General features: G+C 60.6%; 151 protein-coding genes, 5 tRNA genes, 8 rRNA genes and 7 pseudogenes (1 of these 171 running past the window's edge). 127 read left to right on the top strand and 44 right to left on the bottom strand.

The features are described 5' to 3' along the window. Window positions 1-86: 86 nt before the first annotated feature. Window positions 87-1,472, top strand: coding sequence for an FAD-dependent oxidoreductase (locus BANAN_RS07800; protein ID WP_014698350.1), 1,386 nt, complete (start codon window positions 87-89; stop codon window positions 1,470-1,472). Window positions 1,473-1,584: 112 nt separating this feature from the next. On the opposite strand, the gene rlmB is transcribed toward BANAN_RS07800, so the two are convergent. Continuing rightward, on the bottom strand, window positions 1,585-2,580 hold the full coding sequence (gene rlmB / locus BANAN_RS07795) for a 23S rRNA (guanosine(2251)-2'-O)-methyltransferase RlmB (protein WP_014698349.1): 996 nt from the start codon (window positions 2,578-2,580) through the stop codon (window positions 1,585-1,587). Window positions 2,581-2,895: 315 nt separating this feature from the next. Between rlmB and BANAN_RS07790 the strand changes: the two genes are divergently transcribed. The 4 genes from BANAN_RS07790 to BANAN_RS07775 all read left to right on the top strand — a co-directional run bounded on the left by BANAN_RS07790 (window position 2,896) and on the right by BANAN_RS07775 (window position 9,341). After that, window positions 2,896-5,886, top strand: a complete 2,991-nt coding sequence (locus BANAN_RS07790) for a cation-translocating P-type ATPase (protein ID WP_014698348.1) — start codon at window positions 2,896-2,898, stop codon at window positions 5,884-5,886. A 227-nt stretch (window positions 5,887-6,113) separates the two neighbouring features. Further along, window positions 6,114-6,695: a dCTP deaminase gene (gene dcd / locus BANAN_RS07785; RefSeq protein WP_004218977.1), complete on the top strand. Its 582-nt coding sequence runs from the start codon at window positions 6,114-6,116 to the stop codon at window positions 6,693-6,695. A gap of 128 nt (window positions 6,696-6,823) precedes the next feature. Beyond that, complete coding sequence (locus BANAN_RS07780; RefSeq protein WP_014698347.1) at window positions 6,824-8,326, top strand: hypothetical protein; 1,503 nt, start codon at window positions 6,824-6,826, stop codon at window positions 8,324-8,326. A gap of 94 nt (window positions 8,327-8,420) precedes the next feature. Continuing rightward, complete coding sequence (locus BANAN_RS07775; protein WP_014698346.1) at window positions 8,421-9,341, top strand: alpha/beta hydrolase; 921 nt, start codon at window positions 8,421-8,423, stop codon at window positions 9,339-9,341. 70 nt (window positions 9,342-9,411) lie between these two features. On the opposite strand, the gene BANAN_RS07770 is transcribed toward BANAN_RS07775, so the two are convergent. Beyond that, window positions 9,412-11,484: a Na+/H+ antiporter gene (locus tag BANAN_RS07770; protein WP_014698345.1), complete on the bottom strand. Its 2,073-nt coding sequence runs from the start codon at window positions 11,482-11,484 to the stop codon at window positions 9,412-9,414. A gap of 242 nt (window positions 11,485-11,726) precedes the next feature. Here BANAN_RS07770 and BANAN_RS07765 point away from each other — a divergent pair, with 242 nt between their 5' ends. Together BANAN_RS07765 and BANAN_RS07760 are read left to right on the top strand one after the other, a co-directional pair. Further along, on the top strand, window positions 11,727-12,185 hold the full coding sequence (locus tag BANAN_RS07765) for a nucleoside deaminase (protein ID WP_014698344.1): 459 nt from the start codon (window positions 11,727-11,729) through the stop codon (window positions 12,183-12,185). Window positions 12,186-12,301: 116 nt separating this feature from the next. Continuing rightward, window positions 12,302-14,524, top strand: coding sequence for an alpha-galactosidase (locus tag BANAN_RS07760; RefSeq protein WP_014698343.1), 2,223 nt, complete (start codon window positions 12,302-12,304; stop codon window positions 14,522-14,524). 24 nt (window positions 14,525-14,548) lie between these two features. Here BANAN_RS07760 and BANAN_RS07755 read toward each other — a convergent pair whose 3' ends face one another. Further along, the gene (locus BANAN_RS07755) at window positions 14,549-15,757 is read right to left on the bottom strand and encodes an ROK family protein (protein WP_014698342.1); all 1,209 of its coding nucleotides are present in this window, start codon (window positions 15,755-15,757) and stop codon (window positions 14,549-14,551) included. Between the two features lie 147 nt (window positions 15,758-15,904). Here BANAN_RS07755 and BANAN_RS07750 point away from each other — a divergent pair, with 147 nt between their 5' ends. From BANAN_RS07750 to BANAN_RS07735, 4 genes are all read left to right on the top strand, one after another. Next, on the top strand, window positions 15,905-17,200 hold the full coding sequence (locus BANAN_RS07750) for an ABC transporter substrate-binding protein (protein ID WP_041777061.1): 1,296 nt from the start codon (window positions 15,905-15,907) through the stop codon (window positions 17,198-17,200). Between the two features lie 72 nt (window positions 17,201-17,272). Further along, window positions 17,273-18,226: a carbohydrate ABC transporter permease gene (locus BANAN_RS07745; protein WP_048340820.1), complete on the top strand. Its 954-nt coding sequence runs from the start codon at window positions 17,273-17,275 to the stop codon at window positions 18,224-18,226. A gap of 5 nt (window positions 18,227-18,231) precedes the next feature. Next, window positions 18,232-19,137, top strand: a complete 906-nt coding sequence (locus BANAN_RS07740) for a carbohydrate ABC transporter permease (RefSeq protein WP_014698339.1) — start codon at window positions 18,232-18,234, stop codon at window positions 19,135-19,137. A gap of 918 nt (window positions 19,138-20,055) precedes the next feature. Next, window positions 20,056-21,948 (top strand): Sip1-related alpha-galactosidase, encoded by a 1,893-nt coding sequence (locus BANAN_RS07735; RefSeq protein WP_014698337.1) that lies wholly within the window; start codon window positions 20,056-20,058, stop codon window positions 21,946-21,948. Between the two features lie 344 nt (window positions 21,949-22,292). On the opposite strand, the gene BANAN_RS07730 is transcribed toward BANAN_RS07735, so the two are convergent. Beyond that, window positions 22,293-23,249 (bottom strand): hypothetical protein, encoded by a 957-nt coding sequence (locus tag BANAN_RS07730; protein WP_014698336.1) that lies wholly within the window; start codon window positions 23,247-23,249, stop codon window positions 22,293-22,295. Between the two features lie 800 nt (window positions 23,250-24,049). On the opposite strand from BANAN_RS07730, the gene BANAN_RS07725 reads away from it, so the two are divergent. After that, on the top strand, window positions 24,050-25,885 hold the full coding sequence (locus tag BANAN_RS07725) for an alpha-glucosidase (protein ID WP_014698335.1): 1,836 nt from the start codon (window positions 24,050-24,052) through the stop codon (window positions 25,883-25,885). A gap of 165 nt (window positions 25,886-26,050) precedes the next feature. Continuing rightward, window positions 26,051-26,287: a hypothetical protein gene (locus tag BANAN_RS07720; protein WP_148266777.1), complete on the top strand. Its 237-nt coding sequence runs from the start codon at window positions 26,051-26,053 to the stop codon at window positions 26,285-26,287. Between the two features lie 43 nt (window positions 26,288-26,330). Here the strand turns inward: BANAN_RS07720 and BANAN_RS07715 are convergent, their stop codons facing one another. Then, window positions 26,331-27,773, bottom strand: coding sequence for a hypothetical protein (locus tag BANAN_RS07715; protein WP_014698333.1), 1,443 nt, complete (start codon window positions 27,771-27,773; stop codon window positions 26,331-26,333). Window positions 27,774-27,783: 10 nt separating this feature from the next. Further along, window positions 27,784-29,205: a hypothetical protein gene (locus BANAN_RS07710; protein ID WP_014698332.1), complete on the bottom strand. Its 1,422-nt coding sequence runs from the start codon at window positions 29,203-29,205 to the stop codon at window positions 27,784-27,786. Between the two features lie 245 nt (window positions 29,206-29,450). On the opposite strand from BANAN_RS07710, the gene ilvA reads away from it, so the two are divergent. Beyond that, a complete protein-coding gene (gene ilvA, locus BANAN_RS07705; RefSeq protein ID WP_041777060.1) occupies window positions 29,451-30,716 on the top strand; it encodes a threonine ammonia-lyase in 1,266 nt (421 codons plus the stop codon). A 157-nt stretch (window positions 30,717-30,873) separates the two neighbouring features. On the opposite strand, the gene BANAN_RS07700 is transcribed toward ilvA, so the two are convergent. Then, window positions 30,874-31,632, bottom strand: coding sequence for an SIR2 family NAD-dependent protein deacylase (locus tag BANAN_RS07700; protein WP_014698330.1), 759 nt, complete (start codon window positions 31,630-31,632; stop codon window positions 30,874-30,876). An 858-nt stretch (window positions 31,633-32,490) separates the two neighbouring features. On the opposite strand from BANAN_RS07700, the gene BANAN_RS07695 reads away from it, so the two are divergent. The 5 genes from BANAN_RS07695 (at window position 32,491) to BANAN_RS07675 (ending at window position 38,475) form a co-directional block, all read left to right on the top strand. Continuing rightward, window positions 32,491-34,031, top strand: a 16S ribosomal RNA gene (locus BANAN_RS07695). A gap of 465 nt (window positions 34,032-34,496) precedes the next feature. Continuing rightward, window positions 34,497-37,586, top strand: a 23S ribosomal RNA gene (locus tag BANAN_RS07690). Window positions 37,587-37,713: 127 nt separating this feature from the next. Further along, window positions 37,714-37,830 (top strand): 5S ribosomal RNA (gene rrf / locus BANAN_RS07685). The 16S, 23S and 5S rRNA genes sit together here, the layout of an rRNA operon. Before the next feature lie 148 nt (window positions 37,831-37,978). After that, window positions 37,979-38,248: a type II toxin-antitoxin system RelB/DinJ family antitoxin gene (locus BANAN_RS07680; protein ID WP_014698329.1), complete on the top strand. Its 270-nt coding sequence runs from the start codon at window positions 37,979-37,981 to the stop codon at window positions 38,246-38,248. A gap of 2 nt (window positions 38,249-38,250) precedes the next feature. Then, window positions 38,251-38,475 (top strand): type II toxin-antitoxin system mRNA interferase toxin, RelE/StbE family, encoded by a 225-nt coding sequence (locus BANAN_RS07675; protein WP_014698328.1) that lies wholly within the window; start codon window positions 38,251-38,253, stop codon window positions 38,473-38,475. Between the two features lie 182 nt (window positions 38,476-38,657). Here BANAN_RS07675 and BANAN_RS07670 read toward each other — a convergent pair whose 3' ends face one another. Then, complete coding sequence (locus tag BANAN_RS07670; RefSeq protein ID WP_014698327.1) at window positions 38,658-40,565, bottom strand: nitrilase-related carbon-nitrogen hydrolase; 1,908 nt, start codon at window positions 40,563-40,565, stop codon at window positions 38,658-38,660. A 634-nt stretch (window positions 40,566-41,199) separates the two neighbouring features. On the opposite strand from BANAN_RS07670, the gene BANAN_RS07665 reads away from it, so the two are divergent. The 5 genes from BANAN_RS07665 to BANAN_RS07645 all read left to right on the top strand — a co-directional run bounded on the left by BANAN_RS07665 (window position 41,200) and on the right by BANAN_RS07645 (window position 48,663). Next, window positions 41,200-42,740, top strand: a 16S ribosomal RNA gene (locus BANAN_RS07665). 465 nt (window positions 42,741-43,205) lie between these two features. Further along, window positions 43,206-46,297: ribosomal RNA gene (locus tag BANAN_RS07660) — 23S ribosomal RNA — on the top strand. Between the two features lie 127 nt (window positions 46,298-46,424). Then, a 5S ribosomal RNA gene (gene rrf, locus BANAN_RS07655) occupies window positions 46,425-46,541 on the top strand. A gap of 247 nt (window positions 46,542-46,788) precedes the next feature. Then, window positions 46,789-48,366, top strand: coding sequence for an MFS transporter (locus BANAN_RS07650; RefSeq protein ID WP_014698326.1), 1,578 nt, complete (start codon window positions 46,789-46,791; stop codon window positions 48,364-48,366). A gap of 45 nt (window positions 48,367-48,411) precedes the next feature. Beyond that, on the top strand, window positions 48,412-48,663 hold the full coding sequence (locus BANAN_RS07645) for a hypothetical protein (RefSeq protein WP_014698325.1): 252 nt from the start codon (window positions 48,412-48,414) through the stop codon (window positions 48,661-48,663). 429 nt (window positions 48,664-49,092) lie between these two features. Here the strand turns inward: BANAN_RS07645 and BANAN_RS07640 are convergent, their stop codons facing one another. Then, the gene (locus tag BANAN_RS07640) at window positions 49,093-49,869 is read right to left on the bottom strand and encodes a nitroreductase family protein (RefSeq protein WP_014698324.1); all 777 of its coding nucleotides are present in this window, start codon (window positions 49,867-49,869) and stop codon (window positions 49,093-49,095) included. Between the two features lie 99 nt (window positions 49,870-49,968). Beyond that, entirely contained in the window at window positions 49,969-50,421 is a 453-nt protein-coding gene (locus BANAN_RS07635; RefSeq protein ID WP_237705806.1) for a DUF4235 domain-containing protein, read from the bottom strand. A gap of 126 nt (window positions 50,422-50,547) precedes the next feature. On the opposite strand from BANAN_RS07635, the gene BANAN_RS07630 reads away from it, so the two are divergent. Beyond that, complete coding sequence (locus tag BANAN_RS07630) at window positions 50,548-51,216, top strand: histidine phosphatase family protein (RefSeq protein ID WP_041777059.1); 669 nt, start codon at window positions 50,548-50,550, stop codon at window positions 51,214-51,216. A 336-nt stretch (window positions 51,217-51,552) separates the two neighbouring features. On the opposite strand, the gene BANAN_RS07625 is transcribed toward BANAN_RS07630, so the two are convergent. Continuing rightward, window positions 51,553-53,328, bottom strand: a complete 1,776-nt coding sequence (locus BANAN_RS07625; protein WP_014698321.1) for a glycoside hydrolase family 13 protein — start codon at window positions 53,326-53,328, stop codon at window positions 51,553-51,555. 357 nt (window positions 53,329-53,685) lie between these two features. On the opposite strand from BANAN_RS07625, the gene BANAN_RS07620 reads away from it, so the two are divergent. Beyond that, window positions 53,686-55,017: an ABC transporter substrate-binding protein gene (locus tag BANAN_RS07620; RefSeq protein ID WP_014698320.1), complete on the top strand. Its 1,332-nt coding sequence runs from the start codon at window positions 53,686-53,688 to the stop codon at window positions 55,015-55,017. 349 nt (window positions 55,018-55,366) lie between these two features. Here BANAN_RS07620 and BANAN_RS07615 read toward each other — a convergent pair whose 3' ends face one another. Next, the gene (locus BANAN_RS07615) at window positions 55,367-56,377 is read right to left on the bottom strand and encodes a LacI family DNA-binding transcriptional regulator (protein ID WP_014698319.1); all 1,011 of its coding nucleotides are present in this window, start codon (window positions 56,375-56,377) and stop codon (window positions 55,367-55,369) included. A 463-nt stretch (window positions 56,378-56,840) separates the two neighbouring features. Here BANAN_RS07615 and BANAN_RS07610 point away from each other — a divergent pair, with 463 nt between their 5' ends. From BANAN_RS07610 to BANAN_RS07600, 3 genes are all read left to right on the top strand, one after another. Then, the gene (locus BANAN_RS07610; protein WP_014698318.1) at window positions 56,841-57,695 is read left to right on the top strand and encodes a carbohydrate ABC transporter permease; all 855 of its coding nucleotides are present in this window, start codon (window positions 56,841-56,843) and stop codon (window positions 57,693-57,695) included. Beyond that, window positions 57,695-58,531 carry a carbohydrate ABC transporter permease gene (locus BANAN_RS07605; protein WP_004269248.1) on the top strand — a complete coding sequence of 279 codons (837 nt, stop codon included), beginning with the start codon at window positions 57,695-57,697 and terminating at the stop codon, window positions 58,529-58,531. The genes BANAN_RS07610 and BANAN_RS07605 overlap by 1 nt, the downstream gene beginning before the upstream one ends. Window positions 58,532-58,849: 318 nt before the next feature. Then, window positions 58,850-59,452, top strand: a complete 603-nt coding sequence (locus tag BANAN_RS07600) for a DUF624 domain-containing protein (protein WP_014698317.1) — start codon at window positions 58,850-58,852, stop codon at window positions 59,450-59,452. Between the two features lie 836 nt (window positions 59,453-60,288). Here BANAN_RS07600 and malQ read toward each other — a convergent pair. Together malQ and BANAN_RS07590 are read right to left on the bottom strand one after the other, a co-directional pair. Then, window positions 60,289-62,487 (bottom strand): 4-alpha-glucanotransferase, encoded by a 2,199-nt coding sequence (gene malQ, locus BANAN_RS07595; protein ID WP_014698316.1) that lies wholly within the window; start codon window positions 62,485-62,487, stop codon window positions 60,289-60,291. 414 nt (window positions 62,488-62,901) lie between these two features. Then, on the bottom strand, window positions 62,902-64,506 hold the full coding sequence (locus tag BANAN_RS07590) for an alpha-amylase family glycosyl hydrolase (protein ID WP_014698315.1): 1,605 nt from the start codon (window positions 64,504-64,506) through the stop codon (window positions 62,902-62,904). Window positions 64,507-64,774: 268 nt separating this feature from the next. On the opposite strand from BANAN_RS07590, the gene BANAN_RS07585 reads away from it, so the two are divergent. The 17 genes from BANAN_RS07585 to BANAN_RS07500 all read left to right on the top strand — a co-directional run bounded on the left by BANAN_RS07585 (window position 64,775) and on the right by BANAN_RS07500 (window position 84,160). Then, window positions 64,775-66,034, top strand: coding sequence for an extracellular solute-binding protein (locus BANAN_RS07585; protein WP_014698314.1), 1,260 nt, complete (start codon window positions 64,775-64,777; stop codon window positions 66,032-66,034). Between the two features lie 315 nt (window positions 66,035-66,349). Beyond that, complete coding sequence (locus BANAN_RS07580; protein WP_014698313.1) at window positions 66,350-67,723, top strand: carbohydrate ABC transporter permease; 1,374 nt, start codon at window positions 66,350-66,352, stop codon at window positions 67,721-67,723. Next, entirely contained in the window at window positions 67,720-68,688 is a 969-nt protein-coding gene (locus tag BANAN_RS07575; RefSeq protein WP_014698312.1) for a sugar ABC transporter permease, read from the top strand. The genes BANAN_RS07580 and BANAN_RS07575 overlap by 4 nt, the downstream gene beginning before the upstream one ends. A 4-nt stretch (window positions 68,689-68,692) precedes the next feature. Beyond that, window positions 68,693-70,792: an alpha-amylase family glycosyl hydrolase gene (locus BANAN_RS07570; RefSeq protein WP_014698311.1), complete on the top strand. Its 2,100-nt coding sequence runs from the start codon at window positions 68,693-68,695 to the stop codon at window positions 70,790-70,792. A 10-nt stretch (window positions 70,793-70,802) separates the two neighbouring features. After that, on the top strand, window positions 70,803-71,585 hold the full coding sequence (locus BANAN_RS07565; RefSeq protein WP_048340807.1) for an HAD family hydrolase: 783 nt from the start codon (window positions 70,803-70,805) through the stop codon (window positions 71,583-71,585). A gap of 15 nt (window positions 71,586-71,600) precedes the next feature. After that, window positions 71,601-72,374 carry a TraX family protein gene (locus tag BANAN_RS07560; protein ID WP_014698309.1) on the top strand — a complete coding sequence of 258 codons (774 nt, stop codon included), beginning with the start codon at window positions 71,601-71,603 and terminating at the stop codon, window positions 72,372-72,374. A 39-nt stretch (window positions 72,375-72,413) separates the two neighbouring features. Then, a complete protein-coding gene (locus BANAN_RS07555; RefSeq protein WP_014698308.1) occupies window positions 72,414-73,439 on the top strand; it encodes a LacI family DNA-binding transcriptional regulator in 1,026 nt (341 codons plus the stop codon). A gap of 752 nt (window positions 73,440-74,191) precedes the next feature. Continuing rightward, entirely contained in the window at window positions 74,192-76,057 is a 1,866-nt protein-coding gene (gene dnaK / locus BANAN_RS07545) for a molecular chaperone DnaK (RefSeq protein ID WP_014698306.1), read from the top strand. Beyond that, window positions 76,057-76,746, top strand: coding sequence for a nucleotide exchange factor GrpE (grpE, locus tag BANAN_RS07540; RefSeq protein ID WP_014698305.1), 690 nt, complete (start codon window positions 76,057-76,059; stop codon window positions 76,744-76,746). Before dnaK ends, grpE begins: the two co-directional genes overlap by 1 nt. Before the next feature lie 130 nt (window positions 76,747-76,876). Then, on the top strand, window positions 76,877-77,926 hold the full coding sequence (locus tag BANAN_RS07535; RefSeq protein WP_014698304.1) for a DnaJ C-terminal domain-containing protein: 1,050 nt from the start codon (window positions 76,877-76,879) through the stop codon (window positions 77,924-77,926). A gap of 5 nt (window positions 77,927-77,931) precedes the next feature. Then, window positions 77,932-78,486, top strand: a complete 555-nt coding sequence (locus BANAN_RS07530; RefSeq protein WP_041777179.1) for a heat shock protein transcriptional repressor HspR — start codon at window positions 77,932-77,934, stop codon at window positions 78,484-78,486. Window positions 78,487-78,612: 126 nt separating this feature from the next. Continuing rightward, entirely contained in the window at window positions 78,613-78,906 is a 294-nt protein-coding gene (locus tag BANAN_RS07525; protein WP_048340805.1) for a type II toxin-antitoxin system Phd/YefM family antitoxin, read from the top strand. Further along, window positions 78,896-79,231: a type II toxin-antitoxin system RelE/ParE family toxin gene (locus BANAN_RS07520; protein ID WP_014698301.1), complete on the top strand. Its 336-nt coding sequence runs from the start codon at window positions 78,896-78,898 to the stop codon at window positions 79,229-79,231. Before BANAN_RS07525 ends, BANAN_RS07520 begins: the two co-directional genes overlap by 11 nt. Window positions 79,232-79,331: 100 nt before the next feature. Continuing rightward, window positions 79,332-80,018, top strand: a complete 687-nt coding sequence (locus BANAN_RS07515; RefSeq protein WP_014698300.1) for an HAD family hydrolase — start codon at window positions 79,332-79,334, stop codon at window positions 80,016-80,018. Window positions 80,019-80,317: 299 nt separating this feature from the next. Beyond that, entirely contained in the window at window positions 80,318-80,956 is a 639-nt protein-coding gene (locus BANAN_RS07510) for a TetR/AcrR family transcriptional regulator (RefSeq protein WP_014698299.1), read from the top strand. A 129-nt stretch (window positions 80,957-81,085) separates the two neighbouring features. Further along, window positions 81,086-83,416, top strand: coding sequence for a glycoside hydrolase family 3 N-terminal domain-containing protein (locus BANAN_RS07505; protein ID WP_014698298.1), 2,331 nt, complete (start codon window positions 81,086-81,088; stop codon window positions 83,414-83,416). Between the two features lie 87 nt (window positions 83,417-83,503). After that, window positions 83,504-84,160, top strand: coding sequence for a GyrI-like domain-containing protein (locus BANAN_RS07500; protein ID WP_041777176.1), 657 nt, complete (start codon window positions 83,504-83,506; stop codon window positions 84,158-84,160). A 69-nt stretch (window positions 84,161-84,229) separates the two neighbouring features. Here BANAN_RS07500 and BANAN_RS07495 read toward each other — a convergent pair. The 4 genes from BANAN_RS07495 to BANAN_RS07480 form a co-directional block, all read right to left on the bottom strand. After that, window positions 84,230-84,302, bottom strand: a tRNA-Ala gene (locus tag BANAN_RS07495). Window positions 84,303-84,475: 173 nt separating this feature from the next. Beyond that, window positions 84,476-85,225: a DedA family protein gene (locus BANAN_RS07490; protein WP_014698296.1), complete on the bottom strand. Its 750-nt coding sequence runs from the start codon at window positions 85,223-85,225 to the stop codon at window positions 84,476-84,478. Window positions 85,226-85,480: 255 nt separating this feature from the next. Next, window positions 85,481-86,302, bottom strand: coding sequence for an alpha/beta hydrolase (locus BANAN_RS07485; RefSeq protein WP_014698295.1), 822 nt, complete (start codon window positions 86,300-86,302; stop codon window positions 85,481-85,483). 549 nt (window positions 86,303-86,851) lie between these two features. Continuing rightward, window positions 86,852-88,465, bottom strand: coding sequence for a dolichyl-phosphate-mannose--protein mannosyltransferase (locus BANAN_RS07480; protein ID WP_014698294.1), 1,614 nt, complete (start codon window positions 88,463-88,465; stop codon window positions 86,852-86,854). Window positions 88,466-88,622: 157 nt separating this feature from the next. Between BANAN_RS07480 and rsmI the strand changes: the two genes are divergently transcribed. Further along, complete coding sequence (rsmI, locus tag BANAN_RS07475) at window positions 88,623-89,570, top strand: 16S rRNA (cytidine(1402)-2'-O)-methyltransferase (RefSeq protein WP_014698293.1); 948 nt, start codon at window positions 88,623-88,625, stop codon at window positions 89,568-89,570. A 34-nt stretch (window positions 89,571-89,604) separates the two neighbouring features. Here rsmI and BANAN_RS07470 read toward each other — a convergent pair whose 3' ends face one another. Both BANAN_RS07470 and BANAN_RS07465 read right to left on the bottom strand, forming a co-directional pair. After that, on the bottom strand, window positions 89,605-90,054 hold the full coding sequence (locus BANAN_RS07470; RefSeq protein ID WP_237705805.1) for a variant leucine-rich repeat-containing protein: 450 nt from the start codon (window positions 90,052-90,054) through the stop codon (window positions 89,605-89,607). Window positions 90,055-90,100: 46 nt separating this feature from the next. Further along, complete coding sequence (locus BANAN_RS07465; RefSeq protein ID WP_014698291.1) at window positions 90,101-90,784, bottom strand: hypothetical protein; 684 nt, start codon at window positions 90,782-90,784, stop codon at window positions 90,101-90,103. A 258-nt stretch (window positions 90,785-91,042) separates the two neighbouring features. Here BANAN_RS07465 and metG point away from each other — a divergent pair, with 258 nt between their 5' ends. The 9 genes and pseudogenes from metG (at window position 91,043) to BANAN_RS07420 (ending at window position 106,378) form a co-directional block, all read left to right on the top strand. Next, complete coding sequence (gene metG, locus BANAN_RS07460) at window positions 91,043-92,914, top strand: methionine--tRNA ligase (RefSeq protein WP_041777057.1); 1,872 nt, start codon at window positions 91,043-91,045, stop codon at window positions 92,912-92,914. Between the two features lie 952 nt (window positions 92,915-93,866). Beyond that, window positions 93,867-95,662, top strand: a pseudogene (locus BANAN_RS07455) (ABC transporter ATP-binding protein). Between the two features lie 141 nt (window positions 95,663-95,803). Further along, window positions 95,804-97,246 (top strand): annotated as a pseudogene (locus BANAN_RS07450) (ABC transporter ATP-binding protein). 196 nt (window positions 97,247-97,442) lie between these two features. Then, window positions 97,443-98,168 carry a hypothetical protein gene (locus BANAN_RS07445; protein ID WP_014698288.1) on the top strand — a complete coding sequence of 242 codons (726 nt, stop codon included), beginning with the start codon at window positions 97,443-97,445 and terminating at the stop codon, window positions 98,166-98,168. A gap of 77 nt (window positions 98,169-98,245) precedes the next feature. Then, a complete protein-coding gene (locus BANAN_RS07440) occupies window positions 98,246-100,627 on the top strand; it encodes a beta-L-arabinopyranosidase (RefSeq protein WP_014698287.1) in 2,382 nt (793 codons plus the stop codon). A gap of 170 nt (window positions 100,628-100,797) precedes the next feature. Beyond that, the gene (locus BANAN_RS07435; RefSeq protein ID WP_014698286.1) at window positions 100,798-101,754 is read left to right on the top strand and encodes a TatD family hydrolase; all 957 of its coding nucleotides are present in this window, start codon (window positions 100,798-100,800) and stop codon (window positions 101,752-101,754) included. A 204-nt stretch (window positions 101,755-101,958) separates the two neighbouring features. Further along, complete coding sequence (locus BANAN_RS07430) at window positions 101,959-104,151, top strand: KUP/HAK/KT family potassium transporter (protein ID WP_014698285.1); 2,193 nt, start codon at window positions 101,959-101,961, stop codon at window positions 104,149-104,151. Between the two features lie 312 nt (window positions 104,152-104,463). After that, entirely contained in the window at window positions 104,464-105,333 is an 870-nt protein-coding gene (locus BANAN_RS07425) for a class II glutamine amidotransferase (RefSeq protein ID WP_014698284.1), read from the top strand. A gap of 256 nt (window positions 105,334-105,589) precedes the next feature. Next, complete coding sequence (locus BANAN_RS07420; protein WP_014698283.1) at window positions 105,590-106,378, top strand: HD domain-containing protein; 789 nt, start codon at window positions 105,590-105,592, stop codon at window positions 106,376-106,378. Window positions 106,379-106,598: 220 nt separating this feature from the next. On the opposite strand, the gene BANAN_RS07415 is transcribed toward BANAN_RS07420, so the two are convergent. Then, window positions 106,599-107,675, bottom strand: coding sequence for an ATP-binding cassette domain-containing protein (locus BANAN_RS07415; protein ID WP_014698282.1), 1,077 nt, complete (start codon window positions 107,673-107,675; stop codon window positions 106,599-106,601). Between the two features lies 1 nt (window position 107,676). After that, window positions 107,677-109,017, bottom strand: a complete 1,341-nt coding sequence (locus BANAN_RS07410; protein ID WP_014698281.1) for an ABC transporter permease — start codon at window positions 109,015-109,017, stop codon at window positions 107,677-107,679. A gap of 343 nt (window positions 109,018-109,360) precedes the next feature. Here BANAN_RS07410 and BANAN_RS07405 point away from each other — a divergent pair, with 343 nt between their 5' ends. Further along, a complete protein-coding gene (locus tag BANAN_RS07405) occupies window positions 109,361-110,992 on the top strand; it encodes a hypothetical protein (RefSeq protein ID WP_014698280.1) in 1,632 nt (543 codons plus the stop codon). A 48-nt stretch (window positions 110,993-111,040) separates the two neighbouring features. On the opposite strand, the gene BANAN_RS07400 is transcribed toward BANAN_RS07405, so the two are convergent. After that, window positions 111,041-112,174, bottom strand: a complete 1,134-nt coding sequence (locus BANAN_RS07400; protein WP_014698279.1) for a GmrSD restriction endonuclease domain-containing protein — start codon at window positions 112,172-112,174, stop codon at window positions 111,041-111,043. A 331-nt stretch (window positions 112,175-112,505) separates the two neighbouring features. Between BANAN_RS07400 and BANAN_RS07395 the strand changes: the two genes are divergently transcribed. Continuing rightward, on the top strand, window positions 112,506-114,728 hold the full coding sequence (locus BANAN_RS07395) for a hypothetical protein (RefSeq protein ID WP_048340804.1): 2,223 nt from the start codon (window positions 112,506-112,508) through the stop codon (window positions 114,726-114,728). Between the two features lie 106 nt (window positions 114,729-114,834). Here BANAN_RS07395 and BANAN_RS07390 read toward each other — a convergent pair. Beyond that, a tRNA-Ser gene (locus BANAN_RS07390) sits at window positions 114,835-114,919 on the bottom strand. 157 nt (window positions 114,920-115,076) lie between these two features. Here BANAN_RS07390 and BANAN_RS07385 point away from each other — a divergent pair. The 4 genes from BANAN_RS07385 (at window position 115,077) to BANAN_RS07370 (ending at window position 120,055) form a co-directional block, all read left to right on the top strand. Then, the gene (locus BANAN_RS07385; protein ID WP_014698276.1) at window positions 115,077-116,948 is read left to right on the top strand and encodes a glycosyltransferase family protein; all 1,872 of its coding nucleotides are present in this window, start codon (window positions 115,077-115,079) and stop codon (window positions 116,946-116,948) included. A 76-nt stretch (window positions 116,949-117,024) separates the two neighbouring features. After that, a complete protein-coding gene (locus tag BANAN_RS07380) occupies window positions 117,025-117,861 on the top strand; it encodes an ABC transporter permease (protein ID WP_394295950.1) in 837 nt (278 codons plus the stop codon). Next, window positions 117,861-119,222, top strand: coding sequence for an ABC transporter ATP-binding protein (locus BANAN_RS07375; protein WP_014698274.1), 1,362 nt, complete (start codon window positions 117,861-117,863; stop codon window positions 119,220-119,222). Before BANAN_RS07380 ends, BANAN_RS07375 begins: the two co-directional genes overlap by 1 nt. A gap of 50 nt (window positions 119,223-119,272) precedes the next feature. Then, on the top strand, window positions 119,273-120,055 hold the full coding sequence (locus BANAN_RS07370) for a glycoside hydrolase family 25 protein (protein WP_014698273.1): 783 nt from the start codon (window positions 119,273-119,275) through the stop codon (window positions 120,053-120,055). A 5-nt stretch (window positions 120,056-120,060) separates the two neighbouring features. Here BANAN_RS07370 and BANAN_RS07365 read toward each other — a convergent pair whose 3' ends face one another. Together BANAN_RS07365 and BANAN_RS07360 are read right to left on the bottom strand one after the other, a co-directional pair. Beyond that, window positions 120,061-122,148 carry a glycosyltransferase gene (locus tag BANAN_RS07365; RefSeq protein ID WP_014698272.1) on the bottom strand — a complete coding sequence of 696 codons (2,088 nt, stop codon included), beginning with the start codon at window positions 122,146-122,148 and terminating at the stop codon, window positions 120,061-120,063. 9 nt (window positions 122,149-122,157) lie between these two features. Further along, window positions 122,158-124,674 carry an LTA synthase family protein gene (locus BANAN_RS07360; RefSeq protein ID WP_014698271.1) on the bottom strand — a complete coding sequence of 839 codons (2,517 nt, stop codon included), beginning with the start codon at window positions 124,672-124,674 and terminating at the stop codon, window positions 122,158-122,160. A 132-nt stretch (window positions 124,675-124,806) separates the two neighbouring features. On the opposite strand from BANAN_RS07360, the gene BANAN_RS07355 reads away from it, so the two are divergent. From BANAN_RS07355 to BANAN_RS07345, 3 genes and pseudogenes are all read left to right on the top strand, one after another. Continuing rightward, window positions 124,807-125,787, top strand: coding sequence for a glycosyltransferase (locus BANAN_RS07355; protein WP_014698270.1), 981 nt, complete (start codon window positions 124,807-124,809; stop codon window positions 125,785-125,787). 409 nt (window positions 125,788-126,196) lie between these two features. Further along, window positions 126,197-127,167, top strand: a pseudogene (locus tag BANAN_RS07350) (glycosyltransferase). Between the two features lie 103 nt (window positions 127,168-127,270). Continuing rightward, window positions 127,271-129,538: a glycosyl transferase gene (locus BANAN_RS07345; RefSeq protein ID WP_041777173.1), complete on the top strand. Its 2,268-nt coding sequence runs from the start codon at window positions 127,271-127,273 to the stop codon at window positions 129,536-129,538. 302 nt (window positions 129,539-129,840) lie between these two features. Here BANAN_RS07345 and BANAN_RS07340 read toward each other — a convergent pair whose 3' ends face one another. Continuing rightward, window positions 129,841-130,926: a glycosyltransferase gene (locus BANAN_RS07340; protein ID WP_041777054.1), complete on the bottom strand. Its 1,086-nt coding sequence runs from the start codon at window positions 130,924-130,926 to the stop codon at window positions 129,841-129,843. A 220-nt stretch (window positions 130,927-131,146) separates the two neighbouring features. On the opposite strand from BANAN_RS07340, the gene glf reads away from it, so the two are divergent. The 7 genes from glf to BANAN_RS07300 all read left to right on the top strand — a co-directional run bounded on the left by glf (window position 131,147) and on the right by BANAN_RS07300 (window position 143,915). Further along, the gene (glf, locus tag BANAN_RS07335; RefSeq protein WP_014698265.1) at window positions 131,147-132,331 is read left to right on the top strand and encodes a UDP-galactopyranose mutase; all 1,185 of its coding nucleotides are present in this window, start codon (window positions 131,147-131,149) and stop codon (window positions 132,329-132,331) included. 894 nt (window positions 132,332-133,225) lie between these two features. Then, window positions 133,226-134,766 (top strand): 16S ribosomal RNA (locus BANAN_RS07325). Window positions 134,767-135,231: 465 nt separating this feature from the next. Next, a 23S ribosomal RNA gene (locus BANAN_RS07320) occupies window positions 135,232-138,321 on the top strand. 571 nt (window positions 138,322-138,892) lie between these two features. Next, the gene (locus tag BANAN_RS07315; protein ID WP_041777053.1) at window positions 138,893-139,939 is read left to right on the top strand and encodes a LacI family DNA-binding transcriptional regulator; all 1,047 of its coding nucleotides are present in this window, start codon (window positions 138,893-138,895) and stop codon (window positions 139,937-139,939) included. A gap of 182 nt (window positions 139,940-140,121) precedes the next feature. Continuing rightward, complete coding sequence (locus BANAN_RS07310; protein WP_014698262.1) at window positions 140,122-141,075, top strand: nucleoside hydrolase; 954 nt, start codon at window positions 140,122-140,124, stop codon at window positions 141,073-141,075. 82 nt (window positions 141,076-141,157) lie between these two features. Beyond that, window positions 141,158-142,636 (top strand): MFS transporter, encoded by a 1,479-nt coding sequence (locus tag BANAN_RS07305; protein ID WP_014698261.1) that lies wholly within the window; start codon window positions 141,158-141,160, stop codon window positions 142,634-142,636. Window positions 142,637-142,946: 310 nt separating this feature from the next. Further along, the gene (locus BANAN_RS07300) at window positions 142,947-143,915 is read left to right on the top strand and encodes a ribokinase (protein ID WP_014698260.1); all 969 of its coding nucleotides are present in this window, start codon (window positions 142,947-142,949) and stop codon (window positions 143,913-143,915) included. A gap of 128 nt (window positions 143,916-144,043) precedes the next feature. On the opposite strand, the gene BANAN_RS07295 is transcribed toward BANAN_RS07300, so the two are convergent. Continuing rightward, on the bottom strand, window positions 144,044-145,057 hold the full coding sequence (locus BANAN_RS07295; protein ID WP_004269239.1) for a ribose-phosphate diphosphokinase: 1,014 nt from the start codon (window positions 145,055-145,057) through the stop codon (window positions 144,044-144,046). 194 nt (window positions 145,058-145,251) lie between these two features. Here BANAN_RS07295 and rpsF point away from each other — a divergent pair, with 194 nt between their 5' ends. From rpsF to clpB, 16 genes are all read left to right on the top strand, one after another. Continuing rightward, on the top strand, window positions 145,252-145,539 hold the full coding sequence (gene rpsF / locus BANAN_RS07290; protein ID WP_004219090.1) for a 30S ribosomal protein S6: 288 nt from the start codon (window positions 145,252-145,254) through the stop codon (window positions 145,537-145,539). Window positions 145,540-145,576: 37 nt separating this feature from the next. Next, window positions 145,577-146,209, top strand: coding sequence for a single-stranded DNA-binding protein (locus BANAN_RS07285; protein WP_014698259.1), 633 nt, complete (start codon window positions 145,577-145,579; stop codon window positions 146,207-146,209). A gap of 47 nt (window positions 146,210-146,256) precedes the next feature. Beyond that, window positions 146,257-146,505 carry a 30S ribosomal protein S18 gene (gene rpsR, locus BANAN_RS07280; RefSeq protein ID WP_004219092.1) on the top strand — a complete coding sequence of 83 codons (249 nt, stop codon included), beginning with the start codon at window positions 146,257-146,259 and terminating at the stop codon, window positions 146,503-146,505. 20 nt (window positions 146,506-146,525) lie between these two features. Next, on the top strand, window positions 146,526-146,972 hold the full coding sequence (gene rplI / locus BANAN_RS07275) for a 50S ribosomal protein L9 (RefSeq protein WP_014698258.1): 447 nt from the start codon (window positions 146,526-146,528) through the stop codon (window positions 146,970-146,972). A 198-nt stretch (window positions 146,973-147,170) separates the two neighbouring features. Beyond that, complete coding sequence (locus BANAN_RS08670; RefSeq protein ID WP_237705802.1) at window positions 147,171-148,094, top strand: zinc-ribbon domain-containing protein; 924 nt, start codon at window positions 147,171-147,173, stop codon at window positions 148,092-148,094. Window positions 148,095-148,222: 128 nt separating this feature from the next. Further along, window positions 148,223-148,296, top strand: a tRNA-Lys gene (locus BANAN_RS07260). A 592-nt stretch (window positions 148,297-148,888) separates the two neighbouring features. After that, a complete protein-coding gene (locus tag BANAN_RS07255; protein WP_014698255.1) occupies window positions 148,889-149,248 on the top strand; it encodes a hypothetical protein in 360 nt (119 codons plus the stop codon). Window positions 149,249-149,403: 155 nt separating this feature from the next. After that, complete coding sequence (locus BANAN_RS07250) at window positions 149,404-150,138, top strand: MIP/aquaporin family protein (protein ID WP_014698254.1); 735 nt, start codon at window positions 149,404-149,406, stop codon at window positions 150,136-150,138. A 303-nt stretch (window positions 150,139-150,441) separates the two neighbouring features. Further along, window positions 150,442-151,527 (top strand): tRNA glutamyl-Q(34) synthetase GluQRS, encoded by a 1,086-nt coding sequence (gene gluQRS, locus BANAN_RS07245; RefSeq protein WP_014698253.1) that lies wholly within the window; start codon window positions 150,442-150,444, stop codon window positions 151,525-151,527. Between the two features lie 160 nt (window positions 151,528-151,687). After that, window positions 151,688-152,533, top strand: a complete 846-nt coding sequence (locus BANAN_RS07240; RefSeq protein ID WP_014698252.1) for a YggS family pyridoxal phosphate-dependent enzyme — start codon at window positions 151,688-151,690, stop codon at window positions 152,531-152,533. A 220-nt stretch (window positions 152,534-152,753) separates the two neighbouring features. Continuing rightward, a complete protein-coding gene (locus tag BANAN_RS07235) occupies window positions 152,754-153,764 on the top strand; it encodes a class C sortase (RefSeq protein ID WP_014698251.1) in 1,011 nt (336 codons plus the stop codon). Window positions 153,765-154,150: 386 nt separating this feature from the next. After that, window positions 154,151-156,796, top strand: coding sequence for a Spy0128 family protein (locus BANAN_RS07230; RefSeq protein ID WP_162178381.1), 2,646 nt, complete (start codon window positions 154,151-154,153; stop codon window positions 156,794-156,796). Between the two features lie 198 nt (window positions 156,797-156,994). After that, a complete protein-coding gene (locus BANAN_RS07225) occupies window positions 156,995-158,554 on the top strand; it encodes a SpaH/EbpB family LPXTG-anchored major pilin (RefSeq protein WP_014698249.1) in 1,560 nt (519 codons plus the stop codon). Window positions 158,555-158,746: 192 nt separating this feature from the next. After that, complete coding sequence (locus BANAN_RS07220; RefSeq protein ID WP_014698248.1) at window positions 158,747-159,265, top strand: hypothetical protein; 519 nt, start codon at window positions 158,747-158,749, stop codon at window positions 159,263-159,265. 10 nt (window positions 159,266-159,275) lie between these two features. Further along, window positions 159,276-160,097 (top strand): fumarylacetoacetate hydrolase family protein, encoded by an 822-nt coding sequence (locus BANAN_RS07215; RefSeq protein ID WP_014698247.1) that lies wholly within the window; start codon window positions 159,276-159,278, stop codon window positions 160,095-160,097. A gap of 246 nt (window positions 160,098-160,343) precedes the next feature. Then, the gene (clpB, locus tag BANAN_RS07210) at window positions 160,344-163,031 is read left to right on the top strand and encodes an ATP-dependent chaperone ClpB (protein ID WP_014698246.1); all 2,688 of its coding nucleotides are present in this window, start codon (window positions 160,344-160,346) and stop codon (window positions 163,029-163,031) included. Window positions 163,032-163,125: 94 nt separating this feature from the next. Here the strand turns inward: clpB and BANAN_RS07205 are convergent, their stop codons facing one another. After that, a complete protein-coding gene (locus BANAN_RS07205; protein WP_014698245.1) occupies window positions 163,126-164,532 on the bottom strand; it encodes an HAD family hydrolase in 1,407 nt (468 codons plus the stop codon). A gap of 132 nt (window positions 164,533-164,664) precedes the next feature. Here BANAN_RS07205 and BANAN_RS07200 point away from each other — a divergent pair, with 132 nt between their 5' ends. The 12 genes and pseudogenes from BANAN_RS07200 (at window position 164,665) to rho (ending at window position 177,584) form a co-directional block, all read left to right on the top strand. Next, a complete protein-coding gene (locus BANAN_RS07200) occupies window positions 164,665-165,327 on the top strand; it encodes a type I phosphoribosyltransferase (protein WP_014698244.1) in 663 nt (220 codons plus the stop codon). A 45-nt stretch (window positions 165,328-165,372) separates the two neighbouring features. Beyond that, window positions 165,373-165,829: pseudogene (locus BANAN_RS08810) on the top strand (RNA methyltransferase); the annotation flags it as partial. After that, window positions 165,808-166,182: a TrmH family RNA methyltransferase gene (locus tag BANAN_RS08805; protein ID WP_371821035.1), complete on the top strand. Its 375-nt coding sequence runs from the start codon at window positions 165,808-165,810 to the stop codon at window positions 166,180-166,182. The pseudogene BANAN_RS08810 and the gene BANAN_RS08805, both read left to right, overlap by 22 nt. A 233-nt stretch (window positions 166,183-166,415) precedes the next feature. Continuing rightward, window positions 166,416-167,386 (top strand): annotated as a pseudogene (locus BANAN_RS08800) (ATP-binding cassette domain-containing protein). 8 nt (window positions 167,387-167,394) lie between these two features. Then, on the top strand, window positions 167,395-168,243 hold the full coding sequence (locus BANAN_RS07180; protein ID WP_237705801.1) for an ABC transporter permease: 849 nt from the start codon (window positions 167,395-167,397) through the stop codon (window positions 168,241-168,243). Window positions 168,244-168,451: 208 nt separating this feature from the next. Further along, window positions 168,452-168,748 (top strand): Asp-tRNA(Asn)/Glu-tRNA(Gln) amidotransferase subunit GatC, encoded by a 297-nt coding sequence (gatC, locus tag BANAN_RS07175; RefSeq protein ID WP_041777052.1) that lies wholly within the window; start codon window positions 168,452-168,454, stop codon window positions 168,746-168,748. Window position 168,749: 1 nt separating this feature from the next. Further along, window positions 168,750-170,294: an Asp-tRNA(Asn)/Glu-tRNA(Gln) amidotransferase subunit GatA gene (gene gatA, locus BANAN_RS07170; RefSeq protein WP_014698238.1), complete on the top strand. Its 1,545-nt coding sequence runs from the start codon at window positions 168,750-168,752 to the stop codon at window positions 170,292-170,294. A 20-nt stretch (window positions 170,295-170,314) separates the two neighbouring features. Continuing rightward, window positions 170,315-171,814, top strand: coding sequence for an Asp-tRNA(Asn)/Glu-tRNA(Gln) amidotransferase subunit GatB (gatB, locus tag BANAN_RS07165; protein WP_014698237.1), 1,500 nt, complete (start codon window positions 170,315-170,317; stop codon window positions 171,812-171,814). A gap of 382 nt (window positions 171,815-172,196) precedes the next feature. Next, complete coding sequence (locus BANAN_RS07160; RefSeq protein ID WP_014698236.1) at window positions 172,197-173,243, top strand: GNAT family N-acetyltransferase; 1,047 nt, start codon at window positions 172,197-172,199, stop codon at window positions 173,241-173,243. Between the two features lie 8 nt (window positions 173,244-173,251). Beyond that, a complete protein-coding gene (locus BANAN_RS07155) occupies window positions 173,252-173,566 on the top strand; it encodes a DUF2469 domain-containing protein (RefSeq protein WP_004219123.1) in 315 nt (104 codons plus the stop codon). A 175-nt stretch (window positions 173,567-173,741) separates the two neighbouring features. After that, window positions 173,742-175,358, top strand: a complete 1,617-nt coding sequence (locus BANAN_RS07150) for an NAD(P)/FAD-dependent oxidoreductase (protein ID WP_014698235.1) — start codon at window positions 173,742-173,744, stop codon at window positions 175,356-175,358. A gap of 195 nt (window positions 175,359-175,553) precedes the next feature. Then, window positions 175,554-177,584 carry a transcription termination factor Rho gene (rho, locus tag BANAN_RS07145; RefSeq protein WP_041777051.1) on the top strand — a complete coding sequence of 677 codons (2,031 nt, stop codon included), beginning with the start codon at window positions 175,554-175,556 and terminating at the stop codon, window positions 177,582-177,584. A gap of 88 nt (window positions 177,585-177,672) precedes the next feature. On the opposite strand, the gene BANAN_RS07140 is transcribed toward rho, so the two are convergent. The 7 genes from BANAN_RS07140 to BANAN_RS07110 all read right to left on the bottom strand — a co-directional run bounded on the left by BANAN_RS07140 (window position 177,673) and on the right by BANAN_RS07110 (window position 187,211). Continuing rightward, on the bottom strand, window positions 177,673-179,637 hold the full coding sequence (locus BANAN_RS07140) for a hypothetical protein (protein ID WP_014698233.1): 1,965 nt from the start codon (window positions 179,635-179,637) through the stop codon (window positions 177,673-177,675). Window positions 179,638-179,711: 74 nt separating this feature from the next. Continuing rightward, a complete protein-coding gene (locus BANAN_RS07135; RefSeq protein WP_014698232.1) occupies window positions 179,712-180,101 on the bottom strand; it encodes a chorismate mutase in 390 nt (129 codons plus the stop codon). Window positions 180,102-180,200: 99 nt separating this feature from the next. Beyond that, entirely contained in the window at window positions 180,201-180,680 is a 480-nt protein-coding gene (locus tag BANAN_RS07130; RefSeq protein ID WP_014698231.1) for an Lrp/AsnC family transcriptional regulator, read from the bottom strand. 220 nt (window positions 180,681-180,900) lie between these two features. Next, window positions 180,901-183,693, bottom strand: a complete 2,793-nt coding sequence (valS, locus tag BANAN_RS07125) for a valine--tRNA ligase (protein ID WP_014698230.1) — start codon at window positions 183,691-183,693, stop codon at window positions 180,901-180,903. 64 nt (window positions 183,694-183,757) lie between these two features. Then, entirely contained in the window at window positions 183,758-185,293 is a 1,536-nt protein-coding gene (locus BANAN_RS07120) for an ABC transporter substrate-binding protein (protein WP_014698229.1), read from the bottom strand. A 345-nt stretch (window positions 185,294-185,638) separates the two neighbouring features. Next, a complete protein-coding gene (gene nth / locus BANAN_RS07115; RefSeq protein ID WP_014698227.1) occupies window positions 185,639-186,382 on the bottom strand; it encodes an endonuclease III in 744 nt (247 codons plus the stop codon). Between the two features lie 79 nt (window positions 186,383-186,461). After that, entirely contained in the window at window positions 186,462-187,211 is a 750-nt protein-coding gene (locus BANAN_RS07110) for a response regulator transcription factor (protein ID WP_014698226.1), read from the bottom strand. 307 nt (window positions 187,212-187,518) lie between these two features. Here BANAN_RS07110 and BANAN_RS07105 point away from each other — a divergent pair, with 307 nt between their 5' ends. After that, on the top strand, window positions 187,519-188,367 hold the full coding sequence (locus BANAN_RS07105) for a hypothetical protein (protein WP_014698225.1): 849 nt from the start codon (window positions 187,519-187,521) through the stop codon (window positions 188,365-188,367). A gap of 130 nt (window positions 188,368-188,497) precedes the next feature. Here the strand turns inward: BANAN_RS07105 and BANAN_RS07100 are convergent, their stop codons facing one another. Further along, complete coding sequence (locus BANAN_RS07100) at window positions 188,498-189,007, bottom strand: inorganic diphosphatase (protein WP_014698224.1); 510 nt, start codon at window positions 189,005-189,007, stop codon at window positions 188,498-188,500. Between the two features lie 120 nt (window positions 189,008-189,127). Beyond that, window positions 189,128-191,323, bottom strand: a complete 2,196-nt coding sequence (locus BANAN_RS07095; protein ID WP_014698223.1) for a maltotransferase domain-containing protein — start codon at window positions 191,321-191,323, stop codon at window positions 189,128-189,130. 348 nt (window positions 191,324-191,671) lie between these two features. On the opposite strand from BANAN_RS07095, the gene BANAN_RS07090 reads away from it, so the two are divergent. The 5 genes from BANAN_RS07090 to BANAN_RS07070 all read left to right on the top strand — a co-directional run bounded on the left by BANAN_RS07090 (window position 191,672) and on the right by BANAN_RS07070 (window position 204,137). After that, a complete protein-coding gene (locus BANAN_RS07090; RefSeq protein ID WP_014698222.1) occupies window positions 191,672-193,747 on the top strand; it encodes a hypothetical protein in 2,076 nt (691 codons plus the stop codon). 91 nt (window positions 193,748-193,838) lie between these two features. Beyond that, window positions 193,839-199,097: a VaFE repeat-containing surface-anchored protein gene (locus BANAN_RS07085; protein WP_014698221.1), complete on the top strand. Its 5,259-nt coding sequence runs from the start codon at window positions 193,839-193,841 to the stop codon at window positions 199,095-199,097. 197 nt (window positions 199,098-199,294) lie between these two features. Then, window positions 199,295-200,953 (top strand): chloride channel protein, encoded by a 1,659-nt coding sequence (locus tag BANAN_RS07080; protein WP_014698220.1) that lies wholly within the window; start codon window positions 199,295-199,297, stop codon window positions 200,951-200,953. A 203-nt stretch (window positions 200,954-201,156) separates the two neighbouring features. Further along, window positions 201,157-202,929, top strand: a complete 1,773-nt coding sequence (oxc, locus tag BANAN_RS07075) for an oxalyl-CoA decarboxylase (RefSeq protein WP_014698219.1) — start codon at window positions 201,157-201,159, stop codon at window positions 202,927-202,929. 104 nt (window positions 202,930-203,033) lie between these two features. Further along, complete coding sequence (locus BANAN_RS07070) at window positions 203,034-204,137, top strand: AEC family transporter (protein ID WP_014698218.1); 1,104 nt, start codon at window positions 203,034-203,036, stop codon at window positions 204,135-204,137. A 609-nt stretch (window positions 204,138-204,746) separates the two neighbouring features. Here the strand turns inward: BANAN_RS07070 and BANAN_RS07065 are convergent. Next, window positions 204,747-205,445 carry a type IV toxin-antitoxin system AbiEi family antitoxin domain-containing protein gene (locus BANAN_RS07065; protein WP_014698217.1) on the bottom strand — a complete coding sequence of 233 codons (699 nt, stop codon included), beginning with the start codon at window positions 205,443-205,445 and terminating at the stop codon, window positions 204,747-204,749. Window positions 205,446-205,720: 275 nt separating this feature from the next. Between BANAN_RS07065 and BANAN_RS07060 the strand changes: the two are divergent. Then, a pseudogene (locus BANAN_RS07060) lies at window positions 205,721-206,243 on the top strand (IS3 family transposase). Beyond that, a pseudogene (locus BANAN_RS07055) lies at window positions 206,189-207,107 on the top strand (IS3 family transposase). Before BANAN_RS07060 ends, BANAN_RS07055 begins: the two co-directional pseudogenes overlap by 55 nt. Before the next feature lie 94 nt (window positions 207,108-207,201). Here BANAN_RS07055 and frc read toward each other — a convergent pair. Both frc and BANAN_RS07045 read right to left on the bottom strand, forming a co-directional pair. Then, the gene (gene frc / locus BANAN_RS07050; RefSeq protein ID WP_014698214.1) at window positions 207,202-208,533 is read right to left on the bottom strand and encodes a formyl-CoA transferase; all 1,332 of its coding nucleotides are present in this window, start codon (window positions 208,531-208,533) and stop codon (window positions 207,202-207,204) included. Window positions 208,534-209,037: 504 nt separating this feature from the next. Continuing rightward, window positions 209,038-209,114: transfer RNA gene (locus BANAN_RS07045), tRNA-Met, on the bottom strand. Between the two features lie 124 nt (window positions 209,115-209,238). Between BANAN_RS07045 and BANAN_RS07040 the strand changes: the two genes are divergently transcribed. From BANAN_RS07040 to nucS, 10 genes are all read left to right on the top strand, one after another. Beyond that, the gene (locus BANAN_RS07040; RefSeq protein ID WP_014698213.1) at window positions 209,239-210,267 is read left to right on the top strand and encodes a homoserine O-succinyltransferase; all 1,029 of its coding nucleotides are present in this window, start codon (window positions 209,239-209,241) and stop codon (window positions 210,265-210,267) included. A 292-nt stretch (window positions 210,268-210,559) separates the two neighbouring features. Further along, entirely contained in the window at window positions 210,560-211,372 is an 813-nt protein-coding gene (atpB, locus tag BANAN_RS07035) for a F0F1 ATP synthase subunit A (RefSeq protein ID WP_014698212.1), read from the top strand. A 51-nt stretch (window positions 211,373-211,423) separates the two neighbouring features. Continuing rightward, a complete protein-coding gene (atpE, locus tag BANAN_RS07030; protein WP_004219171.1) occupies window positions 211,424-211,654 on the top strand; it encodes an ATP synthase F0 subunit C in 231 nt (76 codons plus the stop codon). A gap of 53 nt (window positions 211,655-211,707) precedes the next feature. Continuing rightward, on the top strand, window positions 211,708-212,235 hold the full coding sequence (locus BANAN_RS07025; protein WP_004219173.1) for a F0F1 ATP synthase subunit B: 528 nt from the start codon (window positions 211,708-211,710) through the stop codon (window positions 212,233-212,235). 57 nt (window positions 212,236-212,292) lie between these two features. Continuing rightward, complete coding sequence (locus BANAN_RS07020; protein ID WP_041777049.1) at window positions 212,293-213,126, top strand: F0F1 ATP synthase subunit delta; 834 nt, start codon at window positions 212,293-212,295, stop codon at window positions 213,124-213,126. Window positions 213,127-213,189: 63 nt separating this feature from the next. Then, window positions 213,190-214,830 carry a F0F1 ATP synthase subunit alpha gene (gene atpA, locus BANAN_RS07015; protein WP_014698210.1) on the top strand — a complete coding sequence of 547 codons (1,641 nt, stop codon included), beginning with the start codon at window positions 213,190-213,192 and terminating at the stop codon, window positions 214,828-214,830. A gap of 3 nt (window positions 214,831-214,833) precedes the next feature. Continuing rightward, window positions 214,834-215,754 (top strand): F0F1 ATP synthase subunit gamma, encoded by a 921-nt coding sequence (locus BANAN_RS07010; RefSeq protein WP_014698209.1) that lies wholly within the window; start codon window positions 214,834-214,836, stop codon window positions 215,752-215,754. 9 nt (window positions 215,755-215,763) lie between these two features. Then, complete coding sequence (atpD, locus tag BANAN_RS07005) at window positions 215,764-217,251, top strand: F0F1 ATP synthase subunit beta (RefSeq protein WP_014698208.1); 1,488 nt, start codon at window positions 215,764-215,766, stop codon at window positions 217,249-217,251. After that, window positions 217,251-217,559 (top strand): F0F1 ATP synthase subunit epsilon, encoded by a 309-nt coding sequence (locus BANAN_RS07000; protein ID WP_014698207.1) that lies wholly within the window; start codon window positions 217,251-217,253, stop codon window positions 217,557-217,559. The genes atpD and BANAN_RS07000 overlap by 1 nt, the downstream gene beginning before the upstream one ends. A 423-nt stretch (window positions 217,560-217,982) precedes the next feature. Next, window positions 217,983-218,687, top strand: a complete 705-nt coding sequence (gene nucS, locus BANAN_RS06995) for an endonuclease NucS (RefSeq protein WP_004219182.1) — start codon at window positions 217,983-217,985, stop codon at window positions 218,685-218,687. Between the two features lie 90 nt (window positions 218,688-218,777). On the opposite strand, the gene BANAN_RS06990 is transcribed toward nucS, so the two are convergent. Next, window positions 218,778-219,746, bottom strand: a complete 969-nt coding sequence (locus tag BANAN_RS06990) for an FKBP-type peptidyl-prolyl cis-trans isomerase (RefSeq protein WP_048340847.1) — start codon at window positions 219,744-219,746, stop codon at window positions 218,778-218,780. Between the two features lie 95 nt (window positions 219,747-219,841). On the opposite strand from BANAN_RS06990, the gene BANAN_RS06985 reads away from it, so the two are divergent. The 4 genes from BANAN_RS06985 to BANAN_RS06970 all read left to right on the top strand — a co-directional run bounded on the left by BANAN_RS06985 (window position 219,842) and on the right by BANAN_RS06970 (window position 223,386). Further along, window positions 219,842-221,191, top strand: a complete 1,350-nt coding sequence (locus tag BANAN_RS06985) for a hypothetical protein (RefSeq protein ID WP_014698205.1) — start codon at window positions 219,842-219,844, stop codon at window positions 221,189-221,191. Then, window positions 221,188-222,198, top strand: a complete 1,011-nt coding sequence (locus tag BANAN_RS06980; RefSeq protein WP_014698204.1) for a DUF8094 domain-containing protein — start codon at window positions 221,188-221,190, stop codon at window positions 222,196-222,198. The genes BANAN_RS06985 and BANAN_RS06980 overlap by 4 nt, the downstream gene beginning before the upstream one ends. Window positions 222,199-222,263: 65 nt before the next feature. Further along, the gene (locus BANAN_RS06975; RefSeq protein ID WP_014698203.1) at window positions 222,264-223,220 is read left to right on the top strand and encodes a tetratricopeptide repeat protein; all 957 of its coding nucleotides are present in this window, start codon (window positions 222,264-222,266) and stop codon (window positions 223,218-223,220) included. Between the two features lie 90 nt (window positions 223,221-223,310). Beyond that, window positions 223,311-223,386, top strand: a tRNA-Arg gene (locus BANAN_RS06970). A 170-nt stretch (window positions 223,387-223,556) separates the two neighbouring features. Here BANAN_RS06970 and BANAN_RS08730 read toward each other — a convergent pair. Continuing rightward, window positions 223,557-224,084: a GH36-type glycosyl hydrolase domain-containing protein gene (locus BANAN_RS08730; protein ID WP_272941519.1), complete on the bottom strand. Its 528-nt coding sequence runs from the start codon at window positions 224,082-224,084 to the stop codon at window positions 223,557-223,559. Continuing rightward, window positions 224,044-224,517 carry a GH36-type glycosyl hydrolase domain-containing protein gene (locus tag BANAN_RS08725; RefSeq protein WP_272941511.1) on the bottom strand — a complete coding sequence of 158 codons (474 nt, stop codon included), beginning with the start codon at window positions 224,515-224,517 and terminating at the stop codon, window positions 224,044-224,046. The genes BANAN_RS08730 and BANAN_RS08725 overlap by 41 nt, the downstream gene beginning before the upstream one ends. On the opposite strand from BANAN_RS08725, the gene BANAN_RS06960 reads away from it, so the two are divergent. From BANAN_RS06960 to BANAN_RS06940, 5 genes are all read left to right on the top strand, one after another. Beyond that, window positions 224,456-225,154 carry a carbohydrate ABC transporter permease gene (locus BANAN_RS06960; RefSeq protein WP_014698202.1) on the top strand — a complete coding sequence of 233 codons (699 nt, stop codon included), beginning with the start codon at window positions 224,456-224,458 and terminating at the stop codon, window positions 225,152-225,154. The genes BANAN_RS08725 and BANAN_RS06960 overlap by 62 nt on opposite strands. 246 nt (window positions 225,155-225,400) lie before the next feature. Then, window positions 225,401-225,799 (top strand): Rid family detoxifying hydrolase, encoded by a 399-nt coding sequence (locus BANAN_RS06955; RefSeq protein WP_014698201.1) that lies wholly within the window; start codon window positions 225,401-225,403, stop codon window positions 225,797-225,799. Between the two features lie 67 nt (window positions 225,800-225,866). Next, window positions 225,867-227,297: a glycoside hydrolase family 30 protein gene (locus BANAN_RS06950; RefSeq protein WP_014698200.1), complete on the top strand. Its 1,431-nt coding sequence runs from the start codon at window positions 225,867-225,869 to the stop codon at window positions 227,295-227,297. Between the two features lie 364 nt (window positions 227,298-227,661). Beyond that, on the top strand, window positions 227,662-229,458 hold the full coding sequence (gene argS / locus BANAN_RS06945; RefSeq protein WP_014698199.1) for an arginine--tRNA ligase: 1,797 nt from the start codon (window positions 227,662-227,664) through the stop codon (window positions 229,456-229,458). Window positions 229,459-229,652: 194 nt separating this feature from the next. Continuing rightward, window positions 229,653-230,686, top strand: the 5' portion of a protein-coding gene (locus BANAN_RS06940) for a diaminopimelate decarboxylase family protein (RefSeq protein ID WP_014698198.1). The gene runs 556 nt beyond the window's last position; only the first 1,034 of its 1,590 coding nucleotides appear in the window; it begins with the start codon at window positions 229,653-229,655; its stop codon lies off the right edge, out of view.

The raw sequence follows: 230,686 nt of genomic DNA, 5'->3' as shown, positions 1-230,686 counted from the left end.
CGGTTCTTCGCGTACGGAGATGCTTGTTCGCGAACAGCGCGTCGTCCGTTAGCGTGAGAGCCACACCACGTCTACGGGAGGCGAATATGGAATCCAGGCATGTAGAGCATCTCATCATCGGTTTCGGCAAGGCAGGCAAGACCTTGGCCGCGCGCATCGCCAAGGAGGGCGGCCATGTCACGCTGGTCGAGCGTGATCGCAACATGTACGGCGGCACGTGCATCAACATCGGCTGCCTGCCGTCGAAGTCGCTCATTCTCGACGCCTATGCGGCAGACCGGCATGGTGCCGAGCCGCGGCAGGCCTTCGCCGAGGCGATGGCGGCGAAAACGGCGCTCACGTCGAAGCTGCGCACGGCGAACTACCGAAAGCTCGATGTGCTCGACGGCGTGGCGGTGCTCGATGGCACGGCGCGGTTCACCGCCGCGCACACCGTGCTGGTGGATGGCGCGGATGGTGTGCAGACGGTGTTGGAGGCCGACCGCATCTACATCGACACCGGCGCCAAGCCACGGATTCCCGATATCGAAGGCATTCGCACCACGCCCGGTGTGTATGACAGCACGGGCATGCTCTCGCTGCCCGCATTCCCCAAACGCGTGGTGATTCTGGGCGCAGGGTTCATTGGCCTGGAATTCGCGTCGATGCTTGCAGACTTCGGTTCCGAGGTGCATGTGCTCCAGCACAACGATCGCGTGCTGCCACGTGAGGACGCCGACATGGCCGAGGCCATTCTCGACATGCTGAAGCGACAGGGCGTCGAAGTGGTGACCGACGCGGTCGTCACCCGTGTGAGTCCGGGATCCGGCGGCCATGCCGGTGAGGGCGCTTCGGTTCGGGTGGACGCCGAAGTGAACGGAGCCGCCGCGGTGTTCGGCGCCGATGCGGTGCTGGTGGCCGCCGGACGCGTTCCCGAGACGGCAGACCTCGATCTGGCCGCCGCAGGCATTGAGACCGATGCGAACGGCGGCATTGTGGTGGACGATCTGCTGCGCACCACCGACGAGAATGTCTGGGCGATGGGGGACTGCAACGGCGGCCCGCAGCACACGTACATCTCACTCGACGACTACCGCATCGTCTGGTCTCAGATTGCGCCGGATGCGCCGGAATACAACCGCGCGCAGCGCCGCAATGTGCCGTCGTGCGTGTTCCTGCATGTGCCGTACGCGCGTGTGGGTCTCAATGAACGCGATGCCGCCGAGCAGGGCATTGCGGTGCAGGTGCACACGCTGCCCACCGCCGCGGTGCCGAAGGCCGTGGTGATGCGCGAGACCGAAGGACTGCTCAAGGCGCTCACCGACCCCGCCACCGGGCAGCTGCTCGGGGTGACGCTGCTATGCCCGGAGGCGTATGAGATGATCAACACGGCCAAGGTGGCGATGGATTTCCATGCCGATGCCGCCTACCTGCGCGATGCCATCTTCACGCATCCCACCATGACCGAAGCGTTCAACGAACTGCTCGCCTAAGGTGGGTCATGTTCGCGACCTCGCCGACGGCATGCGATGAAATACAAACCGGGCATCATACTCGTCCTCTGACTGCAGCTTGGAACAGATGACGAGCGTGATGCCCGGGGTGTTAGTTGGCGGCTTCGCCGGCCTTGCGCCGTGCATTCACGGTGGCGTAGAGGGCGATGCCCGCTGCCACGGAGGCATTCAGCGACTCCACGGCGCTGGTGATCGGAATGCTCGCGATGGCGTCGCATGCCTCGCGGGTGAGCCTGCTCAGGCCCTTGCCCTCGGAACCGAGCACCACGACGAGCGGATCGGTTTCGAAGCCGGTCTCGCCCACGAGCTTGCTACCGCCGCCGTCGAGGCCGATGCTGTAGTAACCGTGTTCCTTGAGCGCCTCGATTGCCTTCGTGAGGTTCACGACGCGGGCGATCGGCATATGCGCGGCGGCTCCGGCGGAGACTTTCCACGCGGCGGCGTTCACCGACGCAGAGCGGCGTTCCGGCAGAATCACGCCGTTGACGCCGAATGCGGCGGCGGAACGGATCACGGCGCCTAGGTTCTGTGGGTCGGTGATGCCGTCGAGGGCAATGAACAGTGGGCGTGCGCTCAGGCGGGAGGCCTTGGAATCCGCCATCTCCATAGCACGTGCCTTGCGCTCCGCGCGTTCCACCAGCTCATGCAGCGACGAGTACTGGAACGGGTCGGCCTTGAGGATTACGCCCTGGTGATTGCCCGAACGTGCGATGCGATCCATCTCCAAACGGTCCGCCTCTAGCAGGTTCAGACCATGCTGACCCGCCAGACGCACGATTTCGCGCGTGCGGTCGTCGTGTTCGATGCGGTTCGCCACGTACAGCACACTGGCGGGAACGCCCACGCGCAATGCCTCGAGCACCGAGTTGCGGCCGATCACCAGATCGTCGGAGTTCGACGTGAAATGTGCGGCGCGACGGCGTGCGGCCAGTCGCGGATCGGAGCGCTGGCGTTTCTCGGCCTGCTTCTTCGCCTTGTACGCCTTATGGTAGACACGGTCCTCGGCCTTCGGGGTGGGGCCCTTGCCGCGCAGGGAATTACGATGTTTGCCGCCCGACCCCTTGGTCGGGCCCTTCTTAGTAACCATGCGCTCATTCTCTCAGCACCCGTTGTCAAGAATCGGTGAAAAAACAAGGGGCTGCACACCATATTCACTTACAGGCAAAGGGTTGCGTCGCGGTATATGGAATAATGGCAACCGTTAGCATTGCGCGACAAAGCGTATGCCCATAACCGCGCAGCCAAGCGTGTGCCGGCCCTGCAAACCGTTGCAGCAACAGTTGCAGTCTGTGCAATACTGTGCAGATTGCGTATGCAGACTCTGCGGATGTTGCGAACAGAGGCAGTTGCAGGCCAGACAGAGCATGGTTGACTACTCCGCGGCTGACCGAGGAGATTATTTATGGATGATCGCATCATAGATCCATCCGCACTGAACCGCGAACCCCATGTGGAACCTGCGGATGCCGAAGAATCCAAGGAAGTGAAGGCCCAAGAGGCGCTGCTCCATGACGTCGACCCGTCGCTCGCCAGCGCCGACGAGGTGGCCAAGGCCCTCAATGTGGATACCCGCACCGGCCTGAGCAGCGAAGAAGCCAAACGCCGACTCGGGGAGTTCGGCCCGAACGAACTGGCCTCCGCACCGCCCGTGCCCAAGTGGAAGAAGTTCCTGCAGCAATTCCAGGACCCGCTGGTCTACCTGCTGCTCGCCGCGACGGCCATCTCGCTGGTCGCGTGGATCATCGAGAAGGTGAATGCGACCCCCGGTGCCGAGGGTGGCGAGGCGCTGCCCTTCGATGCCATAGTGATCGTGCTGATCCTCATTGTGAACGCCGTGCTCGGCTATGTGCAGGAGGCGAAGGCCGACGAGGCGGTCAACGCACTGTCCGAAATGACGGCGCCCACCTCCAATGTGCTGCGCAACGGCCGGGTGGAACGCATCGCCACCACCGACATCGTGCCGGGTGACGTGCTGGTGCTCGGCGAAGGCGACACGGTGCCGGCCGATGGCCGTCTGTTCGCCGCCGCCAGCCTGCGCATCGCGGAGGCATCGCTCACCGGCGAGTCCGTGCCGGTGAGCAAGAAGCCGGAGACGCTTGAGAAGGCCAAGGCCTTGGGCGACCGCTCGAACATGGTGTTCAACGGCACGTCCGTGACGCAGGGCACCGGCCGTGCCATCGTGACCGGCACCGGCATGAACACGCAGGTGGGCAAGATCGCCGACCTGCTGCAGTCCACTGAAGACGACACCACGCCGTTGCAGAAGGAGATGAACCACGTCTCGAAGATCCTCGGCATCGCCGTGTGCATCATCGCAGCGGTGGTGCTGCTGGCGCTCGCCGTGCTCGAAGGCTTCCACAGCGTGCATGACGTCATCGATTCTCTGCTGCTCGCCGTCTCGCTCGCTGTCGCCGCCGTGCCGGAAGGTCTGGCGACCATTCTCACCGTCGTGCTGGCTCTCGGCGTGCAGCGGATGGCTGCGCACCATGCCATTGTGAAGAAGCTGCATTCGGTGGAGACGCTGGGTTCCGCATCCGTCATCTGCTCCGACAAGACCGGTACGCTCACGCGTAACGAAATGACCGTGGAACGCGTGGTCGTGCCGAGCGGCGAAGTCGAACTCACCGGCACCGGTTATGCGCCCGAGGGCGATATGGTCTCGCTGAACGGCGATGCCGTGCCGGAGAACATCTCGCACGAGGTGTACGCCACGTTGGGCGCCGGCACGCTGGCCAACGACGGCGAACTGCGCGAGGGCCCCAAGCCCGGCACATGGGAGATCGTCGGCGACCCGACCGAGGTCTCGCTCGTCGTGGCAGCCCGCAAGACGCACGCCGACAAGCGTTTCCGCCACTTCACCCGTGTGGCCGAGATCCCGTTCACGTCGGAGCGCAAGCGCATGTCGGTCATCACGAAGAACGACACCGACTCGAGCAAGCTCACCGTGTTCGCGAAGGGCGCCCCAGACGTGCTGCTGAGCTACTGCGACCGCATCTTCGTCAACGGTGCCGTGCGCAAGCTCACCGAAGGCGATCGCCAGGACATTCTCAACAAGGTGGAGGAGCTCTCCCGCAACGCCTACCGCACGCTCGGCGAGGCATACCGACCGCTCGAGACCGCTTCGCTGAGCGAGGTGCCGGGCATCCGCACGAATGCCGCGGGAGACGTCTCCGACATCTCGGAGCAGGCGGATGTGATCGAACATCAGCTCATTTGGACCGGCATGGTCGGCATCATCGATCCGCCGCGCGTGGAGGTGCGTGACGCCGTGGCCGAAGCACATCGTGCAGGCGTGCGCACGGTCATGATCACCGGCGACCACCCGCTCACCGCGGCCCGCATCGCCTCCGATCTGGGCATCATCGAACAGGGCGGCAAGGCGCTCACCGGCGACGAACTCGACGCCATGAGCGAGCAGCAGCTCGACAAGGCGACCTCCGAGGTCTCCGTGTACGCCCGTGTGGCCCCGGAGCACAAGCTCAAGATCGTGGAAAGCCTGCAGCGCCAGGGCAACATCGCCGCCATGACTGGCGACGGCGTGAACGATGCGCCTGCGGTCAAGGCCGCCGACATCGGCGTGGCCATGGGCATCACCGGCACCGAGGTGACGAAGCAGTCGGCCAAGATGATCCTGGCCGACGACAACTTCTCCACCATCGTCGCCGCCGTGCGCGAGGGCCGCGGCATTTTCGACAACATTCGCAAGTTCCTGCGCTACCTGCTCAGCTCGAATGTGGGCGAGGTGTTCACCGTGTTCCTCGGCGTCGTGCTCGCCGGCTTCCTGGGCATCAAGAACCCGGATTCCGTGGGTGTGACGGTGCCGCTGCTCGCCACCCAGCTGCTGTGGATCAACCTGCTCACCGACGCCGCCCCGGCGCTCGCGATGGGCGTGGATCCAACGACCGAAGACGTAATGAACCGCAAGCCGCGCAAGCTCACCGACCGTGTGATCGATGGCGCGATGTGGGGTGACATCGTCTACATCGGCCTCATCATGGCCATTGTGACGCTGATCGGCATGGATATGCACCTGAGCGGCGGTCTGTTCACCGACCGTTCCGTGGATGCGCTCGGCCACGACGCCCAGATGGTCGAGGCGCGCACGATGGGCTTCACGATCCTCGTGTTCGCCCAGCTGTTCAACGCGCTCGCCTCGCGCTCGCACCTGCAGAGCGCCTTCAGGGGGCTGTTCTCGAACAAGTGGCTGTGGGGCGCCATCGCGCTGTCGATTGTGCTGCAGCTGCTCGTGATCTACGTGCCATGGCTCAACACTGCATTCGGCACCACGCCGCTGCCTCCGATGGCATGGCTGGAATGCATTGGCCTGGCCGCCATCGTGCTCATCGCATCGGAGATTCGCAAGATCTTCCTGCGCATGCGTGCGAAGCACTGATTCCGTTTGGATTCCCGCAAGGGGCCTGCCGGTCGTGGCAGGCCCTTGCGTTTTCCGGGCACTGAATGCGGCCACGGCTGGGTCGATGGCGGTGTTCGCTCATGCCGCCGGTGAATTCGCTTGGTATTACTACACTGGGCCGTATATGTGCGCGCGAGGGGCATGGCAGCGTATGCATGCGTCCGACGTGCGCAGGAACACTCATCGTCCTTTGCAAGGAGAAGCTGATGCTGCTATCTGACCGCGACATCCGTGCCGCGCACGCCGAGGGTCATATCTCGCTTGATCCGTGGACCGACGAAATGGTGCAGCCAGCGTCCATTGACGTTCGTCTCGACCGTTTCTTCCGCCTGTTCAACAACCATGCGTATACCTACGTGGATCCGGCGGAGAACCAGGGCGAGCTCACCGAACAGTTCGAAGTGGGCCCGGACGAACCGTGGATTCTGCACCCCGGCGAGTTTGCATTGGGTTCTACCTGGGAGTACGTGAAGATCGACGAGACGCTCGCCGCACGATTGGAGGGCAAGAGCTCGCTCGGTCGCTTGGGCATTCTCACCCATTCGACTGCCGGGTTCATCGACCCCGGTTTTGAGGGGCATATCACGCTTGAGCTGTCGAATGTCTCGACACTGCCCGTGAAACTCTGGCCTGGCATGAAGATCGGCCAGATGTGCTTCTTCCAGCTGAGCTCGCCGTCGGAGCACCCTTACGGCTCCGAGACCACTGGTTCGCATTACCAGGGGCAGCGCGGCCCGACGCCGTCGCGCTCGTACCAGAACTTCTACCGCGCGCAGATCACCGACTGATGTCTCGGTGAATGGATGTACAGATTGACACAGAAGGGCGAAGAGAGGCATGACTGATTCGGAGAATCCGTCTGATTTGCAGTTTCCGGTGAGTCCGGAGCCGCGCGATTTCGATGTCACCCATGTAAGTGGACAAAGATGCGCTCGAATTCCCGAGCATGGACGACGATCCGTCGCATGCCGCCGCACACGAAACCCAGCTGCAATCTGCGGGCTCGGCGAATACGGCTGCGATTCCCGCGCCGCCGGCGAGTGGGCATCCGCATGATCACGCGCGCCGCACCGCGCGTTCGGGCGCACATGATGCAACGCCGACGCCGGATGAGACCCCTGCGGATTCCGCGGCGCCCACGCTAGCCGCGACCCAGCCGCTCATCACACCCCAGCCCAGTGCCGGCCGTCATGCGGCGAACACGGTGAACGGCGCGTCTGCGGGCGATGCCGCGCCCACGCAGCTGTTCACGTCGCCCCATGACGATGTGCTGGCGGGCGTCTCGGTCAATCCTCCGCTGCCGGCGGATGCACCGACGCGCGTCGTCTCCTCGGAATGGGAGCAGATTGTAGATTCGCAGACGTCGGTGATGCCGCCGGCCGCCCCGGCCGCGATGCCGCCGACCATTCCGCCGACGGATGCGGACGGCAATGCAGATGGATCGGGTGACGAGCCCGACGAGGAAGCCCCTCATCACTCGGCAAATGGTGGCGGCAAGAGCCATACGAAGCTCATCGTGGGCATTGTTGTTGGCGTGCTCGTGATCGCGCTCATCGCTGGCGGTATTGCATGGTGGTCGAGCAGTCGCAAGAACGACGCACAGCGGAATGCATACACGCTGTGTCAGAACACGCGTGATTCGTACGACGATGCCCATACCGCACTGGCGGCGGCATTGAAGGATGCCAATGGTCTTGCCGGCACGCCGGCCGATCAGGTCGCCGATGCGAAGACGCTCGACACGTTGAAGAGCGCCGTGGCCGACGCCGAGAAGCTCGACCAGCAGTCGGTGGCGGAATGTGCGGCGGATGCCGACGCGGCTGCGATCGAGAAGACCACGGATGCGCTGCGCAACACCACAGACGAGATCACCAAGGCCAAGAGCGCGGTTGACGCGGCAACGAAGGCGGTGAACGATTCGAAGAACGCGAAATCGCAGTCGGCCGCACGCGACGAATTGACGAAGGCCATAGACGACGCGCAGAAGATTCTCGACGCAAGCGCCAACGCCGTGACCGACGAGCAGGTTCGCACCGATCTGGAGAACCGCATCGCAGATGCGCGCAAGCTGGCGGACGGCCAGAATCTGAACGCGGAGGATGTGTCGGCCATGGTGAAGACGCTTACCGATGCCGGCACCGCCGTACAGCAGTCGCAGACCGAGTATGCGAACCAGCAGGCTGCAGCGGCCCAGCAGGCGGCCGAGGAGGCGCAACGTCAGGCCGAAGCCGAGGCGCAAGCAGCCCAGCAGGCGCAACAGCAGGCTGCGCAGGCCCAGCAGAATACACAGCCCACCACACCCGACGCCGGGGACGCTGGTGCGGCCAACACCGACACCACTACGCCCAATACGACCGACACCACCACCAACGGCGGTGATACGCCGTCGAACGGCGATACCACGGGCGCCGCTCAGTGACCTCATGCGGCGCGTGCGCGTGGCACCATGCCCATTTGGCGTACAGCATGGCAGACCAAGCGGGTGCAGAGGTAATGCGCGTATATTAAGACGCATGAGCACTGCAGACGACACCACGAACCCCCACGATCCGTTCGAGCCCTCCGACGATCTGTCGCGCGAGCTCGACGATCTGGTTGATTTCGCCAATCTTGAGCATGAAATGAACGAGGCAGCGAACACGACGCCGTCGGGCCCGTATGCCGGGCAGAGCGCCGGTGAACGCAAACGCATGGAGCCGCCGGTGGGCCGCGTGGCCTCGGTGGTGCCCGGGCATTTCGGCGACCGGCTTGCCGTGACCGAGGCGTTGGCCTCGCGAGGCGGCGGCAATGCGCAGCCGAACCGACCACTGTTCGTCTGCCTGCATGGCTGGGGGTCGAATGAGGACGACCTCGCCGGCATGATGCGCTATGTGGCGCCATACAACGATTTCGTGTCATTGCGGGCGCCGCTCGTGCTGCAGGAGGCGTCGTCACGCGGATTCGCCATGCAGCCGGGTGCCTACAGCTGGTTCCATGACGCGGTGCCGGTGGGCGACGATCTTGATTATGACGCCTATGCCGCCGCCTGCGCAATCGACGACTGGGTGACCACGAACGTGGACGAGAACCGCGATGTGGTGCCAATCGGCTTCTCGCAGGGCGGCACGCTCGCCGTCGAGCTGCTGCGCGTGCACCCGCAACGCTACCGCGCGGCGATCTCCCTCTCCGGATTCGTGGCGCCCGGCAATGTGCCCGAGACCACTCCGTACGACGACATTCTCGCCGATCTGAACATCCCGGTGTTCTACGGGTACGGTGAACTCGACACGGTGCTGCCGAAATACATGATCTACGAGACAATCGCATGGCTCGAGGAACACACCTGGCTCACCGCACGCGGCTACCGCGGACTCGACCACGCGGTGAGCATGGAGGAGTTCTCCGACCTACGCCAGTGGCTGCTCGACCAGGACATCGCCTCCGGCATCATCTGATTCGCAACCACTGCCGCCGTATTCAGACTCTTCCGCAAACCGTGCCGCGCAGTGCCGATCAGAAGGCAGATCAGAAGTTCGAATCGGCGGCCACGCTCATCACATACACGTTCTTGCGCAGCTGACGTGCCTGCGCGCGCGTGATGTCGCCGGCCTCCACCATGTTCTGGATCACGCTGAGCTCGATGCCGAAGCTTTCACGCTTGACGTCTTCGATCTGGGTGACGAGTGAGGCGGAATTCGCCATGTTCGGGCGCGATTTGAGCGCCGCTTCCGCGCGCCGGTAATCCATGAGCAGCGACGATACGTACTCCGTGCCGTAGGTGTTGCTGCTCATCTCCTCGTACAGCCTGTCGATCACATGATCGAAGGCGCCGAGTTCCAGATTGCGCAGACTCGCGTAGATCTCGCTTTCATTGACGAGCGGCGTGCTGCGGCGAATCGTGTTGGCGGCACGGCGGGAGAGCAGGACCAGACGGCGCTGCGCCGAATGGGCACGCCCTTTGACCTGCCAGACCACGTGCGAGGAGTCGTGTTTCGTGTTCGTGTGACGCAGGGTGTCCATGATCTGGTCGAGCAGACGTTCGCATGCCTCGACATTAACCTCGCGTTCGCGCTCGCTGAGCGTGGGGTCGAAACGGAATTCGGCGAGCCTGCGCTTGACGTACTCCTTCTCCCAGTTGAGCGCGTCGATCTGCAGTTCGATGCGTGCCGAAGGGTCTATGGTGCCCAGCTGGTTCTTGAGCCGGCCGATGCGCTGGGTGTACGAGTTGATCACCACCATCACGGCGGAACGGTTCTCGTCGGTGGTCAGTTCCGCCAATTCCTCCACCGTGCGCCGCAGCACCTCTATGGAGGCCTCGGTGGTCTCGCGTGACGCGTCCTTCGCGCTGTTCGGCGCGATTACGGGCAGGAGGAAGTTCGCGAGCAGCAACGTCACGATGATCACGCCGCCGGCGATGAAGATGAGTTCGTCGCGCATCGGGAACCATTCGCCATCGGCAATGGTGTACGGGATCGTGAACATCAACGACAGCGTGATGGTGCCCTTGGCCCCGCCGAAGGTCATCACGGCGGCGGAACGCCAGCGTCCGGGCGTCATGCGGCGCCTCTTGTGGGAATCCTGCGCGCGGGCGAGACGCAGCATGCCCGAGACCCACAAGAAGCGCAGTCCCACGACGAGCGCGGAGACGCACAGAATAATCGCAAGCAGCGTGTAGTTGCTCACCATCGGGTTATCCCAGCTCGTGCGCATAGCCCCCGGCAGCAGCATGCCGAGCAGAATGAACACGGCGCCGTTGAGTGAGAACGAGAGCACCGACCACACGCTTGAGGCGACGATGTTCGTGCGGGCCACATTCGGCCCTATGCCGGTGCGGTCGAAACGGATCACGAGGCCTGCGGCCACCACCGAGAGAATGCCCGAGACGTGCACGGCCTCGGCGCCCAGATACAGCAGGAACGGCAGGAACAGCTCCATGAGAATGCGTGTGGTGGTGGTCTCCCAACCGAGTTGGCGCGAGGATTCGAACACCCAATTGGCCAGCACACCCACAATGCAGCCGAATATGGCGCCTCCGAAGAAGGTGATGAGGAACTCCCAGGCCGCCTCGGTGACGCGGAACTGGCCGGTGACGGCGGCTGCGATCGCGAACTGGAAGCCGACGATGCCCGAGGCGTCGTTGAACAGCGATTCGCCTTTGAGCACGCCAATCTGGCGTTGCGTCAACGTGGCCTCATGACTCAGCGAGCTCACGGCGACCGCATCGGTGGGGCCGAGTGCGGCGCCGAGCGCCAGTGCAGCGGCCAACGGGAACATGGGCCAGAGTGCGTGCAGCGAGAATCCGACGACCACCATCGTGAAAATGGCCAGACCAATGGCGAGCGACAGCGACAGCTTGAGCGATTCGAGCAGCTGGCTCTTGTTGATCTCATGCGCCTCAAGGTAGAGCAGCGGCGCAATGAACAACACGAGGAACAGCTCCGGGTCGAGTTGCACATCCGGGAAGAACGGCATCTGCGAGGCGATGAGACCGAGCACGATCTGCACGAGCGGCGTGGAGATGCGCGGCAGGAAGCGGCTCAGGAACGATGAGAGCAACACGGCGCCGAGAATGCACAGAATGAGAATAAGAACGCTCACAGGCTTCCTTTCTGTATGCGTGTCGATGGGCAGGTTGGCTGCTGCGGGCACGGTCTGTGGCCAATCTTCTCATATGCTATCTGGCTTCAGTATGCTGTATAGGCAGAGCCGTCGTCTGAGAGCCTAGCAAAACCAGATGTCGAACGGTTAAGCGCTCGGAATGGGGCGGGTGGGCGATGGCGAAATCTGGGCAATGCAATGGGAATACACGGGAATACACGGAGGCAGATGCGGTGACGGCAATGGCACGATTCGAAGAGGCGATGGGCGAGGCGCTCGCGCAGGCGCGACTGGCGCGCTCCTCGGGCGATGTGCCGGTGGGGGCGGTCGTGCTCGATGCGCGCGGTGAGGTGATCGGGCGCGGCTGCAATCTGCGTGAGCGCGATGCGGATCCGCTTGCCCATGCCGAGATCGTGGCGATGCGTGACGCGGCAGCGGTGCGCGGGAATTGGAATCTGGCCGATTGCACGCTCGTCGTCACGCTCGAGCCATGCCCGATGTGCGCGGGCGCATGCCTGCAGACGCGCATCGGCCGCATCGTGTTCGGCGGCTGGGATGCCAAGTTGGGGGCGTGCGGTTCGGTGTGGGACATTCCGCGCGACCCGCATGTGGGTCATGAGCCCGAGGTGTACGGAGGCGTGTGCGAGCGCGAGTGCACGGCATTGCTCGCCGAGTTCTTCCGTGACCGCCGGCATGCCTGATCTGCGGTGAATTACTTGCCGTGTGCGCGGAACACACCATGGCGTGGCAAGGAATGCGCGATTGCGTAGCATGACAGCGTAGTCACATTGCAACGACGCATGCCGAAAGGGGAACCATGACGCAGATTTCCGAATTCAACGCGACCACGCACGCCGGCGAGGCATTGCATGTGGTCTCCATGGAGAACCACGACGCGGATTCGGCGTTCGCGCTCGCGTTCGTGGCCGACGAGTTGCCGCGTGTGGTGCATTGGGGGCGCCCCCTCACCCAGCCGCGCACGCTGGTGAGCGCGGTGGACGCCCTGCGCCCGCAACGGGTCTCCGGTGCGCTCGACGAGACCACATGGCCGAGCGTGCTGCCCACGCCGGCCGAGGCATGGACCGGCGAGCCGCGTTTCGTGGTGCGTCGCGATGGCGTGGAGCTCTTCTGCCGTTTCGTCGTCACCGACACCGCGGTGGGTGACGCCGGGGTTGCCGTCACCGCCAGCGACGCCGAACAGGGGGTCGAGATCACCTGGACCTGCGAGATGCGCGACAGCGGCCTGGTGCGTCAGCGCGCGGACGTGCGCAATCTGGGCGCGGGGAATCTGGAGATTGGCAAGGTGGAACTCGGCTTCCCGGTGCCGGCCGACATGACCGAGCTGCTCACCACCACCGGGCATCATTTGCGTGAGCGTTCACCACAGCGCCAGCCGCTGACGATCGGTCGGTTCCAGAAGGCGAGCATGGTGGGCCGCCCCGACTTCGACGCCTCGCTGCTGCTCAATGCAGGCCGCCCCGGCTTCGGCTTCACGCATGGCGACGTGTATTCGGTGCACGTGGCATGGAGCGGCAATTCGCTCATGTCGGCCGAGCGCCTGCCATACACGACCGGTGTGATCGGCGGCGCGGAAGTGCTTGCCGGCGGCGAGATCACGCTGCATGATTCCGCGGACTCCTACACCACGCCGTGGCTCTACGGTTCCCACGGCGAGGGGCTCAACGAAGTCGCCGCGCGGTTCCACGCCGATCTGCGCGCCACCCATGCGCGTTGGCGTGCCGAGCATGGCATTGCCGGCAAACCGCGGCCGGTGATTCTCAACACCTGGGAGGCCGTGTATTTCGACCATGACTACCACACGCTCGTCAAACTCGCCGACAAGGCCGCCGCCAGCGGCGTCGAGCGCTTCGTGGTCGACGACGGCTGGTTCGGTGACCGCCGTGGCGACACGGCGGGACTGGGCGATTGGCAGATCTCCCAGGAGGTGTGGCCCGACGGTGAGCACTCGCTCAAGGCGCTTGCCGACTACGTGCATGCCAAGGGCATGGAGTTCGGCCTGTGGTTCGAACCGGAGATGGTGAACCCGGATTCCGCCATGTACCGCGAGCACCCCGACTGGGTGCTCATGCCCACCGCGCACCGTCTGCCGATGCAGGGGCGTAACCAGCAGGTCGTCGATCTGACGAATCCCGAGGCGTACGCATATGTGTACGGCTGCATGGACTCGCTCGTCGGCGAACTCGGCATCGACTACATCAAATGGGACCACAACAAGTATGTGACCGAAGCGGCCTCCCCGCGCACGGGCCGCCCTGCCGTCCATGGGCAGACGCTCGCCGTCTACCGCATGTTCCACGACCTGAAGACCTCCCACCCCGGTCTGGAGATTGAAAGCTGCTCGTCGGGCGGTGGCCGCGTCGACATGGGCATTCTCGAGCTTGCAGACCGCATCTGGGCTTCCGACTGCGTGGATCCGGTGGAGCGTGCCGACATCCAGCGCTACACCTCGCTGCTCGTGCCTCCGGAGATGATCGGCGAGCATGTCGGCGCCAGCCCCGCACACTCCACGCACCGCGCGACGAGCCAGGAGATGCGCATGGCGATGGCGTTCTTCGGGCACCTGGGCATCGAATGGAATCTGCTCAAGGAGCCGCAGCACGACCTCGACCTGCTGGGCGAATGGGTGCGCGCCTACAAGGAGCACCGCGTCGACTTCGAACATGGCGTCGCCGTGCATGGCGACGCCGCCGACCCGGCCGTGCGCGTGGACGGTGTGATCAGCGCGGACGGTGCGCGTGCCGTCTACCGCTTCACCCAGCTCACCACGTCGCAGACCTACCCGGCCGCACCCGTTGCGCTTCCCGGACTCGACGCGCACGCCACCTACCGGGTGCGTCCGCTCGCACTGAATATGGCGAGTGGCGAGCCATTCAGCGAGATCGGCAACGGGCAGAGTGAACTCGGCTGGTGGAATGCGAACGGCGTCGAGATGACGGGCGAGGCGCTCGCAAGCTACGGTCTGCGACCGCCGAGCATTCACCCCGCTAACGCGGTGCTGTTCAGCGTGACGCGCGTGTAGCACGTCATTGCGGCCGCGCCTTCGCTAGCGAATGTAGGTGGCGATGGTGCGGGCGGCGGCGGAATCCGACCACAGCCGCCAGCTGAACTGCGGAATCGAGAATTCGACCGGCGCGGCCTGGCTGTGCCGGTAGGCATCGATGCCCTTGCGAATGAATTCGCGGTTCTTCTTCGCAATGAACGAGCTTTCCCCGCTGACGAGCACGCGTGAGGGCATCGCCAGATTCGAGACGGTCGCCACAAGCACGCCGAGCCGGTAGCAGGTGCGTTCGGCGAGTCTGCGCGCCTGCGGCCGGTTCGCCCGCAGATCGTGCGAGAACTCCTCGAAGGTGGTCACATGCCCCATGATGCCCGAGTATTCCTCGGCGATCGAGTCGGACGTCAGGCATTGCGAGCAGCCGATATGCCCGGAGGAGCAGCGCGGCCCCTCCGGGTCGATCAGCACATGTCCGGCCAGACCATAGCTTTTGTCGGGGTTGTCTATCGGGTCGCCGTGGTCGGAGATCGAATAGCCCACGCCGGCGCCCATCGTGATGACGGCGAATCTGGGGACACCAATGGCGTCGCCGAACCAGCATTCGTGCAGCAGCACCGAGTCGAGGTCGTTGAACACCTTGGTGGGAATGCCGGTGGCCCGCTGCAGCATGCCGCCCAGATCGACGGTGGAATCCCAGTACAGGAACGGCGCGAAGGTGACGTAACGGTCGTCTTCGACGTGGCCGCCGAGCGAAAGACCAAGCGCGGTGGGCGAGGGGGCGTCAGGGGAGGAGGCGGCGAGTTCACGCACCATGCGGGTGATCTGCTCGACCACGGCCTGTGGGGCGGTGTTCGACACGGTTTCGGTGATGTCACTGCCGATGGGGTGGCACACCGCGTTCACCTCGGACACCGTGATGGCGCCGTCGTGAATGTTGACGCCGACGAAGGCATGCGAATCCTCGCGAATGCGCAGCGCGGTCTGTGGGCGGCCGCGACGCTCACCTGACTCGCGCAGGTCGAATCCCTGCGGCAATCTGCCCGCCTGCGTGCTGCCAGCCGGCATCTCCTCGATCACGCCGTCGTAAATGAGATCGCTGGTGATGCGCGAGAGTGCGCCTTGCGACAGATTGAAGATCTGTGCGAGCGGCGTCCGCGCGATCGGGCCGTATTGCATGATGCCGCGCGCCACATTGTGCGTGGCATCCGAACGACTGAACCAGCGTGGAAAATCAAGCGAATCCGAATTAGTTTCCATGAATACATAAATATACGCCAATTACTTGCGCGGTTTCAAGGCACGCAGGGAGGTGGGAATGAAAAGGGCGGTTCCATACACTGGCAACCGTCAGTCGAGGTAAGGGAGCCTCGGTGATGGAAAGTGGAAATGGACAAGGGAGTCAGAATGAAGTTCGCGACACGAACGAGACGTTCGGCCATGCGACGCATGCTCCGCGGCATCGGCGCGGCGGTGTGCGCCCTGGCGGTCGGCGTGGGCGCGGCGGGCTGCGGCAACAGTGCCGGCAGCGGGCAGGTCACGCTCGATTTCTTCCAGTTCAAGGCGGAGGCCGCGGACTGGTTCGAGGAGGCGGCACAGGAGTTCGAGAAAGAGAACCCCGACATTCGCATCAACATCAACAACTCGGCGAATGCGCAGACCGACCTGCGCACGCGTTTCGTGAAGGACCGCGTGCCCGACGTGATCACCTTCAACGGCGACTACAGCTTCGGCACCTTCGCCGCCTCGGGGGTGTTCCACGATTTCACCGATGACCCGCTCGTGAATGACCTCAACGAGGGCATGGTGAACATCGCGAAGAACCTCGTGCAGACCTCGGATCCGGCGAAGAAGAGACTGTACGGTCTGCCGTTCGCGGGCAATGCCTCCGGCTACATCTACAACAAGGATCTCTTCCGCAAGGTCGGTCTCGACCCCGACGATCCGCCGCAGACATGGGATGAATTCATTGCCATGCTCAAGAAATTCCGTGATGCGGGCATCAACCCGGTGCAGGCCACACTCGCCGATGCCTGGACCACGCAGGCGCCCCTTGCCTCGCTTGCCGGCACATTGGTTCCCGAGAGCGAATATGCCGCGCTGAAAAGCGGCGACACCACGTTCAAGCAGATCTGGACCGAACCGATCGAGAAGGAAATCGAACTGTTCAAGTATGCGGACAGCGAGAAGGGTGTCACCTACCAGCAAGGCACGCAGAACTTCGCCAAGGGCGCGGCCGCGATCATTCCGCTCGGCACCTATGCGATTCCGCAGATCACGATGATCAACAAAGACATCGACTTGGGCTTCGCCCAGATGCCCGCCACGAACGATGCGGGCAAGCAGATCCTCACCGCCGGCGATGATGTGATCCTCACAATGGGCGCGAACAGCAGGCACAAGGAACAGTCGATGCGCTTCATCAGGTTCCTGATGAGCAAGAAGCAGCTCGAGGACTACGCCGACGCACAGTCCGCGATCACGCCGCTCAAGGAGACCTATTTCGGCAACAAGGCGCTCGAGCCGGTGCGCCCGTTCTTCGAGAGCAACCGTGTGGCGGACTTCTGCGACCACTACATTCCGTCGTCCATCAACATAGGCGGCTACCTGCAGTCCGCGATCATGAGCGGCAACGTGAACCAGTTCATCGACTCCATGCAGAACGAGTGGAACAAGGTCCAGGCTCGTGACTTCCGCAAGTAGTCTGCGGCCGGGATACAAGGGAAGGAAAGCAAAATGACTTCGTTGGCCAATGCCGACCAGCAGGCGCGCGCCATGGAGGACGTGCTTGCGAATGACATCGACACGCATCACTCGCGCACACCCGCGGGCAAACCGCCGAGCAAGCGCAGGGTCTCCGCGTTCTCCCGCCGCAAGGTGGACCACGCCTATTACTGGATGGCCGTTCCGGCCGCCGTGATCTTCGCGGTGTTCCTGTATGTGCCCTTCGTGCGCGGCATCATGTACTCGTTCACGAATTCGCAAGGGTACGGCAGCTACAACTGGATCGGGTTCCAGAACTACGTCGCCCTGTTCCGCGACGAACGGGTCGGCCACGCTTACCTGTTCACATTCCTCATCGCCATCGCCATCACCGTGCTCATCAACGTGATCGCACTGTTCCTCTCGGTGGCGCTGAACGGCAAGATCGCCTGCAAGAACGGCTTCCGCGCGATCTACTTCATTCCGTACACGCTGGCCGTGCTCGTCATAGGCTACGTGTTCAAGTACATCTTCATGCAGCCGCTGCCCGAGCTCGGCAAGGCGCTCGGCATTGGCTGGCTGAGCGAGTCGCTGCTCACCAGCGAGCGCTATGCGTGGATTCCAATCGTGTTCCTCGCCGTGTGGCAGGGCGTCGCCTATTCGGTGCTCATCTATCTCGCCGGCCTGCAGACCGTGGACTCCGAGGTCTACGAGGCGGCCGCGATCGACGGCGTGAACGCCTGGCAGAAGTTCTGGAAGATCACGTTCCCGCTCATCGGACCGTTCTTCACGATCAATCTCGTGCTCACCATGAAGAACGCGCTCGGCACCTTCGACCAGGTCGTCGCGCTCACCGACGGCGGCCCGAACTCGAAGACCGAGACCGTCACCTACCTCATCTGGAAGGGTGGCCTCACCGGCGGAGAGTACGCATACCAGACGGCGAACGCCGTGCTCTTCTTCATCGTCCTCGCGATCATCGCGTTCATTCAGCTTAAGTTCTTCGGCAGCAAGGAAAAGGTGTGATACCAATGACCACCGCAACCGCAAACACCATGTCGCAGCAGTCTGCGCAACAATCTGCAACCATGAATACCGCGCCGGCCAAAGCGGAGAAGTTCCGCAAGGACCGCCGCATCAATTGGTGGCTCACCGCGGTCGTCGCCGTGTTCAGCCTCACGATTCTCGTGCCGCTGTATTTCACCGTGGTCACCGCATTGAAGACGCCGGCGGAGGCGGGCTCGTTCTCGCTGCCGACGAGCTGGCAGTGGGGCAACTTCGCGGCCGCCTCGGCCAAAGTGGACTACCCGCGCGCCGCGCTCAACTCGGCGATCATCACCGTGCTCGCCGTCTCGCTCACGCTCGTGACGAACACCTTCGTCGCCTACGCGATCGCGCGCAACATGGACAAGCGTTTCTTCCGCTTCCTCTACTACTTCTTCATCGCTGCGATGTTCGTGCCGTTCCCGGTGGTCATGCTGCCGCTCGCCAAGCAGATGGGCTCGTGGCACCTCGACAACCAGGCCGGCCTGATTGTCTTGTACGTGATTCTCGGCCTTGGCACGAACCTGTTCATCGCCACCGGATTCATTCGCTCAATCCCGGTGTCGCTCGAAGAGGCCGCGCGCATCGACGGCGCGGGCACATGGCGCATCTTCTGGAAGATCATCTTCCCGCTCATGGGGCCCATTAACGCGACGATTGCGATCATGACCGCACTGTGGGCATGGAACGACTTCCTGCTCCCGCTTATCATCCTCACCGATCAGAGCAACCAGACCATCCCGCTCGCACAGTATGTGTTCAGCTCGCAGTTCGCCACGAACTACCCGCAGGCGTTCGCGAGCTACCTGATGGCCATGGCCCCCGTGCTCGTCGTCTACATCTTCGCCCAGAAGTGGGTCGTCGGCGGTGTGATGCGCGGCGCCGTGAAGTAACCCGCGACCCGTTCTGCCGACTGCGCTGCGGGAGTGGAGCGGGCGGGCGTCTGCGGGTAGCGCATCTGCGGCCAGCGCAGCGGCGACCGGTCCGTCTGCGGCCAGTGCATGGGCGGCTAGCGCATCTGCGTAAAAGGGGACAGATAGGCGTTCTATCTGTCCCCTTTTACGCAGACTATTACTTTCAGTAATTCTTTGTCTCTGCTTTCCCCTTCTTCCTTTTCATCCTTTGCGTAATTTGGGACATCTGTGGGTCGGAGATGTCTCTTTTTACGCAGAGCTAGCGTTCCCTTTCACGCAGAGTTCTTTCCTGCAGAGTTGTAGCGGGCACCGCGTCTTTCGGCGGCGATCGCCTGTGTTCTGTTGCCCTGTTGTTTTGCGTAATTGGGGACGTGCACGGGTCCGCGATGTCCCTTTTTACACATTTACGCAGATTGCAGATGCGTATCCGGGAGTGCGGGAATCTATGGCTGCATCTGCATATTAAGATCTGCAAATTGAGACTGAGTTTGCAAATATGGCACAGCAAGCGGCTCGCGAGCGCCTTGCCATAGTCGGGTTTGCAAGAAAGGCACGTCTGCGCGCTCCTAGATTGCCTGTCCTGCAGCTGCGGTCTCGCTGGGACCAGGCAGACGCGTCATAGTCGCCCATGATGAGACTGCGTTTGCAAATACGGCGAGATAATCTGCGATCCAAGAGCCAATCTGAGATCCGATTGCAATAACGACACCCGAGTGCATGTTCAGATTGCCCGCATGAGACCGGAGTTGCAAGCAAATGCGCGTTAGGCAGTGCGCGCTGCTGTTTTGCTGAGGGAGTAATGACGCTCGGCGTGGCGGGCTGGAAACGGCAGCCAAAGCTGGTTATTGTGGCGGGAACCAATGCAGGTCAACGAAGAACGGCAGGAGGGAGACGCCCATGATAACGGTGAGATCGGTGGTGGCGCATACCGAATGCGGGCCGTTCGATGAGCGCGGCGAAGTCGAACTGCCCCCGGACTCGGTGAGCGAACACAAAATACCGTGGCGCACACTGCGTAGCGCAACGGTGACGGAGATAAGTGCGCAGCTGCCGGAATCCAATCCGATTCTCGAGCATCCCACATTGCTGGCCGGGCGGTCGGTGTCCGTACGGCTGCAATTGGGCAGATTGAAACCAGTGGGGCAGATTCTGTGCCTTTACCAGCACAAGGAATGGTGGATGCGGCCGGCATGGGTCGAGCATTTCTGTGACATACCGGAGCGCACCCAGCTGGTGCTGTGGAAATCGGCGAAGGCGTGGCATGTGATGATGCCGGTGTTCCGTCACGAGATGCGCGTTGACATTCGCGGCGATGGGCGAGGCCACAATGACTTGCTGCTCGATGTCTCCACGAATCAGGTTGACCGTGTGCAATTGCAGGGGCCACTGCTCGTCCATCGGCAAAGCGATCGGAAAGTCGAGGATCCTTACGAGCTGATTCGGGGATGCGCGGAGTGGGTCATGTCGCAGAACGGTGGCTTGGGGAGATTGTGGAAGCAGACTCTGCCGGAATCGTTGCGCGGTTTTGGCTGGTGCACCTGGGACTCGCTCGGCACGAACGTGAGCGAGCAGGCCATTATCGCCAAAATGGAGGAGTTCGCCGCCAAACACGTGCCCGTTTCGTGGGTGCTCATAGACGACGGTTGGTCTCAAGTCGAGAACGGTAAGCTAACCGGTTTTGACGCCGACACAACGCGCTTCCCGCAGGGACTCTCGCATACCATTGACGTGCTCAAACACGACTTCGGCGTGCGGTACGTCGGCGTATGGCAGGCGTTCCAAGGGTATTGGCATGGCGTGGATGTGGACGCGCTCGCCGGCAAGCCCGAATCCGACGATGATTGGTACGAGTACTACAAGCAGGAGTATCCGTATGGGGACGCGCGCGTTGAGGATCCCAAGCTCCTCGTGAGCCGATCCGCGTTCGAAACACTACCCAATGGCATGGCAATCCCCACTGCGAATCCGGAGTGTGCAGCGCTGTTCTGGCGTACATGGAACACGCACTTGGACGGCGCCGGCATCGACTTCGTGAAGGTGGATTCGCAGGGCACACTTCCTGTGCTCACACGCGGCCTGGAATCCTATGCGTCTCTAGGCGTTCGCCATGATGCCGTGGAATACGCCACCAACTGGATACGTCACGAAGATGACAATGGTGATTGGGAATACGCGCATCTCGCCGTGATCCACTGCATGGGCATGACTCCCGAGAACTATTGGCAGCGCTGTGCTGAGGGAGTCGCCCGCACGAGCGACGACTTCTTCCCGAACATTCCCGAATCGCTCACCGAGCATGCCATCGAGAACGCGTACTGTTCGCTGCTCATGGGCTGCCTCTGCTACTGCGACTGGGATATGTTCTGGACCCGCCACCCGCACGCGCGCACGCATATGCTGTTGCGCTGGATAAGCGGTGGCCCGATCTACTGTTCCGACAAGCTTGGCGAGACCGATTCCGATCTTCTCGCCCCGCTGTTCGATGCCGACGGCAATCTCACGCATCCGGACGGCGTCGGCGTGCCGGTGCTCGACAGTCTGCTCGCAGACCCGGTGCATGGCGACGTTCCACTCGGCATTCGCAATACGTTCCGCGGCGACGAGGTACTGCTGTTCGTCGGATTGAACGCCGATGCCCCGCAGACCGCCCACATTCGCGCGACGGAATCTCCTCTCACGGTGTTCGATCCGCAGACCGGCGGACGTGTGCATCTGAGCATCGGCGAAGACCTCGCGCTCACGCTGCATTACGGCGAGTGCGAGCTGCGCGTATTGCAGCCTCTTACGTAATCCGGCGCCCGCATGCATTTTCGGCACAGCTCTCAGAGTCTTCCGTAAGCTGTACCGCACAGACCCCGTTTCGTGGTCTGTTTTTCGGAGTCGTCCGTATATTCGACCGCAAAGTGACCTGAATCCTGAATATAGTCGCTTTCACGGAACCTTCCGTAAGACTGACCGCGGAAGTCTCCGTTTGCGGTACGACTCTCGGAACCTTCCGTAAGCCATGCCGCGCGGGATGCCTTTTGAGGCACGGTTTACGGAGTCTTCCGCATGATCGACCGCAAAAGTCGACGTTTGCGGCACGGTTCTCGGAATCTTCCGCATACCATGTCGCGACCAGATCCGCTGCATGCTTAGCGGCGGTACGGCACGCCGGCGGCGACGAGCTTGGCAATGAGTTCGTTGGGATTGAGCAAATCCTCATAATCGAAATGGATGATCGCGGTGACGCCGTGTTGCCGCAGCGCTTCGTCGCGCAGTTTCTCCCTGTGCACGCGGTTTGCGATGGTCTTGCGGTCATTGCCGTATTTCGTCATGCCGTCGTATTCGGCGACAATCATGCGTCCATCTGGCAGAATCCAAATGAAATCAACGCGGAACGGGTATTCCGGGTTCTGCGGATTCGGGAACTCCTTCTGCAGCTGTGGAATCATGAGCCCGCGTTCGATGAATCGGCTTCTTGCGAGCGTTTCGCCGCCGTTCTCACTGCGCGGGTCGGTGTATTCGAGCACGTTGCCGATCGCGAGTGCCTCGGTCGCGCTGTGAACGGGGAACTGTCGCAGATCGTCGAGCGCCATACCGCTGCGTACTGCGGAATCTGCGAGCGGCAGTATCTGTTCGAACGGCAGCACGAGCGCGCATTGGTAGATCGTGCACGGCAGTGTGGTGACCTTGGCTCCATTGATCACGTTGTATTGCGGATTTGGCGTGTACACGCGGTGCATCACGGCATCACTCCGCCTGGCCCGGTATATGCCGCTTTCGTGTGTGGATGCAATGTGGATCATCGGATTGTCGTGAATCTGGTACGACTGTTCTATGCCGTACAGGCAAGCCGCGCTCTGTGCGCAGAAAATCCAGTCGGGGCGCACCATTGCCAGGGCGAGTATGACATGTCTCTTTTTCTCGCGCGGATTGAGCGCATCCCAAGTTTCCTTCCGCGCAAACAGTTGCGGGTATGGCATGGTCAATTCGCCGCTTTCGCATCTGCGGCGTAGTTTGCGGCGCAGGTTGACGTCGGTCGTCACCGCGCATCGGTGTGCGTTCTGGGACTCGTCGAGGAGTCGCTCGATTTGCGAATCTATTTTCATGCTTTCGACGGTAGGGGAGTGTCGAATGCCGTGCAATCCCGATTTGGAATTTGTGGATAACTTCGCCGTTATCCACCGTATTTGGCGCCTATGGGCGCTTGGAAGCGCTGTTTTGCGCTTTGTTTGCGGCTTGTTTTTCGGAAGCTTCCGTAAGATATACCATTTCTGGATTCCTCCTTGGTGTGTTTCTCGGAACCTTCCGTACGACGTACCGCAGATTGCCGCTATGGCACCTCATTACCCGGAACCTTCCGTACGACGTACCGCAGATTGCCGCTATGGCACCTCATTACCCGGAACCTTCCGCATGACCGACCGCGCGGTGGTCTCAAAACGGTTTGTTTCTCGGAGTCTTCCGTGAGATATGCCGCAGGAGTACCCGCTTGCGCCGTGTTTTTCGGAAGCTTCCGTAAGATGCGCCGCAATAGCGCTTCTTTGTGGCATGGTTTTCGGAAGTTTCCTTGAGATGGACCGCAAAAACGTCTTTTGCTGGCATGGTTCTCGGAGCGTTCCGTAAGATACACCATTTGCAGACTCCGCCGCGGCATGGTTTACGGATGCTTCCGCATGACCGACCGCAAAGAGGCTCCAGCATGGCATTCCTTGCGGAGACTTCCGTAAAGTATGCCGCGCAAACGCCGTATATGGTCGATTTTGCGGAGATTCCCGTGCATGTGACCGCGGAATTACTTTCCCACACGCCCGTCCGCATACTACGCTGGGCAATTAATTCATGGGTGCCTACTATGGAGCCATCTCTATAGTGTTGGTGGTTGTTATTCAAAGGCAAAGGAGCTTCCATGACCGCAATGAATAGGCCTGCGCTTCCCGATTCCGTGCGTACGAACGGCGCTACACCCAACCCGTGGTGGGCGAACGCGGTGGTGTACCAGATTTATCCGCGGAGTTTCCAGGATTCTAACGGCGACGGCATCGGCGATCTCAAGGGCATCACGAGCCGACTCGATTACATTGCCGATCTCGGCGTGGATGTGATCTGGCTGAGCCCGGTCTATCAGTCGCCGCAGGACGACAATGGCTATGACATTTCTGACTATGAGGCCATCGACCCGATCTTCGGCACGATGGATGACATGGACGAGCTGCTCGCCGAAGCGCACAAGCGCGGCATCAAGGTGATCATGGACCTCGTGGTCAATCACACCTCCGACGAGCATGCATGGTTCCAGGAGTCACGCGACCCCAACTCCAGCAAAGCCGACTGGTACTGGTGGCGCCCCGCCAAACCGGGCATGGAACCGGGTGCACCGGGCGCCGAGCCGAACGAATGGGGCTCCTACTTCGGTGGTTCCGCATGGCAGTATGACACCAAGCGTGGCGAGTACTTCCTCCACCAATACTCCAAGAAACAGCCCGACCTCAACTGGGAGAACCCCGACGTGCGCCAAGCTGTCTACCGGATGATGAACTGGTGGATGGATAAGGGCATCGACGGCTTCCGTATGGACGTGATCACGCAGATCTCCAAGGTGGTCGACAAGAACGGCCGTCTTCCGGGCGAAGCGGGTTCTGAGATCGATGACTACCCGGCCGGCCCAGAAGGGTACTCGAGCCCGTACCCGTTCTCCTCCGACGGCCCGCGCATCGACGAGTTCCTGCAGGAGATGCGCCGTGAGGTGTTCGAGAAGCGCGGGGGCTATATGAACGTCGGCGAGGCGCCGGGTGTGGACGCTGCGCGTAACGAGTACATCACCGATCCAGACCACAAGGAACTCGATATGCTGTTCCTGTTCGACCATGTGGGCATTGACCAGGGCGATTCGAAGTGGGACGTCGTCAAGTTCGATGTGCGCCACCTGCGCGAGCAGCTCAAGGCGCAGCAGGAGGCCGTGCACGACCGCGGGTGGGCAAGTCTGTTCACCTGTAACCACGACCAACCGCGCGTGGTCACTCGCTGGGGCGACGATTCGAATGAGGAGAATCGTGTGCATTCGGCGAAGGCCTTCGGCATGCTCATCCACCTGCATCGCGGCACCCCGTACATCTATCAGGGCGAGGAGCTCGGCATGACAGGTGCGCATTTCACGGAACTCGGCCAGTACCGCGATCTCGAGTCGATCAACGCATACCGCCAGCGCGTCGAAGAGGCGAAGGTGCAGTCCGGCGAGTCCATGATGGATTCGCTCGCGCTGTTCGGCCGCGACAATGCGCGCACGCCAATGCAGTGGGATGGTTCGAAATATGCGGGATTCACCGCGGCTGACGCCAAGACCGAACCGTGGCTGTCGGTGAACCCGAACCATGTGGAGATCAATGCCGCCGCGCAGTTCGACGACCCGGATTCGGTCTACGCGTTCTATAAGAAGCTTGTCAATCTGCGGCATAACAGTGCCGTTGTGTCGGCCGGGGAATGGGCGCTCGCCGACGACGATGACGAGCAGGTCTACGCGTTCACGCGCACGCTGGCGAACGCGGACGGCACGGCGAAGCGCGTACTGGTGGCAATCAATCTGACTGGTCGGCATGCCGCGCTGCCGAAGCCGGTTGCGGATCTGCTCGCCGACGGCGTGAGCGAAGACCGGATCATCCTGAGCACGTACGATGCCATCCACTCCGCGAAATCCTTGGCAAACGGCGAGCTCGCCGGCTGGGAGGGCGTCGTCGTCGAACTGTAGCGAATACTCGCATTGGCAGACTCTGCGGCCGTGTTTCTCGTGGAACGTTCTGTTCCGGGAGGCACGGCCCTTCTGCGAGTGCCTCACCCGCGCGGCTTGCTACACAGGTCGTCAATCTTGTTAGATGAATTTTAGATTTGTTAGATTTCATTAGATTTGTTAGATTTGTCAGATTTGACGGAGATTGCACATCGCATGCACAAGACCCCGCAATATGCGAGCGTGTACCGTGCGCGCTTGATTCACGAGGATTACATCAAACCTGCAGGTTGGGGCTATGTGGAGTTCACCATGCCGTTCATGCGCGAGTATTTGCGTCAATATGCGGCGTTCAATCAGTTGGAACAGAATCTCGAAGATATGGCGCTATCCATCATCAAAAGCGCAGAGGAAGCGAACTGAGATCGCTTCCTCTGGACTGACGGTAGTGCGACTGCTGCCGGGATCATATGTCCTTTGCTGCGTTGTTGCCGTACGTCCACATGAGCAGCTTGGTCACCGTTTCGAACATTGAAAGGTCGAAGTCCTTCTTGTCCAGATTCACGGACTGGAGGAACTCTTCATTTTTAGAGAACGCTGTGCACAGCAGCTTGCGATCGGTGCCGTCGATATCGATTTTGTACAGCAGATTCGCGAGATAAACGATTGCTTCGGTGTGTTTCTTATCGAGGTGCGTGTTCACAGACAGAGCGAATTTGGACAGGTCTGTCTCCGTCACCTTTGTCTGGAGTCCGAGAATCGGATTAATGAGAAGCTGCGTGGATGCACCCATGAGGTTCACATAGGATCCGAGCTCGTATTGCTGCGCTTCACTCATTTGCTCGTAGTCAAGCCCAAACGATTTAACACGTTCGATTGCTTCTGCGAGGCGGTCGTTCTCGTCATCGATGTGCACAATGCGTTCCTTGAGTTCCACGGTAGCCAGTTGATACTTCTTGGTATCTCGTTCGCTGATGAGCGTGAACACCTTCTCGAGTCTCTTTTTGTCGTTGATGTTCTTGAAGATGAGCAGACCGCTAGTAAGCAATGCGACGCCGGCGATTGTCCAACCGATAGGACCACACATCGCCAGAAAGGCGTTCCCTGCCGCCATACCGCCTCCTCCGGCTGCCAGCGCCCCTCCTCCTAGCCATGCCAAGGCCGCATGTGTAGCAGCTGCGCCGCTTAGTGCGGAAATTGCAGTACCTGTGGATGCCACGCCAAAGGTAGTTGCAATTCCCATGGCGACGGTTGGAGCTAGGGCTGCAACTCCAATACCCGCTGCCGCGCCCGCGGCTCCGGCACCTGCGGCCTTGACTGCGGCAATCTCGCAGTCCTCCTGGATCTCCTCCGCCTTTTTCTTCCAATCCAGGCGAATCTTGGCCAGCTCTTCGTATTGCAGTCGCTGTTCGGTAGGGACGTTTCTGATGGCGTCGAAACATGTCTGAATCTCATTGAGGTGGTCAAAGAGAACGTTGTCGCAGGCGCCGAGCCGTTCGATCTGCGTGTTCGTCTCATCCAGTGCGCGTTGCATCTCCGCGTTCGCCTGTTCCATTTTCTCCTGCTCCGGATCGAGTGTTTTATTCACGTTGTCGCCGACTTTGCCGGCGAATTCGGCGATGCCATGTCCGACGTCCCCTGCCGTTTTGGCTACGTTGTGTGCCGCGTTTGTCGCGATATCGCTAATGTCACGGCCTTTCTCGTTGGCAAAATTGCTGACGCCTTGTCCGACTTCGCCGGCAATCCTGCCGACATTCTGACTAACCTCCCCGGCCATATGCGTGATATTGCTCCCGACCTCTCCTGCGACCTTGCCGACGTTATTCGCCACTTCGTTAGTGGTTTTGTTGACATTCCTGCCAATCTCATTGAACGCATTGCCGATGTTATCGAAAAAACTGTTGCCCATGGCAACTCCTTTACTTGTTGAAATATGAATCGATGTCTGACTTTGTGGTGAGAATCTGGTCTTTCGGGACCCTGCGAAGTGCGGCCAGCCGGGCAGATTTCTCGAATGCCCTGATATATGGACCGCTGTTTTTGAAAGCATCGGTAAAATCGATGAGCTGTCGATCGTCATACAAACGACCGAGCTCGACCAATCCGGCGAGGTAATCCTCGACGATAATGCGCTCGCGGCTCGCGAATCGGGCTTGCTGCTCCACTTTGTGCAGCTGGCCGGCACGCCTGCCTTCGCCGTACAGACTGATGGCGAAACGGCCGATTCCTACGATATTGAGCCGCATCGCTATTTCCTGTACGTCAAATGAACCTGGCGTTTTCGTTGCCCCTCGAATGATGGCATCCGTTGCGTCAAACAAGCAGAAGGTGCCATGTGCCACCGTAAGCATGCGTTTGACTGAGGGATTCGTGAATGGTTCACATGCTGTCCACATTGCCTGAGGTGACAGCGATTCATGCGCATGTTCTCGGTAGTATTCGACGAGCCTGCGTGTGAGATACAGCAGTCGTGTAATCAGTTCATTGAGCATTACGGGGATGGCCTGCATGGCCTGGAATCGCAGGTCATAACCCTGCAAATACAAGTTCATCGCAAATTCATTGAACTGCGTCAGCCAGTCCGGAATCCGTATACGCATAGTCTGCAGTGTGGCTATCGCGTCATTGGCCCATGTCCACAGTGGAGAGGGGATACCCATGCCGCGATTGCCTTTTCGTGCGCTTCCCGACGAGCCTGTCATATCAGAGAAAAGATGCCCAAGCCAATTCGTGAATCCGCAGAACAGGCGTGCCGGAACCGTTGCGCCTCGTAGTTCGAAGGAACCGCTGGCCTCGGTCAAGGCAATCATCTGACCGCCTGACACGAAATGCGACTGATTGGTGAATTGGTCCAGAATGGAGAAGAACAGACCAAATAGAGTGGGATTGTGACCGAGCGATTTGAAATGATGGTTCATCGGGGAGAGGCTGAAAACAATCGTGCCGGAAATGCCCTGACCTGTCTGATCATAGGGAATCCCGAACGTGTCCTCCAACTTTTTGATGGCGGATGCCAGATCACCCTTTTCGCCGTCCCATCCGAAAAACCTTGCAAAGTTCTGTATGCGAGAACTGAACCACTGATCGGTTTGACTTTGCAGCTCCGAATCGTTCGGCGCCCCGACGAGAAAGATATCGAACAGCGAGCACAGCACGCCGGACGAAACTGCCAAAGCGTAATCGAGGCGGTCACATTCGGGTCTCAACATCCGAGATGCCCCAATGATGTCGTCAAGTCGCGTCAGCTCCAGTTGCGCTTTCTCTGTCGCCGCGGCAATATGGGAATCAAATTGATACTCGTTGTCGGCATCGCTTAGTTCAAGCACAACGATCATGCCCATAAGTTCCCCCTCTCCTTCGTTGACGCAGTTGGCAATCTATCTCATTGTAGACTGGCGTCGAAGTGGAAGTACAGGGGTTGTTCGGTATCTCCGAGCCTGCATCGGCTCGCACTCGCGCCCGTGTTTCCCGTGAAACACATCGAATGCGGGAAACAGGGCCGCATCTGTTCACGCTGGAAGACGAACTATGTCAGCAGTCGGACAGAGTGTGACGCGCGCGCGGTTTTTTCTTAAACTTGGCTCCCATGGAACAGAAAGATGTGTTGCAAGCAATGCGCAGGGATCACGCTGCGGAACTGAAGATGGCCGCCGAACGACTCGAGGGGACTGCAAAGCACACGCAGATCATCGCGTCGCCGGTGCTGTCGGAGATGACCGGGCACACGATCCTGCTCAAGCCGGAGAATCTGCAGGTCACAGGTTCGTTCAAGATTCGCGGCGCTTACAACAAGATCGCCTCGCTCACCGACGAGGAGCTCGAGCGCGGTATTGTCACCGCCTCGGCAGGCAACCATGCGCAGGGCGTCGCCTATGCGGCCCGTGAGCGTGGGGCGAAGGCGACGATTCTGATGCCGGAGATCACGCCGCCGCTCAAGGTGGACGCGACGAAGGCGTACGGAGCCGACGTCGTGCTGCACGGCGATGTGTTCGACGAGGCCGCGGCCTACGCGATCGAGCTGAGCCAGCGTGAGGGCATGACCTACGTGCCGCCGTTCGACGATTACGAGGTGCTGTGCGGGCAGGGCACCATCGCCATGGAGATTCTCGAAGACGTTCCGGATGTCACCGACATCGTCGTGCCTCTTGGCGGCGGCGGCCTGGGTGCTGGCGTCGCGCTCGCCGTGAAGATGTTCCGTCCTGAGGTGCGCGTGATCGGCGCGATTCCGGAGGGTTCGCCGGCGTTCCGCAGGTCGTTCAACGCCGGTCACGTGGTGCCGGCCGACAAGGTGGTCACGTCTGCGGAGGGCGTGGCGGTGCGTCGTCCCGGCGATCTCACGTTCGCGCTGCTCAATGAGTTCCTCGACGACCTTGTGGAGGTCTCCGAGCGCGATATCAACGAGATGATCCTGCTCATGCTCGAGAAGCACAAGATGGTCGTGGAGGCCGCGGGCGCCGTTTCGCTCGCTGCGCTCGAACATCTCAATCTGCGTTCGCGCAAGTTCGCGGAGGCGCCGGGAGAGCACGTCGTCGTGTCGATCATGTCGGGCGGCAACATCGACACGGTGACGATCGGCGCGGTGATCCAGAAGGGTATGATCGCGCGCGGCCGCATCATGAATTTCGAGGTCGAGCTGCCCGACACCCCTGGCCAGCTGGTCAAGGTCGCGACGATCCTCGCGAAGGCGCGCGCGAATGTCATCGCGCTCGATCATGACCAGTTCAAGGCGAACGGTCATTACACGAACTCGGTGGCGCTCGGCGTGACCGTGGAGACGAACGGCCCGGACCATATCGAACAGGTCATGCAGATGCTGCGCGATGCTGGTTATTCACCCAAGCGAATCTACTGATTCCGCGATCTCGCCTCCCGGTTTCATCTGCCGGTCTGCAGATTGCCCGCCGGCGATTATCTGCTAATCTGGTACGTTTGTTGCCAAGCAATGTATTGGGCCCGCGTTCCGTGCACTGGAACGCGGGCCCAATACTATGTGCGGGAACGCCGTGCGCTCACCTGTTGTCTGCGATGGTCCGCTGCACGAGCTCCGGCAGCGCCACCGCGATGTCTTCGTGAATGAGGCGCGTGGCGAGCGAATCGTACTGTGTGCGACCCATGTTCATGATGGTGATCGGCACTCCCGCCTGAGCCGCGGCCGGAACAATCGACGCCGCGGGGAACACTTCGAGCGTGGACCCGACCACCCACAGTTCGTCGGCCTGCTGTGCGGCGCGGATAGACCGTTCCATCGCGCCTTCCGGCAGCGCTTCGCCGAAGTAGACGACGTCCGTCTTGAGCAGCCCGTTGCAGGGCATGTTCCCGCGGTACGGCAGCTGGCGATGGCAATGCGGATCCGGCTCCTCGTCAAGCCGTGCCATGATGTCTGCGGTGTCATATTTCGCATGGCACTTCATGCAGTGCGACGTGCCGATGGTGCCGTGCAGATTCACGATCTTGCTCGGCGAATTCCCCGCCTTTTCGTGCAGTGCGTCGAAGTTCTGCGTGGCGATGAGACTGAGCATGCCCGCTTTCTCGAGGTCGACGAGTGCATAATGCGCTTTGCCCGGTTTCGCGTTCCACACCGGGGACTCTTTCTGCCAACGCCAGGAGTATTCGCGCGCCTCTTTATCGGTGAGGAACGCATCGATGTCGTACACCTGCATCTGGTCCGGGTGCTTGGTCCATACGCCGTCCGGCCCGCGGAAGTCCGGAATTCCCGCCGAAGTGGAGATTCCCGCGCCGGTGAGTACCACGATCTGTTTCTGTGCCATGCCTGCTCCTCTGTTGCTTGTTGCTGTGTTTGCAGATTGCTTCTGTTCCCAGTTCTACACCACTTCGCATTTCGGTGCGGTACGTGCATCTTGGCTGACTGCGCCCGACTGTCTCCGTGTTGCAGGGTTGGCTGCCTAGCCTGCGTAATTTGGGTCGTTTGTGGCACGGGTTTCGTCTCCTTTTACGTCGAGGGATGGTCTGGTATGACCCATTTTGCGTAATTTGGGTCGTGTGTGGTGTGGTTGTTGTCTCCTTTTACGTGTGGGGAGGAGGCTGTGTAGCTCGTGTCACGGGTGTTATGCGCTGGGGATGGATGTGGCATCTGTGGTGGTCTTTTGCGTGGCGGCGAAGCTGTTTGATGGAATGTTCGTTCCCGTGCTGGCATTTTTGGTTGGTTGTGTGTTGGTTGTTTGGTTGGTTTGGGGGTGTTTTGGCTGGTTTTCGACACGCCGGTGGTGGTGAGTGTTTTCTAGGGGTTTTGTGGTGTGTGGTTGGGGGTGGGTTTGTGTTTTCGGGGTGGGGCGTGTAAGTTATTCATCTTGCTGCCGGTTGGTGAGCTTCTGGACTGGGTCCGGGTGTGTTCGCCGGCTGTGTGGTGGTGGTTTGAGAACTCAATAGCGTGTACTGTACTACTTGACCAAGGTTGATGTCGTTGCGGCTGTCGTGGCCGTGATGGTGCTTGGTCGTCTTTTATGATGCCAGTTCCGTTGTCCGCCTGCATGGTTTCGTGTGGGTAATCCTGTCGGGTTTTGATGGATGGCGGAGGTTTTTTGTGTGACCGTCCTTCCTTATTGGATGGTCCGTCTGATTTCTTTTGAAATGGATTTGAGAGTCGTTTTTGGCTTTCTGCAATGTTTGTTGTGGAGGGTTCGATTCTGGCTCAGGATGAACGCTGGCGGCGTGCTTAACACATGCAAGTCGAACGGGATCCCTGGCGGCCTGGCTGCCGGGGTGAGAGTGGCGAACGGGTGAGTAATGCGTGACCAACCTGCCCTGTGCACCGGAATAGCTCCTGGAAACGGGTGGTAATACCGGATGCTCCGCCCCACCGCATGGTGGGGTGGGAAATGCTTTTTGCGGCATGGGATGGGGTCGCGTCCTATCAGCTTGTTGGCGGGGTGATGGCCCACCAAGGCGTTGACGGGTAGCCGGCCTGAGAGGGTGACCGGCCACATTGGGACTGAGATACGGCCCAGACTCCTACGGGAGGCAGCAGTGGGGAATATTGCACAATGGGCGCAAGCCTGATGCAGCGACGCCGCGTGCGGGATGGAGGCCTTCGGGTTGTAAACCGCTTTTGTTCAAGGGCAAGGCACGGCTTCGGGCCGTGTTGAGTGGATTGTTCGAATAAGCACCGGCTAACTACGTGCCAGCAGCCGCGGTAATACGTAGGGTGCGAGCGTTATCCGGATTTATTGGGCGTAAAGGGCTCGTAGGCGGTTCGTCGCGTCCGGTGTGAAAGTCCATCGCCTAACGGTGGATCTGCGCCGGGTACGGGCGGGCTGGAGTGCGGTAGGGGAGACTGGAATTCCCGGTGTAACGGTGGAATGTGTAGATATCGGGAAGAACACCAATGGCGAAGGCAGGTCTCTGGGCCGTTACTGACGCTGAGGAGCGAAAGCGTGGGGAGCGAACAGGATTAGATACCCTGGTAGTCCACGCCGTAAACGGTGGATGCTGGATGTGGGGCCCTTTCCACGGGTCCTGTGTCGGAGCCAACGCGTTAAGCATCCCGCCTGGGGAGTACGGCCGCAAGGCTAAAACTCAAAGAAATTGACGGGGGCCCGCACAAGCGGCGGAGCATGCGGATTAATTCGATGCAACGCGAAGAACCTTACCTGGGCTTGACATGTGCCGGATCGCCCCGGAAACGGGGTTTCCCTTCGGGGCCGGTTCACAGGTGGTGCATGGTCGTCGTCAGCTCGTGTCGTGAGATGTTGGGTTAAGTCCCGCAACGAGCGCAACCCTCGCCGCATGTTGCCAGCGGGTTATGCCGGGAACTCATGTGGGACCGCCGGGGTCAACTCGGAGGAAGGTGGGGATGACGTCAGATCATCATGCCCCTTACGTCCAGGGCTTCACGCATGCTACAATGGCCGGTACAACGCGATGCGACACGGTGACGTGGGGCGGATCGCTGAAAACCGGTCTCAGTTCGGATCGCAGTCTGCAACTCGACTGCGTGAAGGCGGAGTCGCTAGTAATCGCGGATCAGCAACGCCGCGGTGAATGCGTTCCCGGGCCTTGTACACACCGCCCGTCAAGTCATGAAAGTGGGTAGCACCCGAAGCCGGTGGCCCGACCCTCGTGGGGGGAGCCGTCTAAGGTGAGACTCGTGATTGGGACTAAGTCGTAACAAGGTAGCCGTACCGGAAGGTGCGGCTGGATCACCTCCTTTCTACGGAGAATTGAGCGTGCATGGTTGTGTGCACGGTTGTGTGGCTGGGGTTTGCCGAGTGCGATGGTTTCGTCGCCGCCCTGGCTTGCTGGTGTGGAAGAGTCATATTGGATCACGGTCGTGTTGGTCGTGGTGGTGTGGTGCGTGCTGTTGGGTTCCCTGGCCGCCACCGGCCCCCCGTGCGGGGGTGTGGTTGCCTGTGGGTCCCCCAGGTCGGCTGCCCGGTGCCTGTTGGTGCGGGGTGGGTGTCCTGGTGGGGTGGTGGTTTGAGAACTGGATAGTGGACGCGAGCATCGGCCCGCCCGTTGTGGGTGGGGTTGGTGTTCGTACTGTGATTCGAATCCGAGGAATCGTTTTTCTTGGGTTCGTTCGTATCGTGTGGGGGCGCGCCGTGTGCGGTGCGTCTCCGTGATCTGATGTCGTTCTAGGGTTTTTCAGTAGTGCTTTGGTCATGGCGGCCGTGTTGTGGTTGTCGTGATGGGCGTATGGTGGATGCCTTGGCAGACAGTACCGATGAAGGACGTGTGGGGCCGCGATAGTCCTGGGGGAGCCGCCGACATGGCTTTGATCCCAGGGTGTCCGAATGGGGCAACCCGCCAGCCGTCATGGGCTGGCACCGCACTTGTGCGGGGGGTACGCAGGGAAGTGAAACATCTCAGTACCTGCAGGAGAGGATACTCCGTGAGTAGTGGCGAGCGAAAGCGGATGATGGCTAAACCGTGCGTGTGTGATACCCGTCGGGGGTTGCGCGCATGGTGTCGTGGGAACGCCTGTCCAGCGGCCGACGCCGTTGGCTGTGGTGATAAATGCATGCGTGAGGCGAACCGGGTTGGATACCGGGCCGGAGAGGGTGATGGCCCCGTAGCCGTATGCGCGTGCACCATGGATGGTGTCTCCCGAGTAGCGCGGGACTCGTGGAATCCCGTGTGAATCCGCCCGGACCGTCGGGTAAGCCTGAGTATACCTGTCTGACCGATAGCGTACGAGTACCGTGAGGGAAAGGTGAAAAGCACCCCGGGAGGGGAGTGAAAGAGTTCCTGAAACCGTGCGCCCGCGAACCGTCGGAGCCCCCTGGTGGGGTGACGGCGTGCCTATCGAAAAATGAGTCTGCGAGTCAGTGGCATGTGGCGAGCATAAGCCGTGTGGTGTATGCGTAGCGAAAGCGAGTCTTAAAAGGCGTTTTGAGTCGCGTGTCCTGGACCCGAAGCGGGATGATCTAGCCCTGGTCAGGTTGAAGCGTGGGTAAGACCGCGTGGAGGACCGCACCCACTTAGGTTGAAAACTGAGGGGATGAACTGGGGTTAGGGGTGAAAGGCCAATCAAATTCCGTGATAGCTGGTTCTCTTCGAAATGCATTTAGGTGCAGCGTCGGTTGATTGCGTGTGGGGGGTAGAGCTACTGGATGCTTGCGGGCCCGTACCGGGTACCAACAGCAACCAAACTCCGAATACCCATCGCGTCTATTCCGGCAGTGAGTCGGCGGGGGATAAGCTCCGTCGTCGAGGGGGAGACAGCCCTGACCGTCGTCTAAGGTCCCCAAGCGCGTGCTAAGTGGGAAAGGATGTGGAGTCGCATAGACAGCCAGGAGGTTGGCTCAGAAGCAGCCATCCTTGAAAGAGTGCGTAACAGCTCACTGGTCTAGTGGTTCCGCGCCGACAATGTAGCGGGGCTCAAGCACGCCACCGAAGACGCGGGATGCAACGTTGTGTTGCGTGGTAGGAGAGCGTCCCACACCGGGGCGAAGCGGCGGGGGAACCCGGCCGTGGACTGTGTGGGAGTGAGAATGCAGACATGAGTAGCGAGAGCAGGGTGAGGATCCCTGCCGCTGGAAGACCAAGGGTTCCAGGGCCACGTTCGTCGTCCCTGGGTGAGTCGGGTCCTAAGGCGAGGCCGACAGGCGTAGTCGAATGGATGAACGGGTCGATATTCCCGTACCGGCTTTCGGACCGACCAGCAGCCCGTGTGAACAAGGGCCATCCGATACGGTTGATGGGGGCTTCGGCCTTCTGATTCCGTTGCTGTTTGGCCTGGACGCGCATGGGTTGAGCGTTTCAGGAGTGACGCGGACGGGTAGCCGGCCGGGGAGGTGGTTTTCCCTGGTCAAGCGTGTGGCCCCGCCCCCAGGCAAATCCGGGGGCATGATGGGGTGAGGCGTGATGATGGGCGCTGTTCAGGCGTGATATCCGGTGATCCCGTCGGCCGAGAAAAGCTTCGGCGCGAGGTCCGTTGCCGCCCGTACCCCAAACCGACACAGGTGGTCTGGTAGAGTATACCGAAGCGATCGAGCGAATCCTGGTCAAGGAACTCGGCAAATTGCTCCCGTGCCTTCGGCATAAGGGAGACCCCCGGCGGTTCCGGCCCCGTTCGCGGGCCGCGGGCGGCTGGGGGTGGCACAGGCCAGGGGGTAGCGACTGTTTACCAAAAACACAGGTGCATGCCAAGACGCAAGTCGCCGTATATGCACTGACGCCTGCCCGGTGCCGGAAGGTTAAGAGGATCCATCAGCGTCCCCTCGCGGGATGCGAAGTGGTGAATTCAAGCCCCGGTAAACGGCGGTGGTAACTATAACCATCCTAAGGTAGCGAAATTCCTTGTCGGGTAAGTTCCGACCTGCACGAATGGCGTAACGACTTCCCCGCTGTCTCGACCAGGAGCTCGGCGAAATTGCAGTACGAGTAAAGATGCTCGTTAAGCGCAGAAGGACGAAAAGACCCCGGGACCTTTACTATACCTTGGTATTGGCATCAGGTGCGGATTGTGTAGCATAGGCGGGAGGCTTCGAAGCCACGGCGCCAGCCGTGGTGGAGCCGGCCAGTGAAATACCGCTCTGTCCCCATCTGATGCCTAACCCGGACAAGTGAGCCTTGTCGGGGAGAGTGCCTGGCGGGTAGTTTAACTGGGGCGGTTGCCTCCCAAAGAGTAACGGAGGCGCTCAAAGGTCCGCTCGGCCCGGTTGGCAATCGGGTGTCGAGTGTAATCGCACAAGCGGGCTTGACTGCGAGATCGACGGATCGAGCAGGGACGAAAGTCGGAGATAGTGATCCGGTGCCGGCGTACGGACGCGGCATCGCTCAACGGATAAAAGGTACCCCGGGGATAACAGGCTGATCATTCCCAAGAGTCCATATCGACGGGATGGTTTGGCACCTCGATGTCGGCTCGTCGCATCCTGGGGCTGGAGCAGGTCCCAAGGGTTCGGCTGTTCGCCGATTAAAGCGGCACGCGAGCTGGGTTCAGAACGTCGTGAGACAGTTTGGTCTCTATCCTCTGCGCTCGTTGGAATCCTGAGGAGGCCTGCCCATAGTACGAGAGGACCTGGGTGGACGAACCTCTGGTATGCCAGTTGTCCCGCCAGGGGCACGGCTGGTTGGCCACGTTCGGGAGGGATAACCGCTGAAAGCATCTAAGCGGGAAGCCCGCTCCAAGATAAGGATTCCTGACACCCCCCCTGGGGGGTGTGTGAGACCCCATAGAGAACATGTGGTTGATAGACCGGACGTGGAAGCCCCGCGAGGGGTGGAGCCGACCGGCACTAACGGTCGAAGACAACCAACACCACCATGACACAAGCCAGGACAACCCCGGCGACATCATCATGGCGGCACGAACACCAACATCCTTCAACACCCGCGTCCACGATCCGGTTCCCAATCCGCCACCCGAACAGAGAATAACAGAATTTTGCGGCGGCCATGGCCCAGGGGAGACGCCCGGTCCCATTCCGAACCCGGAAGCTAAGCCCTGGCACGGCGATGGTACTATGCCCGAGAGGACATGGGAGAGTAGCACACCGCCGCAACCACACTTCACCGAAGGCCCGGGGAACACACGTTCCCCGGGCCTTCGCATATCCCAAGCAAAATGCAGCCCCTCCGACACATTCGTTAACTATTTGATTATTGCAATACTTGAGCTTAATATTGTCTTACGTTTGTCAAGGAGTGGTTATGAGCATGACATCGGTCACGGTCCGGGTTGACGAGGATACGAAGAAGCAGGCTTCTGACATCGCAGAGGATTTCGGTTTCGACCTGTCGAGTGTCACGCGCGCGTTTTACCGGCAGATCGTGCGTGAGCGGCGCATCCCATTGAATCTGTCCTACAGCAACGTTCCCGAGGAAACGTTGGAAGCATTGGCTGAAGCGCGACGCATGGCCAAGGAGGGGGCGCCTCGGTTCCAGGATGCCGACGCGATGTTCGATTCGTTGGGAATCTGAGCATGGCGCGGTTGGAAGCGGACTACACATCGGCTTTTCGTCGTGACGTCAAGCGACTGCAGCGCAAACACGCCGATCTGACGGAGCTGAAGAACGTCATACGTCTGGTCCTGGAGAACACGGAGGAATCCAAGGAGATCCTGCGCGTCCGGCATCGAGCGCACCGACTCAAAGGCAAGGATTGGCAAGGTGTGGTTGAGTGTCATGTGGGCAACGCGGGCGATTGACTTGCGGTATGGGTGCGGGAGGATTCCTTTGCCGTGTTCATGCGCACCGGCACCCATGAGGAGATATTCGGCGGCTAGCAACGTAATCTGCGGGCATGACGATCCGTGAAATCAGGGAAGCAAATGGGGCTGCAGATATGCGATATCTGCAGCCCCATTTGCTTATGCGCGCGGTGCCGTGATCACTTGGCCGCCGCGTTGAGCAGCGCGTCCACTTCGTTCATCCACAGCGTGCTCTGCGCATACGTCGGCATCATGAAGCCGTCGCGCAGGTCGAGTCCCGCCGAGCCGATACGCGGGCCGTCGGGCAAGCTGTGGCGGAGGAACTGCGAGCCGAAGAAGCGCTCGTAGAACGCCTTCATCCAGACGAGCAGCTCATGTTCGCCATACTCCCCGGCGAATGCCTGCTTAGCCAGCGCAAACGTTTTCGCGGGCCGGTATTGGGCACGCAGGAAGCCATCCAGATAGAAGTCCTCCACAATCGCTGGCCCGAGCTCCGCGCTTTCGCTCATGCTCACCGTGTCATGTTCCGGTATATGCAGCTCGTCGTCGGCGTCGCAGATCGCGCCGAGCAACGTCTGCAGATTCCCTTCTGCGCACTCCTGCGCGTACTGCCGCAGAATCACCGGCACGAAGGTGTGTGCAATCTGCGAATTGATGCCGTATTGGCGGCCGAGATCGAAGGGGAACTGCACGAGACCGAGTGCCAGCTGGGTCATGTCGCTCGGATTCACGATAAGCCAGCTGGTGTCGCCGATCAGCTCCTGAATATCGAGTACCGGGTGCTCCGGGCTGCTCTGTGCGGTGTCCTGTTGCGCGGCCTGGGCGGAGGCGAGTGTGGCGAGGGGCAGGCCGAGTGCATCCGCCAGCTGTTCGATGAGTTTCACGTTTGCAGATTGCCCGTTTTGCACATCCTGTGAGATCGCCACGTACATGTCCGGCACGGCGGGGCGTTCCAGATCGTAGAATCGCGCGACGGCGAGCATCGCCAGCGCTGTGTTCGTCACACTCGAGTTCGTGGTATCGATGACGAGATGATCGGCATTCTGCGCGCCCACGCGGGCGGCGAGACCGTGCGCCTGCATCGTCACAGCCAGCGAGCAGCAGTCTGCGCGCATCTTCTCATCCGCCGGAATGAACGGCTGCTTGGAGACCGGCCGCATGAGCGGATGATCGGGAATGGTCATGTCGAACATGGTCTCGTGGTAATCGGCGTATTGCGGGGTTGGTTCCACGTGGAACGACGACATGCCGCGACGTGCGCCCCACAGGCTTTCGACGTCCACGTCGGCGATGGCGAACCCATCTCCGAACGGCTCGGCTTGCGCGAGAATACTGCCGTTCTCGGCGATGATCTCCTGTCCGCCCACAGTCACGTCGCCGGTGGAATCGCCTTGACCTGAGCTGCAGTAGGCATAGCAGCACAACAGGCGTGCGCTCTGCCCGCTGATCAGCGAACGGCGGTACAGATCCTTTTCGAGTGACGCGTTCGACGCGGAACCGTTGCAGATAATCGTCGCGCCGGCAAGAGCAAGATGGATCGACGGCGGATCAGGCGACCAGATGTCCTCGCAAATCTCATATCCCAGGCATAGCTGCGGCATCTGGCGGCAGCGGAACACCTGATGCGAGCCAAACGGCACATGCTCCTGGCCGGCGACGGTGATATAGGTGACGTCGGCAGGCCCTGAACTGAACCAACGACCTTCGAAATCAACGCCATAGGTGGGAATGTAGGTCTTGGGGACGACGCCCATGATCTCGCCGGCATGGCAAATGGCAAGCGTGTTGTAGATCTTGCCGTTCACGCATAGCGGCAGGCCCACCGAGAATACGACGTCCAGCTTCGCGGTCTCGGCGACGAGATGCGCAAGCGCCTCCTCGGCGGCATCGAGCACGATGTCGTGGTACAGCATGTCATCGGCGATGTAGCTGGTGAGCACCACCTCCGGCAGTGCAACCACCTTGGCACCTGCGTTCGCGGCGCGGACTATGGCATCGCAACACAGTTCGGCATTGGCCATCGGATCGGCGACGCGTGTGCGCGGCGATGCGGTGGCCACGGGGACGAAGCCATTGTTCATAATCATTCGAATTCCCTCCCGTTCTATGAATCGCAGATTATGTACTGCGGTTCAGCGTAGTCGCGCGTTCTCGAGGTCGGGCGAGAATCAGGGGCGAATATGGTGAAGGCAGAAGTGGAAGGTGCCGTAGGTTTTCTTGTGTCTCCTTTTGTGTCTCTTGTTGCATCTGGGGGTGGGATTGGGGTCAGGCTGTTTTGTCCGTTGGTTGGTGTTTTGGCTGGTTTTCGACACGCCGGTGGTGGTGAGTGTTTTCTAGGGGTTTTGTGGTGTGTGGTTGGGGGTGGGTTTGTGTTTTCGGGGTGGGGCGTGTAAGTTATTCATCTTGCTGCCGGTTGGTGAGCTTCTGGACTGGGTCCGGGTGTGTTCGCCGGCTGTGTGGTGGTGGTTTGAGAACTCAATAGCGTGTACTGTACTACTTGACCAAGGTTGATGTCGTTGCGGCTGTCGTGGCCGTGATGGTGCTTGGTCGTCTTTTATGATGCCAGTTCCGTTGTCCGCCTGCATGGTTTCGTGTGGGTAATCCTGTCGGGTTTTGATGGATGGCGGAGGTTTTTTGTGTGACCGTCCTTCCTTATTGGATGGTCCGTCTGATTTCTTTTGAAATGGATTTGAGAGTCGTTTTTGGCTTTCTGCAATGTTTGTTGTGGAGGGTTCGATTCTGGCTCAGGATGAACGCTGGCGGCGTGCTTAACACATGCAAGTCGAACGGGATCCCTGGCGGCCTGGCTGCCGGGGTGAGAGTGGCGAACGGGTGAGTAATGCGTGACCAACCTGCCCTGTGCACCGGAATAGCTCCTGGAAACGGGTGGTAATACCGGATGCTCCGCCCCACCGCATGGTGGGGTGGGAAATGCTTTTTGCGGCATGGGATGGGGTCGCGTCCTATCAGCTTGTTGGCGGGGTGATGGCCCACCAAGGCGTTGACGGGTAGCCGGCCTGAGAGGGTGACCGGCCACATTGGGACTGAGATACGGCCCAGACTCCTACGGGAGGCAGCAGTGGGGAATATTGCACAATGGGCGCAAGCCTGATGCAGCGACGCCGCGTGCGGGATGGAGGCCTTCGGGTTGTAAACCGCTTTTGTTCAAGGGCAAGGCACGGCTTCGGGCCGTGTTGAGTGGATTGTTCGAATAAGCACCGGCTAACTACGTGCCAGCAGCCGCGGTAATACGTAGGGTGCGAGCGTTATCCGGATTTATTGGGCGTAAAGGGCTCGTAGGCGGTTCGTCGCGTCCGGTGTGAAAGTCCATCGCCTAACGGTGGATCTGCGCCGGGTACGGGCGGGCTGGAGTGCGGTAGGGGAGACTGGAATTCCCGGTGTAACGGTGGAATGTGTAGATATCGGGAAGAACACCAATGGCGAAGGCAGGTCTCTGGGCCGTTACTGACGCTGAGGAGCGAAAGCGTGGGGAGCGAACAGGATTAGATACCCTGGTAGTCCACGCCGTAAACGGTGGATGCTGGATGTGGGGCCCTTTCCACGGGTCCTGTGTCGGAGCCAACGCGTTAAGCATCCCGCCTGGGGAGTACGGCCGCAAGGCTAAAACTCAAAGAAATTGACGGGGGCCCGCACAAGCGGCGGAGCATGCGGATTAATTCGATGCAACGCGAAGAACCTTACCTGGGCTTGACATGTGCCGGATCGCCCCGGAAACGGGGTTTCCCTTCGGGGCCGGTTCACAGGTGGTGCATGGTCGTCGTCAGCTCGTGTCGTGAGATGTTGGGTTAAGTCCCGCAACGAGCGCAACCCTCGCCGCATGTTGCCAGCGGGTTATGCCGGGAACTCATGTGGGACCGCCGGGGTCAACTCGGAGGAAGGTGGGGATGACGTCAGATCATCATGCCCCTTACGTCCAGGGCTTCACGCATGCTACAATGGCCGGTACAACGCGATGCGACACGGTGACGTGGGGCGGATCGCTGAAAACCGGTCTCAGTTCGGATCGCAGTCTGCAACTCGACTGCGTGAAGGCGGAGTCGCTAGTAATCGCGGATCAGCAACGCCGCGGTGAATGCGTTCCCGGGCCTTGTACACACCGCCCGTCAAGTCATGAAAGTGGGTAGCACCCGAAGCCGGTGGCCCGACCCTCGTGGGGGGAGCCGTCTAAGGTGAGACTCGTGATTGGGACTAAGTCGTAACAAGGTAGCCGTACCGGAAGGTGCGGCTGGATCACCTCCTTTCTACGGAGAATTGAGCGTGCATGGTTGTGTGCACGGTTGTGTGGCTGGGGTTTGCCGAGTGCGATGGTTTCGTCGCCGCCCTGGCTTGCTGGTGTGGAAGAGTCATATTGGATCACGGTCGTGTTGGTCGTGGTGGTGTGGTGCGTGCTGTTGGGTTCCCTGGCCGCCACCGGCCCCCCGTGCGGGGGTGTGGTTGCCTGTGGGTCCCCCAGGTCGGTTGCCCGGTGCCTGTTGGTGCGGGGTGGGTGTCCTGGTGGGGTGGTGGTTTGAGAACTGGATAGTGGACGCGAGCATCGGCCCGCCCGTTGTGGGTGGGGTTGGTGTTCGTACTGTGATTCGAATCCGAGGAATCGTTTTTCTTGGGTTCGTTCGTATCGTGTGGGGGCGCGCCGTGTGCGGTGCGTCTCCGTGATCTGATGTCGTTCTAGGGTTTTTCAGTAGTGCTTTGGTCATGGCGGCCGTGTTGTGGTTGTCGTGATGGGCGTATGGTGGATGCCTTGGCAGACAGTACCGATGAAGGACGTGTGGGGCCGCGATAGTCCTGGGGGAGCCGCCGACATGGCTTTGATCCCAGGGTGTCCGAATGGGGCAACCCGCCAGCCGTCATGGGCTGGCACCGCACTTGTGCGGGGGGTACGCAGGGAAGTGAAACATCTCAGTACCTGCAGGAGAGGATACTCCGTGAGTAGTGGCGAGCGAAAGCGGATGATGGCTAAACCGTGCGTGTGTGATACCCGTCGGGGGTTGCGCGCATGGTGTCGTGGGAACGCCTGTCCAGCGGCCGACGCCGTTGGCTGTGGTGATAAATGCATGCGTGAGGCGAACCGGGTTGGATACCGGGCCGGAGAGGGTGATGGCCCCGTAGCCGTATGCGCGTGCACCATGGATGGTGTCTCCCGAGTAGCGCGGGACTCGTGGAATCCCGTGTGAATCCGCCCGGACCGTCGGGTAAGCCTGAGTATACCTGTCTGACCGATAGCGTACGAGTACCGTGAGGGAAAGGTGAAAAGCACCCCGGGAGGGGAGTGAAAGAGTTCCTGAAACCGTGCGCCCGCGAACCGTCGGAGCCCCCTGGTGGGGTGACGGCGTGCCTATCGAAAAATGAGTCTGCGAGTCAGTGGCATGTGGCGAGCATAAGCCGTGTGGTGTATGCGTAGCGAAAGCGAGTCTTAAAAGGCGTTTTGAGTCGCGTGTCCTGGACCCGAAGCGGGATGATCTAGCCCTGGTCAGGTTGAAGCGTGGGTAAGACCGCGTGGAGGACCGCACCCACTTAGGTTGAAAACTGAGGGGATGAACTGGGGTTAGGGGTGAAAGGCCAATCAAATTCCGTGATAGCTGGTTCTCTTCGAAATGCATTTAGGTGCAGCGTCGGTTGATTGCGTGTGGGGGGTAGAGCTACTGGATGCTTGCGGGCCCGTACCGGGTACCAACAGCAACCAAACTCCGAATACCCATCGCGTCTATTCCGGCAGTGAGTCGGCGGGGGATAAGCTCCGTCGTCGAGGGGGAGACAGCCCTGACCGTCGTCTAAGGTCCCCAAGCGCGTGCTAAGTGGGAAAGGATGTGGAGTCGCATAGACAGCCAGGAGGTTGGCTCAGAAGCAGCCATCCTTGAAAGAGTGCGTAACAGCTCACTGGTCTAGTGGTTCCGCGCCGACAATGTAGCGGGGCTCAAGCACGCCACCGAAGACGCGGATGCAACGTTGTGTTGCGTGGTAGGAGAGCGTCCCACACCGGGGCGAAGCGGCGGGGGAACCCGGCCGTGGACTGTGTGGGAGTGAGAATGCAGACATGAGTAGCGAGAGCAGGGTGAGGATCCCTGCCGCTGGAAGACCAAGGGTTCCAGGGCCACGTTCGTCGTCCCTGGGTGAGTCGGGTCCTAAGGCGAGGCCGACAGGCGTAGTCGAATGGATGAACGGGTCGATATTCCCGTACCGGCTTTCGGACCGACCAGCAGCCCGTGTGAACAAGGGCCATCCGATACGGTTGATGGGGGCTTCGGCCTTCTGATTCCGTTGCTGTTTGGCCTGGACGCGCATGGGTTGAGCGTTTCAGGAGTGACGCGGACGGGTAGCCGGCCGGGGAGGTGGTTTTCCCTGGTCAAGCGTGTGGCCCCGCCCCCAGGCAAATCCGGGGGCATGATGGGGTGAGGCGTGATGATGGGCGCTGTTCAGGCGTGATATCCGGTGATCCCGTCGGCCGAGAAAAGCTTCGGCGCGAGGTCCGTTGCCGCCCGTACCCCAAACCGACACAGGTGGTCTGGTAGAGTATACCGAAGCGATCGAGCGAATCCTGGTCAAGGAACTCGGCAAATTGCTCCCGTGCCTTCGGCATAAGGGAGACCCCCGGCGGTTCCGGCCCCGTTCGCGGGCCGCGGGCGGCTGGGGGTGGCACAGGCCAGGGGGTAGCGACTGTTTACCAAAAACACAGGTGCATGCCAAGACGCAAGTCGCCGTATATGCACTGACGCCTGCCCGGTGCCGGAAGGTTAAGAGGATCCATCAGCGTCCCCTCGCGGGATGCGAAGTGGTGAATTCAAGCCCCGGTAAACGGCGGTGGTAACTATAACCATCCTAAGGTAGCGAAATTCCTTGTCGGGTAAGTTCCGACCTGCACGAATGGCGTAACGACTTCCCCGCTGTCTCGACCAGGAGCTCGGCGAAATTGCAGTACGAGTAAAGATGCTCGTTAAGCGCAGAAGGACGAAAAGACCCCGGGACCTTTACTATACCTTGGTATTGGCATCAGGTGCGGATTGTGTAGCATAGGCGGGAGGCTTCGAAGCCACGGCGCCAGCCGTGGTGGAGCCGGCCAGTGAAATACCGCTCTGTCCCCATCTGATGCCTAACCCGGACAAGTGAGCCTTGTCGGGGAGAGTGCCTGGCGGGTAGTTTAACTGGGGCGGTTGCCTCCCAAAGAGTAACGGAGGCGCTCAAAGGTCCGCTCGGCCCGGTTGGCAATCGGGTGTCGAGTGTAATCGCACAAGCGGGCTTGACTGCGAGATCGACGGATCGAGCAGGGACGAAAGTCGGAGATAGTGATCCGGTGCCGGCGTACGGACGCGGCATCGCTCAACGGATAAAAGGTACCCCGGGGATAACAGGCTGATCATTCCCAAGAGTCCATATCGACGGGATGGTTTGGCACCTCGATGTCGGCTCGTCGCATCCTGGGGCTGGAGCAGGTCCCAAGGGTTCGGCTGTTCGCCGATTAAAGCGGCACGCGAGCTGGGTTCAGAACGTCGTGAGACAGTTTGGTCTCTATCCTCTGCGCTCGTTGGAATCCTGAGGAGGCCTGCCCATAGTACGAGAGGACCTGGGTGGACGAACCTTCTGGTATGCCAGTTTGTCCCGCCAGGGGGCACGGCTGGTTGGCCACGTTCGGGAGGGATAACCGCTGAAAGCATCTAAGCGGGAAGCCCGCTCCAAGATAAGGATTCCTGACACCCCCCCTGGGGGGTGTGTGAGACCCCATAGAGAACATGTGGTTGATAGACCGGACGTGGAAGCCCCGCGAGGGGTGGAGCCGACCGGCACTAACGGTCGAAGACAACCAACACCACCATGACACAAGCCAGGACAACCCCGGCGGCATCATCATGGCGGCACGAACACCAACATCCTTCAACACCCGCGTCCACGATCCGGTTCCCAATCCGCCACCCGAACGGAGAATAACAGAATTTTGCGGCGGCCATGGCCCAGGGGAGACGCCCGGTCCCATTCCGAACCCGGAAGCTAAGCCCTGGCACGGCGATGGTACTATGCCCGAGAGGACATGGGAGAGTAGCACACCGCCGCAACCACACTTCACAGGACCCCGAACCGGCACCACCGGCCCGGGGTCCTCGCATACCTACACCCCAACACACCACCAGAATCAGTCTCGGTGCTATTCTAGATAAGTATGTGCAATCTGCACAATATGCCGTGTACGCGGCACATCATATACAAGAGCTGATAGCGTGAACCCGCAGTACGCCTGGCACTATGCGGGTTTGAAATCGCCCTCCAGGCCAAGAAAGGTGGACCGGGAACGGTCCCGTTTCCATGAGCACACGCACTCCGGTGGAATCTGCGCAAACCAGTACCGAGAATCCTCACGCGTCCAAGCAATTCAAGCAATCTCAAAACAATGACCAACAGCCAGCCAATGCGGCCCAGGCGCTTTCCATAGGCCAGTTCCCCACAGTCATATCACGCAATCTCATTCTGTCGATCATCGCCACGGGAATCATGGCCTTTGTGGGCATCCTCACCGAAACGATGACGAATGTGCTGTTCCCTGTGCTCATGGAGCAGTTCTCAGTCTCCACGGCCACCGTGCAATGGCTCACCACCGGGTATCTGCTCATGGTGGCGGTGGTGATTCCGGTCTCATCGTATTGCAACCGCAGATTCACGAACAGAACCACATTCATCATTGCCATGGTGCTGTGCATCGCCGGTCTCGCCCTGGCCTCCATTTCGATGAACTTCGCGATGCTCATGCTGGCCCGTCTGCTGCAGGGTGCCGGCACAGGGCTGGCGCTGCCGCTCATGTTCAATATTGTGCTCGAACAGTCCCCACGACGTTCGCTGGGCCTGCTCATGGGCTTCGCCAGCATGGTCTGCGCCATCGCGCCCGCACTCGGACCCACTGTGGGAGGCGTGGCGGCCGAATACATGAACTGGCATTGGATCTTCGCACTGCTCATTCCGTTCATGGTCGTTGCGTTTGTTCTGGGCATTCGTGCCATAGAGACACATCACCCGGTGCACCGCCTGCCGTTCCCCCTCGTACAGCTCGCGTTCCTTGCCATCTCGTTCGTTGCGTTCGTGTTCGCGCTCGACCGCATGGGCGCCCTCATTCGCGCACGACTCGCCTCAGACGATGTGACACAGCAGGCACGGCTGCTCGGCGGTCTCGTCGTGCTCTGTATTGTTGCCATGGCGGTGTATGTGCATCTGAGCGGCCGTTCCGCGCAGCCATTGCTGCAGCTCGACGTATTGCGTGACATTCCGTTCCGCTGGCATTTGGTGGCCTATGTCCTGCTGGAGACGGTCACCATTGGCATGAGCTATCTCATCACGAACATGTCACAACTCGGCTATGGCACGAGTTCGATGACCGCCGGCTTGCTCATTCTCCCCGGCGCATTGCTCGGGGCCGCGCTCGGGCCGGTGGGCGGCGCACTGCTCGACAGATTCGGCGCCGCTCGGCCGATCATGATCGCCATGGCGTTTGCATTGCTCGGTCTGCTCATCATGCTGTTCATTCCGGCGAACGTGAACATCTGGATTCGGGTCATCGGCTACATCGTGTACATGTGCGGCTTCACGATGAGCTTCGCGAACACGATGACCGCCGGTCTCGCTGCCATCGCGCCGACACTGCATGCCGACGGCAACGCGATGTTCAATACTTTGCAGCAGCTCGGCGGTGCCGTGGGCACCACAGTGATGGCGCTCTGCCTGTCCATCGCGCAGTCCGGCCATGGCGAGGTCGGTTCGCGGGACTACATGGAGGCCACCAAGCAAGGCGGCGAATGGGCGCTCATCGTCGTCTCCGTGTTCGTGTTCGCCGCCATTCTCGCCAATCTGCGCGCTTTCCTCAACGACCGTCGCCAACATGTACGCATGCGCTGAGCGAGCAGTGCGCCCACGGTAAGCGCGGCCGCTTAGTATGGCCTTATGCACTACTTCACGCCGAAACGCTGCGAGACCACGACGAAGATCATGTACTATGATCGGCAAACCGCGTGGCAGGCGGCCGAACAGAGCCGTATCGAGCGCGGTGTGGAGCTGTGGGTGTACCAGTGCCAGTATTGCGGGCAATGGCATCTGACGCACCGCGATCCCGCGCTCGCGCAGGCCGTGGGCCATTTCAAACGCTCGCAGAAGCCATATTCGCGCAAGAAGGGTTTCAAGCCCCGTCGTCGCTGAAATCAGCAGATTGTGCGATATCAACAGATTGTGCGGTGTCGGATGGCTCTTTTGCCCAATCGCATACCGTGCTCAATCTGCCATGTGAGGACTTTCGCGCGGCTCGGTTCACGGAATCTTCCGTGTAATCGACCGCAGATTGCTGCCTATCTGGCATATTTCTCGGATGCCTCCGTATAATCTGCCATTTTCCTACCCTGTGGTGGCATTTTTTGCGGAAGTCTCCGTATGATTGACCGCAGATACCGTGGAAAACAGCATATTTCACGGAAAATTCCGTACGATTTGCCGCAAATCGCTGCCTGTGCGGCACATTATGCGGAAGCTTCCGTGAACCGTGCCGCGGGGTGCCCCAATATGGTCGGTTTCGCGGAAGCTTCCGAAAAACATGCCGTTTTAGACTGCCGCGCTAACGGCGCTACTGCCGAGCTACTTCTCCAGGTCGAAGCCCTGCGCGCGGGCGTGCTCGAAGCCCATCTCGAGTGCGGCGGTGGACGTGGCCTTCTTCGTGGTCATGTCGCTGTATGCGCGCTCGGAAAGATCCTTGCCGCGGGTGTCATAGTAGGCCTGCACTTCGCGGTCGTATTTGCGAATGCCGTCCAGAATCCTGTTCGGCTCGGCGTTGTACGAATCGTCGAAGAACTGGATATCGCGCGGCAGTCGCGGCTTCGGGTCGGGGTGCTGGTCTGGCTTGCCGAGCGCGAGGCCGAGCACAGGGTATGTGTACTTCGGCAATGCGAGCAGCTTGACCAGTTCGGGAATATTGCCGAGAATCGAGCCGAGAATCACAGTGCCGAGCTCGAACGATTCCGCCGCCGTCTCCATGGCATGCAGTGCGAGCACGGCGTCGTTCTGCGCCTGCGAGAAACGGTAGCTGTTCTTGAGCGTGAACTCGTCGGAATCTGCCGCCACGTCCTCGGACTGCGCGATCAACGAGTTGCGGTATTGATCGAGCACGAATATGTAGAGCACGGGCGCGTTCGCAATGTAATCCTGATTGCAGATGCGCGCGATCTCAGATTTCACCGCCGGATTCTTGATGCGAATCACAGACCAGTCGTTGAGATACTGGCTGGATGCGGTGTTCTGTGCGGTCTGCTCGATGGTGTTGAGCACATCCGGCTCGATGGCCTCGTCTTTGAAGGCGCGAATGGAGACGCGCTCGAGCAGCACGTCCACGGTGTCATTGTGAATAATCTTTGCCATAGCTCACATTATTCATGGTGCCGCGCACATGCACAACAACTTAGCCGATTGGCGCAACGTCGGTCATGTCGCTGCGCATGTGCCGCATATGGAGACGCGCTATTTGCGCTTGCGCTGCAGTCTGCTCACAATCGACTGGGTGAGCTTGTCGGAATAGGTGGTCACGACTGTGCCGAACGCGGCGGAGGCGGCGGCGAACAGCACGCTCATAAGCAGGCCCTGCTTGCGGTCTGCCTCGTCGTCTTCCGGGCCGGGGTGCACTTTGTTCGTCACTAGATTCCACACCGACTGGAACGCCTTGCCCGCCACCATGCCGACCAATGCGGGGAATGCCAGTTTGAACGCCTTGTCTCCCAGCGTGTCGGGGTCGCGCATGCGCTGCTCGCGCAGATCGGTGATCTTGCTGTTCACCTTGTCGATCCGCTGCACCGTCTCTTTCGTCGTGTTGTCCAGATTCGCGAGTTTCTCGTTCGTGTCGCGTGTGTGCGCCGACTGCACCGGTTTCGCCGTCGCCATGGACAGATCGGGCGCTGTCTTCAACTTTCTAGCCATGGGCACCAGTGTAGAGCACGCGCGGGCCGTACGCGCGCGGGATATTCGGGCATGCGCTCGCGTATGGCTGCGAAACACGGTAAAGTGATGCACAAGTTTGTTTCCTAGAGAAAAGACGGTGCCGTCGTGGAATCTTCAGGCAAATTGGTATTGCTCCGCCATGGACAGACGGTGTGGAGCCAGTCCGGCCAATACACCGGCCGCACGAACATTCCGCTCACGCCGGTGGGGCGCGAGCAGGCCGCCGCCGCGGGCGAGCGGTTGCGTGCCACGTTCCCGAACGGTTTCGCGCCGCGCAACATCTACACGAGCGATCTGGCGCGCGCCATGGAAACCGCAGAGCTCGCCGGATTCGCAGACCACAACGTGACCGCCGACCTTGAGGAGTGGGATTACGGCCGCGCCGAAGGCCGCACGCGCGAGCAGCTCAATGCGGCGGCCGGCTACGAGTGGAACGTGTGGCGTGACGGCCCGCGCTCGCTTGACGAGACGCTGTCGGGCACGCGCATTGAAGTGTTCGACGATGGCTCCGAGATCACCGTGGTCAACGGGGAGGGCGAGGTCATTGAAGATGCCGCCGCACGCACCCGCGCAGTGATTGAACGGGTGCTGCCTGCCCTGCTCGCCGGGGAGAACGTGCTGCTGGTGGCGCATGCCCATATTCTGCGTATTCTGACGTCGCAATGGCTCGATCTCGCACCGGATTTCGGCCGCAAGCTGCACCTTGACACCGCGCACTACAGCGTGCTCGGCATATACAAGGGCGATCACGTGATCTATAGCTGGAACAACTAGGCTCTAGCCGCAGATTGTTCGGGCGTGGGCGATACCAGCAGCGGCGTCGGCTTGGGCCGGGCCGAAAGGCCTCGTCGCTGGAGCGCAAGCGCCCTTGACGTTCCTCAACCTTTCGGCCCGGCCCAAGCCGACGCCTCAACCTTCGATGCTCGCTTACGGTCTGGGAGTGCGCCTTTTCCCGTTTGCGCGAAGGGAAGGGTAATGCCGAGCGAAGCGCCGGCGTGGAGGGCGGAGATAGGGTTGAGGAACGTCAAGGGCGCTTGCGATCCAGTGATGAAGCCCTATCCCCGCCCTCCACGCCGACGCTCCGCGACTGCCCTCGCGATTACTGCCGACTCATGGGAGCAGCATCCAGACGGCAGTGTCGGCAGACAGCTTGTGCGGTTCGTCGAGCGGCTCGGAGCTCAAAACCACCGTGCCTGCGGGCAGGTCGATCGGATCGGGGCCGAAGTTGACGATGCACGCGAAGGTGCCATCGCCCTCACCCGTGCAGGGGCGCGTATAGGCGACCACTTCGGCGTTGTGGGCGTTGAAATCGGTGCCGGGTAGCCATGTGATGTCGTCGGTGTCGTCGCTCGGCGTCAGGTGTTCCTGGCGGAATTGCATCGCCTGCCGGTACAGGTTGAACATCGAGGTGTCGTCGGCCATCTGCTTGTCTGCGGCATACTGCTTGTACCACAACGGCTGCGGCAGATGCGGATCGGCCGGCGCCGAACCGTCGGCCGGGGCGTCGGAGAAGCCGAAGGAGGCTCCGGTGCCGAACAGCGGGTTCCAATCCGCAGGCCGGGGCTCGTCGTCGGCACGCCATGGCAGCGGCACGCGGCAGCCGTCGCGGCCCTTCTGCGCGCCGGCATGGTCGGTGTGGAACGCGATCGGGTCCTCGAGATGATCCCACGGAATGTTCGCCACTTCAGGAAGGCCGAGCTCCTCGCCCTGATACACGTACACCGAGCCCGGTAGGCCGAGTTCCATCAGGATCGCCGCACGGGCGCGTCGTGTGCCGAGATCGCGGTCCTCGATGTATGTGGTGCCGTCGCGCAGCAGCCAGTCATTCGGCAGCTCGTGATAGCCGGTGGTGGGCACCTGCGGCAGGCCGTAGCGGCTGGCGTGGCGCACCACATCGTGGTTGCTCATCACCCAGGTGGTGGTCGATTCCGCGTCGTGTGCCGACCGGATGCCGTCTTCGATGGCCGCCTTGAACGCCGCCGCATTCCAGTTCGCCTTGGCGAATTCGAAGTTGAACACCTGCCCGAGCTCGCCTTCGCGCGCGTAGAGGTGCTGGTGCTCCGGAATCACCCATGCCTCGCCGACGGCGAAGCGTGCCGGCTGGTATTCGTTGAACACGGCGTTCCATTCGCGGTAGATGTCGTGCACTTCAGGGCGGTCCCACAAAGGGTTGTCCTCATCGCGATTGTCGGTGTTGAACACGCAGTCCGCGTCCATCTCGGCGAGGGGTTTGCTGTCGAGATCCTTGGCGAGGCCATGCGCCACGTCGATGCGGAATCCGTCCACACCGCGGTCGGACCAGAAGCGCAGTGTCTTCTTGAAGTCCTCATGCACCTCGGGGTTCTTCCAGTTGAGGTCCGGCTGTTCCACTGTGAAGATGTGCAAATACCATTGGCCGTCGGCCACGCGTTGCCAGGCCGGGCCCCCGAACAGCGACTGCCAGTCGTTTGGCGGCAGTTCGCCGTGTTCACCGCGCCCTTCACGGAAGATGTAGCGGTCGCGTTCCGGCGAGCCGGGCTCCGCGGCCAGTGCAGCCTGGAACCACTCGTGCATGTTCGAGGTGTGGTTCGGCACGATGTCGACGACGATCTTCATGCCATGCGCGTGGAGTGCCGTCACGAGTTCGTCGAAATCCTCAAGCGTGCCCAGGCGTGGGTCGACGTTGCGGTAGTCGATCACGTCATAGCCGCCATCTGCAAGCTCGGAAGGGTAGAACGGGGAGAGCCAGATGGCATCCACGCCAAGGTGCTTGAGATACGGCACCTGCTTGGTGATGCCGGCGATGTCTCCGAGTCCGTCGCCGTTCGCGTCGCGGAAGCTGCGCGGGTACACCTGGTAGACGACGGCTTGTTTCCACCAGTCGTCGTGCATATTGTTCGCAGTCATGGAAGCTCTTTTCTTGTTCTTAGAAACAAATTCAGGAACCATTGTAATACCGTTTGCCCGGTCGCTCCGCCGTGTCGTCCGGAGACGTAATGCTGGGCAAAATGCCCATATTGCAGATTGTCCGCAAACGCTTTCATATTGCGTGTCGCGATGAAAAGTGTTGAAAATAAAGTATTTTTGAGCTGATCTGCGCGGTAATCTCCACAATTTGTGCGCAAACGAGATGCCCACGTTTGCAATCTGCTTGAGAATGATGCATAATGAAGGGGCTACGAAGTTCGCGAGGGCGCGGCTTCAGGAAAATACTTCGGTACCACTCCGGTGCGTGACTGAAGTGGGATGAGGAAAGGTTCGAAGATGAATCGCACAGTGAAAGCAACAGTGGGTCTCGTGGCGATCGCCGCAATGTCTCTGACCGGCTTGGCGGCGTGTGGCGGAAGCAGCGCGGACGACGGCAAGGGCAAGGTCTACTTCCTGAACTTCAAGCCGGAGGCCGCCGACCAGTGGGTCGCGCTCGCCAAGAAGTACACCGACAAGACCGGCGTGCAGGTGAAGGTGCAGACCGCCGCCTCGGGCACCTATGAGCAGACGCTCAAGTCCGAGCTCGCCAAGAGCGATGCGCCGACGATCTTCCAGGTCAACGGCCCGGTGGGCTACCAGAACTGGAAGGGCTACACCGCCGATCTCAAGGACACCGGCATCTACAACGAGCTCAACAACAAGGACATCGCGCTGAAGGACGGCGACAAGGTCGTGGGCATTCCGTACGTCATGGAGACCTACGGCATCATCTACAACAAGGACCTGCTCAAGAAGTACACCGAGCTGCCGGGTGCCAAGATCAAGGACGCCAAGGAGATCAACTCCTTCGACAAGCTCAAGGAAGTCTCTGACGACATGCAGGCCAAGAAGGACCAGCTCGGCATCAAGGGCGCCTTCACCTCCGCAGGCTTCGACTCCAGCTCCGACTGGCGTTTCAAGACCCACCTGGCGAATATCCCGCTCTCCTATGAGTTCAAGGAGGACGGTGTGACCACGCAGCCGGAGACGATCAAGGGCACCTACCTGCCGAACTTCAAGAACATCTTCGACCTGTACCTCAAGGATTCCACCACCGCTCCGTCGCAGTTGAGCTCGAAGACCGGTGACGACGCGAACTCCGAGTTCGCACTCGGCGAGGCCGCGTTCTACCAGAACGGCACCTGGGCATGGACCGACCTGCAGAAGGCCGGCATGAAGGCGGATCAGGTGGGTATGCTCCCGATCTACATCGGCGCCAAGGGCGAGGAGAACCAAGGCCTGGCCACCGGTTCCGAGAACTACCTGTGCGTCAATGCGAAGGCCTCCGAAGCCGACCAGAAGGCCTCGAAGGACTTCCTGAACTGGGTCGTCACCTCCGATGAGGGCATCAAGGCGCTGTCGGAAGACATGGGCTTCACCACGCCGTTCAAGACCTTCGACAAGGTGAAGAGCGACAACCCGCTCGTCGAGGAGGCCGTCGAGGACTCCAACTCCGGCAAGCAGCAGGTCGCCTGGAACTTCACGATGATGCCGTCGGAGGAGTGGAAGAACCAGCTCGGCCAGGCCATGCTCGCCTACGCGCAGGGCAACGGCAGCTGGGATGACGTGCAGAAGGCCTTCGTCGACAACTGGAAGACCGAGTACGGCAACGCCCACGCCAACCAGTGAGCGCTGAATGGGGACGTGGATTCCGCGTCCACTTCTTCCACGTGGAACCCATGCTGAATAACTAGCGAGAGGAGGGCCACCCCAATGGGGTGGCCCTCCTCTTTGTGTATATGGACTTTGTGTATATGGACACGTTCCTTCTCTTGCATTAAAAAGCTTCCTCCCTGCGTAAACGGGGACATATTCCGGTGCAGTTTTGTCTTTTTACGCAGAAAGTGCCGGGATCGTTCGCTGGCGGGGCATAAAGATGCGTAAAAGGGGACAGAATTACGCTAATTCTGTCCCCTTTCACGCCGTTTATCTTGGATCGCTTACTCCCTGTGCGTAAGAGGCGGGGTGTTGAGAAACGTCAGGCGATGTACTTGGCGGTGCTCGAACGCACGACAAGTTCCGCCGGAATCATGCGGAACAGATGCTCGGGCTTTTCGCCCTCGATGAGCTTGACGGTCATTTCAGCGGCCATCTTCGCCATCTCGATCGGATCCTGTGCAATGGTGGTCAGGCCGATGTCGTTTGCGTAGAAGCTGTTGTCGTAGCCGATCACCGAAATGTCGTTCGGCACCTCGTATCCGCTGCGCTCGAGCTGGAAGATGAGCGGCACCGCAATGCCGTCCTCCTGGCAGGCAATGGCGGTGGGCATGCGCTCGAGGCTCATGAGATCGGTGAGTACGCGGCGAATGCGATCGGGGCCTTCCTGCGCCACGATCACCGTGGGGGAGATGCCTGAGCCCGCGCAGCATTCCATGAACGAATCGAAGCGCTGCTGCACGGAGAAGTGCAGTGAGACGTCACGGTTCGTGCGCACGTAGGCGATGTCGCGGTGCCCCAGATTGATCAGGTGGCGCGCGGCGAGAATGGAGCCCTGCGTGTCGTCGATGTTCACGGCCGCGGTGAATCCGAGTTCGCGCGGCATCACCGAGTTGATGCCGATGATCGGCACATTGGCGCTCGCCAGCTGGGCGATCTCGGTCTCATCGGCGTCGAAGGAGGCGACGATCACGGCGTCGGCATTGCGGCGTACCGGCAGCATCTCGAAGAAATCGCGGCGCTCCTCAATGCTGGAAATCTGGAAAATGGAGATGTCATACCCTTCGGCGTGAAGCACCTGATTGAGGCCCTCGATCACGGAGGCCGAGAACCAGAGGCGAATATGGTCGCTCATGAGCAGCGCGACGCGCATGGCACGGCCGGTTTTGAGCGCGGCCGCCGAGCGCGATGTGGAGAAATTGAGCTCCTCGGCAATGCGCAGCACTTTCTCGCGTGTGGCCGCCGACACCAGCTCGGGTCGTGTGAATGACCGGGAGACCGTGGAAATGGAGACGTGGGCCGCTTTGGCCACGTCCTGAATGCTTGCGTTCACCTCTGCCCTCCTTGTTCGGGAAGCGGGTCGCCTCGCTTCGCTCGACTCTATACAGCATACGATTGCGCCCGTCGATGCCGTGTATGCATACCGCATTGCAAGCATGTTGCATTCCATATGGCTGACTGTCGGTTCGGTGCGCGGTCGCACATGGGCGGACGTCGGTGGCCCCAGCGGCATGATCTACGATTTGCTTAGACATTTTGCGCAAACGTTTTCAATATCAAGTCTACGCTATGCGATTGCGAAAAACGCTGGAAATGCAGTAAAAATCTGTGATTTGTGAAAATAAGCATTACATTCAACACGGCGGGAATGCAAACGTTTGACAGAATGCGATGATGTTGCTATCGTATGAGTACAACGGTTCTGTAATCGTTTGCAATGACTGCAGATGACGCGGAACATGGCATCGCCCCACAGTGGTGTAGGGCGAACTCGAAGAGGAGAAAGTAGGCATGCTATGATCAGCATGGCTGGTAAGGCAATCAGACGATGGTGGGCACTGTTCGTGCTGCCGACATTCGTCGCGTTTTTCATCGGCTTCCTGGTGCCGTTCATCTACGGCATCTACCTGAGCTTCTGCTCGTTCACCACGGTCACCGACGCCAAGTTCATTGGCTGGCAGAATTACGCGCGCGCCATTAAAGACAAAGAGTTCCTGCACGCGCTCGGATTCTCCACGCTCATGACGATCGTGACCACCATAGTGATCAACGTCGTCGCGTTCGCCATTGCGTATTTGCTGACGAAGTCGATCCGTGGATCCAATCTGTTCCGCTCGGTGTTCTTCATGCCGAACCTCATCGGCGGCATCATTCTGGGCTACATCTGGATGCTGCTGCTCAACGGCGTGCTCGCCCACTGGGAGCGTTCGCTCACCTATTCGGCGAAGTACGGGTTCTGGGGTCTCGTGATCCTCGTGTGCTGGCAGCAGATCGGCTACATGATGATCATCTACATCGCCGGCATGCAGTCGCTGCCCACTGACGTCCTCGAAGCAGCGCAGGTGGATGGCGCCAGCGGACGCCAGATCATGTTCCGCATCATCATCCCGCTCATGATGCCGAGCATCACCGTGTGCTCGTTCCTCACCGTGACCAACGGATTCAAGCTGTACGACCAGAACCTCGCGCTCACCAACGGCGCTCCGCAGAACATGTCGGAAGGTCTGGCGCTCAACATCACCCGTACATTCTATGGCCGCATCGGCTGGGAGGGTGTGGGTCAGGCCAAGGCCGTCCTGTTCTTCATCCTGGTGGCCATTGTGGCGCTCATCCAGAACAAGATCACCACTTCCAAGGAGGTTGATGCGTGATGCAGGAGAAACCAAAGCACGGAGCATTGTGGACGATCTTCTTCTCGATGATCTCCATTGCCTGGGTGTTCCCCATCTTCCTGGTGCTGCTCAACTCGTTCAAAGGCAAGGCATACATCTCGCGCAACGCCTTCGCGTTCCCGGTGGGCGACACGTTCGTCGGACTCGAGAACTACAAGCGCGGCATTGAATCCACGAACTTCTTCGCCAGCTTCGGCTGGACGGTGCTCATCACCGTCGGCTCGGTGTGCCTCATTCTCGTGTGCACGTCGATGTGTGCGTGGTGGATCGTGCGCGTGAACAACTGGGCTGCCAAGCTGCTCTACACGTTGTTCCTGTTCAACATGATCGTGCCGTTCCAGATGGTCATGTTCACGCTGTCGAAGCTCGCCGACATGCTGAAGCTCAACACCCCGTGGGGCCTGTGCTTCATCTACCTGGGCTTCGGCGCCGGTCTGGCGGTGTTCATTTTCACCGGCGTGGTCAAGGGCATCCCGCAGTCGCTGGAGGAGTCCGCCATGATCGACGGTGCCTCGGTGCCGCGCATCTTCTTCCAGGTGGTCGTGCCGATCATGAAGCCGTCCATCGTCTCCGTGGCCATCCTTGAGGCCATGTGGGTGTGGAACGACTACCTGCTGCCATACCTGACGCTCGATCTGGGCAAGTACAAGACCATCTCGGTGGCTGTGCAGTACCTGAAGGGCGGCTATGGCTCCGTCGACATGGGTGCGATGATGGCCTGCCTCGTGCTCGCGATCATTCCGATCATCGTGTTCTACCTCATCTGCCAGAAGTACATCGTCAAGGGTGTCATGGCTGGTGCCGTAAAGGGCTGACGTTGAGTCAGCCCTTGGGAAACAGCGCAGTGCGCTGTTTGCAGGTGCCAGCCCGAGCGGCTGTGCCGTGAGGGTGGTGTTGGGTCCGGCCGTAGGCCGGTCAATACTTGCAGGGCCGGAGGCGGTGCCGTAAAGGGCTAGTCTTCCTTCCTCTTCTCTCTCAAGGCGACTGGGGGCGGCTTTCGGGCTGCCCCCAGTCGCATATGCCGGCTTGCCGGCCTGATTCACATCAACCCGATTTCCCGAACTGCACTGGAGTAAGCTGGTGCATGCCATACGCCGGCCAGATCGTGCCCGGCACCGACGAAAGCGACGCAGATGAAATTCCTGTCCCCAGACTCCAGATTCATGCAGGGGTGGAACGATCTCACCGACGCGATCTGGATCAACATCCTCATGCTGGTCACATCGCTGCCCGTGGTCACCGCCGGCGCCGCGCTGTGTGCCGGTTCCACCGCGCTACGCAAATCGCAGCGCGGCCAAGGCACGGTCACGCGCAACTATTTCGCCGCCTTCCGCGAGAATCTCGCCAAGGCGACGCTGCTGTGGCTCATCTTCGGCATCTGCGGCGCCGCAATCTCCTATTCGTGGATCGCGCTGCAGATCACCCCGCTGCTCATTCCGAAATTCGCGCTGACGATCATCTGGGCCATCGGCTTCGAATGGGCGTTCTATTTGCAGGCGCGTTTCGAGAACCCCCTTGGCCAGACCCTGCGCAACGCCTACGTGTTCGGCGTCGTCTACTTCCCCGCGACGCTCGCCTGCGTGGCGATCGACGTCGTGTTCGTGGGTGTGCTCGTCGCCGCATGGTTCTACATGCCGCAGGGGCTCTTCCTGCTCGTTGTGCTTGGCTACGGCTGCATGCTCGCATTGCACGTGCCGATTCTCGAATACGCACTGCGCCGGTACACGCGACAATAGGCGCGCGCATGTCATCGGCAGTCCCGTGTTCGACGTGTCGTGCGCGGGCCTGCCGACTCGTATCCGTTTCCTGGCAGAATGCGCTGCCGATTCGCATGCCGCATTTGCAAATCTGCTCTCAGATTGATGATGCAATGTCGGATTCGCGTGCCGCATTTGCGAATCTGCTCTCAGATCGGCATCGGCAGCATGAATTATCGTGCTGGTCTTGCAAGTCTGTTCTCAGATTGGCCATCGAGGTGAGGGATACTGTGTCACATTTGCAAGTCTGTTCTCAGATCGATGCCGGTGGCGTGAACTATGGCGCCGGCCTTGCAGATTCATCCTCAGATGGGCAGCCGGAGCACGCATTCTCGTGTCGTATTTGCAAGTCTACTTTCAATATGACGCCGCTGGCATGCCAGATGCGCCGTGCTGAGGTTGGGATTGCAGGCACGTTCATCGAGGGGCGCGTAGATGTGTCGCATTTGCAACTCCGCTCTCGAAACGGCAATGGAGAGATGATTGCTGTGTCGGTCTTGCAAGTCTGCTCTCAGATCGGCATCGGCAGCATGAATTACCGTGCTGGTCTTGCGAACCCATCTTCAGATGGGCAGCTGGAACGCGCATTCTCGTGTCGTATTTGCAAGTCTGTTCTCATCATGGTTAGGAAGGGGACGATTGCTGTGTCGAGACTGCAAGTCTGCTCTCACCATGGCATGGAACGGCGTTGCTGGCAATCCATGCTGAGACTGGGATTGCAAAAACGGCACGCAAAAGGCCCATGGGCGCGGAACCCGTGGGCCTTTCACATATGCAACATGCGCATATGCAACATGCGCAGTGTGTATGCGCGCCTACTGATTGATGCGGTTCATGATCTTCGCCAGCGCCTGCACGCGCGGCGACTTGAACACCTCCTGCGTGGGCACCACCTTGAGATGCTCGTCGGCGAGCGGAATGCGCCAGTTCGGGTACTGCGTCGACGTTCCCGGCTGGTTCTGCGCGCGTTCCTCGCCTACGCCGTCCACGAGCGCGGCCTGCAGCAGCAGCGAAGGCGCGTCGGTGAGCATGGCGTGCATCGCCTCGACAATGGTCTGCAGATTGTTCGGCACATCGTCGGCGGCCTGACGGCTCAGCCAACCGCCCTGCACGAGCAGATCGAGCATGGCCTGCCGCTCGGCGAGTGCGGATTCGCGGAACTCCTCCACCGGCTCGGTGAGCAGGCCGAGGTCCTCGCGTAGTTTGACCTGCTCGAGCATGAGATAGCCGGCGGTCGGCGGCAGATCGTGTGTGGTGACCGACGAGAGCGAGTACTTGCGGTACGTCTGCGGCATCGCGTACGGGTCGCCGGCGTTCGGGGAGTCGTCCACGCGGGCGAACCATTCCACCGTGGTGCCGAGCAGCCCATGCTGAGCGAGCACATTGCGCACGTAATCGGGAACGGTGCCGAGATCCTCGCCGATCACAATGCCGTTTACTCGCGTGGCCTCAATGCTGAGCACCGCGATCATCGCATCGTAGTTGTAGGTGACGTATGCGCCGCCCTTGGCGCCCTGGCCGGCGGGGATCCACCACAGGCGGAACAGTCCGAGAATGTGGTCGATGCGAATGGCGCCCGCATGCTCGAACATGTGGTGCACCATCTCGCGGTACATGCGGTAGCCGGTGAGCTCGAGATAGTTCGGGTTGAGCGGCGGCTGGCCCCAATCCTGACCCTGCTGGTTGTAGAAGTCCGGCGGGCAGCCCACGGTGACGGAGCCGACGGCGAAGCGTTCCGGATTGCCCCATACGTCCGCACCGTAGGAGTGCACGCCCACGGCCATGTCTTGCATGAGACCAAGCGACATGCCGGCGTCGCGTGCGGCACGTTGGGCGGCGTCGATCTGCTCTTCGGCGATCCACTGCAGCCAGCAGGCGAACTCATACAGGTTGGCGTGCTCGGTTCTCAGCGCCTGGATGCGCGCGCTGCTCTTGGCTGCCATGCGGAACCAGGAATCCGGTTCCCACGGCTCGCCGAGCACTTCGAAGGCGACGCTCCACAGTGCCCAGGTGTCGAGATCGGCGCCGGCCTTCTTCTTGAACGCCTCGAACTCGGCCTGGCGCTCCGCGGAGCGCGGCTGCCTGAAGATGATCTGCAGCGCGGCCCGCTTCGCCTTCCACGCGGCGTCGAGATCCATAGGAGACGATTCGGTGTTCATCGGCGCGACCTGTTCGTGCAATTCGCGTACGGCGGCGGCATCCTGCTCGTTGAGCTCGGCGAATTCGGCAATGTTCTGCGGGCGAATGTACGTGGTGTTGATGAAGCGGCGTGACATGGGCGAATACGGCGACGGTTCGATCGGGCTCACCGGCGCGCTCGCATGCACCGGGTTGATGAGCATGAAGTCGGCACCCGAGCCGGCGGCGTCCACCAGCAGTTCGCGCAGGTCCTCGTAATCGCCCACGCCCCAGGACTGTGGGGAGCGCACCGAATACATCTGCGTCATCCACCCCCAGCGCTTGTGCGAGGCGACGGCGTCGGGCACCGGAATCGACGCCGGTGCGCACAGCAGCGTGACGTTGACGTCGCGCTCGCCGCCCGTCTCGCCGTCGCGAACATGCAGCGTGTGGTAGCCAATGGGCAGTTCGTCGCCGATGCCGAGCTCGTAGACGTCCACATCGCCATCGTGCTCACGGAAGGTGAGCGAGAGGGCGCCGGTGGCATCGCTGCCGTCTTCGAGTGTGAGTCCGATGTGGGGCTCGCCGTGCTTGGTGCGCAGCTGTGCGCTGGTGGGCGTGCCGAGGAATTTGACGACGGTGGGCGCCACCAGGCGTTCGTGGGCCTCGTTGCGGCGTCCGTTGAGGTTGATGTCGACGAGCTCGGGGGTGGAGGCGTCGACGCCAAGCGCGCCGAGCACCGAGATGAGCACTTCATCGCGAATCTCCACATAGGTGCCGAGCTGATCGATGTAGCAGGTGGCCACACCGCACGCCTTGGCGAGCTGGATGAGCGGTCGTGCGAGTCGCTCGGGGCTCTCTTCACGGCGTGGGGGTGCTGAATTGATCTGAGACATGTCGTTCCTTCTGATATTGGTCATATGTGCGCAGTTACGTCATTGGAGTGCGCTGTCGATTCCAGTATAGCGTAGTATGAAATCGTTTGCAAGTATGGCGAACAGGGCGTTGTTCTCCCTATATTCTGCGAAAATTAGCGATTTTATGGAATGGTATGCATGCGGTTTTTACGTGTTCTTCACGCCCACGTTTGCAATTCACATGATTCGCGGTTGGATGCGGAGGATGGAAACGGGCTCCATATCACGAGGGGAGCGGGGCTGCGGTGGATTGTGCTATCGATTGCAAAAACTATGCGACAATATGCGTTGATTAGACAATGACTACGTCTTCATCGAATAGTGAATCCGTCGGCCAGACAGCAGGGGGGCTGTGTGTCTGGCCGACGGCCGTTCTCGCCGTGGCGGATGCCGCTACTGCAATACAGCGAAGGACTGCGGGGGCAGCGTGAGCGTCGTGTAGTCGAGTGTTGCGCCACCGATGTTCAGCGTGATGGTGCGCGCCTCGGAGCCGTCGCCGTCCGGCAGCACCACGGTCTCGCTGTCGCGGCCCGGATTGACCGCCACGATGGCCGAGATGCCGTCTTTCGCGCGCTTGAACACGAAGGAACGCTTGCCCTTCTTGGCGAACAGTACGCTGAAGTCCGCATCCGGTTCGAAGGCCGGGGTGCTTCTGCGCTGTTCGAGGGCTGCGTGCACATGATGCCAGAGCGAGTCGCCGTCGGCGATGGATGCCTCCACGGTCGGTGCGCCCTCACGCTCGTCGACGGGCAGGTAGAGGGCGTCGGAGGCGGCTTGCGAGAAGCCGTGGTTCCGGCTGCCGTCCCATTGCATCGGCGTGCGCGAGCCGGTGCGCGTGTAGCCGCCCTCCTTGCTGGGCAGGTCACGGTAGCGCATGCCGATCTCGTCGCCGTAGTAGATGAACGGCACGCCGGGCATGAGGAAGATCGTGCTATAGGCGAGGGCCAGTTCGCGGACGCTCAGACGTGGCACCAGACGCGCGGTGTCGTGGTTGCAGGTGATGAGGTCGAAGTAGGCCTGTGCCTTGCGCGCCGCTTCGAGCCTCGGCTCGTACTCTTTGAGGAACGGCACGATGCTGGTTCCGGAATCCACGTTGAAATAGCTGCGGTCGCCGTCGTGGAGCATGGGGGTGTCGGTGTTACGCAGCAGCATGTTGTAGCCGTTGGCCACACCATCCCAGCGCCAGTCGAGGTAGAAGTCCATGTCGAAGCCGGCTTCGAACGCCTCGTCGGGGCGTCCCCATTCCGAGACGAACGCGGCTTCGGGGTATTCCCGGCGCAGTTGCCCGAACATGTATTGCCAGGTGCGAATCGTATAGGGTTTGCCGTCATCGTCACCCTTCACCAAGCTGTCGGCCATGTCCACGCGGAAACCGTCGGCGCCCATGTCGAGCCAGAAGCGCATCACGTCGAGCATCGCGTCGCAGGTGCGCAGTGCTTCATCGCCGAGTGCCGGGGCCTGCCAGCCTTTGCGCGGATGGGCGAAGCCGTAGTTGAGCGCCGGCTGGAACGCGAAGAAGTTCACGATGTAGGCGCCGTTGCGGGCTTCGGTGCCGCCGATGAACGGCAGCCCGTCGCCCCCTTCGATCCAGTTGTCGGTCCAGATGTAGCGGTCGTCGTACAGATTCGCCGAATCCGTGGCACTTTGGTGGAACCAGGGGTGCTCGTTCGACGTATGGCCCGGCACGAGGTCGAGCAGCACGTGCATGCCGCGCGCGTGCGCCGCTTCGAACAGCGAGGCGAGGTCGTCGTTGGTGCCATAGCGCGCGGCCACTTTCGTGTAATCGCTGATGTCGTAGCCGGCGTCGCGGAATGGCGACTCGTAGAGCGGGTTGAGCCAGATCGCGTTGCATCCCAGCTGCAGCAGGTAATCGAGGTGTTCGATGATGCCGGGGATGTCTCCGATGCCGTCGGCGTTCGAGTCCGCGAAACTCTGCGGGTAGATCTCGTAGAACGTGGCTTGGTTGAGCCATTGTGGAACCTGGTGATTGCTGCTCATGCCGTATCTCCTGCCGTATGTGCCGGGATGCTGTGTCGCATCCCGTGCCGTTTCGTCTGTTTCATGCCCGCGATTCGTCCGGAGGCAATTTTTGACAACGTTTGCAACTATGCGCTACAGTATAACCACTGAGCGTTGCGCGAAACCGTTTTCATTGAAAGTCGTTCGCTGAGGAAAATGACTAGACTGTGAAACAGTTTCAGGGAGACTCCCCGAACGTGATGCCGAGGAAATGCACGGTGTTGCATTGAAGGAAAGGAAGAGATCGATGAAGATCGAATGGAAGAAGGCAGTAGGCCTTGCGGCCGCTGTGGCCATGCTCGTACCGATGGCCGCCTGTGGGGCCAATGGTGGGGATTCCAATGCCTCGGGTGAATCCAAGCCGTCACAGACGCAGTCCGCGAACCTGACCGTGTGGGGTCCGTCCGAGGATTCCGAGTGGCTCAAGGACATGGAGGAAGCCTTTGGCAAGGCCCACCCCGAATACAAGGTGACGTGGAAGAACTCCGTGGTCGCCGAGGGTGACGCAGCCAAGACCGTGAAGACCGACCCGACCGCGGCTGCCGATGTGTACATGTTCGCCAACGACCAGCTTGGCGATCTGCTCAACCAGAACGCCATCGCCCCGGTCAACGACGTGGTGTCCCAGCAGGTGAAGGAACAGAACTCGCAGACGATGGTCGATTCGGTCACCGGCACTGACGGCAAGATCTACGGCGTTCCATACACCTCGAACACGTACTTCATGTACTACAACAAAGACAAGTTCTCCGCCAACGACGCGAAGTCGCTCGACACGATGCTGGAGAAGGGCAAGGTCGCCTACCCGCTGCAGAACTCCTGGTACATCCCGGCGTTTTACCTCGGTGCAGGCATGACGATGTTCGGCAGCAAGGGCACCGACGCCAAGGCCGGCATCGACTTCGGCCCGAACGCCGACGCCGTCTCCGAGGCGCTCGTCAAGCTCGTCGCCAACCCGAACTTCTCCAACGACGACGGCACTCTCGGCCTCGCAGGTCTGAAGAACGGCACGCTCGACGCCTACTTCTCCGGCTCCTGGGATGCCGAGAACGTGCAGAAGGCGCTCGGTGACAAGTACGGTGCCGCCACCGTCCCGACCTTCAAGGCCGGCGGCAAGGACTACCAGATGAAGGCTCTTGCCGGCTCCAAGGCGATTGGCATGAACCCGAACACGAAGGCACCTGAGGTCGCCTCCGCCTTCGCTGCGTTCCTCGGCTCCACCGAGGCCCAGAAGAAGCACTGGGAGATGCGTCAGATCATTCCGTCCGACAAGACGCTGACGAACCTCGAGGGCATGTCCACCTCGCCGTACGTGCAGGCACAGCTCGACACGATTGCGAAGACCTCCGTGGCGCAGCCGACCATCTCCGCGATGTCCGCCTGGTGGACCCCGGCCGAGACCTTCGGCAAGGCTCTGGTGAGCAAGCAGGTCAACGACGGCAACGTGAAGCAGAAGACCGCCGACTTCATGGCAAGCGTGAAGAAGGACGTCGCCAACAAGCAGTGATGCCGCTCAGCACACTCCGATGACTGGGTGAGGCATCCGGCGCTACACCGGCGCCGAACCCGGTCTGTATATGTGCGGAAAGCTGAGGGGAACCTGGGCTTTCCGCACATTTGCTCTGTGCGCAACGCACAGACAATGCACATTCAAATCACTAGTTATTCGGATTCCTAATGCCTGTTCGGCGCCTGCACGCAACTGTCGCGTGAACCGCAGAGCCGGCGCCGTGCATGGGCGATGTCCCTGCACATATTTTGAGTTTTAGAGAGGCGGTTGAAAGGAATGAGTAGTTCAGTAGTCACCCTTTCAAAACGAGAGATGAAGCGCCGCCAGAAGTTGGGTGCAGACTATGTGGCGCCATCGCCATACACACTGAGTGCAGCGCTGAAGAACGGCGATGTGTTCACGAAGCTCTCCATCATCTTCTTCGGGTTGGGTAATTTCGCCCGTCACCAGATTGCCAAGGGCGTGATCTTCCTGGCAGGTGAGATCGGCTTCATCGTATTCATGATCTATGCCGGCGCGCATAACCTCGCGATGCTCCCATCGCTGGGATGGCGTCAGGCCAGCACCGAATGGGTGGGTGCCAAGCTGGTCCACACGGCCGGCGACAACTCGGTGCTGATTCTGTTGTATGGCGTATGCACGCTGGTGTTGTGCGCCGTGTTCGTGCTGTGGTGGGATCTTGCGATCCGCTCGGCATACAAGGCGCAGTGCCTTGCCGGCAAGAACGGCCATGCGCCGTCGTTGCTCGACGACATTCACACATTGCTCAACGAGAAGGCGAACATTCTGTTCTTGGCGCTGCCGACGCTGGGCATTCTGATCTTCACGGTGCTGCCGTTGATCTTCATGATCTCGATGGCCTTCACCAGCTACGACCACAACCATTTGGTGTTGTTCGACTGGGTGGGCTTCGAGAACTTCAAGACGGTGTTCAGCAATTCAGGCAGCATCGTCTCGGCCCGACTGTTCATGTCGGTGCTCGGCTGGACGTTGATCTGGGCGTTCTTCGCGACGTTCCTCAACTTCTTCTGCGGTCTGTTCCTGGCCATGGTCATCAACCGCAAGACCACGCAAGGCAAGGGCTTCTGGCGTGCCATCTTCTCGATGTCGATCGCCGTTCCGCAGTTCGTGTCGCTGCTCGTCATGCACCAGATGCTCCAGCCCCAGGGCGCCATCAACCGCATCTTCATGAACTGGGGCTGGATCAGCGATCCGATGCCGTTCTTCACCAATGCGACCTGGGCCCGTGTGACCGTCATCGTGATCAACCTGTGGGTCGGCATTCCGTACACGATCATGCAGGTGACCGGCATTCTGCAGAACATTCCGGCCGACCAGTACGAGGCCGCCGAGATCGACGGTGCGAACTGGTGGCAGATCTTCACGAAGATCACGATGCCGTACATCATCTTCGTGCTGACCCCGTACCTGATCACGACGTTCACCGGCAACGTGAACAACTTCAACGTCATCTACCTGCTGACCCGCGGCGAGCCGTCGGTGGTCGGCGATTCGGCCGGCAAGACCGATTTGCTCATCACTTGGCTGTACAAGCTGACCGTGGACAACAACGACTACAACCTCGGCGCCGTCATAGGCATCATGACCTTCATCGTGCTCGCGGTCGTGTCGCTGATCACCTACCGCAGCAGCGGTTCGTACAAGAATGAGGAGGCATTCCGGTGAGTAATGCAACCAAGGCGCAGGCCAAGGCCTCCGAGGCATATGCCGAGGCCGTCGACAAGCGTGTCGATTCGGAGCTTGCAGATGCGCACAACGCACAACGACAGAGTTTCTGGAAGGATCAGAAGTCACGCCGTATTCTCGGTGACGTGCTCACCTACGTGCTGCTGACGGTGCTCGGCATCATATGGTTGTTGCCGATCGTATGGATCTTCCTCGAAAGCTTCAACAAGAACACGGCCCCGTTCACCGACACGTTCTTCCCGACGCAGTACTCGTTCGACAGCTACATCACGCTGTTCACGCAGCGTAACGTGCTCGACTTCCCGCGCATGTTCATGAACACGTTCATCATTGCGGTCTTCACCTGCATCATCTCCGTGTTCTTCGTGCTCTCCGTCGCCTACGTGATGAGCCGCATGCGTTTCCACGGCCGTAGGTTCTTCATGAACTTCGTGCTCATTCTGGGCATGTTCCCGGGCATCATGTCGGTGGTCGCCATCTACTTCATTCTCAAGGCGATGGGCCTGACCGGCGACGGCACGACGATCCTCGCGCTTATTCTGGTTTATTCGGCCGGCACCGGTGCGGGCTTCTACGTGATGAAGGGCTACATGGACACGATCCCGACCTCGCTGGACGAGGCGGCCATGCTCGATGGCTGCACCCGTTGGCAGGTGTTCTGGATCATCATCGTGCCGATCTGCCGCCCGATGATCGTGTACCAGGCGATCGTCGGCTTCCTGACCCCATGGCTCGACTTCGTCATGGCGAAGGTGATCGCCCGCACCCAGGAGAACTACACGGCTTCCCTGGGCCTGTGGCTCATGCTCGACAAGGAGTACATCAACAACTGGTTCGGTCGCTTCGCGGCGGCCGCGGTGCTCATCTCGATCCCGATCGCGATCCTGTTCATCGTGATGCAGCGCTTCTACCAGGAGTCGATGTCCGGTTCAGTGAAGGGATGACGACATGGCACTCGCACAGCAATCCGAAGGATTGAAGGCGGGTGTCGCAGAACCGTTCCCATTGAGTCTGGAACGTGAACTGGGTGCTGTGGTACACGACCATGGCACCCAGTTCGCAATCTGGGCCCCGTCGGCGAAGTCTGTGACACTGCGCTTCTTCACCAAAGGTTCCAGCATGGAGGACGGCGACGTCATGGTGGGCACCCACCAGCCCGAACTGCAAAGCGACGGCGCGTGGACGATCCATTTCGACGAGAACCTGCACGGCACCTACTACGACTACTTGGTGGAACAACAGGACGGCAACCTGGCGCGCACCGCCGACCCGTGGGCCAAAGGCGCCGGTGTGAACGGCCGGCGCAGCATGGTGGTCGACCTCGCGCGCACCGACCCGGCCGGCTGGGAGCACGACGAGCACCTGACCACCCCGTTGGGCGAGACGATGGTGGCCGAGATGCACGTGGCCAGCTTCAGCGCGAACCCGCATGGCGGTTTCCCGCTCGAACACTGCGGCAAATACCTGGCCTTCACCGACCTTGGCACCACCGTGGACGGCAAGGGGAAGTTCCCCACGGGCATCGACTACTTCAAACAGCTCGGCGTCACCGCGATCCAGCTGCTGCCGTTCTACGACTACGGTTCCGTGGACGAGAACGATCCGAGGCAGTACAACTGGGGCTACGACCCGCTTAACTACAACGTTCCGGAGGGCTCCTACTCGACGGACCCGTTCGACGGCACCGTGCGCATCACCGAATGCAAGCAGATGATCCAATCGCTGCACGCCCAAGGCTTCAAGGTGATCATGGACGTGGTGTACAACCACATGTACACGGCCGACAACTGGTTCGAACGCGTGGTGCCCGGCTATTTCGTGCGACGCAACGCCGACGGCACGCTGTCGAACGGTTCCGGCTGCGGCGACGACATGGCCAGCGAACGCGCGATGATGCGCCGCTACATCGTGGACTCCGTCACCTACTGGGCGCGCGAATACCACATCGACGGCTTCCGCTTCGACCTCATGGGGCTCATAGACACCGACACGATGAACGCGGTGCGCAGGTCGCTCGACGCGCTGCCCGGAGGCAAGGACCTCATCATGTACGGCGAGCCGTGGGCCGCCGGACTGAGCTCCACATTGCCTGGCACCGAGCTTGCGAACAAGGAGGGCCTGCATCTGCTCGACCCGCGCATCGGCCATTTCTGCGACCGCACGCGCGACGCGATCAAGGGGCATGTGTTCGAACGCCAGATCAAAGGCTATGTGAACGGCAACGCGCACGATACCAAGCCGCAGATCGAGCTCGCCGTGGACGCATGGCGCACGCCCGAGACCAACGAAGGCAATGCCGGGCAGATTATCCAGTACGTCTCTGCCCACGACGACTGGACGCTGTGGGACAAGCTGTGCCTGAGCATGATCGGTGACGGCTCGCCGGAATCTGCGAATAAAGCGGAATCCGAGTATGCCGATGACTCGCACAGAACGCTGGAATCTCGCGACGACGCGCTCGAACGCGCCTACCGCGCGGAACCCGGCCCGCAGACCCACAAGGTGCTCGAGGCGAACACGCTCGCCGTCGGACTCATCTACACGGCCGCGGGCATCCCATTCATGCTCGCCGGCGAGGAATTCGGCAAAACGAAGTTCGGCAACGACAACTCATTCAACTCGGGTGTCAAGGTGAACGAACTCGATTGGGCGCGCGCCGAACGCATGCAGGGCCTCGTGGACTACTACCGCCGCCTGATCGCCGTGCGTCGCGCGAATCCGAGCCTGTTCGACGCCGAACACATCGCCGTGGAGGCGCCGGGCAACGCGGTCGCCTACCGCAGCGACGACGTCGCCGTGCTCGTCAATCCGGACGACGAGGAATACAGTCTGCCGGTCGAGCGCATCGATTCCGCGTTTGCCGACAGTCTGCACGACGATCTGCCCGAAGCGCCGGAATTTGCGAGCCACGCGGAAGAACGGTGGGTGTGCGTGCTCGATTCGAGCGGCACGTCGACCGGCGAGTTCCGGCAGACGGGCATGCGGATCGCCGGCGGAAGATTCCCGATGCCCGCTCGCACACTGAGCATATGGAAATGTGAACGCTGACGGAGGCGGCATGACACACTACACAACCGTGTTCTTCGACCTGTACGGCACGCTGATCGACATACACACCGAGGAGGATCCCGACGCCGCGTGGACCGCATTGCGGGCGGCACTGTACCAGAACGGCGCCGATTACGCCACGAACACGCAGCTGCGCAACGAATTCCGTCGCCAGGTGGTGCGCGCCAACGCGACGCGTACGCGTACGGAATGGTTCGAGCCGGACTTCCTGCCCGCCTACCGCGGTCTGCTCGAGGCATGCTGGGCCGACGACAGTCTGGACCATGCGCGAAAGGTGGCGTGGGCGTTCCGGCGTGCCGCCACGACGAAGTTCCGCCTGTACCCAGGTGTCTTCGACATGCTCACGCAGCTTCGTTCGGCGGGACTGCGTGTGGCGCTCGTCTCGAACGCGCAGTCCTGCTACACGCGGCCGGAACTCGAGCTGACCGGACTCGGCGACGTGTTCGACGAAGTGGTCATCTCCAGCGACGAAGGCGTGCGCAAACCGTCCGCCGAACTGTTCCGCAGCGCGCTCGTGCGCATGAACGTGGAGCCCGAACATGTGGTGATGGTGGGCAACGACCCGCGCAACGACATCGACGGCGCGCGCATGGCCAACATCGACGGCATCTACCTGCACACCGATAATCACACGTCGGCGCAGTGCGACACCGCAGTCTGCTCGCTCGAAGGCTCCGATTACGCGGGCGTGCTCGCCTACATACAACGCGCCAACACGGAAGACGGGCGTGAGCGCGAATGTTCGGATACTCTGGAAGAGAAGCTCAGATAACAGACGGGAACCGGCATGGTAGACGAATACACGCGCCACTTGGAGCGCAACAAAGAGGTGAAGGGCAAAGGACTCTCACAGTTCCGTATGAAAGTGCTTGCCGATGTGCTGCTGTTCTTCTCCCCGTTCTCAGTGGCCGTACTCCCGCACATCGTGGGCACGCCGAGCCGCGAGAACATGTTCGCGCTCTCCGTCTGCGTGATCGGCGAGGCGATCTCATGGGCGTCGATCCCCATATTCGCGTGGCTGCTCTACCAGGGATTCGAATGGACGGGCAACGCATGGCTCTACGGGCTGCGCCTGCTTGTGCTCGCGCTGGTGTGCGAGGTGCCGTATGACTATGTGATGTTCGGCAGCGCGTTCGACATGCGCTCGCAGAACCCCGTGTTCGGCCTCGTGGTCGCGCTGATCGTGCTCGGCATACTCGACCTCATGTACGCATGGCGCACGAGTGTGCTCAAGGTGGTGCTTTCGGCAGGTGTGATCATCATCGGCCTGCTGTGGGATTTCATGCTGTCGGTCGGGCAGACGCAACGCCTCATGAACGTAGGCATTGTGACGCTCGGCATGTGCGTGACCTACTATTACCTGCATTCCCGCGAGAACACGATGGTGTTCACGGCCGCCATATTCGGCGCGGCCTGCGTATTGACGCCTGGCTTGGGTGCGGTGGCGCTCCACTACCGCAACGACAAGCTCGGCTATACACACCGGTGGACGCGTTGGGCGTTCTACCCGGTCTACCCGATTATGCTCGTGCTCTGCGCGGCGATCGGCATGGCGAACTAATCTGCCGCAAGGCTGCGGCAAGAATATAAGGGGTACGAAATGCACAAGGCTGGAATTCGTGACGTGGCACGGGAGGCGGGCGTTTCCATCTCCACCGTCTCGCGCGCATTCACCAAGCCGCAGCTCGTCTCGCAAGCCACCCACGACAAAGTGATGGATGCCGCAAACAAGCTCGACTTCAACATCTCACGCTCGGCGATGGCGCTCAAATCCGGGCAGACATACCGTGTGGCGCTGCTCATGAGCGAAGACATCACGAGCTGGTTCAATGCCGAGGTGTTCGCCGGCATAGACGATGTGATGCATGGCAAAGGCTATGACATCTCGCTTTACCAGCACATCAACGACGCCGAGACGCGCGACCGGTTCTTCACCGAGCTGCCCGTGCTGCGTAACGTGGACGCCGTGTTCGTGGCGTCGTTCGCGATAGAGCCGGCGGAGATCGAGCAGCTGCGTCGCACGAAGGTGCCGATCATCGGCATCAACACGCCAGGCCCGCTCCGTTTCGACGCCTCCGAGACCATCGACGACGAAGGCGGCATGTACCGGGCGGCCCAGCATATGATCAAGCTCGGGCACAAACGGATCGTCTACACCTGCTCGGCGGCGGCCGAGACGCTCGACGCGTCGATAGACCTGCGCGGGCACGGCTTCATACGCGCATGTGAGCATGCACAGAGCACGCACGACATCAGTTGGAAGGTGCTCACGGTGCCGCGCGGCCGCGATTTCGCCGACAATGCGCTCACTGCCGTGCTGAGCGAGGACCGGTTCCCCGATGCAATCTGCTGCCAGATGGACATGATGGCGATTCCGCTCATGATCAAGCTGGCCAGGCACGGCTACAAGGCGCCGCGTGACTATTCGATCATCGGATTCGACGACGCTCCGTATGCCGACACGGTGGAGCTGACGACGATGCGGCAGAACCCGTACGAGATGGGGCGCAATGCGGCGATGAAGGCGCTGGCGCTGCTGGAGGGCCGCTCTCTGGAGCAGCCGCATGCGATTCTGGAGCCGAAGCTGGTGCTGCGCGGCTCGGATTCGCGGTACGAGGGGGAGTGAGCGCGGTTTTGCGTGCCGCTTTTGCAATTGCAGTCTCAGACTGGCGATTGCGGAACATTTTGTGGTGCTTTGTTGAGACTGGAGTTGCGGGAAAGGTTGTCTGAAGACTTGTGAGATTGCCATGTTTGCAAGTTCTGTCTCAGCGGGGCATGGGAGGCGCGTCTTAGCATGCTTGCTTTGCAAAGACAGTCTCAGATTGGTTACTGAGTGTGCGACGCCATGCTCTGTCGAGGTCAGGGATGCGAGCGGGGTCATCGAGGAGCGCGCAAGATGTGCCACGCTTGCAATCTCGGTCTCAAAAAGACCTTCTCGGCGTATCTACCGTATTTCGATGAGATTGAAATTGCGAGCGGGGTCATCGTGAGAGCGCGTAATCGTGCCGAATTTGCAGTCCGGTCTCATGAGGGTGCGCTTGATGAGATTTGGAATGCCTTGTTGAGATTGGAGATGCAAAACGAGCCATCCAGATTCGTGGACGCCGCTCGGTATGGAAGTCACCCACTGCAATCTGAACGTTTGCTGAAATATCTCTTTTTGGAATCTGAAAATCGTTGGAAATCCGCGGATTTCAGGGCGTCTGGAAAAATGTGGGGATTTTTTGTTCTGCAATGGGAATAAAGGATGGAATGAAATACTTGAGTGATGTAGGCTCAAGTTTCAGAAAGCCTAGCGAGGAACCGTGAGAACGGAGTCCGGGCGGGGCTTGAGCACAGAACGTAACACGAATAGTGAATAACAAAAGGAGATACAGTATGGGACGCGCAGTTGGTATTGATTTGGGTACCACCAATTCCTGCATCGCAACGCTCGAGGGCGGTGAACCGACCGTCATCGTGAACGCTGAAGGTGCACGCACCACACCGTCTGTGGTGGCATTCAGCAAGTCCGGCGAGATTCTCGTCGGCGAGGTTGCAAAGCGTCAGGCTGTGACCAACGTCGATCGCACGATCAGCTCCGTCAAGCGCCACATGGGCACCGACTGGACCGTTGACATCGACGGCAAGGAATGGACTCCGCAGGAGATTTCCGCACAGATCCTCATGAAGCTGAAGCGTGACGCCGAAGCTTACCTGGGCGAGCCGGTCACGGACGCCGTGATCACCTGCCCTGCATACTTCAACGATGCACAGCGTCAGGCGACCAAGGACGCCGGCACGATCGCAGGCCTGAACGTCCTGCGCATCATCAACGAACCGACCGCAGCTGCTCTGGCCTACGGCCTGGAGAAGAGCAAGGAAGACGAGCGCATTCTGGTCTTCGATCTCGGCGGCGGCACCTTCGATGTCTCCCTGCTGGAGATCGGCAAGGACGACGACGGCTTCTCCACCATTCAGGTGCAGGCCACGAGCGGCGACAACCACCTCGGTGGCGACGATTGGGACCAGCGCATTATCGACTGGCTCGTCGGCGAAGTGAAGAACAAGTACGGTGTTGATCTGAGCAAGGACAAGATCGCCTTGCAGCGTCTGAAGGAAGCTGCCGAGCAGGCGAAGAAGGAGCTTTCCTCCTCGATGTCCACCACGATCAACATGCAGTACCTGGCCATGACCCCTGACGGCACCCCGGTGCACCTCGACGAGACGCTCACCCGCGCTCACTTCGAGGAAATGACCAAGGATCTGCTCGACCGCTGCCGCACGCCGTTCAACAACGTGCTTGCAGACGCCGGCATCTCGGTCTCCCAGATCGACCATGTGATCCTGGTCGGCGGCTCCACCCGTATGCCTGCCGTGAAGGAGCTCGTGAAGGAGCTCGACGGCGGCAAGGAAGCCAACCAGTCCGTGAACCCGGACGAAGTGGTGGCCATCGGCGCTGCCGTGCAGTCCGGCGTCATCAAGGGCGACCGCAAGGACGTGCTGCTCATCGACGTGACGCCTCTGTCCCTCGGCATCGAGACCAAGGGCGGCATCATGACGAAGCTCATCGAGCGCAACACCGCAATTCCGGCGAAGCGTTCCGAGATCTTCTCCACCGCCGAAGACAACCAGCCGTCCGTGCTGATTCAGGTCTATCAGGGCGAGCGTGAATTCGCCCGCGACAACAAGCCGCTGGGCACCTTCGAGCTGACCGGCATCGCTCCGGCTCCTCGTGGCGTCCCGCAGATCGAGGTCACCTTCGACATCGACGCCAACGGCATCGTGCACGTCTCTGCAAAGGACAAGGGCACGGGCAAGGAGCAGTCGATGACGATCACCGGTGGCTCCGCACTGCCGAAGGAAGAGATCGACCAGATGATCAAGGACGCCGAGGCACACGAAGCGGACGACAAGAAGCGCAAGGAAGACGCCGAGACCCGCAACAACGCCGAGAACTTCGCATACCAGACCGAGAAGCTCGTCAATGACAACAAGGACAAGCTGGCCGACGACGTTGCGAAGTCCGTCACCGACGCGATCAACGAGCTCAAGGATGCTTTGAAGGGCGACGACATTGAGAAGATCAAGGCCGACCAGGAGAAGCTGATGACCGAGGCCCAGAAGATCGGTCAGGCCCTCTACGCCCAGCAGGGTGCCGAAGGCGCTGCAGGCGCCGCCGACAACGGCTCCGCGAATAACGGTGGCGACGATGACGTGGTCGACGCCGAGGTTGTGGATGACGACGACAAGGACAACAAGTAATGTCCGAATTCAATAAGGACGATTACCTGAACGACCTGCCCGACGCCGACGAACTGGCGAATGGGCAGGCGTCCCCTGATGCCGATGGCGCCGATGCGCCATCGGACACCGGCGAGCAGCTGAAAGACGACATGCTCAAGGATGCCGCCGCGGAGCAATCTGCAGGCGAACAGGCCTCCGAAGAGTCTGCCAAGGCAGCTGCCGAAGCCACCGCAGACGCCGCCTCCGATGGCGACGCTGAGGGTTCCTCGCTCACACCGCTTGGCCAGGCCAAGAAGGAAGCCGCCGAATACCTCGAGGCGCTTCAGCGTGAGCGCGCGGAGTTCATTAACTACCGCAACCGCACGAAGAAGGACATGGATCGTGCCCGCCAGCAGGGCATCATCGATGTGCTCACCGCAATGCTCCCGGCGCTCGACGACATCGACCGCATTCGCGAGCACGGTGAGATGGACGATTCCTTCAAGGCCGTGGCTGCGAAGATCGACAAGACCTTCGAGAAGTTCGGCGTTGAGAAGTTCGGCCTGAAAGGCGAGGACTTCGACCCCACCAAGCATGAGGCGATCCTGCACAAGCCGGATCCGGAGGCCAGCAAGGCGACGGTGGACACCGTGGTCGAGGCCGGCTACCGCATCGGCGACCGTGTGATTCGCGCGGCACGCGTGGTGGTCGCATCTCCGCAGAACTGACGCCCGTGCGAGATGGCCGTGAACCGCATTCGATTTACGGTTCACGGCCATTTTTCATGCATGGGTATTCCCATACAGACTTTTTGACGAATACAACCCAGACTTTAGCCTCGAAAGGAGGCACAGCAGCATGGCTGAGAATGATTGGCTGAACAAGGATTTCTATAAGACCTTGGGTGTCTCCAAGGACGCCGACGAGAAAGAGATCACGAAGGCGTACCGCAAACTCGCCCGCAAGTACCACCCGGACATCAACAAGACGAAGGAAGGCGAGGAGAAGTTCAAGGACATCTCCGAGGCCTACGACGTGCTCAAAGACAAGGATTCGCGCCAGAAATACGACGCGATCCGCTCCTTCGGAGCAGGTGGTGCACGCTTCACCGGCGGTGCCGGTGGCGGCGGATTCAACGCCGGTGACTTCTCCGACATCTTCGGCTCCATGTTCGGTGGTGGCGGCAACGGCGGTTCGCACATCCGCTTCACCACGAACGGTGGCGGTGCCGGTGGCGCTGGCTTCGACGACATCTTCTCGATGTTCGGCGGTGGCGCGGGAAGAGACGGCTTCGGCGGCCACGGTTACGAGGACTACGGCGACGGTGCCTACGCAGGGTATCGCCCGGCACCGCAGCCCGAGGATGGCGCCGACCTCAACTCGAAGATCACGCTCACGTTCCGTCAGGCCGTCAAGGGTGCCACGGTCTCGCTCAAGGCCGCGGGCAAGAAGTTCAAGACGAAGGTTCCCGCCGGCGTGAAGAACGGCCAGAAGATCAAGATCGCCGGCAAGGGCAAGCTAGGCCAGCACGGCGGCAAGCCTGGCGACATGTACCTGACGGTCGCCGTGACCGAAGACCCGAAGTTCACGATGGACGGCAAGGATCTCGTGATGGATCTGCCGATCACCGTGGGTCAGGCGGTCGATGGTGCGAAGATCTCCGCCAAGGACTTCGACGGCAACGACGTCACGTTCAAGGTCGAGAAGGGCACCTCGAGCGGCGAGGAAGTGCGCGTGCGCGGCAAGGGCGTGGAGACGCGCACCGGCACCGGCGACCTCGTCGGACGCATTCAGATTCGCGTGCCGAAGCACCCGAACATGGGCGAGAAGTACGCCGCGAAGGAATTCGACAAGGCGTGCGGCGACTTCGTTGAGGAGCTCGCCAAAGAGAACGCCGAAACGAAGTGATCACGATGGCGCGCATATCACCAGCACAGCGCAGGCTGTATGAAATGTGCGCGACGGCCATCGTGGCCAAGCGGGCCAATCTGGAAGGTGCGGTCGGCGTGGGGTTCGACATCGACCTGCCCGTCTTCTCGGTAGGCAAGGTCGGTCAGATCGCCGAGATTCACCCCCAGACCCTGCGGCAATACGACCGGCAGGGTCTCGTGGTGCCGGGGCGCACGGAAGGCGGCTCGCGACGGTACAGTCTGCGCGACGTCGATCGGCTCGTGCAGGCGCAGCACTTGAGCCAGGATGAAGGCATCAATCTGAACGGTGTGATGCGCATTCTCGAACTCGAGGAGGAGAACCGGCAACTGCGGTATGAAGTGCAGGAACTCACCGGTGTGACCGGTTTCAGCGTGTTCACCGCCGACATGAACGGCAGCATCACGCAGACGTCGCGCTCGCATCGTGCACGTCATTGGCGTGGGCAGCTCCATGCCGAGGTGCACGCATTGCCGGCGGGGGAGATCGACGGTGCGCGATCCCAGTCGAAATCGATGGTATTGTGGCGAGCGCGGTAGCGTAATCTTTTCTGCTTATTTCCTAAGCCGTCCTATGCAACATGCATGGGACGGCTTTATTGCAAATTATCTTCCCTTGAGCTAATGTATGAAAATAGTAGTGAAAATATGATGGTTGGAGGAACGATGACCTCTGTAATGGTTCCGATGGATTCGATGGTGCCTGTCAGCCAGTTCAGTCGCGGAGGTGCCAATGCCGCATTCGCCAAGGCGACGGATGGGCATCCTGTGACTGTGTTGCGCAACAATGAGCCGGTGTATGTCATCATCACACCCGACGATTACCGGCACTATAGCGAACTGGAGCGCGAGCTTGAGGCGCTGCGCGATGCCAAGGCGCGCCAGCAGGCATTGGACGGCGACTATGCCAAGACCTTTAACAGCGTTGGTGAAATGAGCGCATTCGTCGATGAACTCTGAACTTCGGCGTATCGCCTTCACCCCTGAATATCTGCAGGATCTCAAGAGACTTAAGAAAAAGCATGTCGATGTGCATGCCATCGATGCGGCTGTGCGGGCGATTATGCAGCGAGAAACGTCGTTGTTGGCAACCAAGTATCGTGATCATGCGCTCGGTGGCCAATGGAGAGGCTTTCGCGAACTGCATATCAGTGGTGATTGGCTGCTGATTTATTGCATTAACGACGATGCGCTGACGCTCGTGTTGACGCGTACGGGAAGCCATGACCGGCTTCTGTCGTCTCGTGTTGATGCGCGAACAATTCGCGGGTATCGGCGACTCTAGCCGTGCGAGACCGTGCGGTTTTGGCGACTCCGGCACATACATTGGTAGAGAGATTGCTTATGAGACATGGTGTGAAGTGAATAGAGTGGGAGGACGCGAGATGGAGCTCAAGGCGGTGTTCTGGGACATGGATGGCACGCTCATCGACTCCGAGCCGTACTGGCATGCCGGCGAGATGCAGATCGCGCACGAGAATGGCGGTGTGTGGAACGACGAGCTCGCCTGGAATGGCTCGGGCCGCCCAGTGCCGGATGTGGCGCGCGAGATCGCCGAACATGGGTGCACGCTGCCGGTGGAGGAGATCGGCCGGCGCATGATCGAATACGTGACGCAGGCGGAATATGAGCGGATTCCTTGGATTCCGGGGACGCGTGAGCTGCTCGTCGCACTGCGCGACGCGGGCGTGCCGAGTATGCTCGTGACGACATCGCCGCGCAACCTCGCCGAGAATCTCATTGCACAGGCGCCCGAAGGCACGTTCGCCGGATATGTGTGCGGCGAGGATGACGTCGCCAAGAAGCCGGATCCGGCGCCGTATGTGGAGGCGGCGCGCAAGCTTGGCATCTCCCGTGAGCAGATGCCATACTGCGTGGCATTCGAGGACTCGATGAGCGGACTCACTTCCGCCGCCGCTTCCGGTACGACGACGATTGCGCAACTCGGCTTCATTCGCACCGACAACTCGGACGGCCCGCAGTACATGTCGATTGACGGGTACGACGGCGTGACACCGGAGTGGCTGAATGCCGTGGTGGAACGCCGGATTGCGGAACTGGCCGCACGCTGAGCGGACAATATGGTCGTTCGGTGGCGCGTGTGTGCGGTAAACGACCAAACTTGCGCGAACTATGGTCGTTTTGCTGACGCACGCGTATGCCAAACGACCATACTTGGGGAGATTATGGTCGTTGAGGTGACACGTTGCTCACTAAGCGACTATATGCGGCTCCTGGGAATCTGTTATGGGTGGCCCGGTGAAATTGCCGGGAATTGCTGGAATTGGTCGTCGCACCACCTAGCCTGGGAGAGGCTTCGTCTGTGCGGCGGGCCCCTCGTATGTGCGACGCGCGGAAATGGTGGAGGAACATGGCTGAACGACCGGAAACGCAAGAGAAACGCAAGGCGATTCTGCGTGCCGCGACCGAGGTGTTCGGTGAGAAGGGCGCCACGAAGGGCACGTTGGAAGACATCGCCGAGAAAGTGGGCATGACCCGCGCCGGCGTGCTGCATCACTTTGGCTCCAAAGACAATCTGTTGCTGCAGACGGTGATCTACCGGGATTCGGTGGATCTCGAGGATTACCCGGAAGACATGGCGCGCGGAGGCATGCCCGAGGATGGCGTCATCACGTTCCGCCACCTCGTCAAGACGGCAAAGGCGAACGAGATGCGCCCCGGTCTGGTCAAGGCGTTCATTGCGTTCTGTGCTGACTCCATTCGCGAAGACAGCCCGGCGTACGACTACTTCGTCTCGCGCTACCGCAATCTGCGGCGCGTGCTCGAGAAGGCGCTGCGCATCATGGCCGACGAGCTCGGCAAATCGGTTGACGACGCCACCATCCGCAATACGGCGATGTCGATTCTCGCAGTGATGGATGGCTTGCAGATTCAATGGATGCTCGACCCGGATGCAATCGGATTGGCGGAGGAGGCCGAACGGGCGATCAAGTTGATGCTCGCCGGTGCGCTTGACCTGAACGACGAGGAACGCGACGCGATTCTGTGACTTCCACTGTGCCTGCAGCGTGACAAATTATGGAGTTTTCGTCGGTTTGCGCGGGTGGTTACTCGACGGTAAGTGATGCGGTATATGCTGGGATATATCTCTTCCGCGAATTTCGATGAGGAAATTGTTATGATTTCACGTGAAACAAATATGCCATATCTGGATTCGTCCCTGCCGATTCCCGCGCGCGTCGCCGACCTGCTCGGCCGCATGACTCTCGAGGAGAAGGTGGGGCAGATGATGCAGCTCGACGCGCGCAGTGGCGAGCTCTCCGATCTCATTGTGGACCGCCATGTGGGCTCGATTCTGCACACCTCTCCCGACGATCTCGTGCGTGCAGCGCAGATAGTGCGCGACCAGACGCGTCTGGGTATTCCGCTGCTCGTCGGCGATGACTGCATTCACGGGTATTCGTTCTGGCCGGGTGCCACGATCTTTCCGTCGCAACTCGGCATGGCATGCAGTTGGGATCCGCAGAAAATCGAGGATGCCGCTCGCGTGACCGCCGAGGAGGTCTCCTGTACCGGTGTGCACTGGACGTTCTCGCCGGTGCTCTGCATTGCGCGCGACACCCGGTGGGGGCGTGTGGACGAGACCTTCGGCGAGGATCCGGTGCTGATCGGTGAGATGGCATCCGCCATGGTCAAGGGCTACCAGCAGACCGCCGCCACGGGCGAGACCTTCGCCGACGATGCGATTCTCGCCTGCGCCAAGCATTTCGCTGGCTATTCGTACACGCAGGGCGGCCGTGACGCCTCCGAGGCCGATTTGACGCATCGCGCGTTGGAAAGCTGGTATCTGCCGCCATTCGAGCGTGTGGCCAAGGAGGGTTGCGCCACGTTCATGCTCGGCTACGAGTCAATCGATGGCACGTCGGTCACGTTCAACACCTGGCTGTTGAGTAAGAAGCTGCGCGGCGAATGGCAGTATGGCGGCACGTTGGTGACCGATTGGGACAATGTGGGCCGTGCCGTGTGGGAGCAGCACATCAAGCCGAACTACACGGTGGCGGCGGCCGATGCCGTCAAGGCCGGCAATGATCTGATCATGACGACCCCGGGCTTCTATGAAGGCGCCATCGCGGCGGTGAGGGACGGTCTGCTCGACGAGCGTCTGCTGGACGACGCCGTGGCGCGCCTGCTCACGCTCAAGTTCCAGCTTGGTCTGTTCGAAAATCCGCGTTTGCCCGATCGCACGCGCATCGACGCGGTGATCGGGTCTGCAGACCATGCGCGGCGCAATCTGGAGATGGCGCGTGAATCGATTGTGCTGCTGCGCAACAACGTAGTGCTGCCGTTTGCGGATGCCGGTGAGCTGCACAGGATCGCAGTGGTGGGACCGCTTGCGGACGATGCGCAGAATCAGCTCGGCGACTGGGCGGGCAACTCGGGTCAGGTGCCGTGGATGCCGGATGGCCAGCCGCGCGAGATGATCTGCACGGTGCTCGACGGTGTGCGCGAGTTGGCGCCTGCGGATTGCGAGATCACATATGCCCGTGGCGCGAACGTGGTGGATCTGGTGCCGGACCCGGAAGGCGAGCTCTACCCGGATGGGCAGCCGCGGCCGAAGATGGCGGTGGCCGCGAAAATCGACCAGCGACTGCTCGACGAGGCGGTGGGACAGGCGCGTGCGGCGGACGCGGTGATCGCAGTGGTCGGCGACGTCGTGCAGCTCGTCGGCGAGACGTGCTCGACGGCGACGCTCGAACTGCAGGGCGGTCAGAACCGTCTGCTGGAGGAGCTCGCCAACGTTGCACGTGAAACACATAAGCCGCTCATCGTCGTGCTCGTCAGTTCGAAACCGCAGGTGCTGCCGGCGTGTGTGATCGGCGAGAACGGCGTGATTGTCGACGAATCCGCGGCGGACGGTCTCGGCGCGCTGCTGTGGGCGGCGAATCCGGGTATGCAGGGCGGCCGCGCGATTGCCGAGATCATCTTCGGCAAGACCGAGCCGAGTGGGCGTCTGCCGATCACGTTCCCTCGCCATGCCGGGCAGCTGCCGGTGTTCTACAACGAGATTCGCGGTCAGCACGGCAATCGGTACGCGGATCTGACCCAGGATCCGGCATTCGCGTTCGGCGAGGGCCTCTCGTACACGACATTCGAATACGGAGATCCGCAGATTGTGAATGGTTCCGAATTCCGCGCAGGCGACACGGTGTGCGTCGAAGTGAATCTGACGAACACCGGCGCGCGCACAGGCACCGAAGTCGTGCAGCTGTACATCAGCGACGTCGTCACATCGTTCACCTGGGCATGCAAGGAGCTCAAGCTGTTCCGGCGTGTGATGCTCGAGCCGGGGGAGACGCGGCGCGTGGTCTTCGATCTGCCGGTCGATTCGTGCACGATTGTGAACGGCGATGCTGAGCGGATCGTCGAACCCGGCGAATTCAAGGTGCTCGTGGGGCATTCGAGCCGCGACGAGGATCTGCGACAAGCGACGTTCACCGTGGTGGAATGAGTGCGTTTCCGTGCCCGCATCAGCCCTCTCTCAGAGATGATGCTGATGCGGACGGTTCATTCATGTATCTTCTGCTACAGTGTGCTCATGCCGTACGATGTGAAGCGAGAACAGAAGAACCTGTATGTGCCGGGCAAGACGCCCGCAATCGTTGAGGTGCCGGCGATGCAGTTCGTGGCGGTGCGCGGGGCGGGGGACCCGAACGATCCGCACGGCGAATACCAGAGCGCGCTGCAGCTGCTGTACGGTATATCGTTCGCAATCAAGATGAGCGAGAAATCCAAGGATTCACGTGATCACATCGCTGGGTACGTGCCATATGTCGTGCCGCCGCTGGAAGGTCTGTGGTGGATGGGGCGGAACGCGAGTGAGCCGGTCGATTACGCGCGCAAACAGGATTTCCAATGGATTTCGATGATCCGCTTGCCTGAATTCGTCACAGCGGACGCGTTCGAACATGCGCGCGGACTATTCGCGAACAGGCACCCCGAGGCGGACGTGTCACGCGCGCAGCTGTTCGAGTATGACGAGGGATTGTGCGCGCAGGTGATGCACGTCGGGCCGTATGACACCGAGCCAGCGACAATCGCCGCCCTCGACAAGTTTGTGGGTGAGTATGGGTATGCGCTGGATTTCAGCGACGCGCGCCACCATCACGAGATCTACCTGAGCAATCCACAGCGGTGTGCTCCCGACCGTCTGCGCACGGTAATCCGGCATCCTGTGCGCATGGCGTCTGAGTAAGGAAGTGCGGTTATGTGCTTATACGTAAAGAAAAAGGCCGCTGCGGTGGAATGAATGCAGCGGCCTTAGTGGAGCTGATGGTAATCGAAACCACGACCTCTTCGATGCGAACGAAGCGCTCTACCAACTGAGCTACAGCCCCAATCTTCAATTATGTCGTCTCCCGACAACTCGTCCAGTTTAGCCCAACCCCTTCCCAAATGCAAATTCCTCCATGCGTGCGGGTTTCGGATAGTGCCTCGCAGTTGCCTCGCGAATGCTTTGGGCCAGTGCGGAGCCTCTTTTGGCGTTCTTCGTTGGCCATGCTGTGCGGAATCAAGCACCGTGCTCGATGTTGCCGTCGAGATCCTCTACGAGAGGTGTCGCCTCTTTCTCGGCGACCTCGGCCATCGCGTGTGCCGGCGCTTTCTTCTTGCCGGTCTTCGCTTTGATGAGGCCGACGAAGGTGGGGATGAGCGAGATGACGAGAATCGCGACGATCACGAGTTCGAAGTTGTCTTGCACCACCGGAATGCCACCGAAGAAATAGCCGAGCAGCGTGAACAGCGACGACCAGACGAGACCGCCGAGCACCGAGAACGGCGTGAATCTGCTCCAACGCATGCCCGAGATGCCCGAGATGAACGGCATGAACGTCCTGATGAACGGGAAGAAGCGGCCGAGGAACACGGCGAGCGGGCCCCAGCGATCGATCATCTTCTCGGTTTTGGCCAGACGTTCGGGTGTCATCGCCTTGACCTTGCCGGATTCAATGATGCGCCGGCCGAAGAAGTGCCCGATGAAGTAGTTGCATTGGTCGCCCAGAATGGGTGCGAGCCATACCACCGGCAGCAGGGCGGCGAGCGGCAGTGCGGATTTGCCGGTGGCGGCATCGGGTGCCGCGAAGAAGCCGGCTGCGAACAGCAGCGAGTCTCCTGGCAGGAACGGGAAGAAGACCACGCCGGTCTCAATGAAGACGATTAGAAAAATAAAGCCAAGTGTTGGCGCCACGCCCATTGCGATCCAGCCGGCAATCGCCGCGCGCGGGTCTTTGAGCAGGTTGGCAATGAATTGGATGAATCCCATGGATTGAATTCCTCTTCGATCGGTAGAGCGGTGTGTGCTTCTCAATCTCCTTGATTATTCATAGCACAGGTAGACAACCGTTCCGGCGAAGAGGCGCGTGGGCCGAGAGCTGGGAGGGTGATGGTGACGGCGATGCCATCCGCTCGGCTGCGTAATTGGAGACGTTTGCCTCTGGAATCTGTCTCTTCTTACGCAGTGAGGTGCCGGTGTGCCCTCTCCCTGCGTAATTTGGGACATGGGTTGCGGATGGGTGTGCTATTCAGCGAAAGTGCGGTCGAGCCAATCCTTGGCGAGGAAGATCCACGACTGCACGCCGGGTTCGATGCCGTTGACGCCGCCCCATGCGGTCTGCGCGGTGCCGAGTGAAAGTCCGTGGCCACCTGCGGGGTACAGATGCGCCTCAATCGGCACGTTGGCCGCTTTGCATGCGGCGATGAGCTGCAGCGTGTTCTCCACTGGCACGCAATCGTCGGGCATTGTGTGCCAGACGAACACCGGTGGCGTCTTCGCGTCGATATGCTGCTCGATGCTCACTTCATTCATCGCCGACTCCTCGCCGTACCGCTCGCCGAGGAGCGCGCGGAAGCTGCCGTCGTGACGGAAACGTCCCGATGTGATGACCGGGTAGGAGAGCATCAGCGCGTTCGGCCGCAGTTCGTCCGGATCATAGCCGTGCGCGACGAGCGCGGCATCGCTGGTGGAGGTGGCGAAATCCGCAGCCAAATGACCGCCGGCGGAGAAGCCGATGACGGCGATGCGATCGACGTCCACATTCCATTCGTCTGCGTGCGCGCGAATCTGCCGCATGGCTTCGGCCACCTCGAGCACGGCGGTGGGGTAGACGGACGGTTTGCACGAATAGTGGAGCACAAACGCGTTGTAGTCGGCGGCGAGGAACTGCAGCGCAATCGGCTCGCCCTCGCGGCCTGTGGTCATCTCATAACCGCCGCCGGGCAGCACAAGCACGGTCGGGCGCTTGCGGTCGGGTACGATGTCGGGGTAGTTTTCGGGAAGATAGCCTGCAAAACGCGCCTCGGAACCGTCGATGCCGGTGATGGTGGTCTCAAAATACTGCATGACACCTCTTCGTTGAGCGGGAATGGGCGGGGAAGAGCCCGTGCCTTGTTTGTTCAACGAACATACTATAGAGGCGCCGGTTGACGGTGTTGTGGTTTGTCGCCGGCGATATCGCCCATGGCAAACGACGAAACTCAGATGCCACTTTCGTCGTTTGCCGGAGCGCTTTGTTGGTAACTCCGGTCTCACCCAGACGTTGAGGAACCTGCAGAGTAGCCAATCTGAGATTGCAATTGCAAACTGGGCGATCCTGCATGCTGCCGGTGTGCCGATCTGAGACTGAAGCTGCAGGCTGCGCAATCTTGTGCTCCGTCAACATGTCTCGCGTGCAACTCCGGTCTCGCTTGGGCAATCTAGGAGTCTGCAGATTGCTAATCTGAGACTGGAGAGGTGAACTAGGCGATCCTGCATGCTGCCGGTGTACCGATCTGAGACCGCAACTGCAGACTAGGCAATTTTGCGCACCGCCGGCATTTGCGTTGGTAGATGACGAAAAGTGCGCCGCATTTTGTCGTCTGCCATGGGCGGCGATGAATGTGGGGCGACGTGTTAGATCCAGCTGGACAGCCACATATGCATGCGCCAGAACTCGTATGGCACGGGCATGGCCGTCCAGATTGGGTAGAAGAACACGCTGACGATGGCGCACACCCCCACCATGACCCACAGAGTGACGAGCCACACCTCGCGCGAACTCGTCTCGCGCACCCAGTTGAACACGTAGCAGATGGCGAGAATCATCCATGGCAGCAGCACGATCGAATAGAACGTGAACGTGGTGCGGTTCAGGTACTGGGTCCACGGCAGCCAGCCGCCGAGGAACCCGGCGAGCACCGCCCAGATGCGCCAATCGCCGCGTTTAAGAATCGCGATGACAATGGCGAACACTGCGCACAGCGACCCCAGCCACCAGATGAGCGGATTGCCGAGCGAAGTCACCGCCGCCACGCACTGCGAGCGCGGCGAGAGCGAGCACAGGCCCGGGTGGCCGTCCAGTTTCTGCCAGTAGAAGCTCGTCGGGCGAATCTGCAGCGGCCAGGTGAGCGGGTTCGCCTTGTAGTCGTGCGGAGCGTCGAGCGTGGTGTGGAAGCGCCACATCTCGGCATGGTAGGCGACGAACGAGCGCCAGTCGGCCGGCAGCCATTGCGCGTCCTGGCCGGTATGGGTGGCCGCCCAATTACGCATGTAGGAGTTCGGGTGCACGAACCAGCCGACCCAGGTGAACAAGTATGTGGCGGCATACAGCGGCACCATGTAGAGCGCCGCGAGCAGTCCGCCGCCGAACACGCCGCGCGCAAGCCATTGACGAGGGGAGCGGAAGCCAGCCTGGCGAATCATCCAGGCGTCCCAGAACACGCTGATCACACAGAACACGGCGAAGAAATAGATTCCAGACCACTTCACTCCCGTCGCGCAGCCGAGCAGCACGGCCGCACCTGCGCGCCACCAGGAGAGCGCGATCTGCGGAGGTCTATTCTTGCCGGACTGCGCCGCCATGCGCAGTCTGGTCTCCGCCCAGTCACGGTGGATGAGCAGCAGCGAGAACGCACCGAGCGCGAACACCATGATGAAGATGTCAAGCAGGCCGGTGCGGCTCATCACAATGGACACGCCGTCGATGGCCATGAGGAAGCCGGCGAGCAGGGCGACCGGCAGATTGCGGAACAGCCGCAGTGTGATGCGGATGAGCAGCACAATGCCGAGCACACCTGCGATCGCCGTCGCCGCGCGCCATGCCGCAGGATTCGCGGCGCCCCCGAACAGCTTGAGCCCGGCAGCGATAAGCCATTTGCCGAGCGGTGGGTGCACCACGTATTCCGCGGTGTTGATCCATGCATTCGTGTCGCCGTTCGCGAATGCGGTGTCGGCCGGCACCATCTGACCGCCCAGACTCACCTCGTCGGGCCAGCTCATCGGTTCGCCCGTGTTGAGCATGGTCCAGGCGTCCTTCACGTAGTATGTCTCGTCGAAGACGACCGCGCGCGGCTGCCCGAGTCTCACGAAGCGCAGCAGTCCGCCGAACAACGCGATGACCAGCGTCCACACCCACGTCATGAGGCGCGCATGGGCGCTGGTCGGCGATGATGCCGCGAGTTCGGATGATTCGAGCTCGACGCGCTCTGCCGCCGCATGTTTGGGGGTGCCTGTGGAACGCATGCCCATCTGTTCTCCTTACATTCCGCATGCGCGCCGGCCGCGCGCACATACCCGGTTCCACGGTACACGCCCGCGTGGGTTCGTGCCGGCGTGCGCTCCGGCATCGCCTTCATTGCGCCATGTTTCGCCTCCCGCTGACCTGCCCGCGCGGCATACTGAACGTATGAACGAGCAGTCTGAACACACCGGCGTCGCCGAGGATCCCGCTGATGAGACGCGCACCCTCCACGTAGATGTTCCACGTGGAACCGTGGTGCTCGCCGCCACACCGATTGGCAACACCGCCGATGCCTCCGCCCGACTCGTTGCGCTGCTCGAGCGCGCGGATATTGTGGCCGCGGAGGACACTCGCAGATTGTATGCGCTCGCCAACCGGCTCGGCGTGCATGTGGGCGGCCGCGTGGTGGCCAATCACGACCACAATGAACGCGGCAAGGCCGACGCGCTGCTCGACCATGTGGCGAATGGCGAGACCGTGCTCGTCGTCTCCGACGCTGGCATGCCCACGATCAACGATCCGGGGCTCGCCATTGTGCGCCGCGCCATCGAACGCGGCCTGCCGGTGACCTGCGCTCCGGGCCCCTCCGCGGTGCTCGATGCGCTCGCCCTCTCCGGGCTGCCCACCGACCGTTTCTGCTACGAGGGATTCCTGCCGCGCAAGCATTCCGAACGCATGCAGGCATTGCGCGCGTTGAAGGGCGAGCGCCGCACGATCGTGTTCTACGAGACGCTGCACCGCATTGCCGAATCGATGGCAGATCTCGAGGAGGCTTTCGGCCCGGACCGCCGCATGGCGTTGTGCCGCGAGTTGACGAAGGACTACGAGCAGATTCGCCGCGGCACCATCCATGAGATCAACGAGTCGGTTGCCAACGATCCGCCGCGCGGCGAGATGGTGCTCGTGATCGCGGGCGCTTCTGAGGGCGACACGGATCCCGCACAGTCGCTCTCCGTGGAGGAGCTCGCCGAACTGGCCATGCAGTATGCGCAGGCGCACGGCATGCGCATCAAGGACGCCATTGCCGAAGTGATAGGAAAGCACCCGAATGCCGATGGCACGCTCGCCAACCGCAAGCAGGTGTACAACGCCGTGCTGGCGTTGCGCGACTGATTCGCCAATCGGCATCCCGTTGGCATTGCCGTGCCTATGACGTTCGCATGCGCTGCATGGAACTGCGTTGCAATTCAAGCGATTCGAGCACCAATTCCAACGCCTGCCTGACTCCCGGCCCTCCCTGCTGCGAGAGGTATTCGAGCAGATTCGCGTCCGCCGCGCGGTTCACCACCACCCATTTGCGCAAGTGCGGCATGGTGCGCGCGATGTGCCATAACGCGTCCATCGGAGTGTTCGGATCGCTTGCCGACTGCGGTGTGAGCGCGAGGGGCGGCGGTGGCGGATGCAATAGGCCTTTGTTCGGCGTGTGTGCCGTGTGCAGTGTGCTCGCCAACCGTTTTGCACTGCTGCGGCGACGCGGCGCTTGCGATGCTGCGCGCGATGCGGCATGTCTGCGTCGCGTCACCCGCAATGGCATGCCGGCACGGCGTGCGGGCATGCATGACCTGCATGCGCGGGCGTGGGGGAGTGGGTCCATCATCTAATCTCTTTTCCTTCTTCCGATGCTTCCTCTTGCTCTTTCCTCGTCAGGCGATGCTTTCGAATTGCATCAGCATCTCGCGGGCTTGCGGCAGATTGCGCAGATGCGAGCATTCCTCGAGAATCGGCTCACAGTCGACCAACGAGAACTCGTAATGCTCCATGAGCCGTCCAATGATTGCCTGCACGTCGCGCGCATGCGGGTCGTCCTTCGGGTACATGGCCAGATCGCAGGCCGTTCGCAACGGTGTCGTGAGATTCAGGGTGTTGAGGGTGGAGATCTGCGATTCATCCACCTGCCGCTGCCATGCCTTGATGCGCCGGCCAAAAGCGAGTCTGCGGTAATGGCTCGATGAGAGCACTTCGAAATAATCCTGGGGCAGCCTGCCACCCACCCATACCCACGCGGCTGTGCGCCCGCATGCCGTGGTGCGGTTGGGCAGTATGTCGCGCATCAGCATGGCACGCCCGTACAACGTGTGCGCGCATTCGGCGGTGACTGCGTGGAACTCGTCGAGCTCATACAACGTGTCGAGTCTGAGCAGTCGTTGCATGGCAAGGGGTCCGGGCAGCTGTTTGGTGTGGATGACCGAATGTGAGTTGCGGGGGCGTTCCGGCTGGCGTGGGACGCGAGGTTCCGGATCCGCATAGGCGGGACCTAGGTCGAGCGGGACCATGTAGCCGACCTCGTTGCCGGCTCGGACCGCTTCCTGTACGGCGGTGGTGTTCACGGACGCATGTTCCTTTCTCTTCTGCTCTCCCTTGCCTGTAGATCGCTGCGTATGAGCACGGATGCGCATACCGCATATGCTAGGAAGGGCATGGGGTGGGCTCCAGCTGTTTCAGGGGAAATGTGGATATGTGGATAAGGTGAAGGCATGCGATGTGAGTTGTGAATAATCGAGGCTCCGCCAGTCCGCGCATGGTGATGCTGCAACAGGGCGGAAAACAGTGCGGAAGTGTCCTAGCGCATGAAGATAATCGGGCGTATGAGTCATATTATGGTGAACGTCGCTTGGCCGTATGCGAACGGCCCCCGTCATATTGGTCACGTCGCCGGCTTCGGTGTGCCGTCCGACGTCTACGCAAGATACCAGCGCATGAAGGGTAACGATGTGCTCATGGTGTCCGGCACCGACGAGCATGGTACGCCTATTCTGGTGGAGGCCGACAAGGAGGGCGTCACCCCGCAGGAACTTGCGAACCGCTACAACCGCGTGATCGCGAACGATCTGTGCAACCTCGGCTTGAGCTACGATCTGTTCACCCGCACCACCACGAAGAACCATGAGCACGTGGTGCAGGAGATGTTCCGCCAGTGCCTGGCCAACGGCTATATTTACAAGGGCACGCAGAAGGTCGCGATCTCGCCGTCCACCGGTCGTACGCTGCCGGACCGCTACATCGAGGGCGAGTGCCCGATCTGCCATGCGCAGGGTGCGCGCGGCGACCAGTGCGACAACTGCGGCAACGAGCTCGACCCCGATGAGCTGATCAACCCGGTTTCGAAGATCAACGGCGAGACGCCCATCTTCGAGGAGACCGAGCATTACTTCCTCGACCTCCCCGCCCTGGCGGAGGCGAACCTCGCATGGCTGAAGACGCGCAAGGGCTGGCGCCCGAACGTGCTCAACTTCTCGATCGGCCTGTTCAAGGAAGTCAAGCCGCGCGCCATCACCCGCGACATCGACTGGGGCATCCCCGTGCCGGTGCCGGGTTGGATCGACAACCCGAACAAACGCCTGTACGTGTGGTTCGATGCGGTGATCGGCTACCTGTCCGCGTCGATTGAATGGGCGCGTCGTTCCGGTGATCCGGAGGCTTGGCGCGCATGGTGGAACGACCCGGCCACGCCGGGCTACTATTTCATGGGCAAAGACAACATCACGTTCCATTCGCAGATCTGGCCGTCCGAGATGCTCGCCTACAACGGCGAAGGCTCCAAAGGCGGTGAGCCGGGTGAGCTCGGCAAGCTCGACCTGCCCGAGCAGGTGGTGGCCTCCGAGTTCATGACCATGGAGGGCAAGAAGTTCTCGTCGTCGCGCGGCATCGTGATCTACGTCAAAGACATTCTCTCCCGTTACCCGGTGGATGCGGTGCGCTACTACATCTCCGCCGCCGGCCCGGAGTCCTCCGACTCCGACTTCACGTGGGCCGAGTTCGTGCGCCAGAACAACGAGGTGCTTGCCGCCTCGTGGGGCAATCTGGTGAACCGTGTGGCGAATCTGATTGCCAAGAACTTCGGCCAGATCCCGCCGATCGTGGAGGAGAAGATGACCGATGAGGACCGTGCCCTGCTGGCGCAGTCCTCTGCCGCCTTCGACACGGTGGGCGCGCTCATCGAGCAGCATCGACAGAAGAACGCGCTCAACGACGCGATGTCGTTGGTGGGCGACATCAACAAATACATCTCGGCCACCGAGCCGTGGAAGATCAAGGACGACCCGGAGCGCCTCGGCACCGTGTTGCATGTGGCGGCCCAGGCCGTCTCCGACGCCAACCACCTGCTCGCCCCGTTCCTGCCGCATTCCTCGCAGAAGGTGTGGGAGGCGCTGGGTGGCGAAGGCACGTTCTCGCCGTTGCCGCACATTGAGGAAGTGAACGATCTCGACGATCCGGAGTTCACCTATCCGGTGATCACCGGCAAGTATGTGCTCGGCGAGAACGTGCACCCGTGGAAGAGCGAGCCGATCGTGGCGGGTGCGCCAGTGGCCAAGCCGACGCCGATCTTCGCGAAGATTCCGACGGAGGCCGTGGACGAGGAGCTCGCCCGGTTCGACGCCGACCTCAAGGCGCGTCGCGAGGCCGAACAGGCGCGTCTGGATGCCGAGAAGGCCAAGCTCGCTGCCGGCGAGGAGTGACTCGCCTGATTCGCATACAGTCTGCGTAATGCAGTCCGCGTAAGAGGGGACAAATAGACGTGTCTATTTGTCCCCTCTTACGCGGGAAACATGCGATGACTGGAGCACATGCAGGTCTTTCCTGTGTGAAATTGGTTTTCCTTGCGTAAAAAGGGACAGATAGCAGTGCCTATTTGTCCCAATTTACGCAGAAGAACATGTGGAAGAACATATGCAGGAAGAAGGTGGGTGGAATATCGACTGAAATATCATCGTGCGAGCCCTCCTTGTGTAAAAAGAGACATCTGTATCTTCTATTTGTCCCTTTTTATGCAAAGTGGATTGCGGGATGAGGCTGTTGGTCTATCAGGTGGGGGAATCCGACAGTCAAGAGTTCGCTGGCAGATAAGTCGGCATGAGGGCAGATTGTTTGCCAACGGTCGCCGCACTACTGCGGCGGCTGAGGATCCGATGGCTGGAATCCATGTATTTGCAAGGCCTGCAGCAGATGGGCGGCACTGCTCCGCGCGCTCTACACCTGCCCTGCAGTGTGCCGATAGGAGCATACCCAGCGAATTCTCAGCGAAAACACTCGATGCGTTAAGGGTCGACGGGCATAGTGATAACCGTCGGCAATCGAAAGAAAGCCGACGAGATTCCACTCGGAATCCCTTATAACTGAACCCTTTTCTCTCTTCTCTCTGTTAGCCGGCGGTTTCAATCCCGCCGGCTTCTCTCTTTTCGCCCGTCCTTCGCATGTCGCTGCACAGGCGATGCGCCCGCATAACACGCCGAGCCGGCCACCGATTGCGTATTCCGCGGAACATGTCGATAATGGACGGGCAACCGCACGATATACCCATATGCCGTGGCGCACGCCATTCAGACGCCGAGGGATGTCGGAGGCCGCAGACGGCCCGCACTGCGCCCCACACGCCAATATGTGACCCAGACGTATAGCAGGACGCCTTCGATGTACGTTGACCCGAACCGCAACAGGAACGCCAGCAATCTGCGTTGGCTCATGCCGTATTGCAGGCCGGAGCTGCCCCGTGTGATCGGCGCGCAGATCCTGTACCTCGTCAGCGCCGCGATGGCATTGGTCACGCCGCTCATCGCCGCGCGCATTGTGGACCGCGTGATCGAGCAGCGTCAGCTCAGTCTGATCACCGGCCTGTGCCTGGCGCTGATCGGTGTGACAATCGTGCGCGACGGCGCCTACTACGGCAACCAGATGTGGATGGAACGCGCCGGGCAGAACACCGTGTACCGCTTGGTGAGCGACGAATACGAGAAGCTGCACACGCTCGACTTCGACTACTTCAATCACACGCGCACCGGCGACATCATGAGCCGCATGACCTCCGACACCGATGCGATCCGCCATCTGCTCAGCTGGGTGAGCTACCAGATGCTCAACTGCGTCGTCATGTTCGTGGGCGCGCTCGCGTTCATGACGTCGATCGACTGGCGCCTCGCGCTGGCCCTCGCCTGTGTGACGCCGTTCCTGTTCCTCTTCACCCACCAGTTCTCCACGAAGGCCAAGCCGCTGTTCCTCGCGATCCGCAATTCGCTTGCCTCGATGAACTCGATGGTGGAGGAGAACATCGAAGGCAACCGCGTGGTCAAGGCGTTCGTGCGTGAGGACTACGAGACAGGGAAGTTCGACGAACACAACGAAGACTACATGGACCGCAACATGGCCATGGCGATGAACACGCGCAAGTACCTGCCCCGCCTTGACTGGCTCGGTTTCGCGCTCCAGCTCATCACACTCGGCTTCGGTGGATTCCTTGTGGCGCGCGGTGCCATGAGCCTGGGCGGACTCGTCGCATTCTCGTCGTATTTGTGAATGATCGACGGCCCGGTGCGCCAGTTCGGCTGGCTCGTCAACGACTGGCAGCGCTTCAACGCGAGCTGTGTGAACATTCGCAGACCCCTCACCGCCACGCCGCATGTGAAGAACACGAAGGCCGCGCGCGAGGGCGTCGTTCCCGATTCGATGCGCGGCGACATTCGCTTCGACCATGTGGATTTCGCGTTCCCCGACGACCCGGACACGTTGATTCTGCACGACATCGACTTCCATGCCCCCGCCGGCTCGCGCCTTGGCATTCTTGGTGAGACTGGCGCCGGCAAATCGACGCTGGTGAACCTGATCGCACGCTTCTACGACCCGACCTCGGGCACCGTGACCATAGACGGCATCGACGCGAAACGCTGGCCGCTCAAACAGCTGCGTTCCCAGGTGGCCATTGTGGCGCAGGACGTGTTCCTGTTCTCCGACACGATCGAAGGCAACATCGGCTTCGGCGCAAGCGACGAACAGGCGACCGACCCCGATTTCGTGCGGCGTATGGCGCAGATTGCCGGGGCCGACGACTTCATTCGCCGCATGCCGGAAGGCTACCAGACGGTGGTCGGCGAACGCGGCGTAGGGCTTTCGGGCGGTCAGAAGCAGCGCTTGGCCTGGCCCGTGCGCTTGCCGACGATCCGGCGATCCTGATCATGGATGACACGACGAGTGCGGTGGATATGGAGACGGAGGCGCAGATCCAGCAGCATCTCAAGGACCTCGACGACCGCAAGACGATCGTGACGATCGCCCACCGCATCTCGTCGGTGAAGGACTGCGATCTGATCCTCGTACTCGAACACGGTCGCATCGCCGAACGTGGCACATATGACGAACTCATCGCCCGGCACGGGCTCTACGAGCACATCTACGAGAAACAACTCGGCCAACAGGCCGACAATCTGCGGCAATGATTCTGTGTCAATGAACGTGATACCACGGATTGGCGGGGCGGCGCGGGCCTCGCTGAGGAGCGCTACGGAACGCAGACAACCGACGAAGCGAGGCCCGCGCCGCCCCGCCAATCCACAATCCCGAGAGGAGGCGAGCTGAATATGGCACAACGCAACACGTACCGCGAAGACGAGGAGCTCGAGGAGAGCATCAATTTCCATGATCTGCGCAGAATAGGCAAATACCTGCGCCCGCATGGCAGGCGGCTCGCGAGAATAGCTACCGTCGTGATCTCGATGAGCTCACACTGGTCGTCATGTTCGCGATCGATTTCAAGCTCGCGCTGTGGAGTCTGCTGCTGTTCCCGCTGCTCATTGTGGTGGTGCGCGTGCTGCAGCATTTCCAGCGCAAGGCGTACCAGAATCTGTCGAACAAGCAGAGCAACGTGAACGCGTTCATTCACGAGTCGATCGCCGGTGTGAAGACCACGCAGACCTTCACCCGCGAACACGAGCAGTACGAGACGTTCCAGCACCTGCAAGGCGAGCAGCGGAGCGCGTGGATGCGCGCCGTGCACATCCAGTTCCTGCTGTGGCCGAGCATGGAGATCATCTCGATGTCCACGATGGCGCTGATCTATTACGTCGGCATCATGCACGTGGCCGGCGTTACCGCGACCACCGGCACATTGATCGCGTTCGTTGGCTATGCGAACAACTTCTGGAACCCGGTGATCAACATTGGCAACTTCTACAACCAGCTCATCACCTGCTCCGCGTATCTCGAACGCATCTTCGAAACGCTCGACGTGCAGCCCGACATCGTCGACAAGCCGGGCGCCGAGCCGTTGCCGCCGATCCGCGGCGACGTGCGCTTCGACGACGTCGTGTTCCGCTACGAACCCGACGGCAGGAACATTCTCGACCATGTGGACCTGCATGCGAAGCCCGGCCAGACCGTCGCGCTTGTGGGCCCGACCGGTGCCGGCAAGACGACGATCGTGAATCTGCTCTCCAGATTCTACGACGTGGCGGATGGCGCCGTGCTGATCGACGGCCACGACGTGCGCGATGTCACGCTGGACTCGCTCAGGTTGCAGATGGGCGTCATGCTGCAGGATACGTTCATTTTCTCGGGCACGATTCGCGAGAACATACGCTATGGCAAACTCGATGCGACCGACGAGCAGATCATCGCCGCAGCCAAGGCTGTGCATGCGCACGAGTTCATTGAGGAACTGCCCGACGGCTACGACACGGTGGTGCAGGAGCGCGGCTCCACGCTGTCGATGGGCCAGCGCCAGCTCATCGCGTTCGCGCGCGCTGCTCGCCGACCCGCGCATCCTCATTCTCGACGAGGCGGCGAGCAACATCGACACCCGCACCGAGGAGGCGCTGCAGGCGGCGTTGCAGCACATGCTCGTCGGACGCACGAGTTTCATCATCGCGCACCGATTGAGCACGATCGAGAATGCCGACATGATCTGCGTCGTCGACCACGGCCGGATCGTCGAACGCGGCACGCACGAGGACCTCATGGCCAAGCGCGGCGAATACTGGCGTCTCGTGGAATCGCAGTATGCGATGATTTCGGAAGGAGACTGAAACACCTTCCTTGGCGCGTTTGCTGTGAGAGGAATAGACGCGGCGGCCGACGGGCAATCGTGTCGAATGGCATGCTGGAATTAGGCAATCGACGTGGAAACGCACATGATGCGCGTTTCGGTCGAATATGGAGAACACCGCGTACAACGGTCTTGGAATGTCCACCGCATGTGCCGCACCGGTATTAGGAGGAATCATGCAAGACAAAGACGATATGCTGCCGAAGAACGTGCAGCAGGACATCAGCGAACTCGCCAAACCCGACGTCACCGAGCACGAAAGTGCATGGGCGACCTACAGAAAACTGCCGAAGAGCCATAAGTGGCCGTACTTCTACCATCATTTCTTCTGGCCCATCATCGTGGCCGTCGTGGTGCTCGCCGCGATCGTCGCGTTCGTGGTGAACATGGTCGTCTCGCCGAAGGGACAGGGACTCGGCGTCGCCTTTGTGGGCGTGCAGGAGTCCGACCGCTCGATGGACAAGCTCGAAGACGGCTTCCTCAAATACCGTGCGCTCGACGAGAAGAAGATCACGTTCGAGAACGATTTCTACATCGATTCGTCGAACAAGGAATCTGCAAGCATGTCGCAGAACTCGCTCGAAACGCAGATGGCGGGCGACACGATCAACACGGTCATCGGCAGCGACTCGGCATTGCGTTCGCAGGATCTGCTCGGTTATCTCGAGCCGCTCAACAGCGTGCTCACGTCATACCAGATGGGCAAGCTGCGTGAGCGTGGCGCGCTCGTCGAGATGAGCGACGGCGAGAACGGTGCCACGAAGGCCATGGCGATCGACTTGGGCAAATCCGCGGAATGGAGCCGCATTAAGGGGCAGGATCAGCATGCCCGGCTCGCGTTCGTGAATGTGCAGAACAAGGATTACGCAAGACTGTTCGTGGACTATCTGTTCGGCATGTAACCGCCGCACGTGTGTACATATTCGCAATATCTGTGCAGTAACGTAGGCAAGTAGCAACGCAGAGGAAGGAATACGCGATGCTTGAACATAGCCGCCCCGCATTGTTGAAGGAGTTGATGGCGGCCAGGAACACGGTGTCGCCGGATTCAAATGGGCGAATCGTATGGGGCAATGGAACGGTGACGCTCGTATTCGCCGCGGGCGACGAGAAGCCGGTGACGTTGATCGGCATGAGCGGCCGCGGCATGGAGCCGGTGGATGAGAACATCGCTGGCGAACCAGATGCGCAGCCGATTGTGGAGTTGCGCAGTTCGCTGGACGGCGGCGGAGACAACAGGCTGAAACTCGCTGTTTCGGCCGCCGGTCTCAAACTGAGGTTCGTTCGGGCATACGAGCTCAACAGATTGGACGATGCGCAGCATCCGGTCACGCTGCTCGCGATTGTGCAACGTGACCCGAACGGCGACGGCCCGCTGGTGACGAGCGTGTTCGAGTCGATGGCCCATACCAGTGCGGTGCGAACCTACACGCGGCTGTGCAGCGAGGAGCCATACCCGGTGGAGGCGGTGTCGTCGATGAACGCGACACTGCCCATGGAAGCGACCAAACTTGAGGATTCGCAGGTGCAGATCTACTGGGGCGAAAGCTCGTGGGACTGCGAGAACGCCTGGCAGAGTGCGCCACTGCGTTCCACCACGCTGCGCGACCGTAACCAGGTGATCAATCAGGGCATGTCTTCCGCCAGATTCGCCCGCCGTTCCACGTCGACATGGTCCACCGGCGAGTTCGAGCCGATGGGCATTGTCGAAGGAGGCGGCCGGCCAGGCGAGCTCGGCCATTTCTCGTTCGCATGGCAGATTGAGCACAACGGTGCCTGGGAATGGGAGATCGGCGAGGACGACCCGGGACTGCGTGTGAGTGCATACGGGCCGGAATACGACGACCACCAGTGGTTCGTCATGCTGCGCGACAACCAGCCCTTCGTCACGGTGCCGGTCTCGTTCGTGATCTGCGCGGGCGACTGGCAGCACGCCGTGGCCGAGATGACCGTGCAACGACGTGCGCTCTACCGCGTGAAAGCCATGGAAATGGGTCGCTTGGAACAGGCGGAGCAGGCGAAGGGGCTCGTTGTTTACAACGACTACATGAACACGTTGTGGGGCGACCCGCGCATCGAAAAGGAGCTGCCGCTCGTGGAGGGCGCCTCCAAGGTGGGCGCCGACGTGTTCTGCATTGACGCCGGCTGGTACGACAGCGAAGATGGCGGCTGGTGGGACATGGTGGGTGAATGGAAGCCCTCCACCAACCGCTTCGGCAACCTTCGCTTGGCCGGGCTCATCCACGACATCCAGTCGCATGGCATGAAGGCCGGCCTGTGGTTGGAGCCGGAGGTGATCGGCGTGCGCTCGCCGTTGGCGAAGACGCTGCCGGATTCGGCGTTCTTCTGCAGGCACGGCAGCCGCATAGCAGATCAGGGCCGCTACCACCTCGACTTCCGCTCGCCGGTGGCCCGTGCCCATGCCACGGTCACAGTGGATCGCCTGATCGATGAGTTCAACGTGAAGTTCTTCAAGTTCGACTACAACACGACGCCGGGTGCCGGCACCGATGTCGACACGGATTCGGTGGGCGAGGGTCTGCTCGATCATTGCCGTGCGGTGCAGCAGTGGATCGAGCAGATCCGCGCCAAGCACCCCGACGTGATGATCGAGAACTGCGGTTCCGGCGCCATGCGCGCCGACTATGCGATGCTGAGCCGACTCGACATACAGTCCACCTCCGACCAGTCCGATCCGCTCGTCTACGCCGCAATCGCCGCTGGCGCCGGCATGACCGTGTTGCCGGAGCAACAGGGCAACTGGGGCTACGCGCAGCAGGAGATGGACGACGAAACCGCCGTGTTCACGCTGGCCGCGGGCATTCTTGGCCGCCTGTACCTGTCGGGGTTCATCGACCGCATGGACGAGGCGCGGTTGGGGTTGGTGCGCGATGCGATCGCATTGCACCGCACGATCCTGGGCGGCCAATCGCATCTGGTGCCGTGGTGGCCTTGTGGGTTGCCGGACTTCAACAGCCCCTGGCTCGCATACGGCCTGCGCCATGCGCCGACGGTGACCGGATTGGCCCATGACGAGGACTGGAAGGGCCCCGAGCGCATCGATGAGGCGCAATACCTGACCATCTGGCGTCGCGGCGGCGTGGGCTCGCTCTATTTGGAGCTCGGCAAGGGCGCGCATATCGAGCAGGTGTTCCCTGACCCGTCAAAGCCGGAGCATGCGCCCAATGCCAAGCCGTGGACGGTCGAATGGGTGGATCCCGAGACGGTGCGCATCCAGGTCGCCACCGACAAGGGGCCCTCCGCGCGAATCTTCGCCATCACCTATCCGCAATCATCCGCCAACGGCAGGGCGGACGGCAGGGTCGCCGGCGACGCCGGGCACGACATCAAAGGGCGGTAATCTGCGTAATTGAGAAGATTATTGTGCGAGCCAAATATTCTTCTCAATTACGGGGCGCTAAATCAGAAGTTTATATGAATCTGCAAATACACTTCCCGAATAGCGCAGGTCATTGGGAATCTGCGGGCGGATTCCTCAGCGGTGAAGGCGGCGAGCGGTAGAGTGGGAGCATGAGCAAGAAGCACAGAGTTCGTGATTGGGCGCCGCTGCCGCCCGCATTGCCGCAGGACGCACACGTGATCGACAATCACACGCACGTGGCCTCCGTGGTGCCTTTTTCTCGGGCATTGAGCCATGAGGCCATCGAGAAAGGGCAGCCGGAGATCGCCGTCTACAGCGTCGACCAACTGCTCGACCAAGCGGCCGCAGTGGGCGTGGAGGGTGTGATCGACTGCGGTTGCGAACTGCCCCATCTGATGACCGCCATCGGCATGGCACGCGAGCATCCGGGCAGCGTGTGGGCGGCGATTGCGATCCACCCGAACGAGGCGGTGCTGCACGGGCATCGCGGCGCCCCCGGTCCCGACGGTCTGCCAGTGCGCTACAAACCATGGCACGACGTGCCGTTCGACGAGGCGATGGCCGAAGTGCGCCGGCTTGCCAAGGCATATCCGAAACAGGTGGTGGCGATAGGCGAAACCGGCATGGACCTGTTCCGCACCGGCGAAAGCGCCAAGGAGATCCAACGCGACGCCTTCCGCGACCATATCGCACTCGCTAAGGAGCTCGACCTGCCCATGCAGATCCACGACCGCGATGCCCACCGCGATGTCATCGAGACGCTGCTCGCAGACGGCGCCCCGCGAAAAACCGTGTTCCACAGCTATTCCGGCGATGCCGAGATGGGTGAAATCGCACGCGAACACGGCTGGTATCTTTCGCTGTCCGGAGCGTCGAGCTACAAGGGCAACACCGGCATTCTCGAATCCGCGGCGATGGTGGGGCTCGACCATGTGATGGTGGAGACCGATGCGCCATACCTGACGCCGATGCCGTACCGCGGGCGGCCGAACGCGCCGATGATGATCCCATACACGCTCGCCGCACTCGCCGAATATCTCGACACGCCGGTCGAACAGGTCGCACGGGCCACGCGCAACACCACACGCGAGGTGTATGGAATCTGAGCCGGAAGCGCCCGATTGGGGCCGGTCCGCAACGGTTATGGTCCCGCAGGCATGCCCCGTGCGCAGGGAATGCATTCCCCGTTGACCACTCTGCCTTTGGCGGATTGCCGAGGGTGTTGTCTCGATGCTGATTAGTGTGGCAGCTTGCGTTGTTTCTTCACAGTGTGGAGCGCCCCAAGGTGCGCCATGGTATAAGGAATGAGTATGGACGAAAGACCGAAGCAGCAAGCGGACGAGCCGCTGTTACGCACCGCCGACAAATATACGCAGGCACCGAAGGTGTCGCATAAGGTGCTCACGAAGGAGGAGCGCCTGGCGATCATCGAGGCGAACGAGAAGAAACGCCAGGAGGCCGCCAAGCTCGAGCAGCACAAGGCGTTCGGTCCGGTGGGTCGCTGGTGGCGGACGCTGCAGTCCGGCCCCGACAAGGTGACACTGGCCATGTCGATCGTGGCGCTGGGCGTGGTGTACGGAGACATCGGCACCTCGCCGCTGTACACGATGCAGACGTTCCTCGCCGGTCAGGGCGGTGTGCAGCATGCCGACGAGACCGCGGTCATAGGCATGCTCTCTCTGGTGTTCTGGACGATGACGCTCATCACGACCGTCGAATACGTGCTCATCTGCATGCGCGTGGACAACAAGGGCGAAGGTGGCATCTTCGCGTTGTACTCGTTGCTGCGCAAATACGGCAAATGGCTCATCGTGCCCGCAATGATCGGCGGGGCCGCATTCCTCGCGGATTCGGTGCTCACACCGGCGATGTCAATCAGCTCGGCCGTCGAAGGCCTGCAGACGCTGCCCGCATTGCAGGGCGTGTTCGAGGAGAACCCGAGCCTGACGCTGTTCATCGCGCTGGTGATCATTCTTGCCGTGTTCGCCGTGCAGTCGCGCGGCACCGAGCGCATCGGCAAGGTGTTCGGTTCCACCGTGCTCGTCTGGTTCCTGTTCATCGCGGTCACCGGCGCAATCAGCATGTCGCAGAACCTCGAGGTGCTGCGCGCGCTGAACCCGGTGCATGGCATCCAATTCCTCGTCAGCGGCGACAACCACGCCGGCCTGGCGCTCATGGGCACCGTGTTCCTGTCGATCACCGGCGCCGAGGCGCTGTATTCCGACATGGGCCATGTGGGCCGCGGCAACATCTACGCCACCTGGCCGTTCATCAACCTCGCGCTCGTGCTCTCATACTTCGGCCAGGGCGCGTGGATTATCCGCACGCTCGAGAATCCGGCGTTCGTGCCCGACGGGAACGCCCCCAACCCGTTCTTCGCCATGCTGACGCCCGGCGTGCGCTACGTGGCCGTGCTGTTGTCGGTGATCGCCGGCATCATCGCCTCGCAGGCGCTCATCTCCGGCGCATTCACAATAGTCTCCGAAGCCACCCGCCTCAACTGGATGCCCCACCTGCAGGTGCGCTACCCGGCCCGTACGCGCGGACAGCTGTACATTCCCACCGTGAACGTGGTGCTGTGCTGCTCCACGCTGCTGGTGCTGCTCATCTTCCGCAATTCCGAGCACATCGCCGCCGCCTATGGCTTGGCGCTCACGATCACGATGATCATGACGTCGATTCTCGTCACCGTGTACCTGTGGCATATGCGCAGCAAATTCGCGGCGGTGCTGTTCGCGATCGTGTTCCCCACGATCATGTTCATGTTCTTCATCGCGTCGATGGCCAAGTTCCTGCACGGCGGCTGGTTCACGATGCTGCTCGCGCTCGCGATCCTCACCGTTATGGCCACGTGGGACGAGGGCACGAAGCTCGAGCGCGCGCAACGCCGCCACATGAGCCCCGAGGATTGCCTGCCGGTGCTGCAGCGCCTGCACGATGACGACACGATTCCGTATTATGCCGACAACATCGTGTATTTGACCTCCGACACCGAGATGAAGCGCATCGACACCGACATCTTCTTCTCGATCTTCGCGAGCCACCCGAAACGCGCGCACGCCTGGTGGTGCGTTTCGGTGGAGACCTCGGACGAGCCATTCACGCGCGAATACTCGGTGGAGACGCTTGGCACGGACTTCCTGTTCCGCGTGCGCATTCGGCTGGGATTCAAGGTGCGCACGTCGGTGCCGGCGTATCTGCACCAGATCATGCACGATCTGCTGCGCACCGGCGAGCTTCCTGCGCAGAAGAGCACATACCCGAAGGTGGATGCCGATCCGGAGATCGGCCCAATCCGCTACGTGCTCATTCACAAGGAGCTCATGCCCGAGTCGAAGGTGTCGCAAAGGGGTGCGATGGCCCTGCGCATCAAGTATGCGATTCGCCATGTCGCCGGCTCACCCATCAAATGGTTCGGCTTGGCCCCGTATGACCCGGTGACCGAGGTGCAGCCGCTGTTCCTCGCCACCGTGCGGCCGCCGCGCCTGAAGCGCATCAACTAGGCTGTGCGCCCCTGTGCGCAGTGGCCCTTTGCGCGTAGGCCCGTTTGCGTAATTGGGGACAGGTTCGCGTGGTTTTCTGTCTCTTTTTACGTAAAGCGAGCTTGCGCGCAAATCGAGTTTCATGCAAATCGGGAGGGGCGCTTTTGCTCGGGTAAATCTTGCGGTGCGGGATTTCGGCGGGGCCGTGTGCGGCGGCAATCTGCGGAAATCGTTGGAATCTCGACGATGAGATGCCCGTTATAGAAATCTGCGATAACGGGATTGCGAGAAAATGGGTGAATGGGCAACATGCGCACGCTACACTCGACAACCATGTGCAGATTACTGGGATACGCGACCGCGAACGAGAACATCTCGCTGCGCGAGGTGCTGGGTGCGCAGAGCACCGACGCCTTCCGCGAGCTGAGCGAGATTCACAACGACGGTTGGGGAACGGCCATGGTGAAGGAGCCGGACCAGACTGCCCATGTGACCGATGGCGGCGCGCCCTCGCCATCCACCGGCTCGGCGATCTACCGCAATACGATCGCCGCGCGTTACGACTCGATTTTCGGCGACTTGGCAAGCGTGCCGGTGCGCGGCGGAATCTGGCATCTGCGACTGGCCAGCTCGAATCTGCCGCTCGTGCTGGAGAACCAGCAGCCGTTCTACGCGAGCGGACTGAGCTTCATCCACAATGGAGACATCAGCGATGCGCAGGGGCGCAACATCACGACGAACCGCGCATACCCGGTGGATCATACGCTCGTGCAGTCCACGGGCGGACGTTCAGATTCCGCGATTTACTTCGCCATTGTGCTGCAGTACCTCGGCTACGGCTACGAACTCGAGGAGGCGCTCGCGCAGGCGGTGCGCGAACTGCGGGCCGCATACCCGAACTCCAGCTACAACTGCATGATCCAGAGCCGCGACCAGCTCATCGTGCTCGAGGCGCACGACAACGGGCCGACCAGCCAGGACGTGCTCGATGTGTACGCGCAGTATGGGCGTGCCGCCGAGGCAGTCGATTATCGCACGGTCCGATATCGCCGGATTGCCGGTGCGGATGGCGCGCGCAAGGGCGTCGTCGCCGCGAGCAGCGGTTTCGCGCAGCCGGCAGACCAAGGCTGGAAAGACCTCGGCAACAATCGCATGATTGTCGCCTCGAACCGCACGGGCGAGTTCCGCGTGCGTTCGATCTGAACCGTTGGTGGGGCGCTAGAGCGCCGGCGACAATCTGCTGCGAGCCTGTTCTTGCACTGTTCTCGACCTGCTCCCGCTTTGCTTTCGACCTGCTCCCGACCTGCGTAATTTGGGACATTCGTGCGCGCAAATCTGTCTCTTTTTACGTCTCGACGACGTAATTGGAACAGCTAGCGGCACCAATCTGTCCCTTTTTACGCAGGCGCGCATGTGCGCAAACTATGCCAATTTGCGGCATCGGGGCTAGAGTGTGGGTATGAGCGGAATCATTCCTACATTCGACCAGATTGACGAACTGCATCGCAAATGCGCGCAATCGCAGGCCGCCTACGATCTCATCCATACGCATTGCCAGATCATCGCGCAGATTACGCGGCAGCTGATTCACCGGCAGAACGCGCTGTTCATGCGCCGCTGCACGCTGCCGGACGACGCGCTCGAGCGCACGGGAGACTACCCCACGCTCGCCGGCGAACGCATTGCCGACGCCATCGGCTCGCCGGAGGAAGATCGGTTCGTCGTGCCACCCACCGACGGCGTGACCGGCGGCATGGTGCCCCCACGGTACATCGACGTGGAAAAGGCCACGATCGGCGCCTTGCTGCACGACATAGGCACCTACGCCGTGCTCAAGAACGACGGTTCGAACGGCGAACCGCTGAGTTTCGATGGCCCGCGGTATGTGGAGCATGGTCTCATCGGCTATGAACTGCTCCTCAACGAGGGGTATGACGAATCGATCGCCGAATTCGCGCGCAATCACACCGGCTGCGGACTCACGAGGGAAGATGTGATCGACCAGCATCTGCCGCTGCCGCCGGCCGACTACGTGCCGGTGAATCTCGAGCAAGAGGTGGTCATGGTGGCCGACAAATACCACAGCAAGTCGGTGCCGCCGAAGTTCCTCACCGCCTCCGCCTACGCGCGCAAGGCAGCGCGGTTTGGCGCGGAGAATAAGCAGCGTTGGCTTGAACTGGTGCGCAAATACGGCGAACCGGACGTGCCGGCGCTCGCCGAGCATTATCACATGCGTTTGGTCGACTGATCCGCAGATTGTAGATTGTAGATTGCTTACGGGCTAGGATTTTTCTGTTACGGGCTAGGGCGGCCCGTGTTGCGAGAATCCCAAACTGTTGAAAAATGGCGGTTCGAGATTCCGACTGCCGCACATCCGTGGTAGTTCGTCCTAGCCTGTAACGGAAAATCCTATCCCGTAACGGGAAACTTAGCCCGTAAGGGCTCCGTAAAGGGTATGGATGCTGGCGTCAGCGCAAGTCGATGATGTTGTCGAACTGCTTGGCAATCTGCTCGCTGGCGGTGACGACGATCATCGTGCGCTGCTTGTTCGGCGCGCTCACCTGTGCCTTGAGCAGGTTGAGAATCTGCTTGGCGTCGGTCTCATTGAGATTGACGGTGAGGTCGTCGGCGATGATGTAGTCCGGGTCGATGGCCAAGGCGCGCGCGACGCTGAGTCTGGCCGCATCCACCGGGTCGAGTTCGCCGGCGAGGGTGCTTTCGTCCGCCTTCGTGTTCTCGCCGAACCGCGTGCGTACGAGGAGGTCTTGCGCAAGCTCCTTCACCGGTTTCATGAACATCTGCCCGGAGGCGTTCATGACATAGGTGAGGTTCTCCACCGCGTTCAGATCGCCGCGCAACGAGAATTGCGGTGTGATCATGCCGAGACGGTGCCCGCGCAGCTGCTCGGCGTCCATGTCTTCGTACGGGGTGGTCTTCGTCATGATCTCACCGCTTGACGGGGCGATGAAGCCGCTGATGAGCGCCAGCAGCGTGGCATGGCGGCGTGTGTCGTGCGCATCGACCACGATTGCGTAGCATTCGCCGGCCTCGCAACGGAAGGTGAGATGCTGCCAGATGTGCTCCTTCGTCTTCGGGTCGCTCACCGTCACATCGTGCAGCGAAAGCATGGGGTAGGCGCGGAAGATTGAGGATCCGGCGAGCGCGGCGTCTTCGCCATCTTCCTCGGCCTGCAGTGACGAGTCGAGATGGTCTGCCACCTGCACCACATCCGGCACGGTGACTCCCGCGCTCGCGCCATTCCCCGCGTTCTCGTCATTCTCACCGGGGTGTTGCGGAGCCGCCGCCCCCGATTCGTCGGCGGAACCGTTGCCGTCGGCGGCGGAATCCGCCCCGCGCGCATCCACGGTCGCGCTCAGCGCCTCAATGACGGCGTCGGAGGAGTCGTTGCTTGCAGATCCCTCGTCGTCCCAGTAATCGACTACATAGTTGAAGGTGTTGGGAGCGGCGTTCTCGGAGGCGTTCTCCTGCGAGGTGGTGGGGGTGTCTTTGGAATCTGTGTCTTTGGAATCGTGATGTTCGGTCATGTCAGTCCTCGGAATCTGCGGAATTGGAGATGTACGGCGACTCGAAGAGTCGAATGGTGCGGAAGAAGGTCACGCGCAGGCCGGCGACAATGGCCAGCGCCACCGAGCACAGCACGCCGATCCAGATCACCTGCCATACGAGGCCACCGGTTGCATGAACGTCATGCTGAGCCCCCAATGCGCCCGCCAGCGGGTTCGCGGTGCATGCGCCCAGCACCAAGCCCACGGCGAGGCCGACGAGCGTCGGCATGAATGTCTCAAGCATGAACTGCCATGCGAGACGCCCCTTGCTGAGTCCGGCGAGCATGCCCATGCCGATCTCGTTCGAGCGGGGGAGTGCGGCGAGCAGCACCAGGCCGAGCAGCGCAAGTGCGCCGCAGATCCACAGCACGATCATGATGATGCGCGTGGTGCCGGCAAGCGTGCCCAGCGCTTCGATCGACTGCATGTAGTGGGTGATCGTGGGCGAGCTCACCATGAAGCCCTTCGGCAGGTCGGCTTTGAGCGCCGCGGCGAATTTGTCGATGTCGCTGCGGTTCTGGAACGTGAATACGACGTTGAGGTCTGGAATCGACCAGCCTTTGCCTTTGGTGGTGTCGAATCCGTTCACGGCGAAGGTGGTGTACGTGGTGTAGAGCACGTTGTCGCGGTTGTCTTTGGCGAACTTGGCGTCGTCGCCCTGCGCGTTGTCGGGGTTGCCGGTGTAGCGGTAGATGCCCACCACCGTGTATTCATGGGTTTTCTTCGCATCGGTGGGGTTGCCGATGGTGATGGTGGAGCCCACTTTGAGGTTGTTCTTCTTCGCGAGTGCTTCCGAGACGAGCACGTTCTGCGCCAGCGAGTTCTGGTAGTCGAGCCCTTTGCCCTCCACCACCTCGTATGGGCCGTATTCGTTGGCCTGTGCGGCTTCGGCCGTGTAGAAGCTCTGCAGTGTGAGATTGCCGCCGGTCTTGTCAGCGCTGGCATCGGACGTCTTGCTCGTGGTGATTGCCTGCACCGACTTGCTTTCGCGCACCGGAACGCTTTCGGCCACCGTGTATTTGTATTGCACGCCTTGCGTTTGCCCGGCGGAGGCGAGTTTGTCGTAGTCCGACCAAGACAGGTAGTGTTCGGTCCAGGAGGAGTCGTCGCCTTGGCGCGTTTCCAACAGCTGGCTGGACGGGCGGATCACGGCGGTGTTACTTTGCTTGTCGAGCGTTTCCGTGCGCGCCTTGTGGTTCTCCTGCAGCACTGCGCCGCCGAATGTGGACCACATGGCGATGGCCGCGCTCACCAGCACGATGAGCAGGCTCCTCAATGGATGGCGGCACAGCGTTTTCCAAGCTTGGCCGAAGATGAACATAGTACCCCGCAATCTGTATTCATGCACCTAGTGCGTTCCTGTGTAAGTATATTTCCAAGTCCGGCTATGAGAATGCTGTGAGTCGAAATTCGCGGCCGGGTTATCCACAACAGATGCACAGTCCATGGTGGATTGAGATGGCAGGTCGTCCACAAGGTGCATATCGCGACGTTCGTTGTCCACATATTCACGGTGGAAATCCAAGTTATCCCCGTGGATATCCACTCTGCCATCCACTTGTCCACAGATTTTTGTGGATACGAGAAATTCCCTGTGCACCTATGCGAGTGTATGAATACGAGCGCTCACCGTGGGCGCCGCATCTTTAGGAAAAGAGGATTGCATGCCAGAACCATTCGCATTCGATTCGATCGGCTTCCTGCAACTGCTCAATCAGCTGGAACGCAGATTCGATGAGGTGGTCTCCCACGCTCCCCTGAGTTTCGACCACATCGATTCGCCCACCATACAACCACATACCTCGGCGGAGGCGTCGAACAAGCGCACGGGGGCGTTCCATAGGCGCGGCTCGGCCGCCAAGGGGCGCAATGCAACGCCGGAACGTGCCGAGAATGAGCAGATGTACCAGACGGTGTCGGCGCAAGTGCAGGCGCAGATGAACCTGTTCAGTCATGTGGATCGTCGCATTGACGTGCTGGCGCAGGATCTGTTCGGCCCCACGCATTGGGCGTCGCTGATCCGCGTGGCATCACTCGGTTTGGACCACGACCTCATCGACGAGGCCCGTAAATTCATGCTGTACTGTTCGTCCACCGTGCGCAGGCATGGCATGGCGGTGTGGTTGTACGACATCATGAACGATGCCTCGATGGGGCTGCTGCTGCATAAGCCCGCCGAACACATGCCGGTGATCGTGAACGGGCCGGATGTGGTCAATGGCAGATTGCGGTGCGGTTTGGATGCCACAGTGCAGAGGACCGGGCCGACGTGGCAACGCGAATGCTACAACCGCGTCCATTCCCTCCACACCTACATGTTGGCAGCGTATTGCGCGGCGAAATGGGGCGAACCGGGGGAGCGGCGGCGCGAACTGGCAACGTTGATGCTCAACGACTGGGGGTTGGGCATGTGCATGCTACGTGAAGACAAAACAGTGCGGCGGCTGGGTGCGAGCACCGACATGCGGTTCAGGCGCATCATCCGGTATCGACGCAAATTGCGTGTGCAGGCCGACCTGGAGTATGCGCATGCGTTGATCGACGAGCACGACGCCTCGGATGTCGAGGAGCATGCGACTGCCACGAAAGCCATGGATCGCAGGTACCTGTATGACGCCAGAAAAGTGGTGGAGGCGTACCGTGCGTTGTGGAACAAGCAGACCCGCAGCACGCGCATGCTGAGCGGAATGCTCGAGGAGACGAATGCGGTGCCTTCGGTGCCATTGTGGGAGAATCCGCTGTATTTGGAGGATCTCACGGTGTCGCTGATGGGTGCGGCAATGGGTTCGAAGATCACGATGGGCTTTGAACGGCGCAATCGCGAGGAATTCGAGGAGGGTGTGCGCCTGCTCGGACATCTGTGCGACGACGTGCGCGACCTCACAGTGGCCCTGCTGCCCATGCAGGTGGTGGTGCGGTTCGAACATGAGATTGAGGACGGCGGGAATTTCGGGTTGTGCGATGACGATGACCCCGATTTCTGGAATCTGTCGCAATTCCAGGAGAATGTGTTCTCCGACATGGCTTCGGTGGTGCTACAGCGCGTGTTCGTAGACGATGACGACCTGAATTCCGAACTGGCCATGGCCGTGCTCAACGACCATCCGGGCACCTATGCGCGGTTAATCATGCCGTATTTCGAAGATGAAGACGACGGCGATGTCGATTCCGCGGAGCTTGCCGAGATCGTCGCCAGTGCGAAGGAACCGGAAACTGCCCCACACAGTGAGTCGGAACATGCACTGGGCGAGGCGGCCGGTGACGCGGAAATCATTGACGTGGATGTCGTGGCCTAATGAGCCTGCCACGGCACCCATTGCGGCTTGCGGGCGTGCTGACGAGCATCATTCGCAAGCGATGCCATCGCCATCGCGGTCGAGCTTCGGCGCATAGCCGGGCTGGCCGCGGTAGAGCGGTGCCTTGCCGGCGGCGCGCACAGCAGCGCAGTTCTTGTAGCTCACATTGGCGTCATTGTTGGCTTCGGGAGCTGGTGCCGGCGTTGCGGGGGCGGCGGTTTCCGCCGGAGCCGCATCCTGCGTGGGTTGTGGCGCCGGTGTCGTCTCCTGCTGTTGCGCCGGTGCTTCGGCCTGTTGGTTTTGCTCGGTCTGCTCCACCTGAACCGGCGTCTCCACTCCACCATCCGCCGGAATCGTTTGGGTCGGGCATGCGTTGAGCACGTTCGCCATCGCATCGTGTTCGGCTTGCGTCACCCACAGCGAATACTTGTATTTCACGCCAATCTGGCGTGCCACGTATTCGCAGCGGAACGCATGGTTGCTCGGCAGCCAGGTGGCCGCATCGCCGTCGCTTTTCTGCTGGTTGGCCGGGCCGTCCACTGCGAGCAGATTGTACGGGTCGTTCGCCAGATTCCTGCGCGACTCCTCGGAAAGCTGTTGTGCGCCGGTCTGCCATGCGTTGGAGAGGGCCACCACATGGTCGATCTGCACGGCAGTGCTCGTATCCTGCCCACGCGTGAAATCGATGCGTGTGGCCGTGTACGGGTCATTGAGCACACCGGAGGTGACCACGCAGTCATGCGTGTTCGCCTTGTAGGTCTTGTCGGTCAGGTCACGGCCCAGAATATCGTTGCGGGTGTCGCATCCATTGTGGTCCACGTCGCTCCAGGCCGGCCCGAACTGGTCTCGCGAATACCCGGTTTTGGGTGCGCGACCCTTCACGGGCAGCTCCTCGAGCACCGTGAGCGCGACCGTCTTGCCGGCCTGCTCGTTCGCCTGCCGTTCACGCGCCTGCTGTGCCTCGCGCTGTTCCGCTTCCTGCCTGGCCTTCTGCTCGGCCTCTTCCTTGGCTTTGGCATCGGCCGCCTCCTGCGCCTTCCTGGCGGCATCGGCATCTTGGCTTTGCGAGGTGGTCGAGGCGTCGGTGACCGTGCTGCCGTCGAACGAACAGGCACCCAACGACAGCGTCAATCCGAACGTGGCAAGTATGGCGAGCAATGTGCGCGTGATTTTCGTATTCAATCTGTTTCTGCATCCTTGTGTCGAGATAATTGCATGCCGGTGGGATCGGCAGGCACCATTATGTCAATAATTGAGGGGAGTGTGGTTATTCCGTCGCGTGTGCGGGGGATTTGTGAAAGGCACCAACGAAGACCGGCGCATATCGCATCGCCTGTCGCTGTCAGCGGGAGGGGCATGTTTTCATACGGCACGAATACACTGGAACTTCCAGTCCATATTCACAGCGAGCTGATGAAGGATGTGTATGGAGCGAGAGGCCACCAATGCAACAGAAGAGCTGTCGCATATTACGACCATGAATAAACCTGTTCGGCATCGGGCAGCGACAGACATGGGTGGAGGAGCCTCGACTTCTCGGTGGAAGCATGAGTCCATTTCCCAGCATTCAAGAAGCCTGTGGGTGAGCATCGTCATCGCCATGGTGCTGGTTGCCATATGCGAAATTGGTTTTTTCAATCTCGGACATTGGCGTACCACGGGTCTGCAGCATGCGACAGTGGGCAAAATGATGGTGGGTGATGGGCTTGAGGCATTGGGAGGCAATCGGTTCCGAATTACCGATCCTGAACATGCCAACATCACTGTCCCGGTTTCCGACAACGGTAGGCCGGCCAATGTCCAAAGTCTTCGGGTCGTTACTAATGCCACCGAGAAGCCGGGAGCTAGCATACATGCTTCGATTCAGCTCAAGACCACGGGTGGCGACACAGTATCGCGTAACGAATGGGTCGACGGTCGTGACAGCGATGGGGCTTGGCAAGATAATCGTCATACGTTGAGTTACAGTGCCAATCCGGCCAGTCAATACTATTTGATGGGCAAGAAGCTGCAAACATATGAGTCGACCGATGTAAGAATCACGTTCATGGGCGCGAAGGGTGACGTAGTCAATTTTGACCGGGTGGAGGTGAACCCCGTCATCCCGTTCCGAATCAGCCTGCTGCGGCTCGCCATCGAGCTGGTGGTTGCTGCGTTCTTCGTGCTGTTCCGCCCCACATCGCGCATATACCGCATGGGCGTGGACCTGCGCAGTGGTGGGCAACGACTCGCAACCGCCGGGTTCATTGTCGGTCTAAGTGCCCTGTCCATTCTTGTCTCGCGTGTGGGCGCTGCTACCCCTGCAGGGCTCAATGACGCATTTCTCCATATAATCGATCCGAACCAATATCAGCATTTGGCCGATGCCCTCATTCATGGACGCACCTGGCTGGACCTGCCGGTTGATCCCAGCCTTCCGGCGATGGATAACCCATACAATTACTTCGAGCGCCGGTATCTGGCTGCGAACCAAGGTGCGCAGTACTACTGGGACTACGCCTATTCCCAAGGGCACTACTATTGCTATTTCGGTGTCGTGCCGGCATTACTCACATTTGTGCCATACCAGCTCATCACAGGTGTTTGGATGCCAACTTGGTATTCAGTGGCATTGAGCAGTGTGCTCATCATCGTATTCGGCACTCTGTTGGTACGGCGGATTGCCCATGACTATTTCCCGCAGGCCTCACTTGGCATAGTGTGGCTGGTGACAATCGGATTCGACTTCGGTACATGCGTGTTCACCTACTGCTTCAACAGCACCTTCTACAACGTACCCATGGCATGTGCAATAGCACTTGTGCTAATGGGATTGTGGTTCTGGCAGATCTCCAAACGTGACGATGGCACAATCAATGGATGGTTCATGGCTGCCGGTTCGATCTGCATGGGGCTGCTGTTGGGAACGCGTCCTCAATTCATCGTTGCGTGGGCGCTAGCTTTTCCGCTCTTCTGGCCGCAGATCACCAAATACCGCACGTTGTTCTCCAGAAGCGAGCTGTGGCAGACCGTGGCGGCTCTTGCCCCATTCGTTGTGGTGGGAGTGCCCGTGCTGTATTACAACTACGTGCGCTTCGGCTCATGGACTGACTTCGGTGCATATTACAACCTCACCGGCTACGATCTCACCTCGCGCAAGGCATCGAGGTACACTTTCCTGCCGGCGTTGTTCACTCAATTGTTCCAGCCCCCGAGCACGACCTCTGAGTTTCCGTTCCTCACCACCACTGATACAGTGCTCCCAGGCCCGAACGAACCTTCGATGGGCGGCTACTTCGCCATTTTCCCGATTGCACTCATGGCGTTGCTTTTCATTCTCGTCCGGCAGCAGCTGAGCAGGCACGGACTGAAGACCATGTCTGTCATGCTCATGGTTCTTGCATTGGTCGTCGTCTCATTCGACACCTATAAAAGTGGCACCTCCATGCGTTACTACGGGGATTTCGCCTATTTGGTGATGCTATGCATGGTGATTGTCACGCTCTCCTTCGCTGTGGCTGCGCAGTTCGTACCCACCGCGTCTCTTGACGGGGCGACGCATGCAGGCATTCCCCTCGAAGCTGAGCGTTCGCTGGGATTCCGTACTTTGCAGACGGTGCTGCTGGTGCTGGTGGCCCTCACGGTGGCGATGACAGTGGTGGGATTGCTCGTTCCGGGTCGGTATGACAATTGGGAGACGCTGCATCCGCGCATCTACACCACTATTCGCAGCTGGTTCATCGGATTGACGGCTTGAAACCCTCGTGCGGCGGAGGAAGGGAATGCGAATCGGAAGGGTTCGCATTCCCGCGTAGGGGAAAATAAAAGTAAAAGCCGGAATCTACAGGATTCCGGCTATGGGGCGGAGGATGCGAGATTCGAACTCGCGAGGCTGTTACACCAACACGCTTTCCAAGCGTGCGCCATAGGCCACTAGGCGAATCCTCCAGTGTGCATACGCAACTTAAAAAGAATACAACACATCTTCCAATAGCACAACATCAGCGTGTCGTATTTGATGTGCCCGGGGAGGGGCGTTCAGACATGCTTATATGATTGCTTACACTGAATTGAATCTGATTGTGTTATATGTGAAGGTGCTCGCATGCCGTCGTTTACATTCGCCAACATACTGCTCGAATCGAATCCGCGTTCTGAGAATTACCCAGGTCTGTATTGCCGCGCGGATAGGGCTCTGTCGTTGAATCCCCAAGACGGATTCTGGATGCTCACGGGAGCGGGAACCTTCGATTTCACCACTTACTTCAATTCGCTCTCTGTGATGAAACTGCTCAAATACACCACAGCCAAGGCGTTTCGTCTCCACATTGAGCTGCGTGGTTCCGCATGTACGATCATGCAGACAACCACAGACCAGTTCTCCAAGGAATCAGTTCCAGTGGAGGAGACGGCGGTCCATCTCGATGCCGGTGACGACTGGCAATCGGTGGATGTGGATTTTCGGATTACGGACACCACTGTGCTCGCAGGCTTCGTGATCGAGACCGAAGGAGCCGTCGAGCTGCGGAACGGATACTACGAGCTTGAACTGAGTGATGATCCCCATGACGTGGAACTGGTGTTAGCCACCACCACGTTCAAGAAGGAAGGCTTCGTCACAGGCAACATTGAACTGGTCCGTAGGAACATCGTCGAATCGGGAGAGGACATTGCTGATCACTTCAACATGTATGTGATGGACAATGGCCGCACCTTGGACAAGGAGATCCTCGACTCCGACCGCATCACGATTGTGCCGGAAGGCAATGTGGGAGGTGCGGGCGGCTTCACACGTGGCATGATCATGGCACTTGAGCAGAATCCACCGGCTACGCATGTGATCCTCATGGATGACGATGTGGCCATTTCGCCGGAGAGCATCAAACGCACGTATAATCTTCTGCGCATTCTCAAGCCGGAACATGGGTATTCGATGATTTCCGGGGCGATGCTGAATTATCGCATCGGTGAGGATCAGTGCGAGGACACGGGCTATATGGGTCCGCGAGGAGATTTCCTGCCATGTAAGCCGATGCTGCGCATGACGCTTCTTGATGACCTCATTTACAACGAGATGTTCGAACCTTCCGAAGACATGCGCACCGCCCTTTACGCCGGCTGGTGGTACTGCTGCATTCCAACGGATATGATTCGCAAGAACGGCCTTCCCCTGCCAGTGTTCGTTCGCAGTGACGACACCGAGTATGGTTGGCGGTGCAAGCCGGAGTTCATCACAATGAACAGCCTGTGCATTTGGCACATGCCATTCCAGGAGAAGTACGATGCTGCCGTGGAACGCTACCAGACCACACGCAATCCGCTTATCTCCCAGTTCACCACCGGTTTTGCGCCGGAAAGCGATTTCATCTATGCCATGCACAACAAGCTGCGTCTCGAACTGAAGAAGTTCGGATACACGAACGCCGAGCTTGTGCTTGACGGTTTTGAGGACTTCCTGAAAGGTCCCAGATTCATTGAGCAGAAGGGAATGGCGGAACGCACATTCCTGGCTGCGAACAGGAACAAAGAGAAACTCATGACGTTCGAGGAGCTGCAGAAGGTTGCGGAGCGCGATCCGGTGCTCAAGGGTTTCGACATTCGTAAGATCGATCGCCAGCTTATCGATGAGGACTCGCCACGCACCTACACGGAACGTCTCGTGGATTATGTGACGGACAACGGCCAACGCTACATCAGGACGTCCGGCGACGGCTATGCCGTGATCCCTCTGATGGGATGGGTGTATCCAGCCGGGGCAATCCGAGGCAAACAGAAGTTGGTTGTGCTGGATTGGTATGCGCGTAAGGGAGCCATCCGGACCAAGGACGCCGAACGCTATCGCGCGATTCGCAAGCGCTACCTGCGCGACATGCGGTATTATCGCGCACATGCCGCGCGCTTGCGCGAGGAATATGCAGCGGCGCGTGATAAGCTCACGTCCATTGAATTCTGGAAAGACTACCTTGATATGAACTGATTCTCCCATCTGTGTGAGCAGGCTGCGCGGCGGACATGCGGCGGGGAGTATAACGACGATGGCGAGGAAGGTGCGAGTGAATACGCTGACTAAACGGTTGAAGGACCGCTATGGGTATGCGATGACCGTATTGCGGGGCTTGGTGAAGACCGATTTCAAGATGCGATACCAAGGGTCGTTCCTCGGTGTCGCCTGGTCTGTGTTGAAGCCGTTGCTGTTGTTCGTGGTCATGTATATCGTGTTCGCGAAATTCCTGAGACTGACCGATCACACTTCGACATATCCGGTTGTGTTGTTGCTCGGCGTATGCTCATGGCAGTTCGTGTCGGAGACGATTGGCATAGGTCTGCGTTCGATTGTCGATCGGGGAGATTTGTTGCGAAAAGTGCATTTCCCGAACTATATAGTTGTGGTGTCCGCCTCCATCGGCTCACTGATCTCATTGGGCATCAACTATGCCGTGGTGTTGGTATTCGCGTTGTTCCAACATGTCGAGTTCACCTGGCGCGTATTGTGGCTTCCCCTTAATTTGGTTGAGCTGTATATCGTTTCGCTGGCGCTCGCACTGATTTTTGCCACATGCTACGTGTATTTCCGCGACATCGCCCATATTTGGGAGGTGCTTTCGCAGATTCTGTTCTATGCGATGCCAATCATGTACCCGTTGTCGTATGTGACGGACAAGGGCGGCGTCTATGCCAGTCTCGCAAAACTTGAGTTGCTGAATCCGATTGCGCAGACCATTCAGGATATACGGCACAATTTCATTGCGCCGGCTACTCAGCCCACGGTTTGGAATTCATTCAATTCTTGGTGGGAGAAGAGCATTCCACTTGTCATCGTCATAGTGCTGGCATGGTTCAGCGTCTATATCTTCCGTAGGAACAGCCGCAGATTCGCAGAGGTGATGTGATGAACGACGCGATGACCGATGATGTGATCACCATTGACAATTACATGGAGCAGCCGGTGGTGCTCGATGTGAGCCATGTGGACAAGTGGTTCAAGCTACCTACCGAGCAAGCCTCGGGTCTGAAGCAGGCCTTCATCAACTGGACGAAGGGCATCAAAGGCTACAAGGAGCAGCATGTGCTGCGCGATGTGTCTTTCCAAGTGCATCAGGGCGAGTTCTTCGGCATTGTGGGCCGCAATGGCGGTGGCAAGTCGACGCTGCTCAAGATCATCTCGCAGATCTACTATCCGAACCGGGGTTCGGTGGATGTTAGGGGAAAACTCGTACCATTCATCGAATTGGGAGTGGGATTCAATCCCGAGCTCACCGGTCGTGAGAACGTATATCTGAACGGTGCGCTGCTTGGGTTCTCACATGACGAAGTGGACGAGATGTATGACGACATCGTCGAGTTCGCCGAACTCGAGGAGTTCATGGATCAGAAGCTCAAGAACTATTCAAGCGGCATGCAGGTGCGTCTGGCGTTTTCCGTGGCCATCAAGGCGCAGGGAGACATCCTGGTGCTCGATGAGGTGCTGGCGGTGGGCGATGAGGCGTTTCAGCGCAAGTGTGACGACTATTTTTCGAGTGTGCGTCAAGACCCCACGAAAACGGTGATTCTGGTCACGCATGACATGGGTGCCATCAAGCGCTACTGCACGCGAGCTATGTTCATTCAAGATGGTGAGGTGGCGGCGATCGGCGATAAGGAGACGGTGGCCGAAAGCTATACTTTGGCCAATCTCGAAGCCATGCGACAGGAGGAACGGCAGAAGGCGGAACGCGCCGACCAAGCGAAGCAAGAAGGACACGAAGTGTATCCTAACGGCTTGAACGCTCGCTGTCCGTTGTTGCGCACCTATGCCATCTCGCCGCTGGTGTTGACCAGCGACCAGATGTTCCGGTTCGCGGTCGAATACGAGTTCAACGAAACCGACGACTTCTATCTGGCCATTGCATTGCATGATATTCGTCGTGGGGGCATTACTTTTGATACCGGTGCACACAACCCGAAGCTGCACATGACGAAGAAAGGGCGTCATACCGTGTACTTCGAGATGCCGTTGGACCTGTTCAACAATGGCGAATTCCGCCTGTTCACATCACTGCGCACACCGATTCCAGGCAATACCGAAACGACGGACATGGTCGCTGTCGCGCTGGATGACAATGCGTGCACCTTTGCGGTACGTGATCCCCGCAATATGGACTACGCATTGATCAATACGCGCGCCATGCAGATCGAACCCATTTCGAAGGAGCAGGCGGAACAGTCAGCCGCTGGGCAATATGACGGCAGGATTTCCGAGGAATCTGAATGACCCCAGTTCCCTCAACCCTGCAGATTCATGGCGTACGATTCAGAATCTGTATGATGATTCTGTGCATATGCACAGTGATCGGGGTGACGGGTTGTGGAGTTTCCACGGATAGCCAGGAGAGTTCGTGGAACGAGGCAGCCGACCCGTGGTCGTATTCGTTCGGTGTACATGTGTTCACCGAGGGGGGTGGTCACGTGCTGCGTCCGGTATGGCGGGTCATCGACGTCTCCGAACATCAGCGGAACGTCAATTGGCAGAAGGTCAAGCAATCCGAGGTCGATGCGGCGATTCTGCGCATCGGCTACGGCCATGGCAACGAAGACAAGTATTTCAAGAACAATCTGGCGCAGGTGCGTGTGAACCGCATCCCGCATGGCCTGTACTTGTACAGCTACGCCTACGGCACCGATTTCGCGCGTGAAGAGGCGAATTTCGTGCTGCAGACGCTCCGAAAATACTCGATCAACGACAAGACCATCCCCATTTTCTATGACATGGAGCATCTCGACGACTGGGGTGGCCATACGATGCCCACGCGGCCGATTCAGTTCGAACAGATTGTCAAAGTGTTCTTCGGCGCGCTCGAAGATGCGGGGTACACGAATCTGGGAATCTACACCTACGCGCACAACATGGCGACGCGCCTCGACAGTGACTGGCTGCGCGAACACGCCAACTGGATCGCTTCGTATTCGGACACGCTTGAGTATGATTTCGCAGGCTGCCCGGATCCGCATGCATGGCAATACACGTCGACCGCGCGTGTGTCCGGCGTGACCGGCGACGTCGATGTGAGCGTGTTCGACCCGCGGTTCTTTATGTCCGCCGAGTAATCGGACTAGTTGGAACGGCCGGTCTGCTCGCCGAAAATCCGAGCCCAATGCTCCACGCTGGAAAGGTCGGCAGCGCGATATTGTTCGGCGAGTGCAGGGAACCGTTTGCAGAATGTGTTCGCGAGGAACATGTTTCGCATGAACAATTCACGGAACAGCTTGTCGTCACGTCGGCACCATGCCACGGAATTGCCGTCGGCGGAAGTCACCAATGCCGACGATTGCCCGCGGAAGGCCATCCATGTGGTCTCCTTCGCCGTGACGGCAATGGCGGGCCGTGTGTCGCGAATGCCGCTGCCGTTGCCCAGCAGCGTGCGCAACAGCGTGCGTATGCCGGTAGCCTTGACCTTGCTCATCGGGCGAGGGGTGGCCTTTGCGGCGTATTGTGCCGCGGCGGTGGGGAAATCGTCGATGTTCGGGCGTGTCTCGGTGTCGCTGAATCCTTCGCGGGCCTCACGCACCTCGGCCAGTTTCGTTGGCATAGAGTCGAGAATGTATTGCGGGCCACGCATCACGTCACGGAATGCCAAGTGATGCAGATGCAGGGCGGAGTAGACGAGCCGCAGCCCTATGGTGACGTCGTTATAGGCCATTTGGTAGAGGAGCTGTGGCGTTGGCTTCTCGGAGTGCAGCAATGCGCAGATCCAACGATTGCGGTTATCGAAGTAATCCTCCCACGTACGCTGAGGATCCTTGGAATGCCAAGCCTGATGCCATACGGCCACGCCTGGCAGACTCACCGTGGCATAGCCGGCGTCCTGGGCCCGCAGGCCGAATTCGATGTCGTCGTACTTGATGAACACCGGCAACGACAGCCCGATCTCACGCATGATCTGCGTGGGTATGAGGCACATCCACCAGCCGTTGAAGTCCGAGTCGAACCGGCGGTGCAGATGTGGTTGGTCACGAAGCGGGAACTGCGCGTAATCCTGATTGTAGCGCTGACCTACCGCGGGGAGCGCGCGCATATTGTTGCGGTTCACGATCTCGCCTTGCGCATAGAGCACAGTGCGATTGTCGAGATGGAACATGCCGCCGCCGACAATGGTGGGTTTCCTGCAGTAATCGGCGAACTGCACGGCGCGAATGATCGATTCCGGCTCGCTGATCGCATCGTCGTCGAGCAGCATTGTATATGAACTTGTGGCTGCTTTGAGTGTTTCGAACATACCCCGGGAGAAGCCGCCGGAACCGCCGAGGTTCGCTTGGCGAATGTAGGTGAGCTGCTGGTCGAGCTCCCGTGCCGTATCGGCGAACCCAGGTTGGTCGCATACTCGGTCGGTGCCCTGATCGGTGCAGTAGATCGTGTCCAGTCGTGCGCGAACATTGTCATCGGCTGCAATGGTGCGCAGCTGACGCAGACAATAGGTGGGACGATTAAAAGTGGTGATCGCAATCGAGAAGGACGTGGGTTCTTGCTGTCGGCGCGCTTGCACGGGCACGCTCCATACGGCGTCACGAATCTGCAACTCCATCGATTCGGAGGCTCGCGCGTCGAACCAGAAGAATCCGCCGTCCATCAGGTCCGTCATCGGCAGATCCACGCATATCTCGGCGAAACCATGCGCGGATTGCACGGGTACGGTTTCAACCATATGGAGCAGCCCGCGCCCCGAGGAACGCATCAGCGTCACCGCACCATCACCCTGTGCCTGCGCAGTGAACCGCACGGTGTTGACATCGGTCCAGCGGCGCCAATACCCGGCAGGGAAAGCGTTGAAATAAGTGCACAACGAGATGGTCTTACCGGAATGCACGCAAATCTCGGAACGACTGTTAATGGTGAATACATCGGAGCCCACATTCGCCGCAGGTCGCACGCTTGTATTGACAAGCCTTGCTGCTTCGGAGGAGTTCATGGCACCGAAGTCGATGTTATAGAAATCATCGAAGGGGTCGATCTCGTCACGGCTCATGCGCGGTTGCGTCCATTCGATGGCATAGAGCGGCAATATGGCATTGCGGTCTTCCATCGGGAACACGACGCGATCGACCACCTCCCAGTCAACAGCGCCCGGAACCGCCGTATTCGCATGGTGTGCGGCCCGAGATTTGTTCGGTGTGCGTGTGGTTTTCGACGTATTCACTGCCATATTGATATCCTACTGCTTCGGCACGTCCATGAAGCCCAAGTCCATCAGGTAGTTCTTGCCCACCGACATGTCGTATTGGACCATCTTGTAGTCTGCGAGCAACTGCTTGGCCTTGCCGGAGAGCGTCTTCGGATCGATTATCCGGCCTTGGTCGTCGAGGAATGTGGGTTCCCCATGCGCGCTCCATGATCCCGCATTGATCGAGCGAGACATTGCAGGCACCTCCCTATGCAGTTCATCGAGCAGCGCGAGGTAGGGCGAGATGCGCGCGTCCATTTGCGCAGCGGCTTGCGTCATGAAATAGTTCGAAGACGAGAAGTCGGCGTTGGAGTCTGGCAGTTTCCCGGTATGTGGGCTCGATGCCTTATTCGACCAGATGAAGTAATCGGTTTCATGCAGCGCGAGCGCATTCTCCTTGTCGGCATTGGCGGCCTGGTATATCCCCGGGAGATGGTCTCCATAGAAGACCACGGTGATTGGACGGTCAATTTCATCAAGCTGATTCAGGAAATCGGCGGTCGCCTGGTCGGTTCGTTGAACTCCCTTGGTGTAATTGTCGTCGATGCCCATTTCGTTCGGAGTGACGTTGACCGATTCGTTTGCGGCGTGGAATTCATTCGCCTCATCATAGATATCCGGGTATGGTGCATGATTCTGCATCGTGATGAGCTGAATGTATTGCGATGGCTTGCCATCCTTGGTGTTTGACTTCACCTCGTCAATCACATTGCGATAGGCATCCTCATCGGAAACGTAATCCGTCTTCCCGTTCGGCCCCACATAGCTCTTTCCGTACTTGATTTTTGGATCGCTGTCCTGTGTGTATAGGTGCGAGAAACCGAACTTCTTATAGTTGGTCCCGCGCAGATAGAAGCTTTGCAGGAATGGATGGAATCCCACGGAGCAGCTCGTCGAATACTCGCCGCCACAATTGGCATTCCAAATCTGGTTGAATGAGTAGAACTTCGGACGCGTGGCCACAAGCTGCTGGTACGGGGAGAGCATCGTATCGCTGAAATTCACGAGACTCAGGCCGGTCATTTGCTGGAACTCGATGTTGGCGGTGCCACCACCATAACCCGGCGAGAGCATGAGGCCACTCGTCGTTGTGCTCTTGAGTGCGCGGATATTCGGCATGGGGTCGATGCTGAAATGGACGTTCGGCACGCGATTGGGGTCCGAGAAGCTTTCCGACAGCACCATGATGACGGTGCTGTCCGTCATATTCGTTGAACGCTCCGCATTGATCGTGGCTGCGGTTTTCTCATACCGTGCTTGAATCTCCTTCATTCGCGCCTCGCTGTAGTCCGGTTCATCGGCCATTGCTTTGACGCGTGTGAGGCTCAGGAACGTGGTGAGGGCTCCGTTGTGAACTGCATCCTCCTTGACGTTCCAAAGTCGTGGTTCGTAGCCGATGCGGTCTAGCGTCTTCCTCACCTCCGATTCAGGGCTGGAGAGAGAAGTGGCATACCCCATGACCAGTGCGATGCTCACGATGGGCGCGAGAATACGGCAGATCAAGCCGATGATGTTTTTGGGTCCCGCAATCGGATGGCGCCACGAACAGTAAATGAAGGTCCTGCGTTTGTCGAGGAACTGCAATGCAATGCATATGATGATGAACCAGACCAGCATGGTGATGGCGGCGTTGATGAGTGGTTGGGAATCCTCGTTGATGAACGACGCCACCTCGCCTGCGCCGCCCCCGCCTCCGCCAGTCAGGAAGCCGAGATCTGAGGGGATGACAGGTTCGCTGCGCATGGTGATTTTGATCTTGGTGGCGATGGCGAAAATCATAGCAATGGTGCCGAATATGGCAGTGCCAATCCAGAATCGATTGATGACCGTCACGCAGACGAGATAGATCAGGAGCAAGGCGATCATCGTGAGATAACAGGAACCGTCGGAGAGCGAATGATAGGCATGATCGGTTACCTGGTGGAACAGGCTGCTTTGGTCCTTCGGATTGTACTGAAGGTTGTCCTGCATGCTCCACCACAAGAACATGGTTGCTATGAGAATGACGGCAGCTGCGACCACCGTATAGAAGCCATACGAGAACTTCGGCCGCCTGTCCCATACCTGGTAGAACTTCGTTTCCTTGAACCGCCGCCACTGCCGGGTGATTGGATTCCGCGGGGGCCGTTGCTCCCTGGCTTTCCGGGCTTCCTGCACACCGTGAGACGTGGCCGCCTGCCGCGCTTCCTTGGCGCGCTTGGTCTTTGCCGGTCGCGATTCGGGTTCCGCGTTGTTCGATTCGGCAGGTTCATCCGGTGCGCTCTGCCGCTCCGGTTCCGTCTGGGTATTCGCTGCGGCAGTGGTCTGTGAGGCATCAGCTGCGTTGTCTAAGGGGGAAGACTCCGGATGCGCTGAGGAATGGGCGGCTGTTAGTAGTACGGTGTTGGTGGCCGTCATGGCGGCGAGATGATTGCGATACCTCATCTGCGCTGCCATGCGGTGTTGTTTCGCTTGGCGAATCCGCTGTGTGCGCGTGCGCGGTGCTTGTTTCGCCGGCTTGGTGCCCATGCCTACCTCTGATTCTCGTATGGTGTACAACAGCAATGTGCCTATTCTCGTGCCCCACCACGACCAAAGGCGGCGGAATGTGTGGCTATGGTGATGGTACGGCTGCCTGCTTGCGTCTCTATACTGAAGGGTATGCAATACCATGTGACTGCCGTAGTGGTCTCCTACAACCGCGCCAGATTGCTCGACGAATGCCTGTCCGCGCTCAATGCGCAGACTCGCAGGCCGGATTCGCTGGTCATCGTCGATAACGCGAGCACCGACGGCGCTTTGCAGGTGGCGCGCGATTTCGCCGGGCGCACGCCAATTCCCGCTCATATTCTCGAACTGCGCGAGAACACGGGTGGCGCCGGCGGATTCTGCGCGGGCATTGCGTACGCCGTCGCCAACGGTTCCGCGGAACCGGGAATCGCTGAATATGTGTGGCTGATGGACGACGACACCGTGCCCACGCCGACAGCCTTGGAGGAGCTGCTCGCCGCTGCAGACGAATGCGTCGCTGTGAACGATTGCCTGCCCACGGCACTCGGGTCGAAGGCGGTGTGGGTCGACGGCCGGGAACACCTGATGAACAAACCCCGCCCGCGTGCCGTTCTGGCGAAGGGGGAGCGCGAGATGACCGGCGGTGCGTACCAGGTGCGCTCGCTCTCCTTCGTCTCCTGCATGCTCAATATGGGTGCGATTCGCGGGCGTCGACGTCTGCCGATCAGCGCGTTCTTCCTGTGGAACGACGATTTCGAATACACGACGGCTCTGTTGCGCAAAGGCGTGGGGTACTATGTGCCGGCGAGCGAGGTCGTGCACAAGACGAAGAAATTCGGTTCGTCGGACGCCGACCCGGGCCCGCGTTTCTACAACGAGGTGCGCAACAAGATCTGGATGCTCAGATTCTGCCGCTCGGACTTCTCATTTGGAGGTCTGCTTGCATTCCTCGCGAAGACCGCGCGCCGCTGGCTACTCACTGTGATGCGCGCCGACGACCGCCCCCTCATTCTTCAGTGCCTGCGCGACGGCTGGCGTGACGGCTGGCACACCGAACCGGAGTCGAATGCCGAGATCTTCGCCCGTGCATGCCCGCCGCTGGTGCCCGACATCGAGCGCATCTCCCTTTAGATCTCTTCAGACTCGGCTCTTTGGCTCCGTCTCCCTGCATCATCGGAGACATGCTCCTCCAGATAGGCAGTCATCCCCTGCGTAATTTGGGACATCTGCGGGCCTCCATCTGTCTCTTTTTACGCAGAGTATTGAAAATTGACCTGTACGCATCTGCGTAAAAAGAGACAGATGGCGGGCGCAGATGTCCCAAATTACGCAGACGATGTGGGAGGAACGGCAGAGAATCAGCCGTCAGTCACTTGACCATCGAATGGAATAGACTGAAGCCCGGATATGGCCTGTTGTCTCTCTTCGACAGGTTGTGGTGCGTAGTCTATATACCACTTTGAGGAATTCCCTGTATCTGGGAAGCTCGGGCTACTATGTCGAAAGGGGATGCATTGTGACTGCCAATCAGACTACCGCTGTGCTCATACCTTGCCTCAATGAGGAGAAAACCATTGGCAGGGTGGTCACTGCCTTCAGGCAGCAGCTCCCTGATGCGCAAATCTACGTGTACGACAACGCCAGCGATGACCGTACCTCTGAATTCGCGGCCCAAGCAGGGGCGATTGTGCGCATTGCCCCCGAACGTGGCAAGGGCAATGTGTTGCGTAGAATGTTGCGTGATATCGATGCCGATCGATACGTGCTTGTGGACGGGGATGACACCTATCCAGCGCAGGACGTGCACGCATTGCTCGATGCGCTTGACAAGGGTTGGGATATGGTTGTCGGCGACAGACTGTCCTCCACGTATTTCACGGAGAACAAGCGCCCCTTCCATAATTCCGGTAATCGTCTCGTTCGCTCTGTCATCAACCACACATTCCATGCACATGTTCATGATGTGATGAGCGGATACCGTGCGTTCAACAATTTGTTCGCAAAATCGTATGCGGTTATGTCAAACGGCTTCGAGATCGAGACGGAGATGACAATCTTTGCGCTTGATCGCAAGATGCGTGTGACTGAGGTGCCCGTGCAGTACCGTGATCGTGTCGAAGGAAGTGTGAGCAAGTTGAGCACGTTCTCAGACGGAGCCAAGGTCCTCAACATGATTTTCAGACTTGTCTACGAGAACCGGCCATTGCCGTTCTTCGGCTCGTTGGGGGTGATCATTGGAGGAGTTGGATTTGGATTGGCTCTATGGGTGTGCATAGAGTTTGCTCAGACGGGTGAGGTTCGGCGTTTCCCCTGCTAATCGGCTCGACGATGCTGATGCTTATAGGTGTCATCTCCATTTTCACTGGACTGATTCTGGCGGTCATGGCGCGTAGGGATCGAGCGCAATTTGCATTTGAGTCACAAATATATATCGCTTCTTCGCATAATCGCCCCAGTGTCAGTGAATCTTTCGATAATCGTGTTTCGGAACACATCTCGCTTATAAGATGAGATGACTATAACGCAAAATATATTCACTTGTTTTATTTTGAAAAATAAAGATTGAGAGAATTCTATGAGCCAGCCGACTGAGTCGATAACAGAACCGACCCAGATGAATGACGTCACCTCAACTAGAATGAAACATAGTACCTCGCTGAAGCACAATTCTCGTGACCGATTTTGGATTGCATGTGCCGTTGCGTTCATTGTTGTCATGGTCATCGAACTGGGGTTCTTCAATCTCGGGCATTGGCGTACCCAGAGCGCAGAGCCTGTCGAAATCGGCACGGCACAATTCGGTTCAGGACTCGAATACCAAGGCAATTGCGAATACAAAATCACCGATCCGGATTCAGCGACCATCACGGTACCTGTTCATCAGCGGGGAACCACAGACGCGCCTGTGCAGGTCAAAAGCGTGAAACTCGTCGCCACCCCGGACGGTAAGAATCTGTTGCCGTCTCAACGCAACCATTTTTCGAATGCCGTCATTTCCGTCAATGACGCCGTCTCGGCACATCCCGATCAAACATGGATCCAATCAACGTCAAGTGACGGAGGGTGGGGAGATCCACGTAATACGCTTGAATACAACACCAATCCAGACACCCAATACTTGCTTTTCGGCAAGAAACGCGAAGCATATCAGTCCACGGCAGTGCGTGTCACTTTCCAGAACGCCAAGGGCTACAACATAATCTTCGATCATTTGGAAGTCAATCCCCATATCCCGCTTAAGGTCAACCCCTTCAGGCTTCTGGTGGAAGTGCTCATTGCTGCGTTCTTCGTGGTATTTCGCCCCTCGTCGCGCATCTGGCGCAGTTGTGCAGCAAGCACGAGCGTTCGTCAACGCATCTGCACCATCGTCTATATTGTCGCGTGGTCGGCGCTCCTCATCCTCATTGCCTATGCCACCCGTCGTGTGTACTACGGCTTCAACTCCTCCCATGCCCATTGGGAAGACACCGAGCAATATCAACGGCTTGCCGATGCCTTGATTCATGGACGTACATGGCTTGACCTCCCCGTGGATCCCACACTCGAGACGATGCCCAACCCCTATTCGGCCGATGACCGCTATGGGCTTATCGGCACTGGCAGCCATCAGTATTTCTGGGACCATGCATACTATGAAGGCCATTACTACAGTTATTTCGGGGTCATTCCGGCGTTGCTCACGTTCATCCCCTATCAACTTCTCACTGGCCGGTGGATGCCGACCTGGGCTGCAATCGGTATATTCTCAGCTCTGGCGATTGCCTTCGGCACGCTGCTGCTTCGCCGTCTTGCCCGCGATTACTTCCCGTCGGCAACTCTGGGCTCTGTGTGGTTGGCCGTCATCGCGTTCAATATCGGCACCAATTTGTTTGTATATGCGCATAGCACCTCCTTCTACGGAGTGCCTATGACCTGCTCGATTGCATTGGTGCTCATGGGATTGTGGTTCTGGCAGATTTCCAAGCGCTCGGATGGCACAGTTTCGGTGTTGTGGATTGCTCTTGGATCGTTGTGTATGGCATTGAACCTCGGATCACGACCGCAGTTCATGATTGCATGTTTCCTTGCGTTCCCCATGTTTTGGGATCAAATTGCCAAGCGGCGTACCTTGTTCTCTCGTAAGGGGTTCGCAGCCACTATTTGGGCAATCGTTCCCTTTATTGTGGTCACGGTGCCCTTGCTGATCTATAATCACCTCCGTTTCGGGAAATACTTCGATTTTGGTGCGAACTATAATCTCACTAGTTTCGACATGACCACGCGGAAATCCTCATTCTACATCCTGTTTTCGGAGGTGTTCAACCAGCTATTCCAACCCACCGGCACTACGGCGGCCTTCCCGTTCGTTACCACGGTGGACACCGCAATATCTTCCCCGCAGGAAGGTTCCATTGGAGGATTCTTCGCCATCTACCCGTTGGCCATATTCGCGCTGCTATTCATAGCATTGCGAAAGCAGCTTCGTGTACACAAGGTGTGGAGCATGACCGTGATGATGATGGTGTTTACCCTTATAATCGTGATTTTCGATTGCTATAAGTGCGGCACCTCCATGCGCTACTACGGTGATTTTGGTTACCTGCTCATGCTCGCTGCTGCCTTGGTCATTTTCGCATGCGACGTCTCCTTCCGGGCCGATGCGTCGGGATATTACGAGATACGTGGAGGCGCACTGGGGATGTCAGCGAGTGGACAGCATGTGCGGGCCAATCAAACGACTGCATTCCATATCCTGCAGATCACCTTAGTGGCGCTAGTCTTTTTGACGATTGTCATTAATATGTTCGGAATGTTTGCCAATGGCCGTATTTGCAACTGGAAAATACTGTGCCCCGACTTGTATGCCACTGTTCGTAGTTGGTTTATCGGATTGACGGCGTAGCCAGTGTGGGCGTTTCTTGCTTTGACTTGGCCACCTTCAAGGTAATCGGGGACATCTGCGGGCCTCCATCTGTCTCTTTTTTACGCAGAGTATTGGTAATTGACCTGTACGCATCTGCGTAAAAAGAGACAGATAGATTCCGCAGATGTCCCAAATTACGTAAAGCATGCAGATTATTTATCAGCACGCTTCAGTTTATTAACATTCTGCTCATTAGCACTCTGCGTAAAAAGAGACAGATAGGCACTGAAAATGTCCCAAATTACGCAGATTGATATGAATATGATATGAATAATCGCGAATCACTCGGACTGGGCGTGACGACCGCGCGGCTTGGCCTGCACTTCGGCTGGCGCAGGCGCTGCGGAGATCTCGGTGTTGCGGCGCGAGACGATTGAATGGTAGGCGCGCTTGCGCAGGGAAGTGGGCATCATGCGGTATGCGGCGCGAATGAACGTGTTGCGCAGGAACTGTGCGGGTGACGTGAAACCGTCGCGCAGGAAGCGCCACTGCAAACGCAGCTCCTCGCGGAACATATCCCAGCCGCCGCGGCGTTCATACGCCTCCTGATTGGTGCGGTAGAGTACGAGCGGTTCCGGCATGTTGAGGAACTGCGCATGGTTGAGCATCATGCGCTCCCACAGCAGGTAATCCTCGAATCTGCCCGCATCCTCCGGGTAGCCGCCGGCGGCCAGCACAGCGGACTTGCGGAACACGACGCTTGGGTGATGCACCGGCGACTGCATGCGCGCATACTTCTCCAGATCGGCGCCCTCGGCAGGCAGCATGCGAATCTGCCCGGGCTTGCGCTCATCGTCGGTGAATTCGCGGATCGCGCTGCCCATCACATCAATCGGCAGTTTCGATTTCGCCGTGGTGTGCGAGGCGGAGGAGCGGCGGGCGAATTGCGGAATGATCGTGGCGAACCGGTTCGGCAGCGACACGTCATCGCAGTCCGCGCGCGCGACAACGTCGAAATCGCAGTGCTGCAGGCCGATGTTGAGGGCATGCGCGAGTCCCCGGTTCTCGTCGAGCGGCACAATCGTCACCTCAGGCACTGCCAGCTCGGGGCGCTCGGCGGTGAACCACACCGCCATGGTCGACTGCAGCGTATCCAAATACCGCTGCACCGGCTCCTGAACCGGTCCGTCGCGCACAATCACCACCTGGTTCGGCGGCAGCGTCTGCTCGATGGTGCTCGACTGCACGGAACGCTCCACCTCACGCAACGAATTGCCCCCATACACCGCCATGAGCAGCGTGAAGGGGGCAGTCGTCTCCCGGCGTTCCCTGTGTGTCATGCAACCTATGGTAAACCACGGCGGGGGAAGTTCCGCCATGAGCCGTGGCTGCATTGCATGAATACTGTGTGCATATTCCGCGCGCATGTCTGCATATGTTCGATGTGCCATGTTCAGCGGCACATCTTCTTATGCTGCCGAATTTCGTTCGCAGGCCGCGTAAGCATTGGCATTCGCGAATCACGTCGCAGTGTGCACACCGCGTTTTATGCTGGTGACAAGTGTCCGCTGCAGACTGTTTCCGTGGTGTGCGGCGACGAATATGCACATGCGGCATGTTCGATTGATATTTTCGGAAGGACTTGAGATGACTGCAAACGAGCAGAACGCGACGCCGGATCTGGTGATCGTCGGTGCCGGAATCTTCGGCCTCACCATCGCGCAGCAGGCGGTGGAGAAGCTCGGCGTGAACGTCACGATCATCGACATTCGCGACCACATCGGCGGCAACGCCTACTCGTACATGGACCCGGAAACCGGCGCCGAGATTCACAAATACGGCGCCCACCTGTTCCACACGTCGAATAGCCGCGTGTGGGATTACGTGAACCGTTTCACGAAGTTCACCGATTACGTACACCGCGTCTACGCCACGCACGACGGCGAGGTGTTCCCGCTGCCGATCAATCTGGGCACGATCAACCAGTTCTTCCGTGCGAACTACACGCCCGCGCAGGCCAAGGCGCTCATCGACGAGCAGGCCGGCGAGCTGGCGGGCACGGATCCGGCGAATCTCAACGACCAGGGCATTTCGCTCATCGGGCGTCCACTGTATGAGGCGTTCATCAAGAACTACACCGCCAAGCAGTGGCAGACCGATCCGAGCGAGCTGCCGGCGAGCATCATCAAGCGTCTGCCGGTGCGTTTCAACTACAACAACCGGTATTTCAAAGACACGTGGGAAGGTCTGCCGGCAGACGGCTACACCGCGTGGCTTGAGCGCATGATCGACGACCCGCGCATCACTGTGAAGCTGGAGACGGATTTCTTCGACGAGACGCAGCCGCTCAACAAGCGCGCGTTGTTGGAAGGGGGCGTGCCGGTGGTCTACACGGGCCCGGTCGACCGCTATTTCGACTACGATCTGGGCGAGCTCAAGTGGCGCACCGTCGACTTCAAGGAGGTGCGTTATGACGAGGGTGACCACTTCGGCTGCGCGGTCATGAACTTCTCCGACGCCGACGTGCCGTACACGCGCGCCATTGAATTCAAGAACTTCAACCCGGAGCGTGCCGCCGAGCAGAACCCGAACAAGACCGTGGTGTGGGAGGAGTACTCGCGCTTCGCGAACCGCGGCGACGAGCCGTATTACCCGATCAACACCGATGAAGACAAGGCCCTGTATGCACAGTACAAGGCGAAGGCCGCCGACGAGCCGAATGTGGTGTTCGGAGGCCGCTTGGGCACCTACGCGTACTACGACATGGACCAGGTGTTCAACCAGGCGCTGATTTCCTACGAGAAGCAGGTTGAGCCGCTGCTCAAGAAGTAGTTTGTATTTGTTTATATTTGCAGATTGCGTTCTGTGAACTCGCTTTCTGAATGCTGACGGGAACTCTGGATAGGGGTTCCCGTTTTGCGTTATGCGTCGGCGATGAATGTGGTGTGAGATAGAGTCAGATGATGTATGGCGGAGGGGTGCGGGGCATGGCTTTGTCACTGTCGCAGGCTCCTTTACGTTCCTCAGCCCTTGCCCCCGCGCCCCTCCGCCACATATCATCGGTGGTGGTTTCTTTCATGGTCGGGGGCGTGGCGGGGAGGAGCCTCGGGGAGGCATGGCGGCTGTCGTCGTTTTGCAGGGTTGTCTGCATAGCCTGCGTAATTGGGGTCGTGTGTGGCGTGGGTTTCGTCTCCTTTTACGTCTGGGGAAAGGTGGGGTGGGGGGTGTTTCCTGTGGTGGTTTCTTTCTTGTGTGTTTGCGGATTGGTTGGTGTCTTTGTCGGTGTCGTGTGGGGTGTGGTGTTGGGTTTTCGACACGCCGGTGGTGGTGAGTGTTTTCTAGGGGTTTTGTGGTGTGTGGTTGGGGGTGGGTTTGTGTTTTCGGGGTGGGGCGTGTAAGTTATTCATCTTGCTGCCGGTTGGTGAGCTTCTGGACTGGGTCCGGGTGTGTTCGCCGGCTGTGTGGTGGTGGTTTGAGAACTCAATAGCGTGTACTGTACTACTTGACCAAGGTTGATGTCGTTGCGGCTGTCGTGGCCGTGATGGTGCTTGGTCGTCTTTTATGATGCCAGTTCCGTTGTCCGCCTGCATGGTTTCGTGTGGGTAATCCTGTCGGGTTTTGATGGATGGCGGAGGTTTTTTGTGTGACCGTCCTTCCTTATTGGATGGTCCGTCTGATTTCTTTTGAAATGGATTTGAGAGTCGTTTTTGGCTTTCTGCAATGTTTGTTGTGGAGGGTTCGATTCTGGCTCAGGATGAACGCTGGCGGCGTGCTTAACACATGCAAGTCGAACGGGATCCCTGGCGGCCTGGCTGCCGGGGTGAGAGTGGCGAACGGGTGAGTAATGCGTGACCAACCTGCCCTGTGCACCGGAATAGCTCCTGGAAACGGGTGGTAATACCGGATGCTCCGCCCCACCGCATGGTGGGGTGGGAAATGCTTTTTGCGGCATGGGATGGGGTCGCGTCCTATCAGCTTGTTGGCGGGGTGATGGCCCACCAAGGCGTTGACGGGTAGCCGGCCTGAGAGGGTGACCGGCCACATTGGGACTGAGATACGGCCCAGACTCCTACGGGAGGCAGCAGTGGGGAATATTGCACAATGGGCGCAAGCCTGATGCAGCGACGCCGCGTGCGGGATGGAGGCCTTCGGGTTGTAAACCGCTTTTGTTCAAGGGCAAGGCACGGCTTCGGGCCGTGTTGAGTGGATTGTTCGAATAAGCACCGGCTAACTACGTGCCAGCAGCCGCGGTAATACGTAGGGTGCGAGCGTTATCCGGATTTATTGGGCGTAAAGGGCTCGTAGGCGGTTCGTCGCGTCCGGTGTGAAAGTCCATCGCCTAACGGTGGATCTGCGCCGGGTACGGGCGGGCTGGAGTGCGGTAGGGGAGACTGGAATTCCCGGTGTAACGGTGGAATGTGTAGATATCGGGAAGAACACCAATGGCGAAGGCAGGTCTCTGGGCCGTTACTGACGCTGAGGAGCGAAAGCGTGGGGAGCGAACAGGATTAGATACCCTGGTAGTCCACGCCGTAAACGGTGGATGCTGGATGTGGGGCCCTTTCCACGGGTCCTGTGTCGGAGCCAACGCGTTAAGCATCCCGCCTGGGGAGTACGGCCGCAAGGCTAAAACTCAAAGAAATTGACGGGGGCCCGCACAAGCGGCGGAGCATGCGGATTAATTCGATGCAACGCGAAGAACCTTACCTGGGCTTGACATGTGCCGGATCGCCCCGGAAACGGGGTTTCCCTTCGGGGCCGGTTCACAGGTGGTGCATGGTCGTCGTCAGCTCGTGTCGTGAGATGTTGGGTTAAGTCCCGCAACGAGCGCAACCCTCGCCGCATGTTGCCAGCGGGTGATGCCGGGAACTCATGTGGGACCGCCGGGGTCAACTCGGAGGAAGGTGGGGATGACGTCAGATCATCATGCCCCTTACGTCCAGGGCTTCACGCATGCTACAATGGCCGGTACAACGCGATGCGACACGGTGACGTGGGGCGGATCGCTGAAAACCGGTCTCAGTTCGGATCGCAGTCTGCAACTCGACTGCGTGAAGGCGGAGTCGCTAGTAATCGCGGATCAGCAACGCCGCGGTGAATGCGTTCCCGGGCCTTGTACACACCGCCCGTCAAGTCATGAAAGTGGGTAGCACCCGAAGCCGGTGGCCCGACCCTCGTGGGGGGAGCCGTCTAAGGTGAGACTCGTGATTGGGACTAAGTCGTAACAAGGTAGCCGTACCGGAAGGTGCGGCTGGATCACCTCCTTTCTACGGAGAATTGAGCGTGCATGGTTGTGTGCACGGTTGTGTGGCTGGGGTTTGCCGAGTGCGATGGTTTCGTCGCCGCCCTGGCTTGCTGGTGTGGAAGAGTCATATTGGATCACGGTCGTGTTGGTCGTGGTGGTGTGGTGCGTGCTGTTGGGTTCCCTGGCCGCCACCGGCCCCCCGTGCGGGGGTGTGGTTGCCTGTGGGTCCCCCAGGTCGGCTGCCCGGTGCCTGTTGGTGCGGGGTGGGTGTCCTGGTGGGGTGGTGGTTTGAGAACTGGATAGTGGACGCGAGCATCGGCCCGCCCGTTGTGGGTGGGGTTGGTGTTCGTACTGTGATTCGAATCCGAGGAATCGTTTTTCTTGGGTTCGTTCGTATCGTGTGGGGGCGCGCCGTGTGCGGTGCGTCTCCGTGATCTGATGTCGTTCTAGGGTTTTTCAGTAGTGCTTTGGTCATGGCGGCCGTGTTGTGGTTGTCGTGATGGGCGTATGGTGGATGCCTTGGCAGACAGTACCGATGAAGGACGTGGGGGCCCGCGATAGTCCTGGGGGAGCCGCCGACATGGCTTTGATCCCAGGGTGTCGGAATGGGTCAACCCGCCAGCCGTCATGGGCTGGCACCGCACTTGTGCGGGGGGTACGCAGGGAAGTGAAACATCTCAGTACCTGCAGGAGAGGATACTCCGTGAGTAGTGGCGAGCGAAAGCGGATGATGGCTAAACCGTGCGTGTGTGATACCCGTCGGGGGTTGCGCGCATGGTGTCGTGGGAACGCCTGTCCAGCGGCCGACGCCGTTGGCTGTGGTGATAAATGCATGCGTGAGGCGAACCGGGTTGGATACCGGGCCGGAGAGGGTGATGGCCCCGTAGCCGTATGCGCGTGCACCATGGATGGTGTCTCCCGAGTAGCGCGGGACTCGTGGAATCCCGTGTGAATCCGCCCGGACCGTCGGGTAAGCCTGAGTATACCTGTCTGACCGATAGCGTACGAGTACCGTGAGGGAAAGGTGAAAAGCACCCCGGGAGGGGAGTGAAAGAGTTCCTGAAACCGTGCGCCCGCGAACCGTCGGAGCCCCCTGGTGGGGTGACGGCGTGCCTATCGAAAAATGAGTCTGCGAGTCAGTGGCATGTGGCGAGCATAAGCCGTGTGGTGTATGCGTAGCGAAAGCGAGTCTTAAAAGGCGTTTTGAGTCGCGTGTCCTGGACCCGAAGCGGGATGATCTAGCCCTGGTCAGGTTGAAGCGTGGGTAAGACCGCGTGGAGGACCGCACCCACTTAGGTTGAAAACTGAGGGGATGAACTGGGGTTAGGGGTGAAAGGCCAATCAAATTCCGTGATAGCTGGTTCTCTTCGAAATGCATTTAGGTGCAGCGTCGGTTGATTGCGTGTGGGGGGTAGAGCTACTGGATGCTTGCGGGCCCGTACCGGGTACCAACAGCAACCAAACTCCGAATACCCATCGCGTCTATTCCGGCAGTGAGTCGGCGGGGGATAAGCTCCGTCGTCGAGGGGGAGACAGCCCTGACCGTCGTCTAAGGTCCCCAAGCGCGTGCTAAGTGGGAAAGGATGTGGAGTCGCATAGACAGCCAGGAGGTTGGCTCAGAAGCAGCCATCCTTGAAAGAGTGCGTAACAGCTCACTGGTCTAGTGGTTCCGCGCCGACAATGTAGCGGGGCTCAAGCACGCCACCGAAGACGCGGATGCAACGTTGTGTTGCGTGGTAGGAGAGCGTCCCACACCGGGGCGAAGCGGCGGGGGAACCCGGCCGTGGACTGTGTGGGAGTGAGAATGCAGACATGAGTAGCGAGAGCAGGGTGAGGATCCCTGCCGCTGGAAGACCAAGGGTTCCAGGGCCACGTTCGTCGTCCCTGGGTGAGTCGGGTCCTAAGGCGAGGCCGACAGGCGTAGTCGAATGGATGAACGGGTCGATATTCCCGTACCGGCTTTCGGACCGACCAGCAGCCCGTGTGAACAAGGGCCATCCGATACGGTTGATGGGGGCTTCGGCCTTCTGATTCCGTTGCTGTTTGGCCTGGACGCGCATGGGTTGAGCGTTTCAGGAGTGACGCGGACGGGTAGCCGGCCGGGGAGGTGGTTTTCCCTGGTCAAGCGTGTGGCCCCGCCCCCAGGCAAATCCGGGGGCATGATGGGGTGAGGCGTGATGATGGGCGCTGTTCAGGCGTGATATCCGGTGATCCCGTCGGCCGAGAAAAGCTTCGGCGCGAGGTCCGTTGCCGCCCGTACCCCAAACCGACACAGGTGGTCTGGTAGAGTATACCGAAGCGATCGAGCGAATCCTGGTCAAGGAACTCGGCAAATTGCTCCCGTGCCTTCGGCATAAGGGAGACCCCCGGCGGTTCCGGCCCCGTTCGCGGGCCGCGGGCGGCTGGGGGTGGCACAGGCCAGGGGGTAGCGACTGTTTACCAAAAACACAGGTGCATGCCAAGACGCAAGTCGCCGTATATGCACTGACGCCTGCCCGGTGCCGGAAGGTTAAGAGGATCCATCAGCGTCCCCTCGCGGGATGCGAAGTGGTGAATTCAAGCCCCGGTAAAACGGCGGTGGTAACTATAACCATCCTAAGGTAGCGAAATTCCTTGTCGGGTAAGTTCCGACCTGCACGAATGGCGTAACGACTTCCCCGCTGTCTCGACCAGGAGCTCGGCGAAATTGCAGTACGAGTAAAGATGCTCGTTAAGCGCAGAAGGACGAAAAGACCCCGGGACCTTTACTATACCTTGGTATTGGCATCAGGTGCGGATTGTGTAGCATAGGCGGGAGGCTTCGAAGCCACGGCGCCAGCCGTGGTGGAGCCGGCCAGTGAAATACCGCTCTGTCCCCATCTGATGCCTAACCCGGACAAGTGAGCCTTGTCGGGGAGAGTGCCTGGCGGGTAGTTTAACTGGGGCGGTTGCCTCCCAAAGAGTAACGGAGGCGCTCAAAGGTCCGCTCGGCCCGGTTGGCAATCGGGTGTCGAGTGTAATCGCACAAGCGGGCTTGACTGCGAGATCGACGGATCGAGCAGGGACGAAAGTCGGAGATAGTGATCCGGTGCCGGCGTACGGACGCGGCATCGCTCAACGGATAAAAGGTACCCCGGGGATAACAGGCTGATCATTCCCAAGAGTCCATATCGACGGGATGGTTTGGCACCTCGATGTCGGCTCGTCGCATCCTGGGGCTGGAGCAGGTCCCAAGGGTTCGGCTGTTCGCCGATTAAAGCGGCACGCGAGCTGGGTTCAGAACGTCGTGAGACAGTTTGGTCTCTATCCTCTGCGCTCGTTGGAATCCTGAGGAGGCCTGCCCATAGTACGAGAGGACCTGGGTGGACGAACCTCTGGTATGCCAGTTGTCCCGCCAGGGGCACGGCTGGTTGGCCACGTTCGGGAGGGATAACCGCTGAAAGCATCTAAGCGGGAAGCCCGCTCCAAGATAAGGATTCCTGACACCCCCCCTGGGGGGTGTGTGAGACCCCATAGAGAACATGTGGTTGATAGACCGGACGTGGAAGCCCCGCGAGGGGTGGAGCCGACCGGCACTAACGGTCGAAGACAACCAACACCACCATGACACAAGCCAGGACAACCCCGGCGGCATCATCATGGCGGCACGAACACCAACATCCCTCAACACCCGCGTCCACGATCCGGTTCCCAATCCGCCACCCGAACGGAGAATAACAGAATTTTGCGGCGGCCATGGCCCAGGGGAGACGCCCGGTCCCATTCCGAAGCACGGCGCTGGTACCATGGCACGAGAGGACATGGGAGAGTAGCACACCGCCGCAACCACACTTTACCGAAGGCCCGGGGAACACACGTTCCCCGGGCCTTCGCATATCCCAAGCAACCCCCCACACGGGCAAGCAGGCGCCGTTCCCCGGCCCGGGCGGACAATCCCCACCGCCCGCACCGCCACACGGGAGGAACATATCACACCGCGCGATTTCCATCCCATGAACACCACACCAAACCAGAAGAACAACCGCAATCCAATATAATCTTCCCAATTGCCTCTTCACATTGTCATCTCCTTACATTGTCATCTCGGAATGCAATGGTGAACAATTCCCGCATTGCTAGGCGTGCCATAGAATATAACTACACACAGTACGGCAACAGATGAGGCGAATATGGTGCGGCGAGTAACGTTAAGGGAAGTGGCGCAGGAAGCTCAGGTTTCCGTAGCCACGGCGTCGCTCGTGCTCAATAACAAGCCATCACGTATATCACAACGTACACAGCAGCGCATTCGCGATGTGGCGAAACGTCTGCAGTATGTGGTCAATGAGAACGCGCGCGGTCTGGTCACCAATGAAACGCGCCTCATTGCGCTCATTGTTCCCGATATCGAGAATATGTTTTTCGCATCGCTGGCCAAATGCCTGGAAATGGAATGCCGGCTGAGCGGGTATCAACTCTTCATCTCGAATTCCGATGACGACCGAACGCTGGAACGTCAGCTCATGCGAAACTTTGTGGGACGTGATATCGACGGTCTCTTCCTTATTCCCGCCATCGACAGCTATACAGACCGCGCATTGCTCCACGACCAGATTTACGCCTCCCCATGCCCCATTGCCATCATCGACAGGCTGATCACCGCCGATATCTGCGACGGCGTGGGCTTCGACAACGAGCTTGGTGGCCGGCTTGCAGCCCAGCGACTGCTCAGAGTAGGCCACGAGCGGTTCGCCTGCATTACCGGGAACAAAGACAACGTGAATGCGAATACACGCTGCTATGGCTTTCTGAAGGCATTGCAGGAACATGACGTGCCGGCGGACTCCATTCTCACTCTCGACGGCAATTATCGATTCTCGGGTGGTTATGACGCTGCCGATGCCGTGGCAGATTTTGGTGCCACAGGCTTGTTCTGCTGCAACGATTTGATGGCATTGGGGGCAATCGACCGCTTCCGCGAACTCGGCATTGCCATTCCCGCGGATCTTTCGATAATCGGTTACGACAACATTGTCAAACGTTTTGGTCTGTTCACACACCTGACCACGGTGGAACAGAATGTCTCCGAACTCGCTTCGCAGAGTTGGCAATGCCTGTACCGGCATATTCAGCACCATGATTCCGGCCGGAACTGCGCGAAGGCGAATGATCTGCTGCTGCTCGAACCGCGGTTGGTCGAGGGAGACACCGTCGCACAGGCGCCGATTTCCCGCTGATTCCAGATTCCCTATACACCGACTCTCAACTTGCGGCATTAGTTTTCGTGAATCTTTGCCGCTGGCATAGCGTCGCGTCTTCTTCTGTTGTGCGGTATGATGAACGGTAGTTCTTGATAAAACGTTTTATCACCAACTGGCGCGTATGCGTCGCAATCAAAGAGGATTGAAGGAAGGTTCCCATGAAGAAGCTCATTCTTGATCTCGACACCGGTGTCGATGATGCGCTTGCGATTTCGTATGCGCTCGGCAGTCCGGAAGTCGAACTAATCGGCATCACCGGCACGTACGGCAATGTGCTCATGGAGCAGGGCGTACGCAATGCGCTGGCCATCACCGAACTGCTCGGTCACCCCGAAGTACCTGTATACAAGGGTCTGCCTCATGCCAGCACGAAGGATTCCTTCGAGGTGCTGCCCATTTCCGCATTCATTCACGGTGAGAACGGCATTGGAGACGCGGTGATTCCCGATCCAAAGCGTGATGCCGAAACAGAGCCGGCCGTCGATTTCATCATCGACGCGGTGAAGACCTACGGTGACGATCTGGTGTACGTTCCCACCGGTCCGCAGACGAACATCGCCGCCGCATTCCGCAAGGCTCCGGAAATCGCCGAGCAGCTCGGCAAGATCGTGCTGATGGGCGGCGCGCTCACTGTGCCGGGCAATGTGAATGCCTGGACCGAAGCGAATATCTCGCAGGACCCAGATGCGGCGGACTATGTGTTCCGTCATACGAAGGATGCGACGATGATCGGTTTGGATGTGACGCTGCAGACGCTGCTCACCTACAAGGAGACGCAACGCTGGCGTGACCTCGGCAATGCTGCCGGTACGTTCCTCGCCGACATGACCGACTTCTACATCAAGGCGTACGAGACCACCGCGCCCCACTTGGGAGGCTGTGGCCTGCATGATCCGCTCGCGGTTGGCGTTGCCGTCGACCCGACGCTGGTCACCGTGCATCCGATCAATATGAAGGTCGATGTGGAAGGCCCGACCCGCGGCCGCACCATTGGCGACGAGGACCGTCTCAACGACCCGCACAAGACGATGGGCGCAGCGCTCGACGTCGACGTCCCGCGCTTCCTCGACGAATTCATGACGCGCATCACCAACGTCGCGAAGAACGCATAGCTGTACGCAGAAGACAATCTGCACCCGGTCTGCATGCAGACCACGAATCGGAATTCTCACATATCTTTGGAAAAGAGACATCATGACTGCCTCAAACAACACTGCGGTTGTGCAGGAAGATCCCGTTGACCTCGAACAGCAGAACAAGATGGCCGTGCGCGCCTTGATTCTGCTGCTCATCACGTTCATTCTCGGCACCTTGTGCCTGCAGGGCTTCAATCTGGTGTTCACGAACATCGGCACCGACGTCGGCGCCCCTGAGCAGGCCGCACTGATCACGAGCCTGCCGAGCATCGTGCTCGGCATCGTCTGCTTCATCTACGGTTCCCTCGGCGATTTCGTCTCGCTGAAGAAGCTCATTGTATTCGGCTTGGTCACGTTGTTCGTGGGCTCGATATTCGGGTTCATCGCGAACTTCTTCTTCACGAAGAATCTGTGGACCGTCATCATCGCGCGCATCCTGCAGACCGCAGGCGAGCAGGTGTCGGGGTCCGTCTACCTCGTCATCGCCACGAAGTACCTCAAGAAGGAACTCAAGGTGATCTTCTTCGGCCTGTTCACCGCGGGCTATCAGGTCTCCGCTGCCATCGGCGTGTTCGCGGCCGGCCTGCTCACGTCGATCGCCTGGCAGTACCTGTTCCTCATTCCGGCGGTGACGATCGTGTTCCTGCCGTTCCTGCTGCGTCTGCTGCCGAACCGCCGCGGCGGCTCCCAGCATGTCGACTGGCTCGGCTTCACCATCTTCGGCCTCGCCTCGGCCTTCCTTTCGCTGTTCTTCTCGTACAACAACTGGTGGATGCTCGCGGTGTGCGTCGTGCTGTTCGTGCTGTTCGCCGTGTACATTAACAAGGCGAGCGACCCGTTCATCACGCCCGCGTTCTTCAAGAACACGCGTTGGCTCGCTGCAATCATGCTCATCGTGCTGTTCTACTTCACGAACTACTGCGTCTCGCCTATCTTCAACACGATGGGCACGACCCTCTACAACATGGACGTCACGCAGGTCTCGCAGTACATCGTCTGGGCGTTCATTGTGGCCGCCGTCTTCGGCACCACCTCGGGCTGGATTGTCGGCAAGATCGGGCGTACCACGGCGATTGTGCTCGCCTCGCTGTTCATGATCTGCGGCTTCGTCGGTTCGGCGCTGTGCGTGAACACGAACTTTGGTTTGCTCACGATGTTCGCGTGCATCTTCTACGCGGGCTGCGGACTCATGTATTCGCCGGTCGTCTCCACCGTGCTCGATACGCTGCCTGTCGATGAATCCGGCCGCGGCGTCGGCATGAACGATCTGGTGATGAACGTGACTGCTTCCATCGGCATCGCCGTCTTCGGCGCACAGCTCGGCGGCACGGCGCTCGCCGGCGGCTCCCTCACCGGTGCCACCGGACCGGCTGCGGTCTACTCGAATCTGCTGATCATCGCCGCCGGCGTGGTGGTGCTCGGTCTCGTCTGGTTCCTGGTGTTCCACAAGCACATCTACCGCGGTGAGTCCGCGCAGGTGCAGAAGGAAGTGGAGCAGCCGGAGGACGTCGAAGAGGTGCTTCACCCCGCCAAGTGACACGGCATCCATTCGCGCGCTGTGTCATTGAACAGTGAGTATGGTCGTTTGCTTGCATGTCTGTGCAGCAGACGACCATACTTCGGCAGATTATGGTCGTTCTCTGCAATCTCTGTATGCAAAACGACCATACTGCATGGAACTTTGGTTGTTTACTGCGATTGGCGTACAGAAAACGACCATATATTGGCAAACTTTGGTCGTTCGCTTGGGCTTCCGTAACACAAACGACCATACTGTGCTGGAACTTTGGTCGTTCACCTCGATGCCGTGTAAGCAAACGACCAAACATGTATGCGAAGGAAACACAATGAATCAGATTCTCGATAAACTGGAGCAGATTCACGGCTCCGTTTCCGTGGTCGGCTCAATGAACGCAGATTACACGGTGACTACCGAGCGACTCCCCGGGCCGGGGGAGACCGTGACTGGTGGCCCGCTGCAGGTGCTGCCTGGCGGCAAATCCGGCAATCAGGCCGCCGCTGCCGCCAAGCTCGGCGCAACCGTGCGCATGTTCGGTGCAGTGGGCTCCGACTCGAATGCGGATTTCCTGCTGGCCCAGCTCGCATCTGCCGGAGTGAACACCGATGGCATTCGTAAGGTGCTCGGCCCTAGCGGCACGACGGTGATCACTGTGGATTCCCACGGCGAGAACACCATTGTGTATTCGCCGGGATCCAACGCGAATGTGACGGTGGAATACATCGATGCGCAGCGGGAGTTGCTCACCGCATCCTCCGTGCTGGGACTGTGTTTGGAAAGCCCGCTCGAGACGGTGACCGCATGCGCGGCCATGTGCCATGAGGCGGGTATGAAGGTGCTGCTCAACGATTCGCCGTTCATTGCGACACTGCCGTCCGAACTCATTGCGCATGCCGACATTCTGCTGGTCAATGAGCATGAGCTTGTGCAGCTGCTGCACATTAATGAGCCGGAAGACGACGACTGGGATTCGTTCGATTGGGCACAAGCTCAGCGCCGGCTGAGTAAGTTCGGTTTCGATCAGGCGATTGTGACGCTTGGCGGTGACGGTTCGGTGGTGTTCGACTCCACGGTGGAACCGTCGATTATTCGCATTGCACCGGTGCGTGTGGATGCGGTGGATACCACGGGCTGCGGCGATTCGTTCATGGGCACCGTGCTGGCTTCGTTGGCCAGCGGACTGAGCTTGGAGGAGTCCGCGCAACTGGCTTCGTACGTGTCGGCATATGCGGCCACCGGCTATGGTGCGCAGGCCTCCTATGGCACCGCCGCGCAGATTCGTGAGCGCTTCCGTTAATACCGGGGGTTGTGTGGAGACTGGGACGGCAGGGCATCGTCACTGGATCGCAAGCGCCCTTTACGTTCCTCGACCCTGCCGTCCCAGTCTCCACACAACACAGTTGTAAGCGAATTGAGGGATGGCCTTCAGGCGTAAATGTGACGCGTGTGCATGTCTTCGGGAAGTCCGTTGAGCAGATTGCTCACCGAACGGGATTCGAACACGGAGCGGATTCCAGCGGCGAGCAATGGGGCCGCAGACAGCACCGTCATGTTGGGCAGGCGCTTCTCCTCGGGGATCGGCACCGTGTCGGTGAGCACGATCTCCTTGACGCCGCTGTCCTTGAGTCGCTCCACGGCTGGGCCCGAGAGCAGGCCGTGCGTGGCGACGAGCGTCACCGATTTCGCACCGTGGTCGTGCAGCGTGCGCACCGCCTCGCAGATCGTGCCGGCCGTGTCGATCATATCGTCGATCACCACGCAGTCGCGGTCCTTCACCTCACCGATGATGCCATGCGCCTCGGCATGGTTCGGTCGCGTGGTGTCGCGGGTCTTGTGAATGAAGGCGAGCGGCAGGCCGCCGAGTTTCGCGGCCCATTGCTCGGAGACCTTGATGCGCCCCGCGTCCGGCGAGACGATCGTCGTATTGTCAAGCGGCAGACGGTCGCGCATGTAGTCGAGCAGAATCGGCATGGCGGTCAGGTGGTCGACCGGACCGTTGAAGAAGCCCTGCTCCTGGGCCGCGTGCAGGTCGACGGTCATCACGCGGTCGGCGCCGGCTGCCCGCATGAGCGTGAACATGAGCTTGGCGGTGATGGGTTCGCGGCCGAGATGCTTCTTGTCTTGCCGCGAATAGCCGAAGAACGGGGCGACGACGGTGATCGAGCGTGCCGACGCGCGTTTGGCGGCATCGATCATGATGAGCTGTTCCATGATCCACTTGTTGATCGGTTGGGTATGCGCCTGCATGATGAACACGTCCGCGCCGCGGATCGGCTCCGTGTAGCGCACGTACATCTCGCCGTTCGCGAAGTCGTAGGCCGTCGTCGGAAGCACCTCGGTGCCGAGGTAGTGGGCGGTCTCGGTGGCTTGCTCCGGGTAAGCACGACCCGTCACCAAAGCCAAGCGTTTATCGGGGGTGCCTTCAAGAACAGCAGACATCATTCGCCTTTCACATTGCTTGCGAACACAAAAACGGAGCACTCTCCAATATAACAATGTGCATGTATGTGTGCGCGTGTCCGAACGCGTAGGTATATTTGAGAAGTTGCCGTCTGCGAATGTCGCGGCCGGCTTACGCAAACACACTCCTGTCGCGGAAGTCCCGCGGCCGATAAGTCCGAAGGAGGTGGGTGATGTCTGCGCACAATTACGAACTGATGTTCATTGCCGATCCTGAACTGGATGAGAACGGTCTCAAGAAGCTGACCAATCAGCACATGGAAATCGTCACCAAGGAAGGCGGTTCCGTCGAGAACATCGACATCTGGGGCCGTCGCAAGCTCGCTTACGAGATTGATGGCAAGACCGAGGGCAACTACGTCGTCGTGACGTACTCCTGCGAGCCGGCTACCAACGACGAGCTCGACCGTGTTCTCAACCTGAACGAATCCATCGTTCGTACGAAGATTCTTCGCAAGTAACAAGTTTTCGAAATCCGTATAGGTAAGAAGGAACGCTATGGCAGGTGAAACGATCATCACCGTCGTGGGCAACCTGACCCGCGACCCGGAACTGCGCACCGTCGGCAATGGCTCGACGGTGGTCAATTTCACCATTGCTTCGTCCACGCGTACGTTCAACCGCAACACCAACCAGTGGGATGATGGCGACACATTGTTCCTCAACTGCTCGGCTTGGGACTCGGCACGTACGTCGATGGCCACGAACATTGCGAACTCGCTGTCGAAGGGCATGCGAGTGATTGCCCAGGGGCGCCTTACCCAGCGTTCGTACCAGGCACAGGATGGTTCCCAACGCAGCGTTGTGGAACTGCGTGTCGACGAGATCGGCCCCGCGCTGTCCCGTGCGACCGCCCAGGTGACCCGCCAGACGAGCTCCGGCTTCAATGGCGGCCAGCAGGGTGGCGGCTACGGCAACAACGGCGGCGGTTACCAGGGTGGCGCAGGCTACTCCGGTGGCGGCTTCAACGGCGGCAGTGGCGGGTATCAGGGCGGTGCGTCCGCCCCTGCACCGCAGGCCCCGTCAGCGCCGGTCTCCGACCCATGGTCGAACGATTCCGGCTCCTCCAACGCCTTCGGTTCGTTCGGCACCTCCGATTTCGGTGGTGACTCCGACGAGCCCGAGTTCTGACGCCTACCCAAGTATTTCGATTTTCCATGTGTAAGGAGACAACAAGAATGTCACGCAAGAGGCCGCAGCCACCGGTCAAGCCGTTCAAGAAGAAGCCGAATCCGCTCAAGGCCGCCAAGATCACCGAGATCGACTACAAGGACGTTGCGCTGCTGCGCAAGTTCATTTCCGATCGCGGCAAGATTCGTTCCCGTCGTATTACCGGCGTCACCGTTCAGGAGCAGCGCAAGATTGCGACCGCGATCAAGAACGCTCGCGAAATGGCTCTGCTGCCATACGCCACCAACGGCCGCTGAGTTGTGAGGAGAGTATAGATATGGCTACTACCAAGATCATTCTCAAGAAGTCCGTGAATAACCTGGGCCATGCCGGCGACATCGTCGAGGTCAAGGCTGGTTACGCACGCAACTACCTCATTCCTCAGGGCTATGCCTTCCCGTGGACCAAGGGTGCCGCCGCTCAGGCCGAGGCCATGAAGCGCGCACGCCTGGCCAAGGCCATCGCCACCCGTGAGGGTGCCGTTGAGGCCAAGCAGATCATCGAAGGCACCGCCGTCGAGATCCCTGCCAAGGTTTCCGAGTCCGGCAAGCTGTTCGGTGGCATCTCCAACGAGCAGATTGCCAATGCGCTTGCCGAGAAGGTCGCCGTCGATCCGAAGAGCATCACCGTCGAGAAGATTCAAACCCTCGGTGAGTTCCCGGCAACCGTGGCCCTGCACCCGGAGATCTCCGCCAACTTCTTCGTGAAGGTTGTCGCTGAGTAATCCGGCCCGTAGACTCATGACCGGCTCCGGTCGGTCTCAACCAGTCTGAGCTTAAGCATTGAAGGCCCCTGTGACTGTACACGGTCGCAGGGGCCTTTGTATATGGCCCATGCCTGTGCCCTCCCCTGTACAATGAAGTCGTCTCCGCCGCGAGTCTCTCCGTGCGCTCCGGCGATGGTATAAGAGAAAGAAGGCCCCGTGCAGTGCCCACATTGCGGTAGCCCGCTCAATGCGGATGATGCGGTATGCCCGGTGTGCGGAAAGCCCGTGCAGGAATCGCAGTCCACCCATACGGAACACAGGATTCAACCGGTGGCGTTCGAGGCGACGACGACCGCAGTGATGCAGCCGATCCGCATGCAGGAATCGCAACAGCGTCCGCTGATGACGAACATGAACAGTCCGGCGTTGCCACCTTCGTTGCCTCCTGCAGAGTCTGCGAGAAGGAGGGTGCCGGCCAGGACGGCGACTGCGGCAGCTGGCGAGTTGGTCAACGATCCGGCGGTGCCTCGCGCCGGACAAGCGCACGCATCCACAGCAACACGGAACGGCAGGCATGTGTGGATCATCGTCGCCATCGTACTGATTGTGGCCATACTGGCCGGAATCGGTGTGTGGGCGTGGAGGACGCAGCCGAGGCTGCATCCGGATGCGTCTGCGCAGCAACCGACGAGCGAAGTGCAGCCGACGCCGAGTGAATCCATGGACGGCGGCGAAATCGGCGGTGCGGCAGATGAGGAACGCCCGCGGGAATCTGCAGCCGAACAACAGGCGCACGACGAGCTGCAGCGACAGGTGGAGGCCGACAAAGCGAAGGCGGCCGGTCTGCTCAACGTGTACACAACCCAGTTGTCAAGCAAGAAGCCGGGCCTGCAGGCGGCGGGCAGAACGTGGACGTATGAGACGATCCTCGGGCAATACCGTGAGCTCAAGGCAAAGTGCCCGAATGCATTGCTCGTATGGGGTCCCGATTACACGAACTACTCGCGCTCGGGGCACCCCTCGGATTACTACGTCATGCTGAGCGGCGAGACGTTTGCCACGGCACAGGCCGCGAAAGGCTGGTGCACTGCCAACGGATACGGCAGTGAGGACTGTCTTCCGGTGCACCTGGCGCAATAGCCGGCGACTCTATCTCGCCGAATGGCCGCAAGCGGGAAGCACTGGGCAGTTGGCGGCAGAATGCGACACGCCGGGATTTGCATCTTCCGTGAATCTGAGTATATTTATCTCTTGGTTCGAGCAACCAAGCCCCTTTAGCTCAGTTGGTTAGAGCATCTGACTCTTAATCAGAGTGTCCAGGGTTCGAGTCCCTGAGGGGGCACCTCAATGAAAACCCCAGCTTCGGCTGGGGTCTTTCGTTTTCCTGCCGGTTCGGTGCGTCTCCCGATGGGTTGGGGTCGTTGGCGGGCGCCATTCGCAGTGTCCACATAGTGCTTGCTGTGGGCAGAAAATATTCGCATATGTGGGTATATTGTGAAGGGAAAAACGAACAGACAAAATGTGAGGTTCTGACGTATTACCGGCATCTCGCATGAGTCGGAGCTGAGGAAAGGAGGATCGCCATGTTCAACAGATGGGAGTCCACGACGACTGCCCTTGACAAGCTGATGATGGAAACTGCGCAGGGTGCGCAGCAGGATTCCAACGATCATGGGAATCTGGACTACTGAGGTGAATGACGCACCTCAGGTGCGATGAGAATCTGAATGAAGCTCGCGAATTCGCGAGTTTTTGTTTTTGCGGCAAATGCGAGCGTACAAGGAAGTCGCCCGCGATGGTCTGCGCGATACGATGGCATGCCACGACCGGCGAATCCAGTGGCCATATGCGGGGAAACAATGCAAGGTGTGCGGCAGTGGGACCGCTAGCATGGGCATGAGTTACAGCGGTGGAACATTACGGTAAGGAGTGGCATGAAGCGGTATGCGGCTGAATGGATCATCTTCGCGCTGGGTGTGATCGCGCTGGGCGGCGTGATGATTGGCCTGCCCGAGATGGACAAGGTGTGGCTGTGGGTGCTGTGGGGCGCTCTGGCATTGTGGGTTGCGGCATATTTCTACGTGTTGCGGTACTGCGCGAAGGGCTTCAAGGCGCTCTCCATTGTGGTGTATGTGCTCGCATGGGTGCTCATTGCGGCTCGCGTGGGTCTGTTCGAGTTGGGCTCGATGCCCCAGGATGCGGCGACGAGCCTGTCTGATCTGCTGTTGGCGGGCGTGCTGATTCTCGTCTCATTGGGCTGGATTCGCGACCCACGCTCGAACGAGGAGCACTGAATAGCGTTCCGCATAACGCGCGCATTCCACACGCTGGACATGCGCGCGTTTTTTCATGCCGTTCGACCAGTGCTGGACGTACACTGAATTCGCCCACGACACAACGTGTTTGCCAGACGCCGTGGGAATCAAGAGAAGAAGACAAGGATTTCCCGGTGGAATACTCACTGTTTACCAAATTGGCCGCCGAATTCGTGGGCACCGCTGTGCTCATGATCTTCGGCAACGGCGCAGTAGCGAACGTCGAGCTCAAGAACACGAAGGGCCACAACGCAGGCTGGCTGAACATCGCCATGGGCTACGGCTTCGGCGTCATGTTCCCGGTGCTCATGTTCGGTGGCGTCTCCGGTGCGCACATCAACCCGGCGATGACGATCGCGCAGGCGGTCAATGGCATGTTCCCATGGGCGAATGTGCTGCCGTACATCATCGCGCAGATTCTCGGCGCCGCGGTGGGCCAGCTCATCGTGTACGTCTGCTATTACCCGCATTACAAGGAGACCGAGAACGCCGAGTCGATTCTCGCCACGTTCTGCACCACCGACGCCCAGGCCACGCGTCGCAATTACTTCATCAACGAGTTCTTCGGCACGATGATTCTCGTGCTCGGCGCCCTGTGCTGCCTTGAGCTGCAGTGGGGCAGCCAGGACTATGCCTCTGCCTCGATCGTCGTCGGCTTCATTGTGTGGGGCCTCGTCTGCTCGATGGGCGGCCCGACTGGCCCCGGCCTCAACCCGGCCCGCGACCTGATGCCGCGCGTGCTGCATTCGATCCTGCCGATCCCGCACAAGGGTTCCTCCCGTTGGAACGAGGCGTGGATCCCAGTCGTCGCGCCGATCATCGGCGGCATCATCGGCTGCTGGCTCTTCCACGTGCTGTTCGCCATCTGACCGACGCCGGTCGACCATTGACCGACGATCCCCGGCCTCGCCCGCCGGGGATTGTCGCGTTTCGGGGCGGGGGAGCGGACGGGCCGCCGTCCGCGCCGACCGGATCGCCCGCGCCGCGACGCGCTCCGTTCCACCCGCGTGCCGCGGTCCGCGCCGCCCCGCCCCGCTCATGCAGGAGCAGTCGATGTTCCTTGACGGCTGCACGGTCAACCCCTGGCCCTTGGATTCCGAACTGTGGACGACCTTCGAGGGCGCCCTGCTGTAAGCACGACACGACGCACGCATGACGAAGGAAGACTGTATATGACCGGTCGATTCGCGCCCACCCCCTCGGGGCGCATGCACATGGGCAACGCGTTCGCGATGCTCGCCGCCTGGCTGTCCGCCCGCGTCGCCGGCGAATCGATCGCGCTGCGCATCGAGGACATCGACGCCCCGCGCGCCGTGCCGGACGCGGACCGTTGGATCATGGACGACCTGGCGTGGCTCGGCCTCGACTGGGACGGTGAACCCGTCCGCCAGTCGCAGCGGCTCGATCTGTACGAGGAGGTCTTCGCGCGCCTGCGCGACATGCCGGCGGGCCCGCTGTACCCGTGCTTCTGCTCGCGCGCCGAGATCCGCGCCGCAAGCGCCCCGCAGGAGGGCGACCGCTTCATCGTCTACCCCGGCGCATGCCGCCGGCTCGGGCGGTCCGACCCGGACGGGGTCGCCCGGCGTCTGACCGACGGCGCCCGCCATTCGTGGCGTTTCGCCGTGCCCCCCGCCGGCGCGCCCGACGGCCTCGTGTCCTTCACGGACCGCGTGTACGGTCCACGGCGCTTCGACCTGGGCGCCGACCTGGGCGACGTCGTCATGCGCCGCTCCGACGGGCTGTTCGCCTACCAGTTCGTCGTCACCGTCGACGACCTGCTCATGGGCGTGGACGACATCGTGCGCGGCCGCGACCTGCTGCGCTCGACCGCGCTGCAGGAACACGTGCGCGCCCTCCTGCTCGACATGGGGCTCGCCGACCGGAATCGCCCGGCCGCGCGCCCCGCCTATGCGCATCTGCCCCTCCTCGACGACGCCGCCGGCGTGCGTCTCGCCAAGCGCGAACATGCGCCCGATCTGGGCGCGCTGCGCGCGCAAGGCGTTCGCCCCGAGCAAATCATCGGCTACTGCGCTTGGGCGCTCGGCCTGACCGGCCATCCGCAGGCGATGGAGGCCGCCGACGCGCTCGCGCTCTTCTCGTGGGACGCCGTGCGCGCCCACGTCGACGCGACCGACGCTCGGAGCGACGCCGACGGGATCGACGGGGCCGGCGGCCGCGTCGGGGACGACGACCGGTCCGAGGGCCGCGCCGACGTGCGCGTGCCCGACGACCTGCCCTCCCTCCTCCTGCGCCTCTAGCCCGAGTTCCTCCCTCTCCTGCATAGAAATGCATAGAAATCGGTCGCTCATACGTCCGATTTCTATGGAGTGGGGCCGCATCGTGCGACATATGTGACGCGTGGCGCGCCGTGCGGTATCGTAAGCCCATAGGTGAGGAAGTGGAAAGGTGGGATCCGTCATGACCGCGTACATGGACCACAAGGACCTGGCGAACGAGACGATCGAGGAGGGGCGCGCCCGTGACATCGCGGACAACGTGCACCGCGTGCTCGACCGCATCGCCGCCCAGGAGGCGGCGAGCGGACGCCAGGAGGGATCCGTCACGCTTCTGGCCGCCACGAAGACGCGCGACGTGGGCGAGATCATGGCCGCGATCGACGCCGGCGTGCCCATGATCGGCGAGAACCGCCCCCAGGAGATCGTCGCCAAAATCGACGGCCTGCGCTACGCATGCGCCCAACGCGGCGTCGTGCTCGGCGCGAGCGACGTCGAAACCGTCGAAAGCCTCGCGCAGACCGACGACCCCGAGGCCCTCACGCGCCTGCCCGTGCATCTCATCGGCCAGCTGCAGAGCAACAAGATCGGCAAGATGCTGCCCGACGTGAACACGATCGAATCCGTCGACGCGCTCGCCCTCGGAGAGAAGATCGCCCGCCGCGCTGCCGCGCGCGGACGCGCCGTCGGCGTGCTCCTCGAGGTCAACGAATCCGGCGAGGAGACGAAATCCGGCTGCGCGCCCGACGAGGCCTTCGAACTGGCCCTCGAACTCGCCTCACTCGAGGGGCTCGAACTGCAGGGGCTCATGACCGTCGGCGCGCATGTCGACGACGAACGCCGCATCCGCGCCGGCTTCGCGCATCTGCGCGACATGCGCGACCGCGTGCGCGACTCCGGCGCCGAAGGCACCGCCTCGTGCCGCGAACTGTCGATGGGCATGAGCGGCGACATGGCGCTCGCGATCGACGAGGGCGCGACGATCGTGCGCATCGGCACCGCGATCTTCGGTCCGCGCGACTTCGTCTGACCCCGCGTCCGGCTCGTCCCGTGCGCGCGATGGGGGCGCGTCGCGGCGTATGGCGATTTCGTGCGGATTCCATCCCCTCGAGGGGATGGAGCGCTTGCGCTCGGCCCCCCGGCTGGTAAGCTCGCCATGGCGAGGGTCGCCCATCTGCGCGCCCCGCGGACGTTTTTTCGTCGTGTCGCACACGACAATGGGGACCGCAATCATCGGGGTGAGGACGAGCATGCGCAGGAACCGTAGGACCATCACGCAGGAGCCGCAGGGCCCGTGGACGCCGCCGACCTTCCGGGAGGCGACGGACATCGAGGACGTCGTGCGCCTGCGCCGTTCGCTGCGCCGGCGCATGATCGCGATGCGCGTGCTCACGGTCGTGCTCATCACCGCGGCCGTCGTCGTCGGCGCCACGCCTTTCGTGCTCCAATGGAACACGGCGCGCGGCCTGTCCTCGCAAAGCCGCGCGGTCGAACGGCGCGTGCTCGGCTGGCCCTACCCGCAGGCGGAGAACCGCCTCAAGGACGCCCACGCGTACAACGAGCGCCTCGCCGCGAGCGGCCAGCCGATCCTGGGCGAGGCCGTCGACCCCTTCGCGAGCGTGGCCGGCAGCTCGCACGTCACGGACAAGGACGCGTCCGCCGCGAGCCAGGACGAGGAGTACCAGTCGCTGCTCGACACGGGCGGCGGCGTCATGGGCTCGATCATCATCCCGAAGATCAGCGTGGACCTGCCGATCCACCACGGCACCTCGGAACAGGCGCTCGCCTCGGGCGCCGGGCATCTGTACGGCTCGAGCCTGCCGGTGGGCGGCGATTCGACGCTGTCGGTGATCACGGGGCACCGCGGTCTCGTGGCCGCGCCGATGTTCACGCGCCTCGACGAGATGAAGGACGGCGACTACTTCTATATCGACGTGATGGGGGAGAAGCTGGGGTACATGGTCGACCGCATCACGGTGATCGACCCGGACGACACCTCGCAGCTGCACGTCGTGCCCGGCGAGGACCGCGTCACGCTCATGACGTGCACGCCCTACGGCGTGAACACGCAGCGTCTGCTCGTCTCCGGGCACCGCGTCTCGATCCCCTACCCGGCGCCGAATCCGACCGAGGTGCATGACGGGCGCACATGGGGTGTCCTCGCCGCGATCGCGACGCTGCTGCTCGGCCTGCTGCTGTGCGCGCTGACCTCGAAGCGACGCGGACGCCCGATGCGCATGCGGCATGCAAGCGCAAGATAATGCGCGTGCGGAAGCGGAATAATGCATAGGTAATTACACGCGCGAAGATGCGGATAATGACGGCCCGTCGGGGGATTCCCGGCGGGCCGTGTCCGTATTGTGGGATTATGCGACAGGACCCTTGGCGTCGTTGGGAACACCATGGTCAGATGGGCTCGATTTGCGGGGGGGGGCATGTTTGTATTTTCCGTCACAAAAAATTCACAGTGCGATGAAGGGGATACTTCGAGGGTATGACTTTGGCTTCAAGCAAAGTCTTGTCGGTATATGGAGGGTGAAATCGCTCCCTATTCTGGAGTGTAGAAAATCGATTTTCGCTCTTGTAGGCTCGGGGAAAGAGCGATTTTTCTATGCCAAATTGGAGAGATTCGGAGGGGAACACACTCATGAGGGGACCAAAACGCCTTCTTGCGCGCCATGTCGCGCAAGCCGATGAAGAAAGGAACGGCCGGACGCCGGTGCGCAAACTCGTCGCCACGTTTTGCGCCGTCGCGATGAGCGTCGGCATGGCCGGCGTGAGCATGTCCGCCTACGCCGACGACCAGCAGCCGGCCAAAGACGCCACGACCACCGTGGAAGCCACCCCGGAGGCCCAGCCCACCGAGGACGCCACCGTGGATGCGCAGCCGGAAGCCGAGGCGATGGATGCGGCGGAAGCCGATGCGCAGCCTGAAGCTGTGACGGCGGATGCTCCGACGGTTCTGGCCGCCGGAGACGCCAACGACACTACGGGAGGCCTTGGCGATCTCGAACATTCCAAGACCGTCACCAAGAAGGATAACCAGTACACGCTGAATCTGGGCGTGACCGGCAAGACCTCTTCGGTGACCGAAACTGGCAAGAAGCCGAAACTCGACGTCGTCCTCGTACTCGACACCTCGGGAAGCATGGCTGACAACAATCGACTTCAGACCATGAAGAACGCCATTACCGATACGGATGGTCTTTCCGATGCCTTGTTCACCGATAATCTGGATACTCAGGCGACGATTATTACCTATGCTTCGGATGCCCATAATCTTGGCACCTATAGCAACAGTCAAAAAACCGCCTTCAATGAAAAGATTAAAGATCTTCGGGCTAACGGTGGCACGCAGTGGGATGATGGTCTCGCTGCTGCGACTAACGTGACGGCACGTGAGGGAGCACAGAAGTACGTTGTGTTCCTGACGGATGGCGATCCTGGGCAGACTCAGGGCTTCGGTGGCGATGCTCCCACTGTTTACAATAACTCGGTCACCCATGGTCAGGCTCTGGTCAGAGCTGGATGGAACATCCTCAATGTCGGTGTTGATATGACGGATAATGCACGAGTGAACCCGGCTGTTGATAGCGTTTCGGCTACGTGTACGGAATATAAGGGGATCATCATCCCAGTATGCGTCACAAGAACGGGTTATACCACGTCTGCTCAAAGCTCTCATTGGGAAGGATGGGTTTCGTCGCTGGAAGCTTTGACTGCACGTGAGGATGCCGTCAAGGCCGTTGATCAGACCGTGCGCGTATTTCCCAAGACGAATATCGCCAGCCTGACGCAGGTGTTCAAAGATCTGGCCACGATCATCACCACCACGACCGATAAGGCCGCGAGCAGCCTCGTCATCACCGACACCATTTCGGAGTGGGTCGAGCCCGTCGGCATCAAAACGGATGCGGAGGGGAATGTGATTGAAGGCGTCACAGTCATTCGTAGTGATACCAACGCTGAGGTCGCTCCTACTTCGATCAAGAGCATCACGTTCAAAGACAATACCCTGACCGTCACATTCGCTGACGACTTCGTGCTGAGCAATGGCGTCACCTACACCGTCCAGTACGGTATTCAGCCTTCCCAAGCCGCGTTTGATTATTACGCCGCCAACGGGAGGTATCCGAATAACTCGACGACCGAAGGTACCCCGACCAGCGGCTTCTTCTCCAATAAGAAGGCTTCCTTCTCTTACCAGGAATGCACCACCGTCAACAACGTGCCGCAGGGTTGTGAGCCACATGAACCGGTCGACTTCCTGCACCCCGTCATTGAGACGGATTTCGCCGATGCGACCATCGGTGATACGAACAATTTCTTGCAGGTGAAGAAGACGGTCGAAGGCAGCAAGGGCTGGGGTGGGAACGATACGTTCCAGTTCACCTTGAAGGCCGACGGCGATGCCCCAATGCCGGAAAACGCGCAGAACGGTGAAGCCGCAATCACTCTTGCGAAGCCGAAGACGGGCAACGAACAGACCGGCAACTTTGGCAAGATCATCTATTCGCAGATTGGTACATACACCTATACGGTGACGGAGACTGCGGGGGATGGCTCCTACCAGTACTCGCATGCCGCCTATAAGGTGACCGTCACGGTTACGCGTGATGCCGCGTCTCGTAGCTTGAAGGCTGCCGTCGCCGTTCAGCAGACTCACGGAGATGAGGCGAACGACACCACGGGCGATCCTCAGGCGAACAAGATGCCGATGGCGTTCGTCAACCAGAACGCCATCGGCACGCTTGACGCCAACACCATCGGCGTGAAGAAGACCGTGAACGGCACCGACACCGATCAGGACTTCGCTTTCACCATGACCGCCACCGACGACAACGCCGGAGACGTGAAGTGGCCGAACACGGGTCAGACGTCCTCGACGCTGCAGATCACAGATCCGTTCACGAACGGTGAGCCGAAGGAAGCGACGTTCGCTGACGCGCTCGAGTTCGCGGTTCCGTCCTCCAAGACCGAGACCGCGACCTACAAGCTGCAGGTCAAGGAGAACGACGCCGACAATCCGCCGGCGGGCTGGAACTATGACAAGTCCGTGAAGACTGTGACCGTCACCGTCAAGTACGACACGACGCAGAACAAGTGGATCGCGACCGCCACCCCGGCCATCGTGGACTTCACCAACACCTGGGTCGCGGTGTCCAACCTGCCGTTGACCGGTGAGGGCGGGGCGACCCCGATGCTCTGGCTGGCCATCGGCGGCGGACTGGGCGCCCTTGCGCTCCTAGCCGCGGGCGGAGCCGCCATCTGGCGCAAGCGTCGCCTGATCTGACCGCCATATCCTTCCGCGGCCGAGGTCCCATCCTCGGCCGCGGCCCCTCCGCCCGCACGGGCGAAGCGACAACTGAAGAGACAAGATGTAGTGCAATGACTCAATGCAGTGTGAAGGGACGTTGCACGCAACGTTCGGGAGCCGCACGGCTTTCCGCCCACGCGGCTCCCGGCGCACACCATAGAGAAGGAAACAACAATGAATCTCAAACGAGTATTCGCAGGCGTCGCCGCAGCCGCGACGATGCTCGGCGGCCTGGCCCTCGGCGCCACCACCGCCAACGCGGAACCGATCGAAATCGCATCCACCGGCACGATTACCGTGAATAACGCCCAGACGGGCCACACCTACACGCCGTATCTGTTTGCGACGTTCAGCAATGCCCAGACCGTTGATGGCAAAACCTATGTCGATATCGATACGGTCCCGGCCATGGTAGAAACCGTGCGCAAGGCTGCGGACGCAGCCAATGACGCTGCTTCCATTCCGACGGAATATACCAATAATCCGGCTGCTTACGTGGCTACCTTCAATGCTCAGCAGCTTCGTCAGTTCGCTGATAAGCTGACTGAGTCGCTTACCGACGGTTCCGGTCAGACTCCGAAGACCGATGGTGAGAACATGCCGATTAGTAACCTTGCTACCGGTTGGTACGCCATCACTGATACGTCCGATGGCGCTACTGTGGAAGGTGCGACCGCCATCGTCGCTACTCCTGTGAACTCCACCACCACTCTTGTCGTCAATCCCAAGGGTGATGGACAGGGTACCATTCTGGCCACTGGTTCCTACAACGCGAAGTCCGCGGACGCCATGGCTCCGACCAATGTCACCAAGAACGTCAACGACACTGATATTCATGATGGTCAGCTGATCACCTACACCGTGACCGCGACGATTCCGGCCGCTGCAGCAGGCTACAAGTTCTACGGTTTCCAGTTCGCCGATACGGCGGACCAGGGTCTGGCTGTCGACAAGAATTCCGTGAAGGTTGTTAACGGCGAAGGGACTACCGTGACTCCTGATACGGTTACTCTGGCGAACAATAAGCTTACTGTGAAGATTCAGAAGGCCCAGCTGTATGCAGGTCAGACGCTTACCATGACTTACAACGCCACTCCGACGTTCGGCACCGTCGTTACCTCCAACACACTGGCGAACACGGTTCAGGCTGACGCGTTCCTCTCTCAGGGCGCCTTCGACACTGGTACCACGCCAGATGCTTCTTCGGCTCAAGCTACTGCTACCGTGAAGACCCACGATGTCACCTTCACCAAGGTCGGCGTTGACGGCGATGCTGGTCTGAAGGGCGCTGAGTTCGCCATCAAGAATGCTGCCGGTGAGTACGGCACGTATGCCAGCAACAAGTGGAACTGGGCTGCCGCTGAGAAGGCCCCGCTGGCTGCGACATCTGACGATAATGGTAAGGTCTCCTTCCCCAACATCGCTGGGGGTACCTACACCGTTGAGGAGATCAAGGCCCCTGCCGGCTATGCGCAGAACCTGCTGCCCTCCTTCCAGATCACGGTCGGCGCCGATGATACCGTGACGCTCGACAAGGCCGGCAACACGCTCGGCCTCGCTTCGACGGGTGACAATGGTGGCATCACTGTCAAGAACGTCAAGTCCATCACCCAGCTGCCGCTGACCGGTGCCGCGGGCATCACAATGCTCGTCGTCGTGGCTCTGCTGCTCGGCGGTGCGGGCGCGCTCATCGCGGTCCGTTCCCGCAGCCTGAAGCAGCAGCTTCGCGGCTGAGAGATGAACTGAACATCTCTGAATAGGTTGTGCCCGCCTCCTCGTGCAAGGAGGCGGGCACAACCATATGTTTCTCCGGCTTATCGGTTGCCGATGTTGTCGACATGCAGCGTGTGCCAGACATTGCGGTGTCGATTGTCGCAGTGGTACATTGAAAGCAGCAGATCGAAGGTCTGGGAGAGGGGGCCAAAGGTGGCAAGCGGGGGCGGCGCGTTCAGCGTTGAAGAGGTCGCGTACCTGAAAACATTGCCTGCGGTGGCGGATGCCACGCGTAATCGCATCATCTACACCGAGGAGTTCAAGGTCGATTGCGTGCTGCGGTACGCGCAAGGGGAGTCGCCGGTCCAACTGTTCCGCGAAGCCGGGCTCGATCCCTCGCTCATTGGCTACAAGCGCATCGAATGCGCCATCGCACGGTGGCGCAGGCAAATGAACGTGGCGGCGACAACGGTGAAACAGCCCCGCGGCAAGCGAGGCAATGCCGTCATGGCCGATCTGCATGCCCCCACGCATATCGACACCTCGTTCGCGCCGCAGGCCATTGGCTCACGTGGCGATATACGCGATGTGCTGATCGCCCAGCAGGTGCGGCGCATCGACGAACTGGAACGCCAGGTGGACGAACTGTCGCGCGAACTCAGGAAGCTTTCGGCGGCACATGGCGACGCCGGTTCCGACCCGATGGGTGCGTCCGGTGAAACCAGGGCGTAGACTGAGGCGTATGAGACTTGCACGATTTTCCCGCAATGACACGCCGCAGTATGCCTTCGTGCAGAAGGACGCCACCGACGGCAAGGACTACCTCGTGGTGCTCGACGGGCACCCCCTGCTCCAGCAAGTGACGCCGACCGGCGAGCGTGTGGCGCTCGATGAAGACGGCGTGCGTTTGCTCGCACCGGTCATCCCGTCGAAGGTGTACGGGCTGGCGAAGAACTACGAGGCGCATGCGCAGTTCATGCATGAGCACAACCAGTCGCCGCAAGCGCATGCGCCGGCTGAGATGGTGATCTTCACGAAGCCGTCGACCTCGGTGATCGGCCCGGACGACCCGATTGTGTACCCGACGTATTCGCACGACATGAACTACGAGCCTGAGGTGGCCGTGGTCATGGGCCGCATCGCCAAGAACGTGCCGGTGGACAAGGCGATGGACTACGTGCTCGGCTTCACCTGCGTCAACGACGTGACCCTGCGCGACCTGCAGGGCTCCGACCCGATGTGGACGCGTGCGAAGGGCTTCGACACCTCGTGCCCGCTCGGCCCGTGGATCGTGACGAAAGACGAGTTCGACTGGCGTGACGCCAAAATCGGCTTCACGCTCAACGGCGAGGATGTTCCGGCGGCGAGTGGCACCACGGCGAATCTCATCCACAATATCGCCGAGCAGATTGCCGGCATCTCCAGCTTCTCCACGCTGTTGCCGGGCGATGTGATCATGACGGGCACGCCGAACGCATCGGGCACGCTCAAGCCCGGCGATGAGGCCATTGTGCGCGTCGCCGGCATCGGCGAACTGCGCAACGTGGTCGTGCAGGGGGAGTGATTTCCCGCAAACTGAGTGTTTGCTGTGATTTTTGAAGGCTATCCGCATAACGCGGGTAGCCTTCCTTCGTTTCGCGCCACAATGGCAGTGACATATGTCGGCAGCGACGCTGCGGGGCAGATTCTAAAACTTGAGTCAGGATCACTCAAGTTTTGGGAATAACCGTGCCGGGCCGTTGTTGAACATATCAGATAACGACTTCGCCGGGTCACGCATTCGCGGGCCCGGCGAAATATGGAGGATGATATGGAACAGAAATATACGACTTTGGCTCAGGAGGCCTTGGGTGATGCGGTACAGAGCGCCTCGGCCGCCGGCAACCCGCAGGTTGAGCCGCTGCATTTGCTTGACTCGCTGCTGCGTCAGGAGAACGGGGTCATCGGTGGTCTCATCGAGGCTGTGGGAGCGAACAGGCAGACGATCGGCGCGCAGGTGCGCAATGCCCTGGTCTCGCTGCCGAGCGCTTCCGGCTCATCGACCGCGCAGGCTTCGGCCAGCCGCCAGCTGACCACCGCGCTGGCCGATGCCAGCAAGGAAATGAAGGACATGGGAGATGAGTACATCTCCACCGAGCACCTGCTGCTGGGCATTCTCGACGCCGCCCCGAACGAGGCGGCTAAGATTCTCGAGCAGAACGGCATCACGGCCGACAAGGTGCGCGCGGCCATCCCGAACGTGCGCGGCGGCGCCAAGGTGACGAGCCCGGACGCCGAGGCCTCGTACAAGGCGTTGGAGAAGTTCTCCACCGACCTGACGGCCCGTGCGCGTGAAGGCAAGCTCGACCCGGTGATCGGCAGGGATCAGGAGATCCGCCGTGTGATCCAAATTCTGAGCCGCCGCACGAAGAACAACCCGGTGCTGATCGGCGAGCCCGGCGTGGGCAAGACCGCCGTCGTGGAAGGTCTGGCGGAGCGCATCGTGGCCGGCGACGTGCCGAGCACGCTGCAAAACAAGCGCCTCATCAGCCTCGACCTGGGCTCCATGGTAGCCGGGTCGAAGTACCGCGGCGAATTCGAGGAACGCCTCAAGGGCGTGCTTGACGAGATCAAGCAGTCCGACGGCCAGATCATCACCTTCATCGACGAGATCCATACCATCGTTGGTGCCGGTGCGGCCGAAGGCTCGATGGACGCGGGCAATATGCTCAAGCCAATGCTGGCCCGTGGCGAGCTGCGCCTGATCGGCGCCACCACGCTCGACGAATACCGTGAGAACATCGAGAAGGATCCGGCTCTGGAACGCCGTTTCCAGCAGGTGTTCGTGGGCGAGCCGAGTGTGGAGGACACGATCGCCATTCTGCGTGGCCTGAAGCAGCGCTATGAGGCCCACCACAAGGTGACGATCGGCGACGACGCGCTCGTGGCCGCCGCAACCCTCTCGAACCGCTACATCACCGGTCGTCAGCTGCCTGACAAGGCCATCGACCTGGTGGATGAGGCCGCCGCGCACCTGCGCATGGAACTCGATTCGCAGCCCGAGGAGATCGACGAGCTGCAGCGCAAGGTGACGCGCCTCGAAATGGAGGAGATGCAGCTGAAGAAGGCCGAGGACCCGGCCTCCAAGGATCGTCTCGCCAAACTCCAGAGCGAACTGGCCGACGCCCGCGAGAAGCTCGCAGGACTCAATGCCCGTTGGAACGCCGAGAAGGAAGGCCATAACAAGGTCGGCGACCTGCGTGCACAGCTCGACGAGAAGCGCGTCGAGGCCGACAAGGCCACGCGTGAAGGCGACCTGGCGAAGGCGAGCCGCATCCTGTACGGTGAGATCCCGGCCATTCAGAAGCAGCTGACCGAAGCCGAGCACGAGGCCGAGAAGGAAGCCGACTTCGCCCATGAGGATGAGCCCATGGTCCCCGACCATGTGGACGCCGATTCGGTGGCCGGCATCGTCTCCGAATGGACCGGCATTCCGGTCGGACGCCTCATGCAGGGCGAGAACGAGAAGCTGCTCAACATGGAGGAGTACCTCAACAAGCGCGTGATCGGCCAGCCAGAAGCCGTCCGTGCGGTCTCCGACGCCGTACGCCGTTCGCGTGCAGGCCTGTCCGACCCGAATCGCCCGACCGGTTCGTTCCTGTTCATGGGCCCGACCGGCGTGGGCAAGACCGAGCTCGCCAAGGCGCTCGCCGAATTCCTGTTCGACGACGAGAAGGCCATGATCCGCATCGACATGTCGGAGTACATGGAGAAGTCGTCGGTCTCGCGTCTCATCGGCGCAGCCCCGGGCTATGTCGGTTACGATGAGGGCGGCCAGCTCACCGAGGCCGTGCGCCGCCGTCCGTATTCGGTGGTGCTGTTCGACGAGGTGGAGAAGGCCAATTCCGAGGTCTTCGACATTCTGCTGCAGGTGCTCGACGACGGTCGCCTGACCGATGGTCAGGGCCGTACCGTGGATTTCAAGAACACGATCCTGATCATGACGTCGAACCTCGGCTCGCAGTTCCTGGTCAATCCCGACCTAGATGAGCAGCAGAAGAAGGACGCCGTGATGAACGCGGTGCACAGCCAGTTCCGTCCGGAGTTCCTCAACCGCCTCGACGACATGGTGATCTTCCACCCGCTCACGCGTCAGGAGCTCGGTAAGATCGTCGACCTGCAGGTCAAGCAGGTGGCTTCGCGCCTCACCGACCGCCGCATCACGCTCGACGTCACCGAAGCGGCACGCGAATGGCTCGCCGACACCGGTTACGACCCGGCATACGGTGCGCGTCCGCTGCGCCGTCTGGTGCAGACCGAGGTGGGCGATCAGCTGGCACGCATGCTGCTCGCCGGCGAAATCAAGGACGGCGACACCGTGCTGGTGGACCACACCGGTGGTGAGCACCTCGAACTCACCGACCATACGCACAACCCGATGGAAGGCGACCCGAACCCGGGAGACTCCCAGATCACGGTTGACGACAAGAAGGATGACGGCGAACAGAAGGGCGCCTGATCCAAATCGCCCATATGGCGACTGATATAGGGAAGGCCCGCGCAATCCGCGCGGGCCCTCTGCGTGCTTCAGGGAATCTGCGAGCCTTGAGTCACTACGCCCGTTCCGGGTTGTAGCGGCGCATGCGCAGCGAGTTGACCAACACGCACAGCGAGCTGAGAATCATCGCGATCGCGGCGAACGACGGGTCGAGCAGCCACGAGGTGAACGGGTAGAGCACGCCGGCGGCAATCGGGATGCCAATGATGTTGAACGCGAAGGTCCACACCAGATTCTCGCGAATATTCGCCATCATCGCATGGGAGAGATTGCGCAGATCGCTCACCGCCACGGTCGAACGGGAATCCACGATGACATCCGCATGGCCATGGGCTTCGCCCTCCTTCGCCTCGCCGACCTCGAGCGTGATGTCGACGGCGTGGCGAATGCGCTCATCGGTCGGGCCGTCGCCCACGAACGCCACCACCGGGCGTTGGCCGAGCGACACGGTGAGTTTGCGCATGGAATCCACGGTGGCGAGCACGTCGTCCACGGCGTCCGCATCGATGACCGAAGTGGAGACGCCGGCCTGCTGGAGTCGGCGAATGTCTTCCTGGCAGCGCGATGCCGCCTCCTGCGCGAACAGCACGTCGGTCAGGTGACGGGCGATCTGCAGTGAGCCAAGGGAATGAATCTGCAGACCATGGCGGCCTGCGTTCTCATTCGCGAACACGGCGGCAAGCGTCGCCGCCCAGCCGAGCGCGCACGGGCAGGCGATGATGAGCACCGAGATCGCGGTGAGCAGCGCCATCGGCAGCGCCGGCTGCCTGCCGAACAACAGCCATGCCACGAACGTCCACAGAGCGATCATGATCACGACGGGCACGAACACGAACGAGAAGCGATCCACCCACAACTGCAGCGGGAACGCCGGCTGCTGCGGCAGATACAGATCGGAGACGAGGCGTGCCAGCAGTACCAGCGTGATCATAATGCCCACGATGGCGAAATACGACATGCGCATGCCCGCGGGGAACAGGTCGCCGGCAAAGCAGATGAGCAGGCCGTAGGCGTAGGCGGCGATCGTGCCTATGGACGCGAGCGTGTTCATGTTCGGGCGACGGTCCACCAGCGACGACCAGCCATCCACATGCACCGGGTAGCCGCTGTAGAACATGACCGGCGTGATGAGCACCGCCTGCCACCATGGGTCCACGAGCGGCCCGAGCGGGCAATGCGGGGCGAAGGTGTGAATGAGAATCGGGATCACCACGACGAGCGTAAGCGCCGCGCCCACAATGATCTGCTTGCGCAATATGCGCAGATCCGCGGCGTTGTCGCGCCGTCGTGTACGCAACGTGTCGCCGGCAGACACGGGTGCGGCCTCGTCGTGCGGCGGCTGGTGGAACAGCTCCCCCTGCTGTTTGTGTGCTTCCTCGCCAAAGAAGAAGCGGATGTGCGCAATGGTGAGCATGATCGCCCCCACCACGCAGACCACCGCGATGAATGTGTTGAGAGTCATGGCACTTCCTGTTCGGCTTCGTGTATACCCATACTGTACGCGGAAGCGCTGAGCATTCCCATACGTCGCGGGAATGAGCATGCGCATTGCAGATCTGGTGACGAAATCGGGTTCGCGGATTACTCTGGAGCCATGAGTCAGTCACAGGGATTCCGCCCCACCGGCGTTTCGAACAGCGATCAGACCGCCAGCCGCACCGTCAGTCGGGAGGAGGCGGTGGATTTCTTCGCCATGGAGCCGCGGGAACAGCTCAGACGTATGCTGCGCGAACATATGGCGGATCGGCCGTTCTCCGAATTGTCCGACGTCACGTTCGACTCCCATGGCGCTTCACTGATTGGCCATATTCTGCTCGACACGATCGAGGAGGCCGGTTATTCGGTGGATGATTTCGACGCGGTGGGTGCGCTGACCGCCGCGGCCGTGCCCATGGTGTGCGCGATGATGCACGCGGCCGCCTCACGTGGCGAAGACCTCAACGGTTTCGTGATGGACTTCGTGTTCCCTTCGATCAAAGGGCCGTCCATCGAAGGCAAGCATGTGCTGCTGCTCGACGCATGGCTGTCGGAGAAGTCGTATGTGCAGACCTCCTCGCTCGTCACATTGCGCAACGGCAACGAACTGAGCCTCGACTTCGGCATCGTTGAGGCCCAGGGCGCCGAAGTGGTGGCCGTGGCCTCGCTTATTGGCGGTGTGGATATGGTGGATCCGGTGATCCGCGTGGTGAATCCGGCAGACGACAGCACGGCGGAACTGCCGTTCATCGAGGTGTTCCGGGAATCCGAGCTGCACTGAGCTGCGCTGATCTGCACTGGAAGCCGAAAAGGGAGGGAATGGGCCATGCATGAGCCGAATCCGATCGATGTGCTGGCCAAGGCCTCCGGCGAGCCGGAATTCCGTGAGGTCGGTGTGGGGCCGTGGATTGAAGAGCACCCGCAGGAGCCGCGCCCGGACGACCCCAGATTCGATGCCGCGTTGCTCGACGAAGGCGACCGCCGCAACGTGCTCGACCGGTACCGGTACTGGTCGGTCGAGGCGATTAAGGCCGATTTGGACGCCCGCGGGCGCCATATGTTCGAAGTGGCCGTGGAGAACTGGACGCACGACTTCAACATCGGTTCAATGGTGCGCACGGCGAATGCCTTCACGGCGAACCGCGTGCACATCGTGGGTCCGCACAAATGGAACCGCAAGGGCGCGCTCATGACCGAGCTGTACCAGCATGTGGTGCATCACCCGTCGATTCGCGCCTGCGTGGACGATTGGCACGCGCGCATCGCACAGGAACGTGCCGAGGCGCGCCAGCGCATCGAAACGGCGCAGACGGCGGCCCGGGCCGGTGTGCTGAGTCCCGCTGATGCCGCCCGCGAACTGGTGTACGCGCGGCACGACCTGAACATTGCGCAGAACGCCAAGGTGATCGCCATGGACATCATCGACGGCGCGGTGCCCATGGAGACCTACCGCTTCCCCGAACGCTGCCTGCTGCTGTTCGGCGCCGAAGGACCGGGCCTGTCGAAGAAGGCGCTCGAGTTGGCCGACGACGTCGTGTACATCAGCCAATTCGGCTCGGTGCGCTCCATCAATGCCGGTGCGGCGGCGGCCGTGACCATGCATGCGTGGATCGCGCAGCATGCCCACATTGCGTAGTCCGTCATCGTATATCTGCTCACATTGCACAGTCTGACCATATGCAGTGTCCCGCGCTGCGCAGTGGGACGTTATCTGTTCGCACCGGTACGCGTATGGCGTACGCCACGGGCATTCGCAGCCGCGGGTGTCTGGCAAAAGTGGACAGGTGGCCGCATCCGACGGCGTTGGTGTGATACTGTGCCCGGGTGATTGAAATACAAGGCGTTACGAAAATGTTTGGCGCCAAGTAAGTGCTCGACAACGTGAGCTTCACCGCTCCCGACGGCAAGGTGACCGGATTCCTCGGCCCCAATGGCGCCGGAAAATCCACGACGATGCGCGTGCTGCTTGGCCTGATCCGTCCGAATTCCGGCACGACCCTCATCGACGGCGTGCCCTATGTGAAGCATGCGATCCCGATGACATCGGTGGGCGCGGTGCTCGACGCAAAATGCGCGCCGAAAAGCAGGTCCGCATACACATACCTGTGCTCGCTCGCATATACGAACAACATCTCGAAATCGCGCGTCGACGAAGTGATGGACCTCACCGGCCTGGCCAGTGTGAAAAAGACGAAGGCGGGCAGATTCTCGTCGGCATGAGCCAGAGACTCGCCATCGCCGCATCGCTGCTCGGCGACCCGAAGAACCTCGTGCTCGATGAACCGGTGAACGAACTCGACGCCGAAGGCGTCAAATGGGTGCGCGATCTGTGCCGCAATTGCGCGGCCGAGGGGCGCGCCGTGCTGCTGCGCTTGCATCTGATGAGCGAGGTGGCGCTCACGGCCGACAATCTGGTCATCATTGGCGAAGGCCGCATTTTGCAGACGACCACGGTGAGTGATTTCGTAGAGGAGCATTCGCGCGATCTGCTCTCCGTGGTGACGCCCGATGCCAAGCGCATGCAGGCGATGTTCGCGAACTCGCCGAGCGTGCGCATCACGGAGACCGCCGTGGAAGACGGCTACCCGGCGGACTCGCGCGCATTCAGAATCGAAGGCGCCGATTTCGCCGCCGTTGCGCATGGCTTCGCGCGCTCGCAGATCGTCGCGTACTGGTTCATGCGCGAGCAGGTCTCGCTCGAACAGGCATACATGGAACTCACGCACGCGCATGCACAGTATGTGAGCGCGCCGATGACGGCGGCCGGTGCACAGATTCCGCAGAACATGCCAATGCAGAACATGCCGGTGCAGAACATGGGGAACGGAGGGGCGCGATGAGTGGTGCCATGCAATCAGCGAATCCAACGGGAATGCCGTCAGGAACGGTTCCCGGTGCGGCACATGGCGCAGCCCATGGTGCGGCGCAGGCCAGGAGACTGGGCTTCGGCGGCGCATTGCGCGCGGAATGGTGCAAGGTGTGGAGCGTGACGTCCACCTATGTGCTGCTGGTGCTCGCCATTGTGTTCTTCGCCGTCAACAGTCTGATGATGGGCTGGCTGCTGGGCTTCGTGGAGTCGGAGGGCGGCGGCACGCCGCTCGGCAACGAGGACCTGTGGTCGGCCGTCAGCTCCGGTGCGACCAACGTGCTTCTGATCGTCGGTATTCTCGGCGTGATGGTGCTCACGAGCGAGTTCTCGAGTTCGTCGATTATCACGTCGCTCACGGTGAACCCGCGCCGCACCATGTTCATGAATGCAAAGGCGCTGGTACTCGCCGTCGTGACCTTCCTCGCCTCCTTCGTCGGCGTGCTGCTGGCGTGGGGATGCGCGGCGATCATGATGGGCTCGTCGGTGAGCACCGGCAATGCCGAGATGCCGGCCGCGATGCCGTGGGTCATGCTGCTGGGCATACCGTTGGCGATGGCGTTGGGCGCGGTGATGTCGATGGGCTTCGGTGCGCTGTGCCGTTCGACCGTCGGCGGCGTGCTCTGCGTGGTCGTGCTGTTCATGATTGTGCCGTCGATGCTGCAGATGGTGCAGCTGCTCGGCGAGAAGTTCACCTGCGTGGTCTCCCTCAATAACTGCCTGCCGGCGAACGCGCTCACCTATTTCGCAGGTGTGGGCGCCAACTCGTTCTCGAACAGTGCGAGCGCGCAACTGTCGATGGGCGCGACGCATCCGTTCCAGCCGAGTTGAGGGTGGGCTGGCCTGATCTACCTCGCCTGGGCCGTGGTGGTCTACGCCGCAGGTGTGATCGTGATGGATCGGCGCGATGTGAAGTGATGTGCGAATGAAGTGAGGTGAATGAGCACTCCCGAGGTGGAGAGGCCTGTGATACGGGGCCTCGACCGTTTTCAGTGAAACGGTCGAGGCCTCGTCACATTTGGTTCGTATAGTTGGGGCTATGCCTACATTCACACGCGAAGAAATAGTACATTTGGGCGATCTGGCCCGAATCGCGCTCACCGACGAGGAAATCACTCGTATGCAAAGTGAGCTCAATGTCATTGCAGACGCCATCAATTCCGTGCAGGAGGTCGCCACGGCCGATGTGGAGCCGACGGCGAACCCTGTGCCGCTTGAGGCCTACCTGCGCCCCGACGTTCCTGCGACACCGTTGACGCAGGCCGAGGCGCTGTCCGGAGCCCCTGTTGCTGAGGATGGCATGTTCGTGGCACCTCGCATTCTGGGGGAGGAGTGATATGACGAATACCGCCACAACCGAACTGGTGAAGCTCTCGGCCGTTCAGATGGCCGAACTGTTGCGTTCCAAGGAGGTGTCGAGCCGTGACTTGGTGAACGCCGAGCTCGAGGTGATCGACGCCGCGGAGCCCACGATTAAGGCGTTCCTCAAGGTCGCCGGCGAGGCCGCGCTGGAGCAGGCCGACGCCTTCGACAATCTTTCGGATGCCGAGAAGGCCGAACTGCCGGAGCTTGCCGGTGTGCCGATCGCCATCAAAGACATGATCGTGACGAAGGGCATCGAGACCACGGCGGCCTCGCGCATTCTCGAGGGCTGGGTTCCCCCGTACGATGCCACGGTGATCGAGAAGCTCAAGGCGGCGCATATGCCGTTGCTGGGCAAGACGAACCTCGATGAGTTCGCGCAGGGCTCCTCCACTGAGCATTCCGCCTACCAGCACACGGCCAATCCGTGGGATGTCGAGCGCGTGCCCGGAGGCTCCGGCGGCGGCTCCGCGGCTGCCGTGAGCGCCTTCGAGGCACCGTTGGCCCTGGGCACCGACACCGGCGGCTCCATTCGCCAGCCAGGCGCATTGACCGGTACCGTTGGCGTCAAGCCCACCTATGGCGGCGTCTCCCGTTTCGGCGCCATAGCCATGGCCTCCTCGCTCGACCAGATTGGCCCGGTCTCGCGCACCGTGCTCGATTCCGCATTGCTGCAGGAGATCATCGGCGGTCATGACAAGCGTGACTCCACGTCGATTCCGCAGGGGCCGCGCCCCATGGCCAAAGCCGCCCGCGAGGGCATGAACCGCGACCTGAAGGGCATGCGGATCGGCTTGGTGAAGGAGCTCGGCGGCGAAGGCTTCCAGCCCGGTGTCGAGGCACGCTTCAACGAGGCCGTGAAGAAGCTCGAGGCGATGGGTGCCGAGGTCGTCGAGGTCTCCTGCCCGCGCTTCAAGTACGCTCTGGGTGCCTATTACATCATCATGCCGTCGGAGGTGAGCTCGAATCTCGCCCGTTACGACGGCATGCGCTATGGTCTGCGCGTGATGCCCCCGAAGGACGTGGCGCAGACGGCGGCCAACATGATGGCCTACACCCGTGAGGCCGGCTTCGGCGACGAAGTCAAGCGCCGCATCATCCTGGGCACCTATGCGCTGTCCGCAGGCTATTACGACGCATGGTACGGCTCCGCGCAGAAGGTGCGCACGCTCATCATCGAAGACTTCAAGAACGCCTTCAAGCAGGCCGATGTGCTCGTCTCCCCGACGAGCCCGAGCACCGCGTTCAAGTTCGGTGAGAAAATGGATGACCCGCTGGCCATGTACATGAACGACATCGCCACCATTCCGGCCAACCTCGCCGGCGTGCCAGCCATGAGCATCCCGGCCGGCCTGTCGGACGACGGCCTGCCGGTGGGCATCCAGTTCATCGCCCCGCAGCAGCGCGACGAAGTGATGTACAAGCCGGCCGCCGCATTGGAGGCCGCGTTGGAAGATGAGTGGAACGGGCCGATCTTCAAGTCGCTGAAGACCCCATGGCTTGATTCGATCAACGACTGAAGGCGGAGGAAAGTTAGATTATGGCTGAAAAGTTGATGAAGTATTCCGAAGCCGTCAAGGAATTCGACCCGGTTATCGGTTTGGAAACCCACGTTGAGCTGAGCACACGCACCAAGCTGTTCTGCCCGGCACCCATCTCGTTCGGCGCCGAGCCGAATACCGAGCTCACGCCGGTGAGCCTCGGTTTGCCGGGTTCGCTGCCGGTGCTCAATGCCACCGCGGTGGACTACGCGATCAAGCTCGGTCTGGCCCTGCACTGCCAGATCAACGAGTGGAGCCAGTTCTCCCGCAAGAACTACTTCTACCCGGATATGCCGCGTGACTACCAGATCTCGCAGTACGACAAGCCGACGAACGGCGAGGGCTACCTCGACGTCGAGCTCGAAGACGGCTCCGTGTTCCGCGTGCCGATCGAACGCGCCCACATTGAAGACGACGCCGGCAAGAACACGCATGTGGGCGGTGCCGACGGCCGCATCGAAGGTGCCGACCATTCGCTCGTCGACTACAACCGCGCGGGTGTGCCGCTCATCGAGATCGTGACGAAGCCGATCACCGGCGTGGGCGACCGCGGCCCGGAAATCGCAGGCGCCTACATGCGCGCCATCCGTGACATTGTGCGTGCGCTCAACATCTCGCATGCCCGCATGGAGCAGGGCAATATGCGCGCGGACGTGAACGTCTCGCTGCGCCGTTCCCCCGACGATCCATTCGGCACCCGTTCCGAAACGAAGAACGTGAACTCGTTCCGCGGCATCGAACGTACGATCCAGTATGAGATTCGCCGTCAGGCCGCCATTCTGAACGACGGCGGCGAGATTCTGCAGGAAACGCGCCACTGGGACGAGGCCTCGCAGGCCACCGCCGGCGGCCGTGTGAAGTCGGACGCCGACGATTACCGGTACTTCCCGGACCCGGATCTGGTGATGCTGCACATCACCCCGGAGCACATCGAACGCCTCAAGGCCGAGATGCCGGAGATGCCGCGTGAGCGCCGCAACCGCCTCAAGGCCGAGTGGAAGTTCAGCGATGTGGAAATGCGCGACGTGATCAACGCCGATGCCCTCGACCTCATCGAGGAGACGGTGAAGCTCGGTGCGTCGCCTGCCGGTGCCAAGAAGTGGTGGCTCGGCGAGCTCTCCCGCGAGGCGAACGCCAAGGGCATCTCGCTCGAGGAGCTGCCGATCAACGCCCAGGAAGTGGCCGATGTGGAGAAGCTCATTGCCGAGGGCAAGCTCAACGACAAGCTCGCCAAGCAGACGGTCGCACTCGTGCTCAAGGGCGAGGGCACTCCTGCCGAGATCGTGGAGAAGCACGGCTTCAAGGTCGTCTCCGACGATGGCATGCTGCAGACGGCCGTGGATGAGGCCATGGCGGCCAACCCGGATGTGGTGGAGAAGCTCAAGAGCGGCAACATGAAGCCGATGGGCGCCATCATCGGCGCGGTCATGCGCGCCACGAAGGGTCAGGCCGATGCCAAGGCGGTCACCAAGATCGTCATGGAGAAGATCAAGGGCTGAGTCTCACCCAACTACAGACACCGTAAGGCGCAGCGGAGGCCTCAATGGCCTCCGCTGCGCCTTCTGCGTTCCATCCTGCACCCGGTCTTCTGCGAAAGGGAATCTCTGCGTAAAAGGGGACAGTTGATTGCATGTGTTTGTCCCCATGTACGTAAATCGATCCTTGCGTAAAAAGGGACGATTCGACGCATCCATCTGTCTCTTTTTACGCAGATTAGCGGAAGATACGGAAGACGCGGAGGGCACGGAAGATTTGTACGCATGGAGGCGGTGTGACGGGCGAAATAGTTCGCAAGAGTGAGGGCGTTGCCTCGGACAAGGCGCTAGGGTAACATATAAAGGTTGAAAGATGGGGATGCCCATATACAAGGATGGAAACGACATGACAGCAGTAGTGGACGGAGACTCGGGGGAAGGTACCGCACGCTCGCGTGAATTGCCATCGCAGATCACAATCCCGTGCATACAGGGCGAGATGGTGTACTTGCGACCGGCTTCGGTGGACGACTTGGCATCCATGGACGCATTGGACGCCTACGTGAACGCCTCCGGCGTGACGGGAAAGGACCGCGTGGCGGAACGCGCCGCCGTGCAGGCCTGGGTGCGCCGCTCACAGGCGTGGGTCGACGGCATCGAGTCCCAGAAATCCGGCATCGGTGACCCGGAATCGCGCCGCACCATCGCATGGGCGATGCTCACCGTTCCCGAGGAGCATGAGGATGAGACCGTCAACGAGCACACCGCCACCGAGTTCATTGGTATGATCTTCCTCATCGACATCGACGGTTGGGCACGCTCTGCCCGCATCCAGGTGATTCTGGGCAAGGAATACCGCGGTCGCGGCTATTCTCGTGATGCGATGCCGCGCGTGATGACATATGGGTTCGCCGACGAACCCGAAGGCCTTGGACTCCACCGCATCTGGTTGGCGGTGCCTGAGAAGAACACTCGTTCCTACTCGGTGTACCAGTCGCTGGGGTTCGTGCCGTCCGGCACCTCGCGCGACGCCTTATGGGACGAAGCCAACAACAAGTACCAAGATCTCAACGTGCTTGACACGTTGGTCGACGAGTACGACCCGGTTCGTGCCATGGACGCCTTCGGCATGCACGTGATCACCACGAATCCCGGCATGGAGAAGGCGTTGCGGCTCCACCAGCATTCCACTGCAATTCGCAAGCAGGCGCTGTCCGACGCCATCTCCCCGCAACAGGGGGAGACGCATCGTGCCGTCGGCGAGGACGAGACGACCATGGGCGACAAGATGAAGTCCGACTCCGCCCGCATCGCCCAAGACAACGTGGAGTCGGAGAACACGTGGCCGTACAACAATGCGGAGCACAACAAATCGAAGAAGGCCTGGTGGCGCCGTCTCGGCCATGACCGCATGTCGTCGCGCAACGCCGACGATTCTCAACAGGAAGAGTAACCCCAAGCATGAGTGCCGAAGATCTCGACAACTACGAAACCGATGCCGAGCTCGCATTGTACCGCGAGTACCGTGACGTGATCAAGCTGTTCAAGTACGTGGTGGAGACGGAACGACGCTTCTACTTAGCGAACAAGGTCGATTTCAACGTGCGGTCCGCCGGACAGGACGTGTATTTCGATGTGCAGCTCTCCGACGCGTGGGTGTGGGATGTATACCGTTCCAGTCGTTTCGTGAAGAACGTGCGCATCGTGACGTTCAAGGACGTCAACGTCGAAGAGGTGCAGCAGACCGACATCGACATACCCGAAGACATGCAATGACGACCATTCGCGCGCCGCAGCATGCCATTCGGGCATATGCCGCGATGTTCACTCACAACGGTATGAGCGCATGCCTAGGTCATGGCACGCACTAGACTGGTAACGACTTTACGGTTTGACTTGAATGATTCAGGCAGGGCGTTCCCCGATCGTCCTTGCAATATGCATACCCTCAATGAAGGAGGATCTCATCGTGACCACGAGCGAACCAGAATCGGTCGTCATCATTGGTGGAGGCCCTGCCGGTCTCACCGCAGCATGGGAGCTGGTGAAGGACGGTTCGAACGCCTATGATGTGACGCTGCTCGAGGAATCCGAGGAATTCGGTGGCATCGCCCGTACCGTGAAGCACGATGGCAACCGCATGGACATCGGTGGCCACCGCTTCTTCTCGAAGGACGAGCGCATCATGGACTGGTGGCAGGAGACGCTGCCGTTGCAGGGGGCTCCGTCATACGACGACAAGAAACTCGGCCGCGACACCCATGATCTGGAGCCTGGCGGACCGGACCCTGAGATTGAAGACAAAGTGATGCTCAAGCGCCATCGTGTCTCGCGCATCTACTGGAACAAGCACTTCCTCGACTACCCGATCTCGCTGTCGCTTGATACGCTCAAGGCGATGGGCCCGAAGATTACCATGAAGGCCGGTTTCTCATATCTGAAGTCGATGGTGCACAAACTTCCGGAAGACAATCTGGAGAACTTCTACATCAACCGGTTCGGACGCGTGCTCTATTCGATGTTCTTCGAAGGCTACACCGAGAAACTATGGGGACGTCACCCCTCGGTGATCTCGGCGGATTGGGGTTCGCAGCGCGTCAAGGGCCTCTCGATCTCCGAGGTGCTCAAGAATGCCGTGCAGAAGCTGATGCCGAAGAAGCGCGACAACAGCGAGGTGGAAACTTCGCTCATCGAGGAGTTCTGGTACCCCAAGCTCGGCCCGGGGCAGCTGTGGGAGACGGTGAAAGACAATTGCGAGGCCCGTGGGGTCAAGGTGAAGACCGGCACCAAGGTGGTCGGTGTGAATCGTGGTGCCGACGGCCGAATCGCCTCGGTGCTCGTGAGGCATTCCGATGGCACGCAGGAGACCCTCGAGGCCGACCAGTTCATCTCGTCGATGCCGGTGAAGGACCTGGTCGAGTCCATGGACACCGAACAGCAGCCTGTGCCGTCCGACATGCGCCATATTGCCGAAGGCCTGCCATACCGCGATTTCGTCACGGTCGGCCTGCTGGTCAAGCATTTGAAGCTCAAGAACACCACCGACATCCCGACGCTGGGCAATCCGCCGATTGTACCGGACTGCTGGATTTACGTGCAGGACCCGGGCTACAAGGTTGGTCGCCTGCAGATCTTCAATAATTGGAGCCCATACCTGGTGAAGGACGTGGATGACACGGTGTGGATCGGCCTCGAATACTTCTGCGAGGAAGGCGATGAGTTCTGGAACATGAGCGACGAGGACGCCACGAAGTTCGCCATTCACGAACTCACCCGCATGGGCGTCATCGCAGGCCCGGACGACGTGCTCGACTCGCACCGCGAGCGTGTGAAGAAGGCATACCCGGCCTACTTCGACACCTACGAGCAGATGCCCGAGCTCGTGGAATACCTTGATTCGTTCGGCAATCTGTACTGTGTGGGCCGCAACGGACAGCACCGCTACAACAACATGGACCATTCGATGGCCACGTCGATGGAGGCGGTGGACAACATTCGCACCCACAAGACCTCGAAGAACAACGTGTGGTCGGTGAACACCGACAAGTCGTATCACGAATCCAAGTGATGGTTCCATAAAATACAAGCAGATACCTGCGTTTGCGTGTGGCGCCCATGTTATAAACATGGGCGCCACACGCATTTCGTCTCGATATTGAGGTACCGTGTGAGTATTCATTCACACGAACCCGTGTATGCGGTTCAATTTCTTTTTCTGCCATAACACGCTGGCATGCGTATGGCCTAGGGAAGGTACAACAACGTGGCCGATAGCCAAGATTTAAGTAAGATGAAGCTGCCTGAGCTCAAGGAGATCGCCAAGGAACTTGGCTTGCGCGGTCTTTCTGCGAAGCGCAAGGGCGACTTGGTGGCAGCGATCGAAGAGGCCCGCGCCAAGCAGTCGTCGGCGAAGAGCGAAACGGCACCGGCACAGCCGGAACAGCCCGCAGGGCACGATGATGCAGTCTCCGTTCCGGTTCGCAAGACCGGTGCCCGACGCGTGGTGCGCAAGGCCGGCGAGCCAAAGGCAGCCGAGGAGTCTGCTGCCGAACAGCCTGCCCAGGTGAAGGAGGAGGGCCATGCCGTCCTGCCCGCCGAAGAGGAGATGACTCAGATTCGCGGTCGCCGCGTGCGCGGGAAGCGCCGTCAGATGGAATCTGTGGATCAGGCTGCGACCAATGGTGAGACGTCCGCCGCCGAGCATCTGCTGAGCACGCTGAATCTGCCCGAGCACGCGGAGCGCGGCGGTGAGCAGCCACGCCGTCGTCGCGGTGCCGTGGACTCACTGCCCACGCGACGTCGTGCAGGAGCGGCGGCCGTGCGTGAACCGGATGCGGAAGCCAAGCCAGATCTTGACGACATTCTCTCGTCATTGCCGCTGAGTGCGAATGACGGCGAGGGTGACGAACGTCACGAGGAGCATGCGCATCGCCGTGCCGAGCGCGGAAGCCGCACCAACGACCGTTCGAATGCGCGTGCCGACAGGGAGAACCGCCAGCACCGCAGAAACCGCAACGATCGCGATTACGAGGAGCGTGAGGAGGGCAACGAACGCCGTTCCCGCGACGAACGTGGCAATAATCGCAATGAGCGCAACAATCGCAACGACCGCAACGAGCGTCGCGAGGAGAACACCGAGGATCTCGTGGAGGTCGGCGGCATCGTCGACGTGCTCGATTCCTACGCGTTCATTCGCACTTCCGGGTACCTGCCCGGACCGAACGACATCTATGTGTCGATGGGGCAGATCAAGAAGTACGGCCTGCGCAAAGGCGATGCCGTGCGCGGTTACACGCGCGCGCCCCATGAGGGGGAGCGCCGCAACCAGCGTCAGAAGTTCATGCCGTTGCAGTCGATCACGCTCATCAACGGACTGAGCGTGGAAGAGGCACAGGATCGCCCGAACTTCAGCAAACTCACGCCGTTGTACCCCGACGAGCGCCTGCGTATGGAGACCACGCCGAACCGCATCATCGGTCGCCTGATCGACATCGTCTCGCCAATCGGCAAGGGCCAGCGCGGCCTCATCGTCTCGCCGCCGAAGGCCGGCAAGACGATCACGCTGCAGAACATCGCCAATGCGATCGCCGTGAATAATCCCGAGGTGCACCTCATGGTCGTGCTCGTCGATGAACGCCCGGAAGAGGTCACCGACATGGAGCGCACCGTGAAGGGCGAGATCATCTCGTCCACCTTCGACCGCCCGGCCTCCGACCATACAATCGTTGCCGAGCTCGCCATCGAACGCGCCAAGCGCCTGGTGGAGCTGGGGCAGGATGTGGTGGTGCTGCTCGATTCCATGACGCGCCTCGCCCGCGCCTACAACATCGCGGCACCTGCCTCAGGGCGCATCCTCTCCGGTGGTGTGGACGCCCAGGCGCTCTACCCGCCGAAGAAGTTCTTCGGCGCCGCCCGCAACATCGAAAACGGCGGTTCGCTCACCATCATCTCGTCGGCCCTGGTGGAGACCGGTTCGAAGATGGACGAGGTGATCTTCGAGGAGTTCAAGGGCACTGGCAACATGGAGCTGCGTCTGAGTCGCGAACTGGCCGACAAGCGCCTGTTCCCGGCTGTGGACATCAATGCTTCCGGCACCCGCCGTGAGGAGCTCATCACGAACCCGCAGGAACTTCCGGTGCTGTACAGCCTGCGTCGCCTGCTTGGCGGTCTGGAGCCTGAGCAGGCCTATCAGACGCTCGTGCCGCGCCTGAAGAAGACGATGACGAATGCGGACTTCTTCAAGGCGATCGTGCAGCAAGGCAACAGCTCGCTGAACGGCGGCTCGAACAACTGACGGCATAGCCCCGTTCATATACGCGATTGGCCTCCGACGTGCCCAGAAGGGTCGCCAGAGGCCAATCGTGTTATGCTCAAGATTGACGTCACAGTGTGGGGCGCACGAGCAGCAGACGCAGATTCGGCCAGTGGTCCGCAGTGTCGTACGCCAACTGCGATGCCAAGCCACCCGATGGCCCGCTCATTGCGGCTCCCGCCTCAAGCAACGGCTGCGCTTGTCCGATGATCACGGTCTCGTCAACGACCTGTGAGGGGTCAGCATGCAGCACGAGACCGCTGGCAAGATCGGAGACGCCGAACTGCGTGGCCAAGCGCTCGCTTTCGGGAACGCGCTCGCGATGCGGGGTGCCGCTGCCACCGGCATCACTGCTGCGATGCGCGGCATCGTCCTTCGCTCCGCCGCCCTTCACACCGAGTCCAGCGGCCGCAGAGCCGGCGAATTTGCTTACGTCAGCGGCGGCATCGTCATCGGACGCCACGACGAGTGACGCTCCTGCCTGAGCATCTTCGCCTTGCTGGCGACGTTCCTTGGCCTGCGCATCGGCAATCGCCTTGGTACGCGCCCCGACGATCTTCCCGCCAATCGAATGTGCGAGCCAACCGTCGTACACCTGCGATGCGATTGCGGAGACTGGCGTGCCCAAGCCAGCGTTCTGCGCGGCCCCAGAGGCGTTGGCAGCTGCATTTGAGAAACGGTCGGCGTACCGCAAGGCAATCTGTCGGTCGGCGCTCGAGGCTCCGGTGTGCTCGCGCGCCTGTGCCAGCTCGTTCATCGCCGCGTCCACCTTGGCCTGATCGCTGGTGAGCGTGCTGTTCGAACCGAACTGCGCGTCTGTCTGCGCAATAGCCTGCGCACCCATGGCCTGCGCGCGCGAGACATCGCCGCCGGTCAGTGTATTGAGATTCTCCGTATACGCATCCGTATACGCCATCGAATACGGAATCATCGCGTTTGACAGCTGTTTCTGCCCCGCCGCGTAGTTCTGCGCACCGTCGCGGGAGTTCATGCCTGCGCGCTGGGAGAGTTCGGTCGCCAGACCCTGTGTGCCGCGTTGCCGAATGCGCCGGATGATCCAGTCGACCTCGTCTGCCGCGCCAATGTGCTGGTAGGCGTCGCTGCGCGCATTGACCGCGCCCGCCAGATTCGTGACCGCGCGCGCCAGTGGCGTGTCTCCGTTCAGCTCGCCCGCAGTGCCCACGAGCGCCGTCAACTGGGTGGAATTGCCCACAGAACCGCTCAGATGCGCGGTATATGAGCTGACGTATGCCGCCATGTATTCGTGGAATGCGCGTTTGTGCGCGGCATCGGCCTGCGCGATCTGTTGCTGTGCCAGCACGCGTTCCCGCTCACGCAATCGTTCGAGTTCGCCGATGAGTCTCGCATTCGTATCGTCGTTGTTCTCGCCGGTGATCGAATTGACCAAGGTGGTCGAATTCCGAGCCAATGACTGCAGCTGCGCAGTGTAGCCGGTCGGCGCGGATTGCGGGAGCACGGCAAGCGCCACCGGGCTCATCGAGAAATGTTTGGCGTCGGCATACACGCGGAAGTCAAGCGTGGATCCGGGATTTGCCGTCGCGGCGACGGTGATGGCGGAGCCGTCGCGTTGCACGACCACGCCGTCGGAGGCCGAGACGTCGCCCACTACCGCGCTCGGCATGGAAAAGAAGGCGAACGGGCGCATCTGACGGGCGAGTTGCTGTATGCCATCGCCGGCCCGGTCGTTCACTCGTGCCACGACATGCACGCCCGCCATGCCGCTTGCGTTGTTCAGTCTGTCGACCGGCACATTCGGCCCGTTGAGCGTGTAGCTGACGTCGAGTGTGAACGGCAGCGAGCCGTCGAGCTGCATATGCGACGTCCCGTTCCGCGACACCGCGTACATGCGGCGTGACGAATCCGCGGCGCTGTTCACCATGAACAGATCGTCGTCGGCGAACCGGGCCGCCAGGCCCTCCACATTCGTTGTGGCGGGCTGATCTGCATGCGTGCTCATGAGCGCGGGCACGGTGAGCGCGGCGCACAATGCGGCTGCGAGTCCAGCAGTGAGCACGGCTTTGGCTGCAGATGGTTTGGCGTGGTGTGGTGATGATGAGTGTCTCACGGCGGTGTTGTGGTGGGGAAGTATCAGGCGAAGATGTCGAGCACGCCCGGATCCTCGCCGGTTTCGGCGATGCGCTTATGCCGTTTCTTGGCTTCGGTGACCACGAATTCGCGGTATTCCTCGGCAATCTCCGGGTCGAGTCCCGCGTCGATTGCGAGTCGGCGCAGACGGCGCATCTGCTCTTCCTCGCGCTTGTAGTCGGCTGGCGCGAATCCTGCCTGCGCCTTGAGCACACCCACTGAAGAGGTGTATTTGAAGCGTTCCGCGAGCAATGCGACAATCGCCATGTCCACGTTGTCAATCGACTGCCGCAGGGTCGCTATCTTGTTCACGATGTCGCGCGTACGTTCGTCGCGCCACTCGTGGTCGGAATCAATCACCGTCTCGTCGACGCCCGAGGCGTCTTGTTCCATATGTTCTTCGCTCATATTTCTACAGTAGCGTGCTGTGGCTACCGACCGAAGGCGTGCGGAATCGGCGCGCGAGCCATTCCGCACACCTTCGGCATTGGGTCAGCGCGGGAAATAGCGGTGCAGCACCATCGTCGTCTCCACGTTCGATGGCACGATGCGGTGGATCTCGGTCACGAGGTCCTCAAGCTGCGGGACGGTGGGCACGGTGACAGTGAGTACATACACCTGCGATCCGGAGACGGCGTCGCATGAGTCGATGCCGTTGATATGTTCGAGTTTCTCCGGAATGTTCGCGTTCTCGTCGTATTCGAGCGGAGTCACCGACACGAATGCGTGGATGGTTCCAGTGGTCTGTTCCGGATAGTGAATGATCGCACGGTAGCCGACGATGACGCCGTTTTTCTCGAGCTTCTGTACACGCGACTGCGTCGCCGAGATGGAGAGTGAAGCCGCCTCCGCAAGCTGTGCCAGTGTGGCACGGCCATTGTGTTCGAGAATGTCGAGAATAATGTTGTCTTTTTCATCGAGAGTGCGTCCATCAACATAACGGCGCTCTGTGGTGGTATGCGTGCTAGTCATGGTCTCGTTCTTTTCCAAAGGATAGAAAATATGTTCATCAATGAGTTTAAGACCCCGACAACTTTTTTGTATTCGCCCAAAGCCTATACGCGAGACGAATAACATGGCCGTTAATTTTCAGAGAATAGGAGATGGTTTCTTGCAGGTTGCCGCCGGAACATGAAATGCGGGAAGGCATATGCTCATGCCTTCCCGCATTTCATGTTCCGGATTCGCGCGTTTACTTCGCGGCCTTCGGTTTCTTGGCCGGCGGTTCGCCGAGCTCGCTTTCGACGACGGTGATCTCCTCGACGTCCGTCTCGTCCGACGCCGGGGCCGGTGTTGCCGTGCTCTCACCCTTTGGACGGGCGAACTTCGCCATGAGATCACTGGCCTTCTGCAGCGAGATGCGACCGGTGACACGTGCCGCCTCGGCGATGTCGCCAAGTGCCGGCGCCAGGGCGTCGTGCAGCTCGTCGTTCACGTTGAGCATCACCGAGAGAATCGGCGTCTTCATCGAGACCTTGGCCTTCGACTTGATGCCACGCAGCGCGGTGAGGGCGGCTCCGGCCTGCGTGAGCAGTTCCGGCGACGCCTTGAACGCGGCGGTGGCGTACGTGATGGGCTTCGGCCATGGTGCATGGTGCACGGAGCCTTCGCCGGAGTGCATCCAGCTCCACACCTCTTCGGTGGTGTAGGGCAGGAACGGCGCCAACAGGCGTGCGAATGCGTCGAGTCCGAGTCCGAGCGTCGTGCGCGCGGACTTCACGGCCTGCGGGCTGGGCTCGACTCCGGTAGATTCGGCGGTGCCATAGGCGCGGTTCTTCACGAGTTCAATATAGTCGTCGCAGAACTGCCAGAAGAAGTCCTCGATTGTCTCCAGCGCCTTCGAATGCTCATAGTTGTTGAGCGATTCGGTCGCGTCGTAGACCACCTTCGCCATCTTCGCCATCGCGGCGCGGTCGAGCGGTTCGGTGACGTCCTTCGGATCCCAGCTGGCCGTGGCGCCCTCACCCACGTGGTGGTTCTCGTCCTCACGGCCGATCGCCAGGGCGAACTTCGTGGCGTTGAGCAGCTTGATGGCCAGACGGCGGCCGATCTTCATCTGGCCCTCGTCATACGTGGCGTCAAGGCCGAGGCGCGCCGATGCCGCCCAGTAGCGCACGGCGTCCGCGCCGAACTGCTCGATCGGCTTGTTCGGTACCACGACGTTGCCCTTGGATTTCGACATCTTCTTGTGGTCCGGGTCGAGAATCCAACCGGATAGCGTGGCATTGGCCCACGGCAGGCAATGGTTCTCGAGGTCGGCGCGGTCGATTGTGCTGAACAGCCAGGTGCGAATGATGTCCTGACCCTGCGGGCGCAGATCCATCGGGAACGTGGACTTGAAGAACCGCTCGTTCTCCTCGCCGGGCTCGGCCCACTTCGTCACGATCTGCGGCGTGAGCGACGACGTGGCCCAGGTGTCCATGATGTCGGGTTCGGCCATGAAGCCGTTCGGCTGGTCACGCTGGTCCTCGCTGTACCCCTCCGGCACATCGATGGTCGGATCGATCGGCAGACGATCCTCGCTCGGGGTGAGCGGATTGCTGTAATCCGGTTCCCCGTTGGCGTCGAGCGGGTACCACAGCGGGAACGGCACGCCGAAGAAGCGCTGGCGCGAGATGAGCCAGTCGCCGTTGAGGCCATGCACCCAGTTCTCGTAGCGCACGCGCATGAAGTCGGGGTGGAAGTTGAGCTCCTTGCCGCGCTCGATGAGCTCGGCGTTGAGTGCCTTGTTGGTGCCGCCGTTCTCGAGGTACCACTGGCGGGACGTGACGATCTCGAGCGGCTTGTCGCCCTTCTCGTAGAAGTTCGTCATACGCATGGTCGGCTTCGGTTCGCCGTCCATGTCGCCGGTCTCCTGCAGGTCCTCCACAATCTGCTTGCGGGCCGAGAACGTGGTCTTGCCTGCAAGACCCGCGAAATACTCGCGGCCCTTCTCATCGTGGATCCAGTCCGGGGTGTCCATGACAATGCGGCCGTTGCGCTGGATGATCGAGCGGGTGGGCAGGTGCAGGTCACGCCACCATTCGACGTCAGTCATGTCGCCGAACGTACAGCACATGGCGATGCCGGCGCCCTTGTCTTTCTCGGCGGCCGGGTGGGCGAGCACAGGCACCTTCACGTTGAACAGCGGCGAGGTGACCATCTTGCCGAAATACGGCTTGTACCGCTCGTCATCTGGGTGCGCAATGAGCGCCACACAGGCTGGCAGCAGCTCAGGACGGGTGGTCTCGATGTAGATCGTCTCGCCGGTCTCCTCGAAGCGGAACGCGATGCGGTGGTAGAAGCCCGGGTATTCGCGCGATTCGAGCTCGGCCTGGGCCACGGCGGTCTGGAACGTGACGTCCCACAGGCCCGGGGCGTCCTTCTGGTAGGCCTCACCGCGTTCCAGATTGCGCAGGAATGCCTTCTGGGCCACGCGCTGCGGGTGCTCGCCAATGGTGTGGTAGGTCTGCTTCCAGTCGATCGACAGGCCCAGCTGACGCCACAGTTCCTCGAACTGCTTCTCATCCTGCGCGGTGAGCTTCTCGCACAGTTCAATGAAGTTCTTGCGCGAGATCGGCACCTGATCCTTGGCCTGGATCTTCTTGCCCTCGGTGCCCTCGAACGGCGGCACGAAATCCGGGTCATACTTGAGCGAAGTGTCGACGCGCACACCGTAGTAGTTCTGCACACGGCGCTCGGTGGGCAGGCCGTTGTCGTCCCAACCCATCGGGTAGAGCACCTCATAGCCGTTCATGCGCTTGAACCGGGCGATGATGTCGGTATGCGTGTACGAGAACACGTGACCGACGTGCAGGTGCCCCGAGACGGTGGGCGGCGGGGTGTCAATGGAATAGACGGCCTTGCGCTCGCCTGGATCGTGGAACGTGTACGTGCCATCCTCATCCCAGACCTTGCGCCACTTGGCTTCAAGGCCGTCCACGCCCACGCGGTCGGGGAGTGCGGTGAGATTGGCGTTGATCGAATAATCTTCGCTATCTGTCATAGAAAGAAGTCTAAAAAGCTACGCTGACAACACCATGCGTTTCCGCCGCCGTTCCGCGGCCGCGTCAGCTCAGTCGGGCGAGCGCAAGTCTGGAGCTCGCCAGATTCGCGTCCACACCCTGCACGTCGTGCTGCGCGGCCACGTAATCCTTGCCCGTGTACAGCCACGCACTCGCCGCGTCCTCGCTCACCATGCGGTCGAACTCGCGCAACTGTTCGCGGTAGTCCTTGAAATCGGTTTGTTCGAGCGCCTTGCGGTACTGCTGCTGCACGGCTCCGTTCACATAGCCGAACATCGCGCTGCCGTCGACGAACCGCGTGTAATCGTGCGGATCGTCCATCTCAATCAGCGCGCAGGCGTAGTCGCCGGACTGCACACGACTGTTCAGCGTGGCCGAATCGACCACTTCCAACGAAACCGGCATCGGAATCGCGGCGATCTGGTCCACCAGCGTCTGGGCGAGCTCGCGGTGCGTCTCATCGGCGAGCAAAGTGAACGGTTTGAAGTAATCTGCGGCGAAATACCAGCGCATCGACGAAGCCTTGCCGAGGTCATGCTGGAACAGATTGTCGAGGTCCACATAGCCGGGCTGCATCTGCGAGATTGGCCCACTCAGCTGGGCTTTGGCACCCGGCTCGGCATTCGCGATCTGCCGTGCGTCAATGGCATAGCGTGTGAACTGGCGCACCTGCTCATCGGAGAACGGGCTCTCGCTCTTGCTGTTGAGCGCCAGCAGTGTCTTGCGCGTACTGAAACCGTCTTGCAGCGTGATGCCGGACGTATGGGAGAGCTGTTCGGCAATGTGGGCCGAACGGGGGAGCGCCACGTTGAGCTTGCCGGTCTTGAGGTCGTCGGCCATCTTCTGTTCGTCCGTGTAATAGCGCAGTGTCGCCTGCGAGGTCTCCGGCTTGTCTCCCCAATAGTGTTCGTTGCGGGTGAGCTTGATGGAACCCGGCTGCACCGCGTTCACCATGAACGGGCCGGAGCCATAGGAATGGCGTGCGAAATCGGGGTTCGTCGCATTCGGGTTCACGATGGCGCCGGCTTGGCTCGCCAGCGCGGGCAAGAGGCGCGGGTTCGGCGAGGAGAGCGTGAACGTGACTGATCGCGCGTCGTTGTTCTCCACGGCCGTGATGTTCGAGAGCCCGTCGTTCGTGTGGTCGCCGGCGAGCGTCTGCTGGAGCGAGCGCACCACCGAGCTGGCGTCCAGTGGCGTGCCGTCCGAGAATGTGAGCCCGTTGCGCAGGAAGAACGTGTAGCGCAGTCCGTCGGTGGTCTGCGTCCAGCGGGCGGCCAGTCCGGAGGCGATTGCCTGCTCGTCGTTGAAGGTGACAAGCGTCTCGTATACATTGCCCATGAGTGCCTGCTGCACCGAACGTTCGCTGTTGGACCGAATGTCGAGCGACGTGGGCTCGTCGAGGAGTCCCACTTCGAGTTTGCGGCCGCCGCGCAGCGACCCAACCACGGCGTTGAGGCCGCTGTTGCCGCCGCGCAGTGCGGTGATGCCCACGCCGGCCGCCGCGCCAAGCACGGCGACGATGACGAGGAATACAATCCAGGGGCGAATCTTGCGTGCGTGCCTGTTGCCGTGCTCAGTCATGGCTCCAGTATAGATATCCGGCGCGCCTCTCTGCCCACCCTGCGTACAAGGAGACAGGTATCCATGCAATCTGTCTCCTTGTACGCAGACGGGTCATTGCGCATCATCAGCTGCATCAACCGCATCAGCAACGCAAACATCTGCGTAAAAAGAGACAGGTCGCGCACATAAACGTCCCTTTTTATGCAGATTGAAGATTGCAGATTGCAAATCGAAGATCCGCTGCACGGATAGATCAAGCCTCCTGCGTAAAAAGGGACGGATTTGCATGGGTATCTGTCTCTTTTTACGCAGCTGGATTCGCGTTGGATTCGCGCGCTAGATTTGCACGCCGGGCACGCCGGGTCACTTCGGGGTCTTGCGCGAACGCGGCTTCCTGCGGGCGCGCTGCGTGGCGCGCGCCTTGCGCTCGGCGGCGATCTCGAGGAACCCGCCGGCGCTCGGGCAGGTGGGCAGCAACGGGCAGGTCTCGCATTCGGGGCTGCGACTCGTGCATATGTTGCGGCCGAAGATGATGAGCCGGTGCGACAGGTCGGTCCATTCGCTTTCGGGGAAGCAGCCGGTGATCTCCTGCTCGATGCGTTCGGGTGTCGTGTTCGCCTTCATCCAGTCATCACGCCAATGCAGGCGCCCGGTCACACGGATCACATGGGTGTCTACGGGAAATCCGGGAACGTGGAATGCGTTGCCGAGCACGACGTTCGCGGTTTTGCGGCCCACGCCGGGCAGCGACGTGAGCTCCTCCATGGTCTGCGGCACTTCGCCGCCGAACCGTTCCACAATCTGCCGTGCCACGGCAATGATGTGTTCGGCCTTCACATGGTAGAAGCCAAGCGGGCGAATGATGCTCTCGACATCCTCCAAGCGGGCGTCGGCAAGGGCTTCGGCGGTGGGATAGGTGTCGAAGAGCTCCGGTGTAATTGAATTGACGCGCTTGTCGGTGGTCTGCGCACTCAGAATCGTGGCGACCAGCAGTTCGAAGGGCGTGTGAAAATCCAGCTGGCACTTCACCGTCGGAATGAACTCGCACAGCGTCTCATATTGCCTGTGCATGCGCGTGATGCGCGCTTTCCTGCTTTCACCGGCCATACCGCTCCCGCAATCCTCGGCTATCGGGGTTCATGCGAATTCGCACATCCCTAAGGGTAGGGTAACCGGAAGAACGGAATTATTCCTCTGCTGGGGTAGACGAGCCCATCTCGGCGGCTTCGCGGGCGGTGTTGTTTGCAGATTCCTCTTCAGGCGGGTCGAAGCGGTAGCCGACGTTGCGCACGGTGCCGATCAGATGCTCGTATTCGCCGCCGAGCTTCGCACGCAGTCGCCGCACATGTACATCGACAGTGCGCGTGCCGCCGTAGTAGTCGTAGCCCCACACCTCCTGCAGCAGCTGCGCTCGCGTGAACACGCGGCCGGGGTGCTGGACGAGGTATTTGAGCAGTTCGAATTCCTTATATGCCAAGTCGATGGGCACGCCGCGCAGATTCGCGGTATAGCCGTTCGTATCCACCACGAGATCGCCGGAGCGAATGAGGCCGTCCTCATCCTCCGGGCCGGAATTCGCCGGCGCATTCGGCATCACGCTATACGTGGTCACGCGTTCGGTGACCAGTCGCAGACGCCCTTCAACTTCGGCCGGCGAGGCGGTGTTCACGATCACATCGCTCACCCCCCATTCGCCGTTGACTACGGTGAAGCCCCCCTCGGTGAGAATGAGCACGATCGGCGTCGACAGGCCCGAGGCGTGCAGCAGTCTGCACAGTGTTTTCGCGGAGGCCAGGTCGTCGCGGGCGTCGAGCAGCAGAATCGTGTTCTCGGGCATGCGCACCAGGCTCGAAGCGTCCATCGGCAGCACGCGCACACGGTGGGAGAGCAGGGTGAGCGACGGCAGCACGGTGGTTGGATCCGTGGAAAACGTCATCAAAGTCAAATCCGTCACGTTCCCGATCCTCTCCTGTTGGGTCCCATGCTTGTGTAACAGCGATGTGTGCATGGTGTGTGCAAGCACGTTTTGCTGTCAGTGTAGCGGAAGCGACGAAAAAAGCCTGCGACCATTTCGCGATGAGAAACCGAAAAGGGGACGTTGTGCCGGACGTGCGCCCATCGCAACGGCCGCCGGGCATGCGCGTTGCGTCGATTTGTGGGCGGAACGGCCCTATATTACACTGTTTCTTGGTGTGACCGCCTGCGTGGGTGTATGCGTGACGGTGGAGATATGAAGGTGAGAGATGAGTGAGACACAACATGTTGCCGACGCCCGCAATGCCGCGGCAGACGGCGAACTGACCGCGGATTCCGCCCTGACCGCGCAGATGGCCCCGGACTACCGCCCTGTGGCGCCGGTGGTTCCGTTCTCGCGATCCGTATGGTTGCAGATTGCACTCTACGTGGTGCTTGTCGCGCTCGCGTGCATTCCCGGCAGCAATGCCGTCTCATCGGTCACGTTCTCGCTGACCAGCTTTGTAGTGGGTGTCATGATCATGCTGTTCGCGTTCTTCACGCCATTGCGTGACGGCATTCCCGGCCGTGTCACCGGCGTGATTCTCGGTATGTTCGGTATGATCTTCGCCTCCACGCCCATGCTTGGCGAGTTCGTGTTCGGCTCGATGGGTTCGCCCTCCCGCCCGCAATTGGGTTCGCCGGGCGCGCTGGCGGTGTGCGCGTGGTTCGCCGGCGTGGGCGCATTGCTCATCGCGCTCGTGGTCGTCGCGTTCGGCAGGCAGATGGCTCGCCTCGACCGCAGCCACCTGATTGTGCAGTTGTCGCATATGGTGATGGACGGCGCATGCACGGTGCTGTGCAGCGGATGGTGCTTCCTGCCGATGCTCATGCAGGGCTTCGGCGAAAGCAAGGCAGAGAGTGCGAATGGCGAATTGTGGGTGTGGATTGCCGGTGTGGCGGCCATTGTGGCGTTCGCCGTCGGGCTCGGATTCATGGATCGCGTATGGTATCGCGATTCGCGGCCGCTCGAGGGTGCGCAGGCTCCCTGGGTGGGCTTCGCGCTGATGCCGGTGATGCTCACCGGTGGTCTGGTCGCGCTTGCCACGCTGGTCGTGCAGCTCACGCTCACGGTGTGAGGCTGATGCCGGCTGCAGATGTCCGGAATGAGAATGGGGCCGATCCGCCATGGATCGGCCCCATTCTCAATTCATGTGCGCGCCTGACGCCTATTCGCGGCACGGCGACGGCGTGCGCGCCAATGCAGTGTCAGAGCGTGATGTCTTCATTCTGCGACTTGGCGAGACGCTCCTTGGCCTCCTTGATTTCCTTCTCGGCGGTCTCGGCGTTGGCGAAGTAGTCTCCCGGCATGACTTCCTTGCCCGGCTCGAGTGCCTTGTACTGCTCGAAGAAGTGCTTGATCTCCGCCTTGTGGAACTTGGAGACGTCATCGATGTCCTTGATGTTGTCGTAGCGGACGTCGTCCGGCACACACAGCACCTTGTCGTCGCCGCCCTCTTCGTCGACCATGTGGTACAGGCCGACGGCGCGGCACTTGACCACGCAGCCCGGGAACACGGAGTCGGTGAGCATCACGAGCGCGTCGAGCGGGTCGCCGTCCTCGCCCAGCGTGCCGTCGATGTAGCCGTAGTCATCCGGGTAACCCATCGCCGTGAACAGCGTGCGGTCGAGGAACACGCGGCCGGAGGCCTGGTCCACTTCGTACTTGTTCTTGGAACCGCGTGGGATCTCCACGACGACATTGAAGGTTTCTGCCATGGTATTTCTCCTTTGCATGGACTTGTGCTAACGAACAACACAATACCCGCATATGCACACGAGGGCCGTTCGTCGCGAGTTGAATGCGGGAACGGCCCTCGTGTGCATATGCGGTGCGTGTCAGTCGAGGGGCTGCCCCTCGGTCTCCACATGGAACACATGTGCCACATCTGCCCATGGTGCCAGCGAGACGAAGTTGTCCCAGCTCCAGTCGTATTCCCGTCCGGTGAGCTGGTCCTTCACATGGTACGGGTGCTCGGTGGGCAGGCCGAGTGCCTTGGCATCGACGTGGATCGACGACTGCTGCTCGTTGTATGGGTCGAGATTGACTACGACGATGAGCGTGTCGGTGTGCCCGTCTTCGGTGAAGCGGCCTTCCGTCTGCCGCGCGAAGGCGATGATGTTCTCGTTGGCGGACGGCAGGATCGTCAGATTGTGGTAGCTCGTGGTGGCCGCGTGCTTCGAACGGATCTCGTTGAGCGACGTGAGCAGTTCGGAGATGCCGATTCTGTCTGCCGCAGACCAGTCGCGGACCTTGATCTCGAACTTCTCGTTCGACGACTGCTCCTCGGCATCGGCGCGCTGCCGGTTCTCGATGAGCTCGTAGCCGTTGTAGATGCCCCAGCTGGGGGAGCCGAGCGCCGCGAGCACGGCGCGGATGGCGTGGGCTGCCACACCGCCGTCGCGCACATAGGCGGTGAGAATATCGGGGGTGGTGGGCCAGAACGTGTTGTGCTGGTAATAGCCGCCCTTGCCGTTGGTCTCCTGCAGGAACTCCTCGAGCTGCGGCTTCGTGTTGCGCCACGGGAAATAGCAGTGCGACTGCGTGAAACCGGCATAGCTCAGGGCGCGCACCATGGCCGGGCGGGTGAAGGCCTCGGCGAGGAACAGCACCTCCGGGTGCTTCTTCGTCACGGCGGCGATCACGTCCTGCCAGAACCGCACCGGCTTGGTGTGCGGGTTGTCGACGCGGAAGATGGTCACACCTGCGTCGATCCACAGGTTCATGATGCGTTCGACCTCACGCTCGATGCCCTCGAGGTCATTGTCGAAGTCGATCGGATAGATGTCCTGGTACTTCTTCGGCGGGTTCTCGGCGTAGGCGATCGAGCCGTCCGGCTTGGTGCGGAACCAGTTCGGATGCTCCTCCACCCACGGGTGGTCTGGCGAGCACTGCAAGGCGAAGTCGAGCGCCACTTCGAGGTCCAGCTCGTGGGCGCGGCGGCAGAACGCCTTGAAGTCATCCATCGTGCCGAGCAGCGGATCGACGGTGTCGTGGCCGCCAAGTTCGCTGCCGATGCCGAACGGCGAGCCCGGGTCGTCCGGGCCCGCGTTGAGGGCACCGTCGGGGCCCTTGCGGTTCGTCACGCCGATCGGGAAGATCGGGGGCAGGTACACGATGTTGAAGCCCTCCGCCTTGGCGCGCTCCAGTCCGCTGACGGCCGTGTGGAAGTTGCCCTGCACCTTCTTGCCGTTGTCGTCGAGGTAGGCGCCCTCGGAACGCGGGAAGAACTGGTACCAGGCGCTGAAGCTCGACTTCGGGCGTTCCACGTGGAACACATGGTCGCCGCTTGAGGTGAGACCGTCGCGCAGTGGATTCGTCTCATGCAGCGCCTCGATGCCGGCGTTGTCGGCGAAGGTGAGCCGGCTTTTGGCGTCGAGCGACGTGTCCATCATCGATTTCGCTGCCTCGCGCAACGTCTTGCGCTGTTCGGCGTTGAGATTCGCGTCACGGGTGGAGGCCCAGCGGGTGAGCAGCTCGGATCCGCTGGTCAGGGTGTTCTCCACGTCGGAAAGCACATCCACCTTGATGCGGGCGTCATGCAGCCATGCCCCGTAGGTGTCTTCCCAGCCTTCGATGGCCACGCGCCAGTTGCCCAGCTGCTTCTTCACCTCTGCGAATTCGGCATCCCACGGGTTCAGCGTGGAATGCTCGCCAGCCTGCAGCTTCGCCGTGTACAGGTCGAGGCCTGCGTTTTCCACGGTCATCGGAACTCGTGCCATGATGCGTCCGCGCGGGTTCTTCAGCACGGCGGTCGCTCCGACCTTCGTGCGCCCTTCCATGAACACCTGGGCGGAAACGGTGAACTGCTCCCCGATCTCGACTCGGGCAGCGTAGACGTCGTCTTCAACGGACGGTTGGAAGTTCAGGATGTTGACGCGGCCGAACTGGCCCGGCTCCTTGACGGCGATCGGCATGGCCGGCGCCTCGGCCATGAAGGTGGCCTGCTTAGCCGCGCGTGGCTTGCGCGTGCGCGTCGTTTTCTTCGCCGCCGGTTTCTCGGTGGCCTCTGTTTCATTGTGTTGTGCTTCCATACCTGTCATTGTATGGAGTTTTTCGTGGCTGAGGTTACGAGCCTGCACAAACGGTGGAAATTCCTTACCAATAGTCCACATTGTGGATGCATTTCCGGGCGGAAGGCCGCAGACCGCTTCGTTCCCTCATGAATTCAATGCGGAATGGACAAAGTCCGTGCCGTTGTCGCATAGGCGTTGTGGATTGTGAATAGTGGCGCGGTTATCCACAATCGACTGAAACGCCGTCCTCCGTCCACAATGCCCCGTCGGGCTATGCACGCCGACCTGACTGTGTGAATCTGACAGCACATAATCTGCCAACACAATACGGGAAGGACGGTTGGAATGAACAGATCGGCAAGACATATGCGGGTCATGGTGGTGCGGCTGCTCGCCATGCTGGCGGCCGTATGCGCGATTGTCGGCATACGGGGTGCGACTCGTGCCAATGCGTACACAGGGGAGAAACTCACCGTGGCCAGCGCCTCGGATTACCAAAGCTACTTCGATGGCGGCCGAATCTATTTCTTCGGAATGATCGGATATGACGGCCAGCAGAGACGGTACTACTGCATGGATCAATCGCAGGAGACGAACTACACGCTCGGCGTCACCAAACCGATGCCGGACACGTTGGTGACGCGCCTGGTGGGCGAGATGCTCAACCGACACCAACGCGAACACAACGTCGACGATCTGCAGGCGGCGTTGGCGTTCATCGTGCACGATGCATTCGACACAAGCCAGGGAGATGCCGGTTGGCCGCATGCGAGAGGGATTCTCGAAAGCCAATACCCGAACATACTCGCCAAGGCCCGCGAGCTCTATGAGGAGGTGCGTCCGGTCGTGCCGCAGTCCATTGCGACCCGAGTCGAATACACCGACGGCAAACGCGCGGGAAACATCGTGCTCGAGATTCTCAACGACGAGGGCACGCCCACCACGAACACGGAATATTCGGTGAGTCTGGAGGGCGATGCCGTGTTCGCGAACGGTGCGAGAACGCGAATCGGGCGCACCAACGGCAAGATCCTCCGCTTCGCATGGAAGGCGAGCGGCGAAGGAGCTGTGCGCGTCCATGCGCAGATGCAGGTGCCGGCGGTGGAGATGGCCGTGAGCTCCCAGAACCTGTTGCGCGTGGCTGCGGCCAAGACGGTGGAAGCGGCCGGGACGGCATTCGACACGGTCACCGTGTTCTCGCCGACGTTGGTCACCCAGACCACGCCAAAATCCACAGATCCCGGATCTGCGGTGACCGATGACGTGACCATGCGACTCGACGGTGACGACAACTACTGGCCTGCCGATTCCGCAGTGGAGGCGAGCGGGTGGTACTTCACCGGTCTGCGCGGGGAGAACTTGGACTCGGTCATACGCCCGGATTCCGGCGAGACCGCACAGGATTTCCTCGGCAGATTGAAACGGCTCGGATTCGGACCCGCCGCATACGGCAATGCGACGTTCACCCATGACGGGCAGCATAGGCAGGTGCAGGCCGTCAGCGAGGAGAACGGGACGGAGCCGTACCGGGCACATGACGGCGACGCCTACGGCACATGGGTGTGGGCGGTGGAACGGCAACAGCAACCATTGGCCGTGCAACAGGTGATGACGCATGATTGGGTGAGCGGGTTCATGGAGCCGTCGGAGACCAATGTGACCCGTACGCCTGTGCAGGTGCGGTCACAGGTCGGTGAACACAGTGCACACGTGGGCGCCATGCTGACCGACGTGATCGAAGTGAGCGGATTCCCCCATGACCACGGTGAGTTCGGAGGCAACGAACAGTACGGGCTGGCTGCCGACGAACCGTACGCCCAGGTAAGCGTATGGTGGGCGGGCGACGGCAATGGCGGTGACGACGAACCGTACCGGCCGCAAGGCGAGGCCGAGCCGGAGGAAGACGAACACCACACGCTGATCGGCAGCTGGGACGTGCCCGCACGCAACGGCACTCTACGATTCGGTGGCGGTCAAGCCGATGCACATGGCGATGCGGTCACGGTGCAAGCCGCCCGTCCTGGGTGGTATGTGTTCGTCTGGAAATTCAAGGGTGACGCCCGTGCGATGCCGCAGCAGAGCGCCTACGGCGACAGCTGGGAGTGCGTCCGCGTGGTGCGTGAGAGCGTCCATGTCGAACCGGCTGCAGAGGGGATGCCTGCAGACGAGCGAAAAACCGCTGATCCCAGCGCTTCCCCAACGCAACGGGGAGTGCGAACAGACTCCGCCAAGAGCGTCACACGGCAGCCCGCACCTATTCGACTGGCGAGAACAGGCGTGAGCATGGGCGGCGTCGCCCTGATGGGCGCAGTGATTGTGACCGCCATCGCCATGCTACTGGTCGCGCATTGTCGACATGCGATGTCACTGCGACGGGAAGACGGTGAACACAACGCGGCGACCGCAGGCGCCGACGAACACATGGAAACAGGAAAGGAATAGGAGGAATCTCATGCGAAAGCACAATGGCGTGCGATTGGATGGCGGGCACAGCGCGCTCGCGGTATTGGCGAGGAGGGCGGCTTCGGCCTGCATGGCCGTGGCAACAGTGGTCGGTGTGGTGGGGGCGGCACCCGCGTGGGCCGAAGAATCCGCTGAATTCCCGCAAACCATGCATTTCGCCGTCTCTATGGCCAATATGAATTTGAGCGAGAACGATCTGCCGGCGTTCCGCTACGGTTTCTCCGGGTTCCAGGAGGCGAATCCAACCGTGCCAGTGTACACGAACAGCCAATTCGAAGAGGCGCAGGCGTACTTCCGCGGCAATGCCGCCTATTGCATGGACGTCGACAAAGGAGCCCCCGGCGACCATTGGGCAGACGCCCGGAATACGGTGACGGTGGCCGAACCGGTCACGGGGTACCACATGTTCAAATACACGACCCGGCCCAACACAGTGGAATACCACAAGGCAGGTGCTCCGCAGACCGGTGCCGTGGCATGGATCGCGGCGAAGGGGTACCCGAACGTGGAAAGTCAGAGCGTGTTCGCCAAGAACCTCGACGACGTCGACGCACGTTCTGTGACGCAGCTGGCAATATGGATCGCCTCCGGTCAGGTGCGTGTGGAAGGTGGAGAGGACTCATCGAAGGCCACGAAGGCGGTATCGGTGGCAAACCCGGGGCATCAGGTGGCCGGGGCCGGCTATTCGAGCGGAGGCCAGCAGAATTTCGCCCCCTACACCATGATTGGCCTGGCATGGCTCCTGGCGCAGCGTGCCCTCAATGCGGAGGATCGCGACGAATACGAGGCCGTGTTCTATGAGCCGGTCGGAACCGCAGGCGCCCTGCAACGCATGCTGTATGCGCGTAGGGTGCCGAAGAAAGCGCACCCGCGGACGGTGACGATGCGTAAGATCGCGACGAATGCGGCATACACCACCGCCAATGAGGCATACGATATGACCGGTGCCGAGTATGCATTGCGCCGGAATGGGACGCTGGTGCACACCTTCAGCACCGATGCCGAAGGCAGGGCGACCTCGAGCGTCGATGTGATGCCCGGCACCTATACGTTGCAGGAAATGCAGGCGCCACGAAGAGGCTACACGCTGAATTCCAAGGTCAAAACCGTGGAGATTGCCGAAGGCTCAGGCACGCAGACCATCACGATGGATGGCGACCATGCCGAATCGCCGCTGACCTCCATCGATGACCTTCACGTGCGCAAAGTCATAGCTAACGCCGGCTCTCCGGGCTCCCTCGAAGGTGATGTGGCGTCGTTGGAGGGGGTGCGTTTTCGGGTGGAGTGGTTCGGCATGGTGTCCACCGATGCAGCCGCCCTTGAGGGCAAACACCCCCAGGCGAATGCCATATGGCGAACCGACTCCAATGGCGTTGCGCGGTTGCATGAGAAGCCGGATGAGGGCACATGGCCCTACACGGATTCAGCGGGCCGCACCATGTTTCCTCTGGGAACCGTACGCATTACCGAGCTCAACGCACCGCAAGGGCTGGTGCGTGCCGCTTCGGCACAACACCCGGGCAGTGTGTTCACCCTCACCGACGGCGGTGACCACAAGGTGATGCGCACTACACTGAACCCGTGGAACAACGGCTCGGGCGGCAACGATGCGACCACGATCGCATTCCCGAACGAAACGGTCAAAGGCGGCGTTGAGGTGGTCAAGACCGATGATGACCTGCATGGTTCCCAGCCGCAGGGCGATGCCTCGCTTGACGGCACGGTGTATGAGATCGTCAACAAATCCATGGCGCCGGTTCATGTGAGCGGCAGGGAGATTCCCCGCGATGCCGTGGTGGCGACCATAGCCACCAAGACGGTGAAGGGGAACAGTGTGGCTGCAACGGAGGCGAGACTCCTGCCATACGGCACCTATCAGATTCGCGAACGCAGTGCTGCGGCCGGTTACCACCGGGCTGGGTTCGACAAGACCTTCCGGATTCGCGAAGACAACATGATCGTGCGGTACACGCTCGACGCCAATGGCGTCGACGCAAACCTGGCCACGATCCGCGGAGTGGGTGCGAATACCAACGATGTGCAGCGCGGTGGGCTCCAATTGCTCAAAGCGGATCGTGAGACGGGGTTGGCGACTCCATTGGGCGCGGCTTCGTTGAACGGCACGGGTTTCGAGGTGATCAACCGCAGTGCCAATGCGGTTGTCGTGAACAATCGCACCTATAAGCCCGGCGACGTGGTGCGAACATTGTCTGCCTCCTATGGAGACATAGTCGACTCCAATGGGAAGCCAACGGGGCGCAAGGGCATCGTGGCGAGAACCGACATAGACGAATTGCCCTACGGAACCTATGAGGTGCGTGAGACCGTTGCCTCGGCAGGGTATTTGCGCGATGCATCCGCGCGCGCATGGTCAAAGCGCTTCACCATAGGCCATGATGGGGGTGATGCGTCAACCGGAGCCTATGAGGCCAATGGCAACCCGCATCGGTATGCCTCATTGGCGCATGTGTCGGGTGCAGGTTCCGCGTCCAACCAAGTGCAGCGCGCGGATTTCCACTTCATCAAGAAAAGCGCCGACACCATGGAGCGCATGGGGCCGATTGCCTGGCGGATCACCTCGAAGACGACCGGCGAAAGCCATGTGATCGTCTCTGACGCGAACGGCGAGCTGCATACGAAATCATGCGACGGCAGGTTCAATGACTCCGGGATCGGCACCACCGGATGTCGACCGCACAGCAGGAACACGAACGCCAACGACCCGGACGCTGTGAACGCAAACGGGGCGGTTGGCAAGGATTCTCAAGGGAATCCGGTGGTGAAGGATACGTCGAAACTCGATGCCGAGGCCGGCATATGGTTCACCGGCATCGGGCCGAGATCAGGAGGCCAGTCGGTGCAGTGGACCTCCGCGATCTCCTATGAGGTGACGCGCGATGGTGCGAAGCGTGCTGTACAGGTGAACGATGCATTGCGCGCATTGCCCTATGACGACTATGAACTTGTCGAACTCCCCACACCCGGCGCGAACGATGGGCATCGCATGTTTTCGGTGACCCTCACCGCCAAGGAATTCAGCAGGAACGGCGACGGTTCGTTGAACCCGGACGGCGACGGCGTGGACATGGACTACGGAACACTGGGCAATGTGGCGATGGGCATGACCACACGGCTTGCATACTTCGGTGCAGGTGCCGATACCTTTGATGATGACGGTAATGCCGGTGACAAGCTCGCGCCTGCCATCGGAACGGTATCGGTGGTCGATTCGGCTGAATACTGGGGCGTGACGGCGGGAACGTACACCGATTCGGGCGAGCTCTACGTAATCGAGAACGGCAAGATTTCAGGCGAGGCTGTGGCGAAGGCCACGAAGCAGTTGAAGGTTGGCAATCCACATGGCGGCACTTCCAAGCTCACTTTCACCATTGACCATGCCGAACGACTTGCCGGCAAGACGGTGGTGGCGTTCCGCACGATTCGCAATGCCGACGGCACGTCGTTGCTGGAGCACCGCGACGCCGCCGATGCCGAGCAGCAACTGCGCTTCCCACAGATCCATACGAATGCTGAGGCCGACATCGACGACGAAGCCAATGCGAGCGCACAATCCGTGACGATCACCGACGCGGTGTCCTATGCGAATCTCGTTGCCGGAAAGCCCTACACGCTGAAGGCAACGCTCCACTACCGCACGTTCGACGACACGGCTGCGGTGAGTGACGGGGGAGTGGTGCACGACCGACACGGCAAGGAGGTGACCGTCGAGCTGCCATTCGCGCCAAGCCAATCCGACGGCACGGTTGACGTGACCTTCCTGTTCGAACCGCCCGAAGACCTTGCCGGCAAGACGGTAGTAGCCTTCGAAAGCTTGCAGCATAACGGCGTGGACTTCGCGGCTCACGCCGACATCGCCGATGAACGGCAGGACGTGCGCTTCCCTGCCATCGCGACATCGGCCTCGGATGCCTTTGACGGTGACTCGTTGCTGCCGATCACGAATGGCGTGGTGAAGGATGTGGTGGAGTACCGCAACCTCAGTCCAGGGCATGAGTACGAGTTGGTTTCGACCATTCATGCGAAGGTCGTGGGTGATGACGGCACCGTTTCCGACATGGGCGCGCTCACCGACGGTGACGGGAACACGCTGACGGCGACGACGACATTCACCCCCGGGCAGGCGGATGGCACCGTCAATGTGGAGTTCCCGTTGGACGTTGGGCATCTGCAACTGGAAGGCAAACGATGCGTGATGTTCGAGACCCTGCTGCGCGACCATACGATGCTCGCCGAGCACGCCGACATCAACGACGAGCATCAGGAGGTGCAGATCGCGAGCATAGGCACGCAGTTGACGACCGAAGGCGGCGCCCACGAATTGCAGGTGACTTCGGCGGTCTCGCAGGCGCAACTGGACGCACAGCTGGGAATGCAGGTGCGCGAAAGCGACGATGACGTATCACAGGTGGAAGTGGTGCTCACCGACACAGTGTCCTATGCCAATCTGCTGGCAGATATGCCGTATCGGATGGATGGCGAACTGCATCTGCGCGGTTTCGACAATGCCGGCCATGCCCGTGATGCCGGTGTGCTCAAAGACCATGCCGGCAATACGGCGGTTGCCTCTGCTGAATTCACGCCGAAACGTTCCAACGGCACGGTGAAGCTCGAATTCAGATTCACCGTGCCGAAACGGGATCTGCACAATGTCGTGTTGGTCGCCTACGAGCGACTGTACTCCAATCCGATGCAGGACGTGCAACAGCTAACGGCCGAGCATGCCGACATAGCAGATGAGGGCCAGACCGTGCGCATCGTCGATATCGGCACGCAGGCCCGCGACGCCCGGTCCGGTACGCATTCCGGAACGCTGGACTCCCGAATCTCACAGGTGGATACGGTCGCCTACACCGGATTGACCGTAGGCAAAGAATATGAGGTGCGGGGAGAACTGCACATACGAGATACCAATGGCGAGGATGGCGGTGTGCTCAGGAACAAGGACGGCCAGCCGGTGACTGCATTCGCCAGATTCACTGCAGCCAAGCCAACTGGGACCGCCGAGTTGAGGTTTGACGCCGAACTCGGCAACGTGCCGGGCGACGTGCAGACTGTGGCATTCGAACGGCTGATGGTTGAAGGAAAACAGGTGGCCATGCATGCCGACATCGACGATGCGGGGCAGACGGTGATCTATCCCAAGCCGCCGGAACCGCAGAAACCGCGGAACAACGCAGGTTCGGGCACGTCGGTCGCGGCGACAGGTGTCATAGCCGACGTGTTCCTTGCCTTTGCCGTCATCACCGGCGCGCTTGGCCTCATGGTGCTCACCGGATTGCTCATAGCACGCAGGAACCGGAATCTGTAGGTAGGCTCGCTGAATGACACCCTTTGTGGAGCCGACGGAATGCGTGAGTCGCAGAGTCCATTCGGCGTGGGCACCGGTTGGCGTTCGGTGCGCCGGGCTGAATTCGCGAACTGCGCATTCCGTTGTGCGCACGTCGGGCGCCTGCAAAAATGGAGACGAATCAGGCGCAGCACAGAGCAGAACGGAGGGGCGCAGGCATGACCAGCGAGCAATCGCCTCACAATGGCAATGCCGCCGGACCTTCTGAGCCCTTGACGCAGGAGGGAAACGGCCTGTCGGGACGCGTGAAGGGCAGTGCGGCACGGTTCGATTGGCGGGAATCATTCAAGCATTTGCTGTTCGCCGTGGTGTGTGGCGTGGCCGGAGGCTTCGGGTCGATTCTGCTCTGCCTGTTCGTCGATGCCATGCGTAGTGTCTTCGTGCGCAACACCTGGCTGATCTGGTTGCTGCCGGTGGCTGGATTGCTCGAGTTGCTCCTCTACAAGATGTTCCGCATCCCGCTGGGGGAGACCACCGAATCGGTGATCGCGCGCATGAGGCACGGTCGGCCGGTGCGAGGGTTGCTGGCACCCGGCATCTTCCTCACCACCGGCATGTCGATTCTGGCTGGCGGCTCCGTTGGCAAGGAGGCTGGAGCGCTTCAGATTGGAGCGAGTCTAGGTGCCACCATTGCCAAACCGTTTAAGTTGCACGATGTGCTGCGGGTTCAGGAAGGCGCATCCGAGGAGCGTAGCATGCACTCCTATGCCGCATCCATGGGCATGGCCGCCACCTTTTCGGCATTGTTCTTTGCCCCGCTCGGTTCCTGCATGCTGGTATTGGAACTCATGCGCTTCAGTGAGTTGAGGTATGTGGCGTCGATGCTCGTCGGTTGCTTCGTCGCCTACTTCATTGCACACCATTTCGGCATTGGCGATGTGATTCGCACGGTGCCGATTCCCGAATTCACCTGGCGTGCCGTGGGCATCTGCCTTGTCATAGGCATCGCCTGTGCGGTGGCCGGCTCCATCTTCGCGCTGTGCATCCGTCTGTTGCAGAACACGACGATGCAGATTGTGCGCAACTACTACCTGTGGGTGGTTGTCGGCGGTCTGATCATGGCCACGTTGGTCTCCGTGTTCGGTTGGTGGAGGCTCACCGGTTCGGGCGGCGAAATGCTCAACCACATGCTTGCACAGCCCAATGTGTCGTGGGATTTCGCGATCAAGGGGTTGCTCACCTTCATCTGCCTCGGTTTCTGGTTCAAGGGCGGTGAGATCATGCCGTCGTTGTGCATAGGTGGTCTGCTGGGAGGCGCGTGTTTCGCCATGACCGGCTCGAGCCCGCAGATGGGTGTGGCGGTTGGCGCTTTGTGTTTCCTGGCGGCATTCAACCGCTGTCCCGTGAGTGCGTTCCTGTTGGGATGCGAGATTTTCGGGTGGGGCATGGCACCGTTCCTGGCCGTGGGTGTGACGGTTTCGTTCATGTTCGGCTATCCGGCGGGCATGTACGGGGCGAGCATCGATCTGCTCATGACCTCCGGCTGGCGCAAGTTCGTATTGCGACAGCATAGGCGTGCCATGGAGAATGCCGCCAATCACGATCCCGATCTGTTCGATTATGTGTTGAGCGCCACCGCCGCGTTCAAGAAGGCCACCGATCGCACACGGGTGTTCGCCGATCCTTGGATCGCCGAACATCAGCGCGAACATGAGGAACACATGCAGGAGCGTATGGAACGTGAGGAGGAGCGGCATGCGGATGTGCGCAAGGCGCAGCACGCGCCTGCGAAGCCGCATCATCCTGAGGCACCGACGCGACCTGCGCAGTCTGCAAATGCAAACGGCACGCAAGAGCGGGAGCCGAAGACGAAGTAGTCGGTTCGAGTTCCGTGTGTGCCATACGTTGTCTGCAGGTTTGTCAATAGGCAATTCACGGACGTCTGTCAAATGTAATCCGAGCAATTGCCGCGACAAGCGTAAAGCTCAAATAAATGTACGCTGAGCGCTTTTCTGCCGAGACGGCACGAAAAAGCCGTCTTAGTATCGAGGTGAATAACCATACTAGGAGGATGTTTGCAATGGTTGATGTAACTGCAACTGCTACAAGCTCGGACCAGAATCTCACGGATTCTCCCCACTACCTCGCCGAGACGCTCATCAAGAACGGTGTCAAGCATATGTACGGCGTCGTCGGAATCCCGGTCACTGATTTCGCACGTATCGCACAGGGCATGGGCATCCGCTTCATCGGCATGCGCCATGAGGAGGACGCGGTGAACGCTGCCGCTGCCGAAGGATTCCTCACCGGTCGCCCAGCTGTGGCGCTCACCGTTTCCGCGCCGGGCTTCCTCAACGGTCTGGCACCGCTGCTTGAAGCCACCACGAACGGCTTCCCGGTCATCATGATCGGCGGCTCGTCCACCCGCCATGTCGTCGACATGCACGAAGGCGAATACGAAGGCCTCGACCAAATGAACTATGCGAAGCAGTTCTGCAAGGAATCGTTCCGCATCGACAAGATCGAAGACATTCCGCTTGCTGTGGCCCGCGCCATGCACATCGCATGCTCCGGCCGTCCGGGCGGTGTCTACATCGATTTCCCGGATGACGCCGTCGCGCAGACGCTTGACAAGGATGTTGCCGAGTCGCAGCTGTGGGTTGCGAACCAGCCGACTCCGGCGATGCCGCCGGCGCAGTCCTCTGTGGATGAAGCGCTCAAGCTGCTCTCCGAGGCCAAGAACCCTCTCATGCTTGTGGGCAAGGGTGCGGCGCTGGCCCAGGCTGAGGACGAGCTGCGTGAATTCGTCGAGAAGACCGACATGCCATTCCAGCCGATGTCAATGGCCAAGGGCGTCATTCCGGACGACGACCCGCACTGCACGGCGAGCTGCCGCGGCCTCGCGCTGCGCACCGCCGACGTCGTGCTGCTTGTCGGCGCTCGTCTGAACTGGATGCTCAATTTCGGCGAGGGCAAGGAATGGAACCCGAACGTCAAGTTCATCCAGATTGACATCGACCCGAACGAGATCGAGAACGCCCGTTCCATCGCATGCCCGGTGGTCGGCGACATCAAGTCTGCCATGCAGATGATCAATGCCGGTCTCGAGAAGACACCAGTGAAGGCTTCTGCTCAGTGGCTCGACATGCTCAAGGCCGACGCTGAGAAGAACGATGCCAAGTTCGCCGCCCGCGTGAACTCGAACACCGTGCCGATGGGTCACTACGACGCACTCGGCGCCATCAAGAAGGTGTACGATCAGCACAAGGACATGATTCTGACCAACGAGGGTGCGAACACGCTCGACGATTGCCGTAACATCATCGACATCTACCAGCCGCGCCATCGTCTCGACTGCGGCACCTGGGGCGTCATGGGTTGTGCGGTCGGCTATTCGATCGGCGCCGCAGTGGCCACCGGCAAGCCTGTTCTGTACGTCGGCGGTGATTCCGGCTTCGGCTTCGATGGCATGGAAGTCGAGGTCGCTTGCCGCTACAATCTGCCGATCACCTTCGTCGTGCTCAACAACGGTGGTATCTACCGCGGTGATTTCGAGAATCTTGGCGACGACGGCGACCCGTCGCCGCTGACGCTGAGCTACGACGCCCACTACGAGCGCATGATCGAGGCGTTCGGTGGCAACGGCTATTACGCGACCACCCCTGCGGAGGTCGAGCAGATGGTCAGCGAGGCCGTCGCCTCCGGCAAGCCAAGCCTCGTGCACGTGCAGCTCGCCGATTATGCGGGCAAGGAGTCCGGGCACATCTCCAATCTGAACCCGAAGCCCGTCGTCGGTCCGCTTGCCACCTCGGAAATGACCAAGAACCCCTACCTCAAGGGCGCTCACATGTGATTCGCCCCGGTGCCCCGGAGTGCCGCGGCGTGGTGTGACGGCAAGTCATCCGCGCCGCGGCACCGGTGCTCCCGCCCACTCCACCAGAAGACAAGAGAAGACAAATGACAAAGATATTGATAGACGACATCATCCCTATCATCGTCATCATGGCGTTGGGTTATGTCTGCGGCAAATTCAGCTATTTCGACGACGACCAGCGTCAGGGCCTCAACAAGCTCGTGCTGAATATCGCCCTCCCCTCCGCGCTGTTCATCTCGATCGTCAAGGCGACCCGTGAGATGCTCGCACAGGATGCGGTGCTCACCATACTCGGCTTCGTCGGCATCATCGTGATGTTCATGCTGAGCTACTACCTGTGCCGTCTCATGTTCCACCACTCGATCCAGGAAGCGGCAGTGTGTGCATTGATCGCCGGCTCGCCGACCATCGGCTTCCTCGGCTTCGCGGTGCTCGATCCGATCTACGGCGATACCGTGAGCACCAACCTCGTCATCGCAATCATCTCGATCGTCGTCAACGCCGTCACGATCCCAATCGGCATGTACCTGATCAACCTCGGCCAGAGCAAGGATCGCGAGCGCCTGTCGAAGGCCGCCGTCACGAACTCGAAGGGTCAGGTCAGCATCGCCAATCCGAAGGACGATGTCGCCGTCGACCCGAACAAGGATGCAAAGACCGACAAGACGGCAGAGGTGATGATCTCCAAGTCGTCGAACATGGGCAAGAAGAAGAACCAGAACCTCGAAGCGCTCATCAACGCTCTCAAGCAGCCTGTATGCTGGGCTCCGCTGCTCGCCATCGTGCTCGTGCTCATCGGCGTGCGCGTGCCGTCCGGCTTCGCTCCCACCTTCGACCTGATCGCCAAGGCGAACTCAGGTGTCGCCGTGCTGGCCGCCGGTCTCGCGCTCTCCACTGTGAAGTTCTCGCTGGGCTGGGAGACGATCTGGAACACGTTCTACCGCCTGATCGTCACCCCTGCGGCATTCCTCGGCGTCGGCCTGCTGCTGGGCATGGGCAGCAATGTGAACAAGCTCTCCATGCTCGTCATGGCAGTCGCTCTGCCGCCTGCATTCTCCGGCATCATCATCTCGAGCCGTTACAACATCTACGTCAAGGAAGGCGCGTCGACCACCGCGGTCTCCACGGTTGCGTTCGCCGTCACCTGCCTGCTGTGGATCTGGCTCGTGCCGCTGTGCTGCCACTGATTCAGCCCTATATAAATAAGGAACCCCGACCATGTATGTGGCCGGGGTTCCTTGCATTGGTGGCCCGGTTCCGGCACCATCTTCTCCTGCGTAATTGGGGACATGCGCTTCGCTTGCGTAATTGGAGACATTTTGTGTGCCCAAGCTGTCTCCTTTTACGCAGTTGTAGGCTGCATTGTCAGTCTCCTGCGTAATCGGGGACATAAGGCTCCGTTTATCTGTCTCTTTTTACGCGGATGGAATCTGAGGATATGGGCTTTTAGACTGCTTGCCTGCGTAATTGGAGACATCAAGCGTCCCCATCTGTCTCCTTTTACGCAGAGGAGAGCCGGGCGGTAGTCGTTGTCCACTGCGTAATTGGGGATGTCTGTACGCTACGCGCGAGGTACGTGAACCTGTTTGAGTTTTTCGGCGCAACGACTCGCCGTTGAGCACATCACTGAAGGTGAACCGTACAATCACATCCACGCCGGCACGGTGCAAAGCGGCCTCGCGTTCGCGTTCTGCGTCGATGACCTCGCTCACCGATCTTCCGCGCGTCATGGATGGGTCTGTGTATTTCTGCTCGCCATCCAGCTCGCCGACAATGATGAGGCCGTCTTCGGTCTCCTAATAATAATCTGTGCGATATATGCGTCTGGTGAGCGGGTCGACGATCTCCACCTGTTGGCGAGGTCTCGCGAAACCCAAGCGGAAGGTTATCACAGCGTGCGTGTACGCCTCCCCGCCGTTCTCGCTTGCAATGGTCGTATATGGCAGCATGGCGCGGAGCAGATTGACATTGTCGTTCGGCAGACTGCATGCCGCGAGCAGGTCTTCCTCGCCGACACCGGAGCGTAGGCACGAGTCGAGCACCGTAATCGAGCAGCAATCCTCCATCGTGTTCACGCCATCTACGGCGGTGCGCGTCAGCGATGTCACAGGAACGCCATTCACGAAGTCCCACTCCGCATTCGGATTATGTATACGCTGCAATTGCGCGCAGTCGTTGTGATGCGGCTTCGAAGGGCTCGCAATGTGGATTTTACTGCCAAGCGCCATGTACGGAATCTGCAGGTCATGGATGCACGCTGCTGTCGACCCCGCGAAAACCCACTGTTTGTGCAGCAGATGCAATGCGCGTACGAGATGCATCTTTCGTTCGAATGGATTCAGCTGCGCCAGATACTGCGGATGCATGTACAAGCCCGGGTAGAGGCGCGTGAGGGCGCCTGCCGAACACCGCCGGGTGAGCAGGCGCTTTTCGCGCGGATTCCGCGGCAGAATGCAACGTTGTTCGGTGCACGCCTGAGCATCGATTGTTGCCAAAGCTTTGCTACATTTCATATTTCGACGCTATGGGGCGTTGAATGCAGATACAAGCTCGACGGGGTCATGTGGATAACTTCGCGGTTATCACATCAAAACCGACAGGTTATTCTCCTCTGTCGCAGCCTCCCTCTGCGTAATTGGGGACGTGTGGCGTTCTCCACCTGTCTCTTTTTACGCAGATGCAGAGCGCGGATGCGGAGCTTGGGTGAACTGCACCCCGATTGTGGGACTGGTGGAATTCAGATTCGATGGTCGGAGGTGTGGTTCGTTCGATGGGAGTGGATCGAAGGAGGCGGCATGGCGATGACGTGCGTCGCCGGGCCGTGGCGCTGATCGGGGCGGGGGTGTCGGTCAGGCAGCTGGCCCGTCGGCTTGCGGTTCCGCGGGGCACTGCGGGAAAATGGATCGTGTTGTATCGGTCCGGTGGAAGGAGTGCCGTGATGGGAGCCGGGGGCAGACGCAGCTACGATTGGCAGACCAAGGTCGCGGCGGTGCGTGATGTGGTGGACCGGGGTGTGGGCAAGGCGGAGGCCATGGCCAGGCACCATATAGCCAGCATCGCGCCGTTGGAGCGCTGGTGCCGCGAGTACCGTGCGGGGGGGGGGCGCCGAGGCGCTGCGGCCCCGGGCCAAGGGCCGGCCCCGGGGTTCATCCAACGGGCCGGCGCCGGCTGCCACGCGCGAGCAGGAGCTGGCCGAGCAGCTCGCGTTCCTGGAGGCGAAGGTCGCCTACCTGGAAAAATTGCATGCCCTGCAGGTGTCGAGGTCACGAGGCGCGACAAGGCCGCGCTCGTGAAACGGCTTGCAGGGCAAGGGCACCGGCTGGCGCATCTGCTGGCCGTGTCGGGGCTTGCCCGGTCGACGTACTACCGGCTGCTCTCGCGTCCGGCGCACGTGACCCGGCCCGACCTCGAGCCGTTGGTCAGGAGGGTGTGGGAGCGCACTCCCAACGGGTGCGGGCACCGGAAGGTGCGCATGTGCCTGGTGCATGAGTTCGGCCAGAGGGTGTCGGCCAAGAGCGTGCTCAGGGTCATGCGCCGCATGGGCCTTCGATGCGTCATACGCCGTCCCAACTCATGGAGCCGCTACAACTCGTACCGGGGCGAGAGCGGCGCCCCGGTACGAGTTGTAGCGGCGCGACTTCGCCGCTGTGGCCCCGTTCATGAAACTGGGCACCGACGTGACCGAGTTCAAGGTCGCCAGCTCCAAGGCGTACCTGGCCCCCGTCTACGACATGGCCAGCAAGGAAATCGTCGCCTGGGACACGTCCGCAGGACCGGACCTGGGCCAGCAGAGGCGGCTGCTCGCCCGGCTCGCCGACCGCCTGCCCCGGGACGCCCGGCCCGTCCTGCACTCCGACATGGGATGGCAGTACCAGCACCGCTGGTGGCGCGGGGAACTCGAACGGCTCGGCATACGCCGGTCCATGAGCCGCAAGGGCAACTGCCTGGACAACGCCGCCACCGAGCAGGTGTTCGGCCATCTCAAGGACGAGTTCTACCGCGGGCACAGCTTCGATTCGTACGAACAGTTCGAAGCCGAGCTCAACGCCTACATCGTGCACTGGAACACCCAACGACGCCAGGAACGACTCGGCGGACACACCCCGGCGGAATACCGGGACATGTTCCTCACGGTCCAAGCGAAAGGACTATCCTAATAAACAACGTCCAACAAACGGGGCGCAGTTCACAATGGTGGGCGCCCCTTCGCATACACATCATGATCGCGGACGAGCGATCATAGCAGCGCAATCAGGCCTGTGCCGGAGCGGCGGTGAGGTCTGCCTTGACGCCATCGTTCGAGCCGATGACGCCCTTGGTCGCCAGATCGGCGATCTGCTCGTCGGTGTAGCCGAGGGACTTGAGAATCTCCTCGTTGTTCTCGCCGAGCTTCGGTGCGCGCTGGTAGTCCGGCGCGTAGTTGCTCATCGTGAACGGAAGGCCGATCGTCTTGAACTTGCCGCGGGCGTCGCCCTGGTCGATCGTGATCAGCGTGCCGTCCTCGTTGAGATCCGGATCGTTCTCGAGTTCGTTCCAGTCGAGCACCGGGCCCACCGGAACGCCCTTGGCACCGAGTTCCTTGGTGAGCGTGTACTTGTCGTACTGCATCGTGTATTCCTCGACGCGCTTGTACACTTCCTGCTTGTGCTCATCGCGGGCGTTCGCGGTGTTGAATCGCGGATCGGTGAGCCAATCCTGGAAGCCCATGGCGTTGCAGAACTCTTCGAAGCCCTTCTGGGACTGCTGAATGACGATGTACACGTAAGCGTTCGGATCGGTCTCCCAGCCCTTGGCGCGATAGCACCAGCCGAGCACGAGGCCGCCCTCGGCATTGGCCGCGCGCGGAATCGCCTTGCCGAACTTGTAGCCCGGGTAGCAGTCGTAGTAGGAAAGCTGGTGCAGGTGATCGAGAATCAGCTGATCACGCAGCTTGATGCGGCACAGGTTGAGCACTGCATTCTGCATGGACTGGTACACGAATACGCCTTCGCCGGTGCGCTCGCGCTGCAGCAGTGCGGTGAGGATGGCGATCGTCAGGTGCATGCCGGTGTTCGAATCGCCGAGGGCTGCACCGGACTGGGTCGGTACGTTCTCGTCGCCTTCCCACCAACCGGTGGTCGAGGCGGCACCGCCTGCGCACTGGGCGACAGGCTCGAAGGCCTTGACATGCTCGAAGCGGCTGCCCTGGTTGAAGCCCTTCAGGGAGGCCATGATGCACTTCGGGTTGATCTTGTGGACCTCGTCCCAGCCGAAGCCGAGCTTCTCCACATCGCCCGGGCCGATGTTCTCCACGAACACGTCCGCGTCCTTGAGCAGGTCGGTGAGGATCTTCTTGCCTTCCGGGTCCTTCATGTCGAGCGTGATCGACTTCTTGTTGGCGTTGAGCTGCAGGAAGTACAGCGAGTACGATCCATCGACGTCGTTCATCTCGTTACGGGTCGGGTCGCCGCCATGCACCTTCTCGAGCTTGATGACCTCGGCGCCCAGCCATGCGAGAATCTGGGTGCACGAAGGGCCGGACTGAACCTGCGTCCAGTCGATTACCTTGATGCCTGCCAGTGGGGCAGTGCTTTTGTCAGCCATACATGACCTCCTTGTAGTCAGTTGCATTCAATATATGCACGAAACGTTGTTATTGAGACTTGTTTCAGCTACTAGGGGCAAGTTCCAGCCCGTGGAGGAAGGGTCTTTCCCGAGAATAGTTTTCGGTGTATGGGTCGCTTCTCACTTCATGTGCGCGGTCCTGTGTTTTCCCGTGTTTTGTTGGCCATTGAGGTTGTTTGTTCACAAAATGACCGCCGTAAGCGCTTACTCGCTGGCCATTTTGTGCTGACGATACCAAATTGGCCGATGAAAGCAGATTGTTCCCGCGTTTTCCTGGTCTGCACCATCGTCCGTTGGCTGTTCCGTGCTGTGTGTCAGAAAGTGGCCGCTGAATCGTGCTCGCCAGTGGCTGTATTTCGCTGGCGTTCCCAATCTGGCCAATGAAACGGGGAGTGTGTACGGTGCCGTAGATCCGATTGGTGCGCGGAGTCGGTTTCGCGCTGGAAAAGCAAGAGGGCTAGGAATTCGATTCCTAGCCCTCAGTGGTAGCGGGGCATGGATTTGAACCATGGACCTCTGGGTTATGAGCCCAGCGAGCTACCGAGCTGCTCCACCCCGCGTCGACTGTTTCAAACAGCAAAAGATAATATTACTCAGATTCGAGAGCAGGTCAAGTCGGCGTGTCGTTTCCCGTGTGTTGGGATGGGCGACCGCTCTGTTCTTATATATGAACATAATGGGAACATGCCTATCAAGATTCCCGGCGGACTGCCCGCCCGCGCCATTCTCGACTCCGAACGCATCTTCGCGCTCGAGAAGCCGGAGGCGGAGCGCCAGCGTGTGCGTCCGCTCAAAATGGTGATTCTCAACCTCATGCCGAAGAAGATCGAGACGGAGACGCAGCTGTTGCGCCTCATCTCGAAGTCGCCGTTGCAGGTCGAGATCGACTTCATGAAGACCTCCACGCATGAGTCGAAGCATGTGAGCGCGGACCACTTGGTGAAGTTCTATGAACCGCTTGAGGCATACGAGGGCAATTGCTACGACGGTCTGATCGTGACGGGCGCCCCCGTCGAGCATCTGCGGTTCGAGGACGTCGATTATTGGGATGAGTTCAAGCGCGTGCTCGATTGGGCCTCCACGCATGTGTTTTCCACGATGTACATGTGCTGGGGCGCCATGGCGGCGCTCTACCAGCGCTACGGCGTGCACAAGATGGATCTCGACGAGAAGCTGTTCGGCGTGTTCCCGCAATTCCTGCAAGATGAGTACTGCTTCCTCACGAACGGCTTCGATGAGATCGCGCTGCAGCCGCATTCCCGATTGGCCGGGGTGAACGAGGCCGACATCGCCGCGAATCCGGAGCTGCAGGTGCTCACCTGGGGGCCGCAGGCCGGTCCCGGGCTGATCGCCACGCGGGATTTTTCGGAGGTCTTTGCACTCGGGCACTGGGAGTACGGCAAGTACACGCTGGCGGAGGAACACCGGCGCGATATGGCGAAGGGCATGAGCAATGTACCATTCCCGCAGAACTATTTCCCGAACGACGACCCTGCCTTGGCCCCACTGTTCTCCTGGCGCGCGCATGCGAACCTGTTGTGGCGCAACTGGCTCAACTGGGTATACCAGACAACCCCGTACGATCTGTCCGAGGTTCCGCAGCTGCGTGCCGAACGCAGACTCGGCACCGACCGTTCGATTCGACACGCCCCATGCTCGCCGCGCGATGACCAGTTCCTACCGCTCGACACGTCGGGTTACGGCCTCAAATAAGGCACGCCGTCCCTTGCCGCCCACCGCCGAACTGGTGTTGTGACACGGCGGTGTCGGTGCCGTGTCGCTATGTCCACTATCGGGCTAATAATCGCTGTTCAGTTGTCCGGTGGCCTGCCGGGCGACCGGCGAGAACTGTTCGTTGAGCGTAAGCAACGGTGACCGTAGCGTATGCGAAGTAAGGTATGCAGTAGATTGCCGTGGGCAATGCCGTACGGGTGTAACAGACTTGTCACAATCGCCGCGGCGCCAAGGCATAGACTTGCAGCAGAGAGACAATCAGGAGGCATGAATGGTTGATGTATTCAGCGCAGGCGCACTGACGCTTGCAGAGTCATCGATGGAAATGCCGAGCATCGACGACTTCCTCCCCCCGGAGATCCTGTTCCAAGGGACGCCGTTCGCAATCAACCGCATCATCTTCGTGCGTATTCTGGCCACGATCATCATGCTGCTGGTGCTGGGAATCACCGCTGCGCGTGCCAAGTTGGTGCCTGGCCGCTGGCAGGGTGCCGTCGAATGGCTCATCGAGTTCATCAAGAAAGACATCGTGTACCAGGTGATGGGCGAGGTGCGTGGCAAGCGCTACGTGCCCATGATCACCACCGTGTTCCTCACGCTGCTGGTGTTCAATCTGTGCGGTGAGATTCCTGGCATGAACATCGCGGCGAGCGCCACGATCACGCTGCCGCTCGTCTTCGCCATGTGGTGCTTCGCCCAGTATTGGATTGCGGGCATTCGCGAGAAGGGACTCGGCCACTTCCTGCGCGACGAGCTGTTCCCGAAGGGCGTGCCGTGGCCGATTTACATTCTGCTGTCGCCGATCCAGCTGCTCGAGCTGTTGATCATCCGCCCGTTCTCGCTGACGATCCGACTTTTCGCGAACATGGTGTCGGGCCATCTCATTCTTGCGCTGTGCCTGTCGGCCACGCAGTACTTCCTCATTGACGTGGTGAACAAGTTCATGATGCCCTTCGGCGTCGTGACCTTTGCCGCCGGCATGTTCATGTACCTGTTCGAGGTGCTGGTGAGCTGCCTGCAGGCTTACATCTTCGCGATTCTCACCACCGCGTACATCAATATGAGCTACCCGGAGATCGACTGACCACCGGCAAATAACTGTTGCTGAAAAGCAATGACCAGAAAGGAAACAACAATGGATATCGTTACCCTCGCTGAGGTTGCCGGCAACCTGAACGTCGTCGGCTACGGTCTTGCAGCCATTGGTCCTGGCATCGGTCTGGGCATCCTGATCGGTAAGACGATCGAGAGCACCGCCCGCCAGCCTGAACTTGGCGGTCGTCTGCAGACCCTGATGTTCCTCGGTTTGGCATTCGTCGAGGTCCTCGCACTCCTCGGCTTCGTCGCTGCATTCATCTTCCAGTGATCGAGTCAGACTAATCCGAAGCACATCATACGAGGACAAGAAAGGAGGAGGACGTGACCATTGCTGCTAACGGCGTGGACCTGTTTCTGCCGGAAACATACGACATCGTCTGGTCGCTGATCATTCTGATCATTGTGGCTCTGTTCTTCTATAAGTTCTTCCTGCCGAAGTTCCAGTCTGTTTTCGATGAGCGCACCGCAAAAATCGAGGGCGGCCTCGCCAAGGCGGAGCAAGCCCAGAAAGATGCCGAAGAGGCCAAGAAGAAGTACCAGGCTCAGTTGAGCACCGCTCGCGTCGAGGCTTCGAAGATTCGCGACGACGCTCGCGCAGAGGCTTCGCATATCATCGCGGACGCCCGTTCGCGTGCCGAGACCGAGGCCGCGCAGATCACCGCGAATGCCGAACGCTCGCTGGAATCCCAGCAGCAGAAGGCCATGGTGAATCTGAAGGGTGAGGTCGGTTCTCTGGCCACCTCGCTCGCTTCCAAGATTCTCGGCTCCGAGCTTCAAGATTCTGCTGTGCAGACGCAGATGATTGACCAGATGCTCGCCGACATGGAAAACGACGAAAGCAAGAAGTAGTGCTACGTCACCCACGTGCGCTTGGCGTACGTATGAGTGAAGAAAGGGAGGTGACCGATGCAAGGAGAGGCGTCACGCTTGGCGGATCGCGAATCGCGCGATTCCTTTGCCGCCAAGCTGCGTGAGTCGGGCAACGATGCATGGGAGATCGGCAATGAGCTGTTCACCATCACATACGTGTTCGACCACAATCCCCGCATTCCGCGTGCGCTCACTGATCCTGGCCGACCCACGGAAGACAAGGTGGCGCTGCTCAACAATCTGCTTGGCAAGCAGGCGTTGCCGCTGACGATGGAGATTCTCACCGATCTCGTCAGCCGCAGCTGGAGCCGTGCCCGAGACATCGACAACGCGATCGAGGATTTCGCCGTGGATGCCATGATGTATCAGGCCGACGATGAGAAGAAGACCCTCGAGGTCTCCATCCAGCTGGCGCAGCTCCAGTCCGCGCTGCTCAACCTGCCGGTCGTCCGTGCCGATCTGTCCGACGACCAGGGTCCCCTGAACGTCCGCTACGAACTGCTGCACTCGCTCATCGATGGTGCGGATTTCGACCGCATCACCGTGCGCTTGGCAGAGCATTGCACACGCAACCCGCGTAACCGCCGTTACCTGGAGTCGGTGCAGTGGCTCATCAACAAGTTCTCGCGCCACATGGGCGAATCGATGGTCACCGTCACCACGGCGACCCCGCTCTCGGACGAGCAGGTTGACAAGCTGGTGCGGATCTACTCGAAGAAGACCGGGCACCCGGTCCATATTCACTCGGTGGTCGATCCCACCGTCATGGGCGGCATGCGAGTCCAGGTCGGCGATGAGGTCACCGACAACACGGTTGTCGCACAGCTGGAGAACCTCAAGCGCAAGGTGAAAGCCGGAGTGGGCGAGTAGGCTGCGCGTGGCCGGCCCGCAAGGCTGGCCGATTGAATGTATACACAAACATAAGGAGTGATCATGGCAGAATTGACCATTGATCCCGCCACGATACGTAAGGCGCTCGATGATTTCGTCGAAGCCTATACGCCATCGGAGACGCCGACCCAGGAAGTGGGCCATGTGGCGACTGCCGGTGACGGTATCGCGCATGTGACGGGACTGCCTGGTTGCATGGCCAACGAACTGCTGACCTTCGAGGATGGCACCCTTGGTCTGGCCTTCAACCTTGACGCTCGCGAGATCGGCGTGGTTATTCTCGGCGATTTCGTAGGCATTGAGGAAGGTCAGGAAGTTCGCCGTACCGGCGAGGTGCTGTCCGTGCCGGTCGGCGACGGGTTCCTTGGCCGTGTGGTCGACCCGCTGGGCCGGCCCATCGACGGTCTGGGCGAGATCAAGAGCGAGGGAAGGCGCATTCTCGAGGCTCAGGCCCCGGACGTCATGCACCGTCACCCGGTCGACCAGCCAATGTCCACCGGTCTCAAGGCAATCGACGCAATGACCCCTATCGGCCGCGGCCAGCGTCAGCTCATCATCGGCGATCGCCAGACGGGCAAGACGGCAATCGCGATCGATACGATCATCAACCAGAAGAAGAACTGGGAGTCGGGCGACCCGAAGAAGCAGGTGCGTTGCATCTACGTGGCCATCGGCCAGAAGGGCTCCACCATCGCCTCGGTGAAGCAGAGCCTGGAAGAGGCCGGCGCCATGGAGTACACGACAATCGTCGCCTCCCCGGCCTCCGATTCCGCCGGCTTCAAGTACATCGCGCCATACACCGGCTCGGCCATCGGCCAGCACTGGATGTACAACGGCAAGGATGTGCTCATTGTGTTCGACGATCTGTCGAAGCAGGCCGAAGCCTACCGTTCGATCTCGCTGCTGCTGCGTCGTCCGCCGGGGCGTGAAGCGTACCCTGGCGACGTCTTCTACCTGCACTCGCGCCTGCTGGAGCGTTGTGCACGTGTGTCCGACGATCTGGGCGGCGGTTCCATGACCGGCCTGCCGATTGTCGAGACCAAGGCAAACGACGTCTCCGCATACATTCCGACCAACGTGATCTCCATCACCGACGGCCAGATCTTCCTGCAGTCCGACCTGTTCAACGCAGGCCAGCGCCCTGCCGTTGACGTCGGCATCTCGGTGTCCCGAGTCGGTGGTGCTGCACAGACGAAGGCATTGAAGAAGGTCTCCGGCACGCTGAAGATCTCGCTCGCCCGCTACCGTTCGCTGGAATCCTTCGCCATGTTCGCCTCCGATTTGGATGCGGCCTCGAAGGCACAGCTCAACCGTGGTGCGCGCCTGACCGAGCTGCTCAAGCAGCCGCAGTTCTCGCCGTACTCGATGGAGCAGGAAGTCGTCTCGGTGTGGGCCGGCACGCACGGCAAGTTCGACGATCTCGCAATCGCCGATGTACTGCCGTTCGAACATGGCCTGCTGGAGTATGTGGATCGCAACACGGATATTCTCACGACGATCCGTGACACCGGCGATTTCACGAAGGAGACCGAAGAGGCCCTCGACAAGGCCGTGGACGCCTTCCGTGAAACCTACGTCACCAAGGCAGGCAAGCCGCTCGTCGACAAGAAGCCCGCTCCCAAGAGCGTCACCCCTGTCGACCAGGAGCAGATCAAGGCCAGCACAGCGCAAGAAAAGAAGTAACCTATGGCATCGCAACTCGCATTAAAAAGCAGGATCGCCTCCACGGGTTCGTTGGAGAAGATCTTCAACGCTCAGGAGATGATCGCGGCTTCGCACATCGCGCAAGCCCGCCAGCTGGCGCTGGATTCGAAGCCGTACACTGATGCGATTTTCGATGCCGTCCAGACCTTGGTATCACACACGCATATCTCGCATCCGATCGTCAAGAAGGGCGAAGGCAACCCACGGGTCGCCGTGCTCGCCCTGACGGCGGATCGAGGTATGGCCGGTGCCTATACTTCGTCGATTATTCGTGAGACCGAAGATCTGCTCGCCCGTTTGGAAAGCAAGGGCAAGCAGCCGCAGCTGTACGTGTATGGACGTCGCGGGGTGTCTTACTACCATTACCGCAACCGTCCGTTGGCGCAGTCTTGGGAAGGCGATACCGAGAAGCCTGGCGTCGAGGTCGCCGATGCCATCTCCCGTGCGTTGCTGAAGGCATACATGGAACCGGCCGACAAGGGCGGCGTCTCCGAGCTGTACATCGTCTACACCGAGTTCATCAACATGGTGGTGCAGAAGGTGCGCGTGCTGCGCATGCTGCCAGTTGAGGTGATCGAGGAAGACAAGTCGCATCTGAATGTGCCGGACACGACCACTGCGCCGCAGGTGCGCCCGTTGTACTCCTTCGAGCCGAGCCTGGACGAGGTGCTCGACACCGTGCTGCCAAGGTACGTGCGTTCGCGTATCCATGAATGCCTGTTTGAAGCGGCGGCCTCCGAGGTGGCCTGCAGGCAGAACGCCATGCATACCGCTACGGAGAACGCGCGTGATCTGATCAACGACCTGACCCGCAAGCTCAATGCTTCACGTCAGGCGTCGATCACCCAGGAACTTACCGAAATCATCGGCAGCGCCGATGCGTTGAACAAAAAGGAAGAGTAGGAACGCGAAATGGCTGAGAACCAAGCTAATGCGGCCACTGACGAGGCTGCGGAGCCAATCGTTGGTCATGTGACGCGTATTCAGGGTTCGGTTATCGACGTCGAATTCCCTGTGGGCCACATGCCGGACATCTATAACGCGCTGACCGTTGAGATCAAGCAGATGGGTCAGCAGGAGGAAGGCGAGGTCAAGGACGCCGTCATCACCCTCGAGGTCGAACAGCACCTCGGCGACTCCACCGCGCGTTGCGTGGCATTGAAGTCCACCGACGGCTTGGTGCGTGGCGCGGTCGTGCACGACACCGGCGGCCCGATCGAGGTGCCGGTCGGCGATGTGACCAAGGGCCATGTGTTCGATGTTTCCGGCCACATTCTCAACAAGAAGCCGGGCGAGAAGATCGAGATCAAGGAGCGTTGGCCCATCCACCGCAACCCGCCGGCATTCGACCAGCTCGAGTCGAAGACCCAGATGTTCGAGACGGGCATCAAGGTCATCGATCTGCTCACCCCGTACGTGCAGGGCGGCAAGATCGGTTTGTTCGGCGGCGCAGGCGTGGGCAAGACCGTTCTGATCCAGGAGATGATTCAGCGAGTCGCGCAGAACCACGGCGGTGTTTCCGTGTTCGCAGGTGTCGGCGAGCGTACCCGTGAGGGCAACGACCTGATCGGCGAGATGGACGAGGCCGGCGTGCTCGAGAAGACCGCACTGGTCTTCGGCCAGATGGATGAGCAGCCAGGCACCCGTCTTCGTGTGCCGCTCACCGCACTGACCATGGCGGAGTACTTCCGCGATGTGCAGAACCAGGACGTGCTGCTGTTCATCGACAACATCTTCCGCTTCACGCAGGCGGGTTCCGAGGTGTCCACGCTGCTCGGCCGTATGCCGTCCGCAGTGGGCTACCAGCCGAACCTGGCCGATGAGATGGGCTCCCTGCAGGAGCGCATCACCTCGACCCGTGGCCATTCGATCACGTCGCTGCAGGCCATTTACGTGCCTGCCGACGATTACACCGACCCGGCCCCTGCCACCACCTTCGCCCACTTGGACGCCACCACGGAGCTTTCCCGTGACATCGCCTCGCGAGGCATCTACCCGGCCGTGGATCCGCTGTCCTCCTCCTCGCGAATCCTCGACCCGCGTTACGTGGGCCAGGCGCACTACGACTGCGCGAACCGCGTCAAGGCGATTCTGCAGCGCAACAAGGAGCTTCAGGACATCATCGCCCTCATCGGCATCGACGAGCTCGGCGAAGAGGACAAGACCATAGTGAACCGCGCCCGCAAGATCGAGCAGTTCCTCGGCCAGAACTTCTACGTGGCCGAGAAGTTCACCGGCGTCCCCGGCTCCTACGTGCCTGCGGAGGAGACCATCGAGGCCTTCACCCGCATCTGCGACGGCGTGTACGACAACGTGCCAGAGCAGGCATTCTCGGGCATCGGCGGCATCGAGGACCTCGAGAAGAAGTGGCACAAGATGCAGAAGGAATACGGTGACTGATGACAGGCGCAGCAATTGCAGTGAACATCGTTTCGTCGGAGCGCCCGGTCTGGAGCGGTGAGGCGAAGCAGGTGGTGGTTCCCGCCTACGCGGGTGGCATGGGCATTCTGCCCGGCCATGAGCCAGTGCTTTCGGTGATCGAGGAAGGTCGTTTGGACATCACCGATCCGAACGGCAAGAAGTTCTCGTTCGAAGTGACGGGTGGCTTCATCTCCTTCGACTCCAACAAACTCACCGTGGTTGTTGAAAACGCGCGTTCCATCGCGTTCCAGGCGGAGGGCGCTGACCAGAGCGGCATCGTGGGCTGACCCAACGCCAATCCCTTCAGTGGGCCACTCGGGCTTTCCGGGTGGCCCACTCGCATATTGGGTGACAGAATATGCCGTTCAGATAACGATTCCCAGACCTTGGTGGTTGCCGTGGGCCGGATTGGGCGGGCGGCAGGGCCTCGTCACTGGATCGCAAGCGCCCTTTACGTTCCTCAACCCTGCCGCCCGCCCAATCCGTCCCACGGCAACCACACGTCAACGTATGGAATTGGCGGAAGTCTTGAGGCGTTGCTGCCGGTGATTGGTGTCGGATGCGGGGCCGCCCGGAAAGGTTGAGGAACGTAAAGGGCGCTTGCGATCCAGTGACGAAGCCTTCCCGGGCGGCCCCGCATCCGACACCAATCACCGGTTAGAGGCATGGGCGAGCAGGGTTGGGGGAGAGGGGTCGCTAGCCTTGAGCGCATGCGAATCATTGTTGCAGACTGCTGCGCCGAATACACTGGACGCCTTTCGGCCTCCCTTCCGCTCGCCAAACGAGTCCTGCTCATCAAGGCAGACAACAGCTTGCTCATCTTCTCGGAGATCGGCTCGTACAAGCCGCTCAACTGGATGCTGTCCCCGTGCACGATCAAAGACATCACCCCACAGGACGCCGACGATGACCCGGCAACACCCACGCCGGAGAAGATCATTCGCGTGCAGTCCACGAAAACGAACGATGTGCTCGAAGTGACGCTGCAGCACATCTACAGCGACGAGACGCACGATTTGGGAACCGATCCGGGACTGCGCAAAGATGGCGTGGAAGACCACTTGCAGCGGTATCTCGCCGAACAGATCGAGCGCATAGGGGAGGGCGCCAAGCTCGTGCGCCGTGAATACCCGACCGCAATCGGCCCGGTGGACATCATGGCCATCGACGCCGACGGCACGCATGTGGCCATCGAGATCAAACGGCACGGCGGCATCGACGGCGTGGAACAGCTCACACGCTATTGCGAATTGCTCAACCGCGACCCCCTGCTCGCCCCTGTTCGCGGCATCTTCGCCGCACAGACGATCACCCCGCAGGCGCAGGTGCTTGCCAAGGACCGCGGTTTCGACTGCCTGCTGCTCGATTACGACGACATGAAGGGCACCGATGATGGCGCACTGCGCCTGTTCTAGATGGCCGGTATCTGCCCGAATATGGAAGCGCTCCGTGGGCCTGAGACCCACGGGGCGCTTCCATATCAATGCGATATGCGAGGTTGCCGATCAGTACTTCGCGAGAATGTCGACGACGAACACGAGCGTCGAGTTCGCCGGGATCTCGCCCTGCGCCTGGTCCCCATACCCGAGCGACGGCGGAACCACGAGCAGCACCTCGGAACCGACCTTCTGGCCCTTGAGTCCTTCGAGCCATCCCTCGATCACGCCGCCCTGCATGTTCACGTCGAAGGTCGAATTGCGGTCCCACGACGAGTCGAACTGCTTGCCGTCGAGCAGCCAGCCGGTGTATTTGACCACTGCGTAGCTGTTCGATTCGAGCTTGTCTCCGTTGCCTTCGATGAGCGGCTGCACCACGAGCTTGTCGCTGCCCTTGTAGCCGTTCATGTCGATGGAGGGTTTGCCGTCGGCGGCGTTCGTCACCTTCGGCAGATTCGACGGAATGTTCTTCACCTTCGTGCCCTCGGCCTTCGTGAGGTCAGTGGACTGCGACTTGAGTGTCATCACTATGAGATTGGATGAGTCGGCGGTGCTGTCATTGCTGCCGAATACTACGGTGGAGTTAAGCTTGAGGCCATCAATCACCGACAGCAACGCAGATGTTTTTTCACCTTTTTTAGGCGCCACTAGTGAGCAATCCATCTGGTTGGTCTCCCAAGTGCTCATCTTGATATCGCCCGTTTTACCGTCCACGGCCATTCCCTGTGCACATACGCGGTTGCCTGGCTTAATTACCTCGCCGTCTCCTTCCTGCAAGATGGCATAGGAATTATCAGGAACATTGAGCGGCTTCTTGAACTCGAGGACCGGCTTCTCGCCCACCTTCGCGGTGTCCTTCACGCCCTCGATCTTCGTCAGGCCCGAGCCGGCGGAGGAAGATGCGGAAGATTTTTCGGTGGATTCGGATGTATTGCTATTTCCGCAGGCGGCGAACGCAAAACATGTCGCGGCCACGCACATCGCGGCCACGGCTCGCACCGCCCGTTTGTGGATTCCTGCTGATTTGGCTTGTGTCATACCTGCCAAGAATATCCGCGCGCATGTATTTCGCCGAATGTATATGCGCTCAGGCAAGAAGCTGAATCTGCATACAGCGCTAGAATAGGAGAGATATGACAGACATACACGAACAGCGAGAGCAGACTCGCACCAAGAAAGAGCCGACGCGCCACGCGAAAATCATGCGCGGCGTGGTGACGCCGATCTTTGGCCTCCTGGCGGTCGCCTGCATCGTTTTCGGTATTCTCAACCAGACCATCTGGCAGCCGAATCCGCAGATTACCGCGACCGCGCCGGTACGGAACACGCAATACCTGCTCATCGACCAGGGCGTGGCCAATCTGGTTGACAAGAACGTTCGAATTGAAGCCGCGAGCCCGAGCGCCACCGCCAACGACGGCGTGTGCATGGCGCTCACATCGCCCAAGGATGCGGCTGGTTGGCTGGCGGGGCAGTCATACGAACGCATCACCGGACTTTCCAATTGGTCCACACTGTCTTACGCCGAACAGGGTGCACAAGGCGAGGCGAACACCTCCGACGCCGACGTCGCCTTCAAGGATTCGAATATGTGGAAAGAGGTCAACTGCGGTGCCGGCAAGGCATCGCTCGACCTCAAGAATGCCTCCGACACCGATGTGGTGCTCGCGGACTTCGGTCAGAAGGTTTCCGATGGCTCGCTTGAGATGCATTGGACCCGTCATGACATTCCGAACTTCTCCATCCCGTGGTATTTCGCGGGCGGCCTGTGTGCGGTGCTCGCCGTGCTGTGCGCCTCGGTGTTCGCCATGGACATGAGTGCGCGCCGCAAGAAAGTGAGCGAAGACGCCGAACGTGCCCGTCAGGAACGGCAGGAACAGCGCAAGGACGAACCGAAGATAGGCGAGGCGCTTGCAGGCTCCCTCGCGGCGCTGAAACCGCGGAGCAAGGGCAAGTCCAAGACCAAGGATGGTCCACGTCACGGCAGGCATGCCGGCAAGCAGGAGGATGAGCAGCCGACAACCCCGACCATCGTGGATCCGCACGCACGAAATCTGGTAGCGGAACAGGCACAGCAGGCGAATGAGAACGCCAGCGTGGAGGTCTCCGTGGCGAATGGCTCCGATGAGGCGAGCGAAACGGGCACGCGAACGGTCTCCAACGACGGGTCTGCCACCGATGGCACCACCACTTCGGTGATCACCGAAGCCGAGCTGCAGGACTACTTCACACGTCTGGCCCGCGAAGTCGGCATGGAATCGTCCACGCCGTCCGAGCAGGGCAAGCCGGAGGCCGAGCGCGTGCAGGATACCGACGAATCTGAATCCTCCGAAGACGAGCAGTCTGCGGAGTCCAATGAATCCACTGAATCCACGGAACCCGAAGACGTCACCGAGACGAGCGAGGGCGGGGAAGCCTCTCAGGAAGAAACCGAAGGGGAGCAGTCCGCGGCCGCCGAGTCGGGCGACAAGGAGGGCAAATGAACACGCATAGGAAAGCCGTTTCTCTGGGTGCAGCCGGCCTTGCGTTGTGCATGTGCGTGACGCTTGGCGCATGCGAAGGGCAATTGCCGGAACCAGTGCAGGCGACCGCCTCAGCTTCGGCGTCGCCGAATCTCACCACCGAGCAGGAAAAAGCGATACGCAAGAAGCTGCTCGACGCGATCCAGCAATGCAACAATGCAAAGTCGGCAGACGGCCTCGACCGTGCGATGTCGGGCCCGGAACTCGAGATTCGCAGAAGCGAGCTCGCCGTGGCGCAGAAAACCGGCAATCTCGATCCGAAGACCGAGATTCCCGATGCGATCACACAGACGATCATCCCGACCGATAGCGGATGGCCGCGCAGCGTGTTCACGATCACCACGACCACGCAGGACCAGCAGTCGAAGCGCCTGCTCGTGTTCGATCAGGAAAGCGCACGGCAGAATTACAAGCTGTGGGGAGTCGCGCGCCTGTTCCAAGGCGTGCAGATGCCGAAGTTCACCGTGCCGCAGATCGGCGCGCAGATGGGCGCCGACAACGACGACAATCTCAAGATGACGCCGAAGGAAGCGGTGAAGCGTTACGCGGACGTGCTGCAGAACGGCGACAAGAGCCAGTATGCAGGCGATTTCGACAACGATTACCTGCGTCAGGAGCTCGCCACGCTTTCGCAGACCGTGCAACAGGGCATGGAGCGCAACAAGGGCACGCAAACGCAGACCTTCGAACCGGTGGACGGCCAGATGCGCATCATGCGTGCGGCTGACGGCGGCGATCTGGTAGTGGCGCAGATCAACTCGGTGTGGACGCGCGCAGCGGGCGAGGGACGTGAGTCCCAGCCGGCGTCGGATTCCGAGAAGGCATTGTTCGGCGACGCGAAGGCCACGAGCACGATGCGCGTCACCTATGTGAACGTGGTCGCACTCTACATACCGTCGGCCAAGGCGAACGCGAAGATCACGGCGGTGGGCGCGGAACGCCAGCCAGTCAAGGTCGAGGCGATCTAACAGTTTTTTGCACACGCATATTGCAAACGTTCAACAGCGCGCGAACACGCGCGGAAAGGGGCATCATGCCGGAACGTGAAATCAAGCCGGGAATCTCATTGGCAGGGGCCATCGACCTCGAGGGACTCAAGCATCAGGTCAAGGCGGAGCCGGGGCAAGCAGGTGGCGCACCGGCCGCGGGTGGCTATGTGATCGATGTGACACAGAGCAATTTCCAGGCCGTGGCGCAGGCGTCGGCGACCTACCCGATTGTCATCTTCATGTGGGTGCCCACCGACAATCGCCTGTTCGACATGGCCCGCGAACTCGGCGACGCGGTCAACGGCATGGACGGCAAGCTGCAGCTCGCGCGCATCGACGTGAGCCGCGAACCCGAGATCGCGCAGGCATTCGGCGTGCAGGGTGCGCCCGCGTTGTTCGCGCTGATTGGCGGCCGACCAATGCCGATTCTGCAGGGCATGCCGCAAGGTGACGAAATGACGCAGATCACCACGCAGGTGCTCCCGCAACTCGTGCAGGTCGCGGCACAGGCCGGTGTCACCGGTACCGCGCCGTACATCACGCTGCAGAACGCCGACGACGGCAAGGAAGACACGCAGAAGGAACCCGCCGTGCCGCCTGAGCACGCCGAAGCGCACCGTTTGGCCCAGGAGGGCGATTATGCGGGCGCTGCCGACGCCTACGAACAGGTTCTCGAACGTGAGCCGGACGACGAACTCGCCAAGCGCGAGCGTGCGAAGGCGCTGCTGCTTGCCCGTTCCGCGAATGCGGACGTGCGTGAGGCACGCGAGAAGGCCGCGGCAAATCCGGACGACCTTGACGCGCAGCTGGCCGTGGCCGACGTCGATATGATCGGCGGCCAGATTCAGGATGCCTTCGACCGTCTGCTCGACTACCTGGCAGCTCATCCGGATGCGGTGGAGCCGATTCGCGAACGCATGCTCGAGTACTTCCTCATTCCCGAGGCCGCCGACGAGCGTCTCGCACGTGCACGTCGCCGCCTGGCCACGCTCATGTACTGATCGGTCGTATCGCGACCGCCATTCGGTGTCCGCATTACATACGCGCCTGCTGGCGGAAAGTCAGGCGAACGTGTAAAGTAGTGCAGGCATGGGCTCATAGCTCAGTGGATAGAGCGTTCGCCTCCGGAGCGAAAGGCCGTGGGTTCGAATCCCATTGAGCCCACCATGTTGAGAAGTCTGGAATACCGAAATGCCGATATTCCAGACTTTTTCGTTTTGGCTCGTGGCGTGGGCACGCAATCGGCCACATGGATTTCGGCCACCCGGATTGCAAACGAGGTCCGCAGGGATGGCGCCCTGCGGACCTCGCGGAAGTGGAAGAAGAAAAAATCAGAGTCAGATTGTCAGAGCTACATGCACCTCCTCGGTTCCTGTTGCTGCGGTTGGGACAACGGTGCCGGAGACCGGCTGGCCGTCCACGGTGAGCGACTGTTCGCCGGTGCGGGTGACGTCGATGATGTACCGTGTGCCACGCCATGTGCGCTCGATATGCAGCTCGCCGAAGTTGGGCGGCAGGTGCGGCTCGATCTTCAGGCCGTCGAATGTGGGCTGTACGCCGAGCAGATGCTGGGAGACGTCCACGAAGGTCCATGCCGCGGTGCCGGTGAGCCAGCTGTTCTTGCCCTCGCCCGGGTTCGGCGCCTCGGGGCCGGCGACCATCTGGCAGTACACGTACGGCTCGGTGCGGTGAATCTCGGAATACTCCTCGGTGTAGGCAGGGCAGGTGCGCTTGTACACGTTGAAGGCCTCGTCGTTGTTGTTAATCTCGGCATTCGCAATGGAGATCCACGGGTGGTTGTGGCAGAAGATGCCGCCGTTCTCCTTATAGCCGCGTGGGTATGAGGAGATCTCGCCCAACTCGATGCGGTAGGTGGAGTATACGGGCGCGAGGATCGCGGTGCCCCAGCGGCAGGTGAGTAGCTCCTTTCGTCGATTCGAGCGCCTTGGCCGCCTTGCCGTCGTCGACGCCGATGCCGGCCATCACGCACATGCCCTGCGGTTCGATGTAGATCTTGCCTTCGCTGTCTTCATTCGTGCCCACCGGGTTGCCGTTGGCGTCGTAGGCCCTACGGAACCAGGCGTCGTCCCAGCCAGCGGTGAGCGTGGTCTCACGCACTTCGGCGATCGCCTTGCGCACCTCGGCGGTCTCGTTCGCCACCTCGTCGGCACCCATGCCGCAGGCCTCGCCGAATTGCTCGAGAATCTGCGCATACTGCTCGCCGTACAGCACGAACATGCCGGCGATGATTCCGGGCACCGACTTGTTCAGGAACATCGCCCGCGCCTTCGGTGCCATGAAGTTCTGGGAGGCGCTCGGCGGCACCTTCCTGGTGGCCACCATCGTTTCGATTTCCACCGTGTTCTTCTCGACGCTCGCCGGCTACTCGTTCTCGAAACTGCGCTTCCGCGGCCGTAACGCGCTGCTCATGCTCGTCGTCGCCACGATGACGATCCCGCAGCAGCTCAGCGTCGTCCCGCTGTACATCATGGCCAACAAAGCCGGCCTGTTCGGCTCGCTGTGGGCCGTGATCATCCCCGGACTGGTCAGCGCATTCGGCGTGTTCTGGATGACCCAGTACATCGGCGATGCACTGCCCTACGAACTCATCGAGGCCGCTCGCGTGGACGGGTGCTCCATGTTCTGCACCTTCCTGCACGTAGCCATCCCCGCCGCACGCCCGGCGGCCGCGATGCTGTTCCTCTTCACCTTCATTGCCCAGTGGACCAACTACTTCTGGCCCATGCTCATTCTCGGTCCGAACAAGAACAAGATGCTCACCGTGGCGGCCGCAACGCTCAAGGGTGCCTACTTCACCGACTATACAATCGTGATGTCAGGCGTCGTGCTCACCACCGCCCCGCTGTTGCTGCTGTTCTTCTTCGCCGGCAAGCAACTGGTCTCCGGCATCATGGCCGGTGCCGTGAAGGGCTGATTCGTTCCCTCCTCTCATACGGCCGGGGTGCAGTTCATTCTGCACCCCGGCCTCTTCCATATCCGCAATCCGCAGAACATCGAAGATGCGTGGTTCCCCAATCTTTCACGTGAAACATTCGCGTAGGGCAGTGGGGAAGCGGCCTGGGCCGCCGCAAGTAGTCTGCAATATGAAACATGAGCCCACGTGCACACTCGAGGTGCTAAACCAGAGCATAGATTCACGCCAGCGAGCGAAAGGAACATCATGTACGAGAATCTGCAGGCAGTGGCAACCACGGAAGCGCCGTCCGCGCTCGGCGCATACAGCCAGGCCGTCAAGGCGAACGGATTCGTGTTCGTCTCCGGCCAGCTCGGCATCGACCCGTCCACCGGCGACCTCGACGGTGTCACCGCAGCCAGCCAGGCGGCACGCGCGCTCAAGAACATCAAGGCGATCCTCGATGCAGCCGGATGCGGTATCGAGCACGTCTGCCGCGCCACGATCTACCTGCGCAATGTGGAGGATTTCAAAGAGGTCGACACCGAGTATGCGAAAGTGTTCACCGGCACGGTCAAGCCCGCACGAGTGGCGTTCGGCAACAACATGATCCCCAAGGGGGCGCTCGTCGAGATCGACGTCATAGCGGTCTGCCCGCAGAACTGACGCCACGTTTGCCCCGCCGTCGGCGCACGGCTGCGCATGCCGTTTCTCGCAGCGCTAGACTGGGGCTATGATTCAGGCATTCTCAACATACGCGAATGCGCAGGGCACCACGCTCGCCGCCGCGTTCGCGCCGCTTGGGAATGCCTGTTTGCGTGTGGGACGCACTCCGGAGAGCACGGCACACGCCAGCGCCCCCACGCTCAGCATCGACACGACTCGCGTGCGCCAGCCCATCGACGGCTTCGGCGCATCGATCACCGAGGCGACGAGCTGGCTGTGGCACAATCGCGTCACAGACAAAGAGCGATGCATCCGCGATCTGTTCAGCCCGCGCGACGGCATAGGCATCTCGATGCTCCGTCAGCCAATCGGCCCGAGCGACCATGTGAGCGCGCCGTACCGCTTCGTGCGCAGATTCCCCGACCGCAAGCTCAGCTCCCTCAATTTCACGCCCGAGATGGAGCGCGTGTTGCCCATGGTCGAGGCCGCGAACAACTGTGCGCTCGCCACGCAATCGCATGCGCTCAACATTATGGCGAGCCCGTGGAGCGCGCCATGGTGGATGAAAACGAATCTCAGCGTGCTCGGCAAACGGCGCTACACGCGGATCACCGGCCATCTGCGGCGCGGCATGTATGCCGCCTATGCGCGCTATATCACCGGTTTTGCACGATTGTATGCGCAACGCGGACTGCCGCTGTTCGCGCTCACCGTGACGAACGAACCCGACTACCCGCAGTCGCGATGGCCATCGATGGCAATGACCCCGCGCGAGCAGGCAGAGTTCGTCGCGCGCCATCTGCGCCCCATGCTCGACCACGCCGGATTGGACGGCACGCGCATTCTGTGCTGGGACCACAACTACTCCACCGACCATTACCCGGACGGCGCCTTCGTGCGAGACATGTACGCCGATTCCGCCGCACTCGCTGCCTGCGCCGGCTCCGCATGGCATTATTACGGCGGATCCGCGCGCACGATGTCTCGCATTCACGACGCGTTTCCGAACAAGGGCATCTGGGTGACCGAGGCGAGCGGCGGCGACTGGGGACCACGCAATTTCACACCCGCGCTGCTCTCGCTAGGCACGGCGGTCATTGACATGATGAACAACTGGGCGAGGAGCGCCGTGTTGTGGAACATCGCGCTCGACGAGCACGGCGGTCCCGACTACTACTACCTGCGCAACGATCGCCGGCATTCCGAGAACCGCGGTCTGATCACCGTGCGTGACGACGGTTCGATACGCCGCAATGCAGACTACTACGCGCTCGGCCACTTCTCCAAATACGTGCCGATTGGCTCACATTGCGTGGAATGCGCGCTCGACCATGCGCAAGGAGTGCGTGCCGCCGCCTTCCTCACTCCGACCGGCACGCTGGTTGCGGTTCTCGCCAACGAGCGTGCGGAATCCATATGGGTGCAATGCGAAGTGGATGACAGCGGGATCGGGGTGCGCCTGCCCTCCCGATCGCTGACCACCGTGCTCCGCCGGTGATTTCCCGTTAACTCCTTTACGCGCTGATTCCCATAGGGGGATTCCTCTTACGGGCCAGCAATCCTCGTACGGGCTACCAATTCCCTTACGGGCTAGGATTTTGGCTACGGGATAGGATTTTCTGTTACGGGATAGGGCTGCACAGGTATTCGACCGTTGGAATCCATGGAATATCAATGGTTTTATATTGTTTTGCGTGCGATGATGAGGGTTTTCCCTATCCCGTAACAGAAAATCCTAGCCCGTAAGGGAATTGGTAGCCCTTAACAGAGAATCTTATCCCGTAAGAGGATAAGCGATAATACCCATGGTCGTGGCATACGAACAACGGGAATCTGTCGCCGTTGCCGGTAGACTTGTTGGAATGAGTCCAGAAGCGCTACAGGAATTGATCTTCACCATTGCCAACAACCTTGTTTCCGAGGGCAAAGCCGGCACGTTGACGGCCGAGGAACTCCCGGATTCCGCCAAGTTCGCCGTCATGCGCCCCAAGGATCGCGCGCATGGCGACTGGGCGTCGAACGCCGCCATGCAGTTGGCGAAGAAAGCGGGCATGAAACCGCGTGATCTCGCCCAACTGTTCGCCGACGCGCTGAACGGCACCGATGGCATCGCCGCCGTCGAAGTGGCAGGGCCCGGTTTCATCAACATCACGCTCGATTCCGCATCGGCGGCCGCAGTGGTGGATCAGGTGCTCGACGAGGGCAATCGATTCGGCAAGAACGATCATCTGGGCGGCAAGACGCTCAATCTGGAATTCGTCTCCGCGAATCCGACCGGCCCGATCCACATCGGTGGCACGCGCTGGGCCGCGGTGGGCGATTCGATGGCCCGAATTCTCCAGGCCAATGGCGCCACCGTGGTGCGCGAATACTACTTCAATGACCACGGCGAGCAGATCAACCGCTTCGCCAAGTCGCTCGTGGCCGCCGCCCACGACGAGCCGACGCCCGTCGACGGATACAAGGGCGCCTACATCGACGAAATCGCACGCCGTGTGATCGTGGAGGCCAACGCCGAAGGCATCGATATTCTCAATCTGCCGCGCATCGACGGCGGCACCGACGAGAAGGGCGAGCCGCTGGGCGAAGGCGACTCCGAGCAGCGTGAGGAGTTCCGCAAGCGCGCGGTGCCGATGATGTTCGACGAGATTCGCCAGTCCATGAAGGAATTCCGCGTGCACTTCGACGTGTGGTTCCACGAGAACAGCCTGTACGAGGACGGCGAGGTGGAGAAGGCGATCGCCGACCTGCGCAATGCCGGTGACATCTACGAGAAAGACGGCGCGACCTGGTTCGAATCGACCAAGCACGGCGACGACAAAGACCGTGTGATCGTCAAATCCGACGGCACGTACGCATACTTCGCCGCGGACATCGCCTACTACCGCAACAAGCGCCACCGCAAGACCGACCCGGCCGACGTCGCGATCTACATGCTCGGCGCCGACCACCACGGGTACATCGGCCGCATGATGGCCATGTGCGCCGCGTTCGGAGACGAACCGGGCGAGAACATGCAGATTCTCATCGGCCAGATGGTCAACGTGATGAAAGACGGCAAGCCGGTGCGCATGAGCAAGCGCGCGGGCAACATCGTGACGATCGACGACCTCATCGACGCGATTGGCGTGGACGCCTCCCGCTATTCGCTGGCCCGCACTGATTACAATTCGCCGGTCGACATCGACCTCAATCTGCTCGCCTCGCATTCGAACGACAATCCGGTGTACTACGTGCAGTATGCGCACGCCCGCTCGTGCAACGTCGACCGCAATGCCGAGGCCGCGCAGATCAATGCCGCCGACGCCGATCTCTCGCTGCTCGATACCGAGGCGGACGGCGAGGTGATCGCCGCACTCGCGCAGTGGCCCGCACTGCTCACGCTCGCCGGCGACCTGCGCGCGCCGCATCGCATCGCCCACTACCTGGAAGACCTCGCCGCCGCATACCACAAGTGGTACAACGTCGAGCGCGTGGTGTCGATGCCGCTCACCGAAGCGGAGGAGCGCGCCGATGAGCAGACCCGCGAACGCACCCGCATCGCGAAGAACCCGGAGCCCGCGCGCGCGGCCGCCCGACTGAAGCTCAACGACGCCGTGCAGACCGTGATCGCAGAAGGCCTCGACCTGCTCGGCGTGACCGCCCCCGACAAGATGTAAGTCCGCTTTCCGGCGTGCGGTCCTTCTGGCTTCCTCTCCGCCTTCTCTGCCTTTGTGGCCTCGGTGCTTTGTTGCCTTTGCGTAAAAAGAGACATATTCGAGCTAGCGGATGTCTCTTTTTACGCAAAGGGGGGAGAGGGGAAGAGCGGGGGACGGAACGAAGAAGATACCGCAAACGAGATGAGGAGATGAATATGGCCATCAGTCCAATCTGGCCGGCAGACACGGCCAGGAATTCCAACGGCGAGCTCACGTTCCACGGCATCACCGCCAGCACCCTGCTCGACGAATTCGGCTCGCCCCTGTACGTGCTGGATCTCGACGAGGTGCGTGCCCGCGCCAGCCACTTCGTGAAGGCCGCCGCACACGCGTTCACGAACAACACCACGCATGTGAGCTATGCCGCCAAGGCGTTCCTCTCGAAGGAAATGGCGCGCATTGTGACCGAGGAAGGCATGTTCGTCGACACCTGCACGCTCGGCGAGATGAAGATCGCGCTCGCCGCCGGCGTTCCCGGTCGCCGACTGGTGCTGCACGGCAACAACAAGAGCGATGAGGAGATCGAACTCGCCATTGCCGAGGGCTTCTCGAAAATCGTGATCGATTCGCCGGACGAGCCCGCACGCATCGCCGCGATTGCGGAACGGCTCGGCAAGCGCGCCCGCGTGATGCTGCGCGTGACCTCCGGCATTCACGCCGGCGGCCACGAATACGTCTCCACCGCGCACGAGGACCAGAAATTCGGCGTCGCACTGCTGCCTGCAGGTGCCGACACCGAGATCGTCGACAACATTGACCAGCTGCAGGACGTCTCCCCGGCGGCCACGAACGCGCTCGTGCACGAGACCGAGCTCGAGCAGGGCGGCGAGACGAAGCAGCAGGCAGACAGGCAGCTGCGGTACGACGTGCGTTACCCGTACGATCTAAACGCCGCCGACGTGACCGAGGGTGATCGCCTGCTTGCCGCCGCGATGGAGCTCGTGGCCAACGGGCCGGCCATCGCCGTGTTGCGTGAGATCGCCAAGTACGGCAATCTGGAACTCGTGGGCGTGCACTCGCATATCGGCTCGAATATTCACGACGCCGAGGCGTTCATTCAGGCGGCCAAGCGCATGATGCTGCTGCGCAAGACGTTCTATGCGACGAATGCCTACACGCTCCCCGAGGTCGATCTCGGCGGTGGCTATTCGGTCGCCTACACCGACGACGAGGACCGTATGGACGTGGA

It is taken from the genome of Bifidobacterium animalis subsp. animalis ATCC 25527, from assembly GCF_000260715.1.
GTDB lineage: Bacteria > Actinomycetota > Actinomycetes > Actinomycetales > Bifidobacteriaceae > Bifidobacterium > Bifidobacterium animalis.
This window is presented reverse-complemented; position numbering and strand designations above follow the sequence as displayed.

Bases quoted from the DNA above. Each gene is read 5' to 3' on its own strand.
- gatC (WP_041777052.1), top strand. From the start codon at position 168,452: ATGCCTACATTCACACGCGAAGAAATAGTACATTTGGGCGATCTGGCC.
- BANAN_RS07675 (WP_014698328.1), top strand. From the start codon at position 38,251: ATGGCGCGGTTGGAAGCGGACTACACATCGGCTTTTCGTCGTGACGTC.
- BANAN_RS07435 (WP_014698286.1), top strand. From the start codon at position 100,798: ATGAGCAAGAAGCACAGAGTTCGTGATTGGGCGCCGCTGCCGCCCGCA.
- BANAN_RS07625 (WP_014698321.1), bottom strand. From the start codon at position 53,328: ATGACTGCGAACAATATGCACGACGACTGGTGGAAACAAGCCGTCGTC.
- BANAN_RS06975 (WP_014698203.1), top strand. From the start codon at position 222,264: ATGCCGGAACGTGAAATCAAGCCGGGAATCTCATTGGCAGGGGCCATC.
- atpA (WP_014698210.1), top strand. From the start codon at position 213,190: ATGGCAGAATTGACCATTGATCCCGCCACGATACGTAAGGCGCTCGAT.
- BANAN_RS07500 (WP_041777176.1), top strand. From the start codon at position 83,504: ATGCCGTACGATGTGAAGCGAGAACAGAAGAACCTGTATGTGCCGGGC.
- BANAN_RS07095 (WP_014698223.1), bottom strand. From the start codon at position 191,323: ATGGAAGCACAACACAATGAAACAGAGGCCACCGAGAAACCGGCGGCG.
- frc (WP_014698214.1), bottom strand. From the start codon at position 208,533: ATGGCTGACAAAAGCACTGCCCCACTGGCAGGCATCAAGGTAATCGAC.
- BANAN_RS07000 (WP_014698207.1), top strand. From the start codon at position 217,251: ATGACAGGCGCAGCAATTGCAGTGAACATCGTTTCGTCGGAGCGCCCG.
- BANAN_RS07525 (WP_048340805.1), top strand. From the start codon at position 78,613: ATGACCTCTGTAATGGTTCCGATGGATTCGATGGTGCCTGTCAGCCAG.
- BANAN_RS07240 (WP_014698252.1), top strand. From the start codon at position 151,688: ATGACCGCGTACATGGACCACAAGGACCTGGCGAACGAGACGATCGAG.
- gatB (WP_014698237.1), top strand. From the start codon at position 170,315: ATGGCTGAAAAGTTGATGAAGTATTCCGAAGCCGTCAAGGAATTCGAC.
- BANAN_RS07745 (WP_048340820.1), top strand. From the start codon at position 17,273: ATGGAGGACGTGCTTGCGAATGACATCGACACGCATCACTCGCGCACA.
- BANAN_RS07410 (WP_014698281.1), bottom strand. From the start codon at position 109,017: ATGTTCATCTTCGGCCAAGCTTGGAAAACGCTGTGCCGCCATCCATTG.
- atpE (WP_004219171.1), top strand. From the start codon at position 211,424: ATGGATATCGTTACCCTCGCTGAGGTTGCCGGCAACCTGAACGTCGTC.
- rsmI (WP_014698293.1), top strand. From the start codon at position 88,623: ATGAACGAGCAGTCTGAACACACCGGCGTCGCCGAGGATCCCGCTGAT.
- BANAN_RS07360 (WP_014698271.1), bottom strand. From the start codon at position 124,674: ATGGGCACCAAGCCGGCGAAACAAGCACCGCGCACGCGCACACAGCGG.
- BANAN_RS06960 (WP_014698202.1), top strand. From the start codon at position 224,456: ATGCCGGCGATGATTCCGGGCACCGACTTGTTCAGGAACATCGCCCGC.
- BANAN_RS06950 (WP_014698200.1), top strand. From the start codon at position 225,867: ATGATTCAGGCATTCTCAACATACGCGAATGCGCAGGGCACCACGCTC.
- BANAN_RS07130 (WP_014698231.1), bottom strand. From the start codon at position 180,680: ATGACTAGCACGCATACCACCACAGAGCGCCGTTATGTTGATGGACGC.
- BANAN_RS07430 (WP_014698285.1), top strand. From the start codon at position 101,959: ATGGACGAAAGACCGAAGCAGCAAGCGGACGAGCCGCTGTTACGCACC.
- valS (WP_014698230.1), bottom strand. From the start codon at position 183,693: ATGACAGATAGCGAAGATTATTCGATCAACGCCAATCTCACCGCACTC.
- BANAN_RS07370 (WP_014698273.1), top strand. From the start codon at position 119,273: ATGATGATTCTGTGCATATGCACAGTGATCGGGGTGACGGGTTGTGGA.
- BANAN_RS07180 (WP_237705801.1), top strand. From the start codon at position 167,395: ATGCAATCAGCGAATCCAACGGGAATGCCGTCAGGAACGGTTCCCGGT.
- BANAN_RS07580 (WP_014698313.1), top strand. From the start codon at position 66,350: ATGAAGCGCCGCCAGAAGTTGGGTGCAGACTATGTGGCGCCATCGCCA.
- rlmB (WP_014698349.1), bottom strand. From the start codon at position 2,580: ATGGTTACTAAGAAGGGCCCGACCAAGGGGTCGGGCGGCAAACATCGT.
- BANAN_RS07505 (WP_014698298.1), top strand. From the start codon at position 81,086: ATGATTTCACGTGAAACAAATATGCCATATCTGGATTCGTCCCTGCCG.
- BANAN_RS07740 (WP_014698339.1), top strand. From the start codon at position 18,232: ATGACCACCGCAACCGCAAACACCATGTCGCAGCAGTCTGCGCAACAA.
- BANAN_RS07100 (WP_014698224.1), bottom strand. From the start codon at position 189,007: ATGGCAGAAACCTTCAATGTCGTCGTGGAGATCCCACGCGGTTCCAAG.
- rpsF (WP_004219090.1), top strand. From the start codon at position 145,252: ATGTCTGCGCACAATTACGAACTGATGTTCATTGCCGATCCTGAACTG.
- BANAN_RS07205 (WP_014698245.1), bottom strand. From the start codon at position 164,532: ATGACTCTCAACACATTCATCGCGGTGGTCTGCGTGGTGGGGGCGATC.
- dnaK (WP_014698306.1), top strand. From the start codon at position 74,192: ATGGGACGCGCAGTTGGTATTGATTTGGGTACCACCAATTCCTGCATC.
- BANAN_RS07775 (WP_014698346.1), top strand. From the start codon at position 8,421: ATGAGCACTGCAGACGACACCACGAACCCCCACGATCCGTTCGAGCCC.
- BANAN_RS06985 (WP_014698205.1), top strand. From the start codon at position 219,842: ATGACAGACATACACGAACAGCGAGAGCAGACTCGCACCAAGAAAGAG.
- BANAN_RS07715 (WP_014698333.1), bottom strand. From the start codon at position 27,773: ATGGGCAACAGTTTTTTCGATAACATCGGCAATGCGTTCAATGAGATT.
- BANAN_RS07090 (WP_014698222.1), top strand. From the start codon at position 191,672: ATGCGGGTCATGGTGGTGCGGCTGCTCGCCATGCTGGCGGCCGTATGC.
- BANAN_RS07670 (WP_014698327.1), bottom strand. From the start codon at position 40,565: ATGATTATGAACAATGGCTTCGTCCCCGTGGCCACCGCATCGCCGCGC.
- BANAN_RS07120 (WP_014698229.1), bottom strand. From the start codon at position 185,293: ATGACTGAGCACGGCAACAGGCACGCACGCAAGATTCGCCCCTGGATT.
- BANAN_RS07150 (WP_014698235.1), top strand. From the start codon at position 173,742: ATGAAGGAGGATCTCATCGTGACCACGAGCGAACCAGAATCGGTCGTC.
- BANAN_RS07590 (WP_014698315.1), bottom strand. From the start codon at position 64,506: ATGAGCAGCAATCACCAGGTTCCACAATGGCTCAACCAAGCCACGTTC.
- BANAN_RS07680 (WP_014698329.1), top strand. From the start codon at position 37,979: ATGAGCATGACATCGGTCACGGTCCGGGTTGACGAGGATACGAAGAAG.
- BANAN_RS07555 (WP_014698308.1), top strand. From the start codon at position 72,414: ATGCACAAGGCTGGAATTCGTGACGTGGCACGGGAGGCGGGCGTTTCC.
- BANAN_RS07405 (WP_014698280.1), top strand. From the start codon at position 109,361: ATGCCAGAACCATTCGCATTCGATTCGATCGGCTTCCTGCAACTGCTC.
- BANAN_RS07710 (WP_014698332.1), bottom strand. From the start codon at position 29,205: ATGGGCATGATCGTTGTGCTTGAACTAAGCGATGCCGACAACGAGTAT.
- BANAN_RS07110 (WP_014698226.1), bottom strand. From the start codon at position 187,211: ATGACGTTTTCCACGGATCCAACCACCGTGCTGCCGTCGCTCACCCTG.
- BANAN_RS07750 (WP_041777061.1), top strand. From the start codon at position 15,905: ATGAAGTTCGCGACACGAACGAGACGTTCGGCCATGCGACGCATGCTC.
- argS (WP_014698199.1), top strand. From the start codon at position 227,662: ATGAGTCCAGAAGCGCTACAGGAATTGATCTTCACCATTGCCAACAAC.
- BANAN_RS07395 (WP_048340804.1), top strand. From the start codon at position 112,506: ATGGGTGGAGGAGCCTCGACTTCTCGGTGGAAGCATGAGTCCATTTCC.
- rpsR (WP_004219092.1), top strand. From the start codon at position 146,257: ATGTCACGCAAGAGGCCGCAGCCACCGGTCAAGCCGTTCAAGAAGAAG.
- dcd (WP_004218977.1), top strand. From the start codon at position 6,114: ATGCTGCTATCTGACCGCGACATCCGTGCCGCGCACGCCGAGGGTCAT.
- BANAN_RS07515 (WP_014698300.1), top strand. From the start codon at position 79,332: ATGGAGCTCAAGGCGGTGTTCTGGGACATGGATGGCACGCTCATCGAC.
- BANAN_RS07700 (WP_014698330.1), bottom strand. From the start codon at position 31,632: ATGGCACAGAAACAGATCGTGGTACTCACCGGCGCGGGAATCTCCACT.
- BANAN_RS07375 (WP_014698274.1), top strand. From the start codon at position 117,861: ATGAACGACGCGATGACCGATGATGTGATCACCATTGACAATTACATG.
- BANAN_RS07755 (WP_014698342.1), bottom strand. From the start codon at position 15,757: ATGGAAACTAATTCGGATTCGCTTGATTTTCCACGCTGGTTCAGTCGT.
- BANAN_RS06955 (WP_014698201.1), top strand. From the start codon at position 225,401: ATGTACGAGAATCTGCAGGCAGTGGCAACCACGGAAGCGCCGTCCGCG.
- BANAN_RS07470 (WP_237705805.1), bottom strand. From the start codon at position 90,054: ATGATGGACCCACTCCCCCACGCCCGCGCATGCAGGTCATGCATGCCC.
- BANAN_RS07365 (WP_014698272.1), bottom strand. From the start codon at position 122,148: ATGGCAGTGAATACGTCGAAAACCACACGCACACCGAACAAATCTCGG.
- BANAN_RS07725 (WP_014698335.1), top strand. From the start codon at position 24,050: ATGACCGCAATGAATAGGCCTGCGCTTCCCGATTCCGTGCGTACGAAC.
- BANAN_RS07020 (WP_041777049.1), top strand. From the start codon at position 212,293: ATGCAAGGAGAGGCGTCACGCTTGGCGGATCGCGAATCGCGCGATTCC.
- BANAN_RS07730 (WP_014698336.1), bottom strand. From the start codon at position 23,249: ATGAAAATAGATTCGCAAATCGAGCGACTCCTCGACGAGTCCCAGAAC.
- BANAN_RS07650 (WP_014698326.1), top strand. From the start codon at position 46,789: ATGAGCACACGCACTCCGGTGGAATCTGCGCAAACCAGTACCGAGAAT.
- clpB (WP_014698246.1), top strand. From the start codon at position 160,344: ATGGAACAGAAATATACGACTTTGGCTCAGGAGGCCTTGGGTGATGCG.
- rplI (WP_014698258.1), top strand. From the start codon at position 146,526: ATGGCTACTACCAAGATCATTCTCAAGAAGTCCGTGAATAACCTGGGC.
- BANAN_RS07215 (WP_014698247.1), top strand. From the start codon at position 159,276: ATGAGACTTGCACGATTTTCCCGCAATGACACGCCGCAGTATGCCTTC.
- BANAN_RS07105 (WP_014698225.1), top strand. From the start codon at position 187,519: ATGAGTGAGACACAACATGTTGCCGACGCCCGCAATGCCGCGGCAGAC.
- BANAN_RS07485 (WP_014698295.1), bottom strand. From the start codon at position 86,302: ATGCAGTATTTTGAGACCACCATCACCGGCATCGACGGTTCCGAGGCG.
- BANAN_RS07385 (WP_014698276.1), top strand. From the start codon at position 115,077: ATGCCGTCGTTTACATTCGCCAACATACTGCTCGAATCGAATCCGCGT.
- BANAN_RS07765 (WP_014698344.1), top strand. From the start codon at position 11,727: ATGGCACGATTCGAAGAGGCGATGGGCGAGGCGCTCGCGCAGGCGCGA.
- BANAN_RS07735 (WP_014698337.1), top strand. From the start codon at position 20,056: ATGATAACGGTGAGATCGGTGGTGGCGCATACCGAATGCGGGCCGTTC.
- BANAN_RS07340 (WP_041777054.1), bottom strand. From the start codon at position 130,926: ATGCGCGCGGAATATGCACACAGTATTCATGCAATGCAGCCACGGCTC.
- BANAN_RS07230 (WP_162178381.1), top strand. From the start codon at position 154,151: ATGAGGGGACCAAAACGCCTTCTTGCGCGCCATGTCGCGCAAGCCGAT.
- BANAN_RS07225 (WP_014698249.1), top strand. From the start codon at position 156,995: ATGAATCTCAAACGAGTATTCGCAGGCGTCGCCGCAGCCGCGACGATG.
- BANAN_RS07440 (WP_014698287.1), top strand. From the start codon at position 98,246: ATGCTTGAACATAGCCGCCCCGCATTGTTGAAGGAGTTGATGGCGGCC.
- BANAN_RS07600 (WP_014698317.1), top strand. From the start codon at position 58,850: ATGAAATTCCTGTCCCCAGACTCCAGATTCATGCAGGGGTGGAACGAT.
- malQ (WP_014698316.1), bottom strand. From the start codon at position 62,487: ATGTCTCAGATCAATTCAGCACCCCCACGCCGTGAAGAGAGCCCCGAG.
- BANAN_RS07155 (WP_004219123.1), top strand. From the start codon at position 173,252: ATGAGTGCCGAAGATCTCGACAACTACGAAACCGATGCCGAGCTCGCA.
- grpE (WP_014698305.1), top strand. From the start codon at position 76,057: ATGTCCGAATTCAATAAGGACGATTACCTGAACGACCTGCCCGACGCC.
- BANAN_RS07570 (WP_014698311.1), top strand. From the start codon at position 68,693: ATGGCACTCGCACAGCAATCCGAAGGATTGAAGGCGGGTGTCGCAGAA.
- BANAN_RS07520 (WP_014698301.1), top strand. From the start codon at position 78,896: ATGAACTCTGAACTTCGGCGTATCGCCTTCACCCCTGAATATCTGCAG.
- BANAN_RS07445 (WP_014698288.1), top strand. From the start codon at position 97,443: ATGCAAGACAAAGACGATATGCTGCCGAAGAACGTGCAGCAGGACATC.
- BANAN_RS07480 (WP_014698294.1), bottom strand. From the start codon at position 88,465: ATGGGCATGCGTTCCACAGGCACCCCCAAACATGCGGCGGCAGAGCGC.
- BANAN_RS07345 (WP_041777173.1), top strand. From the start codon at position 127,271: ATGAATGACGTCACCTCAACTAGAATGAAACATAGTACCTCGCTGAAG.
- gatA (WP_014698238.1), top strand. From the start codon at position 168,750: ATGACGAATACCGCCACAACCGAACTGGTGAAGCTCTCGGCCGTTCAG.
- BANAN_RS07790 (WP_014698348.1), top strand. From the start codon at position 2,896: ATGGATGATCGCATCATAGATCCATCCGCACTGAACCGCGAACCCCAT.
- BANAN_RS06990 (WP_048340847.1), bottom strand. From the start codon at position 219,746: ATGACACAAGCCAAATCAGCAGGAATCCACAAACGGGCGGTGCGAGCC.
- BANAN_RS07640 (WP_014698324.1), bottom strand. From the start codon at position 49,869: ATGGCAAAGATTATTCACAATGACACCGTGGACGTGCTGCTCGAGCGC.
- BANAN_RS07800 (WP_014698350.1), top strand. From the start codon at position 87: ATGGAATCCAGGCATGTAGAGCATCTCATCATCGGTTTCGGCAAGGCA.
- BANAN_RS07620 (WP_014698320.1), top strand. From the start codon at position 53,686: ATGAATCGCACAGTGAAAGCAACAGTGGGTCTCGTGGCGATCGCCGCA.
- nth (WP_014698227.1), bottom strand. From the start codon at position 186,382: ATGGCCGGTGAAAGCAGGAAAGCGCGCATCACGCGCATGCACAGGCAA.
- BANAN_RS07010 (WP_014698209.1), top strand. From the start codon at position 214,834: ATGGCATCGCAACTCGCATTAAAAAGCAGGATCGCCTCCACGGGTTCG.
- BANAN_RS07235 (WP_014698251.1), top strand. From the start codon at position 152,754: ATGCGCAGGAACCGTAGGACCATCACGCAGGAGCCGCAGGGCCCGTGG.
- atpD (WP_014698208.1), top strand. From the start codon at position 215,764: ATGGCTGAGAACCAAGCTAATGCGGCCACTGACGAGGCTGCGGAGCCA.
- gluQRS (WP_014698253.1), top strand. From the start codon at position 150,442: ATGACCGGTCGATTCGCGCCCACCCCCTCGGGGCGCATGCACATGGGC.
- BANAN_RS07415 (WP_014698282.1), bottom strand. From the start codon at position 107,675: ATGACCGAACATCACGATTCCAAAGACACAGATTCCAAAGACACCCCC.
- BANAN_RS07085 (WP_014698221.1), top strand. From the start codon at position 193,839: ATGGCCGTGGCAACAGTGGTCGGTGTGGTGGGGGCGGCACCCGCGTGG.
- BANAN_RS08725 (WP_272941511.1), bottom strand. From the start codon at position 224,517: ATGGCACCGAAGGCGCGGGCGATGTTCCTGAACAAGTCGGTGCCCGGA.
- metG (WP_041777057.1), top strand. From the start codon at position 91,043: ATGAGTCATATTATGGTGAACGTCGCTTGGCCGTATGCGAACGGCCCC.
- BANAN_RS07420 (WP_014698283.1), top strand. From the start codon at position 105,590: ATGAGCGGAATCATTCCTACATTCGACCAGATTGACGAACTGCATCGC.
- BANAN_RS07610 (WP_014698318.1), top strand. From the start codon at position 56,841: ATGATCAGCATGGCTGGTAAGGCAATCAGACGATGGTGGGCACTGTTC.
- BANAN_RS06980 (WP_014698204.1), top strand. From the start codon at position 221,188: ATGAACACGCATAGGAAAGCCGTTTCTCTGGGTGCAGCCGGCCTTGCG.
- BANAN_RS07200 (WP_014698244.1), top strand. From the start codon at position 164,665: ATGAGTCAGTCACAGGGATTCCGCCCCACCGGCGTTTCGAACAGCGAT.
- glf (WP_014698265.1), top strand. From the start codon at position 131,147: ATGACTGCAAACGAGCAGAACGCGACGCCGGATCTGGTGATCGTCGGT.
- atpB (WP_014698212.1), top strand. From the start codon at position 210,560: ATGGTTGATGTATTCAGCGCAGGCGCACTGACGCTTGCAGAGTCATCG.
- BANAN_RS07080 (WP_014698220.1), top strand. From the start codon at position 199,295: ATGACCAGCGAGCAATCGCCTCACAATGGCAATGCCGCCGGACCTTCT.
- ilvA (WP_041777060.1), top strand. From the start codon at position 29,451: ATGGAACAGAAAGATGTGTTGCAAGCAATGCGCAGGGATCACGCTGCG.
- nucS (WP_004219182.1), top strand. From the start codon at position 217,983: ATGCGAATCATTGTTGCAGACTGCTGCGCCGAATACACTGGACGCCTT.
- BANAN_RS07585 (WP_014698314.1), top strand. From the start codon at position 64,775: ATGAAGATCGAATGGAAGAAGGCAGTAGGCCTTGCGGCCGCTGTGGCC.
- BANAN_RS07355 (WP_014698270.1), top strand. From the start codon at position 124,807: ATGCAATACCATGTGACTGCCGTAGTGGTCTCCTACAACCGCGCCAGA.
- BANAN_RS07300 (WP_014698260.1), top strand. From the start codon at position 142,947: ATGAATCAGATTCTCGATAAACTGGAGCAGATTCACGGCTCCGTTTCC.
- oxc (WP_014698219.1), top strand. From the start codon at position 201,157: ATGGTTGATGTAACTGCAACTGCTACAAGCTCGGACCAGAATCTCACG.
- BANAN_RS07535 (WP_014698304.1), top strand. From the start codon at position 76,877: ATGGCTGAGAATGATTGGCTGAACAAGGATTTCTATAAGACCTTGGGT.
- BANAN_RS07605 (WP_004269248.1), top strand. From the start codon at position 57,695: ATGCAGGAGAAACCAAAGCACGGAGCATTGTGGACGATCTTCTTCTCG.
- BANAN_RS07645 (WP_014698325.1), top strand. From the start codon at position 48,412: ATGCACTACTTCACGCCGAAACGCTGCGAGACCACGACGAAGATCATG.
- BANAN_RS07425 (WP_014698284.1), top strand. From the start codon at position 104,464: ATGTGCAGATTACTGGGATACGCGACCGCGAACGAGAACATCTCGCTG.
- BANAN_RS07295 (WP_004269239.1), bottom strand. From the start codon at position 145,057: ATGTCTGCTGTTCTTGAAGGCACCCCCGATAAACGCTTGGCTTTGGTG.
- BANAN_RS07070 (WP_014698218.1), top strand. From the start codon at position 203,034: ATGACAAAGATATTGATAGACGACATCATCCCTATCATCGTCATCATG.
- BANAN_RS07510 (WP_014698299.1), top strand. From the start codon at position 80,318: ATGGCTGAACGACCGGAAACGCAAGAGAAACGCAAGGCGATTCTGCGT.
- BANAN_RS07285 (WP_014698259.1), top strand. From the start codon at position 145,577: ATGGCAGGTGAAACGATCATCACCGTCGTGGGCAACCTGACCCGCGAC.
- BANAN_RS07040 (WP_014698213.1), top strand. From the start codon at position 209,239: ATGCCTATCAAGATTCCCGGCGGACTGCCCGCCCGCGCCATTCTCGAC.
- BANAN_RS07305 (WP_014698261.1), top strand. From the start codon at position 141,158: ATGACTGCCTCAAACAACACTGCGGTTGTGCAGGAAGATCCCGTTGAC.
- BANAN_RS07635 (WP_237705806.1), bottom strand. From the start codon at position 50,421: ATGGCTAGAAAGTTGAAGACAGCGCCCGATCTGTCCATGGCGACGGCG.
- BANAN_RS07760 (WP_014698343.1), top strand. From the start codon at position 12,302: ATGACGCAGATTTCCGAATTCAACGCGACCACGCACGCCGGCGAGGCA.
- BANAN_RS07255 (WP_014698255.1), top strand. From the start codon at position 148,889: ATGAAGCGGTATGCGGCTGAATGGATCATCTTCGCGCTGGGTGTGATC.
- BANAN_RS07310 (WP_014698262.1), top strand. From the start codon at position 140,122: ATGAAGAAGCTCATTCTTGATCTCGACACCGGTGTCGATGATGCGCTT.
- BANAN_RS07530 (WP_041777179.1), top strand. From the start codon at position 77,932: ATGGCGCGCATATCACCAGCACAGCGCAGGCTGTATGAAATGTGCGCG.
- BANAN_RS07135 (WP_014698232.1), bottom strand. From the start codon at position 180,101: ATGGAACAAGACGCCTCGGGCGTCGACGAGACGGTGATTGATTCCGAC.
- BANAN_RS07490 (WP_014698296.1), bottom strand. From the start codon at position 85,225: ATGGGATTCATCCAATTCATTGCCAACCTGCTCAAAGACCCGCGCGCG.
- BANAN_RS07565 (WP_048340807.1), top strand. From the start codon at position 70,803: ATGACACACTACACAACCGTGTTCTTCGACCTGTACGGCACGCTGATC.
- BANAN_RS07315 (WP_041777053.1), top strand. From the start codon at position 138,893: ATGGTGCGGCGAGTAACGTTAAGGGAAGTGGCGCAGGAAGCTCAGGTT.
- BANAN_RS07560 (WP_014698309.1), top strand. From the start codon at position 71,601: ATGGTAGACGAATACACGCGCCACTTGGAGCGCAACAAAGAGGTGAAG.
- BANAN_RS07160 (WP_014698236.1), top strand. From the start codon at position 172,197: ATGACAGCAGTAGTGGACGGAGACTCGGGGGAAGGTACCGCACGCTCG.